The sequence below is a fragment of the Trinickia fusca genome, from assembly GCF_003628145.1.
In the GTDB taxonomy this organism is placed as follows: domain Bacteria; phylum Pseudomonadota; class Gammaproteobacteria; order Burkholderiales; family Burkholderiaceae; genus Trinickia; species Trinickia fusca.
This window is the reverse complement of sequence record NZ_RBZV01000007.1, coordinates 1-230,686: the sequence shown is the minus strand read 5'-3', so window position 1 is coordinate 230,686 and position 230,686 is coordinate 1. Positions and strand designations below refer to the sequence as shown.

Annotated in this window: 191 protein-coding genes, 1 tRNA gene and 6 pseudogenes (1 of these 198 cut by a window edge); 99 read left to right on the top strand and 99 right to left on the bottom strand. The window is 61.8% G+C overall.

Translation table 11 applies throughout. From position 1 onward, the window contains the following. On the top strand, positions 1–78 hold the 3' end of the coding sequence (locus tag D7S89_RS17785) for a transposase (protein ID WP_121279348.1). 357 nt of this gene lie to the left of the window's left edge; only the last 78 of its 435 coding nucleotides appear in the window; its start codon lies beyond the left edge, outside the window; the stop codon is at positions 76–78. A 178-nt stretch (positions 79–256) separates the two neighbouring features. Here the strand turns inward: D7S89_RS17785 and D7S89_RS27930 are convergent. Together D7S89_RS27930 and D7S89_RS17775 are read right to left on the bottom strand one after the other, a co-directional pair. After that, a pseudogene (locus D7S89_RS27930) lies at positions 257–367 on the bottom strand (MerR family transcriptional regulator); the annotation flags it as partial. A gap of 434 nt (positions 368–801) precedes the next feature. Then, positions 802–1,239, bottom strand: a complete 438-nt coding sequence (locus tag D7S89_RS17775) for a hypothetical protein (RefSeq protein ID WP_121279346.1) — start codon at positions 1,237–1,239, stop codon at positions 802–804. A gap of 413 nt (positions 1,240–1,652) precedes the next feature. Here D7S89_RS17775 and nfrB point away from each other — a divergent pair. Next, positions 1,653–1,997, top strand: a pseudogene (gene nfrB, locus D7S89_RS17770) (glycosyl transferase family protein); the annotation flags it as partial. Between the two features lie 92 nt (positions 1,998–2,089). On the opposite strand, the pseudogene istB reads toward nfrB, so the two are convergent. Continuing rightward, positions 2,090–2,857 (bottom strand): annotated as a pseudogene (istB, locus tag D7S89_RS17765) (IS21-like element helper ATPase IstB). Continuing rightward, positions 2,854–3,468, bottom strand: a pseudogene (locus D7S89_RS17760) (Mu transposase domain-containing protein); the annotation flags it as partial. The pseudogenes D7S89_RS17760 and istB, both read right to left, overlap by 4 nt. A gap of 335 nt (positions 3,469–3,803) precedes the next feature. On the opposite strand from D7S89_RS17760, the gene gspG reads away from it, so the two are divergent. From gspG to D7S89_RS17700, 12 genes and pseudogenes are all read left to right on the top strand, one after another. Beyond that, entirely contained in the window at positions 3,804–4,268 is a 465-nt protein-coding gene (gene gspG, locus D7S89_RS17755; protein ID WP_121279344.1) for a type II secretion system major pseudopilin GspG, read from the top strand. Between the two features lie 64 nt (positions 4,269–4,332). Then, complete coding sequence (locus D7S89_RS17750; protein WP_121279342.1) at positions 4,333–5,520, top strand: type II secretion system F family protein; 1,188 nt, start codon at positions 4,333–4,335, stop codon at positions 5,518–5,520. Then, positions 5,517–7,205, top strand: a complete 1,689-nt coding sequence (locus tag D7S89_RS17745) for a GspE/PulE family protein (RefSeq protein WP_121279340.1) — start codon at positions 5,517–5,519, stop codon at positions 7,203–7,205. Before D7S89_RS17750 ends, D7S89_RS17745 begins: the two co-directional genes overlap by 4 nt. Before the next feature lie 130 nt (positions 7,206–7,335). Then, a complete protein-coding gene (locus D7S89_RS17740; RefSeq protein ID WP_147426701.1) occupies positions 7,336–8,061 on the top strand; it encodes a hypothetical protein in 726 nt (241 codons plus the stop codon). Further along, positions 8,058–8,609 carry a PilN domain-containing protein gene (locus D7S89_RS17735; protein WP_121279336.1) on the top strand — a complete coding sequence of 184 codons (552 nt, stop codon included), beginning with the start codon at positions 8,058–8,060 and terminating at the stop codon, positions 8,607–8,609. The genes D7S89_RS17740 and D7S89_RS17735 overlap by 4 nt, the downstream gene beginning before the upstream one ends. Positions 8,610–8,779: 170 nt before the next feature. Continuing rightward, a complete protein-coding gene (locus tag D7S89_RS17730) occupies positions 8,780–9,205 on the top strand; it encodes a hypothetical protein (RefSeq protein ID WP_245983018.1) in 426 nt (141 codons plus the stop codon). Further along, a complete protein-coding gene (locus D7S89_RS17725) occupies positions 9,202–9,717 on the top strand; it encodes a hypothetical protein (protein ID WP_121279332.1) in 516 nt (171 codons plus the stop codon). Before D7S89_RS17730 ends, D7S89_RS17725 begins: the two co-directional genes overlap by 4 nt. A gap of 26 nt (positions 9,718–9,743) precedes the next feature. After that, the gene (locus tag D7S89_RS17720) at positions 9,744–12,245 is read left to right on the top strand and encodes a secretin N-terminal domain-containing protein (RefSeq protein WP_245983016.1); all 2,502 of its coding nucleotides are present in this window, start codon (positions 9,744–9,746) and stop codon (positions 12,243–12,245) included. Positions 12,246–12,247: 2 nt separating this feature from the next. Further along, positions 12,248–12,757, top strand: coding sequence for a type II secretion system protein (locus D7S89_RS17715; protein WP_121279328.1), 510 nt, complete (start codon positions 12,248–12,250; stop codon positions 12,755–12,757). After that, positions 12,732–13,151: a type II secretion system protein gene (locus D7S89_RS17710; protein ID WP_121279326.1), complete on the top strand. Its 420-nt coding sequence runs from the start codon at positions 12,732–12,734 to the stop codon at positions 13,149–13,151. The genes D7S89_RS17715 and D7S89_RS17710 overlap by 26 nt, the downstream gene beginning before the upstream one ends. 134 nt (positions 13,152–13,285) lie before the next feature. Further along, positions 13,286–13,690, top strand: a complete 405-nt coding sequence (locus tag D7S89_RS17705) for a type II secretion system protein (RefSeq protein ID WP_245983014.1) — start codon at positions 13,286–13,288, stop codon at positions 13,688–13,690. 154 nt (positions 13,691–13,844) lie between these two features. After that, positions 13,845–14,705: pseudogene (locus tag D7S89_RS17700) on the top strand (IS5 family transposase); the annotation flags it as partial. Position 14,706: 1 nt separating this feature from the next. Here the strand turns inward: D7S89_RS17700 and D7S89_RS27925 are convergent. The 3 genes from D7S89_RS27925 to D7S89_RS17690 form a co-directional block, all read right to left on the bottom strand. Continuing rightward, positions 14,707–15,012 (bottom strand): hypothetical protein, encoded by a 306-nt coding sequence (locus D7S89_RS27925; RefSeq protein ID WP_245983013.1) that lies wholly within the window; start codon positions 15,010–15,012, stop codon positions 14,707–14,709. A 126-nt stretch (positions 15,013–15,138) separates the two neighbouring features. Next, the gene (locus D7S89_RS17695; RefSeq protein WP_245983010.1) at positions 15,139–16,050 is read right to left on the bottom strand and encodes a phage late control D family protein; all 912 of its coding nucleotides are present in this window, start codon (positions 16,048–16,050) and stop codon (positions 15,139–15,141) included. 403 nt (positions 16,051–16,453) lie between these two features. Beyond that, positions 16,454–17,746 (bottom strand): citrate synthase family protein, encoded by a 1,293-nt coding sequence (locus tag D7S89_RS17690; protein ID WP_121279499.1) that lies wholly within the window; start codon positions 17,744–17,746, stop codon positions 16,454–16,456. Between the two features lie 109 nt (positions 17,747–17,855). On the opposite strand from D7S89_RS17690, the gene D7S89_RS17685 reads away from it, so the two are divergent. The 3 genes from D7S89_RS17685 (at position 17,856) to D7S89_RS17675 (ending at position 22,170) form a co-directional block, all read left to right on the top strand. Then, positions 17,856–19,289: a CoA transferase gene (locus D7S89_RS17685; protein WP_121279323.1), complete on the top strand. Its 1,434-nt coding sequence runs from the start codon at positions 17,856–17,858 to the stop codon at positions 19,287–19,289. A 12-nt stretch (positions 19,290–19,301) separates the two neighbouring features. Next, positions 19,302–20,072, top strand: a complete 771-nt coding sequence (locus D7S89_RS17680; protein ID WP_121279321.1) for an SDR family NAD(P)-dependent oxidoreductase — start codon at positions 19,302–19,304, stop codon at positions 20,070–20,072. A 205-nt stretch (positions 20,073–20,277) separates the two neighbouring features. Beyond that, positions 20,278–22,170 (top strand): SAM-dependent methyltransferase, encoded by a 1,893-nt coding sequence (locus tag D7S89_RS17675; RefSeq protein WP_121279318.1) that lies wholly within the window; start codon positions 20,278–20,280, stop codon positions 22,168–22,170. A 161-nt stretch (positions 22,171–22,331) separates the two neighbouring features. Here the strand turns inward: D7S89_RS17675 and D7S89_RS17670 are convergent, their stop codons facing one another. Next, complete coding sequence (locus D7S89_RS17670) at positions 22,332–22,619, bottom strand: hypothetical protein (RefSeq protein ID WP_121279316.1); 288 nt, start codon at positions 22,617–22,619, stop codon at positions 22,332–22,334. 354 nt (positions 22,620–22,973) lie between these two features. Here D7S89_RS17670 and D7S89_RS17665 point away from each other — a divergent pair, with 354 nt between their 5' ends. From D7S89_RS17665 to D7S89_RS17630, 8 genes are all read left to right on the top strand, one after another. Continuing rightward, positions 22,974–23,480, top strand: coding sequence for a hypothetical protein (locus D7S89_RS17665; protein ID WP_121279314.1), 507 nt, complete (start codon positions 22,974–22,976; stop codon positions 23,478–23,480). Positions 23,481–23,961: 481 nt separating this feature from the next. Then, a complete protein-coding gene (locus D7S89_RS17660; protein WP_121279312.1) occupies positions 23,962–24,495 on the top strand; it encodes a chemotaxis protein CheW in 534 nt (177 codons plus the stop codon). After that, the gene (locus tag D7S89_RS17655) at positions 24,495–26,024 is read left to right on the top strand and encodes a CheR family methyltransferase (protein WP_121279310.1); all 1,530 of its coding nucleotides are present in this window, start codon (positions 24,495–24,497) and stop codon (positions 26,022–26,024) included. Before D7S89_RS17660 ends, D7S89_RS17655 begins: the two co-directional genes overlap by 1 nt. Continuing rightward, a complete protein-coding gene (locus D7S89_RS17650) occupies positions 26,021–26,626 on the top strand; it encodes a chemotaxis protein CheW (RefSeq protein WP_121279308.1) in 606 nt (201 codons plus the stop codon). Before D7S89_RS17655 ends, D7S89_RS17650 begins: the two co-directional genes overlap by 4 nt. A 29-nt stretch (positions 26,627–26,655) precedes the next feature. Then, positions 26,656–28,383 carry a methyl-accepting chemotaxis protein gene (locus D7S89_RS17645; protein ID WP_121279306.1) on the top strand — a complete coding sequence of 576 codons (1,728 nt, stop codon included), beginning with the start codon at positions 26,656–26,658 and terminating at the stop codon, positions 28,381–28,383. A gap of 22 nt (positions 28,384–28,405) precedes the next feature. Continuing rightward, entirely contained in the window at positions 28,406–30,655 is a 2,250-nt protein-coding gene (locus D7S89_RS17640) for a hybrid sensor histidine kinase/response regulator (RefSeq protein ID WP_121279304.1), read from the top strand. Further along, on the top strand, positions 30,652–31,779 hold the full coding sequence (cheB, locus tag D7S89_RS17635) for a chemotaxis-specific protein-glutamate methyltransferase CheB (protein WP_245983009.1): 1,128 nt from the start codon (positions 30,652–30,654) through the stop codon (positions 31,777–31,779). Before D7S89_RS17640 ends, cheB begins: the two co-directional genes overlap by 4 nt. A 19-nt stretch (positions 31,780–31,798) precedes the next feature. Continuing rightward, positions 31,799–33,130, top strand: a complete 1,332-nt coding sequence (locus D7S89_RS17630; protein ID WP_183085251.1) for a sensor histidine kinase — start codon at positions 31,799–31,801, stop codon at positions 33,128–33,130. A gap of 72 nt (positions 33,131–33,202) precedes the next feature. On the opposite strand, the gene D7S89_RS17625 is transcribed toward D7S89_RS17630, so the two are convergent. The 7 genes from D7S89_RS17625 to D7S89_RS17595 all read right to left on the bottom strand — a co-directional run bounded on the left by D7S89_RS17625 (position 33,203) and on the right by D7S89_RS17595 (position 42,489). Then, on the bottom strand, positions 33,203–33,556 hold the full coding sequence (locus tag D7S89_RS17625; RefSeq protein WP_121279300.1) for a copper-binding protein: 354 nt from the start codon (positions 33,554–33,556) through the stop codon (positions 33,203–33,205). Continuing rightward, complete coding sequence (locus D7S89_RS17620) at positions 33,553–36,759, bottom strand: efflux RND transporter permease subunit (RefSeq protein WP_121279298.1); 3,207 nt, start codon at positions 36,757–36,759, stop codon at positions 33,553–33,555. The genes D7S89_RS17625 and D7S89_RS17620 overlap by 4 nt, the downstream gene beginning before the upstream one ends. Beyond that, positions 36,756–38,294 (bottom strand): efflux RND transporter periplasmic adaptor subunit, encoded by a 1,539-nt coding sequence (locus tag D7S89_RS17615; RefSeq protein WP_121279494.1) that lies wholly within the window; start codon positions 38,292–38,294, stop codon positions 36,756–36,758. The genes D7S89_RS17620 and D7S89_RS17615 overlap by 4 nt, the downstream gene beginning before the upstream one ends. Positions 38,295–38,305: 11 nt before the next feature. Continuing rightward, positions 38,306–39,598, bottom strand: a complete 1,293-nt coding sequence (locus D7S89_RS17610) for a TolC family protein (protein WP_121279296.1) — start codon at positions 39,596–39,598, stop codon at positions 38,306–38,308. 91 nt (positions 39,599–39,689) lie between these two features. Continuing rightward, entirely contained in the window at positions 39,690–40,058 is a 369-nt protein-coding gene (locus D7S89_RS17605) for a hypothetical protein (protein ID WP_121279294.1), read from the bottom strand. Positions 40,059–40,278: 220 nt separating this feature from the next. Continuing rightward, on the bottom strand, positions 40,279–40,614 hold the full coding sequence (locus D7S89_RS17600; protein WP_121279292.1) for a DUF4148 domain-containing protein: 336 nt from the start codon (positions 40,612–40,614) through the stop codon (positions 40,279–40,281). Between the two features lie 186 nt (positions 40,615–40,800). Beyond that, positions 40,801–42,489 (bottom strand): SNIPE associated domain-containing protein, encoded by a 1,689-nt coding sequence (locus D7S89_RS17595; RefSeq protein WP_121279492.1) that lies wholly within the window; start codon positions 42,487–42,489, stop codon positions 40,801–40,803. A gap of 426 nt (positions 42,490–42,915) precedes the next feature. Here D7S89_RS17595 and D7S89_RS17590 point away from each other — a divergent pair, with 426 nt between their 5' ends. After that, a complete protein-coding gene (locus D7S89_RS17590) occupies positions 42,916–44,352 on the top strand; it encodes an alkaline phosphatase family protein (protein WP_121279290.1) in 1,437 nt (478 codons plus the stop codon). 124 nt (positions 44,353–44,476) lie between these two features. Further along, positions 44,477–45,148 (top strand): peroxiredoxin-like family protein, encoded by a 672-nt coding sequence (locus D7S89_RS17585; RefSeq protein ID WP_121279490.1) that lies wholly within the window; start codon positions 44,477–44,479, stop codon positions 45,146–45,148. A gap of 34 nt (positions 45,149–45,182) precedes the next feature. Here D7S89_RS17585 and D7S89_RS17580 read toward each other — a convergent pair whose 3' ends face one another. Beyond that, a complete protein-coding gene (locus D7S89_RS17580; protein ID WP_121279288.1) occupies positions 45,183–46,091 on the bottom strand; it encodes a LysR family transcriptional regulator in 909 nt (302 codons plus the stop codon). A gap of 194 nt (positions 46,092–46,285) precedes the next feature. Here D7S89_RS17580 and D7S89_RS17575 point away from each other — a divergent pair, with 194 nt between their 5' ends. Further along, positions 46,286–46,795, top strand: a complete 510-nt coding sequence (locus D7S89_RS17575; protein ID WP_121279286.1) for a DUF1269 domain-containing protein — start codon at positions 46,286–46,288, stop codon at positions 46,793–46,795. 127 nt (positions 46,796–46,922) lie between these two features. Here the strand turns inward: D7S89_RS17575 and D7S89_RS17570 are convergent, their stop codons facing one another. The 4 genes from D7S89_RS17570 to D7S89_RS27505 form a co-directional block, all read right to left on the bottom strand. Continuing rightward, positions 46,923–47,477: a prolyl hydroxylase family protein gene (locus D7S89_RS17570; protein WP_121279284.1), complete on the bottom strand. Its 555-nt coding sequence runs from the start codon at positions 47,475–47,477 to the stop codon at positions 46,923–46,925. A 173-nt stretch (positions 47,478–47,650) separates the two neighbouring features. After that, complete coding sequence (locus D7S89_RS17565; RefSeq protein WP_121279282.1) at positions 47,651–49,249, bottom strand: SagB/ThcOx family dehydrogenase; 1,599 nt, start codon at positions 49,247–49,249, stop codon at positions 47,651–47,653. A gap of 203 nt (positions 49,250–49,452) precedes the next feature. Further along, complete coding sequence (locus D7S89_RS17560; RefSeq protein WP_121279280.1) at positions 49,453–49,719, bottom strand: DUF1488 family protein; 267 nt, start codon at positions 49,717–49,719, stop codon at positions 49,453–49,455. A gap of 168 nt (positions 49,720–49,887) precedes the next feature. Beyond that, positions 49,888–50,043 carry a hypothetical protein gene (locus tag D7S89_RS27505; RefSeq protein ID WP_183085250.1) on the bottom strand — a complete coding sequence of 52 codons (156 nt, stop codon included), beginning with the start codon at positions 50,041–50,043 and terminating at the stop codon, positions 49,888–49,890. A gap of 654 nt (positions 50,044–50,697) precedes the next feature. On the opposite strand from D7S89_RS27505, the gene D7S89_RS17555 reads away from it, so the two are divergent. Next, positions 50,698–51,573, top strand: coding sequence for a patatin-like phospholipase family protein (locus D7S89_RS17555; protein ID WP_121279278.1), 876 nt, complete (start codon positions 50,698–50,700; stop codon positions 51,571–51,573). A gap of 125 nt (positions 51,574–51,698) precedes the next feature. Here D7S89_RS17555 and D7S89_RS17550 read toward each other — a convergent pair whose 3' ends face one another. The 6 genes from D7S89_RS17550 to D7S89_RS17525 all read right to left on the bottom strand — a co-directional run bounded on the left by D7S89_RS17550 (position 51,699) and on the right by D7S89_RS17525 (position 57,078). After that, positions 51,699–52,739, bottom strand: a complete 1,041-nt coding sequence (locus tag D7S89_RS17550) for an alpha/beta hydrolase (RefSeq protein WP_121279276.1) — start codon at positions 52,737–52,739, stop codon at positions 51,699–51,701. Between the two features lie 387 nt (positions 52,740–53,126). Further along, positions 53,127–54,065: a formimidoylglutamase gene (gene hutG / locus D7S89_RS17545; protein WP_121279274.1), complete on the bottom strand. Its 939-nt coding sequence runs from the start codon at positions 54,063–54,065 to the stop codon at positions 53,127–53,129. After that, entirely contained in the window at positions 54,062–54,829 is a 768-nt protein-coding gene (locus D7S89_RS17540; RefSeq protein WP_121279272.1) for an amino acid ABC transporter ATP-binding protein, read from the bottom strand. Before D7S89_RS17540 ends, hutG begins: the two co-directional genes overlap by 4 nt. Further along, the gene (locus D7S89_RS17535; protein WP_121279270.1) at positions 54,826–55,494 is read right to left on the bottom strand and encodes an amino acid ABC transporter permease; all 669 of its coding nucleotides are present in this window, start codon (positions 55,492–55,494) and stop codon (positions 54,826–54,828) included. The genes D7S89_RS17540 and D7S89_RS17535 overlap by 4 nt, the downstream gene beginning before the upstream one ends. 17 nt (positions 55,495–55,511) lie before the next feature. Further along, positions 55,512–56,267: a transporter substrate-binding domain-containing protein gene (locus tag D7S89_RS17530; protein WP_121279268.1), complete on the bottom strand. Its 756-nt coding sequence runs from the start codon at positions 56,265–56,267 to the stop codon at positions 55,512–55,514. Between the two features lie 37 nt (positions 56,268–56,304). Beyond that, positions 56,305–57,078, bottom strand: coding sequence for an IclR family transcriptional regulator (locus D7S89_RS17525; RefSeq protein WP_425470835.1), 774 nt, complete (start codon positions 57,076–57,078; stop codon positions 56,305–56,307). A gap of 428 nt (positions 57,079–57,506) precedes the next feature. Here D7S89_RS17525 and D7S89_RS17520 point away from each other — a divergent pair, with 428 nt between their 5' ends. Both D7S89_RS17520 and D7S89_RS27215 read left to right on the top strand, forming a co-directional pair. Then, complete coding sequence (locus D7S89_RS17520; protein ID WP_245983006.1) at positions 57,507–57,788, top strand: type II toxin-antitoxin system RelE/ParE family toxin; 282 nt, start codon at positions 57,507–57,509, stop codon at positions 57,786–57,788. Positions 57,789–58,246: 458 nt separating this feature from the next. After that, the gene (locus D7S89_RS27215) at positions 58,247–59,158 is read left to right on the top strand and encodes a hypothetical protein (RefSeq protein WP_147426700.1); all 912 of its coding nucleotides are present in this window, start codon (positions 58,247–58,249) and stop codon (positions 59,156–59,158) included. Between the two features lie 411 nt (positions 59,159–59,569). Here the strand turns inward: D7S89_RS27215 and D7S89_RS17515 are convergent, their stop codons facing one another. The 6 genes from D7S89_RS17515 to fdhE all read right to left on the bottom strand — a co-directional run bounded on the left by D7S89_RS17515 (position 59,570) and on the right by fdhE (position 64,875). Further along, the gene (locus D7S89_RS17515; RefSeq protein WP_121279485.1) at positions 59,570–59,965 is read right to left on the bottom strand and encodes a type II toxin-antitoxin system VapC family toxin; all 396 of its coding nucleotides are present in this window, start codon (positions 59,963–59,965) and stop codon (positions 59,570–59,572) included. Further along, a complete protein-coding gene (locus D7S89_RS17510; protein WP_121279266.1) occupies positions 59,962–60,195 on the bottom strand; it encodes a type II toxin-antitoxin system Phd/YefM family antitoxin in 234 nt (77 codons plus the stop codon). The genes D7S89_RS17515 and D7S89_RS17510 overlap by 4 nt, the downstream gene beginning before the upstream one ends. A 250-nt stretch (positions 60,196–60,445) precedes the next feature. Continuing rightward, a tRNA-Sec gene (locus D7S89_RS27500) sits at positions 60,446–60,538 on the bottom strand. Between the two features lie 3 nt (positions 60,539–60,541). Further along, positions 60,542–62,458 (bottom strand): selenocysteine-specific translation elongation factor, encoded by a 1,917-nt coding sequence (gene selB / locus D7S89_RS17505; protein ID WP_121279264.1) that lies wholly within the window; start codon positions 62,456–62,458, stop codon positions 60,542–60,544. A gap of 2 nt (positions 62,459–62,460) precedes the next feature. Beyond that, positions 62,461–63,933 (bottom strand): L-seryl-tRNA(Sec) selenium transferase, encoded by a 1,473-nt coding sequence (gene selA, locus D7S89_RS17500; protein ID WP_121279262.1) that lies wholly within the window; start codon positions 63,931–63,933, stop codon positions 62,461–62,463. Between the two features lie 3 nt (positions 63,934–63,936). Continuing rightward, positions 63,937–64,875, bottom strand: coding sequence for a formate dehydrogenase accessory protein FdhE (fdhE, locus tag D7S89_RS17495; protein ID WP_121279483.1), 939 nt, complete (start codon positions 64,873–64,875; stop codon positions 63,937–63,939). 104 nt (positions 64,876–64,979) lie between these two features. On the opposite strand from fdhE, the gene D7S89_RS17490 reads away from it, so the two are divergent. Beyond that, positions 64,980–65,585, top strand: coding sequence for a GNAT family N-acetyltransferase (locus tag D7S89_RS17490; protein ID WP_121279260.1), 606 nt, complete (start codon positions 64,980–64,982; stop codon positions 65,583–65,585). A gap of 191 nt (positions 65,586–65,776) precedes the next feature. On the opposite strand, the gene pilV is transcribed toward D7S89_RS17490, so the two are convergent. The 4 genes from pilV to fdnG form a co-directional block, all read right to left on the bottom strand. Next, positions 65,777–67,090 carry a shufflon system plasmid conjugative transfer pilus tip adhesin PilV gene (pilV, locus tag D7S89_RS17485; RefSeq protein WP_121279258.1) on the bottom strand — a complete coding sequence of 438 codons (1,314 nt, stop codon included), beginning with the start codon at positions 67,088–67,090 and terminating at the stop codon, positions 65,777–65,779. A 465-nt stretch (positions 67,091–67,555) separates the two neighbouring features. Next, positions 67,556–68,191, bottom strand: coding sequence for a formate dehydrogenase subunit gamma (locus tag D7S89_RS17480; protein ID WP_121279256.1), 636 nt, complete (start codon positions 68,189–68,191; stop codon positions 67,556–67,558). Continuing rightward, entirely contained in the window at positions 68,188–69,111 is a 924-nt protein-coding gene (fdxH, locus tag D7S89_RS17475; protein WP_121279254.1) for a formate dehydrogenase subunit beta, read from the bottom strand. Before fdxH ends, D7S89_RS17480 begins: the two co-directional genes overlap by 4 nt. Positions 69,112–69,120: 9 nt before the next feature. Beyond that, on the bottom strand, positions 69,121–72,192 hold the full coding sequence (gene fdnG / locus D7S89_RS17470) for a formate dehydrogenase-N subunit alpha (protein ID WP_147426699.1): 3,072 nt from the start codon (positions 72,190–72,192) through the stop codon (positions 69,121–69,123). A 503-nt stretch (positions 72,193–72,695) separates the two neighbouring features. On the opposite strand from fdnG, the gene D7S89_RS17460 reads away from it, so the two are divergent. From D7S89_RS17460 to D7S89_RS17450, 3 genes are all read left to right on the top strand, one after another. Continuing rightward, positions 72,696–73,877: a porin gene (locus D7S89_RS17460; protein WP_121279481.1), complete on the top strand. Its 1,182-nt coding sequence runs from the start codon at positions 72,696–72,698 to the stop codon at positions 73,875–73,877. A 355-nt stretch (positions 73,878–74,232) separates the two neighbouring features. Then, positions 74,233–75,930 (top strand): phospholipase C, encoded by a 1,698-nt coding sequence (locus D7S89_RS17455; RefSeq protein WP_121279248.1) that lies wholly within the window; start codon positions 74,233–74,235, stop codon positions 75,928–75,930. Between the two features lie 121 nt (positions 75,931–76,051). Beyond that, positions 76,052–77,512 carry a cytochrome-c peroxidase gene (locus D7S89_RS17450; RefSeq protein ID WP_121279246.1) on the top strand — a complete coding sequence of 487 codons (1,461 nt, stop codon included), beginning with the start codon at positions 76,052–76,054 and terminating at the stop codon, positions 77,510–77,512. Between the two features lie 124 nt (positions 77,513–77,636). Here the strand turns inward: D7S89_RS17450 and D7S89_RS17445 are convergent, their stop codons facing one another. The 5 genes from D7S89_RS17445 to D7S89_RS27495 form a co-directional block, all read right to left on the bottom strand. Further along, positions 77,637–78,083, bottom strand: a complete 447-nt coding sequence (locus D7S89_RS17445; RefSeq protein WP_121279244.1) for an HU family DNA-binding protein — start codon at positions 78,081–78,083, stop codon at positions 77,637–77,639. Positions 78,084–78,333: 250 nt separating this feature from the next. Further along, positions 78,334–80,466, bottom strand: a complete 2,133-nt coding sequence (locus D7S89_RS17435; protein WP_121279242.1) for a phosphocholine-specific phospholipase C — start codon at positions 80,464–80,466, stop codon at positions 78,334–78,336. A 180-nt stretch (positions 80,467–80,646) separates the two neighbouring features. Beyond that, entirely contained in the window at positions 80,647–80,997 is a 351-nt protein-coding gene (locus D7S89_RS17430) for a hypothetical protein (RefSeq protein WP_147426698.1), read from the bottom strand. 308 nt (positions 80,998–81,305) lie between these two features. After that, positions 81,306–82,184: a UTP--glucose-1-phosphate uridylyltransferase GalU gene (gene galU, locus D7S89_RS17425; RefSeq protein ID WP_121279238.1), complete on the bottom strand. Its 879-nt coding sequence runs from the start codon at positions 82,182–82,184 to the stop codon at positions 81,306–81,308. Positions 82,185–82,242: 58 nt separating this feature from the next. Then, the gene (locus D7S89_RS27495) at positions 82,243–82,407 is read right to left on the bottom strand and encodes a hypothetical protein (protein ID WP_183085257.1); all 165 of its coding nucleotides are present in this window, start codon (positions 82,405–82,407) and stop codon (positions 82,243–82,245) included. A 242-nt stretch (positions 82,408–82,649) separates the two neighbouring features. Here D7S89_RS27495 and D7S89_RS17420 point away from each other — a divergent pair, with 242 nt between their 5' ends. Further along, positions 82,650–83,882 (top strand): acyltransferase family protein, encoded by a 1,233-nt coding sequence (locus tag D7S89_RS17420; RefSeq protein ID WP_121279236.1) that lies wholly within the window; start codon positions 82,650–82,652, stop codon positions 83,880–83,882. Between the two features lie 63 nt (positions 83,883–83,945). Here D7S89_RS17420 and D7S89_RS17415 read toward each other — a convergent pair whose 3' ends face one another. Both D7S89_RS17415 and D7S89_RS17410 read right to left on the bottom strand, forming a co-directional pair. Further along, positions 83,946–86,402, bottom strand: a complete 2,457-nt coding sequence (locus tag D7S89_RS17415; protein WP_121279234.1) for a glycosyltransferase family 4 protein — start codon at positions 86,400–86,402, stop codon at positions 83,946–83,948. After that, positions 86,399–87,865 carry a flippase gene (locus tag D7S89_RS17410; RefSeq protein ID WP_121279232.1) on the bottom strand — a complete coding sequence of 489 codons (1,467 nt, stop codon included), beginning with the start codon at positions 87,863–87,865 and terminating at the stop codon, positions 86,399–86,401. The genes D7S89_RS17415 and D7S89_RS17410 overlap by 4 nt, the downstream gene beginning before the upstream one ends. A gap of 356 nt (positions 87,866–88,221) precedes the next feature. Between D7S89_RS17410 and D7S89_RS17405 the strand changes: the two genes are divergently transcribed. Genes D7S89_RS17405 through D7S89_RS17395 form a run of 3 tightly spaced genes read left to right on the top strand, consistent with a single transcriptional unit; the run spans position 88,222 to position 91,329 of the window. After that, entirely contained in the window at positions 88,222–89,295 is a 1,074-nt protein-coding gene (locus D7S89_RS17405; protein ID WP_121279230.1) for an acyltransferase family protein, read from the top strand. A 36-nt stretch (positions 89,296–89,331) separates the two neighbouring features. Further along, positions 89,332–90,372: a GDP-mannose 4,6-dehydratase gene (gene gmd, locus D7S89_RS17400; protein WP_121279228.1), complete on the top strand. Its 1,041-nt coding sequence runs from the start codon at positions 89,332–89,334 to the stop codon at positions 90,370–90,372. A gap of 9 nt (positions 90,373–90,381) precedes the next feature. Continuing rightward, positions 90,382–91,329 (top strand): GDP-mannose 4,6-dehydratase, encoded by a 948-nt coding sequence (locus D7S89_RS17395; RefSeq protein ID WP_121279226.1) that lies wholly within the window; start codon positions 90,382–90,384, stop codon positions 91,327–91,329. Between the two features lie 43 nt (positions 91,330–91,372). Here D7S89_RS17395 and D7S89_RS17390 read toward each other — a convergent pair whose 3' ends face one another. The 3 genes from D7S89_RS17390 to D7S89_RS17380 all read right to left on the bottom strand — a co-directional run bounded on the left by D7S89_RS17390 (position 91,373) and on the right by D7S89_RS17380 (position 96,762). After that, positions 91,373–93,349 (bottom strand): SMI1/KNR4 family protein, encoded by a 1,977-nt coding sequence (locus D7S89_RS17390; protein WP_245983023.1) that lies wholly within the window; start codon positions 93,347–93,349, stop codon positions 91,373–91,375. Between the two features lie 139 nt (positions 93,350–93,488). Then, the gene (locus D7S89_RS17385; protein ID WP_245983004.1) at positions 93,489–94,643 is read right to left on the bottom strand and encodes a NucA/NucB deoxyribonuclease domain-containing protein; all 1,155 of its coding nucleotides are present in this window, start codon (positions 94,641–94,643) and stop codon (positions 93,489–93,491) included. A gap of 115 nt (positions 94,644–94,758) precedes the next feature. Next, positions 94,759–96,762, bottom strand: a complete 2,004-nt coding sequence (locus D7S89_RS17380) for a collagenase (protein WP_121279220.1) — start codon at positions 96,760–96,762, stop codon at positions 94,759–94,761. A 430-nt stretch (positions 96,763–97,192) separates the two neighbouring features. On the opposite strand from D7S89_RS17380, the gene D7S89_RS17375 reads away from it, so the two are divergent. Continuing rightward, positions 97,193–97,543, top strand: coding sequence for a cupin domain-containing protein (locus D7S89_RS17375; protein ID WP_121279479.1), 351 nt, complete (start codon positions 97,193–97,195; stop codon positions 97,541–97,543). A gap of 36 nt (positions 97,544–97,579) precedes the next feature. On the opposite strand, the gene D7S89_RS17370 is transcribed toward D7S89_RS17375, so the two are convergent. The 6 genes from D7S89_RS17370 to D7S89_RS17345 all read right to left on the bottom strand — a co-directional run bounded on the left by D7S89_RS17370 (position 97,580) and on the right by D7S89_RS17345 (position 102,554). Beyond that, a complete protein-coding gene (locus tag D7S89_RS17370) occupies positions 97,580–98,557 on the bottom strand; it encodes a nucleoside hydrolase (RefSeq protein WP_121279218.1) in 978 nt (325 codons plus the stop codon). Then, the gene (locus D7S89_RS17365; RefSeq protein ID WP_121279216.1) at positions 98,554–98,937 is read right to left on the bottom strand and encodes a cytidine deaminase; all 384 of its coding nucleotides are present in this window, start codon (positions 98,935–98,937) and stop codon (positions 98,554–98,556) included. Before D7S89_RS17365 ends, D7S89_RS17370 begins: the two co-directional genes overlap by 4 nt. Positions 98,938–98,949: 12 nt before the next feature. Further along, positions 98,950–100,227: a NupC/NupG family nucleoside CNT transporter gene (locus D7S89_RS17360; protein ID WP_121279214.1), complete on the bottom strand. Its 1,278-nt coding sequence runs from the start codon at positions 100,225–100,227 to the stop codon at positions 98,950–98,952. Positions 100,228–100,338: 111 nt separating this feature from the next. Then, entirely contained in the window at positions 100,339–100,629 is a 291-nt protein-coding gene (locus D7S89_RS17355) for an H-NS histone family protein (protein ID WP_121279212.1), read from the bottom strand. A 74-nt stretch (positions 100,630–100,703) separates the two neighbouring features. Then, positions 100,704–101,078 carry a hypothetical protein gene (locus D7S89_RS17350; RefSeq protein WP_147426697.1) on the bottom strand — a complete coding sequence of 125 codons (375 nt, stop codon included), beginning with the start codon at positions 101,076–101,078 and terminating at the stop codon, positions 100,704–100,706. A gap of 3 nt (positions 101,079–101,081) precedes the next feature. Further along, positions 101,082–102,554, bottom strand: coding sequence for a sigma-54 interaction domain-containing protein (locus D7S89_RS17345; RefSeq protein WP_121279208.1), 1,473 nt, complete (start codon positions 102,552–102,554; stop codon positions 101,082–101,084). A gap of 355 nt (positions 102,555–102,909) precedes the next feature. Between D7S89_RS17345 and D7S89_RS17340 the strand changes: the two genes are divergently transcribed. Further along, entirely contained in the window at positions 102,910–104,313 is a 1,404-nt protein-coding gene (locus D7S89_RS17340; RefSeq protein WP_121279206.1) for a GntP family permease, read from the top strand. 62 nt (positions 104,314–104,375) lie between these two features. Here the strand turns inward: D7S89_RS17340 and D7S89_RS28180 are convergent, their stop codons facing one another. Both D7S89_RS28180 and D7S89_RS17330 read right to left on the bottom strand, forming a co-directional pair. Beyond that, positions 104,376–105,992, bottom strand: a complete 1,617-nt coding sequence (locus tag D7S89_RS28180; RefSeq protein WP_121279204.1) for a methyl-accepting chemotaxis protein — start codon at positions 105,990–105,992, stop codon at positions 104,376–104,378. Positions 105,993–106,302: 310 nt separating this feature from the next. After that, positions 106,303–106,932 carry a J domain-containing protein gene (locus tag D7S89_RS17330; protein ID WP_121279202.1) on the bottom strand — a complete coding sequence of 210 codons (630 nt, stop codon included), beginning with the start codon at positions 106,930–106,932 and terminating at the stop codon, positions 106,303–106,305. A 412-nt stretch (positions 106,933–107,344) separates the two neighbouring features. Here D7S89_RS17330 and D7S89_RS17325 point away from each other — a divergent pair, with 412 nt between their 5' ends. Further along, a complete protein-coding gene (locus D7S89_RS17325; protein WP_121279200.1) occupies positions 107,345–107,914 on the top strand; it encodes a TetR/AcrR family transcriptional regulator in 570 nt (189 codons plus the stop codon). Positions 107,915–108,172: 258 nt separating this feature from the next. Continuing rightward, on the top strand, positions 108,173–108,418 hold the full coding sequence (locus D7S89_RS17320; RefSeq protein ID WP_121279198.1) for a hypothetical protein: 246 nt from the start codon (positions 108,173–108,175) through the stop codon (positions 108,416–108,418). Between the two features lie 74 nt (positions 108,419–108,492). On the opposite strand, the gene D7S89_RS17315 is transcribed toward D7S89_RS17320, so the two are convergent. The 6 genes from D7S89_RS17315 to D7S89_RS17290 all read right to left on the bottom strand — a co-directional run bounded on the left by D7S89_RS17315 (position 108,493) and on the right by D7S89_RS17290 (position 115,747). Then, positions 108,493–110,010 (bottom strand): OprD family outer membrane porin, encoded by a 1,518-nt coding sequence (locus D7S89_RS17315; protein WP_121279196.1) that lies wholly within the window; start codon positions 110,008–110,010, stop codon positions 108,493–108,495. A 226-nt stretch (positions 110,011–110,236) separates the two neighbouring features. Next, complete coding sequence (locus D7S89_RS17310; RefSeq protein ID WP_121279194.1) at positions 110,237–111,277, bottom strand: ABC transporter ATP-binding protein; 1,041 nt, start codon at positions 111,275–111,277, stop codon at positions 110,237–110,239. Then, a complete protein-coding gene (locus D7S89_RS17305; RefSeq protein WP_121279192.1) occupies positions 111,277–112,269 on the bottom strand; it encodes an ABC transporter ATP-binding protein in 993 nt (330 codons plus the stop codon). Before D7S89_RS17305 ends, D7S89_RS17310 begins: the two co-directional genes overlap by 1 nt. 1 nt (position 112,270) lies before the next feature. After that, positions 112,271–113,176: an ABC transporter permease gene (locus D7S89_RS17300; protein ID WP_121279190.1), complete on the bottom strand. Its 906-nt coding sequence runs from the start codon at positions 113,174–113,176 to the stop codon at positions 112,271–112,273. Positions 113,177–113,178: 2 nt separating this feature from the next. Further along, the gene (locus D7S89_RS17295) at positions 113,179–114,117 is read right to left on the bottom strand and encodes an ABC transporter permease subunit (RefSeq protein WP_121279189.1); all 939 of its coding nucleotides are present in this window, start codon (positions 114,115–114,117) and stop codon (positions 113,179–113,181) included. A gap of 13 nt (positions 114,118–114,130) precedes the next feature. Next, a complete protein-coding gene (locus tag D7S89_RS17290) occupies positions 114,131–115,747 on the bottom strand; it encodes a peptide ABC transporter substrate-binding protein (protein ID WP_425470830.1) in 1,617 nt (538 codons plus the stop codon). Positions 115,748–116,383: 636 nt separating this feature from the next. Here D7S89_RS17290 and D7S89_RS17285 point away from each other — a divergent pair. From D7S89_RS17285 to D7S89_RS17275, 3 genes are all read left to right on the top strand, one after another. After that, positions 116,384–117,892: a peptide MFS transporter gene (locus D7S89_RS17285; protein ID WP_121279184.1), complete on the top strand. Its 1,509-nt coding sequence runs from the start codon at positions 116,384–116,386 to the stop codon at positions 117,890–117,892. A 192-nt stretch (positions 117,893–118,084) separates the two neighbouring features. After that, on the top strand, positions 118,085–118,516 hold the full coding sequence (locus D7S89_RS17280) for a transposase family protein (protein WP_245983002.1): 432 nt from the start codon (positions 118,085–118,087) through the stop codon (positions 118,514–118,516). Positions 118,517–119,192: 676 nt separating this feature from the next. Further along, positions 119,193–120,518 carry a hypothetical protein gene (locus tag D7S89_RS17275; protein WP_183085249.1) on the top strand — a complete coding sequence of 442 codons (1,326 nt, stop codon included), beginning with the start codon at positions 119,193–119,195 and terminating at the stop codon, positions 120,516–120,518. A gap of 445 nt (positions 120,519–120,963) precedes the next feature. On the opposite strand, the gene D7S89_RS17270 is transcribed toward D7S89_RS17275, so the two are convergent. Beyond that, entirely contained in the window at positions 120,964–121,254 is a 291-nt protein-coding gene (locus D7S89_RS17270) for a hypothetical protein (protein ID WP_121279180.1), read from the bottom strand. A 385-nt stretch (positions 121,255–121,639) separates the two neighbouring features. Between D7S89_RS17270 and D7S89_RS17265 the strand changes: the two genes are divergently transcribed. Continuing rightward, a complete protein-coding gene (locus D7S89_RS17265; protein WP_121279178.1) occupies positions 121,640–122,275 on the top strand; it encodes a YbhB/YbcL family Raf kinase inhibitor-like protein in 636 nt (211 codons plus the stop codon). A gap of 24 nt (positions 122,276–122,299) precedes the next feature. Beyond that, positions 122,300–123,178: an AraC family transcriptional regulator gene (locus tag D7S89_RS17260; protein ID WP_121279176.1), complete on the top strand. Its 879-nt coding sequence runs from the start codon at positions 122,300–122,302 to the stop codon at positions 123,176–123,178. 154 nt (positions 123,179–123,332) lie between these two features. On the opposite strand, the gene D7S89_RS17255 is transcribed toward D7S89_RS17260, so the two are convergent. From D7S89_RS17255 to tssF, 8 genes are all read right to left on the bottom strand, one after another. Further along, positions 123,333–123,782, bottom strand: coding sequence for an NUDIX domain-containing protein (locus tag D7S89_RS17255; protein WP_121279175.1), 450 nt, complete (start codon positions 123,780–123,782; stop codon positions 123,333–123,335). Between the two features lie 277 nt (positions 123,783–124,059). Beyond that, positions 124,060–124,434, bottom strand: coding sequence for an imm11 family protein (locus tag D7S89_RS28325; RefSeq protein WP_121279173.1), 375 nt, complete (start codon positions 124,432–124,434; stop codon positions 124,060–124,062). Further along, positions 124,419–124,646, bottom strand: a complete 228-nt coding sequence (locus tag D7S89_RS17245; RefSeq protein WP_147426696.1) for a hypothetical protein — start codon at positions 124,644–124,646, stop codon at positions 124,419–124,421. Before D7S89_RS17245 ends, D7S89_RS28325 begins: the two co-directional genes overlap by 16 nt. A 61-nt stretch (positions 124,647–124,707) precedes the next feature. Further along, positions 124,708–125,031 (bottom strand): hypothetical protein, encoded by a 324-nt coding sequence (locus D7S89_RS17240; protein WP_220702168.1) that lies wholly within the window; start codon positions 125,029–125,031, stop codon positions 124,708–124,710. Positions 125,032–125,039: 8 nt separating this feature from the next. Continuing rightward, the gene (locus D7S89_RS17235) at positions 125,040–129,371 is read right to left on the bottom strand and encodes an RHS repeat-associated core domain-containing protein (protein ID WP_121279169.1); all 4,332 of its coding nucleotides are present in this window, start codon (positions 129,369–129,371) and stop codon (positions 125,040–125,042) included. 51 nt (positions 129,372–129,422) lie between these two features. Then, positions 129,423–129,857 (bottom strand): DcrB-related protein, encoded by a 435-nt coding sequence (locus D7S89_RS17230; protein WP_121279167.1) that lies wholly within the window; start codon positions 129,855–129,857, stop codon positions 129,423–129,425. Positions 129,858–129,877: 20 nt separating this feature from the next. Then, entirely contained in the window at positions 129,878–132,025 is a 2,148-nt protein-coding gene (locus tag D7S89_RS17225; RefSeq protein WP_121279473.1) for a type VI secretion system Vgr family protein, read from the bottom strand. Positions 132,026–132,258: 233 nt separating this feature from the next. Further along, entirely contained in the window at positions 132,259–134,082 is a 1,824-nt protein-coding gene (tssF, locus tag D7S89_RS17220) for a type VI secretion system baseplate subunit TssF (RefSeq protein WP_183085248.1), read from the bottom strand. Positions 134,083–134,529: 447 nt separating this feature from the next. On the opposite strand from tssF, the gene D7S89_RS17215 reads away from it, so the two are divergent. The 8 genes from D7S89_RS17215 (at position 134,530) to D7S89_RS17180 (ending at position 143,933) form a co-directional block, all read left to right on the top strand. Next, positions 134,530–136,050, top strand: a complete 1,521-nt coding sequence (locus tag D7S89_RS17215) for an MFS transporter (RefSeq protein ID WP_245982999.1) — start codon at positions 134,530–134,532, stop codon at positions 136,048–136,050. A gap of 9 nt (positions 136,051–136,059) precedes the next feature. Next, entirely contained in the window at positions 136,060–136,671 is a 612-nt protein-coding gene (locus tag D7S89_RS17210) for an isochorismatase family protein (RefSeq protein WP_121279161.1), read from the top strand. Between the two features lie 93 nt (positions 136,672–136,764). Beyond that, complete coding sequence (locus tag D7S89_RS17205) at positions 136,765–137,928, top strand: quinone oxidoreductase family protein (RefSeq protein WP_121279159.1); 1,164 nt, start codon at positions 136,765–136,767, stop codon at positions 137,926–137,928. A gap of 133 nt (positions 137,929–138,061) precedes the next feature. Further along, positions 138,062–139,306 carry a CaiB/BaiF CoA transferase family protein gene (locus D7S89_RS17200; RefSeq protein WP_121279157.1) on the top strand — a complete coding sequence of 415 codons (1,245 nt, stop codon included), beginning with the start codon at positions 138,062–138,064 and terminating at the stop codon, positions 139,304–139,306. Beyond that, entirely contained in the window at positions 139,303–140,181 is an 879-nt protein-coding gene (locus D7S89_RS17195) for an HpcH/HpaI aldolase/citrate lyase family protein (protein ID WP_425470829.1), read from the top strand. The genes D7S89_RS17200 and D7S89_RS17195 overlap by 4 nt, the downstream gene beginning before the upstream one ends. Continuing rightward, positions 140,178–141,689 carry an MmgE/PrpD family protein gene (locus tag D7S89_RS17190; protein WP_121279155.1) on the top strand — a complete coding sequence of 504 codons (1,512 nt, stop codon included), beginning with the start codon at positions 140,178–140,180 and terminating at the stop codon, positions 141,687–141,689. Before D7S89_RS17195 ends, D7S89_RS17190 begins: the two co-directional genes overlap by 4 nt. After that, complete coding sequence (locus tag D7S89_RS17185) at positions 141,682–142,701, top strand: cyclase family protein (protein ID WP_245982997.1); 1,020 nt, start codon at positions 141,682–141,684, stop codon at positions 142,699–142,701. The genes D7S89_RS17190 and D7S89_RS17185 overlap by 8 nt, the downstream gene beginning before the upstream one ends. Positions 142,702–142,991: 290 nt before the next feature. Beyond that, positions 142,992–143,933, top strand: a complete 942-nt coding sequence (locus D7S89_RS17180) for a LysR family transcriptional regulator (RefSeq protein ID WP_121279153.1) — start codon at positions 142,992–142,994, stop codon at positions 143,931–143,933. Between the two features lie 30 nt (positions 143,934–143,963). Here the strand turns inward: D7S89_RS17180 and D7S89_RS17175 are convergent, their stop codons facing one another. Both D7S89_RS17175 and D7S89_RS17170 read right to left on the bottom strand, forming a co-directional pair. After that, positions 143,964–145,037, bottom strand: a complete 1,074-nt coding sequence (locus tag D7S89_RS17175; protein ID WP_121279439.1) for a porin — start codon at positions 145,035–145,037, stop codon at positions 143,964–143,966. A 126-nt stretch (positions 145,038–145,163) separates the two neighbouring features. Then, on the bottom strand, positions 145,164–146,060 hold the full coding sequence (locus D7S89_RS17170) for an HpcH/HpaI aldolase/citrate lyase family protein (RefSeq protein WP_121279437.1): 897 nt from the start codon (positions 146,058–146,060) through the stop codon (positions 145,164–145,166). A gap of 255 nt (positions 146,061–146,315) precedes the next feature. Between D7S89_RS17170 and D7S89_RS17165 the strand changes: the two genes are divergently transcribed. The 6 genes from D7S89_RS17165 (at position 146,316) to D7S89_RS17140 (ending at position 152,497) form a co-directional block, all read left to right on the top strand. Continuing rightward, positions 146,316–147,065 (top strand): IclR family transcriptional regulator, encoded by a 750-nt coding sequence (locus D7S89_RS17165; protein WP_121279151.1) that lies wholly within the window; start codon positions 146,316–146,318, stop codon positions 147,063–147,065. A 49-nt stretch (positions 147,066–147,114) separates the two neighbouring features. Beyond that, positions 147,115–148,389 (top strand): CaiB/BaiF CoA transferase family protein, encoded by a 1,275-nt coding sequence (locus D7S89_RS17160; protein WP_121279149.1) that lies wholly within the window; start codon positions 147,115–147,117, stop codon positions 148,387–148,389. A gap of 93 nt (positions 148,390–148,482) precedes the next feature. Then, on the top strand, positions 148,483–149,502 hold the full coding sequence (locus tag D7S89_RS17155; protein ID WP_121279147.1) for a cyclase family protein: 1,020 nt from the start codon (positions 148,483–148,485) through the stop codon (positions 149,500–149,502). Between the two features lie 26 nt (positions 149,503–149,528). Then, on the top strand, positions 149,529–151,010 hold the full coding sequence (locus D7S89_RS17150; RefSeq protein ID WP_121279145.1) for an MFS transporter: 1,482 nt from the start codon (positions 149,529–149,531) through the stop codon (positions 151,008–151,010). A 190-nt stretch (positions 151,011–151,200) separates the two neighbouring features. Next, positions 151,201–151,476 (top strand): hypothetical protein, encoded by a 276-nt coding sequence (locus tag D7S89_RS17145; RefSeq protein ID WP_121279143.1) that lies wholly within the window; start codon positions 151,201–151,203, stop codon positions 151,474–151,476. Between the two features lie 172 nt (positions 151,477–151,648). Beyond that, positions 151,649–152,497, top strand: coding sequence for a DUF72 domain-containing protein (locus D7S89_RS17140; RefSeq protein ID WP_121279141.1), 849 nt, complete (start codon positions 151,649–151,651; stop codon positions 152,495–152,497). 14 nt (positions 152,498–152,511) lie between these two features. Here D7S89_RS17140 and D7S89_RS17135 read toward each other — a convergent pair whose 3' ends face one another. Further along, positions 152,512–153,087 (bottom strand): helix-turn-helix domain-containing protein, encoded by a 576-nt coding sequence (locus D7S89_RS17135; protein ID WP_121279139.1) that lies wholly within the window; start codon positions 153,085–153,087, stop codon positions 152,512–152,514. A 222-nt stretch (positions 153,088–153,309) separates the two neighbouring features. Then, entirely contained in the window at positions 153,310–154,209 is a 900-nt protein-coding gene (locus D7S89_RS17130; protein ID WP_121279137.1) for a LysR family transcriptional regulator ArgP, read from the bottom strand. Positions 154,210–154,307: 98 nt separating this feature from the next. Here D7S89_RS17130 and D7S89_RS17125 point away from each other — a divergent pair, with 98 nt between their 5' ends. Beyond that, complete coding sequence (locus D7S89_RS17125; RefSeq protein ID WP_121279135.1) at positions 154,308–154,940, top strand: LysE/ArgO family amino acid transporter; 633 nt, start codon at positions 154,308–154,310, stop codon at positions 154,938–154,940. Between the two features lie 21 nt (positions 154,941–154,961). Here the strand turns inward: D7S89_RS17125 and D7S89_RS17120 are convergent, their stop codons facing one another. Further along, positions 154,962–155,825 (bottom strand): glycosyltransferase family 2 protein, encoded by an 864-nt coding sequence (locus D7S89_RS17120; RefSeq protein ID WP_183085247.1) that lies wholly within the window; start codon positions 155,823–155,825, stop codon positions 154,962–154,964. Between the two features lie 476 nt (positions 155,826–156,301). Between D7S89_RS17120 and D7S89_RS17115 the strand changes: the two genes are divergently transcribed. From D7S89_RS17115 to D7S89_RS17080, 8 genes are all read left to right on the top strand, one after another. Further along, entirely contained in the window at positions 156,302–157,903 is a 1,602-nt protein-coding gene (locus D7S89_RS17115; RefSeq protein WP_121279131.1) for a DUF2957 domain-containing protein, read from the top strand. Positions 157,904–157,986: 83 nt separating this feature from the next. Continuing rightward, on the top strand, positions 157,987–158,484 hold the full coding sequence (locus D7S89_RS17110; RefSeq protein WP_121279129.1) for a hypothetical protein: 498 nt from the start codon (positions 157,987–157,989) through the stop codon (positions 158,482–158,484). Positions 158,485–158,635: 151 nt separating this feature from the next. Then, positions 158,636–159,892, top strand: coding sequence for a DUF2957 domain-containing protein (locus D7S89_RS17105; protein ID WP_121279127.1), 1,257 nt, complete (start codon positions 158,636–158,638; stop codon positions 159,890–159,892). A 39-nt stretch (positions 159,893–159,931) separates the two neighbouring features. Further along, positions 159,932–160,756: an OmpW/AlkL family protein gene (locus D7S89_RS17100; protein WP_121279125.1), complete on the top strand. Its 825-nt coding sequence runs from the start codon at positions 159,932–159,934 to the stop codon at positions 160,754–160,756. A gap of 329 nt (positions 160,757–161,085) precedes the next feature. Continuing rightward, on the top strand, positions 161,086–163,581 hold the full coding sequence (locus D7S89_RS17095; protein ID WP_121279123.1) for a family 20 glycosylhydrolase: 2,496 nt from the start codon (positions 161,086–161,088) through the stop codon (positions 163,579–163,581). A 184-nt stretch (positions 163,582–163,765) separates the two neighbouring features. Continuing rightward, complete coding sequence (locus tag D7S89_RS17090) at positions 163,766–164,011, top strand: hypothetical protein (RefSeq protein ID WP_183085246.1); 246 nt, start codon at positions 163,766–163,768, stop codon at positions 164,009–164,011. A gap of 216 nt (positions 164,012–164,227) precedes the next feature. Continuing rightward, positions 164,228–165,073, top strand: a complete 846-nt coding sequence (locus D7S89_RS17085) for an SPFH domain-containing protein (protein ID WP_121279121.1) — start codon at positions 164,228–164,230, stop codon at positions 165,071–165,073. A 9-nt stretch (positions 165,074–165,082) separates the two neighbouring features. Next, entirely contained in the window at positions 165,083–165,634 is a 552-nt protein-coding gene (locus D7S89_RS17080; protein ID WP_121279120.1) for a hypothetical protein, read from the top strand. Between the two features lie 37 nt (positions 165,635–165,671). Here D7S89_RS17080 and D7S89_RS17075 read toward each other — a convergent pair whose 3' ends face one another. Continuing rightward, a complete protein-coding gene (locus D7S89_RS17075; protein ID WP_121279118.1) occupies positions 165,672–166,826 on the bottom strand; it encodes an alpha/beta fold hydrolase in 1,155 nt (384 codons plus the stop codon). A 248-nt stretch (positions 166,827–167,074) separates the two neighbouring features. Between D7S89_RS17075 and D7S89_RS17070 the strand changes: the two genes are divergently transcribed. The 4 genes from D7S89_RS17070 to D7S89_RS17055 are packed head-to-tail and all read left to right on the top strand — an operon-like array spanning position 167,075 to position 172,047. Next, on the top strand, positions 167,075–167,371 hold the full coding sequence (locus D7S89_RS17070; protein WP_121279116.1) for a YtcA family lipoprotein: 297 nt from the start codon (positions 167,075–167,077) through the stop codon (positions 167,369–167,371). Positions 167,372–167,392: 21 nt separating this feature from the next. After that, positions 167,393–168,454, top strand: a complete 1,062-nt coding sequence (gene mdtN, locus D7S89_RS17065) for a multidrug transporter subunit MdtN (protein WP_121279114.1) — start codon at positions 167,393–167,395, stop codon at positions 168,452–168,454. 9 nt (positions 168,455–168,463) lie between these two features. Next, positions 168,464–170,563, top strand: coding sequence for an FUSC family protein (locus tag D7S89_RS17060; RefSeq protein ID WP_245982993.1), 2,100 nt, complete (start codon positions 168,464–168,466; stop codon positions 170,561–170,563). Continuing rightward, positions 170,560–172,047 (top strand): MdtP family multidrug efflux transporter outer membrane subunit, encoded by a 1,488-nt coding sequence (locus D7S89_RS17055; protein WP_121279110.1) that lies wholly within the window; start codon positions 170,560–170,562, stop codon positions 172,045–172,047. Before D7S89_RS17060 ends, D7S89_RS17055 begins: the two co-directional genes overlap by 4 nt. A 419-nt stretch (positions 172,048–172,466) precedes the next feature. Here the strand turns inward: D7S89_RS17055 and D7S89_RS17050 are convergent, their stop codons facing one another. From D7S89_RS17050 to D7S89_RS17020, 6 genes are all read right to left on the bottom strand, one after another. Beyond that, positions 172,467–173,564: a hypothetical protein gene (locus D7S89_RS17050; protein ID WP_147426695.1), complete on the bottom strand. Its 1,098-nt coding sequence runs from the start codon at positions 173,562–173,564 to the stop codon at positions 172,467–172,469. 897 nt (positions 173,565–174,461) lie between these two features. Continuing rightward, positions 174,462–175,094 (bottom strand): Imm52 family immunity protein, encoded by a 633-nt coding sequence (locus tag D7S89_RS17040; RefSeq protein ID WP_245982992.1) that lies wholly within the window; start codon positions 175,092–175,094, stop codon positions 174,462–174,464. 81 nt (positions 175,095–175,175) lie between these two features. Then, the gene (locus tag D7S89_RS17035; RefSeq protein ID WP_121279104.1) at positions 175,176–175,763 is read right to left on the bottom strand and encodes a restriction endonuclease fold toxin 5 domain-containing protein; all 588 of its coding nucleotides are present in this window, start codon (positions 175,761–175,763) and stop codon (positions 175,176–175,178) included. A 363-nt stretch (positions 175,764–176,126) separates the two neighbouring features. After that, positions 176,127–177,629: an efflux transporter outer membrane subunit gene (locus D7S89_RS17030; protein ID WP_121279102.1), complete on the bottom strand. Its 1,503-nt coding sequence runs from the start codon at positions 177,627–177,629 to the stop codon at positions 176,127–176,129. After that, a complete protein-coding gene (locus D7S89_RS17025) occupies positions 177,626–178,801 on the bottom strand; it encodes an efflux RND transporter periplasmic adaptor subunit (RefSeq protein ID WP_121279100.1) in 1,176 nt (391 codons plus the stop codon). Before D7S89_RS17025 ends, D7S89_RS17030 begins: the two co-directional genes overlap by 4 nt. Before the next feature lie 15 nt (positions 178,802–178,816). Then, complete coding sequence (locus tag D7S89_RS17020; protein ID WP_121279098.1) at positions 178,817–181,966, bottom strand: efflux RND transporter permease subunit; 3,150 nt, start codon at positions 181,964–181,966, stop codon at positions 178,817–178,819. 191 nt (positions 181,967–182,157) lie between these two features. On the opposite strand from D7S89_RS17020, the gene D7S89_RS17015 reads away from it, so the two are divergent. Then, positions 182,158–182,808 carry a TetR/AcrR family transcriptional regulator gene (locus tag D7S89_RS17015; RefSeq protein WP_121279096.1) on the top strand — a complete coding sequence of 217 codons (651 nt, stop codon included), beginning with the start codon at positions 182,158–182,160 and terminating at the stop codon, positions 182,806–182,808. On the opposite strand, the gene gstA is transcribed toward D7S89_RS17015, so the two are convergent. Then, positions 182,809–183,441 (bottom strand): glutathione transferase GstA, encoded by a 633-nt coding sequence (gene gstA / locus D7S89_RS17010; protein WP_121279094.1) that lies wholly within the window; start codon positions 183,439–183,441, stop codon positions 182,809–182,811. It lies immediately after the preceding gene. 147 nt (positions 183,442–183,588) lie between these two features. Here gstA and D7S89_RS17005 point away from each other — a divergent pair, with 147 nt between their 5' ends. From D7S89_RS17005 to D7S89_RS16995, 3 genes are all read left to right on the top strand, one after another. Then, on the top strand, positions 183,589–183,951 hold the full coding sequence (locus D7S89_RS17005; protein ID WP_121279433.1) for a winged helix-turn-helix transcriptional regulator: 363 nt from the start codon (positions 183,589–183,591) through the stop codon (positions 183,949–183,951). A gap of 17 nt (positions 183,952–183,968) precedes the next feature. After that, on the top strand, positions 183,969–184,406 hold the full coding sequence (locus D7S89_RS17000; RefSeq protein WP_147426694.1) for a hypothetical protein: 438 nt from the start codon (positions 183,969–183,971) through the stop codon (positions 184,404–184,406). Positions 184,407–184,769: 363 nt separating this feature from the next. Then, positions 184,770–186,152, top strand: coding sequence for a carbohydrate-binding protein (locus tag D7S89_RS16995; protein WP_121279090.1), 1,383 nt, complete (start codon positions 184,770–184,772; stop codon positions 186,150–186,152). A 96-nt stretch (positions 186,153–186,248) separates the two neighbouring features. Here the strand turns inward: D7S89_RS16995 and D7S89_RS16990 are convergent, their stop codons facing one another. The 6 genes from D7S89_RS16990 to D7S89_RS16965 form a co-directional block, all read right to left on the bottom strand. Then, a complete protein-coding gene (locus D7S89_RS16990) occupies positions 186,249–186,956 on the bottom strand; it encodes an aquaporin (RefSeq protein WP_121279430.1) in 708 nt (235 codons plus the stop codon). A gap of 5 nt (positions 186,957–186,961) precedes the next feature. Next, complete coding sequence (locus tag D7S89_RS16985) at positions 186,962–187,456, bottom strand: arsenate reductase ArsC (RefSeq protein WP_121279088.1); 495 nt, start codon at positions 187,454–187,456, stop codon at positions 186,962–186,964. An 11-nt stretch (positions 187,457–187,467) separates the two neighbouring features. Next, positions 187,468–187,962: an arsenate reductase ArsC gene (locus tag D7S89_RS16980; protein ID WP_121279085.1), complete on the bottom strand. Its 495-nt coding sequence runs from the start codon at positions 187,960–187,962 to the stop codon at positions 187,468–187,470. A 44-nt stretch (positions 187,963–188,006) separates the two neighbouring features. Further along, positions 188,007–188,348, bottom strand: a complete 342-nt coding sequence (locus D7S89_RS16975; protein WP_121279083.1) for an ArsR/SmtB family transcription factor — start codon at positions 188,346–188,348, stop codon at positions 188,007–188,009. Between the two features lie 158 nt (positions 188,349–188,506). Further along, a complete protein-coding gene (locus tag D7S89_RS16970) occupies positions 188,507–190,999 on the bottom strand; it encodes an arsenate reductase (azurin) large subunit (protein ID WP_121279081.1) in 2,493 nt (830 codons plus the stop codon). A 13-nt stretch (positions 191,000–191,012) separates the two neighbouring features. After that, positions 191,013–191,534, bottom strand: coding sequence for an arsenate reductase (azurin) small subunit (locus tag D7S89_RS16965; protein WP_121279079.1), 522 nt, complete (start codon positions 191,532–191,534; stop codon positions 191,013–191,015). Positions 191,535–191,926: 392 nt separating this feature from the next. Between D7S89_RS16965 and D7S89_RS16960 the strand changes: the two genes are divergently transcribed. Further along, positions 191,927–192,304 (top strand): VOC family protein, encoded by a 378-nt coding sequence (locus tag D7S89_RS16960; protein WP_121279077.1) that lies wholly within the window; start codon positions 191,927–191,929, stop codon positions 192,302–192,304. A gap of 48 nt (positions 192,305–192,352) precedes the next feature. Here the strand turns inward: D7S89_RS16960 and D7S89_RS16955 are convergent, their stop codons facing one another. Next, the gene (locus D7S89_RS16955; protein WP_121279075.1) at positions 192,353–193,033 is read right to left on the bottom strand and encodes a YceH family protein; all 681 of its coding nucleotides are present in this window, start codon (positions 193,031–193,033) and stop codon (positions 192,353–192,355) included. A 120-nt stretch (positions 193,034–193,153) separates the two neighbouring features. Here D7S89_RS16955 and D7S89_RS16950 point away from each other — a divergent pair, with 120 nt between their 5' ends. Next, positions 193,154–194,770, top strand: a complete 1,617-nt coding sequence (locus D7S89_RS16950) for an MFS transporter (protein ID WP_121279073.1) — start codon at positions 193,154–193,156, stop codon at positions 194,768–194,770. 254 nt (positions 194,771–195,024) lie between these two features. After that, positions 195,025–195,777, top strand: coding sequence for a hypothetical protein (locus D7S89_RS16945; protein ID WP_121279071.1), 753 nt, complete (start codon positions 195,025–195,027; stop codon positions 195,775–195,777). Positions 195,778–195,812: 35 nt separating this feature from the next. Here D7S89_RS16945 and D7S89_RS16940 read toward each other — a convergent pair whose 3' ends face one another. From D7S89_RS16940 to D7S89_RS16930, 3 genes are all read right to left on the bottom strand, one after another. After that, positions 195,813–196,142, bottom strand: coding sequence for a DUF4148 domain-containing protein (locus tag D7S89_RS16940; RefSeq protein ID WP_121279428.1), 330 nt, complete (start codon positions 196,140–196,142; stop codon positions 195,813–195,815). A gap of 125 nt (positions 196,143–196,267) precedes the next feature. Beyond that, positions 196,268–196,738: a cyanase gene (cynS, locus tag D7S89_RS16935; RefSeq protein WP_121279069.1), complete on the bottom strand. Its 471-nt coding sequence runs from the start codon at positions 196,736–196,738 to the stop codon at positions 196,268–196,270. A gap of 41 nt (positions 196,739–196,779) precedes the next feature. Next, entirely contained in the window at positions 196,780–197,439 is a 660-nt protein-coding gene (locus D7S89_RS16930; RefSeq protein ID WP_121279426.1) for a carbonic anhydrase, read from the bottom strand. 395 nt (positions 197,440–197,834) lie between these two features. Here D7S89_RS16930 and D7S89_RS16925 point away from each other — a divergent pair, with 395 nt between their 5' ends. Beyond that, positions 197,835–199,508, top strand: a complete 1,674-nt coding sequence (locus D7S89_RS16925) for an alkaline phosphatase family protein (RefSeq protein WP_121279424.1) — start codon at positions 197,835–197,837, stop codon at positions 199,506–199,508. 152 nt (positions 199,509–199,660) lie between these two features. Here the strand turns inward: D7S89_RS16925 and D7S89_RS16920 are convergent, their stop codons facing one another. After that, the gene (locus D7S89_RS16920; RefSeq protein WP_121279067.1) at positions 199,661–200,179 is read right to left on the bottom strand and encodes a lipocalin-like domain-containing protein; all 519 of its coding nucleotides are present in this window, start codon (positions 200,177–200,179) and stop codon (positions 199,661–199,663) included. 204 nt (positions 200,180–200,383) lie between these two features. Between D7S89_RS16920 and D7S89_RS16915 the strand changes: the two genes are divergently transcribed. From D7S89_RS16915 to D7S89_RS16905, 3 genes are all read left to right on the top strand, one after another. Beyond that, positions 200,384–200,767, top strand: a complete 384-nt coding sequence (locus D7S89_RS16915) for an ArsR/SmtB family transcription factor (protein WP_121279066.1) — start codon at positions 200,384–200,386, stop codon at positions 200,765–200,767. Continuing rightward, a complete protein-coding gene (locus tag D7S89_RS16910) occupies positions 200,764–201,852 on the top strand; it encodes an SRPBCC domain-containing protein (RefSeq protein ID WP_121279064.1) in 1,089 nt (362 codons plus the stop codon). The genes D7S89_RS16915 and D7S89_RS16910 overlap by 4 nt, the downstream gene beginning before the upstream one ends. 99 nt (positions 201,853–201,951) lie before the next feature. Next, entirely contained in the window at positions 201,952–203,088 is a 1,137-nt protein-coding gene (locus D7S89_RS16905; RefSeq protein WP_183085245.1) for an alpha/beta hydrolase, read from the top strand. A 12-nt stretch (positions 203,089–203,100) separates the two neighbouring features. Here D7S89_RS16905 and D7S89_RS16900 read toward each other — a convergent pair whose 3' ends face one another. The 3 genes from D7S89_RS16900 to D7S89_RS16890 all read right to left on the bottom strand — a co-directional run bounded on the left by D7S89_RS16900 (position 203,101) and on the right by D7S89_RS16890 (position 205,409). Then, positions 203,101–203,883 (bottom strand): dienelactone hydrolase family protein, encoded by a 783-nt coding sequence (locus tag D7S89_RS16900; protein WP_220702167.1) that lies wholly within the window; start codon positions 203,881–203,883, stop codon positions 203,101–203,103. A 66-nt stretch (positions 203,884–203,949) separates the two neighbouring features. After that, on the bottom strand, positions 203,950–204,798 hold the full coding sequence (locus D7S89_RS16895; protein ID WP_121279059.1) for an EamA family transporter: 849 nt from the start codon (positions 204,796–204,798) through the stop codon (positions 203,950–203,952). Then, positions 204,795–205,409 carry a nitroreductase family protein gene (locus tag D7S89_RS16890; RefSeq protein WP_220702166.1) on the bottom strand — a complete coding sequence of 205 codons (615 nt, stop codon included), beginning with the start codon at positions 205,407–205,409 and terminating at the stop codon, positions 204,795–204,797. Before D7S89_RS16890 ends, D7S89_RS16895 begins: the two co-directional genes overlap by 4 nt. A gap of 104 nt (positions 205,410–205,513) precedes the next feature. Here D7S89_RS16890 and D7S89_RS16885 point away from each other — a divergent pair, with 104 nt between their 5' ends. Both D7S89_RS16885 and D7S89_RS16880 read left to right on the top strand, forming a co-directional pair. Beyond that, positions 205,514–206,404: a LysR family transcriptional regulator gene (locus tag D7S89_RS16885; RefSeq protein WP_121279057.1), complete on the top strand. Its 891-nt coding sequence runs from the start codon at positions 205,514–205,516 to the stop codon at positions 206,402–206,404. 147 nt (positions 206,405–206,551) lie between these two features. After that, the gene (locus tag D7S89_RS16880) at positions 206,552–206,953 is read left to right on the top strand and encodes a hypothetical protein (protein WP_245982991.1); all 402 of its coding nucleotides are present in this window, start codon (positions 206,552–206,554) and stop codon (positions 206,951–206,953) included. Between the two features lie 19 nt (positions 206,954–206,972). Here D7S89_RS16880 and D7S89_RS16875 read toward each other — a convergent pair whose 3' ends face one another. Both D7S89_RS16875 and D7S89_RS27210 read right to left on the bottom strand, forming a co-directional pair. Continuing rightward, positions 206,973–208,403, bottom strand: coding sequence for a sensor domain-containing diguanylate cyclase (locus tag D7S89_RS16875; RefSeq protein WP_121279055.1), 1,431 nt, complete (start codon positions 208,401–208,403; stop codon positions 206,973–206,975). A 261-nt stretch (positions 208,404–208,664) separates the two neighbouring features. Then, on the bottom strand, positions 208,665–209,123 hold the full coding sequence (locus D7S89_RS27210) for a hypothetical protein (RefSeq protein ID WP_147426693.1): 459 nt from the start codon (positions 209,121–209,123) through the stop codon (positions 208,665–208,667). A gap of 339 nt (positions 209,124–209,462) precedes the next feature. On the opposite strand from D7S89_RS27210, the gene D7S89_RS16865 reads away from it, so the two are divergent. Continuing rightward, a complete protein-coding gene (locus D7S89_RS16865; RefSeq protein WP_121279051.1) occupies positions 209,463–210,572 on the top strand; it encodes an aromatic ring-hydroxylating oxygenase subunit alpha in 1,110 nt (369 codons plus the stop codon). A 9-nt stretch (positions 210,573–210,581) separates the two neighbouring features. Here D7S89_RS16865 and D7S89_RS16860 read toward each other — a convergent pair whose 3' ends face one another. Further along, a complete protein-coding gene (locus tag D7S89_RS16860; RefSeq protein WP_121279049.1) occupies positions 210,582–211,805 on the bottom strand; it encodes a S53 family peptidase in 1,224 nt (407 codons plus the stop codon). 297 nt (positions 211,806–212,102) lie between these two features. Here D7S89_RS16860 and D7S89_RS16855 point away from each other — a divergent pair, with 297 nt between their 5' ends. The 10 genes and pseudogenes from D7S89_RS16855 to D7S89_RS16810 form a co-directional block, all read left to right on the top strand. Next, positions 212,103–213,671, top strand: a complete 1,569-nt coding sequence (locus D7S89_RS16855; RefSeq protein WP_121279047.1) for a multicopper oxidase domain-containing protein — start codon at positions 212,103–212,105, stop codon at positions 213,669–213,671. 84 nt (positions 213,672–213,755) lie between these two features. Continuing rightward, positions 213,756–215,363 (top strand): multicopper oxidase domain-containing protein, encoded by a 1,608-nt coding sequence (locus tag D7S89_RS16850; RefSeq protein ID WP_121279045.1) that lies wholly within the window; start codon positions 213,756–213,758, stop codon positions 215,361–215,363. 17 nt (positions 215,364–215,380) lie between these two features. Next, entirely contained in the window at positions 215,381–223,633 is an 8,253-nt protein-coding gene (locus D7S89_RS16845; RefSeq protein WP_183085244.1) for an Ig-like domain-containing protein, read from the top strand. After that, complete coding sequence (locus D7S89_RS16840; RefSeq protein WP_121279043.1) at positions 223,630–224,145, top strand: hypothetical protein; 516 nt, start codon at positions 223,630–223,632, stop codon at positions 224,143–224,145. The genes D7S89_RS16845 and D7S89_RS16840 overlap by 4 nt, the downstream gene beginning before the upstream one ends. A gap of 136 nt (positions 224,146–224,281) precedes the next feature. Further along, on the top strand, positions 224,282–225,190 hold the full coding sequence (locus tag D7S89_RS16835) for a LolA-like protein (protein ID WP_245982990.1): 909 nt from the start codon (positions 224,282–224,284) through the stop codon (positions 225,188–225,190). A 30-nt stretch (positions 225,191–225,220) separates the two neighbouring features. Further along, complete coding sequence (locus D7S89_RS16830) at positions 225,221–226,057, top strand: hypothetical protein (RefSeq protein ID WP_121279041.1); 837 nt, start codon at positions 225,221–225,223, stop codon at positions 226,055–226,057. Between the two features lie 2 nt (positions 226,058–226,059). Then, entirely contained in the window at positions 226,060–227,772 is a 1,713-nt protein-coding gene (locus D7S89_RS16825) for a c-type cytochrome (RefSeq protein WP_121279039.1), read from the top strand. Positions 227,773–227,887: 115 nt separating this feature from the next. Then, positions 227,888–229,276: a cytochrome C gene (locus D7S89_RS16820; RefSeq protein ID WP_245982989.1), complete on the top strand. Its 1,389-nt coding sequence runs from the start codon at positions 227,888–227,890 to the stop codon at positions 229,274–229,276. A 66-nt stretch (positions 229,277–229,342) separates the two neighbouring features. Beyond that, the gene (locus D7S89_RS16815) at positions 229,343–230,014 is read left to right on the top strand and encodes a c-type cytochrome (RefSeq protein ID WP_121279037.1); all 672 of its coding nucleotides are present in this window, start codon (positions 229,343–229,345) and stop codon (positions 230,012–230,014) included. A gap of 189 nt (positions 230,015–230,203) precedes the next feature. Beyond that, positions 230,204–230,686: pseudogene (locus D7S89_RS16810) on the top strand (c-type cytochrome biogenesis protein CcsB); the annotation flags it as partial.

Genomic DNA, 230,686 nt, shown 5'->3' with positions numbered 1-230,686 from the left:
CTCAAGTTCCTCAAGCGTCAAATGAATGGCAGGGCCGGCTTTCAGCTGCTTCGCACTCGCGTGTTGAATCGGTGCTGACGCGCAGCGCAAGTTTCACACAAAGTGTGGAAGAGCCTGAATTCTGGCTCCGGCGCTGTCACGTGCGAGTCATCGACGTCCCTCTGAGAAGCCAATAGAGGGGCGGCCGACCACCTTTAGCTTGGCGGAACTGCAACGTGTGGCGCCTTCGTAACGCTGTGTTAGCTGTAGCGCTCGATCAGGCCGGTTCGGTGCGTCTCCCGATCCGCTCACGTACCTCAGGCGATGCCAGGCATGTCGCGACGGCTTCGTAACCCGGTGCGCCGGGGTAAGACGCCACGCGGCTAGGGGTCCTCCGGCTCATTTTTACTTTGCGCAACAACCCCAAATTCGATGGTTCAAATTGTTTCTCCGAGCACGAATGTTCACGGAGTTTACTTGCGAACCTGCGCTGTGACGGTATTTGGCTCCACCGCCGGCTCAAATACAATTATCGTAGCAGCGCCGTCCACGCCGACTCCGTTTCAAACGGGGAACATCATCTTTTTTCCGTCTTGACTCCGTCGTGGTCATTTAATGACAGAAAATATCCGATTCTGGTTCCTGCCGGGAATGGGGTTTTGGCTTACACGAATTTGAATGGGTCTGTTTTTTGTAATTATGATGTGCTGAATTGATCGGGGTGTCGCTGGTCAATCTCTGATGAGTCTGGAACCGCTGGAGTGTCCTTGAGTTTTTGCATGCCCCGCAGAGTTGCGGGGCATGCCGTACCCGAAACGATGTTCAGTTCGAGAAATCGTAATTGCAATAGATGGAACCACCGGTGCCGCTTGTATAAGCCCACAGTCCATTACCGGCCGGTACGTACACCGGATGCGGAAGTGTTGCAACCGTAATCGGCGGCACGAGGACGGAGAAGAGAACGATGTTTCCGGTCGCTAGTGGAGTCGGCTGGGTGGGGGACGCAATAACGAGCGTATTGGCGCCCCAAGTGCTGCCCCACACCGTCTCGCTGCAATTTTGAACGATTATGCCGTGCGTATTGGAACTGGCGGGGACGATATTAATGACGGTGTTGACCGGCATCCCCCCCGGCGTCATGCCTTGGCTGTTGTAGGAATTGTTCCCCATCGGGTACACCTGAGCCATCGCCGAGCTTGCCATCAGCATGGCGATAGTCGTGCCCATTGCCAACGAAAGGGATTTCAGATTGGTCTTCATGTAGGTCCTATTTGGATTTATGACGCAACGCACCCCGCATGGCCGCGACGTCCTTGAGCTATCGCGATGATTTCTGCATCGGTACCGCAGGCAGTCTTCGAACGTCCCACCCCCGGTCGCGGAATGCCCGTTCATTATATAAGGGTCGAATACTGTTTGATACCAAGGGGGAACTATCAGGGCGACGTCCCCTGCACCTCTGACCCTCTCGCCCCTAGCAGAGTTAGGAGCGCTGCTCGCTAGCGCCATCGAACTCCGCATGTGCGGCTTGGGCAATAAACGGAAATGGGTGGCCTTTACCCTTCACCTCGGGGTTTTGAGGCAACCGCCGCCACGGATAATTGAGCAAACATTGCCGTGAACTGCCCATGAACCCGGCCGCCCCCATTCGCATGGCTTCCCCGGAAGCCGACGAACGCATGGGCTGGTGGACGATCTACTATCCGTCGTTTTTTTCGCCGAACGGTTGGATCGCCACGCTGATGGGCCTGAACTCGTTCGCACTCGCGCTGCGCATCCTTCAGCGCAGCTACTTCGTCTGGCACATGTACGGCTGGGAGCACGCGGTGCCGCGCATGATCGTCGGCAATTTCATCAACGCGATGGCCGCCGCGCGCGCGTGGCGCCTGTTCATCGTGCATCTCGTCACGGGCAAGCGGCTCGTCTGGGACAAGACAATGCACGACTTCGCGTCCACCGATCAGCTTACCCAGCAGCGCCAGCGTTTGGGCGAGTTGCTGCTGTCGTGGCAGGCCATCTGCGTATTTCGGCAAACGTGACCGCCGATTTCGGGAATGTGACCGATTCGGCGGGTTGGGGCGTTGCGCGGTGTTGATTGTAGATTTCCTTGTCAGTTTTGGTCGAGTTCGGGCTCCGGAACGTTGGGTTTGAGGGCCGCTTTTCTGAGCGATTCACCGGTAAGCGTGATCCGGTGATGACGCTACATAAGGCGATCAAGCATCGCATCGGCAATGGTCTCGTCGCCAATCCAGCCATGCCAGTGTTCGATTGGTAGTTGGCTTGTGAGAATGGTCGCCTTGCCTGCGGCGCGATCGTCGATCATTTCGAGTAGGTCGTTTCGAACCGTCGCATCAAGGGGAGCCATTCCCCAATCGTCGAGCAGGAGCACATCAACGCGGGCGACTTGCAGCAACCATTTGGTAAAGCCGCCGTTGCCGTGCAGGATGCGCAACTCTTCACTCAGGTGCGGTACGCACAGATACAACGCCGAGTGGCCGCGACGGCAGGCGTATTGCGCGAGCGCGCAGGCAAGCCACGATTTACCAGCGCTGGTTGGGCCGCTGATCAAGAGGCTGTAGCCTGCTTCGACCCAATCGCCGAGGGCGAGGCTCGTAAGTGAGCGCGGGTCCACGCCCCGGCCGGAGCGGGTGTCGAGATCTTCAATGGCCGCCTGCGGATACTTCAAGCGCGCTTGCTTGAGCAGTCGTGTACGGCGCCGATCATCACGCCAACTGGCTTCCCGGTCGACCAGCAGCGATAGCCGCTCCTCGAAGCTCCGGCTGGCCGCACCAGGCTACGTCAATTGTTCTTGGAGTCCGTCCGCAAAGCCGTCGAGCTTCAGGGCGCGTAGTTGGGTCAGTGTCTGTTGCATCATCATGGCCGGTTCTCCTTATTGGTAGTGCTGGAGCCGCGTACATGCGCGTGGCTTGGGCTGATCCAGTCGGCAGGCGTTGCCGCTGCGGCGCGGTCGCGGTTATTGATCAGGATGTCGCGAACATGGCAGTAGCGATGCACACCCAGTTCCAGTGCGAGCGCACACGCGGCTTCGAGGCGCTCACGACCGTATCGACGAGAGAGCGAGAGCAATCCGAGGCACGCGCGATAGCCGTGTTCGGGCTGACGTTGCTCCTGTAGCAGCCAGGTGACCAGCACGCCGGTTGCAGCACCGATCTGCTGCCCCCCATGAATGAGCCGCTGCGGCGTCCATTCAAGGTGCGCGCGGTGTGCTACCGGCATATGCTCGACGACGGTCGTATAGCCGCCTGCGCGGTCACTGCGAGCGTGACTGGCAACACGACGGCCGCGATGCAATAGTTCGACGGTGCCCGCCGTGATGCGCGCATCGAGCTTTAGACCGACCAGCGCGTGCGGCACGCTGTAGCGATGTTTGTTAATCTCGACGTGATAGTCGATGTGGACCGTCACCGTCTTGAAGCGCGCCAGCTCATAGAACTGTGCGGGTAGCGGTTGCATTGCCGGCGAGCGTAGCGACACTTGCGGAAACGGGAATCGTATAGGTCCTCAAAGGCTTGCATGATCGGCGGCTTCGCTCGGTCCAAATCCAAGAGTAAACCTGAGCCGTTAACGGCTTACAACCGCTTGCTCACCTTCCAGACCCTTTATTCATCGGGTCCTTCGTGCGAAAGCCCTGGGGCGCAACGGCTCAGTTGCCACATGCGAACAGATTTGCTTTACCATTACGCCTATAAGGGGTCCGAGCCCCATTAATTATGCAATAGTAAGGCGAGTTCGACGATGCGGGTGCCTCTTAATAGCGCACCCTCGATGCGGCTCCAACGATAAATCCAAGGAAGGATCGGGGAATGCGGGTTAGTAGGCACGGCCAGTTGCGCAACGTATTGCGTAACAGACGGGCGCGATGCGGAAAGCAGCGGGGATTCACGCTTCTCGAGTTGCTCGTCGTGCTGGTCATCATCGGCATGCTGGCTGCGATCGTAGGGCCACGCTACTTTGCACAACTCGGAAAATCGCAAGGCACGATCGCGCGAGCGCAGATCGATGTGCTCACCAAGGCGCTCGACAATTTCCGGCTTGATGTCGGTCGTTATCCGACAGCCCAAGAGGGACTTACCGCACTCGTCGTCAAACCGGCGGGTGTGGACAAGTGGGACGGCCCGTACCTAAAGAAGGACGTGCCGCTCGATCCGTGGGGGCACCCATACGTCTACAAGATTCCCGGCACCAAAGGCGACTACGCCGTGATTTCGTATGGTCGTGACGGCCAGCCTGGGGGGACCGGGGAAGATGCCGACATCAGCAGCGAATGACGGTGCGGCGCTGATATCGATGCGCTTTCCCCCGGATGGGCACGGCAATGGATAGCGCGGCGATATGCAATTCGAAGTAAGAGCGCTTTCCTCCGAGAACAGGATCGTTGCGATCTTGATCGACGCCTCGGACGAAGACCACGCACGTCGCCAAGCCGAAGCGCTCGGGTTGCATCCCACGCGGATTACGCCGCGCCGCAATCTGCGACGGCCCGTCGCGTCGCGCGGCCGCTTTTCGCTCGTGCTCTTCAGTCAGGAACTACTTGCGTTGTTGACGGCAGGCCTTTCCCTCGTCGAAGGGATGGAAGCGTTGCTCGAGCGGGAGCGAGGTGCCCGGTTGCGCAGCGTACTGGAGCGGCTATTGACGGGACTCAGAGAGGGCAAGCGCTTGTCCAATCTTCTTGGCGAGCAGCCGGATGTGTTTCCGCCGCTTTATGTTGGCATCATCCGCGCCGCTGAGGGCACGAGCGATTTGCCGCGTTCGCTCCAGCGCTACGTGGACTATCAATCGCGCGTGGATGTGGTGCGCAACAAACTGATCAGCGCGGCGATCTACCCCAGCATTTTGCTCGTCGCGGGCGGCGGCGTGACCTCCTTTCTGGTCGCTTATGTTGTTCCGCACTTTGCGACCATCTATGAAGACACGGGCCGCTCGCTGCCCTGGATGTCTCAAGCACTCCTCGATTGGGGGAAGTTCGCTGCGGCGCACGGCCTACTGCTTTTTGCAGCCGCTCTCTTCTGCCTGACGAGTGGCGGCCTCGCTTTACGCACGGCAATTTCCAAAGTGGGCCTCGTCAGCCTGTTGGCGCGGTTTCCTCTACTCGGCGAGCATTTGCGCATCTACGAACTATCGCGGCTTTATCTTACGCTTGGCATGTTGCTGGAAGGCGGGATCCCTATTGTTACCGCGATGGCGACGGCCAGCGGGACGACTTCCCCTGCGTTGAAGGAGCGGCTCGCTCGGGCTCGCGTCGCGGTGCAGACTGGCGGGACCTTGTCAGGCGCATTCGACGACGAAGGTCTTACGACGCCGATCTCGCTACGTATGCTCCGCGTCGGAGAGCGCTCGGGAGAACTCGGCAGCATGCTCGCTCAATCGGCTGCCTTTTACGACGGCGAGATCAGTCGTTGGATCGACCGCTTTACCAGGCTTTTCGAGCCACTGTTGATGTCGGTGATTGGCCTGGTTGTCGGTGCGATCGTCGTACTGCTCTATCTGCCGATTTTCGACCTTGCGGAAGCCCTGTCGTGAAGACGCAAGCGACGACGCCTCTCGTGCTTGACGCGGCCTTGCTATCCCAGGCGCGTGCCGCCGCAACGGCATCGCAACGTCATGTGTTCGCCGAGTTGGAGGCGCTGACCGGTGCGGAACCGCGCGAGCTTTTGCGGGCGCTGGCGCAACTGCTCGCAATGCATGTCATCGAGACACCCGAAATGTTGGGGCTACAGCCGGCATTCGATCGCGTATCGCTCGCACGCGCCATGCAGCGACGGTGCGCGCTATTGCGCGACCCCAGCGGACGAGTGATCGGTGTGGCGACCGATCCGTTCGATCTCGATCTTCGCACTTGGCTTGCCACTCAGGCGACCTCGGCGATTGAGGTGCGGCTCGCGCTGGTGTCGGATCTCCAGGCGTATCACACGCGCATGGAGGAGTCCGCGCGTGCGGTGGATAGCGTCGTCACGTCAGCAGACGAAGCGCATGGTGAGGGGCGAACGGCGCAGGTGCTGTCGTTCGAGACGGTCAGCGAGGCGGCTAGTCCCGCAGTCAAGCTTGTGAATTCAACGCTCTACGACGCGCTCAGGGCGGGCGCCTCGGACGTTCACCTCGAAAGTACGGTGAGCGGGCTGGCTCTGAAATATCGCGTGGATGGTGTGCTCGATGCGGCGGCTACGATCCAAGGCGTTGAAATCGCCGAGCAGGTGATATCACGACTGAAGGTGCTCGCCGAACTCGATATCGCGGAGCGCCGCGTTCCGCAAGACGGTAGCTTTCGAGTGGCGGCGGGCGGGCGCGATATCGACTTGCGCGTCTCGATAATGCCGAGCATACACGGTGAGGACGCGGTGATCCGCATTCTCGACAAGCGCGTGATGATCGAGGCGTATGGTGCCCTGACGCTCGAAGCACTCGGCTATGACGGCCAGTCGCTGGCGGCGCTCCGGCGCTTGGCGGAAGAGCCGTACGGCATGCTGCTCGTGACCGGGCCCACTGGCTCCGGCAAGACGACCACGCTCTACGCCGCTTTGACGGAGATTCACAACGGGCGGGACAAGATCATCACGATCGAGGACCCAGTGGAGTACCAGCTACCCGGTATCTTGCAGATCCCCGTCAACGAAAAGAAGGGGCTCACCTTCGCACGTGGCCTTCGGTCTATCTTGCGACACGACCCGGACAAGATCATGGTCGGCGAGATTCGTGATCGTGAAACTGCGGAGATCGCGGTTCAATCGGCATTGACGGGGCACCTCGTGCTAACCACCGTGCATGCCAACAATGTTTTTGACGTGTTCGGCCGCTTCAATCATATGGGCATTGACCCGTATGCGTTCGTATCGGCACTGAACGGCATTTGGGCTCAGCGGTTACTGCGCGTCAATTGCAAGCATTGTGCCGCACCGTATCTTCCTAGCGAGCTCGAACTCGGTCGACTCGGGCTCGCGCGCGTCGACGTTGCCGATTTCGACTTCCGGCAGGGGGCGGGCTGCGGTGATTGCCGCGGCACGGGGTATAGAGGAAGACGCGCGATTGCGGAGATCTTGATTCTCGACGACGAGATTCGCGACATGGTGGTGGAAAAGCAGCCGATCCGCCGTATCAAGGAAGTGGCGCGAAAAAACGGTACGCGCCAATTGCGCGAGGTCGCGCTGACGATGGTGAAGTGTGGCGAGACGACGCTGAGCGAAGTAAAACGGGTGACCCTCAATGCTTGAGCGGCTGACGAGAATGATGAGGCGCGCATATTGCCGCGTCGATCTCGGGCGTGCGTCGGTTCGCGCAACGCGTGTAGACGCTACGGGAGAGGGTGTCGGGCAAACCGTGGAGCGATCGATACAGGATTGTTTGGACGCAACGCCAGGTTTACTGGATCAGTCGATTTCGGCCGTGCTCGCGGCAGTCGGCCGCGGACTACCCCTTCATGCGACTTTAAGCGACGAGATCGTCCGCTACTTCATGGTTACGCCGCCTGCCAACAACCTGCGCATGCAGGACCTGCGAGGTGCGGCGGACATGCGTTTTCAGACGCTTTATGGAGAATCGGTTGTGCCATGGCAGGTTGTTGCCGACTGGCAGGCCGACTTACCTTTTCTTGCTTGTGCCGTCCCGCAACGCGTTCTCGACGCACTCCGCGCGGCTGCAACCGCCGAACGCGGGCGACTCATCTCGGTGACGCCGGCTTTCGCTGCCGCATGGAACGACCTGCGGCGAGATATCTCCTCCGACGCATGGCTGGCAACGCTGAGTGGCGGCACGTTGACGTTGGGCGTGATCGCCGGATCGGTACAGCCCCGGCTTGTGGCAGTACGCACGCTGGTTCTTCAGGATACCTATGGGTCGACAGATACGCTGTGTGATGAAGTCGCTCGTGCAGCTTTGCTCGAGAACGTGCCCCCACCTGCGCTGCTGCATATCCACGGCCAATCGAGTGTCGCGCTACAGTCGAGATCCGCATCGCCCGCACAGAGCATCGTCGCGCGCGCGTGTGTAGCGGATATCGGTGAGTCCGGGCATTCGAGCGACGGTGTGCCCGCGCCGGCGAACTTCGTACAGAACGGGGCGACGACATGAGGCGCCTGAGCATCGATTTCGCGCCATTCAGCGTGCAGCGGGAATTGCATCGAGCGCATCCAGCTGCACGATGGCTTGCATTGGCAGCGCTGCTGTTGTGTGCGCTTGCTGGTGTTCGCGTCCACAAGCTCTTCCTTCACCTCGACTCGCTCGATCGCGAGGCCGAGCACCTTGCGGTAAACGCAGCCCGTGTTGGTCTGCGCTCGACGCCGGTCACGAGTGCGCCGATCGACGCGAAGCAGGGCGAGGCTGTCAACGCGGCGGTGGCACGACTGAACTTGCCTTGGTCCTACATCCTCGACACGCTCGAAGTTGCGACGCCTGAGCAGGTGTCGTTGTTGTCGGTTACGCCGGAGTCAAGCAGCGCGCAGCTGAAGATCGAAGCGCAGAGCGTCAGTGCGGAGGGGATGATCGGCTATATCAAGGCGCTCGAACAGCAACCTAGCATTTCACGCGTGTATTTGATAAAGCACGAACGAATTCACGACGGTTTCACCGATGTCATACGCTTCCAGATTCAAGCCCAGTGGCGGAGGGCCGGGTCTTGACGGTCGAGTCGCTTGGGCGAGCCGTGCTGCGGCTTCGTTTGTTCTTTGGCCGAGTTGGCGGGGGCGCGATTTTGGCTGCGACGCTTTCCGCGTCAGGCATATCGATGTGGCTCGCGCTGATACCGGCCGTCTCGGCGCGCGTCGATCGCGAGGCGCACGTGGTTGCGCAAATGCGTTCGGCGCCGTTCCCAGCGCGAACGGTTGCTCCTCAAGCGCTGGCTGCCGAGCGGCTGGCGACGTTTTACACGAGGCTGGACGATGCCGGTCACACGGAGCTGATCGTAGCGGGCCTGTTCCAGGCCGCGTCGGATGCGGGCGTGACATTGGACAAGGCCGAATACATGCCGGCTCGTGATGCCGTCGGTCGCTTCGATACCTATTCGATCGCGCTGCCTGTGAAAGGCGGCTATCCCAGCATTCGGCGCTTCTGTGAAAGCGTTTTGCTGGCAATGCCCTATGCGGCACTCGACAATATCCGGTTCAAGCGCAGTTCGGTAAGCGAGCCGGGTGTCAAGGCCGAGTTACGTTTCACGATGTTTCTTCGCCCTGATGCGCAAGGACCAGCACGCGTCGCCACCTCCGAGGCGAAGCAATGAAGCGCCGTCATATTGCACTGGCGCTGGCTTTCGTCTCATGTGCCGTGTCGCTAGTGTTCTCAAAAAGATATTCGGGTGATGAGTTAGTCGAAGCTGCACCTCGTCGACATTTGGCCGCGACGGAAGGGGGGGCGAGCGAGGCGTTTGCGCCTCTCGTCAGTATTGCCGCGCTGCGTTCGAGAAAAGAACTGTTCAGTTCTCCGAGCGGCGGGCATCGCGATTTATTTAGCGGGCAAGCCGTAGCTCCGCCTCTGCCCTACGTGGCTCCGCCCCAGGCCGAGGTGCCGCCTTTGCCGCCGATCCCCGTCATGCCTTTCACCTACATCGGAAAGAAGGCGGCGGACGGTGCCTGGGAGGTCTACCTCGCGCGTGGAGACGAGACCCTCATCGTGCACGAGAAGACAGTGATGGATTCGACGTATCGCGTCGAATCCATCAACCCACCAACACTATCGTTGGTGTATCTACCCCAGAACGTCGTCCAGACGTTGGATATCGGAAGTGCCAACTGAGAAAGATGCGAACGAAGGAAACGAACTTGCGCAAACTATCCGCAGTGCAATGCAAATTCCGAGCGGTCCGCGGCGCTGCGCTCGACTACGCACGTCTTTCGCTTTTGCTGGTATTACCGGTGCTGTTGGTCGGCTGCGCGGCACAGCTCGCATATCGCGACGGGCAGAGTTTGGTGGCCGAGGGCAAGATCGATGCAGGCCTCGCAAAATTGAGCGAAGCCGTTACGCGCGATCCTCAGGATGCCCGCTATCGCCAGACGTGGCTCGCGGTACGCGAAAGCGCCGTCGCACGCTACGATGAGGAGGGTGACCGGTTGGCTGCGAGTGGGGCGCCCGCTAGCGCACGAAAGAGCTATCAAGCGGCTCTGGCCGTGGCTCCCCAGAACGAGCGCGCGTTGGAGGGCTTGGCGGGGCTCGAGAGGGCTGCGCGTCGAGACGCTCTTATAGAGCGAGCAGAGGCGGCAGCCCAGAAGAACGATATCGATGGTGCTCGGCGGTCGCTAGAGGAAGTGCTGACCGAGGCGCCCGGAGATTCCCGCGCGCTTGCGTTGCAACGCAAGCTTGGTGCCGCCGGTGGCGTGCCGAATGTCGAGGCGACGCTGACGCGCACCTATGAAAAACCGATTCAGATCGACTTCGGCGACGCTACCTTGAAGCAAGTGTTCGACGTCATATCTCGAACGGCGGGGCTCAATTTCACGTTCGACAAGGATGTAAGGACGGACCAGCACGTATCGATTTACCTCAGAAACAGCACGATCGAAGCCGCGGTGCGCTATCTGCTCGCGACGAACGAACTTGGGCAACAGGTTGTGGACGAGAACACGGTGCTGATCTATCCGAACACGCCGGCCAAGCAGAAGGAGTATCAGGAGCTGGCCGTGCGGACGTTCTTTCTCTCGAACGCTGAAGCGAAGACGGTCGTCAACACGCTCAAGACGATTCTGAACGTGCGCGACATCGTCTTCGACGAGACGCTCAATATGGTGATCGTGCGCGATACGCCGGACGTCATCAAGATGGCCGAAAAACTCGTCCAACTCGAAGACGTTCCGGAGCCGGAGGTCATGCTCGAGGTTGAGGTACTCGAGGTGCAGCGCGATAGCTTGCAAAATCTCGGCATCGCGTGGCCTGGGTCCGTAACCGTTACCCCGCTACCGCTCGGAAGTGCGGTGGGTTCCGCGAGTTCTGGGTTCGGCAGTTTCGGCTCATCGTCGACCGCAGGTTCTCCTGCTCTATCTTTGAGCGACTTGCTGCACCAAACATCGCGCTCCCTCGGTGTGTCGACGTTGCAGGCGACGGCGAGTGCGAACTTGCAGGAGTCGCATGCCAAACTGCTGACCAACCCGCGCATTCGTGTGCGCAATCATGAGAAGGCGAAAATCCTGATCGGTGAGCGCGTGCCCAACATCACTTCGACGGCGACTTCGACCGGCTTCGTTTCCCAGTCGATCAACTACCTCGACGTCGGCCTAACCCTCGAAGTGCAGCCCACGATTCATCTCGACGACACCGTTGGCATCAAGGTTTCGTTGGAGGTCAGCAGCTTGCTCAATCAGATAACAGAGTCATCGGGCACTACCGCCTATGAGATCGGCACGCGCACGGCTAGCACGGTACTTCAATTGAAGAACGGGGAAACGGACGTGCTCGCTGGATTGATCGACAGCGAGGAGCGTACGTCCGGTAATAAAGTTCCGGGATTTGGCCAGGTGCCGGTTCTGGGGCGATTGTTCGGGGCTAACACGGACGACGACAAGAACACTGAGATTGTCCTCGCGATTACGCCTCACCTGGTCCGCAACATCCGGCGGCCTGATTCCGCATTGGCGTATTTTTCGTCCGGGACGGAAATGGGCATGCAAAGCTTGATCCACTCGAACGGACTTGGAGGTGCATCGGGTGTTGTGGCACCGGCGTCTTCGCCCTCACCGAACGTAGCGGCAGCGGCGACGCCGGTACAGGTGTTGCCTGTTCCGACCTCGGCTCCTGCTTCAAGCCAAGAGCCGAAGGCGGTGCAAAAAGGAGGGGCCCCTGGAGCGGAATCGGCGAGTGTCCCGGTCGCGCGCGTCGAGCCGCTCAGCGCCGCCAGTAGCCCTGGGAATGCAAATGGGACAACTGCAAAGATGACGATCGAGGGCCCACAACAGGTCAAGGTGGGCGATACGGTCACGCTGACATTGGCCGCGCAAGCGCGCGAGCCGATCGCGAGCATGTCGGCAATCGTCAGCTATGACAGGAGCAAACTACAGTTCATCGATGCTGTTGAAGGAGACTTCCTGAGGCACGGTGGTGCGCCGACGCGATTTTCCAGTGGGATTGATCCCAGCGGTAAGGTGATTCTGGCCGATTCGGTTACCGGAGGCGTCGGTTCGTCGTCGAAGGGCGAGTTCGCGGTGTTGAGCTTCCGAGCGATCTCGAGCGCGCCGCAGACTGCGATCCAGATGAATTCGGGGCAAGCGACGGGCATTGGGGGGCGGCCCGTCGCGTTGGCGCCGACCTCTTCCTATAACGTTTCGGTGCATTAACGATGCGCTGGGCATCCGTCAAAGGTGATGGCCTGCGCGGTAGCGGGGCACGCGGCTTTACGCTGATCGAACTGCTCGTCACGCTCGCCATCCTCGGCGTGCTTGCGACCCTGGTGGTCCCCGCAGCACAGGTCATGCGGCAGCGCGAGCGCGAACAGGAACTGCGGCGGGCGTTGCATGAGATACGTGGGGCGATCGACGCCTATCAGACGGCCAGCAAAGCAGGACATGTGGCGATGGAGCTGGGAGCCAGCGGATACCCCTCCACCCTCGAAGTGCTCGTCGACGGCGTGCCTGATCAAACAGATCCGAAACAGCGAAAGTTGTATTTCCTGCGCCGGATCCCGCGCGATCCGATGAACAACGATGCGCAACTTGATGCCGCCGCCACATGGGGTAAGCGCAGCTATGCGAGCGAGCCGGACGATCCGCATGAAGGCGACGACGTGTATGACGTCTATTCGACGTCTAAGGGTATTGGCTTGAATGGCGTTCCTTATCGACAATGGTGATCATCCAGTGAAAGGCGGTCGAAGTACAAAAGCAGGTTTCACCTTGATCGAGCTATTGATCGTATTGGCGATCATCGCACTGATGTTGACGCTCACATTGCCCGAATACTTCCATTCGATCGATGCGTCGAAGGAGAAGGTGCTTGCTGAGAACCTGCGTGTAACGCGTGATGCCATCGACAAGTTCTACGGCGATGTGGGCAGGTATCCCGAGTCGTTGCAGGAACTGGTAGATAGGCGTTATCTACGGGCCCTGCCATTCGACCCGGTCACGGATAGTGCGAAGACTTGGCACATCGTGCCTCCGGACGAGCAGGCTGAGGGCAACGTTTATGACATCAAGAGTGGTGCGCCGGGTAAAGACCGCGAAGGGAAGTCGTACGGAGATTTATAGGCATGCGTAGGTGCAAACGTGGCCGATTCAAGGCGCAGGTAGGGTATGCATACCTCGCTCTAGTGATTTCTATTGCCATCATTGGCGTAGCGGCTGCGGGAGCCGCTGAGCTGGGCGCGATTTACCAACGGCGCATGGCTGAAAAGGAACTTCTCTTTATTGGAGGCGAATTTCAGCGGGCATTGATCAGCTATGCGCAGGCGACGCCTGTTCTCCAAGCGACGCAGCCTCGCACTCTCGATGATCTGTTGCGTGATTCGCGCTACCCGAACGCGGTGCGGCATCTGCGCAAGATTTATGTAGATCCTATAACTGGGAAAGCGGATTGGGTTCTTGTCATGTCGCCAGATGGGCAGACGATCGTAGGGATACATAGTGCATCGGAAAAACAGCCGATCCAGATTGCCAATTTTCCGCAGGAGTTCCAAGGGTTCGACGGTAAGAAAAGCTACGAGGACTGGGTGTTTATGGCTCGCGTACCCGGCGTCGCTCGGGTGATTGGCGGATCGATGAGCTATTCGCCAAGTGTTGCCAAGTAGATTTTTGCCTTAGGTTATTGAACCCTATTTAGTCGGCCCTGCATAAGGGGGCGGAAGCAAGCGCGTCAAGGCATTGGAGGGAAATCATGATTTAGCGAACTCCCAGAATCGATATTGATCTGATGGGTTTTCTGGGAGTTTGTGAGCCACGCCGATGAGCAAGCCCGACTTTTTCCGCAGCCGACTGGATGCGATGATCGACCTTCGTCACCCGCTGGCAGTGTTGGCCAGGCGCATGCCGTGGGCGTCGATTGAAGCGACGCTCGCACCGATGTTCGAGCGTCGAGTGCGCGAAGGGCGTGTGATGGAAGGCGTCGATCTGTTCGGCGCGACGACGGCGTTGGCTGGCGTCGGCGCGAGCGCCGCGGGCCGCCCCCCATCGCCGATTCACTTGATGGTGGGGCTGCTGTATTTGAAGCATGCGTACAACGAGAGCGACGAGTCGGTGTGCGAGCGCTGGGCACAGGACGTGTACTTCCAGTTCTTCTGCGGCGAGGAGTACTTTCAGGCGCGCATGCCCTGCGATCTGACCAACCTCGTGCGCTTTCGGCAAGCGTTGGGCGAGGCCGGTGTCGAGGAGTTGCTGGCGATGACGATTGCCGCAGCGACTCAAATGAAGGCGATTCAGCCCGTCGAATTCGAGCGCCTGATCGTCGAGAGCACGGTTCAGGAGAAGGCGATCTCCTCCCCGACCGACAGTCGGTTGCTCGAGGTGGCCCGGATCAAACTGGTGCGCCTGGCGCAGCGTGCGGGCTTGGCGCTCAAGCAAACGTACGAGCGCGAAGGTAAGCGGCTGCGCCGCTGCGCGGGCGATTACGCTCATGCCAAGCAGTTCAAACGTCTGCGTCGGGTGCTCAAACGTCAGCGTACGGTGCTCGGTCGCGTGCCGCGCGACATCGAACGCAAGATGCTTGATCTCTCGCACGAGCGGCAAACGTCGTTGCTCGTTTGGCTGGAGCGCGCGTGGCGCATCTGCCGCCAGCGTCCGAAGGACAAGAACAAGCTCTACGCGTTGATCACCTCGTCGCCCTTGCGCAGCGGATAGGTACCTCCGCGGTCGCGGCCCGCATCGGGAAGGCCGCACGCACCCAGCACGACGCCCCTTCATCGCCGTTGTTGCGACGATTCCATGGGAACCACACCTTCACGCGATTGAGTGAATCGGTGTAGACCTCTTCCTTGTCCGGCCCGGCGACGCCGCCGTTTTGCAACTGCATGACGGGCTTGTGATGCTCGAACGGGCTGCGGTACGGCACGCGTCGGCGCTGCGCTTCGAGCCCGACGCGATAAAAGCCTTCGCTACCGTCAGGATGCCGAATCATCGCGCCACCTTGCTGCCCGTGCGCGGCGCGGGCTTGCTTGAGCTCCTCGCTCAGGCTCTGCGGGAAGTCGACGCTACCGTTTGCACCGGGGCAGGTTGTTCTGGATGAGCCAGTCCGTCGCAATGATCAGGAACTCGCGCTCCTGCGGGCGCCCTTCATCGTGAATCGGATGGCCTTGCAGCTCGAACCAGCGCCCCGGCATCGCGCTGCGCAAGCCCCCACGCCATGGAAACGGCGCGAGCGCGATTCCCATTCCTCCATGCGGATGCGCGCAAGGAATTCGCCGTCCTGCGTTTCGCCCCAGCCATAGGCACCGGCATAGTCGTAGACCTCGCCATCTGCTGGCAGACGCTCTTGCGCCGGCACGTCCTCGCGTGAGGTGCCAATTTCCTTGTTCAGGTCAGCTCGCTTGTAGTCGAACGTACGTGTGGTCAGCTGCGCATTATCGAGCCGCCCCTTCTCGACCCACCGAGTCAGTCCATCGGCTTCATCATTCAGGCTCGCGCGGCTAAAGCGCACCGTGTGCTGATCGAGCGGTGGCACGAAGAACGCATCGTCGATCACCACCCATGTATGCGACTTGCCATCTTGAGCCTGCTCGAAGCGGAACTTGGCTTGCGGATGCTGGGGATAAACGTCGGCGAGAATCTGCTCCTCGCTTTGCTCCTGCCAGTCGCGCATGTCGCGGCGCAGGCGTAGGAAATACAGCCACGAGGAAAACTGCAACTGGAAGTACGTCAGATAGCCGTCCGAACCCAGACGGCTGAACGTATGGACGTAGCCGTGATGCGGCAGATACGAACCGTCGGATTGCTGGATCCAGAGCGTCACGGGCTGCGCGATCAACGCTTGCAATTCGATTTCGCGGCGTGTCGTGACGACGTCGACGGTGAACTCGTAGTCGCGACCCAAGCGGCTCGTGCCCTTGACCTGCAGCGGTAGCAGCGTATCAGTGCCGAGCGGCGTGTCGTGCTTGATCAGGCGGTTGTATTGTGCGTTCCCGTGGAAAGCCGCATCGTGAAGCTTGCTGAACTTCATGTGCCATTCCTTTATCTCATAAATCGGCCACGCAATGCACTTTTTGAGTGGCCGCAATTCTAATTGAGGCGCGCAAGCAAAACATCAGCGATGCACTGATTATTGAGTCTACTTTACTGGCGATCAATGCCGTAACTATATTCTCGACCCAATTCTCATTTAATCAATGAAAAAATACTCGTTGATAAAAGTTACGACACATTTACCGATTCTCGAAGCCTAGTGGAAATCCTCCGGGTAATTTAGTGAGTGATCAAAAATTCAGCTAGCCTTAGCAGGCGTCTTACGCCTGCCTGCTCTTGGTCATCACACTTGCCGAAGCGGTGTCCGCCCATTCCCGCGCAGCCACAACGGTGCTCTCAAGACACCGCTGAAAACAAGACCATCACGCTAAAACGCCAACCTACCGCCCCTTAAAAAACGTAGCAAGCACATCGTTTCCCGGAACCACATGTTGCGCCCCCCGCTTCCCGAATCGCCTACGCGCCCCTAACTGCCCTGCTCCAACCTCGATTCCGGCAGGCCTAATCCCCGTATAAACCGCACGAGGCCTGATGAGATCCGGATGCTCGCGCTGCTCCAAACCATGCGCAATCCAACCAATCGAGCGCCCGAGCGCAAACAAACCGAAAGCCGCCCCGACAGGAAGCCGCAAATGTCGACGCAGCGCTACGAGTGCAAGATCCACAGACGGCTTTTCGCCAACAAGCGAGCTCCCCGTATCAAACATCGCCCGCCATTGCGGGTGCCGCGGAAGCACGCGCGACAACAGCAGCCCTGCCCGCACGTCGCCATCGGGATAGAGTGGATGTCCGAACCCGGGCAAGTCGTCCCCCCTGGATAGACGGTCACGCATCTTTCGTTCGACATCCTTACTACCCAATTCGTCCCAAAGCGCTTCGCCCCGAGCGGTCGTAGCGCCATGCCGCCCACCTGATAACCCAGCAAGACCACCGATCACGACAGCCCGCAGGCTCGCATTGGTGGAGGCGATGCATCGGCCCGTGAAGCTCGAGGCATTCAGTTCGTGATCCGCGCACAGCACGAGCGCCATCCTGATCAGTTCAGCACCCGCCCGTCCCACACCCCACGCCCGCGCACATTGCATGTGAATCGGTGACGTGTCGGGCTGCGTTCGCAACAAGCATGCCGCCAGGATTCGCACGAGATCACCACAACCCTCCGCCTGGCGGTCGGCAGATTGCTGCCAGATCGCTGTGGGGGCGTCTTCGCTCGCAACCGTGAAGAGTGGCAGCAGTGCTTGCTCCGCACGTTGATCGCCGTAGTGCTTGAACAGTGTTCGCAGTACCGCCGGCGCAGTGGGTGCGCGATCACCGAAAGCAGTTCGTTCGTCGCATTGCCAGAGCAACGCAGCAACTTCTTCAAGACTCGCGCTGTTGGCCAGGTCGAGTGCATTCACACCGCGATAAAACAGTTGGCCGGCCTCGATCAACGTGATGCCGGATTCGAGCACGGGCGTTCCCCAGTTCAGCGCCGCCTTCGCCACTTCTTTAGGCTTGCGGCCTCGTGCGCGCTGGCCTGCGAGGCGTTCGACGTCAGCAGCGAGATAACGGCTTTCGCGTTGCTTTCCGCCATGCTCTGCGCGAAGGAGGCCTCGGCTGACATACGCATAGAGTGTCTGACGTGATACGCCGAGCCGGGCTGCTGCTTCGGCCGAATTCAGATAGTTCGCCATGGTGTAGCAGGATCGTTCAACGAGGTAGTTGATCAGGATAATCAACGTTGACAATAAATGCGAGCGAGACGATCTTTGATGCACCCAACCCAACACATTCGAGGCGACCATGCGTGTCGATCAAGCGTCCAGGAGTCCCGCCACGGCTGACGAAGATCCGGCGTCACGTCATCTACTTGCGTTCTGGGAGGCCGCAGGCGGAAGCGCGAATCTCTTGGAGGCCGTCAGCCTGACGGGTTCGGGAGAACTGGTATCCGCGTTTCGCGTAACCGACCTCGCCACGGCCGCACTTGCCACAGCCGGCACCGCTGTCGCCGAATTGTTGCTTGCATCGACTGGGCAGTTACCGTCGGTTCGTGTCGACCGGCGCATGGCATCCCTGTGGTTCGGCACGTCGCTGCGCCCACAAGGATGGGCGATGCCTCCTCAATGGGACGCGGTGGCAGGAAATTATCGGGCACGCGATCGCTGGATCAGATTGCACACCAACGCGCCACATCATCGACAAGCCGCATTGGCGGTGCTCGGCTGCGCGGCAGACGCGCAATCGGTCGCGCAAGCGGTGGGGCACTGGGACGCCAGTGCACTTGAAGAGGCCATCGTGGAGCGCGGCGGTTGTGCCGCGACGATGTACTCGATGCAGGAGTGGGCTGACCATCCGCAGGGTAAGGCAGTAGCCGCCGAACCCCTGTTGCATGTTTCCACGGCTACGGATGCCGTGGCGCACGAATGGCAGCCTTCGCGAGATCGGCCGTTACGTGGCATTCGCGTTCTCGATATGACACGCATCCTCGCCGGGCCGGTTGCGACAAGATTTCTGGCGGGTCTGGGCGCCGACGTGTTGCGCATCGATCCGTATGGCTGGGAAGAGCCGAACACGGTGCCTGAGGTCGTCCTCGGCAAACGTTGTGCGCGGCTCAACCTGAGAGATCGCTCGGATCTCGACATGCTCGAGCGTTTGCTGTGCGACGCGGATATCGTCGTCCACGGGTATCGATCCGACGCACTTGCGAGCCTGGGCCTCAGCGCAGAGAGACGACGCCAGTTGAATCCTGCGCTCATCGATGTATCGCTCGATGCTTATGGCTGGACTGGCGCGTGGCGCTGCCGGCGCGGTTTCGACAGCATCGTTCAAATGAGCACGGGCATCGCCGATGCAGGCATGCGCGCCATGGGGAAAGACGAGCCGGTGAATTTGCCCGTCCAGGCTATCGACCATGGAACGGGCTATCTGATGGCTGCCGCGGCGATACGCGGTTTGACGACTCGACTGAAGCACGGCGTGGGCAGTGAGGTTCGCGCGTCGCTTGCCCGCACAGCAGCCGTTCTGCAGTTGCGTTCGGAGCCACTGACGGAGGGGGTTGCGCTTGCACCAGACGGTCCTGCCGATCATGCGGAGCATGTCGAGCAAACGTCGTGGGGACCCGCACTCAGGCTCCTTCCTCCGTTGCAGATTGATCGCGCACCCATCGCATGGCGCCATCCGGCACGCGCGCTGGGCTCGTATGCACCACAGTGGTTGGCTTCGAATGAACGCCTTTAAGGAGGAGGTGCGATGAGTCAGGTGGTCGTGGTCAGCGGCGGAGGAACAGGCATCGGCTTCGCCACAGCGAAGTACTTCGCCGGGCGCAATGGACAGGTGGTCGTCGTCGGACGACGCTCGAACATATTGGCGCAGGCGGTCGAGGAGATCGGCCGCGCTTTCCCGAGTGCGCCTGCTGCCATACCGTTCACCGCGGATCTGACCTTGCCGGATCAAGTGGAAGGCCTTCGCGATACGCTCAAAGAGAAGTTCGACGCCTTTGATGTCCTGGTCAACGCAGCGGGTGGGCATGTCCTGCGGCAACATCCAGCCAGCGCCTATGCAGACGGTTTGGCCGGCGTGGCGCGTAGATGGACCGACAATTTCCGCCTCAACACGCTGTCGGCTGTCCTGCTGACAGAAGCACTCGTAGACCAACTGCGAGCACCAGGCGGCAGGATTATCTTCGTCAGTTCGATTGCGGCATACCGCGGGTCGGGGCAAGGGTGCTACGGCGCGGCGAAGGCGTCTCTTCACCCCTATTGCTACGACCTGGCGAAGGCGCTCGGGCCGCGCGGCATCACGGTCAATGCAGTCGCGCCAGGGTACGTCGAAGACACCGAGTTCTTTGGCGCAGCACTTTCCGAAACTCAACGCGCAGGCAAGCTAGCCGAAGCGATGAACGGGCGGGCAGGTACACCAGACGACATAGCCAATACCATAGGCTGGTTGGCGTCGCCCGACGCCTGCCACGTTACCGCGCAGATCCTCCAGGTCAATGGCGGAGCGGAGCGAGGGCGCTAGCGGTTGGGGGCTTCGACGAATAGCGGCGCGCGCGTCGCCAGCCAGGTTACGAAACCGTTTCGACGCGCCAGACATCTCCTGACGTGCGAACGCCGATCGAACGCCCCTCCGACAGAGCCTGATCGCGCGCCCACGAACGCGCCGGTTTCACTTGCACCTGACGCTACGTCATCTTCTATAGTTGGCACCGACGACTGGAGAGGCAATGCAACTAAAGATCGGCGAACTGGCGAAGAAGGCGGGGCTGAGCGTTCGGGCCTTGCATCACTACGACGCAATCGGGTTGCTGTCACCATCGCAGCGCACCGATGGCGGCGCGCGCCTGTATGGCCGCGACGACCTGAGTCGGCTGCATCGCATCGAGGCGCTGAAACGGTTCGGGTATTCGCTTCCGGCCATCAAGGCCAGCCTCGATGGCGAACAGGCCGGCGCACCGTTGCAGATTCTGCAGCGCCAGATCGCGGAGCTCGACGCGCAGGCATTGCGCGCGCAGCGCCTGAGTCGCCACTTGCAACACCTCGTCGACATGCTCACCGCCGGCAGCGACACACCGGCGATCGATTGGCTGAACACGCTGGAGCTGATGAATATGTACCAAAAGCACTTCGACGACGGCGAACTCGAGACGCTGTTTGCATCCGGGCCGGATACGGTCGCTCCGATGGATCCGTCATGGATCGAGCTCATCGACGAGGTCCGCCACGCCATGCAGCACGCGCTGCCGACCGAAGGCGACGCGGCCCAGGCGCTAGCCTGGCGCTGGATCCGGCTCGTGATCCGAATGACCTGCAACGACCCGACGCTCGCCACGAAGCTGATGAAGATGCAGATCGGCGAGCCGCGCGCCCAGCACATCGTCGGCATCACGGCAGAGATGTTGGCATGGATCGACGAAGCGTTCACGCACGCGCGCTGTACGCTGTTCGCCAAGTACCTGAGCCCGGCGCAGACTGACGAAGTGCGGCGTCGCCAGTTCGACGACACGAATATGCGAGCATGGCCAGCGCTGGTGGTCGAGCTGAGGGCACAGTTGGAGGCAGGCGTCGATGCCGGCGCCGCGCCGGTGCAGGCGATCGTCAAGCGCTGGCAGCAACTCTTTCGCGACAGCTTCTGCGGCGACGACGCGGTCTTGGAGGCGCGTGTGCGCGATGCCTTGATACGCGAACCGGATTTGCAACTGGGCGTCGGCATCGACGATGCCTTGCTGGCCTATCTGCACAAGGCGCACGTTGTCGGCCACGACATGGCGCCGGTCGACGCCGGCCCCAAGCCGAGCGCCCTGATGGTGGCAACGCAGCGGGCTGCGCACCAACTGCTCGATCGGCCGCTGGTGCTCGACGATCCGATGGCGTTGACCATCCTCGGCGCAGCAGAGGCACAGTCGCTTCGCGACGACCTCGACAGGTTCCGCCATCCGATGTCGTTGGGGATGCGCAGCTCGGTGGTCGTACGCAGCCGACTCGCCGACGACGTGTGGGCCGAGGCTGTCGAGCGCGGCATACGCCAGTACGTCGTCCTCGGCGCAGGACTTGATACCAGCGCGTACCGGCAGCCCGATGCACCGGGTCGTATCTTCGAGGTCGACCTGCCGGCCACGCAGGGATGGAAGCAGGCGCGCCTGCACGAGACCGGCATTGCCGTGCCGCCGTCGCTGCGTTTCGTGCCGGTCGACTTCGAGCGCATCAGCCTTGCCGAGGGCTTGGCGCGTGCCGGCTTCAATGCAAACGCACCCGCCATGTTCAGTTGGCTCGGCGTGACGATGTACCTCGAGGAGGACGCGGTCATCGAGACCCTGCGCTTCATCGCTGGCTGCGCCAAAGGCAGCGCAGTGCTATTCGAATACGCGATGCCGCTGTCCAGCTTGCCCCCGATAATGCGTATCGCCATGGAGCAATTAACGGCGCAATTCGCCGAACGTGGCGAGCCGTGGAAGAGCTTCTTCGAGCCGGCCGCGCTGGCCGAGATGCTGACAGCGTCGGGGTTCAGCAGCTGCCGCACCTGGACCCCGGACGAGCTGAACCAAAGTTATCTTGCGAACCGCGCCGACGGACTGCACATCGGTGCGACACCAACGCGTCTAATCCTGGCGACCGTCTAATAGGCAGAGAGACAGAGGGCACCTCAGAATTCCGGAAATAAAGCCCATTTGATCCGGCCAATGTCCGCACGTTATCCAGACCTGCGCTCATCCGCTACTCGGCATAAGCGGTCGACGGAGCACACCCTTGCGCTGAGGCGAATCACGACGCAGTAGCAAGGTCACGAGCGGCTGACGACACGCCGTATTCCGGCCACCACAAGCAGGCCGACGAGATATCCAGCGCCGGCTGCCACACTGACAAACAACACGATGAGTCCGAGATACGGCGGCCCCCAAAGCGTCGTAGCGGCATATGCGGTTACCGCAAAGGCGAGTGGCATGAGCAATCGCCATACCGCTTGCCGCCAGCCCCACTTGCCGAGCGTTGCTGTACCTATCCCTAGCATCAGACCGCAAGCGAATATAAGTGTCTCATTCAAGTCGAAATCCCCCATCGGCTTGCTCATGGTGTGTTGATGTCCATGCAGAATCGACTCACCTGTGGAGTGAACCCTTCGGGCTGCTGCCCCCTGAGTGGGGCAGCCGAAGCAATCATCATCGCGCGACGACGATGGCCCTTTTTACGCCGATATGACAGTCACATTCATGCCTATCAACAACCGACGGCTTGCAAGCTACGCGATCCACTTAAATAGCAAAGCATAAAATCCCATAAAGAACGCAAGCAAATTCATCTCGACTTTTCCTAACCGATTACTATCATTCCGATGAAACAAACCCCGCTGCCAGGGTGACGGTGCATACGAGGGATTGCTCAATCGAGCAATGAACAGTGCGGTAATCCAATCAAGGAGAACACGATGAGCCATGTGACAGCCGTTAACGTTCCTGCGAAAAACGAGATCCGCGCATCCAACGACCAGATCGGTCAGCTCAGGGATTTTCAAAGCAAGAACTGGGCGATCGGGCTGAACGGGGACACGCTCGCGCCGGACGGCTTCCTCGTCTTCTTTACGGAACGCAATCTACCGTTCCAATACTACGTCCGCTCGCGCGGCGTGAACGTCGGCGAACCCAGCGCCTATCAAGCGAACATCGCCACGTTGACGCAATACATCAACAACATTCGCGCATCGGAAACGACGCTCGTCAATAGCGTGATCGCCGAGCTCGAGCTGTACAAAGCGCGCAACTGGGCCATCGGCCTGAACGGCAGCACGCTGCAGCCCGATAACTTCCTGCCCTTCTTCGGCACGCGCGGCATTCCGTTTGCCTACTATGTGCGCAGCGGCGGCGTCGATCTCGGCTCGCCCGATGCCTATGACGTCAACATCAAGAATCTACAGCGTTATCTGGCAGAAGTTTGAGCGCTGAAGTTTAAATCCTGATTCAGCGGACGGAGCCTTCACGGCTCCGTCTGTCGTTAACGAGTGCATCACGATCAAAGGCAACGCTATTGTCCCTTCCGCGCGCTGCGCATCGGCGCTTGCCCGATTCGAAGATGTCGACTTGACGCTTGCGAAAAAGGGCCTGTTCGCGGCGATAGTGAGGCGGACTTTGGCTGCGTAGCCTTTACTGCAACGCCCTCGTTCGAGACGTCCAGCTTGCCGCATGCCAGCTTTTGTACTACGTTAGGATGTAAATCGTGACATTTGTGCGCTGCTACATCGTACGAATGTCACGTTAGTGTCGCGACTTGCACAGGGGAAAGCACGTGGCGTCATCCGAGTCATTCGAGTCATTCGACCCCATTGACCTCGCGCACACCCGCGCCGGTGCCCGCACTAGAGAATTACGGCGCCCACCCCACTAAAGCGCCGCAACTGCCATTGCGCGCAACACACCGACATGGCCGCAACCGCATTCGTCAATCGCGATGAAGTGGAATCTCGGCCAGCTTCCAGTTGGTACGTTCTCTTCGCGCTCGCCGCGCGCCGTTTTGCCTTGCCACTGGCGGTGGTCGAACGCTGCGTCAGGATCGTCGATATCACGGCCTTACCGAAGGCGCCGGGCATCGTCCTGGGCGTGATCAACGTTGCGGGTCGAATCATTCCGGTCGTCGACGTGCGCAAGCGCTTCGGCTTACCCGAGCGGGGCATCGTGGCGAGCGACCAGTTGCTGATCGCCCGTACCTCCACTCAACTGTCGGCGCGCACGCTGGCGCTTTGGGTCGATGCAGTCGAGGGTGTGGTGGCATGGGCTGCGGACCGTGTCCCAGCGGCAGTCCCGGGGCACGAGACGGAATACGTGACAGGCATCTTGAGGCTCTCGGACGGACTGGTCCTGATTCATGACCTGGGCCAGTTTCTTTCGCTCACCGAAGGCGTCGTGCTCGATCAAGTGATCGCCGAAGTCGCCGGGACGCGGGATAGGCGAACGTGATGACGGAGATCTCGGAAACGGTGATCGAGGCGTTCGGCGCGGCACTGGCGTCCCGCACAGGCCTGCATTTTCCGGCGACGCGGCGGCGCGAACTGCTGCGTGGTCTGGCACGAGCCGCAACGGCGTTCGGTTTCGCCGGAGACGACGCGTCCGAGGCGTGCACGCGCTGGCTGCTGGCGGAGAGACCAACGCGACGTCAAGCCGAGATTTTGGCGAGTCATCTCACGGTCGGCGAGACTTATTTTTTCCGGGAGCCCGCTACCTTTGCTGCGTTGGAACAGCAGATTCTGCCTGCACTGATCGCCGCCAGACGGACCACCGGCAAACGACTACGAATCTGGAGCGTCGGCTGCAGCACCGGCGAGGAAACGTATTCATTGGCAATCGTGCTGGCTCGCCTGATTCCCGATATCGAGGATTGGTCGATTACCCTGCTGGGCACGGATATCAACCCGCACTTTCTCGCCAGCGCGGCGCGCGGCACGTACCGTGAATGGTCGTTCCGTGGGGTGCCGGCCTGGATCAGGAAGGGTTATTTCAACGATCTCGGCGGCGGAAACTACGCGCTGCTGCCGCGCGTCAAGCAGCTGGCGCGCTTCGACTATCTGAATCTGGTGGACGACGCGTATCCCTCCTTCGAGAAGGATACGGCCGCGATGGATATCGTGTTGTGCCGTCACGTGCTCATGTATTTCGATGTGGCCACGGCACGAGCGGTGGTGCAAAGGCTGCGCCGTTCGCTCGTGGATGGGGGCTGGTTGATCGTGAGCCAGACGGAAACCGGCGCGCCGCTGCTTTCGGAGTTCACACAGGTGACATGGCCGGATTGCTTCGTCTACCGGAAGAACGACGACGGGCAAGCGGTGAGCGTTGACTCATGCTGGTGGACCGGGACGGATGGCAACCCGAGCACCCTTGCACAATCCTCGCTTGCCGAGGAGCGGTGGCTAGATATCAGCATGAATGGCACCACGGTGGGCGCGGCTGGAAACACTGGTCGAAGCGCTGCAACCGAGCCGCTGCCGAGAGCGCACGAAGCGACGGATTCGAAGATCGATGCAAGCGCGCTGGCGCGCGATGACCGTTGCAACGACGAGCCGGCGCTGAACACCCTCCGCGCAGAGGGCAGCGAAGAACCACAAGACCCGGCACTGCTCGCCCGCGCCTGTGCGAACGCGGGTAGGCTCGGCGACGCGCGGCACTGGTGCGAGGCCGCCGTGTCGGCCGACAAGTTCAACCCCGAATTGCGCTATCTCCTGGCGTCCATTCTGATCGAGCAAGGACATGCCGAAGGCGCTGTAGCTTGCCTCAAGCAGGCGCTTTATTTGGACCAGAATTTTGTCCTCGCTCATTTCGCGCTGGGCAATATCTATCGGCGCGACGGTCACGCCGACCAGGCTACGCGACACTTCCGGATCGCGGCTCGTCTGTTGCGCGCCTGCGCGCCGGACACCTGCTTGCCATCCGCCGAAGGCCTGCGCGCAGCTCGGCTGCTGAGCATCATCGAGACCATGGAGCCTGCGCCGTGAAACGCACCGAACGCCGCGGCGCCATCGACTGGGCCGACGCCAGACATCGCCTCGACTCCGTGGAGCAAGCCCTGGCCGACCATGCCGCGCTGCCACCGGACACGCTCAAGGCCATTCTCGAAGCGAGAGCGCGCTCGCTTGCAGCCGAACCGCCACTGCCGCGAGGCAATGGCGTCGAAATCCTGGCGTTCAAATTGGCCCAGGAACATTACGCGATCGAAACGACATGGGTACGCGAGGTGCTGGTCTTGCGAGACCTCGTGCCTATGCCCAGCACCCCCGCATTCGTACTCGGTGTCGTGAATGTGCGCGGCAAGATCATCTCCGTGCTCGACATCAAGACGTTCTTCGAACTACCGGAAAAAGGCCTGACCGATCTCAACCGGGTCATTCTGCTCAGCGATGGCGCGATGGAATTCGGCTTATTAGCGGACGTCATCGAGGGTGTCCGCTTCATCGAGGCCGATGACCTGCAGCCCCCGTTGCCCACGTTGACGGGCATTCGCGCCGAGTACCTGATGGGCATCACGCGGCAGCGGCAGGTCGTGCTCGACGGCCGCAAGCTGCTAGCCGATCCCGCGATCGTCGTTATTGGAGAGTAGCTCGCCACGTGCCACGAACGGAGCGCCACATGAAATTCTCAATTGGATCGAAGCTGTGGACCAGTTTCATCGCGATTTTGATCGTGCTCATGGCGGTCGGTGCGACATCGTATCTGAGCACGCTCAAACTCATGGACACCGCACAGTGGGTAGATCACACGCAGCAGGTACAGGCCAGGCTCGCGGAACTGCTGGTCAGGCTGCTGGACGCGGAAACCGGCCAGCGCGGCTATCTCGTCACGGGCGAGGTGCGCTATCTGGCGCCCTATCAGGCTGCGCTACGCCAGATCGACGGGAGCATGCGCGAACTCAAGGAGTTGACGGCAGACAATGCGACACAGCAGCGGCGGTTGGACCAGCTCGCGCCGTTGATCGCGGACAAACTGAGCGAACTCAAGGAAACGATAGACCTGCGCACCAACAAAGGGTTCGACGCGGCCCGCCAAGTCGTTTTGACCGACAAGGGCAAGAAAGCGATGGATGAAATAAGGGCGTTGGTGGCCGATATGACCGGCGACGAGCAAGCCCTTGCGAAGCGCCGCAACGCAGAGGCCGCGGCGAGTGCGCAAAACACGATCGCCTCGATCATTGGCGGTATCGCGATTGCCGCTGGTTTGGTACTGGGGTTCGGCCTATTTCTGAATCGACACATCGGGCGGCCTTTGGAGGAAATTGCGGAGCGGGCAGCGCGGATTGCTGCGGGCGAGATCGTGGTGAAACCGATTAGCCGGCCGCGGTCGGACGAAGTGGGCATGCTGGAAGAGCGCTTCCATCGGATGGCCGAATCGCTGCAAGAAAAGGTTGCTGCGGCAAAGCGCATCTCGCAAGGAGACCTGACGGTCGAAGTGACGCGCAACTCCGATGAGGACGCGCTGGGCACCGCGTTCGCAACGATGGTGAAAAGCCTGAGGGACCTGAACCGGCAGATTGGCGAAGGGGTGGACATGCTGGCGACGTCGGCGAGTGGAATATTGGCGGGGACGACGCAGATGGCTGCGGGGGCGAGCGAGACGGCCAGCGCGATGACGGAAACCGCCACCACGGTAGAGGAAGTCAAGCTGACGGCGACGCTGGCTGCACAGCACGCGAAGCGTGTAGCGGAGGCAGCCCAGCAAGCGAGCCAAGTGTCGCAAACAGGCCGTCGGGCGGTGGAAGAGTCGGCCGAAGGGATGCAGAAGATACGTGAACAAATCGAGCAGATTGCCGAAAGCATCATGCAGATGGCCGAGCAGAGCCAAGCGATCGGGGAGATCATCGCAACGGTGAACGACTTGTCCGAACAGTCGAATCTGCTGGCGGTCAACGCTTCGATCGAAGCGGCTAGAGCCGGCGAGTATGGCAAGGGATTCGGGGTCGTGGCGCAAGAAATGAAGAGTCTGGCCGAGCAATCGAAGCAGGCCACGGCGCAGGTGCGCAGCATCCTGGGCGATATCCAGAAAGCGACGAGCGGCGCGGTGCTCGCGATGGAACAGGGAAGCAAGGCCGTCGAAACAGGGGTGAAGCAGTCGAAGCAGGCGGGAGAAGCCATCCGCCAACTGACCGAGACGATTGCCGAGAGCGCGCAAGCGGCGAGCCAGATCGCGGTGTCGGCCCAGCAGCAGATGGCGGGCATGAACCAACTGGCTTTGGCGACGGAAAATATCAAGGTGGCGACGGCACAAAACTTGGAGAGCACCAGGCAGAACGAAATCACCGCCCACAATCTGCATGGGTTGGGCCAGCAATTGAAGGAAATCGTCGGTCGCTACCGACTCTGACGAGTGGCGCAGAGGTGACGATATGACGTCCCCGGACAACGCAGCCCTTCTCCAGCGCTTGTTGGCTACTTTCAAAGTGGAGGCCGACGAGCGTCTGAAAGGCATGTCGGTGCTCCTCGTGGAACTCGAGCAGACAAGCGCGGGCGCACGCGTCGCGCAAATCGTCGAAACGCTCTTTCGCGAGGCGCACAGCCTCAAGGGCGCGGCACGCGCGGTCAACCTGAACAGCGTCGAAATGGTCTGCGCATCACTGGAAAGCGAGCTGGCCGCGCTCAAGGGCCAGGAGCGTGCCGTGCCGCCGGCGCTAATCGATGCGCTATCTGGCGGTATCGACGAATTGGCGGCACTGCTCGCACCCGGCACCGTGTCCGGTGTGCCTGGTGCACCCGCTTTTCCCTCGCCCCAAGCCATAGAGGAACGTGCGAAGCCACCATCATCGCAGGACCAGGGCGCGACTGCACCAAGCTCGGAAACGGTGCGCATTTCGACTGCCAAGCTGGAGATGCTGCACGCCGAGGCGGAAGAATTGCTCGCGTTCAAGTACAGCCTCGGTGATCTGATCGGCGAGTTGGACGCGCTCTCGGCAGCGATGGCGGGTTTCAGAAAAAGCTGGGACAAGCCTGCCAATCACGCGCGGCTCGTGCAGCGTGCGGGTGAAAAGACAAGTGGCGAGCATGCCGCCGTTGGGCCGGATGACGAGAACGGAGGTGAAGCGGACCGGCGACACACGACGGACAAGCTCATCACTGCGGTATTGTGCGCCGAAGGCTTTGCCAAGACCATGGAGGACCGGCTGGCCCGGTTACGGGCACAAGCCGAGCGGGAGCAGCGTGCCATGAGCAGCGCGACGGCACAGCTGCAGGATGACGTGCGGCAAGCGCTGATGATGCCGTTCACGTCCTTGTTCGACATATTGCCGAAGTTGGTTCATGACCTCGCGCGAGACAGCGAAAAAAGCGTAGCACTCCGAATCGATAATGCCACTGTCGAAGTAGACCGTCGGATCCTGGAGCAACTCAAGGACCCCGTGATCCACCTGATTCGCAACGCGGTCGACCACGGCATCGAAGCTCCCGTCGAGCGCACCCGCCGCAACAAGCCTGCTCAGGGGCAGATTAGCCTCAGCGTCATCCCAATGGAGGGCAACAAAGTCGAGCTGGTGATGGCCGACGATGGTGCCGGCATCGACTTGGCGAAAGTGCGGGAAACGGCCGCACGATTTGGACTGATCGCGCCACAAGACACACCTGGCATACAGGAGACCTTGAAGTTGATCTTCGAGTCCGGTTTGTCGACGAGCCCCTTGCTGACCGATTTGTCGGGACGCGGTCTGGGACTGGCCATCGTGCGTGAGAAGGTGGAGCGGATGGGCGGGAACGTCGAAGTCATGCAGCGCGATACCGGCGGCACCTCGTTTCGCATCGTGTTGCCTACCATGCTGGCCACGTTTCGCGGGTTGGTCGTGACTGCTGCCGGCCGTCCATTCGTCATGCCGCTCAGGAACGTCGCACGGGTGCTACGGGTCACGGCCGATGATATCAAGACCGTCGAAAATGTCGCTACCGTAGCAATCGACGGGCAAGCCGTGGCGCTCGTGTACTTGGCGCAGGCGTTGGACCTCACAACGCCTGCCATCGACGCGCCTGAGAACGAGTACCTGTTTCTGGCACTGCTCGAAAACGCCGGTCGACGCATTGCCTTTGCAGTGGATGAAGTGCTCGGCGACCAGGAGGTGCAAGTCAAGGGATTGGGCCCGCAGCTCAATCGCGTGCCCAATGTCGCAGGCGCAACGGTCCTGGGAGCCGGTCGCGTAGTGCCGGTCCTGAACGTGCCGGATCTATTCAAGTCGGCGTTGCATGGCCCCCGCCGAGCGCCAGCGTATCCCGCCGCGCAGACACCAGCAAGAACACGACAGTCACTGCTAGTGGTCGAGGATTCGATTACTTCGCGTTCGCTGTTGACCCATATTCTGGAATCTGCCGGTTATGACGTGACGACTGCCGTCGATGGTCTGGATGGCCTGACGGCGGCACGCAGCAGGAAATTCGACTTGGTGGTATCCGACGTCGAAATGCCGCGCATGGACGGCTTCGAGTTGACGGCGCGTCTGCGCCAGGACAAGAAGCTGTCCAATTTGCCGGTCGTGCTGGTGACCGGCTTGGAGTCTCGAGAAGACAAAGAACGTGGCATCGAGGTTGGCGCGAACGCGTATATCGTCAAGAGCAGCTTCGACCAGAGCAATCTGCTCGAGACCATTCGAGGCATCCTATGACCTCTGACCAGCCAGCCAACTGCATGGCAACGGAGCTGCCTTCGCCGATCAGAGTCCTGGTCGCGGACGACTCGCCCGTCGCACGCGAGCTGATGGTGCACCTGCTGACGAGTGACCCGCGAATGCTGGTGGTTGGTGTCGCGAGCGACGGCATCGCGGCGGTGAGCGCTGCTGCCGAGCTGCGCCCTGATGTCATTACGATGGATATCCACATGCCACGGTTGGACGGATTCGCGGCGAGCCGGACCATCATGGAGACCTGTCCGACGCGCATCATCATGGTGACGGCCAGCCTCGACCCGATGGATGTCGCCGCGACTTTCCATACGCTGGAAGCAGGTGCGCTCACAGTCATCGCAAAGCCGGGCGGACCGGGAGAACCGCATTTCGAAGCGGCGGTCGAGGAGTTCGTCCGCACCGTCAAGGTGATGTCGACCGTGCCGGTCGTCAAGCGCTGGCCGCGCGCGCGCGCGATGGCGACCGGCCTGCACACTGCCGATGGGACGGCGCAGGCGGAAGGCTCGGCGCGCGACCGGGCTATCCACCTCGTAGCGATCGGTGCCTCCACCGGTGGCCCGATGGCATTGCGCGCCCTGCTCTCGCGCATCCCACGTGCTTTTCCGGTCCCCATACTGATCGTCCAGCACATCGCCGACGGCTTTGCGGAGGGCTTCACGGAATGGCTCGCCGGCGCATCGGGCTATCCGGTCAAGCTGGGACGTGACGGCGACGACGTAGCGCCTGGAACCGCCTACGTGGCGCCAAGCGGACTCCATATGACGGTGACGTCGAGCCGTACCCTCGAACTGGTGTCGGGGCCAGCCGAGGGCGGGTTGCGCCCGTCGGTGGCCCAGTTGTTTCGCTCTGCCAATGCTGCTTTTGGTGCCGCCGCAGTGGGTGTGTTGCTCACCGGCATGGGCCGCGACGGGGCCCTTGAACTCCTGGCGATGCGCCGCTCAGGCGCCGTAACGATCGCACAAGACCGGGAGTCTTCCGTCGTGTACGGCATGCCGGCCGAAGCGATCAAGCTGGATGCCGCGAGGTACGTGCTCTCTCCCGAGGAGATCGCGGGCGTGCTGTGCGACCTCTTCGGTCTGGCGCCTGCGCCGCGGCCGGTCGTCTAAGAATCACGGGGGCATACACATGGGAAGCACGAAACGAAGTCACCTTGTAGACATCCTGATTGCCGAGGATAGTCCCACGCAGGCTGAGCAGCTACGCTCGCTGCTCGAGGAGGAGGGCCATCGTGTGCGAGCGGCGGCCAATGGCAGATTGGCGCTTGAAGCGGCTCGCGAGCAAAAGCCCGCCTTACTGATCACCGATGTGGTCATGCCGGATATGGATGGCTACGAGCTTTGCAAGGCGTTCAAGGCCGATGACGCGCTGCGGGACGTACCCGTGATGCTGGTCACGTCGCTGACCAACGTCCTCGATATCGCAAAGGGCCTGGCATGCGGGGCCGATAATTTCATTCGCAAACCCTACGACCCCGATGCGCTGATCGAACGTATCGACTATCTTCTGCGCAACCGCGAATTGCGCAGATCCGGTAAGACCCAGCGGGGGCTGGAGATCTACCTGGGCGGAGAACGGCACTTCGTCACTTCCGAGAAAGAACAGATACTCGATCTCCTCGTGTCGTCCTACGAGGAAGCGGTCAAGGTCAACGCCGAACTGAAGCGCCGGGAGCATGAAGTCATCCGCCTCAACGACGATCTGCAACAGCGCGCAGCGGCGCTGGAAGCGGCCAACGTGGAGCTCGACAGCTTCAACCATTCGGTGTCGCACGATCTGCGTACGCCTTTGCTGCTGATCGACTGGAATTCGGCCATCCTGCAGGAAGAACATGCCAGCCAATTGGACGAGGACGGGCTGAAATTGCTCGGTATCGTGCGCGATAGCGTGCATCGAATGTCCCAGCTGATCGTCGACCTACTGGAATTTTCACGCTTGGGACGGCAGCCGATCAGTTACGCAGAACTCGATATGACGGGTATGGTGAACCGCGTATTCGAGGATCTCAGCGATCAATCACGCCCAGGTAGCGGCGCCAGGAAGCCGGAGTTTTCCGTCGGCGCGCTGCCTCCCGCCCGAGGCGACCCCGCGATGATTTTCCAGGTGTGGGTCAATCTGATTTCGAACGCCATCAAGTACAGCAGCCGTCGTGAATATCCGGCGATTCGCGTCACGGGCCAGATCCGCGGCGGCGACAGTATCTACAGTGTGCAAGACAACGGTGCCGGGTTCGACATGGAGTACGTCGACAGGCTATTCGGCGTGTTTCAGCGGTTGCATGGCCCCGATGAGTTTCCGGGCACAGGCGTTGGCCTGGCGATCTCTCAGCGGATCATCAAGCGCCACGGCGGACGCATCTGGGCAGCGGGTGAAGTCGATAAAGGCGCGACGTTCGAGTTTGCGCTGCCTAGAGGTTCGTTGATGGCTACCACCCCTTCCGAGTGGGTTCTGGCGCGATAAGGGGGGGATTCGCCCTCTCGGCTTGCCGGCGCACGGACCGGAGGAGCCCGCGCGCCCGGCTTCAGCAATGCGTCATGAAGACCGCTTTTCGAGCTTCACGATGGTCAGTGTGCCGTCGACGTCTTCGACGCGCACTTTGACCTTGTCCCCCTCCTTGACCTGCTTGACCATCGCCGCGTCCTTTGCCTTGAACGCCATCGTCATCGGCGGCATGCCCACGTTTTCGAGCGCGCCATGCTTCAGCGTGACCATGCCGGTTGACGCGTCGACTTTCTTGACCTCCGCGTCGGTGAGCGCGTTGGTCGACGACACTTTCATCGCCGACGCTTTCGTGGACATGTTCATGCCTGCCATATCGTCGCCGGCAAAAGCGGGCGCAGCAAACACCGAGGCAATGGCAGCGGACACGACAATCAGTTTCTTCATTGCACTTCTCCAGTTTCGTTGATCGACACGCTCGTGCCGGAAGGGACTGCATGAGGGAAATGAGCTACGTCGACCTGCCTCGCGCGACGGCGCTGCAACAGGAACCACGCTGCGGGAATCACGAACATCGACAGAAGCGGAGCGGTCACCATGCCGCCGACCATCGGCGCGGCGATGCGCTGCATGACCTCTGACCCGGCACCGTGTCCGATCATGATGGGGATGAGGCCAGCGAGCACGACAGCAACGGTCATCGCCTTCGGTCGCACGCGCAGCACCGCGCCTTCACGAATCGCGTCGAATAACAAGGCCTCGGTCAGCGGTTCACCGTCTTCCAGTCGACGGTTAAGCGCGCCCTTCAGATACAGCAGCATCACGACGCCGAATTCGGCTGCGACGCCCGCGAGCGCGATGAACCCCACCGACGTGGCAACGGACACCGCGTGACCGAGCATCCAGATGAGCCAGAATCCGCCGACCAGCGCAAACGGCACGGTCGACATCAGCAGTAGTGCGTCGGCAGCCGAGTTGAAAGTCAGGAACAGCAGCACGAAGATGACGACGAGCGTCACCGGAATCACCGTTCGCAGCTTGGCTGCCGCCCGCTCCAGATACTCGAACTGCCCGGACCACGCGATCGAATAGCCCGGTGGCAGTTGAACCTGCCGGGCTACGGCCTGCTGCATCGCGTTCACGGCGGACTGCAGGTCCGTGTTCCGAATGTCGACGTAGACGTACCCGGAGAGCCGCGCATTCTCGCTGCGAATCATCGGCGGCCCGTCGGCGATCGTGATGTGCGCGACATCTCCAAGCTGGATGTGTGCGCCTCGGTCCGTGACGATCGGCAACTGTCGCAGCTTCTCGAGCGAGTCGCGAATTTCGCGCGGATAGCGGATGTTGATGGGGAAGCGCTCGCGACCGGCAATCACCTCGCCGACGTTCTCGCCGCCCACGGCCGACGACACGACCGACTGAATGTCCGCAACGGCAAGCCCGTAGCGCGCCGCGGCGAGCCGGTCGATGTCCACGTCGATATAGCGCCCGCCGTTCAGCCGTTCCGCAAGTGCAGACGTCACGCCAGGGACACCTTTGACGGCCGTTTCAACTTGCGTGGCGATGCGGTCGATCTGCGTCAGGTCGGGTCCGGAAATCTTGACGCCCACCGGCGTCTTGATGCCGGTCGACAACATGTCGAGACGATTGCGTATGGGAGGTACCCAGACGTTCGAGAGCCCCGGCACCTTGACCGTCCGGTCCAGCTCGTCGACCAGGCGCTCCGGTGTCATCCCAGGCCGCCACTGGCTGCGTGGCTTGAACTGAATCGTGGTTTCGAACATCTCGAGCGGCGCCGGGTCAGTCGCCGTATCGGCGCGTCCGGATTTACCGAACACAGTCGCGACCTCGGGCACCGTCTTGATGAGCCGGTCCGTCTGCTGAAGCAGCTCGCTCGCCTTCTCCGCGGAAATGCCCGGAAGCGCTGTCGGCATATACAGCAGGTCGCCTTCGTCGAGCGGCGGCATGAACTCACCGCCAAGGCGTGAAATCGGCACAGCCGTGAGGGCCAGGGCGACAACTGCGAGACCCATCGCGAACCATGGCCGGCGCAGCGTTGCCTCGAGCAGCGGACGATACAGACGAATCAGCACACGATTGATCGGATTCGCGTTTTCGTGGGGAATTCGGCCACGGATGAGATAGCCCATCAGGACGGGCACGAGCGTGACGGACAAACCGGCTGCCGCTGCAATCGTGTACGTCTTCGTGAATGCCAGCGGCGAGAACAGCTTGCCCTCCTGTCCTTCCAGCGAGAACACCGGAATGAACGACAGCGTGATGATGAGCAGCGAGAAGAACAACGCCGGCCCGACCTCCGCCGCGGACGTGGCAATCAGTTCCCACCGTCGCGCGTTGGTCATCGGCACGCCGGGGTGCTCATGCTCGTACGCCTCCAAATGTTTGTGCGCGTTCTCGATCATCACGATGGCCGCATCGATCATCGCGCCAATGGCAATCGCAATGCCGCCGAGCGACATCAGGTTCGCATTCACGCCCTGATAGCGCATCACGATGAAGGCGGCCAACACGCCGAGCGGCAAAGAGAGAATGGCGACGAACGCACTACGCAGGTGGAACAGGAACACGGCGCAGACGAGCCCGACGATGACGAACTCTTCGATGAGCTTGTCCTTCAGGTTGTCCACCGCGCGCTCGATGAGCTGCGAACGATCATAGGTCGTCACCACTTCGACACCGGGCGGTAGCGATCGCTTCAGGTCGGCCAGCTTCGCCTTGACCGCGTCGATGGTGGTCAGCGCGTTCTTGCCCGAGCGCATCACGATGACACCGCCCGCGACTTCGCCCTGACCGTTCAGCTCGGCAATGCCTCGACGCATCTCCGGGCCGATCTGGATGCGCGCCACGTCGCCCAGCAGCACGGGCGTGCCGGCATCGTTCGTACGCAGCACGATGTTGCGGAAATCGTCGAGCGTATGCAGGTAGCCGGACGAGCGCACCATGTACTCGGACTCGGCCAGCTCGACGACCGAGCCACCCGATTCCTGATTCGCCTTGCCGAGCGCATCGGCCACCGAGGCCTGCGTGATGCCGTAAGCGCGCAGCTTGTCCGGGTCGAGCACGACCTGATACTGACGCACCATGCCGCCGATACTGGCGACTTCCGAGACGTCCGGCACCGACTTCAGCTCGAACTTCAGGAACCAGTCGTTCAGCGCGCGCAACTGGCCCAGGTCGTGTTGCCCGCTCCTGTCGACCAGCGCGTACTCGTAGACCCAGCCAACACCCGTCGCATCCGGCCCGAGCGAAACCGTCGCGCCTTGCGGCAAACGGCTTTGCACCTGATTCAGGTATTCGAGCACGCGCGAACGGGCCCAGTACTGGTCGGTCTTGTCGTCGAACAACACGTAGACGAAGGCATCGCCGAACGACGAATACGCGCGAATGGTCTTCGCGCCCGGCACGCCGAGGAGCGTCGTCGTGAGCGGATAGGTAACCTGATCCTCGATCACCTGCGGCGCCTTGCCTGGATAGGATGCCTTGATGATGACCTGCGTATCGGAGAGGTCGGGAAGCGCATCGAGCGGCGTCTCGTTGAGCGAATAGATGCCCCATCCCGTGACGAGCACGGTCGCAAGCAGCACCAGGAAGCGATTGTGGATGGACCAGCGGATGAGCCGGGCAATCATTGCACGCCTCCGACAGGTTCGACCTTCGTCAGCTGGTAGCCGTCGTCGGACTGCTTGAAAACGAAGTGCACCGTCTGTCCGGCCTTGACGTTCGGGAATGCGTTGGGGGCCGGCTTGCCGAACGCCATCGTCATCGCACCCCAGCCGAGCGCCTGCACGGGCTGATGCGAAAACGTGATGTCCGAAGCGGTCACCTTTTCGACCTTCCCGGTGGTCTCGTAGGTCTGCGCGGCAGCGGCCGGCGTAGACGTCGGCATCGCAGCGCTCGCGGCCGTGCTGCCCGCCAGTCTCGGCAATACGGACTTCAGGCTCGCTTCGGAATCGATCAGGAACTGGCCGGACGCGACGACCGTGTCGCCATCGTTGAGCCCGCTCAGCACCTCGGTGTCGTTGCCAATGTCATTGCCCACGGTAACCGTCGCCGGCTGAAGGCGCCCATCGCCGTTCTTCACGATGACGACCGAGCGTTTGCCGGTCGTGATGACCGCTTCGGAAGGCACCAGCAGTCTCGATACCCCCTTCTGGCCGCCGACGCGCACGCGCAGCAGCATGCCCGGCGTCAACCCGAGCGAAGCGTTGTCGATTTCCAGGCGCGCCTGGAGCGTGCGGCTGGTGCTGCTGATGCCCGGCAGGATCTCGCGGATGCGTCCGCTGAAGTGCCGAGTCGGGTCGCCTGCGAACGTCGCCTCGACCGACATGCCGGGTTGCACGCTCAACGCTTGGGCCTCGGGAATCTCGACGATGAGCCAGAGCGTCGACAGGCCGGCAATCTTCGCCAGCGTTTGCCCGGGCGCGACCATCGCGCCGTCACGGACGTTCAATTCACTGACGACACCGGCCTCGGGCGACGTCAGGACGACGTGCGTCTGCGCCTTGCCGGTCCGGTCGAGACTGACGATGATGCCATCCGGAATCGACATGGCGCGCATCCGCGCGCGCGATGCTTCGAGCAGGCCGTCGTCCATCCCGCCGCGCTTGAGCGCGAGATATTCCTCTTGCGGGGCGAGCCAGTCCGGGACGAACAGCGACGCAACGGGTGCGCCTTTCGCGATGCGTTGCATCGGCGCACTCGCATACAGTCGGTCGATGTAACCCGTGACGCGGGACTGGACGACATCCGAGCGCGACTCGTCGAATTGCGTGGTGCCGACGGCGTCGAATCCCCCGCTCGTTTCCTGTCGACGCACGGTCGCGTAGCGAATGCCGAGGTTCTGCTGCAGGTTCGGGTCGATCTTGATGCCGGAGGTGCCGCTGCCCTCATCCGCGTAGACAGGCTCCAGTTGCATGTCCATGAAAGGCGACTTGCCGGGCTTGTCGAAATGCTGGTTCGGCACCATCGGGTCGTGCCAGTACAGCACTTTCCTGCCGGTCTTGGTGTCGACCTCGTCATTCGAAGGCGCAGCGGTGGGCGCCATCGCTGTGTTGGTGTGGTTGTTGGTGGTGGTATGACGTATTCCCGCGACATAGCCGGCGCCAAGCAACGCCGCGCCTGCGAACACCGTCAAGACCGCGCGCACCAGTGGTTTCTTAGTCATGTCGTTCTCCGTCACTGTTCGGCGGCCATCGTCTGTGGCACGACCTGATATTCGAGTTGCGCCCAGGTCTGCGATACCTCTCGTTTGAGGTCGAGGACCTGCAGTTGAGCCTCCAGTTGCGCGCGTCTAGCCGCAAATGTGTCCGCGAGCGAGCCGGAGCCCGCCCGATAGGCGGCATTCGCCAACGCCAGGCGTTGGTCGGCCGCTGGCAGCAACGATTGGCTCAGATTGGCGATCCGCTCGCGCCCGCTCGCCAGCGTGGCGGATTGCACACGGATGTCGGCCTGCACCTGTCGCAGCGCGTCCTCGTACATGAGCCGCGCCTTCGTCGCGAGTTCGGCTTTCTCCGCGACATCGCGGTTCTGGCGGTCTTTCCGATTCAGCGGCAAAGGGATGGTGACGCCTACCGACACCATGTTCGAGTACGCACCGCCGCGTTGCTGATACGCGATTTCCCACGTCCAGTTCGGGCTGCGCTCGCTGTCGGCGACCGCAGTATCGGCTTCGGCAACAGCAATGTCGTCCGCTGCGGCCACGAGCGTCGGCTGTGAAAGGCGCAGTTCGTCCGGTGGGAGAGACGACACGAACGACTCGGGCGCAGGCGGCTCGCCGGTTACGTCGGAAACGGGAGCGGCCGTCCACCGAGACAGGCCGATGAGCGCGGTCTGATAGGTTTGTTGCGCTTTCAGCACCTGGTCCTCGGTCTGCGCAAGCATCGCCTGCGCCTGCAGCACATCGGCCGCGCTCGCCTTTGCGCCGCGATATGACGCCTTCGTCGCCGCCAGCTCGTGGTGCATGTGGTCGAGCAACGCCTGCTGCAGCGCGAGCGCCTGTTTCGCGTAGACAGCATTCAGCCATGCCGTGGCGGTTTGCTGGCGAACGGTCGCGAGTTGCACCAGATAGCCTGCGCGCTCGCGCCCGACCATCTCGCCGGCCAGGGCCGAACGAAGCCGCCGCTTCTCGCCGGACACCCACTCCTGTTCGATGCCGATACGGCGCATCGTCATGAAATCCTGGCCGATGGTGAAGCGTTGCGGACCGTTGACCGGCAGATTGTCGATGCCCGCCTTGAGCATCGGATCTGGTAACTGGCCCGCCTTGACGGCCGCCTCCGAGCTGGCGCGCACCGACGCCTGCGCGGCCTGCATCGATGCGGAGCGGTCTGTCGCCGCCTGTAGTGCGGCGTCGAGCGTGAAAGGTGCCTGCTGGGCGTGAGCGACGCCCGCGACGAGAAGCGCGGCAAAAAACGAGTGCACGCGCCAAGAAACACGCCGACGCAGCGGCGTGCCAAAGATGAATGGCATGTTCTAATCCCAACGGCGAAATCCCATAGGGATTCCACGTCCGGTATTGGACGAATCTCACCGCGACTGCGGTGAACCTGTTAGATCGGGGTTAGATGAAGCGGGGAGGTCGCCATAGCCCGTTCGGGTCACGGACCGGAAGAGACTGGGCGTAATGGAAGATGACCGAGCTGGCTATCGCCGCGGGGCGGCTGACGTCGGGCTTGGCGGCCGGATGGTAGAGGCTACCGAACTGGCACTGGGCCGTCACTTTGCAGAACATGCCCTTGGCCTTGGCTTTGTCGCCGGATGAGGGCTTCATCGAATCGCAGCCCGGCATGTCGACGGGCATGCTGGCGTCCGCGTTCATGGACATGGTTTGCTGCATCGGACATTCACCGGTCAAGCCACTGGCCGCCAGCCCACTGATGGGCAGCGCCGCGCAGAGCAGCAAGAGGATGAAGGTGCGAAGCAGTTTCATGGCGGGCAGTATAGCTTGAGGCGTAGCTCAATCGCTATCTGACGACCATTCGCCTCACATCGGGACGGTGATCGGCCGTACAACACCGTCGGAGTACTCCACGGCTGAGGTCATGGATGGCTTGTGCAACGAGCCCGCTTCGGCTGAATGCAGGCTCGTCACGGTTTATCGAGAGAGAACGGACAAGGCGGCATCGCGCAATGCCACCTCGCCGAATCCCTTATTGACCGAAGAAGATCGACTTCTCGCCGGCCACTGCGGGACGGCCCGCTTGGACCTTGGTGTCAGCCACGCCGCCGATGTCGTTCGCCGCCGTCTGCGTCACGGCCGCTTGTTGCGTACCGGCTTGTTGCGCGGCGACGCGCGCTTCGGCTGCCTGGATATCGGCCGGGTAGTACGGGTCGGCGCCGCGCGACGGGACATAGCCAGCCTTGGCGAGATCGACCAATTGCTGCTGAACCTGCGCGCGCGTCAGCGGCTGATTCGATTGAGCGAACGACACGACCGGGGTCGCGAGAACGGCGGCAAGAGCGACTGCGCTGATGAGCGATTTCATGGTACCTACCTCCAAAGATTATTTCCGGACCAGCTACAACCAATACTGAGCAGCTGTTGAAATGGATTCTAGGAGCGAGGATCTCTAGGGTAAATACCTATATTCCGAAAACACTGTTTGCCGCGTCGATACAATCGCGGGCAGCTGGCCGGCCAAGCCGTCCGACCGCCGAAACGTAAAACGGATTCAGGCGTCGGCGGGAGCGTCCACCACACTCTCCTCATCGCTCTCCAACGCCGCCTCATAGGCGATTTGTTGTCTGAACCACTTGTCGCGCAGATCCGGATCCGCCTCAATCTGATGCGCAATCGCAAGACTCTCGCGATACTCCGCAGCAGCAGCCGTCATCGTCCACGACACGTTCAGCCCCATGTCCTCAACGGTTGCCCGCAAATCTGCAAGGCCCACGCGGAAGAACTCCTTGCGCGGATTTACCTTGTTGACCTGTGCCTCGAAGAACTTGCGATGCAACGTCCGCTCGAGCTCGGGAGCATTCTCCGACCAAATCATCGCGTGGACATCGAACGCGAACGGCACGCTCGCATCACCAAGCTCCCGAACGCGGTCCAACGGCTCAAGGCGGCGCGTCAGACCAACCTTGTAAACATGCTCGCCGAACGAGCCGATGTTGGAGATGATGTAGACGTGGCCAGCTTTCGTCTGCTGGGCCATCGAAAGCGCCCGTTGGTTCTTCTCTTCTGCCTGTCGCAACTTTTCTTCAAGCTCGGCAAGCTGAGCCTCGAACTGCGCCTTCTGCTCTTCCGTCGCTCGAGCAATCTGACTTTGCGCCTTCTCCATCGCGCGACGAATAAGGTCCTCCTCCTTTGCTGCCTCACGCATCGCACGCTCATACTCCCGGCGAGCCTTCTCCTCCTCACGCATCTGCTCACGAATCTGCCGCTGCTCCTCCTTCTCGCGCTCGCGGAGCTCGTGCGTGCGTACCGCCCAGACCAGCTCCTCAATGCGTGCGTCGATGTACTCCTTCAAAATCCGCGCGTTCCGGAATGCGGCACCGCTGTGGTTCACCAGCGCGGCCGCATCCTTGATTTCCCGTTGCAGCGTGCCGAAGTTGTCCACCTTGGCACGCGAGAGGATGGAGTCCACCTTCCCGTTAAAGGCATCGACCACAAACCTGATAGCAGTGTCGCGGCGGATTTTCTCCACGTAATCGCACTCGGCGGCCCGCTTCTGCGTGGCCATCAATTTCGAATAGTCGCGCGCGACCTTAAGTTGCTTCCCCGCCTCCGTATGCGAATAGGTCTCCGCTAGGTCGTCGAGCAAACTGTGGCTGGGAATCATGTAAGAATCCCCGTAGCCTTCAATGACGTTCTTCATGGCGGCCACGGTGGCTGTCAGTCGGTCGGCATCCTCCAGCGCCCGAAGAGCGTCACCGCCGATTTCCCCCGCTCGCATGCGAGCATCTTCGATAACCTTCGCTGCTTGCAAGCTCGCGCGCGAAATCATCTGCTCCGCCTCGCCGCGCTTCTGCTTGGCTTCAGCAGTCGCTTCTGCCACCAAACGCGTCGCCTCTTCCTCGGCAGCTGCGACCGACGCCGCGGACTTGCTCTCAGCAAAGCTCAGGATTTGGGCAGCTTCGGACCTGATGCGGTCAGCCTCGACCGCTGTGTCGCGTATATCGACGAACTTAGAGAGCGAGTCCCTGTCGGCCGTCGTTGTCGTCAGTTGCTCTCGCAAGATGGCAATCGCATGGGCGTTCGTAGCGTCGTTTTCCTCCTTCGCTATTCGCAATGCTTCGAGGCCCGCACTGAGGTCGGTAGACTCTTTCTTGCTTGCTGACAACGCATTGGAGGCGACGGAGTATCGCCACAGCAGCACTGCAACGATGATGACAAGAATTGTTATGGTTAAGGCCACGGTCTCTCTCAGGTTCTGCGTGCAGTCGGCTCTGGCAGCAGCCGACTGCACAACTAGTTTGATTTTTTCAGCAGCCGGTACTTTGCCACGTTCTCGTCGCAAAGACCTGCGATGAACTCAAATGCTCAAGCCAACTCCTTAGGTTCGACCCGAGCAAGCCCTAACTTCGGACCGCAACACGGTCAGAGGCCAGTCTCGCTCCGAGAGTGTGCAAAAGTTCTCTCTGGACCTGTCAACCTCGACAGGAAGAGGACGCCCTCTGTCCAGGTGTACGCTCGATGCAAAAGAAAAATGACACAAATCAAGAACAACATACAGGCCATCCCATCCCGCACAGCGCATCGAAGCGCAATGCAACCAACCGGTTCGCGGCGGTCTAACGAACTCGCTGCATCAGCCCCATTCCCCACGCCCTGGAGACACGACATGGCCAATCAGCTTTCTCAGATCAAGCACATCGTTCAATTGATGCTGGAGAACCGCTCATTCGACCAGATGCTCGGATTCCTTTATGACGGCAACCGCAAGACGCCCTCGGGCGCCCCGTTCGAAGGCCTGACCGGCGACGAATCGAACCCTGACGACAGTGGGCGCAACGTTGCAATGAGCAAGATCACGGCGGGGATGGCCAATGCCTACTTCAAGCCCGGTGCCGATCCAGGCGAAGGCTTCTACAACACGAACATGCAGTTGTTCTCGACGATGCATCCGGCTGCCGGCACGAAGCCCAGCAACCGCGGCTTCGTGCTGAACTTCAAGAGCGCGATCGACTACGATATCGCGCATCACTATAGCGATTCGCTGCCGGGCACCCAGAGCGCCGACATCATGCAGATGTACACGCCCGACATGCTGCCCGTCATGTCCGCGCTCGCTCGCGGCTACGCAGTGTGTGACCAGTGGTTCGCCTCGGTGCCGACGCAGACCGTGCCGAACCGCGCGTTCGCGGCTGCGGCCACCTCGCAAGGGCGGCTCGACAATCACGTCAAATCGTTCACCTGCCCGAGCATTTATGGCCGCCTCGCGGACAATGGCATCGACTGGGCGATCTTCGGGTATAACCGTGCGCCGCTGACGCGCACCGATTTCCCCGACACGCTCCATGCCGACGAAAGTCATTTCGGCCTGTTTCCCGACTTTCAGCGCCGCGCGGCATCGGGTGAGCTGCCCGCTTATACGTTTCTCGAGCCCGATTTCAGCGCAAACGGCAACAGCCAGCATCCGAACTACGACGTCGCGAAGGGCGAGCAACTGATCTATCAGGTCTACCGCACGTTGCGCAGCAGCCCCGCCTGGAACGACACGCTGCTGATCATCACTTATGACGAGCACGGCGGCAATTACGATCACGTCGCGCCGCCGGCGACGGCCACGCCCCCCGACAATTCGATCGGCGAATTCGACAACTTCGACTTCGCACGCTTTGGCGTGCGCGTACCGTCCCTGCTCATCTCGCCTCGCATCGAGGCCGGCACGGTGTACCGCGCGCAAAGCGGCACCATCGACCACACGAGCGTGCTCAAGACCATTGAAGACCGTTGGAACGTGCCGCCGCTGACCAAGCGCGACGCCGCGGCGCCGAGCCTGGCCGACGTGCTCACGCTGAGCGATCCGCGCGCCGACGATCCGCTCGCATCGATCCTGCCACCTCAATCGGGGCCTGACGGAAGCCGGCCCAATGTCTCGACGCCGAGCACGCTCGAACGCATCCATGCATGGCGCGTTTCGAAGCTGCCGATTCCGGACGAGCACGGCCGATTCGATCACGTTCAGCCACAGTTGAACACGAGCGCGGAGATCGGCGAATACATTCGCGATCGCACGGCTGCGTGGGACAGCCACTTGCGCAAGGTCAGAAGCTGATCCGCATGCCTGTCGGGAATGACTGTTATCGATGACGGCCGTCTTCTTCGCGGCCGCCTCACGTTTCATCATCTGCTCACCGTCATCCAACGAGGAGCAGATCATGAACACCTCTCAATCGACCCTGTCGCTGCAAGACAAACTCGACGCCTTCAAGGCCGATTTCAAGGCCGGCAAGCCCCCGTACAACGCCCCGCCGGAAATCCATCCGATCATGGAGCGCGCGACGGCGGAACTGATCGCGAGCGGTCAGGCGAGCCGCGCGCTCAAGGTCGGCGACCTGGCGCCGCAATTCAGCCTGAAAGACCAGAACGGCAATGAGGTGTCCTCCGTCGATCTGCTCGCGCAAGGGCCATTGGTCATCACGTTCTATCGCGGCGTGTGGTGCCCGTATTGCAATCTCGAACTGCAAGCCTTGAACGAAGCGCTGCCTCGGATCCAAGCGTACGGGGCCAATGTAGTCGCCATCTCGCCGCAGACGCAGGTCAACAGCCGCAAGTCGGTGCGCGACAACAAGCTGGGCTTTCCGGTGCTGAGCGACGCGCACGGCGAGATCGGCACAGCCTTCGGTTTGCGTTTCGCGCTGCAGGACTATCTCGTCGAGCTTTACAAGCAACTGAAAAACGATTTGCCGGCGTTCAACAACGACCCGAGCTGGACGCTGCCGATGCCGGCACGTTACGTGATCGGTCGAGACGGCATCGTGCTGTATGCGGACGTCAACCCTGACTACACGCATCGGCCCGATCCGGCCGAGATGTTGCCGATACTCGAAAGCGCTGCGGCCAAGGTCTAAGCCGCCTGTCCGCATGCACCGCGTGTATGTGAGCCTATACGGCCGTACCAGCCCGACCTTGCGTTAGCAGGTGTTCGACGAAAGCGACGAAGGCGCGAGCCTTCGTCGTCGCCATGCGGCCGGACGGGAAAATAGCCCAGACGTCGATCGGCGGCAGCATCCAGTCCGTGAGTACCGCCTGCACGGTGCCATCGGCGAGTTCGGGCGAAAACATCCACTCCGAGGCCACCGCGAGCCCCATGTGGCTCAACACTGCCGCGCGCATGCCCTCAGCGGCACTCACCCTCACACGGCCGGACACTGCCACAGCGGCTTCGGTGCCGTCGCCCCGGGTGAACGACCAAGATTCTCCGCCGCCCCTGAGCGAATAGACGATCGCCTGATGCCGGCTCAGGTCGGCTGGGGTATGAGGAATACCGGCTTCCGCAAAATAGCGTGGGGTGCCGACCACCAGACGCCGGCCGCTCACGATACGTCGTGCGGTCATGCTCGAGTCGTCGAGCGGGCCCATACGCAACGCCACGTCCACGCCCTCTTCGAGCAGGTCGATCGAACGATCGTCAAGGATGATGTCGATGTGCAGCTTCGGATGCTCGTCGAGAAAGGACTTGAGCGCCGGCAGCACGTGCAGTCGCGCAAAGGTCACGGCGGCGGCGATACGCAACCGTCCCGAGAGCCCCGCCGACGATTCGCGGACCGCCTGCTCGGCTTGATCCGCTTCGTCGATCGCACGGCGCGCGTGCTCATAAAAACGCTGCCCTTCGGCCGTCGGCGTCAAGCCTCGGGTCGAGCGCAGTAGTAGCCGCGCGTTCAGGCGTTCCTCGAGTTGCGCGATCGACTTCGACACGGCCGGCTGCCCCAACTTGAGCTGACGAGCAGCCGCGGTAAATGAACCCGCGTCCACTACGGCTACAAACGTCTCCATCGCCGCCATCCGGTCCATGTGCGTGCCTGTTCGGTTTGAGCTGTACGGTTGCTGGGGGTGGTTGGGTCGTGGCAGCGCTCGCGCGGTATCTCCGAGGCGGGTCCCTCCCCCTCCGGCCGTACGCCTGCGCACCTTCCAACGGGCGAGCGAGGCGTATGATAAATATCATCGCACGTTGCGGATGATGACCTCTTGACTGAGGGAGTCACATCATGAGGCGCCTCTACTTTCTCGTGCCGGACGCGGCAATGGCAAAGGCCATCGTCGACGACTTGCTGCGGGCTCGCATCACCTGGCGGCATATCCATGTCCTCGCGAATCACAGCGTCACGCTCGAACAACTGCCCGAAGCCTCGCTACTGCAAAGCAGCGACGTGATTCACGCGCTCGAACGCGGCGTGACGCTCGGCGGTGCGACAGGCGCGTTTCTCGGCCTCGTTGCGCTCGTGTTTCCTCCGGCTGGGCTGACCATCGCGGGCGGTGCCGTCGTCGCGATGACGCTGGCAGGCGCCGGATTCGGAGCCTGGACGGCCGCCATGATCGGCGTCGCTGAACCGAACTCCCTACTCGCTCGCTTTCGTGACGCCATACGAGACGGCCAACTGTTGCTCATGGCCGATGTACCGGTGTCGCGAGAGCATGAGATCGAGGAGTTGGTGAAGCAACACTTTCCGCAAGCCGATCTGCGCGGCGCCGAGCCCACGACGCCGATCTTCCCCTGATCTGAAAACGGATCGACGCTTACGAAACCAGATCGTCGGTGACGAGGTGTCCGACAGCGCGCCGTATGGTCTCGTGCGCAGCGATTGGGCCGCGCGGCAGCCAGTGGAAGATTAGGCTCGTTGTACGCTACTCGGCGTAAAAAAGGTCCGTGCGAAGCACGTACTTCTCGCCCGAGTGGACTGGCCTGCCCTCGTGCCACACACGATGCTCGAAAAGAAGTGCATCTCCTGCACGCGGTGAAACGGGTCGATGCGCCCATTGTTCGCGCAGCCCGTAGGGCATCAAGATTGTCTCTCCGCCATCGGCATCGTTGAGGTAAAAAAGCGCCGTGACCAGACTCTCGTTCGGTCCGTCCTGATACGAACCGTCCCGGTGAGGTTTGAAATACTGGCCGGGCCTGTAGCGATAGATCCGGAAGTGGCTTCCCGCCGCGACGTAGCGCATGCCGTCGAGCAGGCGAGGAAAGTCATTCCCCATCGCCTGCGAGAGACAATCTTGGAGCCGCTGCGCAAGCTCAGGATTGTCCCATTCGAATCGATCGTTGTTGCGTACCGACTCCTGACGCTGCATCTCGCCATAGAAGTTGACAGGTGCGGCCTCAAAAGCTTGCTGGCGTGCGAAGTCCAGTAACTCTGCGCACAGGTTACCGGGAAGAGCTTGAGACACGTGCTGGATGAACATCGAAGTGCCTGAATTTGGCCGAATTTATGATTGGTCTTCTGCTCGATTCTATCGAAAAAGAAGGGGCGGAGTCTCCGGTACGTCGACTGCGCAATCATCGCCGACCTACGTGAGCGCCGACAGCGTAGCGCGGTGATACCGCCGCCCGAACAGCCTGGTTGGGTCATCCCCCCTCAAGGCTGAACCTCATACGCCGGAACTACGGACAGGCGTTGATCGTCCACCGCGCCACCGACGGTGAAGTGATACAGGCTTTGCCAGGTGTGATCCTTCACTCCGAGTAGTGTGTGCATTTCATCGTCAAAAAAACAGCCGATCCCCGTGGCGCGAACTCCGGCAGCCTCAGCTTCGAGATAGAGCGTTTGGCCGAGAATGCCGCATTCCCAGAAAAGATAGCGATATCGCCATGGTTGTTTCAAGGCGATTTCGAATCTCGCGATCATCCCCAGCGCAAAGCAGGAATCAGCGCCGATATCCTGGTGGCAGCAAATCGACTTTGCCGCCGCGCGCAAATCGTAAGGCAGTAGAAGATAGAGCGGCAGATGGTCCGGCCCGGTCTTTTGCCACAACCATTCCGGACGCAGAGACCGTTTGAGTTCCGGCAGCGCTCCCGGAGCTCTCACGAGCATATAAAGGCCCGGCTCCAGGCCGTCGACGCGGTGCACCAATAGCGCCGCGTGCACTGCGGCAGGAGACATCAGCGCATTCCACGGCGGCGTGTCGGGATGTGTCAGCAGACACGCCAGCATGCTGAACAAAGCCGCGTCGCTGATGCGCGTCGTGCCATCGAATTTCACAGCGCTGCGACGCTGTCTGGCGATTCGGGCGAAGCTGAGATCGAGGGCTGGCGTCGCCGGTGCTGAAAACTGCTCCGGATTCTGCAAGCGTGGTTCGCGAGTACGGGTCTTGTGCGTGGCGCGTTGAATCGAATCGATGTCCGGCCACGCCACATGTCCCGAACTCAGCTGATTTGCGCGTCCGTGCCACTGTGCCCTATCCAAAGCGATCAGCATGCTCTCAAGATCGGGCCGCGTCTCAGGGTTGCCAATCCAGAGCAACAGATCCGGCGCCTCCGTTTCCGCTTCCCTGAAATCTTCGCGGCGCTCCACGCCAAGCAAGTCGGCCACTGCATCATCCGCAACCGCCTCCATCAATCGCGTCTGCCAGCCGAGCGCTGCCGCTGCGTAACTCATCGCAGCGATGACATGGCCGCAATCCTGTTGGCAGTAGCGCCAGGCGCGCATGCCGTATTTCCACGCTTCGCGCCAATGGATCGAGCTTATGCCGACCAGGACACCGCTTTCCGAAAACGCCTCCGTCCATTGCGGCTCGTCCACCGCAGCGCGATGTTCAAACGCATGATCCCGGCTCACGTAGTGGTAGACGCCTGCGGGCAAGCCGGGCAGAGCCGGACACAGAAGATAGCCCTCAGTCGGATGCAGATTTCCGCTCGAAGGGTTGCAGCGCAGTGCCCACCGCTGAGCGCCATAGGATTTCCACGCCGACAAGCCGAGCGAGAGTTCGAACAGGATTGCCAGATTGGATAGATCGAATCCGTGCGCGGGCGGCAAGGTGCCGCAGCGTAACTCGTTGTAGCGCGTGGCCAGGGTGTCCGCGACTAACGGCAGACCAACGCGCAGCGTGCCGTGAAACACCCGGAACGGATCCGGCTGGGTTGTCCAGTCGAGCCCCGCAGGGCCAGGAGCGTAGAAGTTGAGACGGTGCTTGCTGCGTTCGTGATAATCAAGCAGCGCATGCTTTAACCGATCCATGTCCCACTCAGACCCGGAATACCCGCACACGCGGCTGTACAAAACCGGATGGCTCGACGTTGGAGCGCGGCCGTCATCACGTCGTGGAACCCGGTGCGCTTCGGCCAGCTGTCATCGCTTTCGGCGCCGCCGGCGATTCCTCGTCGCCGGCCCAGGTCATTGTCAAAGGACCGGCCAAGATAATTGGCGCTGTCTAGCCCCTCTCACGAGATCGTATACCTGATCTGGGGACCACCCTTATAAAGGTCTCTGGCGAGTCCCAGAATCCGGTCGCGGTTGCGGTCGAAGGCCGCAAGCAAGGCGAACTCGCCAGAACCCATGTCGGAGTTCAGTTTCGCCAGCATCGCATCGTCGACCAGAAAGGTAATCTCGCGAGAATTGTCGTAGCCCCAGAAGCACACACAGTGTCGGGAAGCGTCGTAGGTGCGACTGGGATTAGGAAAGTTGAGCGTCACGCCACTTGTTCCCATCTAACTCTCCTGACAGATATAACGCCACTTGCTCGCGTTGACATTGATGCGGGCGTCATTTTCGCGCCGCTTCTGCGCGCGCTCGCTGTCCGCGCGCCTCAGTGCCAAGGCGTGCGCCATTTGTGCGTCAACGTAGCCGCTTTGCCTGACGCATCGTTGACCGCGCCGTCAATGCTTACGGTGCATCCAACCCATGTGATGTGCATCGAGCCACTGAACCATCTCGTCGCCTTTGTGGTCGTGCATGTAACGTTGCGCCAGCATGAACGCGACGACCAACAGGACCGCCAGGCCGACCACAAAGGTAATCATTGACTGAGTCATGGCAGCCTCCTCGATAGGTCGCGACCATCTTTACATTGTAGGTGATGCGCTCACGGAAACCGCCATCCCGCCCGGCTCCTGTCCCTCAGGAACAATTCAGTGTTTCCCTGGCCCGGCGGTCGAATGGAGGCCTCCCGCTTCGCCTCGGTTCCGGCCAATTTTCTAGTCCGTCAGACAAACAAAGCCGGCGTTTAGCCGGCTTCTGCTGACTGCTCTTCAGCAGTCTCGCGACTGACGCATGTCAGACGCGCTGTTCCGTGGTTTGAGGCGCAGTGGGCATTTCAAATGTATGTTCGGCGCCGTCATTTTGAGCTTCGGCTTGCTTGCGCTTGCCCTGCTCAACTTGCTGTGCGCGCCGCTGATCCGGTGCTTATCCTCGTCACGGATGGCTTCACAATGCGCTCAATGCCATTGCAAAGCAATCTAAATCTTGACGGCTGATCTTACTGACCTTTGGTGGATACGTTGAAAGGGGCATACCATGCAGACTGGGCTGCTGGACCTGACCAAAGGACAAAGACGTCGCGGCGATTAATGGGTCAGTCAGTACTGGGCGAGGCACACGCTCGTATGCGGCAACCTCGGCATGCTGGAGCTGGTGCGACTGGCAGCAGCAATGGATGTTGAGCCTCGGGCAGACGTTTCGAAATAGCCATGAATTCCCACCCTTCGAGTTTGACGGCATTCGTATTCGCTGGCGGTGGCAGCCTCGGTGCGATCGAGGTTGGCATGCTGCGCGAACTGCTCGAACGCGGTGAGCGTCCGGGCTGCGTGGTGGGCGCCTCCGCGGGCGCCATCAACGCAGCGTATTTCGCCGGACGACCGGACGGCGATGGCGTCGCCATGCTCGAAGCGCTCTGGTGCAAGATCCGGCGGCAGGACATCATGCCGCTTTCTATGCTTGGGCTGCTCGCGACGATTCTGCGCAGTCGTCCACATCTCGTCGAGGCGAACGCGTTGCGCCGGCTGCTGGAGACGCATCTGTCGTATGAGCGGATCGAGCAGGCGACCTTGCCGCTTCACATCGTCGCGACCGATGTGCTTGCTGGCGACGAAGTCGTTCTTGCTGCCGGTCCCGTGGTGAACGCCGTGCTGGCGAGTGCAGCCATACCCGGCGTGTTTCCGCCTGTGCGTATCGACGGGGTCGATCTCGTCGATGGCGGCGTCGCCAACAACACGCCGATATCGGTGGCCGTCGCGCTCGGCGCGACGCGTATCATCGTGCTGCCAGCCGGTTTCGCTTGTGCGTTGCACGCGCCGCCGCGTAGCGCGGTCGCGCAGGCCCTGCATGCGCTGACGCTCGTCATCGCACGCCAGCTCGTGCGCGATTTGGAGTTCTATTCGACGCGTGCGCAGATCTATGTCGTTCCGCCGTTGTGTCCACTCGACGTTTCGCCTTACGACTATACGCAGTGCGCCGAACTGATCGAGCGGGCTGCGCAGAAGACGCGTGCATGGCTCGGTGATGGCGGCCTCGATCGCGCGTTGATTCCCGGTGAGCTGCGCGAGCACGCGCATAGCGCGCATTAGCGGCGCTAAGCGAACTGTGACCAGCCGTATTGTGACAAAGGCCAACGACGCGACGAGTATGATCGGCGGCCAATGGTCCGCTATGTGGTGAGGTGTTCCTTTGCTGAAAACAGGGCCGACCCGACCTACGGATTCGACTCGTCCAAAAACCATTGAACTTCTCGAAAAAACTCTTTGCGATTCTTTTCGATGAAAATCATATGCGAGCCACCCCCGATCTCAATCATCCGTCTCGATGGCGCATTCCTGAGTCGATCGAACACCGCCTGCGTTTCACCAACACGTGTAACGGCGTCCCACTCGCCGCGAACCACGAGCGTGGGAACAGTGACAGCGGATGGGTCCCACAATGGTTTTCCGGCCATCCAGTAGTCGACGATGTCCTCAAATGCCCCATTGGGGGTCCGCACCACGGGCGGATGCTGCTGCGCACCATCCGGGTCCGTCGACAGCGCAGCCGCTGACCAGAGCTCGAATGATGCTGGTGGGAACAGTTCATCCCTCCTGTCTTCAGGCGCACCCGCCTGCAAGCGATCGCGGGCTTGAGCGGGCGTCCATGCCTGGTAAGCCCCGAGCGCCGCTTGACGACCCGCCGCAGTAGCGTCTCGTGTCCATTGCGGTGCATAGAGTACGAGGCGGTTCACCTTGCCGTTGTGAGTTGCCGTATATGCGCCCACGAGAGTCGCTCCCCACGACCAGCCCATCAGATCAAGCCGCGGCAGTCCACGACGAGCCAATATATGATCCACCGCCGCTTCGACATCCTTCAACGCGACATCAGCCGCCACGATCGGTCGATTCTCGGACGGCGGCCGATTCATTTCAGGCGGTCGACTCGACCTGCCGTAGCCGCGTAAGTCGACCAAATAGACGTCGAAGCCATGTCGTGCGATCGTGTCCATCCATGACGATTGTTCCAACGGCAGATCAAAGGTAGTTTCACCTGCCTGGGTGGTGCCGTGGATATAAAGCAGCGTTCTTGACGGGCTGAACCGTGTCAGGCCCTCGGGGTGCTTGTTTCGGATGTAGAGCTGGATTCCCGGAGTTTGCGAGGGGATCATGTAACTTTCAACAGCCAGCTTCGGAGGAGCATCCGCCGACGGGTGCGCCGCACACGCCGCCAGCGCAGCGGCGAAAGCTAACGTGAAAAAATAAATGGAGCGCATGTTCTTTTCACCGCCCTGATCGCGCGCAATCGATCCGATGGGCTCGGTCGCGCAAAATGCGAGCGGGCCGGCAAAAGAAGAGGATTCACAACCTGCGCGCAGTGCTGCCTGACGAGCAGGGTGAGCTTCTGTTGAAAATTAGATGATTGCCAACGTAAGTCAAGCAACCGTCAACCAGCGAGCGCTCTCGATTTGCATGCGCAAAATCGAGAGCGAGAGCTTCGTGGTGGATTGACTATGCGTGGCGATCCATCTCGGGCTAACCAAGCGATCATTGATCCGCCAGTGTCAGCCCTGCAAAGCACATGCGATCGATCGCGATCCGAAACAGCCCGTCGTTGCGTCGACCATCGAAATACCCCGCGCCGTCTCTTCCTTCTATAGCGCCTACATCAGCCGATGCGCGAGCCGCGCCGCCACACGTGCGGTGCGCTTGTCCTGATCGAGCGAGGGGTTGTATTCGGCGATGTCGGCCGCGCGCAGTTTGCCCGACGCTTGCACTCGCTTGACCATCGCTTCGAGCACCGATAACGGCACCCCTAGCGCCGCCGGAGCCGATACGCCGGGTGCCGTTGCAGCGGGCAGCACATCGAGATCGATCGACAGGTAGACGTCGTCGACCTCCGCCAGCATGTCGTCGAGATCATCCAGGCGCGCGGCCAGCTGCGACTCTTGCATGTCCGCGTCGAGAATGTGGCGCACGCCAAGCTTACCTGCGTGCTCGAACAATGCCGCTGTATTGGCGAGATCGCTAATGCCGAAGCACACGTAACGGAACGCGTCGCCGCGTGCCGCGCAGTCGCATGCAATCTGGTCGAACGGCGTGCCTGAATTCGCGGGCCGCGTCTGCCTCAAATCGAAATGCGCGTCGAAGTTCACGATCAAGAGCTTGCGCCAAGGGTCGTGCCCCAGGTGTGCACGCAAGCCGCTATACGTTCCCCATGCCACCTCGTGACCACCGCCCAATACGAGCGGCAAGCCACCGCGCGCGAGCACATCGCGAACCGTCTGCGCCAACTCTTCCTGAGCCGCTTCGAGGTCGCCGTTTTCACAGACCACGTCGCCCGCATCGAATACCGGCCCCTCTCCCTTGGCAGGCAATCCGGCGAGCGCACGGCGCAGCGCCTCCGGCCCCCTTGCGGCGCCTACGCGACCCAAGTTGCGCCGCACGCCTTCATCGGAACCGAAGCCTATGATCACCGGTTCGCCCTGGGCTATCGTGTCACCTGAAAACGGTGCGATCTCATCGAACACGCGTCGCGTGTCGCCCGGCTCGCCGGAATCCGAGCGCCCAATCCATACCTTGTCGTCGAATTCGCGTTTCATGCTCGTGACAACACCGCTTGCAAAAAACTGCGTGTGCGCGGTTGCGACGGCGCCGAGAAGATTTCCGATGGCGGACCGGCCTCGACGATCTTGCCACCGTCCATCACGACCACCACGTCGGCGACTTCCTTCGCGAAACCCATTTCATGGGTGACGACCACCATCGTCATCCCCTCTTCGGCGAGCACCTTCATCACCTGCAGCACCTCGCCCACCAGTTCCGGATCGAGCGCCGATGTCGGCTCGTCGAACAACATCACGCGTGGTTGCATCGCGAGCGCACGCGCGATCGCGACACGCTGCTTCTGACCGCCCGACAGGCTCGCCGGCATCACGTGCGCCTTGTGCGCAAGGCCGACCTTTTGCAACAGCGAGAGTGCGGCTGCCTCGGCCTCTTCCTTCGACATGCCGCGCAGCATGCGCGGTCCGACCGTGATGTTGTGCAACACCGACAAGTGCGGGAACAGATTGAACGACTGGAACACCATGCCGACCTCGGCACGCAGCGTGTTGAGCGCCCGATCATCCAGCAACGTGCCGTGATCGCACAGCCGGTGTCCGCAGATGTCGATCGTGCCGCCGTCCGGCTGCTCCAGCCCGTTGCAGCACCGCAGGAACGTACTCTTGCCGGAGCCGCTCGGCCCGATCACGACGACTACCTGCTTCGGCTCGATGTCGAAGTCGATGCCATCGAGCACGACGTGGTTACCGAACGATTTGGTCAGTCCACGAATCTGGACGATCGGTTCAGATGTGTTTTTCATTGGACCATGCCTCCCGCACGCAAACGACGCTCGACGCGCTGCAGACCGTAATGGGTCGCCTGCGTCAGCGCCAGATACACCAGTGCGATCACCAGATACACCTCGAGCGAGCGATACGACACGCTGATGATCTTCTGCCCTTCATGCATCAGATCATTGATCGTCAACAGCGACACGAGCGCCGAGTTCTTGACCAATGCGATGAACTCGTTGCCCAGCGGCGGGATCATCCGAACGATCGCCTGCGGCAAAATGATGGCGCGCATGGCCTGTCCCGACGACATGCCGACGGAGCGCGCGGCTTCCATCTGCCCGCGATCGATCGACTGGATCGCGCCCCGGACGATCTCCGATACGTAAGCGGCGGAATACAGCCCGAGCCCCAGCATGCCGCAGAGGAACGCCGGCAACAGAATGTTGAACTGCGGCAGACCGAAGAACAGCAGGAACAACTGCACGAGCAGCGGCGTACCACGGAAGAACGTCAGGTAGGCGGTGCACAATCCGTAAACGAAGCGGCGCTGCGGAGCGAGCCGCCCGATGCCGATCAGGAGCCCGAGCAGGCAGCTCAGCACCAGCGCCGCCCCCGTCACCTCCACCGTCACCAACGCGCCATGCGCGATGTCTGCCCAACCGGCGATCGCCGGCGAAAAATCGAGTGTCATGTCCGTGACCTGGCTGATTACTTGGCGTTCGGGCCGAACCACTTTTGAACGATTGCCGTATACGTGCCATCGGCCTTGATCTTGGCTAGCGCAGCGTTGAGCGCGTCGCGCAACTGCGGCTCATCCTTGCGCACCGCGATGCCATAAGCCTCGGTCGTCAGCTCCTTGTCGAGCACACGAAAGCCCGGTCGCGTACGCACGAACTGGTACGCAGCCGGCTTGCCGGTGACGGCCGCGTCCGCGCGGCCGATCCCGACGAGGTCGAACATTTCCTGATTCTTCTCGACTTCGATGCGTGTGACCTTCGGATAGTTATCGCGCAGGAAGTTGACCGACTTCGTCCCAACCTGGACCGATACTTTCTTGCCGTCGAGATCGGCCAGCGTCTTGATCGGCGAGTCGGCCTTCACCAATGCAACGAGTCCGCCGGCGAAATACGACTGGGTGAAGTCCACCACCTGGCTGCGCTCCGGCGTGATGTAGATGCCCGATATCGCAACGTCGAAGCGATGCGCGATCAGGCCTGGAATCAGCCCTTTGAAGTCGATGTCGGTCCACTGGATGTTCTTGCCCATCGCCTTCGCGATCGCATTCATGATGTCGACGTCGAATCCTGTGCGTTGCCCGTTCATGGTGAATTCCATCGGCGGGAACGTCGCGTCGGTGGCGACCTGAAGCGTGTCCTGGCCTTGGGCGGACGCCGCGCCGGGCATTGCCGCGAACGTCGCCGCGAGCGTCAGGCACACAATCGAAAACAGCTTGCGGGATTTCATGGCAGTACTCCTTCGTGGTTGGGATCGAACAATCAGATCATTCGGTTTGCAGCCGCTCGGAGATCGCCCGAGCAGTGCGCACCGTCAATTCGATGAACTGCGACTCGCGGCCGGTTGCGCGAGTCGACGGCACCATCAGCGTGATCGAGGCATTGGAACCGACGCCGCGCCCGACACGCTGGAACACCGGGGCGCTCACCCCCCATACGCCGGGATCGACTTCGCTGTCGCTCACCGCATAGCCCTGGGTGCGAATGCGCTCGAGTTGCGCTTCGAGGCGGGCGCGGCCGCCCGGATCGCCCTCGAACATTTTGTCGAGCGCTTCGGTACGTGCCTTGTCGGTCATGAAGGCGAGCAGCGACTTCGCAGATGCTCCCGCTTTCAGCGGCACCGCATGCCCCTTTTCGAACGAGCACCGCAACGAGTGACTGCTCTCGACCATCTCCAGGCACATCACCTGATTGTTGACCGTCACCACGAGACCGACGCTCTCCTGCGACACGCGCGCAAGCTCCGACATCAGTTCCCTGCTTGCCTCGACGACCAGCGAGTTGATGTCGAAGCCAAGGGCAAGTTGGACGCTGATGGGTCCCGGCGCGTAATACCCCGCGTTTTCGGAAACGAAGCCCCAGCGCTTGAGCAACGCGATTTGCCGATAGAGCGTGCTCTGCGCGAGGCCCGTCACGCCGAGCAGATCCTTGACGGACATCGCCTTACCGTGGCTCGCGAGTGCCGCAAGCACGAATAGCACGCGTTCGGCGCCGGTTGCGGTCGGTTCCTGGTTCACTTGAAAGATGCAGCTCGTTGCGATGCGATGGTGAAACTTTGCCACCCCGTTCTCATTTTTCAAAAACGAAATTCCCGTTTGACGGGAACGGTGGCGTAGGGAGATTCCCGCACGTGTGGTGCTGTTATTTTGTGTGATGAATTCTCGGCATCCGCGTGCGTTGCGTCGAAGCTGCGGTCAGGCGGAAGTCTCGGGCTTTCGTCATGGATAAGAGTTAGGAATCAGGGGGAGAGCAGTCAGCACGGCGGATTGCGCGTCAGCGCTGTGCCGCCTGTCGATGCTATCGCCGTCCATCGCGACATACCGGCGACTGCACGGGCAACAGAATATCTGTGGCTGGGAAAACCAACCGGCCGCGGTCGTCAAGTTGGCGCTGGCGCAAGTGCAAGCGCCACAGCATCACGGAATAGACGTTCTACCGTTGGGGTGCCCCCCGAGCCTTCGATGCACTGTTGGACGAATTGACCGATACCGTCATCCGTAAGCTGGAACGCCTTCCCAGCATCGGCCGCCTCTTCCTTGAGCGGCCTGCCCGCTCCGTGGAGGTGTGCAACGGCGTTGCTCGTCTGACTAAACAACTCGGCGCCATTGACGAAGGCAGCGAACTGCGCGAGTACGTGATGCCGTACTACCTGCTGCTATATGCGCAGACCAGGGGAACGGTGTATCTGCTTTCGATTCGCCACCAACAGCAACTATCGTTTTATTTGGCAAGCCACTGGCTGGCGTTTTGAGAGCCCCGGAGCGCTCCGGAGCCTGCTCGTTAATTAGGGCGGAAGGCAGCCGAGTCCAACCGCTGGCCGGAAAGGCACGCCGGGTAAGGGTTCTAGGTTTTTCCGTTTTGGCTACCCACACTTCTACCCACAATTGCGTGGGCGCCGTGCTGCGACTAGCCTCCAGCCACCCGTACCCGAGTGCCGTCGATCTGGTTCTCCGATAGCGGGCGGCCTGCGACTGGGCGATCGACTACGCACCACCGGCAATCTCGCACTATCGAAAATCGCTCGGCGATCACAGCCGAAACGATCATCCAGCATTGTCGCCGGAGCGAGTTGGGTACTCGTCGTTCGCTCCTGATCGACGATAGTCGACCCGCATCCGCCGTTCGACACCGCGTGGGCCATACGGCAGCTTTCAAAGTAAAGCAGACATTGCCGTATAGTTACCTTACTTAATCATTCACGCCCCCATCGTGTCAGACTCTAAGAATCCCGAACAAACGAGCGAACGCTCGCGCCTTGCAGAGCAAGTCAGTGCATTGGCGTCTAGCGAGACCGTTCAGACAATGTTCGATGTAGGGCAGCAAGTTCAAGCCGAGGCTAACGACGTTGTACGGAGCACCCTTGCGGTGGAGCATGGCCTATGCACAGCTTTAGTCGGAAGCATTGCTTGGTTTGCAGATGCACTTTATCTGAATCGTTCGGAGCAGCGATTTTTTCCTCCCGATTGGCTCGACCCGACATGTAGCGCGAATCCAGACTTCGCGATGGCGTGCGTACTGTGTCAACTTGCGAATTATGGCCATTCTGTTATTGAACTCGTTTCGAAAGGCCTAGATACGCCTAGTCGAGCGCTGCTTCGCGCAACTTCTGATTTAAGTTACATGGTCGTAGCCCTCTCCGTCGACCGCGAAACATTTCGGAGTTTTTTTCTCGACGATATTTCGTCTCCGAAAGAACACTGGTACAAGTTGTTTTCAAATAAAAAACTCGCTCAACGTGTTGCCCGATCAGACCAATCGTTTGGTTTGCCACAGGAATGGACCCAATACATGCAGGAATTTCGTGACGCGACCGGGGAATTTTTTTCGGAGGCAGTTCATCATTCGCGAGACTCCATACTCATTGGATCTCAGCCGACAGTACCGGGGACAGATCGTGTGGCCTTCGCTCTTTTAGGCGGCCCGCCTAGTGGTTCCAAACATACTCTAACCCATCTCGCCACTGTCCTTAACTATGGCTTAACAACTTTTATTGCCAGTTCATCACGACGACCAGAATACTTTCCTCGGTTTGCACACCAGGAATACTGGGACGCTGGATTGGCTATTCATAAAGAAATTCAGCCCCTATTCCTCCAGATGCTAGCGCAACAGGAAAATTAATTTTGTGGCTGAGTGGCGCGCTACATAATGGCTAAACGCTGCTCGTTTTCGCGGTAGGTTTACATTTCCAGTTTTGTCGTCGCTTGTCGAACGACCGATAGCAGAAGGCAAGCAGACATGTGAGTGCTTTGGTGATGACATATGTGAGCGACAGTTTGTGGCCGACTTCTGCCTGATGCAGTCGGCCGTAGCCTATCCGTGAGCGGCCCTCCCGCGCCCACACTCCACCGCAGATCACAGTCGGTCGCCATTGCAGTCGGCGGCAGAGCGGCATTTGGCACGGCTCAAGAATGGTCAGCAAAAAAGGGGAACCGTTTGCGCAATGCGGAGACAACCACAGCGGAGGGCTCGTCTCGAACGAACTCGCCCTACAAACGCGTCAGGCCCACCGGCTCGCTCCCTGCCCCGGGGTTACCAAATGGTCTTGACGTGTTTGTAGGCGCGAATCTTCTCATCCCGGGTCACCAGCGGCACAGCTAGCTTTCGCGCGGTCGCCACGATCATGCGATCGGCCGGATCCTTATGGAACTCGCCTGGCAAATCTACCGACTTCAGGCCAATTTCGACATCTACAGGCATAAAGCGAACGGCGTCGATCGCAGAGACAGTCGTAAGCCAGCTTGCGACGTCCATCGACAGAACAAGCTTTTCGCGCTCGACGAGCATCGCGATTTCCCAAGCGGTGATCGCCGATACAACGATCTGCCCGCCATCCAGCTCTCGTTCAATCGCCGCCCTGGCTTTTTTGCTCAGCGCGGCGTCTCCGTTTGCCCACCAGACCAGCGCGTGCGTATCAACGACGATCACCGGGCGGCCTCCCACTCAACATCGACCGGCTCGGTCGGGTCGTCATAACGGACCACAGAGCCGCGCAAAACATCTAGCGGATTGCGCTCCTTGCTGCGGTACGGCCGGACTTCCAGCGTCGGCTTGCCGTGATCGGTCACGACGACACTCTCGCCGGACGCTTCCACCAAGCGGAAAAATTCAAGGGCTTTTGCCTTGAACTCGGACTTCGAAACCTGGTTGACTTCCATTGATCCCCCTATAGTCATGTGACCATAGGCACAATCATAACCATAAATGACTACTAAAACAAGTCATTTCCGCGCGCGCTGGCAGATGCCGCTTCAACGGTTCGCCCCAAATCCTACCCATCATCCTGCCCGAAATCGCGCAAGACGGGCAGCGCGCCCGCATGAACCTTGCTATCCGCAAAACCAACTGAAATAAGGGACTTTCTGAGCGCGGCAGAGAACCCAAGAGCCCCGCCGAGACCTTTCCCGGCGGAAGGCCGCCGGAGTCGAACCGACCCGAGAGCGTCTGACGCCCCCAACTGGGTTTGAAGCCCAGCCGCACCACCGGATGCGAATGCCTTCCCCTTCACCCCAACCAACCGTCGAACATCCGACTATCACTACGCAACCGCCGCACCCCACGGCCGAAGCGAGTATAGGCAACGCGATCGAAGAACTCCAAAACCTGAATCGCGCGCTTGCGCCCAAGGTTAGTCACGTCGCGAAACGTGGCCGCCGTGAGCTGGCCGTCACCGTCGCGCATCGTCTGCGCAATCAATTGCGCGACCGTACGCACCGCCTCTCGGTGATAGAAAAGATCGTGCACGACCTGATACACCTCGCCTTGACGCGCCAACTTGCGCAACGTCACACGCACGCGCTCCTCCGGCACATCGACCGTCGCACCCAACTCCCGCACCCAACGCGGCTCGTAACCGCTCTCACGCAGCAGCGGCAACAACCGCTCGGCAAGACACTGCTCATCGACATCAAGGCTAACCGTGTGCCCTAGCAAGTGCAGCCATGGGCCACTGCGCGTGATTTCACCCGCCGCCGTCATCGCGTCGACAAGCGCGCGCCATAGCGCGTCGTCAACAAGCGGCAACGCGATCCGCCTTAGCCGCGCGATGTCCGGGCCCTGCTCGTCGGGCGTACGGGCATGAAACGTCTCGAGTGCCGCAATCACTTGCAGATGCATGCGCCTCCAGCACTCGCGGTGAACGACGTACGCCTCCCCCTCTCCTGCTCCTTTGACCGACACCATCAGCACATCTTCAGCCATCCCGATCGTCCCGATATCACGCCCCGTCAATCGCTCGATCACCGAACACCGAAGACCAGAAGGCGCCTTCGCAACGAGTGCATCAATGCAGCCCGTATCGACCCACTGAGCCAGCGCATCGAGCCACGCACGACGCTCTAACCCGCCACGCTTGCGCGCCGGCCCGAACGGATCGAGCACGCGTCCGCCACCCACCGTGCAGTTCGCCTGCGCATTGCGCACGATGAAGCGATCACCCGTCAACGCGCAAACAGGTTCGTCGAAGACCAGCTGCACGCGCGACGCATGGTCACCGCCACCTAGCAACACCGCATGAGCAACACGATGCAGCGTACCCAAATGCACATGCAACGGTGTCCAATGCCGCAACCTCAAACCAGCATCGGCATCGATCGCAAGCTCAACGTCCAAACGCGTCGAAGCCTCCCGCAGACGAGCGTCGACAATCCAATCACCACGCGCAATACGCTCTTTCTCAACACCCACTAAATTCAGCGCACAACGCTCGCCCGCACGCCCAATCGCCGCAGCGCGATGCTGTGCGTGAATCCCCCGCACACGAACCGGCTCGCCAAGCGGCGCGAGCACCAACATATCGTCGATATGCACACACCCGGCGAAAACCGTCCCCGTCACAATCGTGCCTGCCCCTGGCAACGTGAACACACGATCGATTGCGAGCCGAAACAGCCCGTCGTCGCGTCGGCCTTGCCATGCGAGCGCCTGCTCATGCAAATGCGCATTCAGCGCGAGCACACCGACATCGTCATCACGTGTTGCGTCGACCTCGAAGATCGGCGCTGTCGCCAAAGCCGTGCCCGCGAGCCAAGCACGCACCTCGCTCATCACTTCGCTCCGACGCGCCTCATCAACACGATCGACCTTCGTCAACGCAACGGCTCCATGCTCGATGCCGAGCATGCCGACGATCGTCATGTGCTCACGCGTCTGCGGCATCACGCCGTCGTCGGCTGCCACGACAAGCAATGCGAAGTCGATCCCGCACGCCCCCGCGACCATCGTATGCACGAGCTTTTCATGGCCCGGCACGTCGATGAACCCCAATACCGAACCGTTCGCAAGCGGCACGTACGCATAGCCGAGTTCGATCGAAATGCCACGCTCCTTCTCTTCCTTCAGGCGATCGGTATCGACACCCGTCAGCGCTCGCACGAGCGTCGTCTTGCCGTGATCGATGTGCCCCGCCGTACCGACGATCATCGTCAGCCCACCTCACTCTGCTCCACACATTGCGCGACGAACGCCGCTTCATCGCCCGCCTCCAGGCAACGCAGATCGAGCCACAGTGCTTGATCTGCGATGCGTCCTAGCACAGGCCGCGGCCACGCACGCAAACGCGCTTCGAGTGCCATCAACGCACGACCGCTGCGTTTGCCGGATGCCTCGCGCACAATCAGGCCGGCACTCGGCAGGTTTTGAACCGGCAACGCGCCACTGCCAATTTGGCTCGCCATCATCTGCACACTGACGACATAGCCCGCACCGAGCGCACGTTGCAACACTGGCTGCACCCGTTCAGCGCATGCGCGGATCGCATCTGACGAACGCATCAGCAAACGCAACGTCGTCAGCTGCTCGGCAAGCAATTCGGGAGCTCGATACAGACGCAGGACTGATTCCAGCGCCGCTAACGTCATCTTCCCGACCCGGACCGCGCGCTTGAGTGGATGCATCTTGATCCGCGCAATCAGTTCGGCCGAACCGACGATCACCCCCGCCTGCGGCCCTCCGAGCAGCTTGTCACCGCTGAACGTAACGAGATCCGCGCCTTCGGCCAGCGCTTGGCGCACGGTCGGCTCTCGCGGCAGTCCCCATTGCGCCAGATCGATCAACGTGCCGCTGCCAAGGTCGACGGCAAGCGGTAGACCGTGCGCTTGTGCAAGGGGTGCCAGCTCGCGAAGCGACACCGCTGCCGTAAAACCGCTAACGGCGTAGTTGCTGCAATGCACTTTCATCATCAATGCAGTACGTGGACCGATCGCCGCTTCATAGTCGGCCACATGCGTGCGGTTGGTCGTGCCGACTTCTCTCAGCTTCGCCCCCGCGCTACGCATGATGTCGGGGATGCGAAACGATCCACCGATTTCGACCAGTTCGCCGCGCGACACGATCACTTCCTTTCTGACCGCAAGCGCCGACAACATCAGCAACACGGCCGCCGCGTTGTTGTTGACGACGGTCGCGGCCTGCGCGCTGGTCAGCTCGCAGAGGAGATCGGCAACCAGCTCGTCGCGATCGCCACGGCGGCCCGCTTCCAGGTCGAACTCGAGATTGACCGGCCGCGTCATCGCCTCGACGACGGCATGCACGGCCGCGTCGGGCAGCAGCGCCCGCCCGAGGTTCGTATGCAGCACCGTGCCCGTCAGATTGAAGACGGCCCGCATGCGGCTTCGCGCATCGCGTGCGAGCCGCTCGGTCACGGCCGTGACGAGGCAATCGCGATCAACGGCCATCACCTCGCCCGACGCCATGCCTCGTTGCACTTCCCCACGCCAAGCATCGAGCACTTGCCGCACGGCATCAACTACGCGCGAGCGCCCATACTCGCCGACGAGCGGCGCCACACGCGCCATCGCCATCACGCTGTCGACCGACGGCAGACGAGCAAGCTGTGCCTGCCGTTCGTCGCTATCGGGCGAAGGCGATACTTTGGCGCGCCGGTCGGTCGTGCTCATGTGTCATTCGTCGTCGGCTGCGAGCGGCCACAACAGCGGGTTCGGCGCCGCCCGTCGGTAACCGGCCTCGCTCATCAACAGGTCGAGTGCGAGACTCGCGAGGTCGTCGGCGAGCGGCTCGATGTCGTAGTCCTTCTCCTGGTAGCCGATCTTGCGATAGGTACCGCACGTGTCGCACGATTCGGCCTTCAGCGCTTCGCCGGCGCCTTCGATGCCGTGATAGGCGATGCCCTTGGTGGAATCGCAATGCGAGCACTTGACGCGCACCATGTGCCACTCGGTCGCGCACAAGCCACATTGCAAGTAGCGATAGCCGTGATACGCGCCGCCGATGCGCACGATGCTGGCCACCGGCAACGAGCCGCAAACGGGACACCCCCCCGGCAACTCGACGTAAGGCACGTCGCGCACGTCGAGTCGGCAGGCTGCATCGGTCCACACGACTTGAAGCGCGGCCATGATGAACGGTGCAGCTGCCGCATCGATCTGCTCGAAGCGCAGGTCGAGCACCGCGTCGGCGGCAGCTTCGAGTTCGGCTTCGGGCATCGTGCGCAGCGCATCGAGCAGTTTGCCGAGCGCCGGAGTCACGTCCCCGGCCGCATCGACGCGATCGATGAGCTCCCGCAACACGCCGCACCACACTGCGTCGCGCGGACGGCCCAGCGCCGGCAAGATCGGCATCGAATGCGCTTGTGCCTCTTGCATCGGCATCGTCTCGCGAGCAGGCATGCTGCCGGCAAAGCGCTCGAGCATTTGATGCTGCGCATCGACGAGCGAGGCCATCAGACGCAGGTAGCCGGAAACCGGATGGTGATCGGCGAGCTTGCGCAGGCGCGCCGCCCGGTTGGCGAATACGGTGCTGCGCTCCGGCAAGCTGACGCGCGGAATCGCCGTCCGATCGAGCGCTTCGATCTCGCCAGGCTGAAGAATTCGCTGAATCACGGCATCACCTTGCAAGCGATGACCTTACGGTTGTATGACAAAAAGCGTCGAACGTAAATGTACGTTTACACTGCAAACTTTCATCCGCTTGCCAGGCGCCGCTCATGCTGCCGACCGAAACCGTCACGCTGCACACCGCTCGCCTTGCGCTGCGTCCCTTGCGCGAAGACGATGTGGCATCGCTATTCACCCTGTATTCCGATCCCGAGTTCATGCGCTACTGGTCGTTCCCGGTCATGACGCGTCTGGAACAAGCAGCGGAGTATCTGGACCGGCTCATGCGCCGTGGCAATCCGCCGGCCCATGTCAACTGGGCGATCCAATTGAGTCAGGGCGATCAGAGCGGCGAGCTGATCGGGACGTGCACGCTATTCCACGTCGTAGCGTCATGCCGGCGCGCCGAGATCGGCTTCGGCGTACACCGGTCTCATTGGGGCCAGGGTTACGCCGCGGAAGCGACGCAAGCCGTGGTCGACTATGGGTTCGACACCCTCGGATTTAACCGACTGGAAGCCGACATCGATCCGCGCAATACGGGCTCCGCACGCACACTCGAACGCGCAGGCTTCGTGCGAGAAGGGCTGCTACGGGAGCGCTGGATCGTCGGTGACGAGGTGTCGGACAGCGCGTTGTACGGTCTCATCCGTAGCGATTGGGCCGCGCGGCAGCAAGTGGCCCATCGAAAGCCCGGGATGTGCCCCGCAGACTGATACTCCCGGCCTCCGTCGACGCTACCGAATACATTAGCGCGCCCGACGGAGCGCAGATCGTTATCGTTGAGTTGGAAAGCACGGCGACGACGCATGGGCAAACGGCCCCTCCGAATGTCGGGGCACGACGCCATGCGGATTGGAGGTAGCGTCACGCAGAAGGACTTACGGCGCTACGATCAGCGGACAAATCAATCGAAGTCCAGGCATATCGCGTCCGTCCCGTGTGTGACGCCATGGCATCCGGAGCCGGTATTGCAGGTCGATATGTTCCAGTCGTATTGTCCGGACGAATTCGGACCGCTGACTGGGAAGACCTCTGGATCCGTCGATTGATAGGTGTCGTAATGGCTAATCGCACAGTAGTTGTGCCAGCCGATGTCCCACGTCCCGTCTCCGCTTCCGGGCCAACCGTAGTCGGTCACATGCGTGCTCGACATCAGCCCACGCCATACGCCGGACTGACAAAACAATGGCCCGGTACCGGAGTTCCCCATCATGCCGTTGGACGGGCACGGTTGGCCTACCGTCGCGCCACCGTGCGGTTGAACATAGCTTGCGTCGACGTTGCCGTTGGCCGTGACGTTGCCGTTGGCCGTGACGCTGCCGTTGGCCGTGACGCTGCCGGCCGTCAGCGGTGCATAAGTACTCCCGGCATAGTTGGTCAGCACGGCGCCGCCGTCTGCTTGGATATACGATTGTGAGCCAGCACCCGAGAGCTTGGTGCTACCCACCGTGACGATGGATGTGCCGCCAGGATTTTGAACATTGGCGCCCTCGGCATTGACGGTAGTGGCGTTGACGTTCGTTGCATTGACGTTGGCAGCACTGACATCGTTCGCACTGTTGATGTCATGGGTGCCCATGTTCAACGCGGTCTGCATCGTGTTGAGCTCGGGGTGTCCCGGTACGGCGACACGGTACAGATAGGCGTTGGTCGATTGCACGTTGGTGAACGCGAGCAACGAAGCGAGGTGCCCGCTGCCGGGGTTCGTGTAGTTGGCTAGCGGTAGTTTCCATCCGCCGTAAGCGCCGTTCGCGCTGGCCGGACTCATCGAGGCATCGCCGGCTTGATTGGCGTAAGGCACGAAGCCGCCTTGCGCACCGGCTTGCGCGGCGATCTGCACGAGCTGCCGGGTATTGGAGATCGGCTTACCGAGTTGCGAGGTGACGAGCGATTGCAGTTGCCCTGCCGAAGGCTGCAGCACCTGCAGTTGCCACGTTTGTCCGAACACATTGGTAGGGGAGAAGCCGTTCGGCAGATACCCAGCGGCGATCAGCATCGCAGGCGTGACGGTAACAGGTGAAGTGGCTGTTGCGAGTGTGGCGATGGTCGAGCCATTGTCCTGCACGTACTGCTGGGCGGCCTTATCGAACGTGAGCATCTGGTCCGCCGTGGCCGCCGTTTGCACGTTCGCCACGCCGAGTCTGGCCCAAGTGGTAAAGCCCGCGACCCCGATCATCGATAGGGTGAGTGCAACGATATACCCGAGAATTGCATCCATCGTTTTCTGTCCTCTTAGTTGTGAGCGTTCACGAGGCGATGTCCCTCGTGGAAATGCCAAGCAAGCCGTCTGGCCGCAAGCAATGGGCTGCGACCTTCGAAGAAAGCGCAAGGTGGTGCTCGAGCAGGCGGGATCTCGGTGCGCATGGCAGCCGGCGTTCGGAAGGACATCTGTCGAAACGATGCAAACGGCACGGAGGGCCGACGGTCAATGGTCAGCGGCAGACACGGCCCTCGATCGGATCACGGGGGAGACGTGCACGTGGCAGATCCTGTTACCGCAAGCTCAGGCAGAAGGAATGGGTACGAGAATCGTGCTCTTACAGTCCGTATCAATATATTGATACAAACATATAGACAGTTTATCCCGTACTGTCGTTGCGCGTCCTTTACTTGGGACTGCGTACGCTAGCGCGAGCGGTACGCTTTGACCGATGCGTCAGGCCGCGTGAAAGCCACTCGGAAGTCACTTGATGCTTTCACGAAACCACTTCGCGTGATGACGCCTCGCCCAGCCGAGCGTGACCGTGCCGCGAATCATCGCGCTCACGGAGCCCTTGACCCAAATGGCCGCATACACGTGCACGATGATGCCGAGAATCAGCACGAACGCAGCGACAGCATGCACAACCGACGCGAGACGCACCGTGCCGATCGACAGCTTCCATGCGAAGTACGGCCGCCAGATCCCGATGCCGCTGACGAGCAACAGCAGCAGACATAGCACCAGCACGAAGAACAGGAGCTTCTGCCCTGCGTTGTAGCGGCCCACGTCTGGCAACGCTTCGTCGCGCTTGGCCAGCACGTCGTCCAATTGCGTGAGCCAGCGCACATCGTCGCGATCGAGCAGGTTGTGCCGCGCCATGCGCAACGCCAGTAACAAGAACACAACGAACATCACGATACCGACGAACGGATGCAAAATGCGCGTCCACTGTCCGCCGCCGAACAGCGTCGCGAGCCAGAACATCGCCGGATGGAACATGGCAAGGCCTGACAACGCGAGCAGCACGAACGTAATGGCGGTGATCCAATGCAGCGCGCGCTCGCCGGCCGTATAGCGCACGATCCTGGAAGGAATGTCGCGATCCGCGGGAGTCATGGCCGCTCCTTGCGTTGTTCCCGAATGCGCTGCGCTTCGTCGCGCGCCTTCGCTTCGTCGGCGTCGGAGACTTCGCTGGGCCCGACGCGCACGTAGTGGAAAAAGCCCGCGAGCACGGCAAGCGCCATCGCGCCGAGTGCGATCGGCTTCGATATCCCCTTCCACAACGATACGAACGGACTGATGTGCGGATCGTCGGGCAAGCCGTGATAGAGCGACGGTTGGTCGGCATGGTGCAGCACGTACATGACGTGCGTGCCGCCGACACCGGGCGGATCGTACAGTCCAGCCTTGTCGAAGCCGCGCTCCTTGAGGTCCGCAATGCGTTCGGCGGCGTGGGTCTTCATGTCGTCTTTCGTGCCGAACACGATGGCCCCGGTCGGACACGTCTTCACACAGGCGGGCTCTTGCCCGACCGCCACGCGATCGGAACACAGCGTGCATTTGTAGGCGCGATGGTCCTGTTTCGAAATGCGCGGAATGTTGAACGGACACCCGGTCACGCAGTAGCCGCAGCCGATGCAGTTCTCTTCATGAAAGTCGACGATGCCGTTCGTGTACTGCACGATCGCGCCAGGCGCAGGACAGGCCTTCAGGCAGCCCGGGTCTTCGCAGTGCATGCAGCCGTCCTTGCGAATCAGCCATTCGAGGTTGCCCGAAGGGTTCTCGTATTCCGTGAAGCGCATGACCGTCCACGAGTGTTCGGTCAGGTCAGACGGATTGTCGTAGACACCGACGTTCGAGCCGATCTCGTCGCGCAGATCGTTCCACTCCATGCATGCGACCTGGCAGGCCTTGCAGCCGATGCATTTGGTCACGTCGATGAGCTTGGCGACGGTGCCCGCCGCGGGCTCGCGCACGGACGGCGGCTGCACGGTCGTCGCAGAGCGGCGCTTGATATCGAGCGATTGCATACTCATGGCCGCCCCCTACACCTTCTCGACCTTCACGAGGAACGATTTGAACTCGGGCGTCTGCGCATTGCCGTCGCCGACCGACGGCGTCAGCGTGTTCGTCAGATAGCCCGGCTTCGCGAGTCCCATGAAGCCCCAGTGCAGCGGAATGCCGACCGTCTGCACCTTCTTGCCTTGGATCATCAATGGCTTGATGCGCTTGGTGACGAGCGCCACGGCCACGATGTAGCCGCGCTTGGACGACACCTTCACGCGCTCGCCGTTCGCAATGCCGAGCTCATGCGCCAGATCCTCGCCGATCTCGACGAACTGCTCCGGCTGCAGGATCGCGTTCAGGCGCACGTGCTTGGTCCAGTAATGGAAGTGCTCGGTCAGCCGATACGTCGTCGCCACGTGCGGATACTGCGCGACGGTGCCGAACATCGCGCGATCGTCGTCGAACACGCGCGCGCCCGGATTGCTGACCGCGCGTGGGTTGTGCGGATTGAGCGGGTTGAAGCCCAGCGGATTTTCGAACGGCTCGTAGTGCTCCGGAAACGGTCCTTCGACCATCGCGTCGCGCACGAAAAAGCGCGCCACGCCCTCGGCCTGCATGATGAACGGGCCCATGCCGTTTTCGGGCGGCTCGTCGAGCTTGAAGTCGGGCACATCGGGGCCGCTCCACGTGCTGCCGTTCCACGCGATGAGCTTGCGCGTCGGGTCGAGCGGCTTGCCACTCGCATCGCACGACGCCCGGTTGTACAGCACGCGCCGGTTCGCCGGCCACGCCCAGGCCCAGCCGAGCGTCTGGCCGATGCCCGTCGGATCGTCGTTGTCGCGCCGCGCCATCTGGTTGCCGGCTTGCGTCCACGCGCCGCAGAAGATCCAGCAGCCGCTCGCCGTCGTACCGTCATCCTTCAACTGCGCAAAGCCCGCCAGCTGCTCGCCCTTTTTCACGAGCACCTTGGTGGGATCTTTCGGGTCGGGTAGATCTGCGAGCGCGCAGCCGTTGTATTCCTTGGCAAGCTCCTCGGCCGTCGGGCTCTCGGGATTCGCGTAGAGCCACGAAAGATTGACGATCGGATCGGGATACTTGCCGCCTTGCGTCTGGTACAGCTTGCGGATGCGCACGAACAGGCCGCCCATGATCTCGAGGTCGCTGCGCGCTTCGCCGGGCCCCGCCGCCCCCCACCAGTGCCACTGCAGCACGCGGCTCGAGCTCACGAGCGAGCCGTTTTCCTCGGCGAAGCACGTCGTAGGCAGACGATAGACCTCGGTGTGAATGCGCGACGCGTCGACGTCGTTGTACTCGCCATGGTTCTTCCAGAACTCCGACGTTTCGGTCGCGAGCGGGTCCATGATCACGAGCCACTTGAGCTTGGCCAGCGCCGCAGCAGTCTTGGCCTTGCTCGGCGCAGCCGCCAGCGGATTGAAGCCCTGGGCGATGTAGCCGTTCATCTTGCCCTGGTACATGAGCTCGAGCCCTTGCATCAGATCGTAGGACTTGTCGAGCTTGGGCAGATAGTCGTAGGCCCAGTTGTTGGCGGCCGTCGCCGCGTCGCCCCACCAGGCCTTCATGAGACTCACGAAGAACGCGCGATAGTGCTGCCAGTAGCTGAGCTGATTCGGCCGCAGCGGCTGGAGCGCACGCTTGGCGATGTAGCCCTCGAAGTCTTGTTCCTGCTGCCCGGGCAGTGTCATGTAGCCCGTCAGCAGGTTCGACATCAAGCCGAGATCGGTCAGCCCCTGGATATTGGAATGGCCGCGCAGCGCGTTCATGCCGCCACCCGATACGCCAATGTTGCCCAGTAGCAGCTGGACCATCGCCCCCGTTCGGATCATCTGCGCGCCGACCGAGTGGTGCGTCCAGCCGAGCGCATAGAGGATCGTCGCGGCGCGCTGCGGCACGGCGGTCGAGGCCAGCATCTCGCAGATCTTCAGGAACTGCTCGCGCGGCGTGCCGCATGTCTTCTCGACCATCTCGGGCGTGTAGCGCGCGTAATGCGTTTTCATCAGGTTGTAGACGCAACGCGGGTGCTGCAACGTCGCATCGACCTTCACGAAACCGTCGTCGCCGCGTTCATAGTCCCACGTCGACTTGTCGGGGTAGCCGTGCTTGCTCTCGTCGTAACCCGAATACAGACCGTCGACGAATGTGAAGTCCTCTCGCACGATGAACGACATGTCCGTGTAGTCGCGCACATAGTCGTGCTGGATCTTGTCGTTGGTCAGCAGATAGTTGATGACGCCACCGAGAAAGACGATGTCGGTACCGGTGCGGATCGGCGCATAGACATCGGCAACCGACGCCGTGCGCGTGAAGCGCGGATCGATGACGATGAGCCGCGCCTTGCGATGCGCCTTGGCCTCCGTCACCCATTTGAAGCCACACGGATGGGCCTCGGCCGAATTGCCGCCCATCACGAGAATCACGTCGGCATTCTTGATGTCGACCCAGTGATTCGTCATCGCGCCGCGGCCGAACGTCGGGGCAAGACCTGCCACCGTCGGGCCGTGTCAGACACGCGCTTGATTGTCGAATGCCAGCAGCCCCAGGCTGCGCGCCGTCTTGTGCGTCAGGTAGCCGACTTCGTTGCTGCTCGCCGATGCGGCCAGCATGCCCGTCGTCAGCCAGCGGTTGACCTTCAGGCCGTCGTCGGTCGTCTCGATGAAATTCGCATCGCGATCCTCTTTCATCAGCTTCGCGATGCGGTCGAGCGCGTCATTCCACGAAATGCGCTGCCAACGGTCGCTGCCGGCCGCGCGGTACTCGGGGTAGCGCAGACGGCTTTCGCTGTGGATGAAGTCGATGAGCGCCGCGCCTTTCGGGCACAGCGTGCCGCGATTGACGGGATGGTCGGGGTCGCCTTCGATGTGAATGATGCTGGGCAGCGCGTTCTTCGCGTTGTCGCCGAGGCCATACATCAGCACGCCGCAGCCGACCGAGCAATAGGGGCAGGTGTTGCGCGTCTCGGTCGTGCGCAGCAGCTTGTACTGCCGCACCTCCGCTAACGCATCGGCCGGCGAAAAGCCCAACAATACGAGGCTCGAACCGGCAAGGGAGGACGCCGTCACTTTGAGGAACTGGCGTCGGGACATCTGCAGCATGGCCTCCTCCTCGATTATTGGGTCGTTTTGGAGTGCTTAGAAGTGTAGGCGGCGCGCGCCCGATCCGCGAATAGCGGTCATGCTGCGGCGCGATACGCAGTGTGCGCGAGCCGACATACAGGCACCAAAGCGCTGGTTGGTCGACGAAGCACCCCGCGCTGCCGCGCCCATGCATGCGAATGAATTGATGCGTCGCAACATAATCAACAGATAATCAATCGTTCGCCGACGCCGTCCATTTATGGGATTTTTATGCCCATTGTTGGGAAAATTCACATTCCATTGCACGCAAATTGGGAATAACACGCGCGCGCGCCACCAATATTACGAATCTGCCAATTCAATGTTTCGGTACGCGCAATAATTACTTATGCCTTCTTACCGCACCTAAGCACCGTGTCTGTTTCGTTTTGGCGACAGTCTGTTTTTTTCCATTCGTCGCGTGCAAAGCGTTCGGCTATTCTCTCCCGGCAGTTTTAAATTATCGTTCGCGTGGAGAAATGATGAAAAAAATCGCTTTGTCGACCCTCTCGCTCGCGTTGCTGGCTGCCGCTGGTGCAGCGCACGCGCAAAGCAGCGTCACGCTGTACGGTGTCATCGACAACTCGCTGACGTACGTGCACAACGCAGATGGCAACAAGAATTTGTGGGCGCTCGGTAACGCGAGCGGCGGTGACCTGTCCGGCACGCGCTGGGGCCTGAAGGGTCAAGAAGACCTCGGCGGCGGCCTTGCTGCGATCTTCCAATTGGAAAACGGCTTCGATCCGAGCAAAGGCACGCTGGGCCAGAGCGGCCGTGAGTTCGGCCGTCAGGCGTTCGTCGGCTTGCAAAGCAACCAATGGGGTACGCTGACGCTCGGCCGTCAATACGACCCGGTCGTCGACCAAGTGCAAGGCATCACGGCCGACAACTACTTCGGCAGCGTGTTCGCGACGGCAGGCGACGTCGACAACTACGACAACAGCTCGCGCACGGACAAGGCCATCAAGTACACGTCGGTGAACTACGCCGGTTTCCAGTTCGAAGGCATGTACGCGTTCGGCGGCATCGCCGGCCAGACGGGCAGCGGTCAAACGTGGTCGCTCGCGGCGTCCTACAACAACGGCCCGATCGGCGTGGCTGCCGGCTACTTCTATGCCAACAATTCGAACAGCGGCAACCTCAACAACGCCGGTAACCAGCGTGTGACTTGGGGTGCGTCGGCCACGTCGGGCGGCACGTTCGACAGCAACATCAACCTGGGTTACGCATCGGCCAAGTCGATCGGCATCGCGCGCGTAGCGGCGCAGTACGTCATCGGCCCCTTCACGGCCGGTCTCGGCTACAGCAACGCGCAATACAAGCCGGACGGCTTCTCGACGTTCGGCTCGACCGAGAAGTACAACACGGGCCAAGGCTTCGTTAACTACCAAGTCATGCCGCCTCTGCTGGTGGGCCTCGGCTACAGCTACACGAAGTCGAGCGGCGATACGTCGGCGACGTACCACCAGGTCTCGCTGGGTGCGGACTACTCGCTGTCCAAACGCACGGACGTGTACTTGGTCGGCGCGTACCAGCACGCGAGCGGCAACACGAGCAACGGCTCCGGCGGCTTGACGCCGGCCCAAGCTTCGATTGGCTCGTACGGCTACAACGGCACGAACTCGCAAGAGCTCGTAGCCCTGGGCCTGCGTCACAAGTTCTGATCGCCGACGCAAACCGGCTAGCCAGCGATTAGAGCGAAAGCTCGCTATCGCGCGCTGTATCGAAAGCCAGCTGAAGGGCAACCTTCAGCTGGCTTTTTTTCATGGTGGGCAAGGCACGTCACTTGAGTTGCCGGCACTTGGCATACGCGCTCCTCATGCCATTCGAAAGCGACTGAAAACAATTAGAAAGCGATATGCCTCCGAACATTCATATGAAGATGATCCAATGCGCCGTTCTTCCGACAACAATCAATCGTTGGCGTCGGCGCCGTGGAATCGGTATTTGCTCGAGAAGCGCATATATAGATAGGCTCGACCCGGCGCCGCAGCAACGACAAAACAGGAGCGTGTCCTCATGTTTCGCCGTCAGGTTGGCCCCATCATGCTGGCCGTCGCATCGTTCGCCACACTCGTGGCATGCGGCAGCTCGAACAATTCCACGCCGGCATCGTCTTCGTCCTCGACGACGAGCGTGCAAGATGCTCTCGCCACGACCACGCCGATCAAGCACCTCGTCGTGATCTATGACGAGAACGTCTCGTTCGACCACTACTTCGGCACCTATCCGAACGCGACGAACCCGGCGGGCGAACCGGCGTTCACGGTGGCCGCCAATACGCCGGCCGTCAACGGCCTCACGACGGCGCTGCTGACGAACAACGGCAACGCGACGAATGCGCTGAACGGCGCGGGCGCGTCGAACCCGTTCCGCCTCGACCGCTCGCAAGCGGCCACGAAGAGCCAGAACCACGCCTACACGGCCGAGCAGCAAGCCTATGACAACGGTCTGGCCGACCTCTTTCCGAAGTACACGGGCCGCGGCACGAGCGGTGGCGCCGGCGCATTCGGCACGAACGGCCAGGTGATGGGCTACTACGACGGCAATACCGTCACTGCGCTGTGGAACTACGCGCAGAACTTCGCGATGAGCGACAACGCGTACACGTCGACGTACGGTCCCTCGACGCCGGGCGCGCTCGAAGTGATCTCGGGCCAGACGAACGGTATGCAGGTCGTCAAATCGAGCACGCAGCCTTCGGTGGCGGGTTCGTACTACGTGAACGACGGCCAAGGCGGCTTGACGATGATCAACGACGTCGACCCTGGCTACGACGTGTGCTCGAGCACGACCGACCAGGCGATGATGACGGGCAAGAACATCGGCGACCTGCTCAACGCGCAGAACATCACGTGGGGCGGCTTCATGGGCGGCTTCAACCTGCAGACGACGAACGCGAACGGCACGACCAACTGCGCGCGCAGCACGACGTCGGCAGTCGTCGGCGGCAGCGCGACGGCCGACTACATCCCGCACCACAACTGGTTCCAGTACTACGCGTCGACGTCGAACCCGCAGCACTCGCGCCCGAGCGCGGCTGCCGCGATCGGCTACTCGCTCCAGGCTGACGGCAAGACCGCCGATCCGGCCAACCACCAGTACGACACCGATGACTTCTTCGCCGCCGTGAAGGCCGGCAACTTCCCGTCGGTGAGCTTCCTGAAGGCGCCCGCGTATCAGGACTCCCATGCTGGCTACTCCGATCCGCTCGACGAGCAGGCATTCGTGACCAAGGTCATCAACTTCCTGCAGCAGCAACCCGACTGGGCCAACACGGCGGTCATCGTCGCCTATGACGATTCGGACGGCTGGTACGACCACGCCTATGCGACGCCGACTTCCACCTCGTTCGACAACGTCGCCGACCAGCTCAACGCGCCGGGCCAGTGCGGTTCGACGGGCACGCCGGCTCCGAACGGCGTGAACGGCAAGCCCGTCAACGGCCGCTGCGGTCCTGGCACGCGCGTGCCGTTCCTCGTGATCTCGCCGTGGGCGAAGAAGAACTACGTCGACCACACGCTGATCAACCAGGCCTCGGTGACGCGCTTCATCGAAGACAACTGGCTCGGTGGTGCACGTCTTGGCGGCGGTTCGTTCGACGCGACGGCTGGCGACATCCGCAGCATGTTCAACTTCGGCGGCAGCGCTGTGACGACCCCGCTGTATCTCGACCCGACGACGGGCACGCAGGTCTCGACGGCACCGCAAAGCTGATTCAGCTCGACTGCACCGGTACTGCACGCCTTCGGGCGTGCCAGTCCCGACACGCCACAGCCTGGCAACAGGCTGTGGCTTTTCCGTTAACGATTCGACTTCGCTTTTCCCGACGAACGCAATGCAACAGCACGATCCTGCCTTGTCCGCTGCTTCCGCCGATACTGCCCGGCCCGCCACGCGCCGACGTCTGCGCGTCCGCACCCTCGCCGCACTCGTCGTCGCTGCGGCTGCCGGCTACTGCGCGTGGGCGCTCGCCTATCCGCAACACACACCGCGCCCGATCGGCGAATTCGTCGAGCAACTGACGGGCGCCAATGCGCACCCCGTGCATCTGCAGCGCCCGGCCACCGCGCCGCTGAGCGCGATGGCGCAGCTCGGCAAGCGCATCTACTTCGATCAGAGCCTCTCGGCATCAGGCCGCATGTCGTGCGCATCGTGTCACAGCGCCGAGCATGCCTATGGCCCAGCCAATCCGCTGCCCGTGCAGTTCGGAGGACCGTCGCTAACGTTGCAGGGCGATCGGCCGCCCCCGTCGCTGATGTATCTGTACCGGCAACCGAATTTCGGCATCGGCCCCGATCAGGCCGACGCCGACGAGCCCGTCAATCAAGCGCAAGTGGCCCAGCAGGTCGCCGCGGCCGGCACCACGCGCGCCCAGAAAACCGCGGGCGCGGCGCCGGCCGCACCGGAGATGGTCCCGCAAGGCGGACTCTTCTGGGACGGTCGCGTCGATACGTTGCAAGACCAGGCGCTCGGTCCGTTGCTCAATCCCGTCGAAATGGCCAATACGAGCGTCGACGAAGTCACGGAGAAGTTCAGCCGCAGCGCGTACCGCGACGTGTTCATTCAGCTGTTCGGCCCCGACATCTTCAAGAACCCGCGCCTCGCGCTCTCGGAAGCGATGTTCGCGGTCGCGCGCTTTCAAGTCGAAGACCCGTCGTTCCATCCGTATTCGAGCAAGTACGACTACTGGCTCGAGGGACGCGCGCGACTGACGCAAGCGGAGTTGCGCGGCCTGCGGCTCTTCAACGATCCGCACAAGGCCAACTGCGCGGGGTGCCATCTGTCGAAGCCGGGCAAGGACGGCCTGCCGCCGATGTTCACCGATTACCAGTACGAATCATTGGGCGTGCCGCGCAACCCGCAGCTCGCCGTAAATCGCGACGCGAACTACTACGACATGGGTCTGTGCGGCCCGCATCGCACCGATCTGGCAACGCAGACGCAATACTGCGGCATGTTCCTCACGCCGACGTTGCGTAACTCGGCCACGCGTAAAACGTTCTTCCACAACGGCGTTTATCGTTCGCTCGATCAGGTGATGGCGTTCTACAACCTGCGCGACATCGAGCCGGGCAAGATCTATCCGCACGATGCGCAAGGTCACGTCGAGCAATACGATGACTTGCCCGCCAAGTACCGGGCCAACATCGACAAGACCGATGCGCCGTTCGATCGCAAGCTCGGCGATGCCCCCTCGATGACGCAGGCCGACATCGAAGACATCATCGCGTTCCTGAAAACCCTCACCGATGGCTATCGTCCCGACGACCGGACGCAGTCGTCGCAGCAGCAGTAGCGATCGTAGTCACCGCTGCGAAGCAGGCGCGCACACCCGGCGCGCGCCGAAAAAAAATCCCCGCGAGGCATCCGACCTCGCGGGGATTTTTATTTGAAGCCTTGAAAGCTTTGCAGCAAGCGCATTACGCGCTAGCGGCGTCCTTCAGCTTCTTCAGTGCACGTGCCTTGATGCGCACCGATGCCGGCTTGGCCGGGAACCAGCGCTCTTCACCCGTGAACGGATCCTTGCCGAAGCGCTTCTTCTTCGCCGGAACGGCTTGGACGACGATCTTCAAGAGACCCGACAGCGTGAACTCGCCTGCACCCTTCTTGTGGACCGAGCCGAGAATCGTGTCCTCGAGCGCAGCCAGCACGGCTTTGACGGACTTCGGCTCAACTGCGGCACGCTCCGCGAGGTGGGCAGCCAGCGAGGCCTTCGTGAAGGTGTCCTTGATCGGCGTCGGAGCGCCGGACGCCTTCACGGCGACCTTCTTAGCCGCGACCTTCTTTGCGGGCACTTTCTTAGCAGCAGCAGCTTTCTTCGCCGGTGCGGCTGCCTTTTTCGCAACCTTCTTTGCGGAAGTCGACATGTTTCTCCTACCTGTTGGTCGTTGAACGCACGAAGCCTGCGCCATGCGCGCTGCTTCAACGCCGGATTCTACAAGCGCTGCGCCGCTTCATGCATTAGTTTTCGTGTGCGCAGGCACCTTAAAGGCAGGAAATGTTGCGTTCGGCAGACTGTCTGCGGTGACAGCCCCCGCCTTCAATGCAAAACCTCTTGTTGAAGGCGGGGTAAAACATAGCGGTGAGACAGGTCTCGCCAGCAAGGCGAGACCTCGTTCAAGCGGCGCCGAAGGCCGGATCGCTCATGCTGCTACGGCCCGTTTCGACGTGGCCTGCCAGCGTTCTTTCGAACGACGCGTCGGTATCGACGGTCACACGCAAGTCGTACCAGCTATGGAATGCGCGCAAATCGAGGTACAGGTCCGCACTTTCGCCGCCGACCACGCGTTGCTTCGTAGTGCTGCCGTCGTATGCGTTGTACACCGAGAATTCGCAGGCCGCCGTGCCCAAGTTCTTCAGGCGCAACGCGATGTTGCCGTTCGCGACGTCGTAGGCCTCGGCCACGTCGGGCAGCGCCGTGCTTGTCTCCGTCTGCCACCAGTGATGGTGGTGATGCTGCGACGGCGTCGTCGCGCGGCCTTTGACGCCGCGCACAAATCCGTTGGGTCCATGCACGTCGAAGGCATACGTGTTGTCGGCATTGAGCGGCAACGTATCGACCAGGCTCCTCTTTGCTTCGACCGTATAGGCGCGCGGCACATCGCCGGCGCCGGTCTTGTAGACGAGAAATGCTGCACCCGCGTCACCACGGTTGGCGAACTCGATTTGCAGCTGGCCCGCGCTCGCGTTGGCGTGCGTCCGCAGGAACAGCTCATACGGCAGCGCGCGCGCAAGCCGCACGCCGGGCTCTTGCGTCGGCATCGACGGCAGCAGCGGCGGCAGGGGAATGTAGTCGGGGTGCCGATTGCGATCGGGTGGCGCGTAACCGGCGGTGCTGGGCAGCGTCGGAAAGGCCGCATTGGGGTTTCGGAAATCGAACGCGCGTGTCAGATCGCCGCAGACGGTGCGGCGCCACGGCGTGATATTCGACGTGCCCAGGTTGCCGTTCTGGCCGAAACGCTTTTCGATGAAGCGGATGATCGACGTATGGTCGAACGTCTCCGAACAGACCCATCCCCCCTTGGACCACGGCGAGACGACCAGCATCGGCACACGCGGCCCGAGGCCGTACGGCCCGGCCTGATTCGCGCCGGCGCCGCCAAAATACTCGTTGCTCGTATCGACGGTGGAGCTGCCCGAATCCGTCGACCATGGCGCGAACGGCGGCACGACGTGATCGAAGAAGCCGTCGTTCTCGTCGTAGGTGATCAGCAGAACCGTCTTGCTCCACACCTCGGGGTTCGACGTGAGCACTTGCAGCACCTGGTCGACATACCACGCGCCGTAGTTGGCCGGCCAGTTCGGGTGCTCCGTATACGCTTCGGGCGCGACGATCCACGACACCTGCGGCAGGCTGTTGTTCTGCACGTCGGCCTTGAGCTGATCGAAGTAATCGCCGCCGGCTGCGACGTTGGTGCCCGTGCGCGCATTGTCGTACAGCGGATCGCCGGGCTGGGCGTTGCGATACTGATTGAAGTACAGCAGCGAATTGTCGCCGTAGTTGCCGATGTAGGCATCCTGCGTCCAGCCCCAAGCGCCCTTCGCATCGAGACCGTTGCCCACGTCTTGGTAGATCTTCCACGAGATGCCCGCCGCTTGCAGCACCTCGGGATACGTTGACCACGAATAGCCGGCTTCGGCATTGTCGATGACGGGGCCACCGCCGCTGCCGTCGTTGCCGACCCAGCCCGTCCACATGTAGTAGCGGTTCGGGTCGGTCGGCATCATGCCCGAGCAGTGATAGGCGTCGCAGATGGTGAACGCATCGGCCAGCTGATAGTGGAACGGGATGTCCTCGCGCGTGAGGTGCGCCATCGTCGTGAGGCCCTTCGCATAGACCCATTTGTCGTAACGACCGCCATTCCAGGCGGTGTGCGTCGTCGCCCAATCGTGGGGCAGGTCTTGAACGAACTGCATGCCGAGGTCGGGAGCCGTCGGCCGGAACGGCAGCACGTAGCCAAGGCCCGCGATCAGCGGCTGGTACCACACGGGCTTGCCGTTCGGCAACGTGACCGTGCGCTTGTCGCCGTAGCCGCGCACGCCACGCAGCGTCCCGAAGTAATGATCGAACGAGCGGTTCTCCTGCATCAGGATCACGATGTGCTCGACGTCGTTGATGCTGCGAGTCGCATTGTGCGCGGGGATGGCGAGCGCATTGCGAATGCCGGCGGGCAGTGCGCCCATCGCGGCGGCGGCGCCTGCTGCTTGAGCAGCGGCGCGCAGGAAGTCACGGCGGCTTGTCGAAGTCATATTCGATTCGGGTTCGAGGAAGGAAGGAGAACGACGGCATCGCACGCTACTCGACTCACGCAGCGCACGCACGATGCACATCGGCGAGGTGAAACAAATGCAAATGCAACAAACGAACGCGGACTGCCAACCTACTGCGCCGTCACGCATGCCGCGCGGCGAACGCGGCCCATGCCGGGTTCAGTCGACCGTATGCATGACAGGCGGCAACAACCCGCCAGAGGCGGGCACATCGATGGGAGGGGGGGCTGCCCCGAAACGTTGGGCGAGCGGGGCTTGATTCGGCGTCGACCCATGCGCATTGACATCAGTCGTACCGCCTGCGCGGATGCTCGTGCCTGTGCCCGAGCCTGGCAGCATCGGCACATGATCGGCCTCGCGCGTGAGGCCCGGATCGTTGGCATCGGCATGTCCGTCGCCGCACGCAGTGATGACTGCGCAGGCGAGCGATGCCACGCCAACGCGAAGCGCGCGCGCGACCCACGCGCGTCTGCGATGCGAGGCACCCGCGGATCGGAATGTGATCGGCACATCTCCTCCTTGTCGATTCGTCCTGCCGGCGCGGTATGCGTCGATCGCCCATGCGCCGGCCGAATGGCGCTCAAGCATAAGAACGAATCGTGTCTTATTGATGAAGACGTTATGAACCAAACTCGTGCATGCGGCAAGCACGGGCCGGCACATTAGAGAGGGAGAGGGAGAGGGAGAGGGAGAGGGAACGTGCAGCATGCGAACCGCGCGCAAGCGCAGCACAGAACGGTTCGCATGTGAAGCGAGAGGCGCCGTTGCGCAAGCGTCAGGCGACGCGGACCACAAGGCCCGCATCGCCGGCCCGCCTGCTAGGCGAGATGGGTCACGCAGTCGCGCAGATACGAATCGAACGCGCTGCCGATCTCCGGGTGGCGCAACGCAAACTCGACCGTGGCCTTCAGATAGCCGAGCTTGCTGCCGCAGTCGAAACGCGTGCCGTAGTAGCGATAGGCGAGCACCTGTTCCTCGGAGAGCAGCGAGTGCAACGCGTCAGTCAGTTGCAGCTCGCCCAGCGCGGCCGGCTCGAGCTTGCGCAGATGCGAGAAGATGCTCGGCATCAGCACGTAGCGTCCAACCACGCCGAGGTTCGACGGCGCGTCTTCGGGCGTCGGCTTCTCGACGATGCCCGAGAGCTTGAAGATGTCCTCTTCCCACTCGCGCCCCTCGACGATGCCGTACGAGCGGCTGTCCTCACGCGCGATCGCTTCGACGCCAACGATCGAGCTGTGATAGTGGTTGAACACATCGATCATCTGCTTCATGACTGGCTCCTCGCCATGCAGCAAATCGTCCGCGAGGATCACGGCGAACGGATGGTCCGCCACGAGCTTCTCCGCGCACAGCACCGCATGGCCCAGACCACGCGCCGCCGGCTGCCGCACATAGAAGCAATCGACATGGCTCGGCTTGATGCCGCGCACGAGCTCGAGCAGCTTGTCCTTGCCACGCGCTTCGAGTTCGGCCTCGATCTCGTACGAGGTGTCGAAGTGATCTTCGATCGCGCGTTTGCTGCGACCCGTCACGAAGATGAGCTCCGTGATGCCCGCTTCGATCGCCTCTTCCACCGCATATTGAATGAGGGGCTTGTCGACAACGGGCAACATCTCCTTCGGACTTGCCTTGGTAGCCGGGAGGAACCGTGTACCCAACCCTGCCACCGGGAACACCGCTTTGGTGACTTTCAACATCGTTCGTCCCCTACTTGGGAAATTGTTATTCGAAGACTGACTCAATCGTCAAAAGCACTTATTGAAAGCGCTCCGCCCCCTGATCGGCATCGCGCACATTCGGACGGTCGCCATGCATCATCCTCGCGCTCGCGGAACGCTCACGATCGAGCGCGTCCCGATAGGCCGATACGGCTACGAGAATCAACAGCACCACGACTCCGGCAATCCAATGCAAGTCCATCGCGTGACTCCGTTAGCGACCTGTCGTCGAAGCAAGCTAACATGAAAAAACCAGTCAATAATCCTCGCTACCGACAAGCAGATTTTTTGCGCAAGCTCGCCATGCAAAGGCGTTCGCCGCTCGTCATCGCTTAGCCTGGGTTCCCGCTTTTCCCCGATTTTTTTCGCCGTAGGATGACCTGCGGCATCGCGCGCGACGCGTGATGCCGACCTCGTTCACTCCGCACGGAATCAGGATTCCCCATGAGCGATTCGCCAGCGCTGCCCGTGGCAAGCACACCGCATGCCGCCACCTCGATCGACGCACGCGGGGCCACGGCGACAGCGGGCGGCAAGGACACCGTCATCGACGCGATGCGCGGTTTCGCCGCGTTGCTCGTCGCCTACTTCCATGGCCGACAAGTCGCCTGGGTCGGCATGCAACGCTTTCACCACGTGGTCGGCATGTCGTTCGATCCAAGCGTCATCGTCGGGTATCTGACGCTACCGATCGTCTGGGGTTCTATCGGCGTGCCGATTTTCTTCGTCATCAGCGGCTACTGCATTCACCGCAACGGCGCACTGCGGCTCGCCCACGATGCCAACTTTCGGCTCGATGCGCGCCTGTTCTGGGCACGCCGCTTTGCGCGGATCTACCCCGTCCTGTTCGGGGCGCTGTTGCTCACGCTCGTGCTCGACTCGGTGAGCCTGCACCTACCTCCAGTCAGCCACAAGATTCGCGAGATCGGCTGGCACGCGTTTCTCGTCAACCTGTTCTCGTTGCAAGGCGTCGCCGGCTATACATACGGCTCGAACGGCGCACTATGGACCCTCTCGCTCGAAGTGCAGTTCTATGCTGTCTATCCGCTGCTGTTCGCCGTACGCAAGCGCTTCGGCATGCACGCGGTGCTCGCCGGCATCACCGTCATCAATGTCGTCTCCGCATTCGTGCTCGAACGCCATGACATCCAGTTCTTCACCTCATACTGGCTGTCGTGGACGATCGGGGCCTACATCGCGGAGCTGCGAGCCGATCCCGCGTCGTTCGAGCTCGATGCGCGACGCATGCGTACCTGGCGCATCGCGGCCGCACTGCTGATCGCCCTCGGCTGCGCCGCGTTCGCTCGCAGCCAGTACGGTCAGTACGCCGCGTTCCAGCTGTGGGCACTCGGATTCACGTGCTATTTGCGCACGGCCTTGCCGTACGAACAGAAAGAACGGGAAGCGCACGCGCACCACCACACCGCAACCCGTCTGCTCGCGCGCTGCGGCGCGTTCAGCTACTCGCTGTACCTCATCCACCTGCCGCTCTTCGTCTGCCTGCAATCCTTGTTTTTCCGCACGACGTTGCAGGTATCGATCTGGCCGTCGCTCGCGTTCATGTCGGGGGCGGTCGTCGCGGCCTATCTGTTCTATCGTTGTGTCGAGCTACCCGCGATGCGGTGGTCGGCCAGCATGAAGGCGCGCCGACCGGCCGTGACACGCGCGGCCGCGTGATGCACGGCGTAGGTCACACGACGTGTCGATAGAGGTCGATCGACACGTCCAGGCGTGCGCTTCTCAGCGCGTCACACGCTCGGCCGCTTGCGCCAGGATGCGCTTGACGCCGTCCACATATGTGCTCGTACCAAACCGTCGCCGGGCAATCTCGTAGCCATTCTCGACCAGACGCTCGCGCAAGATCGTGTCGTGTTTCAAGCGGCCGATCGCATCGGCCAGCGCCTTGACGTTGCCGGGTTCGCACAGCAACCCGTTGACACCGTCGTCGAGGATTTCGATCACGCCGCCCGCGCGTGCCGCAATGACGGGCCGCTTGGCGAGCATGCCCTCGACGATCACGCGGCCGAACGGTTCCGGTGCGATCGAGGTATGCACGATCGCATCCATCGCGCGCATGCAGGCCGCGACGTCGTCGCGAAAGCCGAGGAAATGCACGCGACCCTCGATGCCGTGCGTACGCGCGAACATCCTCAGGCGAGCCTCGTAGGCATGCTCGCCGAAGAGCGGCGCGCCCACGAGCACGACGTGCAGCTGCGGATCACGTAACGCCGCTTCGAGCAGCACATGCTGCCCCTTCCAATGCGCGAGCCGGCTGAAGGAGCCAACCACGAACGCTTCGGCAGGCAGTTTCAAGCGTTCACGCAACGAGGCCGGCGAAATGTGGTCCAGCAGACGGAACGGCGCTTCGGAGATGCCGTTGAAGACGACTTCGACAGGCGTGCGCGGCGAGCGCACAAGATCGGCAAACGCGCGCGCCGAGGCGCCCGAGTTCGCGATCACGCGATCGAGCCCGAGCTTGCCGCACCATTTGATGGCCTTGCGCTGAAAACGGCCGAAGTGTTCGTCGCTGACGATGTCTCGCAAGTGCCAGACGACGGGCCGCCGCGCAATAGCGCCTGCGAGCGCGCCAATCACCATCGCGCGCTGCGTGTTCGCATAGATGACGTCGACGTGGCGCGCGCGTCGGGCCGTCTCGCGCACGAGCGACATGACGCCCTTGAGCGTACGGAGCTTGGGCCGGCCCGATTGCTTCGAAATGCCGTGCAGCGCCGGCGCGTCGAGCACGTCGACGTTCACACCAGCCTCTTCGAGCGCGATGCGGAACGGACCGTCGTCGAACAGCAGCACATCGATCGATTCCTTCATGTGGCGCGCGATCTCGAGCAGCGACAGCTCGGCACCGCCGAGCACGCCGCTCTGGTCGAGTGCGAGCACTTTCAAGCCCGTCCCCGCCGCGGCAAGCGGCACATCGGTGCCGGCCTCGTCTTCCTCGAGACCGCCCTGCTCGGCACCGTTGACGATGTGTGCCGACGCCCCCGGCAACACGCGTTCGACATAGGCGACGAAACGCTCGCGAAAGTGTGCGTTCGAGAATCGCTCCGCATTCGAACGGCAATCGCGCGCCGAGAAACGACTCGCTTGCTGCTCGAACTCATGCACGGCCGTGACGATGGACGACGCCGTCTGCTCGGGAAAAAACAGTCCGGTCGGGCGTGGCTGCGACAAATCGCGTACGGTCTCCAATGCGCCCCCCTTGCCGAACGCGATCACGGGGGTGCCGCAGGCCTGAGCTTCGAGCGGCGCGATGCCGAAGTCCTCCTCGGCGGCAAAGACAAACGCCTTGGCTCGGCGCATATGCTCATGCAGGACGGCGAACGGCTGATAGCCGAGGACTTGCACGTTGCCCGTGGCCTTGGCTCGCACGACGTCCATCTGCGGCCCATCGCCGATCACGACTAGCTTCTTCTCGGGCATGCGCGAGAATGCCTCGACGATGAGCTCGACTTTCTTGTACGGCACCATGCGCGAGGCGGTCAGATAGAAATCGTCCTTGTGCTCTTGAAGCGAGAACGCGTCGACGTCGACCGGCGGAGAGATGACCTGCGCATCGCGCTGATAGACCTTCTTGATACGCCGCGCGATGAATTGCGAGTTCGAGATGAAATGGTCGACCGAATTCGCAGTGCGGATGTCCCAGTTGCGGATGTAGTGCAGCACGAGCCGTGCGAAGATCGAACGCAGGCCATGCGTGAGGTTCGACTGCGCGAGATACTGATGCTGCAAGTCCCACGCGTAGCGGATCGGCGAATGCACGTAGCTCACGTGCACTTGATCGGGACCGGTCAGCACGCCCTTGGCCACCGCATGGCTGCTCGAAATCACGAGATCGTAGCCGCTCAGATCGAGTTGCTCGATCGCCAGCGGCATCAGCGGCAGATACGTGCGATAGCGTGTGCGAGCAAACGGCAAATTCTGAATGAACGAGGTCGTCGCCCGCTTGCCGCGCAGGAACGTACGGTCCTCGACGAAGTCGACGACGCTGAACAGGTCCGCGTCGGGAAAGCAATCGATGATCTGCTCGAGCACCCGTTCGGCGCCGGCGTAGGTGACGAGCCAATCATGCACGATCGCAACACGCGGGGTGCGTGCGACCTTGCCAGGCGGCGCCGGCCGCCACGTTTCGATGGCGTGAACGAGCGTCGCCGGGTCGGCGGCGGCGAAGGTTTCGGGGCTCATGCACTTCTCCTGGCATTGACACGCAATAGCAGCGCACGGCCGATGCCGCGCAGGGCAGGCGAGGTCGTCATCGACCAGCCGACGTTGGCACACACGAGCATGACGGCAAGCGAAGCGAGCGCCGTCAGGCTCGTCACCTCCCGCGCCAAGTACAACGCAGCGACGAGGAACGCGAGGTGCGCGAGCATGTCGAGCACGATCGGCCGCGCACGAATCGCCGAGAGATAAAGGAGCACACCGTAGTCGAGCAGCGCACGCGACACGACGACCACGGCTGCGCCGATCAGCCCGAAGTGCCAGATGCCGAGCATCAGCATGCCGGCGAAGAACGGCAGCTCGATGAGGCCGATCCACGCCGCGCGCGCCGGATCGACCTGCGACTGGATCAGAAGCCGCGTTACGCCGGCTTGCCCGACGAGCCACACGCTCACGATCAGCACCCGCCCGACGGCGGTCGATGCCTCGGCCAGCGAAGGTCCGACCCATACCTTCAGAAACGGCCCGAGCGCGAACGCGGCGACGATGGCGATCGGCGTGAACACGCCGTTCAGAAACTCGAGCGCTTGCCGCACGAGTACATCGGCTGAATCGCGCTCGATCGCCGACAGCCGAGGAAACAACGTGCGAAACAGCGCATTGGGCAGCATATTCAAGCGCGTGACGAGATTCTGCGGCACCGTGTAGTACGTGACGTAGCGCGCGCCTAGACCGGCCCCCAGCAGCACGCGATCGAGCGTGTCGCCGATCATCGCGGTCATGCTCGCCACCAGCATCCAGCCACCGAAGCGAAACAACCCCTTCATGACGTGGCGCCGCGGCATGCGTATGCGGTCGATGCCGAGCACGCGCATGCTCGCGCGTGCCAGCAGCAGCGCCGCGATGCCGCGCGCGAGCACGGCCGCGGCCAGCACGTTGGGCAGCGTCGGCGCGATGAACCAGGCCGCGCCCAGCGGCAGCAATTGAAACAGGAACGTGCCGAAGGTCTGGTTCGCGTTGTAGACACCGAAGCGTTCGGCTCCGTTGATCGCGCCTGAAAACACCCACGATACGTTGGCGATCGGAATCGCGGCTGCGAGCCACGGCAGCGCCTGGAAGATCTCATGCTGCAAATCGACGGTCATCTTCGTGAAGAAGGCCGTATAGAAGTACGCGCCGAAATAAATGACGAGCCCACCGGCCACGCCCGTGGCGAGATTGAGCCAGAACGCGCTCCAGAACACCTGCGCGCTTTCCTCCGCATCGCCTAGCGCGCGCGCCTTCGAGATGTGGTTCTGCGCGGCCATGCTCATGCCGAGATCGAGGACACCGAAGTAGCCGATCAGCGTCCAGACGAGGCTCACGACCCCATAGCGCTCGACGCCGAGCAGCTTGATGTAGGAGGGCACGGTGACCAGCGAGACGAACGTCGGCAGGATCAACCCGATGAAGTTGATCGCGACGTTCCTGAGCATGCCTTTGTCCATCGAGTGCCTTGTCGTTATTCCCGTGACCGGTCGGGTAATGTGCGTGTGACGCTACTGCTTCGGTCCGTTTTGGCGCTTGCTTCCGTATTCGAATCGGCGCGCATAGGCGGCAACCTCGACGGCGGCCGCGCGCAATCAGTCGAATCGCGACCCCTAAGCCTACGGGCAAAGTATTGCGCTGAAAGCCGCAAAAAATTGCAAAAAAATGCTCGGCACGTGCCACAAATCGGTGCACGTTCCGATGCGGCGTGGCTAGTCTCGCTTCAGCGACTTTTTGCGCGATTTCTTCTTCCTAGAATGGATCCGTCTTTTTTGCATCGTCGGCCGTCGCGTCGGCGCGTAGACAACGAGGATCTATGTACCGACCGATAGAAGCATCGTCCGCAAGAGGTCAGCGGCCGCGCGCCCATGAACGCATCGTCCAGCTGGACGGCGTGCGGGCCGTCGCCGTGCTGGCCGTATTCCTGAACCACGCGTTCGGCGTATCGCTATGGATGGGCGTCGATTTATTTTTTGTGCTCAGCGGATTTCTGATCACGGGCATTTTGCTCGATCGAAAAAATCGCCGGCAATCGTATTTCGGCTATTTCTATGCGCGGCGGGCGCGCCGCATTCTGCCGCCTTACGTGATTCTGCTCGTGCTGTCTTCGCTGTTGTTCGGGCTCGGCTGGATCAATCATTGGTGGTGGTACGCCTTGTTCGCGACCAACATCGGCCAGGCGCTCGGCGAAACGGGCAACCCCGGCTTCGGCGTGCTGTGGTCGCTCGCCGTGGAAGAGCAGTTCTACCTCGTGTGGCCGCTGATCGTCTGCTTCGCCTCCGAACGCGCGCTCGGCGTCGTGGCGGCAGCCGGCATCGTGCTGGCCCCGATCCTGCGCTACGTCGCTACGCCGCTGTTCGACTCATTCTGGCCGATCTACTTTCTGACACCGTTCCGCATGGACTTGCTGTGCGCGGGCGCGCTGATCGCCGTGCTCATGCGTCGCGATGCCGACCTGCCCGAGCGCTGCGCCCTCGCGGCCTGGGTCTGCCTCGCTGCATCCCTGGGCACGCTACTGTGGCTGCATTTTCATTTTCCGAACCTGCGCGATTCCAATCGCCCATTGTCGAACGCGTGCCTCTACAGCCTCACGCTCGTGATGTCGACGGCCGTCGTGATGCTCGCGCTGCGCCGCCGCGGCATCGTCACGCGCGTGCTCTCGAACCCGGTGCTCGTCTACCTCGGCACGATCAGCTACACGCTCTATCTCGTGCACGACACCTTCATCGCGTTCATCTGGCAATTCCAGTTCGGACACCATGTCCGCGCGCTCATCGCCTTTGCGGTCACGCTCGCGTTCGCGACGATCAGTTGGTTCGCCCTCGAAAAAAGGCTGACGCGTGGCGGTACGCCTCGACCGCGGCAATCGATCGCGCTGGCCCGCGATTGACGAACCACTCATTACACACGGAAGAAGGGAACACGCATGAACCGCACGAACCCCGAACGCAAAGCGATCGTCACGGGTGTCACCGGCCAGGACGGTGCCTACCTCGTGCAATTGCTGCTCGATAAAGGCTATGCCGTCTTCGGCACGTACCGGCGCACGAGCTCGGTCAACTTCTGGCGCCTGGCCGAGCTCGGCATCGAACGCCATCCGAATCTCACGCTCGTCGAGCACGACCTGACCGATCTCGGCTCAACGCTGCGTTTGCTCGAAGCCGCGCAGGCCAGCGAGCTCTACAACCTCGCCGCGCAGAGCTTCGTCGGCGTGTCGTTCGAGCAGCCGACGACGACCGCGAGCGTCACGGGGCTCGGCGCGTTGAATCTGCTTGAAGCGATCCGCGTGATCGATCCGGACATCCGCTATTACCAGGCTTCGACGTCGGAGATGTTCGGTAAGGTGCAGGCGATTCCGCAGACCGAGAGTACGGCGTTCTACCCGCGCAGCCCGTATGGCGTGGCGAAGCTGTTCGCGCACTGGACGACGATCAACTATCGCGAATCGTACGGCCTGTTCGGCAGCTGCGGCATCCTGTTCAATCACGAATCGCCGCTGCGCGGCATCGAGTTCGTCACGCGCAAGATCTCCGACGCGGTGGCGCGCATCAAGCTCGGGAAGCTCGACATACTGGAGCTTGGCAATCTCGACGCCAAGCGCGATTGGGGCTATGCGCGCGAGTACGTCGAGGGGATGTGGCGCATGTTGCAGGTCGACGAGCCCGATACCTATGTGCTCGCGACTCAACGTACCGAGACCGTGCGCGACTTCGTACGCATGGCCTTCGCCGCGGCAGGGTATCAGCTCGAATGGAGCGGCAAGGCCGAGCACGAGCGCGGCATCGATGTCGCGACGGGCAAGGTGCTCGTTCAAGTGAATCCGAAATTCTATCGGCCCGCTGAAGTCGACTTGCTGATCGGCTGCGCCGACAAAGCAAAGGACAAGCTCGGCTGGCAACCGCACACGACGCTCGAAGCGCTCTGCCGCATGATGGTGGAAGCGGACCTCGCGCGTCTTTCAGCCTGAGTACGCACGATGAACACCTCGCCCACTCGCGCGCCGCGCGCACTCGTCACCGGTCTCGGCGGCTTCACGGGACAGCATCTGGCCGAGCACCTTAGCGGGCTCGGCTATGAAGTCTGGGGGACGTTTGCGCCGCACACGGCGACGCCTGAGACCTCGGCTCAAGTTGCCCTGCCTGTCGATCTGCTCGACGCCGAGAGTCTCAAGTCGTTCATCGACGATGCGCGCCCCGACGTCGTCGTGCATCTGGCAGCAGCTGCACACGTTGCAAACGGCAAGCCGGCCAATACCTACCTCGTCAATATCGTCGGCACGCGCAATCTACTTGCGTCGCTGGCAGGGCTCGACGCGCGTCCGCGCTCGGTGCTGCTTGCAAGCAGTGCGAACGTGTACGGCAACGTGCCGTTCGAAGTGCTCGACGAGCAGGTTGCGCCGCAGCCCGCCAACGACTACGCGGTCAGCAAGCTCGCGATGGAACAGATGGCGCGGATGTGGATGGACCGGCTGCCGATCTGCATCGCGCGTCCGTTCAACTACACGGGCGTCGGCCAGCGCGAGGATTATCTACTGCCGAAGATCGTGGGTCATTACGCACGACGCGAAGCGCAGATCTCGCTCGGCAACCTCCACGTGAGCCGCGATTTCTCCGACGTGCGCAATGTCGTGGCGGTCTATGCGCAGCTGCTCGAGGCCTCGCCGGCCGGTGAAACGTTCAACATCTGCTCGGGGGTGTCGCACTCGCTGAGTGACGTGCTAGCGATGCTCTCACGCATCGCCGGGTATGAGATCGATGTCTCGGTCGATCCGAAACTTCTGCGAGCGAACGAGGTGCATCGGTTGGTCGGCTCCAATTTGAAGCTGCGACGGACGATCGGTCGCGTGCCGTCGACGCCGCTTGAAGAAACGCTCGAGTGGATGTATGGGAGTGTGGTGGGGGAACGTGCTCAGCACGTCACTTAGTCGTTCAATCACTAAGGCCTGCCCCCCGACTCTCACGAGATGTTCACCTCACGGCTCGCTCGGCTGCTACCTGAGCGAGCCACTGCGCGAAGCTCCATGCAACGCGCTCACGCTGTACGTCGTCATGCCAGACCCGAATCACCTGACCGACGACGCCCCCTTCGGCGGGATCGAGATCCAGGCACAAGTGGTTGCCGCTACCGTCGTGCGTGAACGGAATCCATTTGAGGTTGTACCAATCGTCCTTGACGCCGGGGTCTGGTTCGGAGGTCGTGTCGTCGAAATCGCCATCGGCAACGAGCTTCCTCCAGATCGACCATTGCGCGACGATTTCCCGCGCATTCAGCAGTGTGTCGTCGTCTGCAAACACGGCGCCCGGGTTTGCCTGGCCGTTGTGAATCCCGAGGCTTTCGACGAACTCGTTCGGCAACGTCACGTCGAGCAACGCATGCAATGTCGCGATCTCGTCGGCGTTCGCGGGTCCGTTCAGCCCGCCCGGCAATCGAGCGGGATCGGCAGCGAACCAATCGTCGAGCTGCTTCCAGGTATCGCGAAGATTCGTGCTTGCGGCGGCGGAGTCGAAATTGGGCGCTTCCGGCAACGGCTCTGGCTGTGGGTGCAGTCCCGTGCTGACGGCAACGTGCATTGCCTCAACCTGTCGTGACTGAAACCCGGCGCGATCGAGCCGCAGGAACTGCACTGTGCTACCGGCGGGCAGCGCCCCATCCCCCGCTGGAATCGCTGCGAGTATCCCGGCCTGAGCGACGCCACGAATTTGTTCGTCGCCCTGAAACGGCAGTAGGTGCACGAGTGGTTCGCCGTGTGGTCCCCAGCTGAGATTGCCCCATCGCATGCCATTACGCGCGGCGTCGCGCACGACGTCGTGCGCGACGTCGTGCGCGAGCTTACCGGTCTCCCAGTATGGCCCCGGCGACGCGACATGTTCGAGAAGATCGAGCACGCGTGACACGATCGTATGCATCAATACCGCTACCGCGCTCGTATAGCCAGGCAAGTTGATTAACGTCGCCTGATCGTAGCTCGTCAGCGTTTGCGACCCGCCCTGTGTACCGTCCGGCCTTGTCAACGGAAGCACCGTATGCTTGGGAAGCGACCGATTTTCGCTTCGGCCGAAATTGAAGCGACCGGCTGGTGTTTGCTTTATCTCGACGAGCGCTCGACCGTTCGAATACATCACTTGGGCATTAAGGCCCAGATTCTGGAACGGCTGCTCTACCGGCATTCCTGCACCGACGATCAGGTCGTAGCGCTGCGCGAACGCCGCGAGTTCGCGCCTGAACGCCCGCTCGTCGCGCTGCACGTCCAGCGGCGGTTGCGCCATGTCGGCGGGTATCAGATATTCGACGGGCGGTACGTCATATCCCCATCGCCGCAACATGGCACGTATATATGGCCCACTCACGTCCGGCCGTCGCCACGACTCATGCCTGTCGCCTGGCAGCACCTGATCGTAGCCGGCGATCAAAACGCCGATGCGCGGACGCTTCGTTACGGAGACTTCGCACACGCCGGCTGCGATCAGCGCGGCTTGACGCTGGGCTGTGATCCGCTCGCCTTTTGCGAGCAGCATCTCTCCCTTCCGATACTCGCTGCCCTGTGCAATCACGTGATGACCAGGCAGCAACGGGCTATGCAACCTCAGGTACGGCGAGTACTCCTTGTACGAACGACGATGCACATGCTTCGGCGCCAGTGCATCGGCGTTTTCCGGGAGAGGTGTATAGGCGGGTATCTCGGCGGCCCACAGAGCCTCGATCGCGCGGGCGGCAGGGCTCCCTGCGCGCGACCTCAACTTGAGCTGCATGGTGTCGACACTCAACTCGACCGGCTCTCGGCGAGACGCGTTCGCCGTGTCCGACGCGCGCAGCGCATAACCTTCGCATGCGGCTAACGGAACCGAGGGTACATCTCGCAGGGCAACCACGTCGGCTGCAGTAACGCGCATTAACGCGTCTTCGATCTGAACTACCTCGCTTTGCATCGCCCCCGGAACTGTCATGCTGCACAGATCGTACGCGTAAGCCAACCAAGCGGGAAACTTCGGGTGTTCGCTCATGGAATTTCTCATACGACAAGCTGCGATTCGAAGGTAAGGCCCGCGAATCGCAGCATCTTGGGAAGTTTTGGACTGTCTTGATTTATTGTGAATCTACGTCGACGTAAAATGAATCACCATCGAGCACGCGCTGATTCAAGTAGAAGTTACCCAAAAACGCACCGGCTCGCCGGTTATCGCTCGCGTCAATACGCTTGACCGGCACCTCGTTCTTGTCCGCCCCCTCTTGCGTCGCGGCGAACGGATACTCGTCGCAATCGCAGTCACTCGGCGTTTCGTCGGGATCGCCTGTGAACGTGCATTGCCCGGTGACCGAGCCGTACTTCGCGACGCATTGCTTCTTCGATTTACTGCGGTTCTCGCGCCGCCAATCGGCATCGCGCGTGCGCGTCAGTGACGATGATTTGTCCGTGTCCGGGAAAATAGTGCCGTCCCCTCTCAGCACGAGCTTGCCAGGGCGACCGGCCGCCTGCGCCTCCCGGATATGAATAGCGGATTCGTCGACGTCCGGATTGCTGGCCTTGATCGTGCGCAGCACGGCGGGTGCATTCGGGTAGACACACCCCTGCGTGCCGCTCTTCGCGAGTCCCACGTCGCAACGAATCTCCGGGATGTAGCCCTTGCCGCTGTACCTGTCCTTGCTTGGACCATCCTCGAACGACTCCCCCGTTTTGACAACCAGATACTCGATCGAAGGCCGGATCAACAACGGATTGTCCGTCCCCATGTTGGGCGTGAGCGTCACCAAAACTTCGCCGGACAATCCGCCTATGACAAGCGGAATACCGGCATTCGGCGCGACCGTGCATGTCGAGCCACACTCGACAACCGGTTTGATCGCCACGCCACCCGGACTGCCGGAAATTGCTTGTGCGCGGAATCGAAACTTCAGCGGCCACTCGAGCTGATTCGACGGATTGTCCGAGTACGCATAGGCTTCGATGCCCAAGCGACCTACTTCGTTGTTTTGGTCGCCGCGCACGACGTACTCGAACGAATCGGACTTATGGCAGAACGCACCGCGACTCAGCAGTGCGTCACTCGTCCTTTCGTGAGTGACAGTGGTACAGATAGGTGAAACGTCCGTGGCGCTATCTGCATGCGCGCACATCGCGGCTGAACACAGAATGATGCCTGTGAACAGCCGACCCAACCGCTTTCGGTCATTCATGCCCACTCCTGACAAGTCAATTAATCGGAATGCGTTCTTTCCGGTGCCCGGAATTTTGAGACGCACATCCAGTTGAAATGAACCTGTCAGGTTTGTATGGGAATGCGAATATTTTCAGACCGCCTTACACAACAGCCTGAGCGGCCGAGCCCCATCCCGCAAGCCCGGCCCTCCCACCCGCTTACTTCCTATGCCGATTCCACGGCGACGTCGGCGTACCCGCCGTCGTCACCGTCGGCACCCATGCCGCGAATTCCGCGTCGAGCCCGGTCGACAAGCCCTGCATGTACGTCCAGTACCCTGCGTAATCACCGCTGCGGAACAACGGCAGGATCGTCGCCAGGATTTCAGGGTGACGCTCGAACACGAAGCGCACGGACATATACCCCCAGGGATACGCACGATTGACGTAATCATCCATGCCGTACGTGTTCTGGAAGATGTCGCTGAGCTTGTATTGCCCCGTCATGGCCGCATTGATCCCGTCCTGATCGTCGTTCTCCTTCGAGATGTACTCGGCGAGCCCTTCGATGTACCAAACATCGGGCACCTGCGTCTCGGTCGTGAAATCGCCGTACATGTCGAAGCGACCGTCGAGGTAATGCACGAACTCGTGCTTGAGGTTCCAGATCTCGAACTGCGGACGCAGCCAGTCCGCTTCATAGGCGATGAAACGCGCCTGGTTGGTCGGTGAAGCCGGATTGCCCTCGAGATAGACACCGCCGTTGTTCGTGTCGTTGCCGAAGAACACCGACGAGTACGTTTCGTACTCCGTACTGTTTGAAAACACGGCCACTTCGAGCGTTTTGTTGTAATCGTCGGCCACCGGCACCTGATGCGTGTTCAGCATCGTATGGAAGTACGGCGTCTCCAGATCGATAAGATTGCACGCCTGCGCGGCCTGGTCAGCCGTCAACTCCTCGGTCCGCAGCCGCACGAAGCCGTTCGAGCATGGATAGTTCTTCGATAGCACCGCCGCAGCCAACGGCACCTCGAAGTTGCAAGTCCCGTAGTAGCTGCAATTGGCGTTGTCGTAATTCTCGACCGCCTGAGCCCCGGCAAGCCAAATCAGTCGGTCGGGGCCCATCATCTTCGTATGGGCAACCGCGTCCTTCATCAGCGGCGAGACGGTCGGCAACAACGCCGGGTGCATCGCGAATCGGAACGCCTCGGTCGCGGCCTGGCTCAACTGGAAGCTGGCAGTCGCGTCGTTGAGCAAACGGCGGTAGTTGCCTCTCACGAACCCATAGAGCGTCGTCGGATACGAGGGATCATTCTCGATCTTCGGCAAGGCATCATCACGATAGTGCGAGTAGTAGAACACCTTGAGGATGCCCGTAAAACCATAGCCGACGTTCGGATCGTCGAGCGCCGCAGCAGCATTGGGATTCGTCGGCGTGTTCGTAAAGTGCGTCACCCATTGCTTCATCAGATCGAGGTAGTTCGCTTCGTCATGCATGTTCGTGATCAGCGTCACGACTTCGCCGGCCGTGGTGGATGCGGTCTGGTTCGGCGAGAACAGCACGTTGCCTGACACGAGCTGCGTAATCGCCGTGCGCAGCGTGTCGCCGACCGACGCCGACGGCGCCGTCACGCCACCGTTGAAGGCCACGTAATACGCGGCACGCAGATACTCGGTCAGGTTCAGCAGCACGCCGTTCGTCGAGCTGTAGGCAGCCCCCTCGGAAGCGAACCGCGCCGCCACGGCATCGAGGTTGCCGGCCGAGAAGATCGTCGCTGCTTGAGAGCCCGTCACCGAGAACAACGGCCGCGTGCAATCGGAATCGGGCAGGTTCGCGACATAGTCAGCCAGTGCAGCGCCTTGATACCCGGCTAGCACGCTCATGTCATGGCAATCGGCCCCTGCCTTGCGATGCTTGGCCAGTTCCGCTTCGAGCGCGCGCCGCCGCTCGCCCGGGGGGAGCAATTCAGGCCGCATTCGGTTCGACGGTGGCAGGTCGTACAACAACTCCTCATTCGAGCGCGGCAACAGCGACGGCTTGCGCGGCATCGGCGGCACGTGAGCCGCGTGCGATGCCAGACCGACGTCCCGCGAAGCCTTGAGCGACGGTGCCGCTACCTGCTGTGGCGTGGCCTGTGTCGGATAGGCATCGGCATGGGCCGCAATCAACATCGTCGAAATCGAAAGCGCCGCGAGGCGCAGTGCACGAACCAAAAGCTTCATGTGTTTGCCCCCTCCTAAAGATCGCAAAAGGTTGCCGCCGGTTGGGCCGGCGCAACCGGTTCGCCGATAAGCGCAACCGGCCTATCGACGGCGCAACCGTAGCCACCCAAAAGGGGAGGGACAACTACTTGAAGTAATAGGTTTAGGGAACCTAATTAACGTCGCTCGCTCACGCTTTCTGGTGTCTGCGCGACGAAAGTGGCAAAAGGTGAGGGTTTTCGGGAAGGCGTGGAAAAAGCCGCGTCGAAACGGCTGTCAGTCCCATCTGATAAGGCTTGCGCCGATCGATTGAGGTACCGCGCAGCCGCGAAGGTGAGAGTTTTCAGGATTGTCGAGATTGGCATGCCCCTGCCGACGGCACCTGTACCTGTCGGTTTACACGATAAAGTGCGCACAATGTGGCACTTACCCCACACTGTGAGACATGACGATGGCCATTCCGAACGACATCATCCGTATTGACGAGACTGTCGCCGCACGCTCGCTGACGGAGCTTCCGCTACCGTTTGCCGTGCTGTTCGAGCGCGGCGACGTCTCGATCGAACTGTTCGCCCCACGTGGTGAAGACACACAGAAGCCGCATACGCGCGACGAGCTCTACATCGTCTCGTCGGGCTCGGGCGTGTTTCGGCGCGGCACCGAGCGATGCGAATTCAAGGCCGGCGACCTGCTGTTCGTGCCGGCCCATGTCGAGCATCGCTTCGAAAGCTTTACGCCCGACTTTCGCACGTGGGTCGTGTTCTTCGGGCCGCAAGGCGGCGTGGCCGTTCAACCCGGCTGAGCGAACGGCGACGCCAAGCCCTGCGAATCGCTACCTCTACGCACCCTCGCACAGCGTTCGTTCGTACAGCGCGAGCATCGCTTCGGTATCGACGCCGACGCACACCGTACACGACGGCCGGTCGTCCCAGTCGGGCGCCGGCACCGTCAAGCTCACCGGCTTCTGGACCGTATGGCCCACCGCGATGCCCTCGGTCAGTGCGCGCACCGGGCCACTGCGGGTCGTATAAAGGTGCGGCGCGAGCACATAGGCCACCGCCGACGAATCGTGTACGTAGATACCGTCGAGTTCGGCACTCGCGCGGTGGAAGTCCTCGTAGTGACGCGACACGTCCCAGACGAAACGCCCTGCCTCGCCGCCACGATCGCGAATTGCGGCCAGGTAGTCCGTCGTCATGATCGTCTTCTGCGTGACGTCGAGCCCGACGATCGCCACGGGCCAGCTCGCGCCGAACACGATGTCGGCCGCATCGGGATCGCCAAGCATGTTCGCCTCGGCGGCCGGCGTGACGTTGCCGTGAATGCCATCCGTACCGAAGGCGCCGCCCATCACGACGACTTGCTTGACCAGCGTCGCCACCTGAGGGTCCTCGGCCAACGCGAGCGCGAGGTTCGTGAGCGGGCCGACCGCGATCAGCGTGACCTCGCCCGGATACGCTCGCACGGTATCGACGATGAAGCGATGGGCCGGACGCGCATCGAGCGCTGCGCGCGCCTCGCCATCGAGCGTGGCGCTGACGCCGAGATTGCCGAGCCCGTCGTCGCCGTGGATCCAGCCGAGCGGCTCGGGCGCCGTACGCTTGAGCGGCGCTTGCGCCCCGCGCGCAACCGGGACGCCCGGCGCAAAACGTGCAGCCAGATAACAGGCGTTGCGCGTCGTCGTCTCGACCGTCGCATTGCCGAACACGCTGGTTATGCCGAGTAGTTCGATGTCGCCATGCAGCGCCTGAAAGACGAGCGCCATCGCGTCGTCGACACCCGGATCGGTGTCATAGATGACCTTGTGCTGACTCACAGGTAAAACGCCTCCGGCAACAGTTCGCGCGCCGTCGTCTCGCGCGTCGTGCCCTGCAGATTGCCGAGCAGCACGCGCAGCTCGGGGCCGCCCAATTCGATCATGACCTGACGACATGCCCCGCACGGCGCAATGGGGCCATCGGTATTGCCGATGACGGCGAGCGCAGCGAAGTCGTTGCGTCGATAGCCAGCTGCGATTGCGCTGAAAAACGCGGTACGTTCGGCGCAATTGCAAAGGCCATATGACGCGTTCTCGACATTGCAGCCATGAAAGACTCGTCCATCGTTGGCCAGCAGCGCCGCGCCAACTTGAAAGTTCGAATACGGCGCATACGCCTTTTCACGCGCTTCGCGCGCGCTATTCAGTAAGTTATCCATCGCGAATTCTCTTTAATGAAGCGTCAGGAACATGCCTGCGATCGTCGCGCTCATCAGATTCGACAGCGTCGCGGCAAGCACGACGCGCATCCCATGACGGGCGACTTCAGCCCGCCGCTCGGGTGCGACGGCGCTAAAACCGCCCGTGAGCACGGCGATCGAGGCGAAGTTCGCAAAGCCGCACAGTGCAAACGAAACGATCGCGAGCGTGCGCGGATCGAGCACTTGCAGGCCGGCTGCGGCTACGGCCGCGGGGTCCTTGAGGTACGGCGAGAGCGAGGCGTAGGCCACGAACTCGTTGAGGATGATCTTCTGCCCGAGGAAGTTGCCCGCAATCGCGGCCTCGTTCCACGGCACGCCGATCAAGTAAGCGAGCGGCGCAAATACGGTGCCGAGCACCGATTGCATCGACAACTGCGGTTGGCCGAACCATCCGCCGATCCCGCCGACGATACCGTTCAGCAGTGCGATGAGACCAACGAATGCGATCAGCATCGCCCCCACCATCACCGCGATCTTGAGGCCGACTGCCGCACCCGAGCTCGCCGCTTCGATGACGTTCGCCGGCCGGCGTTCGTCGAAGCTCAGGTTCTCGAGTTTCACGCGGCTGGGCTCGGTGGTCGGATGAATGATCTTCGCGAACAGCAAGCCGCCCGGTACGGCCATGAACGACGCCGCGAGCAGGTATTCCATGCGCACGCCGAGGCCCGCATAGCCGGCGAGCACCGAGCCCGCCACGGCAGCCATGCCGCTCGACATCACGGCGAACAGCTCCGCGCCCGTCATGTCGCGCGCAAACGGCTTCACGACAGCCGGCATTTCGCTTTGCCCGAGGAAGATGGTGCTCACGGCCGAGAACGATTCGAGCTTCGATACGCCGAGCAGCCACTGAAACAACGTGCCGAGCACGAGCACGATCCAGCGCATGATGCCGAGGTAATAGAGCACCGAAATGAATGCCGTCACGAAGATGATGGCGGGCAGCACGCGCGCGGCGAAGACGAAGCCGCCCGAGCCGAACAGCTCGAACATCTTCGATTGCACGAGGCCGCCGAACACGAATTCGATACCGGCATTGCCATATTCGAGCACGTGATTGACGCCGGCAGCCAAGTCGGCCAGAACGGTCTTGCCGACCGGCACGAACAGAATGAAAGCGCCGATGCTGATCTGGGCAATGAGCGCCGCCACGACCGTGCGTGGACGAATCGCGCGCCGGTTAGTCGAAAAGGCGAAAGCGATCAGCAGCAGAACGACCATCCCCAGGAGGTTTCGTACGATCAATCCCATGTCTTTATCGATTGGAATGGTGGACAAATGGGTGCGATGCTAAACGAAACCGGTGCCGAGCGAAATTGTTCAATTAACGATTCGCCCGGCGCAAAAGCGTGTATGTCGTTTTTACTCTTGGATCAGGAATTTTTCGCGCCGGCTGCCAATCCAGGCCGGCACGCGACCACGGCCGCTCCATGTTTGCCCCGTCTTGGGGTTGCGGTACTTCGGCGGCAAGCCCTGCGACTTCGATGCGCTTGCACGCTTGGCCGCGAAGCCGAGTTCCTCGGCCGTAATGCCGTATTCGGCGATTTGCTGCTTGATCTGCTCGATGGTGGCGGTCACTTCCTTCTCGCGCGCCGCTTCCATCTGCGCCTGCACCTTTGCTAACTGCTCGGTAAGCTGCTTATACGTCGCCATAAAAAATTGCCTCCGTGGTGATTGCCGATCCGATCAATACTGCTGGGACTGCCAATGTCCGCGAAAGTGCAATCCTACTTGGCCCGGCATGCAAAAAGCAGGTTACGCGCGCCGCCTTCGACCGTTTGGCGAACGACGTCGACTTCGCCCTGGCAAATGCCACGAGCATTTTGCATGCAGGTATCCCAGGGTCCCTGTTCCGGACATTGAACAAGCGTAGTCGGCCGCCCGTCGCCGGTAAACAGCGGCGCGCTGGCGCCGCAGCCGGCCAGCATCGCAAAGCCGGCCGCGGCCGCGAGCCACAAGCCGGTGCGGCCGTTGCAAAGTTTGGACAAAAGCGTATGCCTCATCGAAAGGACTCCTTCTGCTTTCCCGTTCTTTTTCGAATGGCCGGAGTATGCCATGCAGACGTCCTTACCGCGATTGCTTTGCCCCTTCACTTTGTCCATTCTTTAAACCGCTACCCCCAAAGCTGCAATCTTTTTATATAGCGTGGCGCGCCCAATGCCCATTCGGGCGGCAGCCTCGGCCACGCGTCCGCCCGCGGCGCGAATCGCATCGGCCAGAAAGCGCCGTTCGAAATCGGCCAGTGCCTGCGCATACGAATCACCGTGCGGCACGTGCGCATCGCCTACGGTCGACGCTTCGGCTTGCATGCCCGGGGACGGCGCGGAACCCGGTAACGACCGGAAGCCGATGAACGGCGCCAGCATGCGCGCGTCGATGCATTCGCTGTCCGACAGCATGACCGCGCGCTCGAGGGTATTGCGCAGCTCGCGCACGTTGCCGGGCCAATCGTGTGCGGCAAGCATGCGCAGCGCATCGTCGTGCAGCTCGAGGTGCCGGCCGTGCCCGCCTCGTCCTGGCGCGGACAATTCTTCCAGAATCGCGTAGGCCAGCGCCTCGATGTCGGCGCGACGTTCGCGCAGCGGCGGCGCATGAATCGTCAATACGTTGAGCCGATAGAAAAGGTCTGCACGGAAGCGGCCTGCCGCCACGAGCGCCGGCAGATCGGCGGAGGTCGCCGCGACGATGCGCACATCGGTACGGACGATACGGTTCGAGCCAAGAGGTTCGAACTCCTGATCTTGCAGTACCCGCAAGAGCTTGCCTTGCAACGGCAGCGGCATATCGCCGATTTCGTCGAGAAACAGCGTGCCGCCGTGCGCGAGCTCGAACTTGCCCACGCGTCCGCGCCGCTCGATGCCCGTATAAGCGCCCGGTGCGGCGCCAAAGAATTCGACTTCGAGCAGTGTGTCGGGAATGGCCGCGACGTTGACCGTGACGAGCGGCTCGTTCGCGCGCGCCGACGTGCCGTGGATCGCATGCGCGAGCAGCTCCTTGCCCGTACCCGTTTCGCCGAGCACCAGAACCGGCGAATCGACGCGGGCCGCCCGCCGCGCCTGGCGTTTGACTTCGAGCGTAGAAGCGTTCGTGCCGATGAAACTCGCCAGCGTGTACTTGGCGCGGCGCGCCTGCGCGAGGGACTGGCGTGCGGCGATCAATTCCTGCTGCACGCGCGAGTAGTGCGAAAACAGCGGCGTCAGCGCTTGCATCTCGTCGAACAGCGCAAAGCCGACCGCGCCGACCGTCGTGCCGCTATCGTCCTTCAGCGGCAAGCGCGTGACGACGAGCGGCTCGCGACCGTTTTCGAGCACATCGAGCAGAATCGGCTTGCCTGTCTGCACCACCTCGCGCATGAGGCTGTTGGGGATCACGGCCTCGCAATCGCGGCCGATCGCCTGTTGCGCGTCGGTAAAACCGAAGCGCGCCGCATAGCGCTCGTTGATCCAGACGATGCGTGCATCGGCATCGACGATCAGCGTGCCCTCGCTGAAATTCTCGAATGCTTCGAATAACGAATCCAATGCCCGCCGCAAAACGACGCCGTATTCGGCAGGCAGACCAGCCCAGTCGTTTTTCATCGATCAGGTGTCTCCGTATGTCTTTTTCATGTCGCGGATTCGCGCCCGCTCGGCACTGGATTTCCGCCCAAATCTACGAATTGAGACAGCATATCTCACTACGGAGATGAAGCAAAAAGTCTTTTATTGTCAATTTAGAAAGATAGTCATTCCAACCATGCAACGACATTCAGTCTCTTTACGGAGACAATTCGCTGCCGCATGCGTTACTTTTTGTCTGCGCCATCGCCGCACATCGCCCGCGGGCCTTGCCGCAGCAGGCTTGCGATGCGCGTGGCATGAAAACTGCGAAGCCGAACCCTTGCGTCAATCGCACGCGTTGGCTTGCAAGCAAAAAACACAACACGGAGACCCAATGTCTTTTGTCATCGTTCTTGCCGCATTGGCATTCCTGATGTTCGCCGCGTATCGCGGCTACAGCGTCATCCTGTTCGCACCGGTGGCCGCGCTCGGCGCGGTGCTGCTGACCGAACCGGCGGCCGTCGCGCCCGTCTTCTCGGGCATCTTCATGGAAAAGATGGTCGGCTTCGTCAAACTGTATTTCCCCGTATTCCTGCTCGGCGCCGTATTCGGAAAGGTCGTCGAACTGGCCGGCTTTTCCGAGGCGATCGTCGCGGCCGCCATCCGCTATATCGGCCGCTCGCGGGCCAATGCCGTCATCGTCGCCGTCTGCGCGCTGCTCACTTACGGCGGCGTTTCGCTGTTCGTCGTCGTGTTCGCGGTCTACCCGTTCGCGGCCGAGCTCTATCGTCAAAGCGACATTCCGAAGCGGCTGATGCCGGGCGCCATCGCGCTCGGCGCGTTCTCGTTCACGATGGATTCGCTGCCCGGCACGCCGCAGATCCAGAACATCATTCCGAGCGCGTTCTTCAAGACGACGGGCTGGGCCGCGCCCGCGCTCGGCACGATCGGCTCGGTGTTCATCGTCATCGTGGGCCTCTCGTACCTCGAGTGGCGCCGCCGCGCCGCCCTCGCCAAAGGCGAAGGCTACGGCACGTCGCTCGTGAACGAACCCGAGCGCGTCGCCACGACCACGCTGCCCCATCCGCTCGTGGCCATCACGCCGCTCGTGCTGGTCGGCGTCGCGAACTTCGCGCTGACGAAGCTGATCCCGCAGTGGTACGGCGTCGGGACCTACAGCGTCGCCCCTGACGTGCTGCCTGGCGTGCATGCGCCCGTCACGGCAACGATCAAGTCGGTAGTGGCCGTGTGGTCCGTCGAAGGCGCTCTGCTGGCCGGCATTCTATTGGTGGTCATCACGGCGTTCGGCCGCGTGCGCGAACGTTTCGCCGCTGGCACGAAGGGCGCCGTCGCGGGCGCACTGCTCGCGTCGATGAACACGGCATCGGAGTACGGCTTCGGTGGTGTGGTGGCGGCATTGCCGGGCTTTCTCGTCGTCGGCGATGCGTTGAAGAGCATTCCGAACCCGCTCGTGAATGCGGCCGTCTCCGTCAGCTCCCTGGCCGGCATCACGGGCTCGGCCTCGGGCGGCATGAGCATCGCGCTCGCGGCCATGTCCGATGCGTTCATCAAGAACGCCGCTGCCGCGCATATCCCGATGGACGTTCTGCACCGCGTCGTCGCCATGGCGAGCGGCGGCATGGACACGCTGCCGCACAACGGCGCCGTCATCACGCTGCTTGCCGTGACGGGGCTCACGCACCGCGAGTCGTACCGCGACATCTTCGCGGTGACGATGATCAAGACGCTCGCCGTGTTCTTCGTGATCGCCGTCTACTACGCGACTGGGCTCGTCTAACGGCAACCAGGGCCGCCCGACACAGCGGCGGCCCTGGCTTTTCCTTTCGCCATTCTTACGATTTATGCCATCTGCAAGCTCGGCTCGCGTGCGCCGCGCAATGCTTGGGGCGCCGTGCCGCTGCCGCCGAGCTTGAAGACGGCGACCGCGTCATGCAGCACCTCGGCCTGCTGCGCCATCGACTGTGCCGCAGCCGAGGCTTCTTCCACAAGCGCAGCATTGCGCTGCGTCGCCTCGTCCATGTGCATGACAGCGACGTTGACTTGCTCGATGCCGCTCGTCTGCGCGTCGGTGGCCGACGAGATCTCGGTCATGATCCCGCTCACCCGATGCACGGCTTCGACGATCTCGTGAATCGACCCGCCCGCCTGCGTGACGAGCGCGGCGCCCGCATCGACGCGTTCGGCCGACTCGTCGATCAGCTGCTTGATCTCCCTGGCCGCCGTGGCGCTACGCTGCGCGAGCGTGCGCACTTCGCTCGCGACCACGGCGAAGCCGCGTCCCTGCTCGCCGGCACGCGCCGCTTCGACCGCCGCATTCAACGCGAGAATGTTGGTCTGAAACGCGATGCTTTCGATAACGCCGATGATTTCTGTCATGCGCGTCGAGCTATCGGAGATCGCGTGCATCGTCTGCACGACACGCCCGACGACGTCGCCGCCGCGCTGCGCGAACGTCGACGCCTCTGCGGCCAGCGAGCTCGCCTGCTTGGCGCTGTCGGCATTGTGCCGCACGGCTGAGGTCAGCTCGGCCATGCTCGAGGCCGTTTGCTCGAGGAAAGCGGCCTGCTCCTCCGTGCGCTGCGCCAGGCCTGCATTGCCCTGCGCAATCTGAGAGGCGGCCACCGAAATCGAATCGCTCGAGCGCTTGATGCCCGTCACGATGGTGCTGAGCTGCTCTTCCATCGCGTCGAGCGAGTACATGAGACTCGACCGGTCACCCACTTTCACGCGCACGTGATCGCGCAGATTACCGGCTGCGATGGCACCCGCGAGCGCCACGGCGTCGCGCGGCTCCCCGCCCAATTGCCGGCCGAAGCCTCGCGCGATCGCCAACGCGATGGCGAAGGCGGCCACCACTGCACCGATGATGCTGACGATGACGAGCGTAACGGCATGCGCATAGGCGCGCTCGGCGGCTTCGCCCTCGCGCACGGCCGCCTTCTCGGCGAGCGCGACCAACGTTTGAATGTCGCGCTCGATGCCCTTGCGCAGCTGGTATGCACGGCCGTCGAGCAACGCGAATGCATCCGCCTGACGATGCTCCTTCTCGAGTTGCCGCACCTCGCGATCGGAATCGATGTACGGGCCGATCAATTGCTGAATGTCGGCGTAGGTGGCCTTTTCGTCGGGCTCGACCATCCGCTTTTCATAATCGGCCGCCGCGGCGTGGTAAGTGTCGATGGCGGCTTCGGTGCCGGCGTTGGCGGCCTCGAATTCGGCCTGCGAGCTCGCATTGCCCGCGTGATATTCCCCGATACGCATGGTGCGCAAGGCGCCCTGCATCTGCAGGCTGGCACGAACCGCGGGCAGCCAGTTATCGCGCAGCTGCGTGACGTGGCCGTTCTCGACACTGATCTCATACAGACAGAATCCACCCAGCATCACGAGCAGGGCGATGACGACAGCAAAACCCAGCAACAGCTGGGTCACGACCTTCATGTTTCTAAGAGACAACATCCTGAGCTCCGTTATTGGTGTTGACTACGGGAGGCACGTCCTGAACTAGCGGGGTCACGCGTACGACCAAGCGCCCCACGGTTATTCGGCAATTAGCGTCTCTTCTTTAATAAGAATTACGTAGATGGCGATAAATGCGCTTCGTTTGCACACCTTTGCCGCACTGCGGCAATGCACCGCAAGCCATTGATGCACAACGACTATTCAAACATTTCCAAGCATTACGAAAGGATTTTGAAAAGAGATATTTTTTGTATTTTTTTGTGCTTTGCCGCACCTTCGCGCGCTCGGCCAGGTGCGGCGTTCGCGTCTAGGAGCGCAAGCCGAAGAGCCCATGCCACCACGCGCCGAACAAGCCCGCATGGGTCGGCGCCGCTTCCGGAGCGGCTTCGGCTGACTCGTTTTGCGCTTCGCTCGCAGCAAGCTCGTGGTCGGTTTCGTGCGCGACGGCTCTGCGATCCTTCGCTGACACTTCGGACTCCTGTGCCTCAGCCTCGGTTCGTGCCGCGTCTTGTTCGGCCTGGTGCGTCGCGCGCCATGCGGCCACGCCGTCGGCAATGCGCCCGGCAAGCTCGAGCTCGCAGTCGCGCCCAAGCAATACGCCGAAGACGACATCGCGGTTGTAGTCGCGCTCGGCGAACCGCATCGCAAGCGCGACCATCTGCGCGTAATGCGCTTCCTCCTTCGCGCGCGCCTCTTCGCGATGGCGTTCGAGACGAGCCATCTCCTCGGCGAACACCTCGTCGTAGATGCGCCGCTGCTCCAAGTCTGACAAAATCGCGTAGGCGTCCTTGATTTGCTGAAACGCGGCGTGTGCCTCGGCCTCGCGCCCGACATTGCGGTCGGGATGAAACTTCATCGCCGCTTTGCGATACGCCCGCTTGATCTGCTCCTGGGTGGCATCCTCATGCACACCGAGCATGTCATACAGTGTGTCCATCGTTGCTCCGCGAGAGGAGAAGTGGCATCGGGATCGATGCTAGCACCGCACGCGGGCCCGGCAACCTCGAGCAACGAACGGGCACGCGACGGACAACGGCAGCTCGTTTTCGACGGTTGTCAGTCATTTGACAGGTTCCCCCTGGAATCGAATCCATAGGGCATAGCCCGGCCAATATCCGAAGGTTCGTCTCCAGATAAATACCAGGGGGCTTGATTTCATGGCGCGGTTCGATTTGAATTACAAAACTTCGGAACGCCTCAGCGCATTGAGAGACTGCGCCGTGGGCTGCCGGAGTCGCTTGCCGCCGAAACTTTTCCTTTGAAAGCTGTCTTTTTTTTCGAAGAAAATATCCCGGCACGCGGGTTTCGACGCGACAACACATAACTTCCACATAGAAGCGGGCCTCTAAATGAGCGAAAAAAAGAAAGCGCTGATCGAAACCGCCACCCGGCTATTTTCACGATTCGGGTTTCACGCCGTTGGAATCGATCGGATCATCGCCGAATCGCGCGTGGCGAAAATGACGATGTACAAGCACTTTCCGTCGAAAAGTCGACTCGTCGTAGAAGTGCTGAACGAACAGGGCGCGGCGTTGACAGCGGGTCTCGCAGCAGCAGCAGCGGCGCATTCCGACGCGCTCGAGAAACTGCATGCGATCTTCCAGTGGCACGACACGTGGTTCCACTCCGAAGCGTTCACGGGCAGCATGTTCATTCATGCCGCAGCCGAATTCCATGCCGAGGAGAACGAAATTCTTGCCACCTCGGCCGCCCAGCGGCACGCCTTCGTCCATCAGATAGAACGCATCCTTGGCGAGCGCTTCGACGCCGAAACAGCCGAACGGCTTGCGCGCCGCTGTGCGCTCCTGCTCGACGGCGCGACGCTTGCCCGTCAGTTGAGCGGGCGTGTCGACGCGGCACGCGATGCCTGGGAAATGGCCCAGGCCTTGATCGAAAACGAGCGGGTGCACTGCGCCTGAGCATTCGCTGCACGTGCATGGTGAGGAAATACGGGAGTACCCGAGGCGCGACGCCGGCTGACGGCATCGCGCTGTTCGCGCACCTTAAAAAGGCCGCGGACGACGCCGGAGATCGCGTTACACTCACCAGAACGTCAAGGGTCTACGCACGTCTCGCCTGCCTTTGGGTGCGGCCTACCGCACTATGCGCGCCGGACGACAGACGTAAGAATCTGTAGGCCCTACAATCGCTTCAATCACGACTCGAGGATACGTTCGATGCGCACCACCCGTTCTTCCGGGGCCATGACCCTGCTCACCGAAATCGACGATGCGAGCGGCCGCGAGGTGCGTTCGCTACGGCTTGAGACGACAGAAGACGGCAAGAGCATTCTTCTGATCGAAGTCGACGAACGCAAGCCAGGCATCCATCGCGAGGTGCGCTACGAAATCACGCCTGCGGAGTTGATCGCGGCCATCCGCGCACACGGCGCGGAATTGCCTGGCGAGCAGCACGCACGCTGAACACGCTGACACAATTTCTTCATCTTGCGCTCACGGCCGCATTACCTGCCGGCCGCGAGCGCGTCGGAACCGCTTCAGAACACACTAAACGGCACTGTCACGAACACACGGTATTCCTGATTCCCGCTATCGGACGTATAGGCCGAGCCGACGTGCCACTCCGCGATGACCGTCACCTTCGCGTTCTTGAAGCGGCCGCTCTGCACGACGTATGACGGAATGAAGCCGAACTCGTGATGCCTTCCGTGCACGGGCTGGCCGTTCTTGAAGTAGATCGAGCTGAAGGCCGGACCATTCGGGCCGAAGCGATTGGCGAATGCCGAACCGTCGCTACCCCACCCCTGCTGCCCCCACACCATCGCCGAAAAACCCGGCAGTCCCGCATATTTGCCGTCGAACGTGTAGCGCAATTGCAGCGATTGTTCATGCGGCGCGTTGTAATCGACGTCCATCGAGTTCACGAGGTAGACACCGGCCGTCTCGTTGACGTAATCGAAGAACTGATCTCCGAAAATCTTCTGGTAGCCGACGAGCAGCGCATGTGGCCCGTGCTGTGCTTGAAGCGACAAGCTGTACGCATTGTTGTCGATCGGCCCTTGCAGCGAGGAACCCGTGTCGTGCGTGGAGTAGAGGTTGCCGAAGCCGGTCAGCCGCACCGAGTCGACACGGCCGATGCTGTGCTGAATCGAGCCATAGTATTGGCGCCACACATCGTCGGCTTGATCGGCGTACAGCGACAACGAGCCGTCGGGCGAGTAGTCCCACGTGCCGCCCACATAACTGAGCCGCTTGAACGACACACCACCATATGACGTCGTCATGTCAGTCAGATTCGTGTGCCCGCGCGCATTGACCTTCGTGAACGTGCCCGCCTGCAGCGCCAGGTGCTCGACTTCGCGGCTCAACACCGATGCGCCGAGGAACGTCGGTGGCAACGCACGGTTGTCGTGCGGCTCGAGGAACGGATTGTAGACGTCCTGCAAACCGTACTTGAGGACCGTCTCCGAGACGCGTGCCTTCACGTCGTAGCGCCCCGGGTAGCCCCACGCGAGTTGATTCGAGCCGCCGCCGTCCTTGCCGACGTGCACCATGTTGCGTGCGCCGACGCCGCCATCGAGCTTGAACGCGCCGAACAACGACGCGTCGGCACCGAAGCCGATCGGCCCTTGCGTGAAGCCCGATTCGAAGTTCGCCTGCAGCCCCAGCACCCAAGCATGCCGGTGATTGGAGCCGACGCTGTGAAAGTAATCGGTGTAATTGCGGAACTCCAGGTTCAAATGACTATCGGCGACGAGCCCTTTGCTTTGCGCCTGGCTCGAACGCGGCGCGGGCGGTTTCGGCGCGAGGGTCGATTCGGTCGTGATGACCCCGCTCGGCGTCGTCGCTTCCTGCGCGAGCTTGGTGCCTGGGCGCACCTGGCCCGGTGTGGGTGTCGGCGTGGGCGCGGTTGCGGGGGTCGTCACAAACTGCGTAGGTGGAGCGGGCGGTGCTTCCTGTGCCTGTGCAACGAACGTAGTACCTGCAAGAACGGGAAGACCGAGGCTCAACGCCAAGCGCCGCGATTGCGCGGCGCACGAGTTGTTTTTGTGCATGGAAGTCTCTGCTTTTGAGGTGTGAATGAACACCGTTCGCCGCTTGCCGAGCGGCGAACGTCCGCGTTCGTCCGCACGAAAGAAGCGGACGAACGTTTCCCTCGGCGCGGCTCGAGCCGCACCGATAGAACCGGTCACTGCGAAGGGGGGAGGCGCGCCTGCACGCGCCTGGGGATTAGCGCGTGCCTTACGTCAGCGGACGCCTCGCGTCGGCGGGTGCCTTACGTCAACCCGCGCCTGCTCGAATGCAGGCGACGCAGCTCATGGGGTTGCCGCGCACCTCGAGGGTGGGCACGACCGCCGCGCATGCCTCGATCGCTTCGGGGCAGCGCGTGCGAAAGACACAGCCGGACGGCGGCTCGAGCGGCGAGGGCAAATCGCCGTGCAGCAGTACGCGTGCACGGGCACGCTCGAGCGAGGGGTCGGGGATCGGCACGGCCGACAGCAAGGCCCGCGTATAGGGATGCTGAGGCGCGTCGTAGATGTCACGCCGCTCGCCGAACTCCATCACCCGCCCGAGATACATCACGAGCACACGAGCGCTGATCGCCTTGACGACGGCCAGGTCATGCGCCACGAACAGCATCGACAACGACAGCTCGCGCTGCAAATCGCGCAGCAGATTGACGATCTGCGCCTGAATCGACACATCGAGTGCAGAGACAGGCTCATCGCAGATGACGAGTTGCGGCTCCGCAATCAGTGCCCGCGCGATACCGATACGTTGGCACTGCCCGCCCGAAAACTCATGCGGATAGCGCGCCAGATGATGCGCATTCAAGCCCACACGCTCGAGCATCGTGCGCACGCGCGTACGCACTTCGTCGCGGCTCATGTCGGACCGATGCGTGACGAGCGGTTCGGCCACGATGCGCTCGATCGTCATGCGCGGATCGAGCGACGCGAGCGGGTCTTGAAAGATCATCTGCACACGCTGACGCAGGCGTGCCATCTCTGGCGCGGGCCGGCTCGCACCGTACACGGTTTCCATGCCCAGCCAGCGGATGCTGCCGCTCGTGACCGGCGCCAGCCCGACGATCGCGCGGGCCAGCGTGGACTTGCCGCAGCCCGATTCGCCGACGAGACCGACGGTCTCGCCGCGGCGCACCTCGAAGCTCACACCATCGACCGCGCGCAGCAACGCCTTGTGCCGCCAAACGGCCCAAGGCCCTGCGTCGCGCTTCACAGGAAAATGCACTTTCAAATCGCGCACCGTCAGCAACGTCTTGTCGTGCGAGGTGCGCGCAGGGTCTTGCTGCGGGTTCATCAACGAATCTCCTCCGCAATAACGGCGACGGGGCGGTGGCAAGCGCGCAGCGAGCCCGACTGCCCGCCCCACGCCTGAAGCGTTGGACGCGTGCCGGTGCAGCGATCCTGCGCATAAGGGCAACGCTTGGCGAACGCACAACCGGCTGGCGCCTCGCCAGGCATCGGCGGGTTGCCCGCGATCGTGACGAGCGGCGCATCGCCGGCATCGTCAAGGCGCGGCAGCGCATTCATGAGGCCGATCGTGTACGGATGCGTAGGAGACGCGAACAACTGCGCCGCACTCGCCTGCTCGACCGTGCGGCCCGCATACATCACCATCACGTCGTCACACAGCCCCGCCACCACGCCCATGTCATGGGTGATCAGGATGATTGCCGTATCGCGCTCGCGGTTCAGCTCGCGCAACAGATCGACGATCTGCGCCTGCACGGTCACGTCGAGCGCCGTCGTCGGCTCGTCCGCAATCAGAATGCGCGGCTCGGTCACGAGCGCCATGGCGATCGTCACGCGCTGACGCATGCCGCCCGAGAACTCATGCGGATACATGCCGATGCGGCGCGCGGCGTCGGGAATGTGCACGCGTTCGAGCGCTTCGATCGCGCGCTTGCGTGCCTCGCGCCGCGACATCTTGCGATGCAGTTGCAACGGCTCGGTCATTTGTCGTTCGATCGTGAGGAACGGATTGAGCGAGGTCATCGGATCCTGAAAGACGATGGCGATGCGGTTGCCGCGCAAGGTGTTCAGCGCGCGCCGATGCATCACGAGCAAGTCTTGTCCCTCGTAGCGAGCCTTGCCGCCGACTGTGGCATTCGACGCGAGCAGCCCGAGCAGCGCAAGCACCGTCTGGCTCTTGCCCGAGCCCGACTCGCCGACGATGCCGAGCGTACGGCCCGCCTCGAGCGCGAAAGACACATCGTCGACCGCCTGCACGGGCGGCCCATCGCGGCGCGTAAAGCGCACGCTCAACTGTTCGACTTCGAGTAGAGCCATGTCAGCGGTCCTTCGGATCGAGTGCGTCGCGCAAGCCATCGCCGACGAAGTTCACGCAATACAGCGTCACGCACAGCATCAGGGCGGGACACAGCAGCAGCCACGGCATCGCCTCGAGCTTTTGCGCACCGTCTTCGATCAGCACACCCCAGCTCGTCATCGGCTCCTGCACGCCGAGGCCCAGGAACGACAGCACGGATTCCGTCAAGACGATGCCGGGCACCATGACCGTCGCATACACGACGACGACGCCCACCAGGTTCGGCACGATATGGCGCACGACGATCGACGACGGCGCGACGCCGATCGCCTTGGCCGCATCGACGAACTCGCGCGTGCGCAGCGACAACGTTTGCCCGCGTACGACACGTGCCATGTCGAGCCACGAGAACGCGCTGATCGTCAGCACCACCAGATAGAACGCGCGACCGAACAGCGTCATCATGAGGATCGCGATCAGCATGTACGGAATCGCGTACATCATGTCGACGATACGCATCATCACCGAGTCGGTCCGTCCTCCGAAGTAACCGGCACAGGCGCCATAGGCCACGCCGATCACACCCGCGACGAGCGTACCGAGCAAGCCGACCTGCAGCGACACGCGTCCGCCGACGAGCGTGCGCACGAGCAGATCTCGGCCAAGTTCGTCGGTACCGAACCAGTGTCCGCCCAGCAAGGTGGGCGCAACGCTGATCGCCGACCAGTCGCTTTCGCTCGGATCGTGCCCGAGCAGCAGCGGCCCGACATAACACGCGAGCACGATCAACACGAGGACGGCAAGACTCACCAGCGCGGCACCGTTGCGCATGAAGCGCCGCATAGCGAGCGCGAGCGGACTGCGCGCACGCGGCACGCTCTCTGCGCCAGATTGCGCATCGAATAGGTTGGAAGTAGGCTGACTCATGATCAGTAACGGATGCGTGGGTCGAGCAACGCGTAGGCGAGGTCGACGAGCAGGTTGAACAAAACGGCGACGACCGTCGTGAGCACGACGAGGCCCAGCACAAGCGTGTAATCGCGGTTGATCGCGCCGTTGACGACTAGCTGCCCGAGGCCCGGCAGCGAGAACACCGATTCGGTGACGATCGCGGAGGTGACCGACGAGATCGCGATCGTGCCTAGCAACGACACGACCGGCATCAGCGCGGGCTTCAACGCGTGGCGCACCACGATCACATGCCCCGGCAGGCCCTTGGCGCGTGCCGTACGAATGAAGTTGCTCGAGAGCACTTCGATCATGCTGGCGCGCATCACGCGCCCGATCGTCGAGACGTTGATGATGACGAGCAACGCGATGGGCAGCACGCGATAGCGCCAGCCGCCCTCGCCCCAACCGCCGGCGGGCAGCCAGCCGTGGCCATTGCCCGCCTTGAGCAGAATCGCGAACACCCACACGAGCACGGGCCCCAGCACGAACGGCGGCACGACATTGCCGACGTTGCCGAGCAGCATGACGAAGCGGTCCACGATGCTGTCGCGCCGGACCGCTGCGACCACACCGAGCAACACGCCCAGCACGAGTGAGATCGGCACCGACACGCCGCCCACGCCGAGGCTCACAGGCAGCGCCTTGGCGACGAGATCGTTGACGGTCCAGTCGACGTAGCGATAGGACGCCCCGAGATCGCCGTGCAGCAGCGCCCACAGGTACAGCAGGTACTGGCGCCAGAGCGGTGCATTCAAGTGATACTTCGCATCGAGATTGGCGAGTGCCGCAGCGGATAGCTGCTTCTCCGAATCGAACGGGCCACCTGGTGTCAGATGCAGCAGCAGATAGCAGACGGTGATGACGCCGACGATCGTGGGGATTGCCCACAATGTGCGCCGTAGCGTATAAGCCAGCATCGCGTCCTCGCGCTCAGTGCTTGATGATGTACATGTCTTGCGACGCGCGCTGATCGACGTAGTTGGTCAGCGTATAGCCGCCAACGTACGGCTTGACCAGCCGGTCCGCCGAATACTGGAAGAGCGGGATCATCGGGTAGTCGCGCATCGCGAGCTCGTGGGCCTGCGTCAGCAGCGCGGCGCGCTTGCCGTCGTCGAGCTGGCGATTGGCTTCACCCATCAGCGCATCCACTTTCGGGTTGCAGTAGTGCTGATCGTTCTGGATGCCGCCGCAACGCAGCAGATCGAAGTACGACATCGCGTCGTTGAAGTCGACGAACCAGCCGTCGCGCGAGGCCTGTACCTTGCCTTCGTGTCGCTCCTTGAGCAGCACTTTGTATTCGACGTTCTCGAGCTTCACGTTCACGCCGAGCTTCGTGTGCCATTCGGAAACCGCGAACAGCGCCACCTTCTTGTGCAGGTCGTTCGTGTTGTAGGTCAGCGTGAACGTAAGCGGCTTGGCGTCGGAATAGCCGGCCTCCTTCATCAGATTGCGTGCGTATTCGACACGCTTGCCCATCGGCCAGCTTGCCCATTCCGGCACGAACGGCGCCGCCCCTTTGGTGCCCTTCGAGATCAGGCCGTACATCGGCAGCTCGCCCGACTGCAGCAACTTCGAGGTCAGCAAGTCGCGATCCAGCACCATCGACAGCGCCTGGCGGACACGTCGATCTTTGAACAGGGGATCATCGTTGTTCAAGCTGTAATAGTAGGTCGCGATTTGCAGCCCCGTGCGCAGCTCGCCGCCGAACTGCCTCGCAACGAGGTTGTAGATGCCCGACGGAATCTGGTACGTGTAGTCGAACTGACCGGCCTGATACATGCGCATGGCCGTTTCGTCGTCCTCGATCGGTATGTAAGTCACCCGTGAAATCGCGACGCTTCGTGCATTCCAATAGTCGCCGTTCTTGACCAGCACGACATGGTTGTTCGGCTGCCAGTCAGCCAGCGTGAAGGCCCCGTTGCTGACGAGCTTGTGCGGGCGGGTCCACTCGTCGCCGCCCTTGACGACCGCGTCCTTGTTGACGGGCGCCATCGTCGCCATTGCGGCGAGCTCGGGAAAGAATGCAGCGGCCACCTCTGTCTTCACTTCGAGCGTGCGCGCGTCGATCGCGCGTACGCCAAGGCTGGAAGGCGGAAGCTTGCCGGCCACGATCGCCTTGCCGTTCTTGACGAATTCGACGAGCACGGTATATTTCGAGCCCGTTTTCGGATCGACGACGCGCTGCCACGCATAGACGAAATCAGCCGCCGTCACAGGCTGCCCGTTGCTCCACTTGGAATCGCCGCGCAGCTTGAAGACCCAGGTATCGGGTGCCGTACGCGTCCATGACTGCGCAACGCCAGGCACGATCCTGCCGGTCGCATCGATGCGCGTCAGCCCTTCGAACAGGTCGAGCCCAATCGTATTGCCGGTCCACGATTCGATATGCGCGGGGTCGAGCGATTCGACTTCGCCCGGCACCTGCCGAGTCAATTCCTGAACGGGCGCGAGACTGACGTTGGAGGGAATGTCGACGGCCAGGGCGGGAACGGTGCAGGCACAGGCGAGCGCCGTCAGCGCCGCCGCAAGAATGTGGGTGGCTTTCATGGGTTTAGGAATGGCGAATGGATTGTGACGACGATGCAACCGGTAAATTGCATGCCGCATCAAAACACGAGCCTATTTTTGTGTGCAGCTAGCAAGAATGGGAGGGGATTTAATGCCCTCGGACGCACTGAAACGCTTGTCGGGATCGATGCGGCGCATGTGATTGGACGAGTGTTTCGGGCTAGCCCAGTAGGCCGTTTTTCGATCGTCACCTCGTGATTACTTGGTTCCCCGAACTTTATGGTCGGCTGGCGCCGAATGCCACGTGGTGATTCGATTTCACGCTCCGACACGGGTAGACGTAGTGGTATCGTCACGATCGATTTCTATTAAAGCGCCAGATCAACTTATAAAAGATATATTCACTTCGCGTGAAAACCATAAAATCATTCGTTCACAACCATTTAAAGCAATTTTCTGGACCCTGGGGCATCCCCTGAGTGACGCCTGGTTTTCTAGCGGAGAAAATCGCGCGCGGCATTATTTTTGTGTCTCTGTCATGCATGCGATTGGTGACAGTGGCCCGGTTCTTCACGCGTATCATGCGCGCTACCCGCGCCAACGTCGTTGTTCGGCCTGCTCAGCCGCGCGCACAACGCCCGGCGGCAGTCTTTCAACAATTGGGAGAAGTACTAGATGAACACATCGGTATCGTCGCAACGAAGATCGTTCACCACGATCTTTTTGATCGAAATGTGGGAGCGGTTCGGCTATTACGGCATGGCGGCGCTGCTCGTGCTGTTCATGGTCGAGCGTGTCGGATTCAGCGACGCGCGCGCCAACCTGACGTGGGGCGCCTTTACCGCGCTCGTCTACACAGCGCCCTCGGTCGGCGGCTGGATCGGCGACAAGGTGTTGGGCTCACGTCGCACGATGCTGTTCGGTGCGATCGTGCTCTCGATCGGCTATGCCATGCTCGCACTGCCTAACGACAGCCTTTCGTTCATGTACGTGGCGCTCGGCGTGATCGTCGTCGGCAACGGGCTGTTCAAGGCCAACTCGGCCAACCTCGTGCGCCGCATCTATGAGGGCGACGATGCCCGCATCGATAGCGCCTTCACGATCTACTACATGGCCGTCAACATCGGCTCGACGATCTCGATGCTCGCGACGCCTTGGATCAAGGATCACTGGGGCTGGCACACCGCATTCGCCGTGTGCGCCGCGGGCATGATGCTCGGCGTGCTCAACTTCCTCTTGCGCTATCGCTCGCTGATGCATGTGGGTACGCCCCCCGACAACGAGCCGATCGTTTGGTCGCGCGTGGTCGCCGTGATCGCAGGCGGTGCCGTATTGGGGCTTGCGACGATGTTCATTCTGGGTCACAAGGCGCTTGCGGTTGCGTGCGTCTACGCCGCCGCGGTCGCGATCCTCGTCATTTTCGGCTACATGCTCGCGAAGTGCGACCGGTCGGAGCGCGCAGGCCTCATCGCCGCGCTCGTGCTCGTCGCGCAATCGATCCTGTTCTTCATCTTCTATCAGCAGCAGTCGACGTCGCTGACATTGTTCGCGCTGCGCAATGTCGATCCGGTGTTCTCGCTGTTCGGTGTCCAACTGTTCACGTGGAGTGCGGCTCAGTTTCAAGCACTCAATCCGATCTGGATCATGATGCTGAGCCCGGTGCTCGCATTTCTCTACACGCGGCTCGCGCGCGGTAGAGGCGACCTCAGCGTGGCTGCGAAGTTCGCGTTGGGTTTCGTTGCGGTGGCGGTCGGGTTCTTTATCTATGCGGTGGGTGGGCGCTATGCCGTGGATGGCCGTGTGTCGTCATGGTTCATGGTGGGCGGTTATGGCTTGAACTCGCTAGGTGAATTGCTCGTGAGCGGTCTTGGCCTGGCGATGGTGGCTCGCTATATTCCGGCTCGCATGGGCGGTTTCATGATGGGGGCGTATTTTGTCGCTACGGGTGTGTCGCAGTATTTGGGCAGCGTTGTAGCGAATCTTGCGCAATTGCCGTCGGGCAATCTCAGCGCGGTGGAATCGCTGCCGCTTTATACGAAGCTGTTTGCTGAGCTTGGCTGGCTCGCTACGGCCGGCGCCGTCGTGTCGTTGCTGTTGCTGCCGTACATGCGCAAGCTGTCGAACGAGCATCGGCGTTGCGTTGAAGAGAGTGCTACGGCCCAGAGTGTGTTGGCCACCGAATAAGGCTGGTGTGACGGCTTAGCGCCGTCGATATCGACAAGCGCCCCGCGACAACGAGTTGTCGCGGTTTTTTTTGGTTCTTCGCGGATTCACGGGAAGACAGGCCCAAAAGGGACGCAGTGACAGAACCTTTTCTGGGAAGGCCTTACTGCCTTCAAAGTTGAACGCGAGCGCGGCGCGACACACATCACGTCGTTGCCCGACGAGGCGCAGCCAGCGCGGTGCTCGGGCTGCGGTTCAAACAGCGAGGGCGTACACGACCAAGGCTGGCGTACGATCCGCGATTTGTCGATGCTGGGGAATGCAGTATGGCTGCGCTTGCGTTTGCGGCGAGTTCGGTGCGCCGCCTGCGGCCCGCGCATGGAGCGAGCGCGCTGGCAGGAACGCCACGCGCCGATCTCCGCGCGCTTCGTCGGGCGCAGGTGCGATAAGCTGCCGATTGCTCACGTTTGCCAGCAGCCGGATGCCTTGCCGATGCCTGAACCGCGCCATTTGATAGTGGCAGAGTTTTCTCCGTACAAGGGCCATTGCTATACAACGGTGATCGCCAACACACGCCACGTGCAGTGGATCGGCGAAGGCCGCAGCCGTGAGGCAGTGCGCCCCTTCTTCGACGAACTGGGTTAGCACCGCTGCGCACGCATCGAGGCAACCACGACGGACATGAACACGGCCTTCGATCTGGAGATATAGGCGCATTGTCCCAATGTCCGCATCGTCTACGATCTGTTCGATGTGATCGCCAAATACTGCCGGGAATTCGTCGACCGGATACGTGCGGACCAAGCGAACCGGTTCATGCAGGAAGGCCCGCTGGCTGCTGCTTCGCAACCCGACAAAAAGTCAACACACCTGTCTCGCCCCCCTGGTTGCCGTCATAGCCGAATTGCCCAGCCTGTTTCTTGAATGGCGAGGCCGCAGCCCCGATTTTGCTGTGTGTATGGTTGTTTTCTATATCGGCTCCTTGTTTTTGTAGTTGGTGAGCCATACGTGTGATATTGAAACCAGGGGACTTGGAGCGGCCAAAGAATATCGGGTATCACCCGATAGCGCGATAAAGGTTGATCTTGTCTGCCTCTCGCTTTTCGTCCGACTCCGCCTACCTATACCGATTTTTTGGGAAGCATATGTCCCAACAAGCGGCAAATTTAAGGAATTTCCCCACTCCTCGAAGCCGTTGCGTCCGACATACGTTTTGGCTACCTCTATCAACAGGGGCTGGTCAAGAGGAACGTTGTGATTTTGGTGCCATACTGTGGAATAATCATCAAAACCCTGACGGAACGTCATAGGAGACCAGAATATGACAGCACTAGTCCCTCAACCGCCAGCACCTCTGTTGCCGGCGCTCCCCGATACGATTCTACCCGGATTGTCCGCGCTCACGACCGCGCTAGGCATTCCACGAACGGTGTTGGCCAGCGATGAGGAAATCAGCTATGCATGGAGGGATTTACCCCGAGAATTAAAAGAAATTCCCGCCCCGTTACGTGGAGAACTGGTTGCGAGAATGTGCGTTGCAGTCAGTACCGGGCTGTTCGACGGGGCAATGAACTATATATGGAATGCCGCCATTCTTCAGCTTCGAGCGAAGGTTCGGAATTTCGGTCTCCCTATCGTCGCGCAGATTGTCCAGAGCGACTTCGAAGAAAAGCATTTGCTTGAACTCCAAGATAGCAAGCTATTGGAGCTATGCTTGAAGTTGAACTTGGTCGACGAAGACGGATTCTTTTTCCTTGACCAGTGCAGGGACGTGAGGAACAACTTTTCGGCTGCCCACCCGACGCTCGGTACGGTAAACGATCGTGAATTTACGACATTCCTTAATCGGTGTGTACGGTATGCGCTGGCTGACGCCTCGTCACCAAAGGGCGTGGACATTAGCGCATTCATTTCTGCAGTCAAGGGCGCTCGCTTCAACGGAACGCAGCTTACTGTTTGGGTCGAACGCCTGAGCGCAACGCACGACGCGCAGCGGCAGATGCTTGTTGGCATGGCACACGGTATCTACTGCGACCCGAACACTCCGGAACCTCCTCGTCTCAATTCGCTCGACGTCTGTAATGCGCTCAAAGCAGGTTTCACTGCTGCCGTGCGGTCGGATTTAATCAATCGTCACAGTGAGTATGCCGCGAAAGGTGACGAACCCCGACACACTGCGTCGCTGCAGTTCTTCGAGAAGCTTGGCCTACTAACGCTGCTGAACGAATCTGAGCAGCACACGGTCTTTGTCAAGGCGATCGACCGGCTGTGGAATGTTCATAACGGCATGAACAACTTCTACAACGAACCTCCGTTTGCCGAACGACTTCACGAGCTATCGCAGCAGGGTGCAGTGCCGGAGACTGCACAGGAGCAATTTGTTGAGACGATTGTATGCTGCTATATCGGCAACGGATACGGGGTGTGCTGGGCTGCCGAAAGCAACTATCAAAGCATGATTCGGGCGTTTTCGCCGCGTGAAATCGCGACAATGATTCGACTCGCCACATCGAATGGCAACGTGCTTGGTCGACGTGTAGGCAGCGTCACCGCTTGTCGCACACGGTTCAAAGCGGCGCTTGGCTTTATCGATCCTGCAAGCGTTCCGAACGGGGTCCGCGCCGATTACGACAACTTCCTTAGATAGTCCGCTTACATCTTTGCGCTGGGGCGTCAAGTTCGCCCCGGTAGCCGGGACACATCGACCTTTTTCCTTAACCGGAACTTTCATGCGTCTACGCCTAGCACCGGGCAACAATTGAGCAATCGTTATTGCATTTCAGTTTTCCTTATTGCCAAGACCACATCCCAGTCTGCGGGTTTATTTTCGTATGCTTATGCTACAAATCCTTCATTTATCGTCACTGTTACCAGCGCAGTTAATTTTGATGCGCCGCACTTTCTGCGTGACAGCGCCAGTGGCGCTCTGCGAAGCTTGCGAGAATTGGAAGACTGATAGCGCTTAACATAAAAAATCTCGCAAGAAAATGTCGCGAAGCAATCTCGATGCGCAGGCACAAACTAAAAATTAAGGTAGTAAGCTATTCCCCGCTGCCAACCGACCAAATAGAGCGACATCCACTAAATAAATCTCACCCTTCATTTTTTCCCCTCTTCTTGACGGACTTAGCGATTTCCTCAAACGCAAGAACAGGTATTTTGTTAGTTACAATGCAACCACTCTTTCCGGCAGCTTTGACCGCAATTACAACCGAGTTCTTTTGCGACTCTTCGAGAGAACGGCCTTTCGTCGGGTTCGCCTCTTTGACATGGCTCAGCGCTTTGTTCGCCGCCAACTCCTTCCCGTCTGCCGAGACAATCATTTCCAAAACGTGCGGGCGATCCAGCGTTTGCACGTACACCTTGTACAGTTTTTCAGCCATCTCCTTCCCCGTTTATTTGCGGCACCTTGGCACGGCTCATCGTATCGTGCTATGTCGATTCCTATCATAATACGTTAGATTGGTATCGGGTGTGCCTGCTCGGCACCTGCTTCTCGTTTCACCATAAGGCATGCATGACGCAAACCAATGATTTCATAGCTTTTTTTGATTGATGCAACCCCAATTTATGATGCCCTTGATCTAACGCTCAATGGCTTTTGCTTTTTACGAATTTATCTACCCCTCATCGCCAATCAAATTGACTGGCTCAGTCGAATATTTGATCGGATTTGATGACCTTCTCGTGCGTTGTGTCCCTACAATACCGGAACGCGTACACAGGTGCGCAACCGAATCCTTCATCCACTCGCAGGACGAGAATCACATGCAACTCACCAGCCAAAGCTTCCAGAACGGCCAGACGATCCCTGGCGAATTCGCGTTTGCCGTGCCAGATGCGACCTCGCGCGTTGCGCTGTCGTCGAACCGAAATCCGCATCTCGCTTGGAGCGACGTGCCCGAAGGCGCGCAGTCGTTCGTCGTGGTCTGCCACGATCCCGATGTGCCGAGCCGTGGCGACGACGTGAACCAAGTCGGACGAGAAGTGCCGGCCACGCTGCCGCGGGTCGACTTTTTCCACTGGCTGCTGCTCGACATTCCCGCTAACACCTCGGAAATTCCGGCCGGTTCGCATTCGAACGGGGTGATGCCGCGCGGCAAATCTGGCCCGGTTGCTCCCGGTGGATTGCGGCACGCCATGAATGACTACACCGGCTGGTTCGCGAGCGACGAACAGATGAAAGGGGACTACTACGGCTACGACGGTCCGTGCCCGCCGTGGAACGATGCGCTGGTGCACCGCTACGTCTTCACGGTATATGCACTCGCCACACCGACGCTCGAAGTCACGGGTCCGCTGAGCGGTGCGAATGTACGCGCGGCGCTTGAGTCGGCCCAGGTGCTCGGGCAAGCCTGCCTGACTGGGCGCTATAGCCTCAATCCCGCGATTTCGCTCGACTGAACGGCAAGCCCACGGGACTGGAGCATGGTTTCACTGCAAGCCGCCGCGGCGGAATCCGGGCGCGAGGACACCGACTGCCGCACGCATTGGCAACTGCGTTCCGGTGCACCGCTGCTGAGACGCGGTCTGTGCAGCTTGGCGCAGCCCTGTCTGGAGCAGTCACGGTACATGCCGCGCTTCCAGTTCCATGAGGCGACGGTGGTGCTCATTGCAGCGGGCCAGCTCGATCTTGATGATGGCGTCAACCGGATATCGGTTGACGCATCTTCGTCGCTCTTGCTCGTCGAACCCAACACGTGTGCCGATGTCCTGAAGACACCGGGTGGCAACGAGCAGCGCTTTCGTTCCGTTGTCCTGACAGTCCCAACAGCGCTGCTGGACACGTTTCGCCGTAGCCGTCCGTCTGCTCCGGTGGACGAATTTCGTCCCGGTCCTTTCCGGGTGATACCGCTGGACGAGGACCTTGCGTCGACGCTGCGGCTCGTTCTCGACAGCATCGATGTTCAGCGCGTAAGCGACGAACGGCTCCAGTATCGGCTAATGGACCTTCTCGCGGCGCTTGCGGAACGTGGTCATCACTTCTTCGGACAAACGGGGCTGCACGACATTTCCGTGCGCTTGCGCACCCTGATCGCCGAAGCACCGGAACAGCACTGGACGGCGCAGAAAGCCGGGCCCGCACTGGCAATGAGCGAAGCGACGCTCCGCCGACGCCTTGCAAACGAACGCTTGCGCTTCGAGGATCTGCTGATCGATGTCCGCATGCATCACGCGATGATGCTCGTGCAGACCACGTCGTGGAATATGCCGTACATCGCGCAAGCCTGTGGGTATAAGTCGAGTGCGCGCTTTGCCGAACGCTTCCGGGCGCGGTTCGGATATCTGCCGTCGGCTGTGCGGTGAAGGGTGGTGGCGCCACGATTGCTTAGGTTCTACGGTAGCAGCGGCATAGAACCCGTCGGCTTCAGCGCCGGCGATAACTCGCCCCACTCCGCCCCAGCCCCCTCGGTAAGCGATCAATCAACAATGCCACCTTGTGATGCATCGCACCGAGGCATCAATACTTCCCGAAGAGGATGTCGAGCGGATACGGCAGCGCGAGCGCTGGCATCTCGTGCCGGTAGAAATACCTGAGCGATTTCGTCTCCGCATCAGTAGGCACCCCCGTTCCGCCCTCGATCTTGCAGGCGAACAATGTCACCACGTATTCGACCTGATCTCCGTTGGGGTACCTGTAGCGAAAGGAACTGCCGCCAAACACGCCAAGCACGCTGCTCGCGCTAACCTGGTAGCCGGTTTCCTCCATCACCTCCCGAGCGACCGCTTCTTCTGGTGTCTCACCAAGCTCAATCCCGCCAGCGGGGAGGCTCCAAGGCTCACCGGATGCCTTCTCTTGCAGGAGGAGTCGTCCGTTTCCGTCATGAATCACTGCGGCCACTGAGGGACTAAGAATCAGTTCATTTCCGACTCGGCTACGTAGCCATTTGATGTAGTTTTTGTTGTCCATGATCTTGCTAAGTCAAATTCCGGTGCGTCCATATACGGTCTTTGAGGGACGCCGATTCTGAGCAGTAGGCATGGCCCGTCTCTCGATCCAGATACTACCCCTGAAACCGCAGGGTCTGCGGCAACGGCATGCCCCCAACCGCTTGGGCGCTGACTGTATCTTGCCCCCTGCAATTGATATTCGAATTTCAATATCGAAAGGTGTTGCAATACAGGCCTCATATATGATTCGCGAGCGGTCTTGCATGAAACGCAGTCGAACTCCCTTCACCATGAATTTATGCTGCTATGGCTTCTAGCTGCACGTTCAATTTTTTATCTCGCATAGCGCTTTCAAGCGTCTCCGAAACTATTGGATCAATGAGCACAACGTTCCGAAGAAAAAAGAGGTTGGCCTTCTCCGCGCATTCCTCATCAATAGCTATAGATTGAACGCCTTTGACCAAGAAGTTGTCTGGACTCTCACCACGCTCTAGTCGCTGCAGAGCGAGCAGTTTGCCGGCATATTCCGATCGCCGATAGTCAAAGCACGGGAGGCGCCGATCCATATGCACTAGAACGTACCGTTTCTCGGTGCTCTTGCCACTTAAGTAGCGTGTCTCTGCCGGAGTTGTCTGCAGATCGCTCTGATAGTACTTTAGTAGCGTCCCCAATGCCTCCGACGCAAAAAAAGCTCCTGAGGTAGTGAGAAAAAATCCGCCTTCAGCTTCCGGACGGCCTTATCCATCGTCACTGAAATGATTCGTCCAGCGACGTCGAGCGGCGCCCCTACCTGGTAGTAGCCGGCCAGCGGCGGAGTAAACGCCACATCACCATCAACATAACCGCTGTCCGGGTATTCGTGGCGAAGCAGGAAATATCTCATCGCTTTGGAATCAGAGAAACCCATTGGTCGGCCAGACCAGAACACTCAAAGGTGCGAATCCTCACTTTCCTCCTTCTCTAATTTTTTGCAACCCTTTCTCAAGGCGAGAAATATTTTCTATTTCACCACCCTTATCGATATATGCCGACCACCCTGGAACAACCTTCCTAAATAACTCCAACCCATCTCCAGTGACATTAGACATCCTTAGAACAAAATCCTCTTTCACATTACCATCAGAGTCGAACGGCTCAGCATCAATCAACAAATCATGCTCTTTAAAAAATTTTAAAAGAACAGTTGAGACTCGAATGATCTGATCACGGTATACGTCACTCTTGTTCGCCGACAAGAGCACGGGGATATTATGCAAACTGAGATCCACCTTACCCATCATCTAACCCTTATAAGTCTTGAAATACCGTCAACCGGAACCAAATTTCCAGTATTGGGGTCTCTCGCAAACGTCCCACCCATTTCGCGAATCCTAAGCTCCTTGGACAATTGATCAAATTTAGGAGCCGTCTGACTAGTTATCTCCACCGGACGCCAAACTCCATCTTGACCTTTAACCACGAAGTCAATGCGACGCCTCTCTCCTGTCAACGGATCCTTAACAGACTTCCCGCTTGCGTCTCTAAGATACCTCTCACTAATAACGTTTTCCTTTCCGTATCTCCGTTCAAGAACATCCTTGGCTCTGGCCTCGCGGGCCATGCCATCTTCTTTATTCTTGATGCACGCCCATCCCCACGGATCTATCCACGTAAGGGGATTGGGCGAGTACTGATAGAGGTTCTCCCCACCCCAAAGCCCAATCGGATCATGCGTGATGAACCTTCCGATGTCCGGATCATAAAACCGAAACGTGTTGTAATGCAGCCCCGTCTCGCGATCCAGATACTGCCCCTGAAACCGCAGGTTCTGCGGCGGCGGCATCGGCCCCATTGGCTTGGGCGCCGGCAGGAGCTTGCCCCACTCAGCCACCGGTTCCTCAGGCTTGGGCAGCGTCCATTCCTCCTGCAGCGCATTGCCCCACACCCGATAGCGTGCCTGCCACACGATTCGCCCTTGCGTATCCGTCAGTTCCTCCGGCAGCCCCGACACGTCGTTCTGGAAATAGTAGACGTTGCCTTGCTGCGCCTCTTCGGTTGCCTCTCGCCGCGCATCGTTCGCTGCTTCGGCCGGCCGCGTGTCGATCCGTGCCAGTGGCACGTAGCTGTCCGGCTCGTATAGATACGTCACCTCATCGGCGCCGTAACGCTCCTGCAGTAATCGCATGCCGTCCCACAGAAACTCCGTGCTCTGGTAGCCATTGGACTTCCGAATCCGCCGCCCCAGCGCGTCGTACTCGAACGCGATCGTCCCCTGTCCATTCCCTTGCAGCGTCGTGACCCGCGTCAACCGATGCGCCGTGTCGTATTCGAACGCCTGCTGCTTGAACGGCCCGCTCAGCTTCTTCGACAACCGGCCGTAGACGTCATACTCGAAGCGCTTGTCCTCATACATCCGCAAGCGGTTGTACTCCACATAGCCGCCTCGATGCTCGCCCGACACCAGGTTCGCTGCCGCATCCCAGCGAAACACTTCCGACGTCATCCCCGTACCGCTCATGCTCTCGATGCGGCCCGTCGTGTCATAGCGGTAATCGGTGCGCCCATGTAGCGAGTGGCGCTTGCCGATCAACTCGCCGCTCGGGTCGTACTGCCACGCCTTGGCCAGCGTGAACGCCTCCGGTTCCCCCGCCGCCTGCATGCCGCCCAACGCTTCATGACGCGTACGCCGCCCCAGCACGTCATAGCCGAACCGACTGCTCAGCCGGCCCTGCGTGCGCAGCACTTCGCGATGCAAGTCATCACGCTCGATGTCGGTCACCACCATCCCATCGAGATTGATTTGATGCAGATGACCCGAGCCGTAGTAGAGCCAGTTGATCGTGCGCCCGTCGGGCAACTCCGTCGCGATGCGGTTGCTCAACTCATCGTAGCGATGTTCGAGGTGTCCGGTCGCGCTGCTTTCGGTCAGCACTTCACCGCGCGGCCCATACGTGAACACCACGCGATTTTGCAGCGCAGGCTGTGCGCCATAGCGGGTAAATTGCTCAGCCTTTGCCAGCAGTCCAGTCTTGCCGTACGTGTAGGCACACAGCAGATCGCCCGCCTCTTTGGCCGTGACCCGCCCCACTGCATCCCGCGTATAGGCTGTAGTCAGCGCTGCGCGCGTGCTCGCCGCATCCGTGGTGCGAATGCCCAGCCCTCGCGCGTCGTATTCATACGCCTTGCTCACACAATCGAGACCGATCTCCTCGATCAGCCGGTCAATACCGTTGTACTTGAACCGGTACGTTTCGCGGTTTTCATTCGTCAACGTGGCGAGCCGGTGCGCCGCGTCATAGCCGAATCGCACTACACGCCCCGCGGCGTCGGCTCGACTCACGAGCAGTCCGCGCGCATTGCGCTCGTAGCGCGTGCTGCGCGCATTGGCGTCAACGATCTCGATCAGCCGGCCCGCCACATCGTAGCGAAACCCCTGCCGGCTGCCGTCCGCCGCGATGATCTCCATAATCCGTCCCAACGCATCCGACGTGTAGACGGTCTCTTGCCCCAGCGCATCCGTGACTCGCGTGAGCACCCCTCTGCCGTCGTACGCGAAACGCGTCGTCTTGCCCGAGCAGTCGGTGTAGGCGCTCAACTGTGCACGCCGATTCCACTCGAGCCGCTTATAGCCGCCTCGTGCATCGCAAATCGTGTGCACGAGGCCCGGCTCATCGTAGTAGTACTGCGTCCTGAATCCGCCCGGATCGATGGCGACCGTCACATTGCCGCGCTCGTCATACCGATACACGCGCCGATGATTGGCCGCGTCGATCTCCGCCACCGGCACGTCGAAGAACGCATTCCAGTCCGTTCTTTCCGTCTGGCCCAGCGCATTCGTTCTCGCGATCTGACGCCCCAGCTCGTCGTATTCGAACTGCGTTTGCGCACCCGTCGGATCGATCGCGCGAACCAGTTGGCGCAGTTCGTTCCATTCGAGCCGCCAGACGTGTCCCTCTGCATCCGTGTACGCCGTCGGCTGGCGGTCGGCATTCCATTCCCAGCGTGTCATGCGGCCGAGCTGATCGGTCACCACCGTCGATCGCTCCTCGACATTCGCCTCGAACACGTACGACTCGCCATCGTCGGTCCAGTGGCGCACGACGCGCGCCGTTGCACCTTCACCTTGCCAGGCATAGAAGCACTTCAGGCCGCCCGGCAATGTCTGACCGGTCATCAAGCCGTTCTCGTACGTGAAGTGCCTGACGAGATGGCCGGTGCGATCCGTCACGTTCGCCAGTTGCCCTTGCTCCGTATAGTCGTACCGGATCAGTACCTCCTCCGGCTCGCCCTCCACGCCGCGCGCCAGGCGTACCGCGGCAACACGCTGCGCCAAGCCGTCGGCGTAGTCCAGGCGCAGCACGCGTCCGCAGCTGTCGGTCAGCCTCGCCAGACGCTGAGCCCCCTCAATCGCTTCGTAGTGCAGCGCGAGCCAATTGCTGTTGCGATCTTCCAAGCGCAACAGCTTCAGCGTCTCACGCGACTCACCGTCGTGCAGCTCGCCATCGTGCGGCTCACCAGCACCAGCGCGGGCAGTGCCAAAGTCACGGTACAAACCATCAACCGTCTCGACGATATAGTGCCCACCATCCGTACAAATCAGGTACATGCCCTCCGGCACGCTGTAATGACTGTGCCCTGCGGCCACAGGGGGAAAAACGATCTCGCGCCCCTGCTCGTCGGTGTACGTCAAGCTTTCGATCACGCCAGCCGCGTTACGCGCGATCCTTAGCTCGACGCTATACGGTACGCTCCAGCCTTGCCCAAACAAGCCGTCGGTCCGCCCATCGTGGCTGCTGTAAAAACGCCGCCAGACGATCGGCAACGGCCCAGGCAGTTCGAAATCCGTATCGACTTCGCCATCGAGAATCTTGCCGCCCGTGATCACGTTCACCGGATGCCCGAGCAGCGTGCGGATCTCGTGGCCGATCATGCCGCCAAGGAAGCTCGCACCGATGTTCACCATCAGACACGGCAACGCGCCCTTCAGCGCTGATAAGTTCGGCTTCCCACGCCCGCACAACATCAGCCCGACTCCGATGGCAAACCCGAGCGCGTTGACCCACCATGGCCGCTCGTCCTTGATGTCCCGCACCGTCTTCGTCCCGCCGCCCGTGAAGACGTTCGCGGAGCCTTCCGCAATCGCGCCGCCGCACGTCGTTTTGTCTTTCACACGCGCGGCCGGTTGACCATTGATGTACACGCTGTCGGACCCCTGCGCGATCATCTGGGGTCCCGAGTGATCACTGCATGCGACCGTGTCCAAATCGCCGGGCGACGCAGCACGAGCCGCCATACGTCCATTGACGTAGACATCCGACGATCCGCTCTTGATGGTGCCTTTGATGACGGGCGGCACGAGCGCATCGACCGCGCTCGATACGCCCTTATCGATCAGCTCGTTGAGCCCCGATCCCTCCATCACGGCCGACACGGCGACCATGATGGCAAGCTCGGCAGGCGCCGCCAGCCCACCGGTGCCCACCGCCAACGCAACGCCGGCCGCAGCGACAGCCGTCAACGCAACCCCGATCGCCATGCCAACCACCAGCGACCCGCCCATCTTGAGCAAATCGCCTGCGAGGGACGTATGTTGAATCGGATCGTCTTTGCGAGCGGCTGCGGAGCTCATGAGCTGGCAAACAGTAGTGGGGGAAGTAGGCGCAGTGGCTGAAGCGCTATGTCAGGCAGCACTAGAGCGCGGCACAAAGCTCTCGATCATCTGTTGCGCCATCACGCGCTGCTCATCCTCAAGCGGCGACGCACACGTCACCGTCAGAACGAGCATCCGCACGTCGTCGACGCGAAAAACCGTCTGCAACTGATGAAACGTGGCACCGTTGCTTTCGAACGTGTATTCGAGCTGCGTTCCAGGCCTTTGCGCCGCACCGACGCTCACTGCTCGACGTGCGTGCTCAGTGAATTCACCCACCTGCCGCGAAGCGGCCGTCACTTGCCTCGTGATGAACGCTTCTTCGGATTCCTCATCAAGCAGCGTGTCGCGCGAGACGACCAGGCTCAGCCCCCCCGGCCCGAAGTTGAGCAGCACCATATTGACGGTGCGATCGATCGCACTGTCCGGGATCGTGAACGTCCCCTCGTTGATGGCGTAATCCATATCGTTTCCGTATCGCGACGTTATTTGTTCAAATCGATCCGCGTACCGTTGACCGTGATACCAGCGTCGCTCAGCACGATGACGGAGCCGTTGTGCTCGAGGCGAATCCCGTCGGGCGCCATCGAAATCTTGCTCGCACCGACCGCCAGCACGATGCCGTTTTCGGCCTGATAGGTCTGCGTTCCGCCGCCGCCGTCCTTCGCGGCCGTTGCAACCTGAACGGTTGTCGCCGTCGTGTTGCGCGCCAGCGCGATCGATTCGTCGAGGCTGCCCTTGATGATCTGCTTCTTCTCGTCCCCAATGTTGACGGCGACGGTCCGGCTACCCTGCTCGACCGTGTGCACCTCGTTGTTGACGACGACGGTGTTCATGTCCTTCTGCGCATGCATGTAGAACTCTTCGGCACCGTTCACGTCGGAAAAGCGCAGCTCGTTCGAGCCCTTGCCCTTGTGGGTCTTGCTCTTGATCCCCATCGTCTGGCCGTTCGTGCCGTCATAGGGATTGGCCGCACCGCCGTTGAAGACGCGGCCGATGACGATCGGGTTGTCCGGGTCTCCTTGGTTGAACGCGACGATCACTTCCTGCCCTATCCGCGGAATCGCCGAACCGCCCCATCCATCGCCCGCCCACGGTTGCGATACGCGCACCCACATCGAGTCGGCACCATCGAACTTGCCACGCCGGTCCCACAGGAAATGCAGCTTGACCCGGCTACCGTCCGTATAAATCTCCTCGCCCTTGGGACCGACCACCATCGCCGCATGCGTGCCCTGCATATACGGTTTCGGCGTGCGCCGCAGCGGGCGGAAAGGAACGTCGAACGGCAGGCACATGAACGCGTTGCGGTAAGGCGTCTCGGCTGCATGGCGCGTGTAGTCGTTCACGGCTTCATGGCGCACGCGCAGGATTGCATACTCTTTGTTGTACGCATCGACCGGATGATTGACGAGCGTAAAGCGCCCGTTCGCCGTCATGCCGTACGCGAAGCCGGTGCCGTCGAAGCGCCGCGCTTGCGCCTCCTCGGCTTCCATCGCATAGCCCGCATAACGCTGGCCATCGTCGTGATGATCGTAGAGCGAGTGGTACTCGTACCGCTCCGTCGCTTTGATCCCGGAGTGGTTGAGCCGCGTAGTCGGCGATTCGACGTACATCAGCGACGACGACGGCATGTTGTAGTTGAAGTCCCGAAAGCTGATCTTGCCCACCCGGAACTGGAACGCTTCATCCCATCGGTCGATACCGTTGCGCTCGCTCGCGGCGCTATCGGCGTAGTACGGGATCGTCTCGAGCGTCGGAATCGGCCGGAACGAGAAGTTCGTGTCGCCGACGACGAGCACGTGCTTGTCCTTCTCGTATCGGAACGTCCACAGCATCCCCTCCTGCTCCATCAGCCGAGCGCAGAAGTTGTAGTACGACTCCTGGTACATCACGATGTATTCGAGCGGCGGGCGCGTCGTGCGCAGATCGAACTCGAAGTCGGTGAAGCCGAGTTCGTAGAAGATCTCCGCCAAGATGTCCCTGGCCGTCTTGTTCTGGAAGATGCGGCAATCGGTCGAGCGCGTGAGAAACCAGAACCACGGCACCACGGTCATTTCGTAGCGCGTCACCGTGCCGGAATGGCCGACGCGCGCGAACGATGCCACGTAGCCATCGAAATACCGGCGATTCTCGGTCGACGTGGCGACGATCGTGGTCAAGCTGGCATTCGCGCTCTCGGGACTCAGCGTCAATTTCACGCGCTGGCCAACGATCTTCTCCGCGTCGATATCGCTCTCATGCGAGAGCAAATCCAGATGCATCTGCGGCAATTCGTTGACGCATTCGTCGATCACCGCCGCACTCACGAGCAATACGTCCTGTCCGAGCGGCGTTTCGAACGTAATAAAGCGATTTTTCTGCGTGAGGCGAGGACGACCTGAGCTCAGGCCGTTGATTGAATCGGCGATCGATGCGGGCGTCTTGCCGAGCAACGACAGGCCAGTCTGCGCAAGTTGGGTCGCGCGTGCGGCGTCGCCGATCAATCCCGCGCCGGGCACGCCCGCCAATGCCCCGACTTGACTTGAAACGTCGGCCAGCGAGCCGATCGAGCCAAATGACGAAAGCATACTGGTACCAAGCGGACTGCCGGCATGACCGCTTCCGCCGCCCTCATTCGATGCGAAAGTCATCATGAACCCCGTGAAGTATCCGGGCTGTCGCAGCGGCGAAACCTGGCTGCGACTCGCGTAAGCATGATTACGCGCTAGAAAATGGCCGCACTATATCAAAATGCCGCCGCAATGCGATCGATTATTTTTACCTTAAAAGCATAAATAGGGAGCGGATGAGGTAACCACCCTATTATTAGGATAAATTTTTACCAATTAAATTGCCGGCCACCGGAAATTTTGACATTACATTCTCAGAGTAACGGCACCTGACCTTGGCGCGGTTCGCATCGGCGAATGTCGGCTCCGGTACGTCTTGAAACAACGGTCAGTTTTATAAAGCTGTTAGTCGGAGCATAGGGTGCAAAGAATCGATCCATGAGGTCGATGAACGTGCTCACGCTTTGGCCGGCAAACGCCTGCTCGTCGAGGGTCAGCGTAATCCCAAGGCCACGCACGAACGCGGGGCACGGCGCCATGACGATCCACTCCATGCTCGAACGGCAACTCAGGTTAGTGAGCCCTTCCAGGTGCCGTGCAGGCGTGGCCGACAGGGCCGCAAATTGGCCAAACAGCCGTTTCAGGTCTTCAAGCCCGCCCTGACTGAGTTGAATCGGATGCGTCGATAGATGACCGACGATTCGCCATAAAGCGTCATCGGTACACGGTGGACGGATGCTCTCGGTTGGCGCACACAGCAAGGTGATCGGGCATTTGAGCTCGACGCCTTGAATCTCGAGATCCCCTTCCGGCGCCTCAATGCGCATGACGGCCGGAAGATTGCGATTGGTGCAGGTCAAGTCGAGCGCAAGCGCATCCATCTCGGTCGCAGCCGGCATACCGTCAAGGTCGACGAGCGCGAATTCCGTTTCTAATCCGGGAGTCTTGAGCGCAACCTGGCCGTTCCGCCTGGCGACCCAATATGGGCCGGTCAAGCGCGCTGAGCTACCATGCATGAGCGACCAAAACGGTTGAATCGTCGTTTCGCGAGCGGGCTCGATCCTGCGTACGCGATCGATCGAATAGATCTCGGTATCGGCCACTGTGGCGCCCGACTTGCCATCAGGCACGATCGAATACACATCGACGCCAGCCCTCGTTTCAATGGACTGCGCCTGACAGCAAAACAGGTTGACGACCGGCGTACAAAATAGCTTCAAGCTCTCGGCGGTCAGTCTGGCCATCTGGATGGCCGGCCACGAATCCGCGTGCACATTGGCGATGGCCAAATGCAACGTGAGCCGCTCACATGAGCCAGCCGCCTGCTTCAGGGCCTTCAAGTCGATATCGACAAAATCGAACTTCTCAGGAAACGCCGAGTATTCCATCAGCAAACGGAAAGCCGACGTCACGCTGATCGCCGTATCAAGCAGCGCTTCGGTGTCCTCAAAGCCTACGGGGCTGATCGGCCCCCTGGCGAGCGGCTTCCAGCGTCCGCTCCGATCGGCTTCGACGAAAGCACTCGCGGCGTGGAGCAACAATCCGTCAAGGGTCGCGGCCACCGCTTCGCGCGCGCCGCTCACATAAAGCCGGAGCTTGTCCGCAGCGAACGCGGACCGCTCGTTGCCGGGCAACGAACGCAGCGTGATCGACAACAGTCCGGACGTGTCTTGCGGCAATGAGACCCCGCTTGGCGCCGCAGCAGTACGCAGGTAACCCGCTGCTTCGATGCTGAGCGGCGCAAGCGTCACCTCATAAGCCGAGCGGAACTGGTATCCGCCTGACTTCGCCAGAAACGTCGTCGCACGGGGCACGACTTTGGGCTCCGTCAGCGTCTCGAAGAGATTGCCGACGTCGAACTGCGCGATCGAACAAGAGGGGAAGGGGCGAAGGTACTGCGGAAACACCACCTCCAGCATGCCTTCGGTGAATTCGGGGTAGTCGTCCTCGATCTTCGCTTCGATGCGAGCCGCGAGCAGCGCGAACGACTGCAACATCCGTTCGACATGCGGATCGTCCGAATGCTCACCCGTGATGGCGAGCCTGGTTGCAGCGCCCGGATGGCGCGCAGCGAATTCCTTCATCGAGTGGCGTAATGAGGCCAGCTCCCGCTCGTAAAACGGTAGTAGATCGTCCATTGGCACCCTGTCTTGAGAGGTCATGCCGAACGTACCGCCATTTTGTCGATCCGTAACCCATCTATCCAGTCGGCATCCCGGATTCCAGGCGTATGGGTTCCATCATGACCGACCAGATCGGCGACGCGTCAGATCCCGCTCAACAATGAAAGGCGGTATGCCTTACTCGTTTAAAACGACGCTTTCCCGTCGATCGAGATATTTTTGCCGCACCGCAAGATAAAACGCCCTCCCAGACCGATTTTCCGTAGTTTCTCAGCGTGACGCTCATCTGCCGCAAAGCCCCGCTACGCCTTCGCATGCGGTCCATACATATCCCGCACGGTCATTCAAGCAGCGAATGTGTGCATCGCAACAATCCATTTCAAATAATCGCACGGGCGTTTTATTGTGAACGCGTGTTCGGTCATGAACCGTGTTCGATTTTTACATTCGCTATTAATGCCCGTGAAACTCGATTACTCCGCTCCGCCCTCCGTCGCACCAGCCGTTGCCGCGCCGATATCCGGCACGCGCTTGCCCGCGACGCTCGTTTGGCCAATCGTGCTCGGCACGCTGCTCAATGCACTCAATTCGTCGATGATCGCCGTTGCCCTTGTGGCCATCGAGCAGAGCTTCGCATCAAGCGCAAACGCCACGAAGGCCGTGCCTGTCTCGGCACATGGCACCGAACTCGACGCCATGTGGCTCGTCTCCGGCCTCTACCTCGCCACCGCTGTCGGGCAGCCGACGATGGGACGCCTAGCCGACCGCTTCGGCGCGCGCCGTATCTTCTGCATCGGCCTCGCCATCGTACTCGCCGCATCGGTACTCGCACCGTTTGCTCCATCGCTGGGCTGGCTCATCGCATCACGCATCGTGCTCGGCCTCGGCACCTCGGCCGCGTATCCGGCAGGCATGACCATGATCCGCACGTGGTCGCGCCGTCACGCGAACGGTGCAACGCCGACAGGTGGGCTCGGCGCGATCTCCGTAGCCGCGCAAGTCGCCGTAGCTTTTGGCCCGCCGCTGGGCGGTGCGCTCGTCGAACTTGCCGGTTGGCGCGCCATCTTCTGGGTCAACGTGCCGATCGTGCTCGCGTCGTTCATCACCGCACGGCTCTGGCTTCCCAAAGACGAACGCATCACGCCCACCACCGCTCGCGGTACCTGGCGACAAGCGTTCATCGAACTCGATGTACCGGGCATCGTGCTGTTCGTACTCGCACTTGCGAGCCTGCTGCTGTTCCTGCAATCGATCGCGCGGTTGCATGGCGCAGGCGCGCAACCCCAATGGCTGCTGCTGGCCGCCGGCGTCCTGATCGGTACGTTGTTGATCCTGTTCGAGCGACGTACTCTGACACCGTTCATCGACGTGCGGATGCTGGTTGGCAATCGCCCGTTGATGGGCACGTATGTGCGGTGTGTCGCGACGTATGCGGTCTTCTACGCCATCTTCTATGCACTGCCGATTTGGCTGCAAGAAGTGCGGCACCTGTCGGCAGCAAGCGCCGGCCTGCTGATGCTGCCCATCGCGGGCATCGGTACGGTCGCAACCGTCATCGCGACACGAGTGGCCGACCGCTCCGGCGCACGGCGCGTGCTGATCTACGGCTCGTCGCTGCTATGCGTCGGAGGCATCGTGATGAGCTTGATTACACACACGTTGCCTGTGTGGTCGATTGCCCTGCTTTCGGTCGTATTTGGGATTCCTAACGGCTTCAACAACCTCGGGAATCAAGCCACGCTCTATCGCAGCGCACCGCACGACAAGATGGGCGCAGCCTCGGGGCTTTATCGCACGGCGCAATACGTCGGCGGCAGTCTGTCGTTTGCTCTGGTCGGCTTAGCGCTGGGCCGTCCCGCCAGCGACAGCGGCCTGCACGGCCTCGCAATCGTGCTAGCGGCAACGAGCTTCGCCCTGTTGATGAACGCAGTGACAAGCAAGCACATAGAAGCAGGTTCGCCAATCCTTTCTCAATCAAAGTGAGGTCCAGGTATGCCAGTAACGAGCTTCAACCCGCGCGTCGCCCTCGTGGCCATCGATCTGCAAAACGGCATCGTGTCGCTGCCCGTCGCGCCCGTTCCGAGTGCACAGGTCGTCGCAAATACGGCGTCGCTTGCCAACACGTTCCGCGCGCTGGGGCTACCCGTCATCTTCGTCAGGACCAGCTACGCACCCGACGGCCAAGTGGCGCTGAAGACGCGTACCGATGTGCCGCCGAGCCCGCCGAACCTCGATCCCTCGTGGAGCGAGCTCGCCCCCGGTCTCGGCGTGCTTCCCAGCGACATCGTCGTCACCAAGCATCAATGGGGGGCGTTCACGGGCACCGATCTGGACGTGCAACTGCGCCGGCGCGGCATCACCGACATCGTGTTGACCGGCATCGCGACCAACATCGGCGTCGAATCGACGGCACGGCAAGCCTACGAGAACGACTACAACATCGCGATCGCGAGCGATGCCGTCAGCACGTTGTCGGCTGACGCGCAAACCTTCGCGCTCAAGGTGATCTTCCCAATGATTGCTCAGGTCGACACCACGGCCAACATTCAGGCTGCGTTGAACGCGCTGGGCACGTCGGGCGGTTCGTACTCCAAGGCCGCGTAACCAGGCCCTAACCAGCGTCCCGGGTCGGGTGCACCTTGCACGTCGACCCGGCCCGGGACGCCCCATGCAACACGCGAATAGAGAGGAAAGACGATGATTACGACCGACGCCTGGGTCCTCTATGCGGGACCCGAACTGGACAAAACGCGCGGCCCCGTAGCGGGCGAGCTGCGCCGCGAAACCTTTACCTTCTCCGATCTGGAGAACGACGAAATCCTGGTCGAGCCGCTGTACGGATCGTGGGAGGCCAATCTCGACCATGCGCTGTCGCGCAACCCCATCGATATCGTGCGCCAGCGGCGCGAAGAGAAGATCGTGCTTGGCAATGGCGCGCTCGTACGCGTGCTCGAGCGTGGCCGCTCAGTCAAGTCGCTACGTGAGGGCGACGTCTGCATGGCGATGCCGTTCGGCAAGCGCGACGAGAACGGCTTCGCCGAGCTCGTCTATGCGTATGACGCTCCGGGCACCATCGGCGTCATGGCGCGGCGGACGAAGATGCGCGCCGACAATGTGGTGCCGCTGCCATCGAACAGTCGTCACTCACTGCTGCGCTGGACGACCTACGGCCGCTACTTCACCGCATGGGACAACTGGAAGGTCGCGTCCGCGTGCTGGCGCGCGCAGTTGCCCTACGCCAATCCCGAGAATTACCTCGTGTTCGGCTGGGGCGGCGGCACGACGCTCGCCGAGTTGCAGCTTGCCAAGCGCGAGGGCTTTCGCGTGGCGATGACGGCGAGCAACGACGCCCGCCTGAAGGAGATCGCCGAGCTGGGCATCATCCCCGTCGACCGCCGCCTGTTTCCGAACCTGTCGTTCGACGAGCAACGCTACAAGACCGACGCCGAATATCGCGAGGCCTACAAGGCTTCCGAGCAGATCTTCGCCGACACGATCGACGAACTCAGCGGCGGCAAGGGCGTCGCCATCTTCCTCGACAACCTCGGCGGGGCGCTGTATCGCGCCACCATGCGCGTGATCGGGCGGACCGGCATCATCGCGACGGTCGGCTGGAAGACGGGCATGCGGTTGTGGAACTTGCGCGCCACCGAATGCATCAACCGGCGGCTGCACGTCCACACGCACGCGTGGCGTTACGGCGACAGCGAAACGATTCGCGACTTTCAGGAAGCAACGGACTGGATCGGCCCCGAACCGACCGAGATCTTCGACTTCGACGACGTGCCGAAGCTCGCCTCGGCCTACTACGAAGGCAAGATCAAGTCGTACTTCCCGATCTACCGCGTGAACGGCGACTAGCCCTCCGTCGATATCGTTTGCCGCTTCCATTCCGTGCATCACCGTTAGTTATGCTAATTATTTGGCAACCCTATGCTCGCCGAACGACGGGCGTGACTGACGGTGCCCGGTACGGAGCTCATAGGAGAACATCATGACCATGCCGGACATCGATATCGACGACGCTGCCCCCAGCGCCGCGAGCGACACGCTGGGCGGACCAGCGTTGAAGGGCATTCGCATCATCGATGCGGCGACGCTGTTCGCCGGTCCGCTTGCCGCGACGATGATGGCCGACTACGGTGCCGACGTGATCAAGGTCGAGCATCCGGGCGGCGACCCCGCGCGCAAATACGGTGCACGACGCGGGCAGGTTGCGCTGTGGTGGAAAGTGCTCGCGCGTAACAAACGAGCCGTCACGCTGAACCTCGGCACGCCCGAAGGTCAGCGCATCTTCCGCGAGATGGCAGCGGAAGCGGACGTCGTCGTCGAGAACTTCCGCCCCGGCACGCTCGAGCGCTGGGGGCTCGGCTACGACGTGCTGTCGGCCATCAACCCCAAGCTGATTCTCGTCCGTGTGACGGGCTTCGGACAGTTCGGCCCCTATTCACGGCGCCCTGGGTTCGGCACGTTGGCCGAAGCGATGAGCGGGCTTGCCGCCATCACCGGCGAGCCGGGCGGGCCGCCGCTACTACCCTCGTTCCCGCTGGCCGACACCGTGGCCGGGCTCACGGCGTCATTCGCGATCATGACGGCGTTGTGGGCACGCCGCCGCACGGGCCGGGGGCAAGTCGTCGACCTCGCCATCATCGAGACGATGCTCGCCGCGATGGGGGCGCAAGTCACCAGCTATGACCAGACCGGCAAGATCCCCGAGCGCACCGGCAATCGCTCGCCCAACAACGCACCGCGCGGCGTATATCGCACCGCCGACGGCAAGTGGGTGGCGATGTCGACCTCGGCGCACAGCGTCGCCGAGCGCGTCATGCGACTCATCGGCCGCGAAGACCTGATATCCAAGCCCTGGTTCGCAACCGGCGAATCGCGTGCACGCCATGCCGACGAACTCGATGCTGCCGTAGGCGGATGGATCGGCGCGCGGCCGCGCGACGAGGTCATCGCCGCATTCGAGCGCGCCGAGGCGGCGATCGCGCCCGTCTACGACGTGGCCGATGTGCAAGACGACCCGCAATACGCAGCCCTGGGCTCGGTCGTCACGGTCGAGGATGCCGAACTCGGCTCGTTCAAGACCCACAACGTACCGTTTCGCCTATCCGACACGCCGGGTGCGATCCGCTGGGGTGGGCTGCCGCGCGGAGCGCACAACGAAGAGGTGTTCGGCGCGCTCGGCATCGAGCCGCAAGAGCTCGCTCAACTAACCGAACGAGGCATCGTATGAAAATCAAGAACAGTCCAACCTATCGCAGCTATCTCTACGTGCCTGCGCACAAGGCGCAGGTCGTCGAAAAAGCCTATGCGAGCGAGGCCGATGCCGTCGTGCTCGATCTCGAAGATGCGGTGCCCGCCAATCACAAGGACGAGGCGCGCGCCGCCGCGGCGTCAATCCTCGCGTCGAATCCGGCCAAGCCGACCTACGTGCGCGTCAATCCGGCCTCGAGCCCCTGGTGCCGCGATGACGTCGAGGCCATCGCGCAACCGTCGCTCGTCGCGCTGCGCCTGCCCAAGTGCGACGGTCCCGAGGAAATCCGCACGGTGGCCTCGTGGCTCGACGAGGCTGGATGCTCAGCGGGCATCCAGATCCTCATCGAATCGGCGTACGGCATCGAGACCGCCTATCAGCTCGCGATGTCTTCGCCGCGACTCGACCGCATCGGCATCGGCGAAAGCGATCTGCGCGCCGACCTGCAAGTCGGCGTCGACAACTTCACGCTCGAGTTTTGCCGCGCGCGGTGCGTGATCGCCTCGCGTGCGGCCGGCCTCTCGGCCCCGATTCAAACGGTCTATCACACGCTGAAGGATCTCGACGGGCTGCGTGAATCGACGCTACGCGCGAAGTCGATGGGCTTCGTCGGCCGTTTTGCGATCCATCCTTCGCAGCTGCCGATCATCAACGAGGTGTTTACGCCATCGGAAGAGGAAGTGCGCGCGGCACGAGGCGTGCTCGAGGCCGTGGAGGCGAATGCCGGCGCAAGCACGGGTTCGTCGGTCTTCGTGCTGCCCGACGGGCGTGTGGTCGCCCCGCCGCTGATCGCCAACGCGCGGGTGACGCTCGCGCTCGCGGCGAACCTGCCTGCTCAGGGAGCACTCGCGTGAACCATGCCGATACTTCCCTGCGCCGGGCCAGCGCGCCCGCCCGGCCCGCGCTGCCGCCCGACGGCATCGTGCTCGAGCTCGGCCGCTTCGCTGCCGAAATGCGTCAACAGGGCCTGCCGCGTGTGTTGCGCGAAGAAGCCGCGGCGCGGCTGCTCGATCTGCTCGGCAACAGCCTGGTAGCCCATCGCGAGAGCGTCGCCCATGCCGTGGAGCGAGTCGTCGACGGTTGGGGGGGCAGTGGCCCAGCCAGTGTCATCGGCAGCGCCAAACGGCTGCCCGCGACCAGCGCCGCGCTCGTCAACGGCACGCTCGCCCATGCGCTCGACTTCGACGATTCGCACATGCTGTCGGTGCTGCATCCGAGCGCCTCGGTGATTCCCGCAGCGCTCGCGGTGGCACAGGCACGTCGCGCGTCCGGCACGGCGCTGCTCGACGCGATCACGGTCGGCACCGAGGTCTGCCTGCGTGCGGGCGTCGCAGCCTATAACGAGGCACTCGGCAACTCCGTCTTCTTCGATCGCGGACAACATGCCACGTCGATTTGCGGCACGCTCGGCGCCGCCACGGCTTGCGCGATGCTGGCCGGTGCCGATGCGGATGGCATCGCATCCGCTATCGGCATCGCCGCGAGCATGGGCGCCGGATTGCTCGAAGCGAACCGCACCGGCGGCTCGGTCAAACGCATTCACTGCGGCTGGGCCGCGCATGCGGGTGTCAGCGCAGCCGAGCTCGCCCTGGCCGGCATCACGGCCCCGCCCACCGTGCTCGAGGGCCGGTTCGGCTTCTTTCATGCGTGGTGCGGCGAGCTCGCGGAGCCGGCCGAGATGCTGCGCGGCCTGGGCCACGATTGGGAGACGAGCCACATCATCTTCAAGCCGTATCCATGCAATCACTTCACGCATCCCGGCATCGACGCGGCCTTGCAACTGAAGGCAGAAGGCTTGCACGTCGAGGATATCGAGTCGATCGAATTGCGCGTCGCCGCACCGACGCTGCGCACGATCGGCGAACCCGCTGCCGTCAAAGCCAACCCACCCAACGGCTACGCGGCAGCCTTCTCAGGGCCGTACACGATCGCGGCCGCGCTGCTGGGCGGTGGCGGGCTAGGCCTGTGGTTCGACGATTTCGACGAAGCGTTGGTGCACGACCCGGCCCGCCGCGCGCTCGCCGAGAAGGTCACGTGCGTGGCCGACGATTGGTGCAACGTGCGCTTTCCCGCCCGCCTGCCCGCGGTGCTGCGCGTGCGCATGAAGGACGGTTCGATACGCGAGGCTCGCGTCGAATCGAGCAAGGGAACCTCGGCACGCCCGCTCACACACGACGAGCTCACGACGAAGTTCCTGCTCGCAGCGGGTTCGACGATCGGGGACCAGTGCGCCCACGCGCTGCGCGATGCCGTGCATGCACTCGTCGACAACGGCCCGCTCGGCAGCCTCGAACCGTTGCTCGAGGGTATCGACCGGGGCACGACGCCGCCCGTGCAACCGAACGGAGGAACGCTTGGATAATCCGCGCTGGAAACAACGCCCGCCCGGGTCGAACTGGGGCGACTTCGGCCCCGACGATCAACGCGGACGCCTCAACTGGCTCACGCCCGAGAAGGTGCTGCAAGGCATTCGCGAAGTGCAAGCAGGCCTGTCGTTCTCGCTGAGCTTGCCGCTCGACGTGCCGCGCAGCGGCGGCTTGAACGCGCGCCGCCGCCCGCCCGCGATCTCGCCGGCGTTGCTCGGCGAACGGCCCTACTTCGGCTATCGCGCCGACGAACGCGTGGCCAACGCGACCGACGTCGTCTGTGACGATTCGTTCTGCATGCACTCGCAGTTCTCGACGCAATGGGATGCGCTCGCGCACGTCGGCAGCGTGTTCGATGCCGACGGCGACGGCGAACCCGAGCTCGTCTTCTACAACGGCTATCGCATGGGCCAGCATCTGCGCGTGCCGGCACACGACGATACGCGGGGCGGCGCACTGGCGCTCGGCATCGACGTGATGGCGCGCACAGGGGTGCAAGGCCGCGGCGTATTGATCGATCTGCGCCGCCATTTTGGCGATGCGCGCAAGAAGATCGGATTCGAAGGACTCATGGGAGTCATGCAGGCCGATCGCGTGGTCGTCGAGCGTGGCGACATCGTCTGCATCCACACGGGTTTTGCCGATCTCCTCTTGCACGACGATACGGCACCGCCCGAGAAGCTTGCCAGCTGCTGCGTGCTCGACAGCGAAGACGAACGGCTGCGGCGCTGGATCGACGAATCGGGTATCGCGGCGCTCGCTGCAGACAATCATGCGGTCGAGGAGCGTCCGTACGACCTGAAGCCGAAAGCGCAGCGCGGCGCGTTGATGCCGTTGCATGAGCTGTGTCTATTCAAGCTCGGCATCCACCTCGGCGAACTGTGGCATCTGACGCCGCTCGCCAACTGGCTGCACGAGCACAACCGCAGCCGCTTCCTGCTGACCGCTCCGCCGCTGCATATCCGCGGGCTGGTGGGCTCGCCCGTCAATCCTGTCGCCACCGTTTGATTCGCGGAGGTATTCAAGCTTTATCACGCCGCGAATCGATCGATAGGCTTCTAGTTTTTTGATCGTCACGTTTTCATGCCATGCGCATCGCGAATGCTTCGCGATGCGCAATTCATTATTTCAATTTCCGCCTACAAAAAATCATCGTCAGCGATACGTGATTCATATCGAGTTGTCAATACTGGACTATCCCAGATTCATTGCCAATGATAGGGGGGTGTTTTACCTGACACGCCGAATGCGCGCCTCTCCAATTCGGCTTTCATTCACAGAGCACACGGTGCCCCACCATGAACCTCCGTTCAATCGATTTGAATCTGCTCGTGATACTGGATGCGCTGCTCAGCGAAAGGCAGGTCACGCGAGCCGGCAGGAAAATCGGTCTCACGCAGCCCGCCGTCAGTAATGCATTGAGCCGCCTTCGCCACGTGTTCAAGGACGATATTCTCGTACGCGGAACGATCGGCATGGAATTGACCCCACGTGCAAAAACGCTCGTCGGGCCAATCCGGCAAATTCTTCAGCAAGTGGAAGCACTTTTTGCCGCTGAACACGAATTCGATCCGCATTTATCGGAACGACACTTTATGCTGCGCATGTCGGATCTGACTGAATTGCTGATTCTGCCGACGCTGTCGCGCACGATCCGGCAAATGGCACCGCGCGTGCGGCTGAACGTCATGCACCTGTCGCCCGCCGAAACCGCCGACGCACTGGAAGCGGGCACGCTCGACATGGCGCTCAGCACCGGGCTCGAACATCGCGGCACACTACGCTCGCATGTCGCACTGCGCGACCGGATGGTCTGCGTGCAGAGCCGCTGGCATCCCGATGTCGACAAGCCGCTGACGCTCGAGCGCTTCGTCTCGCTCGACTTCCTCAACGTCACGACGAATCCCATCGACAACAGCATCGTCGACAACCGCCTCGCCGAAATGCACTGCCTGCGTCGCGTCGTGCTGAACGTTCCGCACTGGCTCGTCGTGCCTCACATGCTGAACGCGCTGCCCGTCGCCGTCATCATGTCGGAGCGGCACGCACTGAGCCTGGCCGACGAGCGCCTCGTCATCCGCGAGCTGCCGCTGGCGCTCGAGCCGCTTACGTGGTCCGTCTACTGGCATCGCCGGAACGACGCGAGTGCCGCGCACACGTGGCTGCGGGCACGCATTACCGAGGCGGCCGCGTCGCTCGATGCGTGCCGCACGTTGATGGAAGCACTAGACGTCGGTTGAAGCCCTGGCCAAGCGGCTCGGTGGATTGCCTCAGAAGAGCTTGCGCATCCCGAGCGCCACGCCCGCGCTGTTCGATCGTCCAGCCGCCAGCGAGTAGTTGAGGATGTGATAGTTGTCGTTGTCGAAATCGAGCGCCGCGTGCCAGACATAGCCGCCGGTCAGATAGACCATCGTCGTCTTCGACAGCACGTAGTTGAGCTGAAAGCCGACCTGCTTCGGGTTGGTCGGCTGTGTGCCCGTCTGCCCCTGGGCCGGGTTCTGCGCCGCGATGTCCTCGTAGTAGAAGCCGCCCACCGCCTGCAGTACCGGGGTCACCTGGTAGCGAGCACCCACCCAGTAAAAGTCGAAACGTCTGACGACGCCCGATGTGGTCACGTTGCCGTTGGCATGCTCGAAGCCAGCCATCAACGTTGCGCGGCCGGGCGTCGCCATGACGGCCGTCGCATAGCGGCGAAAGTGCGTGACGTTGGGGAGGGTGCCATTGACGTCGTCGAAGGCTGCCGCCACCGACACGAAGCCGAACGTGTAATTGAACCCGGCGCCCCAGGCCGCTCCGCTCGAGAATGCCCCCGCCGTGCCGCCGAACGAATAGTGGGCGCGCACGGACAGTCCGCCGATATCGGCGTAGTACTTGGCCACGTTGTTTTCGCGGAAGCTCGGTCCGACGATCGCTCCGTCAGGTTCGTAAATCGTGGAGTAGCCGTCGGTCGGCCCGAAGTGTTCGAGCACGTCGAACAACGACGTATATTGGCGACCGAGACGCACGCCACCCCACTGCTCGTGATGAAGGCCGACCCAGCCTTGACGGTCGAACCCACCCGCGCCCAGGGCGGTTCCGTTGTTCAGATTGACCGTGCTCTCGAGGCGAAACTCGGCTTGCCAGCCATCGCCGAGCGCCTCTACGCCGCGCACGCCCCAACGCGAACCGCTCTTGCCGCCCGAGGCCATCCGGATCAGATGGCCCGCGCCGTTGCCTGACGTCGCCTGATTGGTCAGGAATTCGGTGTAGATGTCCGCTATCCCGTACAACGTAACGTTCGACTGCGCGTTGGCGCTGGCCGAAGCAATCCCCAGCCCGCACGCGGCGAACCACTTTTTTCTCATTCTTGCGTCTCCTTTGTAGTCCTTATCATCACGCATCGACGTGCGCGTCATGGGCTTATTCGCTGCTTGATCGCTTTCTTGTTTGTGACGCGTCGGGGCGCGCTGTCGTGCCGGTACTCGAGCGCGCTACGCAGCATGCGGTGCACGCGGCACGGCTTCATAGCGCTGCACCGTGCGCTGTGCGAGTTCGAATACGGGTAGATCGATCATCTTGCTGCCCACTCGCACGGCTCCCCGTCCTGCGGCACGAGCCTTGTCGTAGGCGTCGATGACCTCACGCGCGGCCTCGACCTCGGCGGCCGACGGCATGAACGCGCGGTTCAGCGCATCGACCTGCTTCGGATGAATGCACGTGGCGCCGACGAAACCGAAGTCGGCCGACTCGTGCGCCATGCGCTCGAACGCTTCGAGGTCCGACAGGTCGTCAGGCGTGCCCAGCAGGCCGAACGGCAAGATGCCGGCCGCCCGCGCCGCGATCACCATCAATTGCTTCGGTAAGCGCAGGACCTCTGCGCTCGCGCGGCTGCCGCAATGAAGCGCGAAATCGCCGCCGCCCAGCATGACTCCCACCAAGCGCGGCGACACACGACAGATCGCGGCCATCGCCTGAAATGCGCGCGGCGTCTCGATCATCGCGACGATACGGGTCTTGCCCGGTTCGACGTCGTGTACGCGCTCGAGCGTGTCGAGCAGTTCGCAAATCGCTTCGAGGTGCGAGGCCCCCAGTACCTTCGGCACCGCCACACCATCGACGTTCGCCGCCACGGCCGCCTCGAGATCGGGCACGAGCCATTGCAGCGGCCCGTTCACACGCACCAGCACATCATGGCCGGCCTCTTTCAAACGTGCGCAGGCCGCAGGCAATGCTGCACGCGCGTCGTCTTTCGCCTCGACAGGCACGCTGTCCTCGAGATCGAGCAACACCGCATCGGCGCGGCAATCGACAGCCGAAGAGACGAACCGGCCCACATGGGCAGGCACGTACAGCAACGAACGCCAGACAGGCTGTGAAGTGGAGGAGATAGAGGGGTTCATCATCAGACATTCAAAAAATGAAAGTTACTTTTATTTTTATGCTCGAGGATCGGCAGCGTCAAACTGTGGTTAACCCCCTTGTGCAAAGCACAAAGCGGCCTGAATCAGCAATCCTTACGTTCCGCTTGTCGGTTGACATGCCATGCGTGAGCTATAAAATGAAAGTGACTTTCGTTTTATACGCGTACAGGCGGCGGTTCGTTCGCTTGCCCGTCACGGCTCATCGAAGAGAAAGAGGTTGATATGAATGCTCAAGCGGATGGCGGCGTCGCTGCCGTCAATCGCGCGCTGACAGCGCTGCTCGCGTTCGGCGATGCGCCGAACGGATTGATGCTCGCGCAGGTAAGCGAAGCGACAGGGCTCAACATGAGTACGTTGCTACGCCTGTTCGAGTCGCTCGAGAATTTCCGCTTTATCAAGCGCATGCCCGACGGCCGCTACGTGCTCGGCCCGGCCGCGTTCCATCTCGGCATCATGTACCGCGAGTCGTTCCAGCTGCGCGAGCACGCGGTGCCCGTGCTACAGCGCCTCAGCGACGAGACGGGTGAAACGGCGGCCTACTACGTGCGTGAAGGCGATCAGCGCGTCTGCCTGTTCCGCTTTCATGCACAGCGCGCCGTGCGCACGAACCTGCGCGAAGGCGATCGCTTCCCGCTCGACGTCGGCGCGGCAGGCCGCGTGCTGCTTACGTTCTCGGGTACGCGAGGCGGCGATTACGACAAAGTCGCCGAACAAGGCTATGCCGTGTCGATCGGCGAGCGCGACCCTGAGAGCGCCGCGATTGCCTGCCCGGTGTTCGGCGTCGGGCGCTTGCTGAACGGCACGATCTCGCTGGGCGTACCGCGCTACCGCTTCAACAAGAAGGTGCTCGGCGATTATCTGCCGCGCGTTCAGGCCGCCGCGAGCGAACTCACGCACATGCTGGGCGGCGATTTGCCCGCGTTCGCCACCGCTCCGTCGCAGGCCGCCACGTATAGCGCGCTGAACGACTGAGGCCCGGCCTTCGCGTCAACGAATCAAAAACGAAAAACAGGAGACACGGATGCCCGTCGATACGACGCAAGCCACGCACGCCCCCGCTCGGCGCGGGTCCATCGGGCCGCTTCACGCCAAACGCTTCGACGCCGCCGCGCGCGGTCCACTCGACGGCATCAAGGTTGTCGATCTCTCCCGGCTCATGGCCGGCAACATGCTGAGCCTGCAACTGGCCGACTTCGGCGCCGACGTGATCAAGGTCGAGAACGAGCGCGGCGATACGCTGCGGGCAGTCGGCGCAGGCGGCATCAGCACGAACTGGAAGGTCTACGGGCGTAACAAGCGCAGCGTGTGTCTCGATCTGCATTCGACGCAGGGCATCACCGTCGTGCGCAAGCTCGTCGCCACCGCGGACGTCTTCATCGAAAGCTTCAAGCCCGGCGTGCTCGAGCAGATGGGTCTCGGCCCCGACGTCCTGCACACGATCCGGCCTCAGCTCGTCATCGCGCGTATCTCGGGCTGGGGGCAAACAGGGCCGTTCCAGCACAAGCCCGGCTTCGGCACGCTGGCCGAAGGCTACTCGGGCTTCGCATCGATCAACGGCTTCGCTGACCGCGAGCCGGTACTGCCGCCGATCTTTCTCGGCGACATGACGGCGGGCCTGTCGGGCGCAATCGCCGTACTCACCGCGCTGCTCGCACGCGAGCGCAAAGACGCGCCCGGCCAGGTCATCGACGTGTCGCTGTTCGAACCGCTGTTCTCGATCCTCGGGCCGTCCGCGGCCAACTATGCGCTGACCGGGAAAATCAAGCCACGCACCGGCAGCCGCTCGACGAACACGTCGCCGCGCAACGCCTACCGCACGCGCGACGACAAATGGCTGTGTCTGTCCAGCTCCACGCAGGGCATGGCCGAGCGGCTCTTTCGCGCGATCGGCCGCCCCGAGCTCATCGACGATCCCCGCTACGCGACGAACGTGCAGCGCGTTCAGCATGCCGAAGCACTCGACGCGATCGTCGGCGGATTCATCGCAGAGCGCACCCTCGACGACAATCTCGCGTTCTTCGAAGCGGCCGGCGTCACGGTCGGCCCGATCAATACGATCGACCAGATCGTGACCGACGATTACGTGATCGAGCGCGAAGTGCTCGTCGAGCTGCCCGACGAGGATGTCGGCAGCCTGCCCATGCACAACGTCGTTCCAAGGTTGTCAGGGACGCCTGGCACGTTTCGACGCCCCGCACCAACGCTTGGCGAGCACAACCGCGAAGTGCTGTTACCGCTGCTCGGCGAGCACGAGTACACCATATTGGAAAGGCAAGGGGTCATCGTCGGCCCGTGATTTTCCGCACCACCGGTGTAACGTATCGCAGTCCTAACGACAAACCAAGCGACGGGTTCCGAGCGTCCGTACGCCCACAACAAGGAGACAGTCATGGACCCGCGCTGGACGCGACGGCCGCCCGGATCGAACTGGGGCGACTTCGGCCCTGACGATCAGAAAGGCCGCCTCAATTGGCTCACGCCCGAACGCGTGCGCGAAGCCGTGGCGGAAGTGCGCGAAGGCCTCGTATTCTCGCTCAGCCTGCCGCTCGACGTGCCGCGCGGCGGTGGACTCAACGCTCGCCGCCGCCCGCCTGCCGTCATGCCCGCACTGCTCAATGGCACGCCGTACTTCGGCTATCGCGCCGACGAGCGTGTACGCAATGCGACCGACGTCGTCTGCGATGACGCCTTCTGCATGCACTCACAGTTCTCGACTCAATGGGATGCATTCGCGCACGTCGGCTCGCTGTTCGACGCCGACGGCGACGGCCGGCCCGAGCGCGTCTTTTACAACGGCTATCGCATGGACGAGCATGTGCGTGTGCCCGAAGATGGCGCGCCGACAGGCGGCGCCCAGGCGCTCGGCATCGACGTGATGGCACGCACGGGCGTGCAGGGCCGCGGCGTCATGATCGATCTGCACCGTCACTTCGGCGCCGCACGGCGCAAAGTCGGCTATGCCGAGCTTGCGGCGGTCATGGAGGCCGATCGGGTCGTAGTCGAGCGAGGCGATCTCGTCTGCCTGCATACGGGCTTCGCCGATGCGTTGTTGCATGCCGGGACGGAGGCGTCGGACGACACGCTCAACGGATGCTGCGTACTCGACAGCAGCGATGAGCGGCTGCTGCGCTGGGTCGACGAATCCGGCCTCGTCGCGCTCGTCGCCGATAACCATGCCGTCGAGGAACGTCCGCAGCATATGGCCGATCGTGCCAGCCCGGGCCCTGTGATGCCACTGCACGAGCTGTGTTTGTTCAAGCTCGGCATTCATCTGGGCGAGCTATGGCACCTGACGCCGCTCGCACAATGGTTGCATGAGCACGGGCGGTCCCGCTTCCTGCTCACGGCACCGCCGCTCTACCTGCGCGGCCTCGTCGGCTCCCCCGTCAACCCCGTCGCGACGGTGTGACCGTCGGCAAACAATAAGGAATGCCAATGTCCTCCACGCCGTACGCTTTATCGATAACGAACCGCATCGACCGCCTTCCCGTTACGCGCACCATCTGGGGACTGGTGCTGCTGTTGAGTGTCGGCGGCTTCTTCGAAGTCTACGACCTGTTCCAGATGACGTATCTGCCGCCGGGCCTCGTCCGCGACGGCATTTTTCACACCGGTGCGCACGGCCTGTTCGGCATGTCCGATCAAGGCGCACTAGGTGCCGCCACGTTTGCCGGGCTCTTCCTCGGCGAAATGCTGCTCTCGCGGCTCGCTGACCGCATCGGCCGACGTGCACTGTTCACGAGCGCGCTGCTGTTGTATACGGCGGCGAGCTTGGCGATGTGCTTTCAACACACGGCGCTCGGCATCTGCATGTGCCGGCTGATCGCGGGATGCGGTGTCGGTGCAGAGCTGATCACCATCGGCGCGTTCCTAACCGAGCTCGTGCCCAAGCACCTGCGTGGGCGCGCCTTTGCCGTTTGCTTCGCGTTCAGCTATCTCGCCATGCCCGTCCTGGCGTTCGCCTCGTGGCAATGGATTCCGTATGCACCGCTCGGCGTGTCGGGGTGGCGCTGGGTCGTGCTGCTCGGCGGCACAGGGGCTGTCGTCGCGTGGTGGCTGCAAACGCGTTTGCCCGAGTCGCCGCGCTGGCTGGCGGCGCATGGCCGCGAAGCCGAGGCCGAAGCCGTGCTCGTGCGCCTCGAACGGCAAGTCGAACGCGAATACGGCCGTGCGCTGCCGCCTGCGCAGGCCGCATCCGGCGCATCAACCGTGGGTGGCTCGCGCCGCGCGGCTTCGATGTGGAGCAAGCACTACCGCGGGCGCACGATCATGCTGATCGTCTTCAATGCCTTCCTCAGCATCGGGTTCTTCGGTTTCAGTCAGTGGCTGCCGACGCTGTTGGTCGCGCAAGGGGCCGCCGTGACCAAGAGCCTCTGGTACGCGTTCGTCATTGCGTTCGCGTATCCGGTGTCGCCGTTCGTCGCCGGCCTGCTCGCGGACCGCATCGAGCGCAAATGGCTGATCGTCGCCACGGCCCTTGGCGTCGCGCTGTTCGGCACCGGATTCGCGATGGCGGGGCAGGCATCGCTCGTCATCGTCTTCGGCCTGCTCGTCACACTGTGCAATACGGTGATGGCCAGCAACGCGACGGCCTATCAGGCCGAGATCTTCCCCACGGACATTCGCAGCCGTGCGCTCGGCTTCGTGCATTCGATCGGCCGCCTCACCGGCATTGCGAGCAGCTTCATCGTCGCGCTCTTGCTCGAGCACGTGGGCGCCTCGGCCGTGTTCGTGCTGATCGGTGCAAGCATGTTGATCGTGATGGTGTCGATCGGCATGTTCGGCCCGCGCACGAACCATCGCTCGCTCGAGGAGATCGCCGGCGACGCCGTGGCCGAACAGGATGTGCCCGAGGGAACGCCGGCCCAAGCGCGGGAGGCTCGGCTCGCCGCAGCTACGATCTCGCGGCGCTCGTAAGGCGAGGGGCACCCCACTCATCTATGGCAGCCGAGCGATGGCCATTCCAGAGTGACACTTAGTAACAATCCATCAGTCAACAGTTTTTGCATTGGCGCGTTCTTGCATAGGAGCACAAACGATTGGCTCAACTGTTCGGCGTGCGGGATCTTCGCGCGCATACCCCTATGAGAGTCTGAGAGAAAGCACCATGAAGAAAGCTGCACTGTTCGTCGGCCTGATTGCCGCTTGCACCACGATGTCCGTTTTCGCACAGACCACCTACGATCCCGTGCGTGTCCGTGAAGCCTATAAAGCGGCAGATGACGGCATGAGCCTCACGGAAAGCATGCACAAAGATAATGTCCATAACTTCGGCGGGCACATGTGGAAAGCGCGACAAGCCTTCGCGCAAGCCCATGCCGAGCTCGAGCAGGCCGAGCGATATGCAGCCGCGCACGGTGAAATGCCTGGCGCTGGCAACTGAGGTTCTTTTGACCTACCCCTGCGGCCGCAGGGGTAGGACGCTTCGCGGACACTGCCTGCGCCGTCAGGCCTGTCGTGAAGATGGGGGCAGCGCCTAGTATCATGTCGCCTCGACGGCGCGAGTCAGTCTGCGTGCTTGCGCCACTGACAACCGAAACGCTCGGCGACCCACCATGACACTGCGCACTGCATCGGCAACGCCCAGGATACGCATCGGCATCGGCGGCTGGACCTACGAACCCTGGCGCGGGCCGTTCTACCCGCCCGGCCTCACACAAAAGCGCGAGCTCGAATACGCGAGCCGCAAGCTCACCTCGATCGAAATCAACGGCACGTTCTACGGCTCGCAGAAGCCCGCGAGCTTCATCAAGTGGCACGATGAAACGCCCGACGACTTCGTGTTCTCGCTGAAGGCGCCGCGCTACGCCACGCATCGGCGCGTACTGGCCGAAGCGCAAGACTCGATCGAACGATTTTTCGCAAGCGGCGTGACGGAGCTGAAGGACAAGCTCGGCCCGATCAACTGGCAGTTCCCGACAACCAAGCAGTTCGATGCCGAGGATTTCGATGCGTTCCTGCGCTTGCTGCCCAAGCGCGTGGAGGGCCATGCAATCCGCCATGCCGTCGAAGTGCGGCACGACAGCTTCAAGCATCCGGAGTTCGTCGCGCTCGTGCGCGAGCATGGCGTCGCCGTCGTGGTGTCGGCCGACGGCCCCTATCCGCAGATCGCCGACGTCACGGCACCATTCGTTTACGCGCGCATCATGGGCACGGTTGAAGCAAACGAGCGTGGCTACGACGAGGCGGCGCTCGACCAGTGGGCGGCGCGCCTCCATCGATGGGCCTCGGGCTCGGCACCCGATGATCTGGAAACGGTCGTCGATGCACCACCCGAAGCCACGAGCCGCGATGTATTCCTGTATGTGATCAGCGGCTTCAAAACACGTAATCCCGCAGCGGGGATCGCATTGATCGAGCGCGTCGGCGCGCTACCCGAAGGCCGCGCAAAGAACAGCCGGTAGGCGAGTTCGATGCTTTAGAACAAACGCGGCGTACCGACCCAGACGAGCGTCGCTTCGACATCGCCCGTATTGGCCCAGCTATGGGGCACCGTCGACTCGTAATGTGCGCTGTCGCCGGCATGCAGCTCGAAGGTCTTGCCTTCGAGCGTGAGCGACATCTCACCGGAAATCACGTACAGAAACTCTTCGCCGGCGTGCGTCGTCACCTCCGCTGCCGACGACTGCCCGGCCGGCAAGCGGACGAAGATGCTCTCCAGCTGACTGCCCACCGATGAATTCGTCAGTCGTGCGAATAAATTGGCCGAATCGGCGAAGCTGAAGAAGCGCAGCTGCTCCGCACGGCGCACCGAACGCTCCTCGCTCGGCGTCTCGACGAAATATTGCAGCGTCACGCCGAGCGCGCTCGCAATGCCAGCCAGCGACGTCAGCGAGGGCGTGGCCAGCCCGCGTTCGACCTGTGAGAGAAACGGCTTCGAAATGCCGGCCGCCGTAGCCGTTTCATCGAGCGTCCGTCTGAGCCGATGCCGCAGCGCGCGGATTTTGCCGCCCAGGTCGGCTGCCCGGCGGGCGCTTTCAACGTTCGAAACCATAAGATGCGGAATACGCCGGTAAGTAGAGGTAACGTGGGTGTTCGTGGAGCGCAAGGCGCCCGTCGGACTTGGCGCGGGCGGCATAATTTAGACAGCGCACTCTATGTTGCCAGAGGCCCCGTCGCAAAACGAAAAAAGATCGGCTAATTGAGGGTTTACGCGCGACCCATCCGCGTTACCAGCCCTTACACGCACCGCACGACAGCTAGCCTGGATCCGGCTTCAGCCTAGAAACTCGCTGGCCCGCTTTTTCAGCACGGCGCCGAAGTCATCGAGCCAGCCGATCGACAGGCGCCAGCTTTGCCAATACAGGTCGACATCGAGGTGGCGGCCCGGCAGCAGTTCCACGAGTTCGCCGGCCGCCAGCGGCCCGGCGATCATTTGCGTTGGGCACATGCCCCAGCCGAGCCCCGTCACGCACGCGCGCAGAAACCCGCCCACGTGCGGCATCCAATGTTGCGGCGGATCGACCTCGGCGCGCGTGACCCGGCGCACGAAGCGCTTTTGCAGCTCATCTTTCGGATTGAAGACCACGCACGGGGCACGTCTGAACGATTCGCGGTTGACACCACTCGCGAAGTACCGAGAAAAGAACGCGGGTGAGCACACGGCCAGATAGCGCATCCGGCCGAGCCGCGTCGAGCGGCACCCCTGCACGGGTTCGGCTTGCGTCGTGACTGCGCCTTGCACGCTGCCGTCGCGAATCCGTTGCGCCGTGTGGTCCTGATCGTCGATGACGAGGTCGAGCAGTGTCTGCCGCTCGACGCAAAACTCTGCCACAGCGTCGACGAACCAAGTACCCACGCTGTCGTCGTTGACGGCCACCCGGAGCGTGGGCCAAGACTGCCCGAGCCCGCCGCCGCCCGGCAGAGACGGCATCTGCCCGGTCAGTTCGGCCTCGAGCAGACGCACGCGCTCCGTATGCCGGCACAGCAACGCGCCCGACGCGGTAGCGACACACGGCTGCCCTCGCTTGACGAGCACGCTGCCGATACGCTCCTCCAACAGCTTCACGCGCTGCGATACGGCGGACGGCGTGACGTTCAGCTCACTCGCCGCTCGATCGAATGAACCGTGGCGCACGACCGCCGCAAGCGCATCGAGCAAGGCGTAGTCCAGCATGAATTTTCCTTAATCTGCCTTAGGCTTATTAGCTTTTCTTATGCACCTCGAGCCCGCAGACTAACGTCTTTCGCATAAACCGTCCACCGTCGTTAGTCATGAACTGGAATTGGATCGCCTTCTCTCATGGCGCCGCGCTGTCCGCGTCGCTGATCGTCACTATTGGCGCGCAAAACGGATTCGTCCTGCGTCAAGGCATCATGCGTTCGCACGTCGGCAAGATCGTCGCGATCTGTACGTTGTCGGACCTGATCCTGATCGCCGCCGGCGTGGGCGGCGCGTCCGCGCTCGCGGCACGCTATCCGCGCTTCGTCGAACTCGTGCTGTACGCAGGCCTCGCTTACCTCGCGTGGTTCGGCTTCTCGACGTTGCGCCGCGCATGGCGGCCCGGGCACGCAATACTCGAGGTCGACGCGGGGGCAGGTTCGCAGAACGTGCCACGGCAACGCGCTTGGTCGGTAGTCCTGATGACATTGGCCTTCACGTGGCTGAACCCGCACGTTTACGTCGACGTCGTGCTGCTGATCGGTACGGCCGGCGCACGCGAGCCGCAAGGCGCACGTGTGGCGTTCGCACTCGGTGCCATGTGCGTGAGTGCGTTGTGGTTCGCGGCCCTCGGCTACGGCGCGCGCTTGTTGGCCCCGTGGTTCCGCAATGCCTCGGCTTGGCGTGTGCTCGACGGCGCCATCGGCAGCATGGTGCTGTTCGTCGCCGCGGCACAACTGCGCTGAACGGCCGCTCGCGATCGTCGCTTACGGCGGCGGCAGCCTGTCGGCCACGAGGCGGCTCAGATAGCGGTAATCGCGCAGCAACGCACGATGCCCCTTGCCCCAGGCCGTGAAGAAGCGCAGCAGATTCGGGCCCGACCGGATCGCGCCCTTCGCCCCCCATATGAACCCGAGCAATTCGTACGACAGCGCGCGCAGCGGCCGCGGGTTGGCGATCACGGCGTCGAACAGGTTCACGTAGATGTGCGAGCTCTGGTGTTCGACGCCGTATTTGACGTGTTCAGGGTCGTGCACGGCGCGCGCCGACGGCTCGAACAGCAGGCGCACACCATTGCTGCGCCATAGCGCTCCCATGAATCGATCGTCGGACGTTCGGATGCCTTCGTTCCAGGGCTTGGCCAGCGCCAGCTTGCGTGCGTAGATGAAGAACGCACCGATCAGGAAGTCTGGCGACTCGCCCGGTGCCGCAGCGCGCCCGTACCCGATGGACCGCATCACGACCGGGCAGCTCCAACGCTCTCCCCACCGTACGCTGCCCGCCACGACGCGATGGCCGTCTGCTGCCTCGTAGGCGTCGAACAGCCGCTGGATCGCACCAGGCTCCACCTGAATGTCGTCGTCGACGTTGACGATGAGATCGGTTTCCGCCGAACGAGCGCAGAAGTTGCGTGCTGCGGCGACGTTGTTGCCGTCATGAAATCGCAGCCTCGCGAAACCGAAGCCGGAGCAGACCTCGGCGACCTTGCGCCGAACGTCGGGGTCCGGCGTCGAGTCGCAGACCACCACGTCGAATTCGATTTGCCCACGAGCTCTCGCCAGCGCGGTCAGGCATCGCTGCAGTTTCTCGGGGCGATTGCGCGTCGGGATTACCACGCTGACGGACGTCATGACATTCTCCGCGATCATTCAATGATTTAGGTTGCACCATTCCTGACACCTTACCGCACGAAAATCCCGGAAAAATAACTGGGCCTATTGCACCGGTTGCACCTTTGCTCGCTTGCGCTGGGTGTCCGCTGTTCGAGTCATTCTTTCCGGCCTGTTCAGCCACGCGACAGAAAGATCGCCCGAGCCATCCAGGTGGCGATGCCAAGCCATATCCCGCGTAGATCGACGATTTATTTCGCATATTTTTTGATTTATTTTTCTTCGAAAAAAAATTTGAAAATATTGGAAACTCTCCATGCCTTACGTTTAAAACGCACACGCGAAAGCCAGATATTTATGATTTATCGCGTTTAAAGCTGTTTGGACCTGCGTCTCTATTTACACGGATCGAACCGTGACCGTAACTTACGCCGACCGAGAATCCGAATTGAATTAAGAACAGCCGACGCGTTCGGCGGACATACGAGGAGACGAGAATGGTGCCATTTGCACGTGGCCAGTCCATCGCTGCCGCGGCGGCGAGTACGTTGGCGTTGGCCACCCTGCTGGGCGGCTGCGGCAGCGGCTCGTCGGACAATCCTGCGGCCATCGCCGTCGCCCCGTGTTCAGGCGCGACCTGCGGCAGCGCCAGCGCCACGACGCGCCCCGATCCTCCCACGCAGCTGTGTCCGACCTCGCTCGACTACAGCACGACGTTCACGGGCGGCTCGGGCAGCGGCGAATACATTCGCGTGAAGTTCGATACGTCGAAGAAGCAATACCAGATGACGTTCGTCGAGTCGGAGGTGCCGACATCAAGCGGGCAGGTCAACAACACGCGTGCGGGCATGACGATCACGGGTGACTTCGTGAACGCCAACCTCTATCAGCTGACCGACTCCAACGGTCACACGAGCACACCGCTCACGCTGCCGACTGCCGAGCAAAACCGCTGCGCGTTCGTGCTGAAGAACGGTCAGACTGCCGACGGCAGCTACGCGATCACGGTCAATCCGCAAGACCCGCCCGTGCTGTATGTCGGGAACGGGATCGTCGGAGGTGGCATTCCGGGCGCGACCATTCAGTTCAACGGCGTGCCGATCATTCCCGGGTTCAACGCCGGTGTCGTTCCGAGCAAGACGTTCGACTATTACCCGTTCATCGCCTTCACGAACACGATCACCGACTTCTCGAAGGTGGCCGGCGATTACAACGAGCTCGGCATTCGCTTTACGCCCGAGGGCGGCCTATTCCAAACCACGCCCGACAATCCTGCGCCTGCGCCCCTGGGTTGGCAAGTCGATGCGATCCAGACTTCGCAGACGTTCAAGGCGGACGGGTCGTGCGCGCCCGACGCTGCACAGGCGCCCAACGCCTGCGTCTCGACGGGCGGCAACTGGACCTTGCGAACCAATACCGACGGGTCGCCAGACAACGTATTCGTGAGCGGAACTTTACCTGCCCCCCAGCCCCCGAGCGGCCCGCTCTATCCTGCCGTCGGCGGCGGCTTGCTGCAGCAGTCATACACGCCGAATGCGGCTCACGGTCTCATGATCGTCGGCAACCTGAACGGGCAAGCTGTTCCCGTGATCATCCGCGTCGGGTATGCACATGCAGGCGCGGATATCTCGACCTCGACACTCGACGACCAGATCGGCATCTCACTGCTATCCCCCGTTGCCACGGTACAACCGTCGGCGTTCAAGGGCGCCTTCATCGGTGCGAACAGCGTCACGGCGTGTGGCCTGGTCACTGCCTACGGGCCTGCGAGCGGGTACTCGGAAGGTGCGTGCCTCGATCAGGCGAGCACGTTCAACGCAGGTGTGAACTACACGTCGACGATATTCCAAAGCCCGAGCGCCGCGTTCATGAATCCGTTCACGTCGACCGCCGCCACCAATTTCGCGCTCGACTACACGCAGACGCAACCGGGAGTCGTGCAGGTCACCGCCGAGAACAACTTCAACTCGGGTAGCACCGCCGTCTTCAAGAGCGGCGACACCGGTGCGCTGATCAAAGCCGGCTCTGTGTTCGGCTTGCTAATGAACGGCACCAACGCCCCGAATCCGTTTTTCACCATTGGCGCGTTTGTTCAGTAACTCTCGTAGCGCTTCAAGGTACGGCCGGTACCGCGCCATCCGGCCGTCGTTATGTATGCCATCAACCTGATGAGGTTAAACCCATGAATATGCGTAAGCTCATCCCTGTAGCAGGTTCGGCTTTGGCATTGCTGGTCGCGGCAGCCGCCGCGGCCCCCGCTTATGCGGTCACCGTCGCACCGGCAGGCGCAATCAGCTTGACCGGCTCGACGACGCTCGGCAAGTCGGGCATCACGATCGGTTGCACGGCGAATCTGGTCGGCACCATCACGAGCACCGGTGAAATCACGATCACGTCCGCGAAGTTCAGCGGCAACAGCCTGTGCTCCGCTGTCACCGGAACCGGATTACCCTGGACGGGTGCTGTCCTGACGACGACGGGCCTCCAGCTCCACAACGTCGCCGTCGACGTCAACGTGCCGCTGCTTGGTGGCGCCTGCGGGCCGACCCCGGTCGCGGGCACGATCACCGAAAACACGACGGCGAAGGAAACGCTGATCGGCTTGCACAACCAGCTGCTGTCCGGTGGTTGTTCGGTGTCGGGCACGTTGCAGACGACCCCGTATCTGACGGTGCATTAACACCAGCGGCACTAACCGCTGAAGGCGACGCTCCCCACAAGGCGAGCGCATTGCCATCCGACAGTTGGCCTGACGCTTAGGGCCTTCCACGGCAACCGGCCGACCCCATGGCCGGTTGCCACCCTCGACGAAAATTTATCCAGGATTCCCTATGAATTGGCGTTGCCTGCTGTCGATGGCGCTGGCCACCCTCCTCTTCTCGGCTTGCGGCACCGGCGGCGGAGATCCGCCGGCACCCGTGGAGACGCGCCTGTGCCCGCAAACGCTCGACTACAACACCGTCTATACGGGCGGCAGCGGCTCGGGCGAGCTCGTGCAAGTGCAGATCGATACGAATGCGCTGACGTACAAGATCACTTACCTCGCGTCGCCGGTCCCGGTCACGACAGGCACGGTGCAGCCGACGCGCGCAACGCCGCCGAATAATACGGTGTCCGGAACCATGACGCCCGAGACACTGCTGCCCACGCAAAAGCTCAACGAATGCGCGTTCCGGCTCAGCAATGCGAGCCTCGACCCCAACCATCCCGCACGCATTTTCGTGGGCGAGGGTGTCGTGGGCGGAGCGATACCGGGCGCCGAGATTCAGTTCGCGGGCGTCGCAGGCGTCGGCGTGGTGCCCGATACGACGTTCCCGTACTACCCGTTCATCGCGTTCTCGCAGCAATCGACCAACCTCGCCGAGATCGCCGGTAAGTATTCGATGCTCGGCTATCACAAGGTGCCGTCGCAGAACTTCCTGCCCGTGGCTGTCGATGCGTCGTTCACGATCAACGCCGACGGCACGTTCACCGAATGCGACAACGGTGGAATTTACGCCGGACAGTGCCGTCAGTCCGGCACGACGTTCAAGGCTCGCAGTGACTCGCCGACGTTCGAAACCGATCAATTCTCGGGACAGGTCACGCCGACACAAGCCGTCTCTGGTCCGCAAGCGCAGGGCATCCTGATCGTCGGCCGGCTGCGCGGACAGCTCGTGCCGGTCCTCATCCGCGTGGGTGCCGCTGATCCATCGATCTACTCGCCGCCAGGTTCGCCGCCGAAGACGCCGCTAGCCGACGACGAATCAGGTATTGCGCTGCTCGCGCCGCAAACGGCAGTTGCCAGCGGATCGCAAAACGGCGAATACGTCGGTGTCGACAGCAGCTTCGGCTATCGCACGACCGCGCTCGAAGGCACGCAGGCAACGCTGCTCGATCCGTTCAATGCATCGCAGACGTCGCTCGCCTCGGCTATCAATCTCGACTTCACGCAAGCCTTGCCCGGCACCGTGACGACGCGCAGCGCCAACGCATCGGCCGGCTCTGCAGCAACGGGCAAGATGATTTTCACAGGCGGCACCTTCGGTTACCTCGACGTCTCCGACCCGAGTGCACCGTACTTCACGATCAGTGCCTTCGTTCAATAACCGACACCGAATCGGGACACAAAAGCAGGAGACTCGTGCATGAGGAAGATTTACGCGCCGCTCGTCGCGGCTTGCGTGTGCGCTAGCGCGCACGCGCAACAGGCCGGGGACAATGTCGTGACCGCGGGCTGGATTCACGTCGCGCCGAAAGACTCGAGCGATCCGCTGACGACGCACGTCGCCGCCACACCGATCAACGGGCCGCTCGGGGTACCGAACGCATTCACGTCGGCGGGCACGGGGCTCACCGTCAGCAACGCCAATACGTTCGGGCTCAACTTCACCCACTTCTTCAGCGATCACATCGCGTTGACGGCGCTCGGCGGCGTGCCGCCAGAGTTCCATATCAACGGCTTCGGTACGATCCAGCCACCGGGGCCGTCGGGAGCACTCGGCAGCGAAAACCTCAGCGAGCCGTCGAACAACCCGCTCGTCGGCAAGGTACGGCAATGGACCCTCGGCGCGATGCTGCAATATTTCTTCGGCCAAGCTAATGCGCGCTTTCGGCCGTTCGTTGGCGCGGGGCTGACTTACTCGTGGTTTACGAACTTCGAGTTGAATCCCTACTTCTCGCAGTCGCTGAACAACAACCTTGGCAGCATCCTCGCCGCGGGAGCCGGCAAGCCCGGACCTACCTCGATCTCGGCCAAGTCTTCGTCGACATGGACACCGATCTTCAACGTCGGCGCGACCTGGGCCTTCGACAAGCATTGGGGGATTAATGCTTCGGTGTCCTATATGCCGATGAAAACCTACGCGGAAACCGACATCAAGGCCGCCGACGGCACGCTGCTCGCCGTCAGCAAAGCCAAGCTCAACGCCAATCCGATCATCACGTTCGTCGCGGTTTCGTACCGGTTCTAAGCCGTAGCCGCGGTCGGCTACGACAGCGGACGGCCGCGCATTCCTTCGTTCGATCGATCCGGCAAGCCGGAAACGCAGCGGTCTGGGCCCTCGTCTCACCCGAGGGCTTTTTAATATTATTAAAAATACCACTTTAAATCCATACTAATACCAGTTGAGCACCAATCAAAGGCCTCCTAAGATTTCGCAGCGACCGGTCGACGGCCGTACCCCCATCGGTGGAGGAGACATGAACGTCCCGCCCCCTCTTCCGCAGCTTCCTTGAAAGACCAGATCGCCACGCCGTAATCCCACAGCGTCGTATCGCCGAATTTTTCCGAGGAGACCTCATGAATCGAATCCCGCATTTCTTGTGCGCTGGCTTACTGGCCGCGGCGGCGCTATCGCCTGTCGCCGCGCTGGCACAGCTTGGTGTGGGCGAAGGCACCGGTGCTGCCGCTGCAACGAACGCTGCACCGCAACACGTTGCGCCGACCGCCCTCGCGACGCTGCTCTCGAACAACCTCGCGCTGCACGTCGCCGCCGACAACAATCACGGAGCCGCGGCGGGCGTGCCGTGCGCCAGCCTGGGCGCCGACTGGGCAAGCTGTGCGACGGGCCGCCTGATCTTCGTGAATCGCGGCCAACAGCTGATCACGGACGGCGGCTGGAAGCTCTATTTGCACAGCATTCGCCGGCTGCTGAGAATTGATCGTCCGGGCTTCACGCTGCGTCATCTGACGGGCGACCTGTACGAGCTGACGCCGCAGCCCGGTTCGCTCAGGCTGGCGCCGGGCGAGCGCTTCGAGCTGCCGTTCGTCGGCGAATATTGGTATCTGCGCTATAGCGACTTGCTGCCGCGGCCGTATGTCGTCGTCGCTGGCGCGCAGCCCGCCGTGCTCAAGTACGACGACACCGACGACGAAACGCGCTACGTCGAATCGCTGCCCCCTGACGCGCAGAGCAATTCGCCCGGCAACGCGCCTCCCGTCGCCGCGCAGGCGGTCTCCGATCGCGCGCTGCCGAGCGTGAAGCGGCAACGCGCACTCGACGGCACGCTCGATCTGCACGGCGTCGACCTGCGGCTGCCGGATATTTCGCCCGCGCAGGTCGAATCGCTGCGCGAGCGCGCCCACACGCTCGGTCTCGACGATGCCGGCACCCGGGTCGCAGGCATCGTCGCGCCGCAACGGCTGCCGGCAGACATCGCGGTGCCGGGCGGCTATCGGCTCACGATCGGGCCGAGCGGCGCGTTCATCGAAGGCTACGATGCCGCTGGCGAATACTACGGCGTACAGACGCTCTACTCGCTCGTCCAGGAGGGCGGCGGACGCATTCCGGCGATGCGCATCGAAGACGCGCCGCGCTTCCCCCATCGCGGGATGCACGTCGATCTCGCGCGCAACTTCAAGCACCCGGCGACGCTGCGCCGCCTGATCGACCAGATGAGCGCGTACAAGCTCAATCGCCTGCATCTGCACCTGTCCGACGACGAAGGCTGGCGGATCGAGATTCCGGGCCTGCCGGAGTTGACCGAAATCGGCGGGCGCCGGTGCCATGATTTGAGCGAGACGCACTGTCTGTTGCCGCAGCTCGGCTCGGGTCCCGACAACCGCTCGGGCGGCGGCTATCTGACGCGCAACGATTACATCGAGCTCGTGCGCTACGCGGCCGACCACTTCGTCGAAGTGATTCCCGAGATCGACATGCCCGCGCACTCGCGTGCGGCCGTCGTAACGATGGAAGCGCGCTATCGTCGCCTGCACGCCGAGGGCCAGGAGCAGGAGGCGACCGAGTACCGCTTGCTCGATCCGCAGGACACGTCACAGCTCACGACGGTCCAGTTCTACGATCGGCGCAGCGATCTGAATCCGTGCGTGCCGGGCGCGCTGAATTTCGCGTCGAAGGTGATCCGGGAGATCGCGTCGATGCACGCTCAGGCGCAAGTGCCCTTGCACATCTGGCACTTCGGCGGCGACGAGGCGAAGAACATCCTGCTCGGAGCGGGCTTCCAGCCGCTCAACGGCACCGATCCGGGCAAGGGCCGCGTCGATCTCGCCGCGCAGGACAAACCGTGGGCACGCTCGCCGATGTGCAAGGCGCTGTTGCAGCGTGGCGAGATCAAGTCGATCGACGAGCTGCCGACGCGCTTCGCCAAGCAGGTCAGCATGCAAGTCGCCGCGAACGGCATCAACACGATGGCTGCGTGGGAGGATGGCTTGAAGGGGGCGAGCGGGCCGCAGGAGTTCGGCACGCGCAACGTGATGGTGTCGCTGTGGGACACGATCTTCTGGGGCGGCGCCGACAGCGCACGCGACTGGAGTGCGAAGGGTTATCAGACGGTGCTCGCGCTGCCTGACTATCTGTACTTCGACTTCCCGTACACGTTGAACCCGCGCGAACGCGGCTATTACTGGGGATCGCACGCGACCGACGAGTACAAGGTCTTCTCGTTCGCACCGGAGAACCTGCCGCAGAACGCGGAACTGTTCGGCGATCGCGACGGCAATCCGTTCGAAGTGACGGGCACGGGCGGTGCGCCACGCATCGAGGGCATCCAGGGACAAGCGTGGGGCGAGGTCATGCGCAACGACAGGCTGCTCGAATACATGGTGTATCCGCGCCTGCTCGCGCTCGCCGAACGTGCATGGCACAAGGCGGACTGGGAGCTGCCGTTCGTCGCGGGCGTGAGCTACAAGCTCGGCGCCACGCATCACGTCGACATGGTCGCGCTCGAGCGTGACTGGGCAGGCTTTGCGACGGTGCTCAAGCAACGCGAGCTCCCGAAGCTGGAGCGCGCCGGCATCGGGTATCGGAAGCCGACGTTCACGTTGACCGGAGAGTAATCGAGGTTCAGCCGGAACAACATTCGGACTACTGATTAACCCCGCGTTTTTCGGAACGCGGGGTTTTCTTTTTTGGAGGACGGGCTCTTGCAACCCCATTGACCGCTTGATACAAGGCCGCAAGAATAGCGTCACGCTGGGGACGATGCCCCTGCGTTCAGAAAACCAAACACAGATCCCCCTTATGAAAATCAACCGTATGAAAGCCCTGGTGGTAGTGGCATCTTTCCCGCTGGCACTGACAACGATCAGCACAGCGCACGCTGCAGGTTGTTTGAAAGGTGCCGTTGTCGGCGGTGTGGCGGGGCACTACGCGGGACATCATGCCGTCGTTGGCGCTGTTGGCGGATGCGTCGTCGGGCACCATCTCGCGAAAAAGCAGGCGGAAGAAAGGAAAGCCGCTCAGGCACAAGCTGCACAGGCACAGTGAAATAACGCTGCGGCGGTCGGCAATCGCATGCGACCGCCGTATGCCACATCGCGCCACCGAGACACAAGAAATGCCGCATCGGCCGTATCGGCGGAAGTTCGGCGCCACACCTAGATTCATTTGACAATCCTCCGTATGAGGATATCCTTTGAACGCCAAGAATCACGGCAATCGCTGCGCCCCTGAAGTTCAACGACTGAACACACGGAGCATTGCATGGCCATCACAAGGCAAGTCATTACCTCGCTACAGCGCGACGGCACCGATATGCTGGGGACCAAGGCCTTGGCGGTCAAGATCGCCGACGAAAGCATCGTCTCGGGCTCGCTGTTGACCGTCGAAAGCAATCACTTCTGCGTGCTGAAATCGCGCGGTGCCGTGCTCAACATCTACGAAACGGGCCAATACGCACTGACGACGCCCGATAAGCCGCTTCTCGGCTCGATCGCTCAAGGCTTTTTCGGCGGATCCTCGCCCTGGGTGTTCGAAGTCATTTACGTCAATCGGTCGAAGCTCCTGATTCGTAACCAAGGTATCGCGACGAGTGCGGAGATGGCCGAGATGGCCTACCAAGTCGACTATTACGTTCACGTCGATACCAAGGAAGCCGCGCTCGACCTGATTACCCACCTGCCGTTCAACGGCTACTTCATCGACACTCAGGAAGTCGCCGCCTATGCGGGGCCCGCGATCGAACAGGCCATCAACCAGATCGTGCAGGTCACGAAAATGGAAAGCATAAACGAGCACATCAACGAGATCAGAGACTCGGTGAAGATGCATCTTTCCGACTTCCTGAAAAACTTCGGCATCTTGCTCAACGACGTCAAAGTGTTGATCGTGCCGAAGGATGAGCGGATGCGCGAACTGATCTCGCTGCAGGCAATCGGTCTCACACCGATCGAGGCCGTTCGTTACTATCTTGCGCTGCGGATGGCCGAAAAGGGGCTCGTTTCCGCACCCAACGCTGCAGCGGGCTTGCCGTTCCAGATCGGTGGCTCGGCTACCGGAATTTATCCGTTGGCGTCTGACACAGGGCTTTCCACGCCCACTAGTAACTAGTACCTAGCCATGGCTTCGGACTTTTATGACGAAGGCGTACTCCGGCAAGCCGCGATCAACTTGTTCAACGGCTGGGGCTACAACTTCTATCGGATCGAGAACCAGCTGCGTGCCGACGATCAACTCGTGCGCAGCAAGGCGGCATGGCTGCTCGGCATGGCGCGCTCGAGTGTCGAGCGTGCCGAGTCCGAATACCGGCGAACCCACTGTGGCACGCCGTCTCGCGAAAAGCCGTTTCCCGACCCGTCGGCCACAGCGGCAGCACAGCAGCTCGAACGGCTGGCCGCCAATATCGGCATGGTGGGTGGCCGGCTGCAATCGCAGCCGGTGCCCGAGAACGATCGCATGACACAACGCTACCGTCGCGAGGCCGACACGCTCAAGGCACTGATCGGCAGCGATGAGCGGCTCGTGGGGCAGTGCAATCTGCTGCACGCTATGCTGGATACGCGAAACGGTGAATGGATGTTGGACAATCTGGTTGAAATTGGCCAAGGGCTGACCGCCATTCAGGAAACCCTGCGGCACCGCGAAGCGATATTGCTCGACCGCGCCGAGTAGACTCCGCCCCCCCATTTGACTTACCCATGATCCGGGGTCACGAAACACCCAATGGGTTGGAAATGCGCAGTTTCCATGTGCCGTCGCCGCCGCGCTCCATGACCTGCGTCGCCGTGCCCGTCTCCGTATGCCGGCTGCCGTCGTGAAGGCTCATCGTCAAAGTCCAGTCGAGCAGCACGAGTGCGATGTCGCCGCTGACCAGCGTGCGGCGCACCTTGTTCGCAATCCGCGGACGTACCTTCAACAATTCCGTGAACTGACGATGTAACTGCTCGCGGCTGTTTTCTACGACTTCGCCGTTCGTCATCCGCATCGTGGCGTTTTCGCTGAACAGCGCGGTCACTGCATCGACATCGCCGGCATTGAATGCCGTATCGAATGCGGCTGGCACCTGCTCGGGCGTGCGGGAGCCCCAGGCTAGTTCGCCAACGAATTGCCGGATCGCAGCCGCGACCGCGGACGGTGCCTCCAGAGGTGACAAGTGGCCGATGCCGGGCAGGACCTCGAGGCGAGCATGGGCGATTCTCGGCAACAGTTCCGCCTGTAGCGTTTCGACGCGATCCACCTGGTCTCGCTCACCGGCGATCACCAACACGGGCACATCGATAGCCGCCACATCGGCTGTAATGTCTTCTCGCATCGCGACGTTCGGCCACGCGGCCTTCGCCTGTGGTGCGCCGCGCAGACTATCCGCGATGACCTGTTCGCGGCGTGCCGGGGTAAGCGGTCTGCCGGTCAGGACATGGTCGAGCACCCAGCCGACCGATTCGCGCGACTCGTAGGCGCTCATCATCACCGCACGCTGCTCATCCGGAAGCAACATCGGCGATGGCGGCGACGGCGCAACGAGCACGAGCCCCTCCAGCCCCTCCGGCCGGCGCGACGCAAGCAACTGCGCGACCTTCCCGCCCATCGAATGACCGACGAGCACGTAGTGCGTCAGGCCCAGTGCTTCGATCGCGCCTTGCGCATCGTCGGCCAGATCGGCAATCGTGTAGCCGTCTTCCGGTGCGTCCGAATGGCCCCAGCCACGGTGGTCGGTCGCGACGGTCCGATAGGTGTCCGACAGTTCCTCCATGACGAACTGCCAGGTGCGCGACGATCCTCCCCAGTAGTGCAGAAAAACCAACGCCCGTTTGCCGTGCCCCTTTTCGCTGACGCGAATCCGGATGCCGTTTGACTGGATGTCCATTGCCATGCTCGTGCCTCGTGTGTTCGTGGTGGGTGGTGCATGGGCTGGCATCGTAGATAGCGGCGTCTGGTTTGATAATTCCCGTTTTGTGACTGGCAGTCGATCGCAGGGGTATCGAATCGGGGAGATGGCTCATGGCGTTCATACCGACTTTCCAAAGCACAAATGGATCGGGCAGAATAGGTTGCCCACGGCACAAAGCGTGACCCCGATCCGAACGAACACGACGACTTTGGAGCGCTCACAACATGCCGGCCCTGAAAACGCGAGGCACCTTGCGTGCGATCGGCACTGTCGCTGTCGCTGTCGCCGTCGCCGCTTTGCTGACGGCAGGATGCGCGCATGCGCCGTCCATCAACGTGCTCGGCGCCTATTTTCCTGACTGGCTGTTCTGCATCGTCGCGGGCGTCATACTGACGATCGTCGTCTACCTCGTGCTCGCGCGTGTCCCCGGCGGGCAACGGTTCGGCCCTCCCGCACTCGTCTACCCCGCGCTCGTGACACTCCTTGCGCTCGTTGTCTGGTTGATCTTCTTTCAACAGTGAACCCGAGCAAGGAGGGATCCCATGACGACGCCGACGACCAGCCAGAAATCGAACAAGGCGTGGCTGGGCATCGCGTTGGTCGTGTTGACCGTACTGGTGCTGATCTTCGTCGTCTGGCGCCTGGACCGCGAGCCGCGCACCGACGATGCCTATGCCTACGCGGACACGATCGACGTCGTGCCGGAGGTCAGCGGGCGCATCGTCGAACTCGCGGTGCACGACAATCAGGCCGTCAAGCAAGGCGACCTCCTGTTCCAGATCGACCCGCGTCCGTACCAGGATGCGCTCACGCGTGCGAAGGCGAATCTCGTCGCACTCGACAAGCAGATCGAGCTGACCCAGCGCACGGTCAACGCGCAGCAGTACAACGCCCAGTCCGTGCGCGCGGCGGTCGAGCGCGCGCGGGCCGCTGCCACCCAGGCGACGGACACACTGCATCGCACCGCGCCGCTGTTGTCGCAAGGGTATGTGTCGGCGCAAGACGTCGATCTCGCCCGTACCGCGCAGCGGGCTACGCAGGCCGAACTGGCCGCCGCCGAGCTTCAAGCCCAGCAGGCCGCGGCGGCGGTCAGCGGTGTCGATGCGCTCGTCGCTCAACGGGCGGTGGCCGAAGCCGAGATCGCGATTGCCGAATTGAACCTGGAATTCGCAACGGTGCGTGCGCCGTTCGACGGCTGGGTCGTCTCGCTGAAGACATCGACCGGCCAGTTCGCCTCTGCGCTCAAGCCGGTGTTCACGTTGATCGACGCCCGCCATTGGTACGTCGTGGCCAATTTCCGCGAGACCGAGTTGAAGGGCATCAGGGCTGGCACGCGCGCCAACGTCTATCTGATGAGCGACACGAGCCAACGCTTTCGCGGCACGGTCGATTCGATCAGCTACGGCGTGTTGCCCAACGAAGGCGGCTTGGCGCTGCCCGGCGGCCTGCCTCGCATCGAGCGCACGCTCAACTGGGTCCACGTCGCGCAACGCTTTCCGGTCAAGATCCGCGTCGAGAACCCGAATCCGGACTTGTTTCGCATCGGCACCTCCGCCGTCGCCGTGCTCTATCCCGGGCGCAGCATCGATGCCGGCCATCGATGAGGAATGCAAATGAACCTCGCCTCCGCCCTTCCTGACACGCTACGCGACGCGAGTGCATTTCTGCGCACCGAACTTGCGCCGTTTCCGGGCCGCATCAACGTGATGCTGCGCGCCCTGCTGACGAGCGCGATCGTGATCGTCGTGTCGATGGCGCTCGAGGTGCCGGAGCTGCCTTTGTCGTTACTGGTGGTGTTCTACGTTACGCAGTCGAACGTCGTCATCACGCGGCTCGTCGGCTTGATGTTCATCGTCGGGTCGACGCTCGCGATCGGCGGCTCGATCCTGCTACTCAAGTTCACCTTCGACTATCCGCTGATCCGCATCGTCGTCGCGAGCGCGCTGTTCTTCGGCAGCGTGTATCTGATGCGCGTGCTGAAGATCGGCGTCGTGTTCTTCATCGTCGCGATCGTGATCATCTACGTGCAGAGCTTCTTCGACGAGACCGATCAGGCCGAGTTGCTGATCCGTGCCGTGCTGTGGGTCTGGGTCGCGGTGATCTATCCGATCGCGCTGACGCTCGTGATCAACTCGCTGCTACTACCCGCCGAACCGCGACGCCAATTGAAGGCGGAACTCCAGCGACAGCTGGCAACCATCGACGCACAGCTGACGTATCTGACCAACGGCGGCGCCACGCCCGCGCCGATCGCACTGCCGGCCGTCCAGCAAGGCGCGCTGACGCTACAGAAGCTGCTCAAGTTCGCTGCGATGCGGGACGCACGCTATCGCGAGACTGAGGCCTATCAGCTTGCGCTGATCGCCACGGTGACGCGCCTCTATCGCAGTGCGAGCGAACTGTCAGCCGACGCACGGCAGGTGTCGACTGCGCGGCTTCCCATGCTGCACACGCTGCGAGCTGACTGCCGTACGCTCGATGCCGCGATCGCCGCCGATGAACCCTACCTTGTCCGGCGCGACGCCGCACCGGACGCAGCGGACATGCCGCACGCGGTGGCCGAGATGCAGAGGGCGCTGCACGCGTTCGGCGATTTCGGCGCGCGCGGCGAGATGACCGGCAAGCCGCCTGCAAAGGAGCCGATGGTCGCGCCGGACGCGTGGACCAACCCCTCTTACGCGCGCTTTTCACTCAAAACGTTGCTCGCGGTACTGGTTTCCTATGTCTTCTATAACGCGAGCGATTGGCAAGGCATTCACACGATCATGCTGACCTGCCTGATCGTCGCGCTGCCGAGCCTCGGCGCGTCGACGCAGCGCGCGCTGCTGCGCGTGGCCGGTGCGATCGGCGGCAGCCTGCTTGCGCTCTTCATGGTCGTATTCGTGATCCCGCGGCTCGAGAGCGTGGTTGGCCTGCTGCTGATGACGTTGCCAGTCGCCGCGCTGGCCGCGTGGATCGCGGCCGGATCGGAACGCATCGGCTATGCCGGCGTGCAGCTGCTGTTCACGTTCTCGCTCGCGGTGCTCAGCCAGTTTGGGCCGACCAGCAACCTCACCGAAATCCGCGACCGGATGCTCGGGATCGTGCTCGGCGTCGGCATTGCGACCTTCGTCCAGATGTCGTTCTGGCGCGAAGGCGAAGGCGACGCGTTGCGCCTGAAGCTGGCATCGATGCTGCGGCCGATCTCCGCACTATCGCGCGCTCCGCTGGCCGCTGCTGCTGCGGCAGCGGAGCAAATGCCCTATGCGCAGCAGCAACTGCGAGCGTGGGCCGTGCTGAGCGACTGTGAAGCGATGCTCGCGCGCGTCGCGCTGGAACCGAACTGGCAAGAAGGCGAGCAAGCGCAGTTGACGGCCCGAGCGCAGACGGTGCTCGCACAAGGGCGCGAGATCATGCTGGCCGGCAACGCGCTTCATAACGCGCTCGATTCGCGTGACGCGAGGGTTGCTCGGGAAACGGTCGACGCGGTGCGCGCCGTCCAGGAGCAAGCCGCCGCGCTCGTCGAACGCTACGCAGACGAACTGGCGGTCAACCCGCCTGTCGCCCGCCCCCCGCAACGCATCGAGATCCCCGCGTGGCCGGACGATGCGCCCGACGCGCCGCTTTGGGCCAGCGCACGCCGTCTGGCACACGAGGTGGCCGGGCTGCCGGACTGGTATCTTGCGGTCCCACGTTCGAGCGTCCCGCAAGAGTCAAGAGTCGACCGAACATGATTAAGCGAAACCGTTCGCGTTGGCGTGGGTTCCTCCGTCGTGGTGTGCTGCCCGCGGGGCTCGTCAGCATACTGTCCGCCTGCGCGCTGATCCACCACGACAGCAGACCCTATGCGCCAATCGCGCCCGATGAGATCCGCCTCGCCAACGACATCCACCTCGCGCGCGAGGGCTGGCCGTCCGCGCGCTGGTGGACCGGCTACGGCGATGCGCAGCTCGACGCACTGATCGACCGCGCGCTAGCCAATGCGCCGACAATGGTGATCGCGCGCACGCGCGTCGCGCAGGCAAAGTCGGACGTCGAACTCGTGAAAGCCGGCTCCAACCTGCAGGTGGTCGCGCTTGGGATGATCGACCGCGAGCACGTGTCGTCGAACGGCTTCCTCGGGCCGTTCGCGGCGAACGACCCGGCGTTGGGCTTGTCCGGTCCGTGGTATACCGAGGGGATCGTCGGGCTCGGCGCGAGCTTGAACGTCGACATTTGGGGCAAGCAGCGCGCCCAGGTCGCGGCGTCGCTCGGCGTGCAGAACGCACGGCTCGCGGAAGCGTCGGCGGTCGAGCTCGAGATTTCGACTGACGTGGCGCAGCTCTACTACGGGATTCAGACGACCTATCAGTTGATCGACCTTCTCGAGCAGTCGCGGCAGGTAGCGGCGTTCGCAGTCGATGCGCACGAGGCCCGGGTGGCACGCGGCCTCGAATCGCGCACCTTCGCCGAGATTTCACGCGCGCAGCAATTGGCCGCGCAGCGGCAGATCGTCAACGCTCGGGGGCAGGTCAAGCAGTTCCGCGAATCGCTGCGCGCGTTGATCGGCGCCGGCGCGGACAATCTGCCCGACATCGAGCCCGTGCCGCTGCCGGCATCACGCGCCGCGTTGCCGTCGACGTTGTCGTACGAGCTGCTTGCGCGGCGTCCCGACCTGCAGGCGATGCGCTGGTATGTGCAGTCGTCGTTCGATCGGATCGACGCCGCGAAAGCTGCGTTCTATCCGAGCTTCGACATCAGGGCGTTCTTCGGCGTCGACGCGCTGCACCTCGGCGACCTGTTCACGCGCCGGAGCCAGCAGATCAATTTCATTCCCGGGTTGACGCTGCCGATCTTCGACGGCGGGCGCTTGAACGCGAACCTGAGCGGCGCGCGCACGGCGAGTAATGCGCTGATCGAGCAATACGATCAGGCCGTGCTCGATGCGGTGCGCGATGTTGCAAAGAGTGGCAGCCGACTGGAGGATCTGGATGCCGAAGTGGCGCTGCAAACGCGGAAAGTGCAGGCGGTTGTGTTTGCGCGTGACAGCGCTGAAGCGCATTACCGGCGCGGGCTTGCGAGCCAGTTGACCGCGATGGAGGCGCGCGAGCCGGTGATCGCCGAGCAGGTGGCATTGCTCGATCTCGACGGGCAGCGGATCAGTCAGGAAATCGCGCTGGTGAAGGCGCTTGGTGGGGGCTATCGGGCTGGTCCGCCGGTTGAACTGAAGCCGCGTTGAAGACGTGCCTGAGCCATGCGGTGGGCGCCCGCCTTTTCAGATAGTTTGCCGGCACCTGACGAAAAAAGCCCAAGGGCTCGGCTCGTTGCTGGATGATGTGCAACGGCTTACTGCCAAGGACAAGCATCCACAATTTGTGGTTCGCTATATAACGGATTAATCGACCTGCTCACGTGCCACAAGGCCGAACTCGAGTCGAGGGCTAAAACTGTCTGGTTGCCGATGCCGGCAGACTTGGACGACGCCATAGCCAAGATCGATGATATGGACGGGCGCGGGGTGTTTTTCCGATACCCGACAGAGAATAACTCAACGAAATCGAACAACAAGCCTATGGGTTCGAGAAGAAGCGCCCACGGTACGTGACAATGGACTGTTAGCCAAAGCCGCGGGCGCGCTTTCATCGATTCGGCTCGAGCCTAACTAAGTCGCTGCTGCGAGCGCGGAACTTGGTTAATTAGCTGCTGCCCGGCGGAATTGCGAATCGCGATCTGTCGCACGCCGTCCAGATCGTCCGGACGTTGGGGACCGATAACGATGAAGTGACTACTCTGAGCAGCATTTCCTGCCGTATACTCGTGCCAAGATTGTTGGGTGTCTTTGTCGATATTGACTTTCTGATCCTTGTCATTCGGAAAAATCAATGCATGGCCCTTTTTATTGATTTCATTGATTGTGCCGATGATTTGATCGGGAGTCATGTTTGGAGGGTAGCTGTGGCTGTTCTGCATCACGTGGATCAGAAAATTTTTCTGATTTTCGTCATCACCGACGGCCTTCCCGATCAATTCGTTGGGTACGGCAAAGCGAACGACTTCATTGAAGGGTTTATCTTTTGTTCGCCATTTTGTTTGGATTCTCTCCTGAGGCGTGGTTTCGTTGCCCGTGGTGAGATAGAACCCATAGCTGAATTCACCCTTACTCCCAGTGGCGACATTGATGAGACTTTGATTCATTAGCGACGCGTCGTTTGTGACATGGGCTAGACTCGTTGTTGTCGCCTTGGTTGATTCGGGTGGGCTTTGATTCCTTGTGGGCTCTGGTAATTTCCAATTCGCCAATGTCCCAGGCAGTTCGACTGAGAGCTTGCCGGGAATCCTAAGCTTGCCACCCTCGTCCGCATAGATGAAAGGACGATAGTTCTGGTTCGTCGTTTTCAATTGTTCGACTAGCTTGCTTCTCGTTGAGTAGTCGACTGCCTCTCCCTTCTCGAAAAGAAATTCCAACGCATGCCGTTGGTTGGGTACAAGCGGCGTTTCGGCACCGTTGTCGTACCAATCGGCTATTTTTCTGGTTTTTTCAGAGGGAGAATCATTGCGCCCCAGTAGCGGGGGAGAGTTGAGCCGTATTGGACCATGCCCTGGCGATTGCGGCACCGGCCCCCCCCCGTTTATGGAGTCAAACGCCGCCGAATTCGCATGTGACGATGATCCAACGGTCGTTTGTGTCGAGGGCGCGGCTGCCGGCGTGTATGTCGGTAGTTCGTGGTCGGAAATGTTGTTGGTAATTCCTTGCATGATGCCTTTGGCTCCGTGGGTTGGGGGCACTGCGCACGGTGAGAATGCCGCTGCGTTGCATGCATTATGGAGCGGCTTATGTCATTTCGTGAGTAATCGGCGAAGTATCAAAGCGATTTGCGAAACAAGGGGGCATGCAGGCCGATAACATTTGCTCGCGGGGCGCGAGGGATTGCGCGGGAACTGCTGATTCAAGCTTACCTCAGCGGCCATTGCCCCCCATTCGCTGCCACGATCGCGAAGCTCCGTCGATGAGCTTCTGCCCTGTGGTATTGCGAATACGTTATCGGCCGAATGCCATCCAGGCTATCCGGCCGCTGCGGAGCGACAACGATATAGTGGTCGCTGGGCGAGTTGTTGCCCCGGTATATCGCGAAGTGCACCACGAAGTGCTTTGCGGGCCATGCCTTGAATGAAAAGCGGGGGCAGGTCAAACTACGTCAGCCCCATGACGTTCGAGAAGAATTGGGCCGCCGCTCAGCGAGGGCAAGCGGCCTGATGGCTTCAGCTATAGGATTCTTGAAACAGGGGCAAGGTCACGGTCGCTTATTGGCGGCTTCCGTCGCGTACCCGCTGCACTTGCGGGCATGTGGATCTCAAGCCGTCTATATGCTCATTGAGGTTTGGCGGAATCGGTTGCCACTCTTGATGAAGAAAGCACCGTCAATGAGAATCGCTGTAGACATATCGACTGATGGTAGTTTTCTAGCGCCAGAACGCAAAAAAGCCCAAGGGCTCGGCTCGTTGCTGGATGATTTGCAACGGCTTACTGCCATGGGCTTGATACCCTGCACGGTAGCATTCCCTATTTGCCCCTTACTTCCGGACACGGTCTCTCACACTAAGTGAGAGACCGTGTCCGGACATTCAGCGGGCTGTTCCTGGCAGCAAGTCCGGCTATAGGGGTAAGAGGCCCTGATCCGCCAATCGCACTTCGATCGCGTTAGCAATCTTCACGTGCTCGGGATTGTCGACCGAGAAGACCGCGTCGGCGACGCTGACGATGATTGTGCCTTTCTGCTTATCGCCTTCCATGACCGGCATCAGCTCGGCTGCTTCCGGCAACTCCTCTGTGGTGATTGCCTGCGGAAGGTAGAGCATCCAACCGGCTCCTAGTCGCTTGGGAAAAACTTTGTGCGTGGTGTAGTAGATGAATGGCCCAACTTCAATTTCAGAGGCAGCGGGCCATATGTCGAGCAAGCCGAGCATGAATCGCTGCATGTTGCTCGCGTCGCTGAGTGCCTCGACATCCTCAAATTGGAGATCAAATACGCAGGTTGGGTTACAGACGTCGGAGGACAACGAGGTAGAGAACGCCCCTCTGCGGCCCTTCGTTTTGCCGCTCCAGACACCCGTTACTCGATAGTTGGTTGTTCCGTCTTTCTCGTCTCGTGCTCGAAGCATTTCCAGCGCTACGGGCGTTGGGCCAGTGTGGTTGAAGGCTGGGTTCTCGAGCGACTTCTTGGGTGTACGGGCAGGCGGATACCAGTTGTCGATGGGGAATCCAATCGACTCGAGCAGTTTTGCCACCCGCCAAAGGTAGCCAAGATGTTCCTCCCTAGAAGGGAGCGTGTCTAGCCGCAGCTGAAAGATCAGGGTTACTCGCATATGTTAAGGATGAAGCAAAGATTCAATCTGGAGCTTTTCTTTTGAGAACAGCTCGGAGAAAAATTTATGGGATATCGGTTGCATGAAATACCAAGTCAGCCTCGCTGGCGGGTTATTCACGACGGCCAGACTTTGCTTCCGAGCTTGCGCCAGCATTCGTCCCACACCAGCAATTCTGAAGAAATACTCCGGCAAACCGGTTTCTGAATCAAAAAACTGATCGTACTGAGCCTTCGCTTCCTGCAACCGACATTCCGTCGAGCGGAAACCATCAAATTCGATCGATTCAAACTCCCATTCCATGTATGGGTCGAACCCGGTCACCCGCGCCTGATACTCCCGCGAGATCTCGGACATATGCCACCTGCGTGTCACCAACCGCCCCCTGGCAGGAGGGCAGCGCTCGCGAGATTCGTCCGGCTTCGGTATCACGCGCGCGGCCGACCTCGACTTCGCTTTATCCTGCTCGAGGCCGTCCGAATTGGGCGACGCTCGGTCAAAAACCCCGCGAACGGCGCCACCCACTGCGGCAAGCATTGTCGCGAGTGCAATGGCAGCGTCTTTGAGGCGAGAAGGACGGATCTTCGCCATTAACAGCCCTCCTGGATTTGTTCACGCTTCTCGTTCTTTGCATGGACGGGAAACGGCGAATGCGTCGCCATCACCGTAAGAGAGCGATCATTCTTCTGGCAGGAGGGCGACAGAGCCCGCTTCTCGGCAAAAAATCAGGCCAACGGAAGTGCAATTGCGCGGCCGAAAGATCTACTTCCTGCACGCGCAAAAGCAAACGAGTTACGCAAACATCGCGTAACCCGTTCGTCGTATTGGTGCGCAGGCCAAGCTCAGAAACACATCATCGAATTGCGTGGAGATACGTTAGTCGTCACCCATCCCACGGCAACGATAGGCGGGACACTGGAACTGGTTTGAAAGCGAGCAGGCTAATCCAACCTCTCACCGCGCTTCTTCCACATCCCCCCGATTCCACCACCCTCCCCCCAACGCCTGAAAAAGCGCGACGACATCCGAATACCGTGTGGCCACGGCTTGGACTTCGCCGATACGGGCCTGCTGGTAAGTCCGTTCGGCATCGAGCAGAGCGAGATAGCTGATGGCGCCGTTGCGGAACTCGCGCTGTGATGCAGCGAGGCTATCGGCGGCAGCGCGTTCCGCCGCAACCTCGGCGTTGACCGCGTCTGCATCGGATTGCAGTGATCGCAATGCATCCGCCACGTTCTGGAATGCGGTGATGATCGTGGCGCGATACTGCGCAGCCGCTTCATCGAAAGCGGCAATCGCGGCCCGGCGTCGATGCAGCAGCGTGCCGCCTTCGAATAACGGTTGCATCAACCCTGCGCCCAAATTCCAGATCGCCGTCCCCGGCCCAAACAAGACATTGGCGGTCTCGCTGCCATACGCCGCACTGAGCGTCAGTTGCGGCAGCATATTCGCGGTGGCAACGCCCACTTCAGCACTCGCGGCATGTAGCAGTGCCTCCGATGCGCGAACATCCGGACGTTGCTCGACGAGCTTCGAGGGCAAACTGACGGGCAACGTATCGGGCAGTTGCAACGACTGGAGATCGAACGTCTCGGTAGGCTCCTCGCTGGGAAAGCGGCCGAGATAGGCGGTGAGCTGATCACGCGTCTGGGCAAGCTGCTTTTGCAGCGGCGGCAACTGGGCACTCGCCTGAGCGAGAGCCGCAGCCTGAGCCAGCACGGCGGCGTTGGCCGCAGCGCCAATCGCGAATTCGCGTTTCAGGCCCGCAAGCTCCTGCGTTTCGATATCGATGATCTCCTGCGTGGCGACAATCTGCGCGCGCAAGGAGGCGTCCTGCATCGCCGCCAACACGACGTTCGAGATCAGTGTCAGGTAGCTTGCTTCAAGTTCGAACCGCTGATATTCGGCCTGTGCGGTCAGGGATTCAATCTGTCTGCGCGTCCCGCCCCAGATGTCGAGAAGGTAGGTGACATTCACGGAAGCCGTTTTGAGCGTGAAAACCGGGATCGTACTGCTCGTACCGAGCGACGCACTCGAAATCCGCTCGCGCGTGATCGACGCATTGGCGCTCAATGTCGGAAACAACGCCCCTTCGCCGGCATGGCGTTCTTCGTTCGCCACGCGCAACGCGGCCTGCGCGGCTTGCAGATTTGGGTTGGCCACCAGCGCACGTTCGATGATCGCGTTGAGCGCCGGCGAACGGAACAGCGTCCACCACGCGCCCGGAATGTCGAGCCCTTGCACGAAGCGTTGCGCCTCGCCGCCATGGACATCGGACGCGACGGTGCTCTCCGGCAACGGCTCGCGCGAATAGCCGCTGACTTGTGGCGGCGCTGGCCGCGCGAAGTCGGGCCCGACGGCGCACCCGGCAAGCATCGCTGCCGAAAGCGCGATGCACGCAATGCCAAGGCCCAATCCCGGACAGGCGCAAGGAGGGGGATCGTGACGTGATGTCATCGGTTGCCGCTCCTTGTGGGCGCTGCCGCTTTCGACATCTCGGCTGGAGTCGGCCGCACCGCCGCACCCGGACTGAGCTTAAGGAGGTTGCCAACGACGACCGATTCCCCTTTGACGACGCCCTTACGCACCTCGACGAATGGCGCGTAGTCAGCGCCCAACGTCACGTAGCGCTGCTCAAGACGGTTGCCGGGACCGACTATGTAGACGTACTGACCGAGCTGGTTCGAGCCGATGGCTACTTGCGGCACCAAGAGGGTATCGAGCTGGTCGGCGACATGCAAGCGCACACGGATGAATTGCCCTGGCAGCAACGTATGGTTGGGGTTCTCGATCGTTGCGCGTGCAGTGATCGTGCCGGTGCCTCGCACGATGCTGTTGTCGAGCAAGGCGAGCTTGCCGCGGTATTGCGGCGTGCGCGCCTGACCAACGATGACGTCGACCGGAATCGCACCCTTCGACTGGCGTGCCTGGATTTCCGGCAGATCGGTGTCCGGGGGATTGAAGGTCGCATAGATCGGGTCGAGCTGCACGAGGGTGTTCAGTTGCGTCCCCGCGTTGCTGATGAGCGCACCCTCATGAACCAGGCTCAAGCCAAGACGGCCTGCAAAGGGTGCGCGGATGGTGGTGAAGAGCAGGCTCAGTTGCGCCGTCTCGATGAGCGCGCGGTCGGCCGCGAGGGCCGCCTTGTCCTGACGCTCGGTGCTCGCGGATTGCTGCAGCGTATCGGTCGACACATCACCGGTCTCGCTGAGCACCGCATTGCGACGATGGCTGGCACTCGCGTATTCGAGCGCAGCTGCGTCCTTTTCCGCCTGCGCCTTCGCCTGGTCGAGTGTCGCCTGATAGGTGCGCGGATCGATCTGATAAAGAAGCTCGCTTGCAGTCACGTCTGCGCCGTCCGACACCGCTTGCTTCTGCAGATAGCCGGTCACTTGCGCTTGAAGCGTGACGGTGCGAATAGCATCCGTGGTGCCGACATACTCGAGAAAAACGGGTACTGTCCGCGCGACAACAGCGGTGACGGGCACGTCCAGTACGGCGGCCTGACGGGATGGAGGCGGGTCGCCAGCCGCGCGATGTGCACCCCGTGGAATGAGCCACGGAACGCACAGAGCGATAGCGATCGCAAGAGCCGCGGCAACCAGGCTGAACTTGCTGACTTTCATCATAGCCTCGCTCTTGCCTCATTCTCCGGGCGCCGATGGGCCGTGATGCTTGCTTGCGCGTCCGAGGCGTTCGAGTATCGCTTCACGCAGCCGTTCGATGACGGCGTAGAAGATCGGCACGAACCCGAGCGACAGCAGCGTGGCCGCGAGCATGCCGCCCACCACGGTGGTGCCGATCGATTGCCGACTTGCGGCACCTGCGCCGCTCGCGAGCATCAGCGGGACAGCGCCGAAGATGAAAGCGAACGCCGTCATCAGGATCGGACGCAAACGCAGGCGTGCCGCCTCGGTCACCGCTTCGACGATATCGTGGCCTGCCTCTCGGCGCCGCTTGGCGAATTCGACGATGAGGATGGCGTTCTTTGCCGCCAGTCCGATCAGCAAGACGAATCCGATCTGCGCGTAGATGTCGACCTGCATGCGTCGTAGCCAGAGCAACCCCAACGCGCCGAACAACGCGAGTGGCACCGTGAGGATGATCGTGAACGGCAACGACCAGCTTTCATACTGCGCCGAGAGGAACAGGAAAACGAAGACGAGCGCGAGCGCGAACACAAGACCGGCGACCGAGCCGGCCTTCAGCTCCTGATAGGTGATGCCCGTCCAGTCGAAGCCGAAATCCGCGGGCAGCACCCGAGCAGCGCGCTCCATCGCCGCGATCGCCTGACCCGAACTGTAGCCGGGCGCCGCGCTGCCCGTGATCTCCGCCGCGCCGTATACGTCGTAGCGCGGGACCGTCTCGGGGCCGACCGTCGACTCAAGCTGCCCAAGAGTCGAGAGCGGCACCATGCCTCCTTCGGCGTTACGCACATAGAGGCGCGACAGGTCGCTTCTGCTGCCTCGTGCGCTGCTGTCCGCCTGAACTACGACCTCGAAATTGCGGCCGAACAGCGTGACGTTGTTGACGAACAGCGAGCCGAGATAGATCTGCATCGTATTGAAGACATCACTCGTTTTCAATCCGAGCAGCTTGGCCTTCTCGCGGTCGATCTGGAAATTGAATTGGGGTGTCGATGTGTTGAAGCTGGTCAGGAGTGTGCGCGTATCGAGTTCCGGCTGTTTGCGCGCCTCAGCGAGAAAGGCCTTGGTCGCCTCATCGAGCGCGACGCTGCCGCGGCCCGTCAGATCCTCGACCTCGAAATCGAAGCCGCCGAACGTACCCAGCCCGGAAATAGCCGGAGGATTCAGCGCGAGCGATACGGCCTCCGGAATTCGAGCGAGCTTGGGCTGCACGGCCGCGATGAGGTTGGCGACACTCTGCTTGTCGCCTCGCTCGTCCCACGGCTTCAGGATCACGAACTGGGCAGCGCTGTTCGGCGCGGTAGCCCGAGTGATGAAATTCAGGCCGCTGATGGACAGCACATTGGCCACGCCAGGCGTCGCCTGGAGAATCGTGCGCGTCTTATCGATGACGGCTTCGGTGCGTTGCAGCGACGCCCCGTTCGGCAGTTGCGTGATCACATAGAAATAGCCTGGGTCCTCGATGGGCAGAAACGCATGCGGAATCGTCGAATAAAGCAGATACGTGATGCCGAGGCCGCCTGCGAACAGCGCCAGCGCGGCCCAACGCACGCCGATCAGTTGGCGCACCGAACCCGCGTACCGCTGCCTCGCCCAGTTGAAGCCCGAGTTGAACGCGCGGAACAGTAGGAAGCGCCGCCGCTCGTCATGCCGCAGCAACACGGCGCACAGCGCGGGGCTCAGCGTCAGCGAATTGAACGCCGAGATCATCACGGAGATCGCGATGGTCAGCGCAAACTGGTTGTAGAGGCGGCCCGTGATACCCGGCAGGAAGGCAATCGGCACGAATACGGCGCCGAGCACCGCCGAGGTCGCGACAATCGGCCCCGTCACTTCGCGCATGGCCTGCTTTGCCGCCGCCATGGGCGCAAGCCCGCTTTGGAGCTGTCGCTCCACGTTTTCGACCACGACGATGGCATCGTCGACGACGAGGCCGATCGCGAGCACCATGCCCAGCATGCTGACCGTGTTCAGCGAAAAATTCAGCACCAGCATGACAGACAGCGTGCCAATGAGCGCCACCGGAATGGCGATCATCGGTATCACCGTGGTCCGCCAGCTCTGCAGGAACAGATACACGACACCAAGCACGAGTAGGAGTGCGAAGCTAAGCGTCTTCATCACTTCGATCATCGACGCCGAGACGAACATCGTGGTGTCGTAGGTGATCCCCCACGCCATGCCTTTGGGAAAGCGCCGTGCGAGCGTTTGCATCGTCGCGTCGACGCGCTTGTCGAGATCCAACGCATTCGCGGTCGGCAATTGGAACACGGCGAGCAGCACCGCCGGGTCTTCGTTCACCGACGCGCTCGACGTGTACTGCTGTGCGCCCAGATCGGTGCGCGCAACATCGCGCAAATGCACGGTGGCGTCGTTCGTAGTGCCAGAGCGCAGCACGATGTCGCCGAATTGCCGCTGGTCCGCAAGCTGGCCTTGCGTGTTGATCTGATATTGGAACGTCGTGCCGGGCGGCGCCGGCGCTTCACCGAACTTGCCGGCCGCGACCTGGACGTTCTGCTCGAGAATCGCATTCTGGACATCGGTCGCCGTCATGCCGAGCGCGGCGAGCTTGTCCGGATCGAGCCAGATACGCATCGAATAGCGGCGCTCGCCGAAAATGGTGACGTCGCTCACGCCAGGCAGGCGCTTGAGCGAATCGACGACCTGGAGATAGGCGAAGTTGCTGAGCGTAACCGGATCGATCGAGTGATCGGGCGAGTAGAGGTTCACCGCCAGAACGAAGTTCGGGTTCTGTTTCTGGATCGTGATGCCGGTTTGAGTGACGACGCCGGGCAGTTGCGCGGTCGCCTGCGAAACACGGTTTTGAACGTCCACGGCGCCGATATTGATGTCATAGCCGACATCGAACGTGACCGTGATCGTCGAACTGCCATCGTTGGCACTCACCGACGAGATGTAGCTCATGCCCTCGACACCGTTGATCTGGGCTTCGAGCGGCGTCGTCACAGTATCCGCGACGACCTGTGCGCTAGCGCCCGTATAGGTCGACTTGACGAGAACCTGAGGCGGCGTGATTTGCGGGAAGCGCTCGACCGGGAGGTTGAACCAGGCAATGAGTCCCGCCAGCACCATGATGATGGCGATCGACGATGCGAAGACCGGACGCTCAATGAAGAAGTCGACCATTGACCGCGCCCCCCTGGGTCGGGTGGGTTTTGTGCGCCGCATGGGACCAGAGTAAGTGCTCTGCATGGGGCAGAAGTAAGTGCTGAAGCACCAACTCCTGCCGACAGCTAAAGCGCTAACTCTGGTCGACACGGAAACGCACCGGTATAGTTTCCACCTCGAGCCCGGCTTGTCAATAGATTGCAATCGTCATGCAAACAGCTTCGATTCCCAAGACGAAATCAGGAGGCCGCCCTACGCTGCAGGAATCGGAGGACCGCGTGCAGCGCGTGCTCGACGTCGCCAAGCGGCAATTTCTAAGCGCGGGCTATCGCGAGACGAGCCTGGAAGGCATCGCACGCGAAGCCGGCGTAGCAAAGAAAACGCTCTATAGCCGATTCGGCAGCAAGGCCGGCTTGTTCGCCACGATTCTCGACGCGCTCCGGCACGCCTGGATCGCCGAACTTCAAGGGCTGGTGCTCGAATCGAATCGCCCCGAAACCGTGCTCGAAACAGTCGCGCTCCACCTCCTCGAGGTAGGCACGCGTCCCGACATGATCGAGTTGTACCGCTTGCTGCTGCTCGATGCGCACCGTTCTCCTGAACTGATCCGCGGTTACTACGACAAAAGGGGCGGCTTGAGCGGGATGGAGCCGCTTTCCGAATACCTTCGCGCGGCGGTTGCCGAAGACGTGCTGAGGATCGACGACATTGGCCTGGCCACCGAGCAGTTCGTCTATCTCGTGCTCGGCGGCATCCGGACCAGAATGCTGCTTGGTGCCGCCCGGCGCCCTAATGCGCCTATGCGTGCCCGCATCGCGCGACAAGCGGTGCAGATTTTTCTCGCTGGGTGCATCCGGTAGTCAGCTCAGCAAACCTTCCGCACGGAGGACGTGCTGAACCGTTGGTCGACTCCGGACCCGTTCATACCAGGCTTGAAGATGCTGGTGCTCGCTAAGGTCAATGTTCGCGTTGTACACGGACTTCATCCATTTCGCCTTACCCCAGCCCGTCAATGCGAAGAGATAGGCATCAGCGATAGTGAACTTGTCTCCCATTAGAAATTGCTTACCGGCGAGCTGTTGATCCAGCCACGCGTACCGGCTTGCGAGCTTTGGCCCGGCAGTCTCGACATACTTGCCTGCCGCCACCGCATAAAGCAGCGGAATGAAGCCTTTGTGAATTTCAGAGGTCAGGAAATTGAGCCATTCGAGCAGCCGGTAACGATCCATCGTGCCGTGCGCCGGCGTCAAGCCCAATTCTGGACGTTGATCAGCCAGATACTGTGCAATGACGGGCCCCTCTCGCAGAAACGTACCATCGTCGAGCTGCAAAAGTGGCACATAGCCCAATTCGGTCACGTCGTAGTAGTTCGTCCCATCTTCGATCAGATGCTTGCGCGCATCGACCTTTGTGATTTCCGCATCCAATCCGGCTTCCTGCAAGACGATGCAGATCGCTTGTGAGCAACTACCAGGTGCGTGATATAGCTTCATTCCCTTTTTCCCTTTGGTCAAAAACGCGTGCCCGCACTGTCATGGCACAAATGTCACGGCGAGCAATATCTCGCAGACAGGATAAAAAGTGAAGAAGGCAGAATTTTGTGATATAGGTACAAAAAATATACTTGGCGAGTGTCGGTGATGAAGCGAAGTGCAACGGGGTGTTCGGTCGAGGAAGCCATGCGCCTGCTGGGTGGCCGCTGGCGTCTGCTGCTGGTTTCCTATCTGCTGGACGGGCCAAAGCGCTTCAACGATTTACGGCGGGATGTCCCAGGAATATCGCAGCGCATGCTGACGCTGGATTTGCGAGCGCTCGAGCAGGCTGGCTTGGTACAGCGGACCGTTTTTCCAGAGGTGCCGGTAAAGGTCGAATACCAGCTCACCCAAGACGGCCAGCGTCTGAGGCCCGTGGTCGACGTCATGCGCGACTTCGGTCTCTGGCTCAAAAGCCGCCCCGGATTTGAGTTCGTCGAAGTCGACGCCATGGACTCGGATCACGGCTAGATGCGCAAGGAAACGATATGGGATGGGGCAAGCTTTATGAAGTCCCGGATTCTGCAAGGGAGCGCTTCCGGGACTGTCGCACCAAGTCTGACTGGTACGACGCGATGGGCGAGATCGGCGTCGGCGCCGGCAAATCGGCAGAGTGCGATCTCGAAGATTCGGTGAACCTCCTGGGAAACGAGCTCGAGCTTCAGCCCTATCCCTTGGGCAAGCTGTTCATCGGCGAACTGCATGCGGAGCTCAACGAGTTCGATGATCCCAATGTCAGCTTTTTGGGGTGCCAATTGGCGAAAGATATCGCCACCGCACTCAATACAGTCGAGGAAAATTTCTTTGACAGCATTGCGACCCATCACCCACCAAACCCATACACATGGCTACTGCGCGACTTGCGCCGGTTCTTCGATGAAGTCGCTTTACGCAGCAATGCAGTAGTTTGCTTATGGGAGCCGTGATCTCCCGCGCCTATTCCAGGCCACCAGGGCGAAGAGTAAAGAAATAAGCCAGCCTCTATAACCTCACATCTTCAAATAGCCTACCCGATCTTGTAGCCCATCATTGTTTAAACACTTCATAAATCATTGCGACAGCCAACATCGCAATGCCTACCTATTTATTCGGCATAAAACATCCCAACTCGGCACCACATATCGCCACTTTTGCGGCCCAAGAAATTTTTTCTAAAAATTGCTGATTTATAAAATACGTGCCGAACGGCTCGGCAAGTATTTGTCATAGCTCGCATCAAAATGTGTTGCACCGATTGATTCGATACGCATATGTCAGCAATAAACCCACCATTTCAAGGAGGCAAGGAAATGAAGAAAGAACGATCTGGAATCGTGCTGCGATCGGCCTTGGGTGTTGCGTCGGTCGCGCTGTTGATGTGGTTACCCTTCGACGCGGCCGCTGCCACAACCACACCGCCCGCCTGTGAAGCGGCGTGGAGTGCCAGTCAGGTCTATACACAAGGCAACGTCGCCTCATACAACAGCAATAACTATCGGGCCAACTGGTGGAATCAGAACCAGAACCCTGCATCAAACAGCGGCGTGGCCGGTAGCGGCGAGCCGTGGACCGTTGTCAGCGCCTGCTCGGGAACCGGGTCCGGTGGTTCAGGTGGCTCCGGTGGTTCAGGCGGCTCCGGCGGTTCGGGTGGTTCAGGCGGTTCAGGCGGTTCAGGTGGCTCTGGCGGTTCGGGTACCGGTACGGCTGCAGGATTCATTCTCAGCCCGTACAAGGACGCGACGATTTCGATGAACTGGAATACGAACGTCATCTCGTCGAACGTCACTGGCCAGATAAACCCTGTGACGTCGGTGCTGCCAGGCAATGTCCGAACGCTGACGCTCGCTTTCGCGACCGGTGAATGCGGCAGCGAAAACTGGGGGGGTGTCAACGCTGATGCCTTGGCTACCGTCAATGTGCCGCTGTTCACGGCGGCCAATGTCAACTATGTGATTTCTACCGGCGGCGCCGCGGGTTCGTTCACGTGCGGTAGCGATTCGGGCATGGCGACCTTCATCAAGCGCTATGCATCGAATAACCTCGTCGGGATCGATTTCGATATCGAGGGGGGGCAGACGCAGCAGATCATCAGCGATCTTGTGCAACGTGTGGTGGTGGCCCAGCAAAGTTATCCCAATCTGCGTTTCAGCTTCACGCTGGCGACGCTGGCTCCTTCGCAGCCGGGGCAGACCACAGCCACCTCCTTGGGCTCAAACGCGCAGGATAGCTTCAACATCTATGGCGACTGGGTCATGCAGGCCATCCAGGCGTCCGGCCTGAAGAACTACACCATCGACCTGATGACGATGGACTACGGTTCGGCGGGTCCGGGCAACTGCGTGGTCGTCGACGGTGCCTGCGAGATGGGGCAATCGGCTGTTCAGGCGGCAATGAACCTGCACGATCACTGGGGGGTGCCGTATAGCCAGATTGAAATCACTCCGATGATCGGCGGTAACGATGTGGCTGGCGAAACGTTCACGCCGGCGGATGCGGACACTGTCTCCGCGTTTGTGAAACAGAACGGGCTCGCAGGTGTGCACTTCTGGTCGTTTGATCGCGACAACGATTGTGGGCCCGGCTCCGCATCACCGATTTGCAACTCGATTGGGGGTGTTGGCACGCTGGGTTATACGAATCGGTTTGCCAGTGACCTCGGGTCGGGTAGCGGGTCTGTCGTGCCGCGTCATTGATGTGATGGGCTGACGCATTACGGTGGGACCGGCCGCTTTGGACCTGAGTGATTTCACGCTGGTCTGGAGCGGCCGCAGAGCAGCGTCGGTCAATGCTTAACGCGCCTCCTCATGTTCGCCTGATGACTCGATCAAGTTCGGGTGTCCGGCTCGCACGCGAGATGGCTCGAGCGCACCGTGAATAGCGAGGCCAATCAACGCGCCGGCCATTTCGGCAAGCATGAAAGCCGGCACATTGGCAGGCGCGATGCCGGCAAAGGTGTTGCTGAACATGCGGCCAAATGCAGCGGCCGGGTTGGCGAACGACGTCGACGCCGTGAACCAATAGGCTGCGCCGATATAGCCCGCCACCATCGCGGAAGCCCGGCCGGCTGGAGCCCGCAGGATGATCAGCAGCAGCCCTGCGGTGGCCACCGCCTCGGCAATCCATTGACCTGTGCCCGCGCGAATCTTCGTCGAGAACTGCAGGATCGGCAGGTCAAACATGGCGTGTGCCAGCCACGCACCCAGCACCGCGCCGAGCAATTGCGCGACGATGTAGGGCGGCAGCTCGAAAGCCGGCAGCTCGCCACGCAGTGTCATGGCCACGCTGACAGCCGGATTGAAATGCGCACCACTCAACGGACCGAACACCTCGATCAGCACATACAGCCCGCCGACGGTCGCGAGCGTGTTGGCAATCAGCGCGATCGCCACATTGCCGCCAGCGAGACGCTCGGCCATGATGCCCGAACCGATGACGACCGCCAGCAACAGCGCGGTGCCCAGCAATTCGGCAAGGATCTTGCGGCGCAAATCGACGATCACGTTCAGCTCTCCGAGATGGCGGTGAGTGCTTGCTGGAGGTCCGCATTGCTCATCGTATCGAGCGGCAGCGCGAGCAACTGCAGCATGCGGAAACCGATGGCCTGGCGCGTGAGTTCGAAGGCCAGACGCTTCCCTTCGTCGCCACCCGGCGCGTTCGACGGGTCGGCATAGCCCCAATGCATCTGCACCGGGCTGCCCGGCCAGTACGGACACGTCTCCGCGGCAGCACTGTCACACACCGTGATGACAACGCGCATCTCGGGCGCATCCTCGCCCACAAATTCGTCCCAGCTCTTGCTGCGGTAGCCGCTCACATCGATACCGGCATCGGTCAGCGCTTCGAGCGCGAACGGGTTCAGTCGACCGCTCGGCTCGCTTCCGGCGCTATAGGCGCGCACGTCCTTACCGAGTTTCGCGGCCCAGTGATTGAGCATCCCTTCCGAGAGCACGCTGCGTGCGGAATTGTGGGTGCAGAGGATCAATACGTTGGTGGTCATAGGCGGGAACTTCACTGTTGTCCAATGTCGTGCACGGCCTTCTGCAGCGCGATGTTATCGAGCTTGGCGAGCGGTACGGCTAGCAACAGGTCGATCCGGCGCTTCAGCATCAGCGCCACTTCGTGCATCACCTGCTGCTTACGTTCATCGGAGCCTTCCGCCTCGGCTGGGTCTGGCACACCCCAATGCGCAGTCATCGGCTGACCGGGCCATACCGGGCAGACTTCACCCGCGGCCTTGTCGCACACGGTAAATACGAAATCGAGCACAGGCGCGCCAGGCTGGGCGAACTCATCCCAGCTCTTACTCCGATACCCCTCGGTCGGCAGATGCCAGCGCGCAAGCTCGACCAACGCAAACGGGTTCACCTCTCCCTTGGGGTGACTGCCCGCCGAATAGGCGACGAAGCGTCCGTCGCCGTGCTTGTTCATCAGCGCCTCGGAGAGGATCGAGCGGGCGGAATTGCCCGTGCACACGAACAATACGTTGTAAGGCTTGTCGCTCATGGTCGAGCCTCAGCAGCAGCAAAAGAGATGGATATGCAGGCGTTTCACGATTCGCCCGCCTTTGAGGTGTTGCAAGAGCCAACGCGGACTGGCGTGCAGGGATTCCCCCCGCAGCAGTTCTCGGTCAGGAAGGCAAGCAGGTCGTTCATCACCGCGTAATTGGCCGAATAGATCATGAAGCGGCCACGCTGCTCGACCGTGACGAGATTCGCGTAGGTAAGCTCTTTCATGTGAAAGGACAGTGACGACGGCGCGATGCCCAGGCGCTCGGCGATCTGACCAGCAGGCAGCCCGCCGGGGCCGGCTTCCACAAGGAGTCGAAAGACGGCCAGCCGGGACTCCTGAGCCAAGGCGCCGAGGGCGCGGACGACAGAGTTCGTTTCCATATTTCCATCTTAATCGAAATATTGAAATATGCACAGCCCGAATTCTGAGATCGATCGAACCCCATCTCCGCAACACAAACGCAACACAACAAAGCGCGGCGCGACGACGGTTGACCCGCCATCGCGCCGCGTTGCGCACGACCTATCCCCGAGCGCGCTCATGTGGTCGCATCGATCCGCCGACTCTTGAAGCTCACGGTTTCCTTGAAGTCCTGCACGGTACCTACACGCCGCAAATTTGCCCACGTGCCCTTGTAGTACGGCACGACGTTCCGATCGGTCCACGGGGTCGTCACGTTGCCCATGATCCCGTTGAAATGCCCGAATTGCATGAACGTCTGGCCGTGCTTGATCGCGGGCTCGAGATAGGCCATCGCGTAGGTCGAACCGTAATCGTTATAGACCTCCACGACGTCGCCGGAAGCGATACCGAGCGAGCGCGCGTCTTCCGGGTTGAGTTCGAGGAACGCCATCGGCACGCGTTCGCGAACGAACTCGTTGTACTGGTCGTGATAAAGCGTCTGCCAGACTTCGTTCACGCGGCCGTTATTGATCCAGAACGGGTACTTCGCCTTCTGGTCGGCAACTGTCTTGGGCAGACCCGGCCACTTCGCAGGCTTGAACTGCGCCTTGCCGTCGGCTGTGTCGAACTTGCCGTCCATGTAGAGCATTTCGGTGCCGATCAGCTTGCCGCCTTCGTACGACTTGGCCGGCAGCTGGACGCCGTTGTTGCCCATCGCGCGCAGCCGAGCGTACGTCACCAGGTTTCCTGTCTTGCCGCCCTGGCTATCGATTGGCGCAGCGCCCGGCTGCCCGGCTTGCCGGAAGCCATCGCTGAACGCGTCCTCCTCGGTCTTCCAGTCGAAACCGGAAAACCGTGCGGCCATGTCACGCTTGCCCTCCGCCTCGTACATCCGCTTGAGCGTGTTCGCGATTGCGGCCGCAATCAAGCAGTCGGGCATCGCGGTGCCGGGCGGGTCCATGAAGCGCTCCGACAGGCGCATGCGCCGTTCTCCGTTCATCGACGTCAGGTTCATTTCGCCCGGATGCGCAGCCGGCAGCATCACGTGGGCCGCGTCGGCGAGTTTGGTCGGGTACAGGTTGATATTCGCGACAAAGAGCCCGCCTTTATTTTTCACTGCGTCATAAGCGACATCCACGAGCTGCGCGGTCGACGCGCCGCGCTCGCGCGCCATCGCTTCCCGCACGATGCCGGCGCGGTGCAGGATGACCGCACGATGCTCTTGCGCGTTCAGGGTCGTCTGGAACGGATTCGCCCCCCAGGCCGTGTACATCATGCCCTTGCCGTGAATGATCTCCTGGTCGACGTAGATCTTCGTGTCGCCGGGATAAGGCGGGCGCGTGTAGCCTTCCTGATGCCCGCCCATTCGAACCACACCGGTACCGCGGCGCCCTACGTTGTGCGTCGCCAGCACGACATCCACCAACGCGGACTGAATGAGGTAATTGTCGTTGCCCCAAATGATGCCCTTCTCGTACGCGTGCATCGTCCGCGGCCGATGTCCGGATGCCTTCGGCTTGTAGGCCCATTCGGCTGCCTGCTTCAGACGCTCGACGGGTACCCCGGTAATGCGACTAGTCTCTTCCAAGGATAGCCGGTTGGTTTTCACGGCGTCGTCGAATCCGTTGGTGAACTGCGCGATGAAGTCCTTGTCATGCCACCCCTGTTCGACCACGTAGGTCAGCAAGCCGTCGAACAGGGCGATGTCGGTACCGGGCTCGATGTCCAGATGCAATACGTTCTGTTTGCCGGCAACGCGCTCGGCGATCGCGATCGTGGTGGTGCGGCGCGGGTCCACGAAGATGATCTTCGCCGCTTCGACAGTCTCACCGGGGAAATGCTGTTTGCGCTTGTCGACCGTTTGCCCTTGCAGATTCGGCACCCAATGGGCGAGGAAGTAGTTGGTCTGCGTTTCGTACGAGTTGCAGCCGATCGCCATGATGACGTCGGCCAGCTCGGCGTCCTCGTAGCTGTTGTTCAACTCACCGATGCCCATTTCACGCGTGGCATGGCACTCCGAGTTGTAGGCAGGCCGGTTGTGAATGCGCACGAGCGGCGTCTTCAGCGCGGTGAACATCAACTTGCCCGTGCCCCAGGTATTCTCGAAGCCGCCACCGGCGCCGCCGTGATCGAAGCAATCGAAGGCGAGCACCGAAGGGCCGACGGTATCGAGAATCTTCTTGGTCAGGCCCGCATAGAGCGCGAGTGCATCGTCCCAGCTCGTATCCATCCATTGATCGGCCAGGTACACACGGGGACTTCGCAAACGCTCCTTGGCAACGCCGCCGTCCGGGTTGTACATCACCTTCGCCAGCTGCCCGCCACGCGTGGAAGACAAGCCGCGATTGACGCTGCACTCCTTGTCCGGCACGACCATGATGTTGTACCGGCGCCCGTCCTTGTCGGTGATCGTGTTCTGCATGGCCGGCGTCATGACGATGGACAACGGCGGCAATTGTTTGCGGAAGTCCAGCCCCAAGGCGTTCTGATTGGGTGCCCGCCCGCCCTCGGTGTTTTCAGGCCACTTGAACACGTGGTATCCGCAGCCGACGATACAGAAGTGGCACGTGAGATTCGTGCGCTGGGCTTGAACGGGCGGGAGCGCCACCCGATCCTTGTTGGTAGCCATGATCGCCCCCTTTCTACAGGAGATTGGCTTGGCGGCCGTAGATCAACCCGTCGACCGCGATCGCGCGCACTGTGCCGTCGCTGGCGTTGTAGTCGAGCACGATCGCGGGAAGTTTCTCGGTAGCCTGCCCCGAAATCATCTGGCCGGCCTTCTCCGCATCGAATGCGCTGAAGTGGCATGGGCATTTGAATTCACGGGTAGCGAGATCGTAGGCAACCGGACAGCCCATATGGGTGCATAAGGTGCTAAACGCGACGATGTCGCCCTCGGGACCGACGCCACCGGGCACGGAGGCTCCTATCTTGACGACTACGCACGGTGATGCGGCGTCCGGGAACGTGAACGCGAGCGGGACGTTCGCGCGCAACTGCCCGGCACGAGCAATCACTTTGGGGATGTAAGGCAAAGTCGTTCTACCGGCATCGGCCTGGGCCACCTGAGCCGCCCGAGCCGTCGGTGCGCCGGCTACCGCCGCCGTTGCACCGGCGGCCGCGCCACCAGTCAGTTTGAGAAATTGCCTGCGGCTAAGACTCATGGTCTCCTCCGTTATGTTTGTTGGGGAGGGAATCGCTTCGAATCGTGTGGGGATTGATGTCGCTCGCACGGACCGCTTGTGACCACATCGACGAGTGGATGCGGCGCACAAATTTTTATATTTCTCGAAGAGTTGATATGGATTTAGGGCAAACCTTTCAAGATTTCAAGCTTGCTGAAAAGCGAAGCCACGAATGGCGCTTGCCGCTATGGGCTTTGATGTGAGTGGCTGCGGAACCGGCATCTCGAGTTGCATTTGCCTGCGTCTAAAACGCTTTGCCGCTACGATGATGGGCCGGGTCGTTCCGATGGTCGTCACGCCGTTCGACTCGCCCTAAAACCAAACCAAGTTAGGCCTCGCACAGGCCCACCCCACACTATTCAGGAGAGCTCATGTTTGACCACGTCAAATTCGGCGTCAGCGACTATGCAGCGAGCAAAGCGTTCTACCTCAAGGCACTCGAACCGCTCGGCGTAGCGGTTGCGGGGGAGGGGCAGCCGACATACGGTGTCGAGCTTATTGGCCCAAAGAGTAAGGCTTCATTGTGCCTATTCCAAACCGAGGAGAAGCCGGCGCATCTTCACCTGGCGTTCGCGGCCGAGAATCGCCAGCAAGTCGACGCTTTCTATCGTGCGGCTCTGGAGGCGGGTGGCAAAGACCATGGTGCGCCTGGTCTGCGCCCGCATTACCACGCAAATTACTATGCAGCGTTCGTCATTGATCCGGACGGGCACAACATCGAAGTGGTTTGCCAGGACCCCGAAGCCTAGCCCTTCCAGGATGATGGTATGAAGACGGCGGCCGGGATCGCCGGCTGCTCAGTCCTGCGACGGACGATCGACGGAGATGCCTAGTTCAGCCGCCATGCGTTCGACGAGCGCCCGCAGTTGGACCACTTCGCCGGCCAAGCGCTTTTGTTCGGCTCTCAGCGCCTCGAACTCGGTGGACGGGATCGATTCTTCAACGAATTCGCGCGCGGCGGCGACTTGGTCGATGCTCACCTCGCCGCACATCAGATGCATCCAGCGATTTTCCCGTTCGCCAGGGGCGCACGGCAGCTTCACCGCGAGCGCAGGCGTGCGCGCGGCGAGTTCGTCGAGGAATGCCTCGACCGAAGAGTTGTCCGCGAAACCATGCAGACGCGCCGCGTTCAGCCGCAATTCGGCCGCGGTCTGCGGGCCTCGGAGCAGCAGGATCGTCAGCAACGCGGCGGACTGACTCGGGATACCGAGCACGCGATTCATGTTGTGCTCGTAGCGCGTGACACGGCTACTGCTCGCCTCCATGACCAGGCTCAGACGCTTTAGACCATCGATCGCGGTCTGGACTTCTGGCTCTGTGACGCTCATGACCGGGGAGCGGGCCGTTTTCTGATTGCAGCCGGCGGTTAAAGCATTCAGCGAAAGCGGGTACGTATCCGGGACCGTGTGCTGCTTTTCGACCAGCACGCCAAGGATGCGGGCTTCGAGGGAAGTGAGGTCGCGCAGGGGTTGGGTCATGGGGCAGCTGAGGGCGGTGAAGGTGGATCGATATGATAGCCCGGGACGGGTAGAGCTTTGCTGACGTCCGCCCCTCTCCAGTTGCTATGCTAGTCAGCATCGACCAGCACGGGAGCAAGCTTGCCCAACCCGGATCTTCTCGATAGCGACCTAAAGACCGCGCACATCGTCGCTGCGCAAGCAAGCCCGTGCGACGAGCTCGTCATCCGCACTCAGCCCGCCGTGGTCGATCGACCGTGCCGGCGCAAGCGTCTCGCGCTCGCCGCAACGATCCTAGGCTCGAGCATGGCGTTTATCGACGGCTCCGTCGTCAACGTCGCGCTGCCCGCCATTCAGAGCGAGCTCCATGCGAGCGTCGCGGCGATGCAGTGGATCGTCAACGCCTACCTGCTCTTTCTCGGGTCGCTCGTGCTGGTGGGCGGATCGATGGGCGACAAGCTCGGCCGCCGCACGGTGTTCATCGTGGGCATCGGGATCTTCACGCTGGCATCGGCCGCTTGCGGGCTCGCGCCGAACGCGGGTTCGCTGATCGCCGCGCGCGCGGTGCAGGGCATTGGCGCGGCGCTATTCGTGCCCAGCAGTCTCGCGATCATCGGCGCCGTATTCGAAGGCGAAGCGCGCGGACGGGCAATCGGCACCTGGGCGGGCGTCGGCGCGATCACGTCGGCGGTGGGGCCGGTGGCGGGCGGCTGGCTCGTCGACGCGTCGTCGTGGCGCGCGATCTTCTTCCTCAACGTCCCGCTTGCAGCGGTGACGATTGCGCTCGCGATTTCGTCGGTGCCGAACAGCCACAAGCTCGATGCGCCCGAACAGTTGGACTGGCCCGGCGCGCTGAGCGCGGCAGCGGGGCTCGCCGCCCTCACCTATGGGCTAACCCAGGCATCTGCGCGTGGCTTCGCGCATCCGCTCGTACTGTCTGCGATCGTCGTCGGCGTGCTCGTGCTGGTCGCATTCGTGATGATCGAAGCAAACAGCCGTCACCCCATGATGCCGCTCGACGTGTTCCGCTCGCGCGATTTCACCGGCGCCAACCTCGTCACGCTGCTGCTCTACTTCGGTCTGGGCGGCGCACTCTTCTTCCTGCCTTTCACGCTGATCCGCGCACATGGTTACACCGCAACCGAGGCGGGCGCGGCGCTGCTGCCAGTGCCGGTCATCATCGGCTTGTTGTCGCACTTCACCGGCGGCTTGACGAGCCGCTTTGGCTCACGGACGCTGTTGAGCGTCGGCCCGGGCGTCGCCGGAATCGGGTTCGTGATGCTGGCGCTGCCGTTCGTGCGCGGCAGCTATTGGAGCGGATTCCTCCCTGCGCTCGCCGTGCTCGGGCTCGGCATGACCATCACGGTCGCGCCACTCACGACGGCCGTGATGGGCTCGGTGCCGGGCGAGCGCGCAGGCGTCGCATCCGGCATCAACAACGCGGTTGCACGCGTGGCGAGCCTGCTGGCGATTGCGGTGCTCGGGATCGTGTTCGTGTGGTCGCACCACGCGGCGCTATCGGCGCGGCTCGACGAGCTGCACGTTCCTCAGGGTGCACGCGAGACCGGGCGGTTGCTGGAGCCGGATGCACAAGCCGGGGCGGCAGCCGGCGATACCCCTATGCCGCCCCAGACACCCGTGGCGCTGGCGGAAGCCGACGCCATCACTGACGCGCTGCGCGCCGTCGCGCTGGTGTCCGCCGTGTGCGCGTTCGCTGGCGCAGGGCTCGCGATGGCGACCATCCAGCCCCGCAAGTGATGGGCTTCGCGTCGCCGGAGGCGTCTGCTTGCGGCATCATGGTTGGTCACGCAACGTGCTGGCCGTGCAGATCGAAACGCGCTTGCATGAGAGGCAGGGGGGGCGGCAACCACTTTTCCGGAATCCCCGCAAAGACCAGTGCCCCGTCCGATAGCGTCGACGGGTCGATCGGCATCCGCGCACTTCTGTCACAATTTCGCTCTGCCGTTTCGCTGACGTGCCACTGGCAACGCACCATAACTGACCTTCTCGCCATGCGCTTTTTCGGAATAAGCCTTTACGTCATCATCGCGCTGTTCTTTGCGGTACATGCCGTGCGCACCCAGCAGAACATGTACTGGCTGCTCATCCTGTTTCTTTTCCCCGGCGTTGGCAGTGTGGTCTACTTCTTTGCCATTTACCTGCCCTCCCTGCGCCAGTCGCGTGGAGCGTGGGCGGCAACGCGGGCCATCTCGCAGCTTGTCGATCCCAACAGGGCGGTGCGCGAGGCACGCACGGATTTCGATCGCGCGCCGACCGTCGCTCATCGCATGCGGCTGGGTGCGGCGCTGCTCGATGCAGGAAATGCCACCGAGGCCCTGGAACACTACCAAGCTGCGGCCAGTGGGCCATTCGCATCCGATCCGGCCTTACTGCAAGGGCTGGCGCGTGCGCAGTTTGCCAAGGGCGATGCGTTGGCCACGCAGCACACGCTGGAAAAACTGTTCGCTGTCGATCCCCGCGCCCGCCAGCAGCCGGAACCTGCCTTGCTGTATGCAAGGGCCTTGGCTGCGATTGGCGCACCAGGCACACGCGCCGCATTCGAGACAGCGCTGGCCAGCGCAAGCGACGCTGCGCCCCGTTGCCTGTTCGCTGATTGGCTAGTGGCACAGCCCAGCGAGGCCGACCGCCAGCGTGCGCGCGAACTCTACGCTGAGATCGTGCACGATGCCAAGCATTGGCCACGCCACGCCCGCGAACACAACAGCGAGTGGCTGCAACGGGCACAGGCCTCCCTCAGCCGATAATCCGCAGCGTTCACCCATGCTCCAGTCTTGACGGGTCATTGACCAAAATACATCGGCGGCAAGCCGTCACCGGCCGGCTGGGGGGCGCTGACACTAACGCGAGCGCTAGCGGCCGACGAACCATTGGCCGGTACGCCGCCATACCCGCCAGCGCCACTGTTTTGCTCTGCGACGCGCGCTTCGGCCGCTTGAATCTCGACCGGATAGTTCGTGTCTTGGCCGTGGGACTGGTCGTAGCCGGCTGCTCGTAGCTGCTGGAGCTCGGCATACACTTGGGCACGGGTCAACGCAGGCGCGTTGGTGCCCGCGAAAGCCGGAACAGCCATAGCGCTTGCGACGATAAGTGAAAGAATGCGGGTCTTCATGATGTTTTCCATCGAGGAAATAGGGTGACGAGTACGCCCAAAGCCTTGCAAGCTTCCGGCTAAATATTAAGGATGACTAATTAAATAATGGGAGATCATTCACGCAAGAACGACTCCCACCTCCCTTAGAACGGTTTGGTCGGCAGATATTTGCCGTCAAGCGTGATCACCGCACGCGAGCCGCCTTCCGGATCGTCGACCTTCTTGATGTCGAGCTTGAAATTGATTGCGCTGATGATGCCGTCGCCGAATTTTTCGTGAACCAGCGCTTTCAGCGTCGACCCGTAAATCTGCACCATTTCATAGAAGCGGTAGATCGTCGGATCGGTCGGTACGCCCCCCGGAATGCTGCCGCGCACCGGGATGGTCTGCAGCAGACGAAGGGCGTCTTCGCCGAGTTCGAGCTTGTCGACCACGACCTTCGCGGCGTCGCTTGGCAGCGGATGCTGGCCGAGTAGCGCGGCGGTGACGAACGCGAGGCTAAGGCCTGTGCCTTCGTTGATCTGCTCGAACGTCAAGCCTTTGCGGACCTTCGCGTCAATGATTGCGTCGGTCAGCGCCTCACGGGCGACTTGGCTATGTTGGGATTGCGTCATGATGATGCTCCTTGAAATGAAGTGAATGGAACAGCGGCTATTCAGGCAGCGGCGTCGAGTCGAGCCGGGGTTGCGCGAGCATGCGGATGTTGCGCAAGAGAAACGAAGCGGCCCGTCGTGCCGTCGAACGCGTCGATCGAGCCGGTTTCGATGTCGTAGATCCAGCCGTGTAGGGCGAGATGCCCTTGTTCGAGCGCGAGCCGCACGGACGGATGCGTCTTGATGTTCGCGAGTTGAGCGATGACGTTCTCGCGGACCATCGAGTCGATACGTTCGCGTTCGCTCTTGTGCTCACGCGCCTCGTTGACGACTCTCGCGGAGTCCGCGTAACTCAGCCAATTGCGCACCGCCGGCATGTGATCCATGCATTTGCAGGTGGCGATGGCCGTCATTGCGCCGCAATCGGAGTGACCACAGATCACTACGTCCGTGACACCGAGCGCGGCAACTGCGTATTCGACCGTAGCGCTCACGCCACCCGGTTCCGGGCCGTACGACGGCACGATGTTGCCCGCGTTGCGGATGACGAACAGATCGCCCGGCTCGCGCTGGGTAACAAGCTCCGGCACGAGCCGGCTGTCCGAACACGAAATGAACAACGTCCGCGGGTGTTGACTCGTGGCCAGCTGCTTGAAAAGCGCTGAGCGCTGCGGAAAGGCATCGCGCTGGAATTTCAGAAAGCCATCGATGATTTCTTGCATGTTCTGCTCCATCTGGGGGTGAGTCGAAAACCGATGGACGAAGCATGCGCCGATCCAACTATAGCGTCCAAGACTTATCCGTTATTCTTTCTATAGGCATAACCAATAGTTAGGAGGGCCGCCCTGCTGCTCCGCCACATCCGAACGGACGACCCAACTGACTGCCGCCGGCGAGGCTCGCGTGCGCTGGGTTCCAGACAAAGATGCTGCGTTGGTTGGCTATCGCACAGTCATTCAACCTGCCGTCACAGTCCTTCAACCTGACTCGCTGAGAATGGCTCGCCCGCGCGCAGGTTCATCGCGGGTCCATGCCCGCGCCGGATGAAGGAGCGAGCCGTTCCCTTCACGCGGCGCAACGTTTGACTCCCCCCAAACGTCCCTCAATGAGGTGAATGATGAAGAAAGAGACTCAAATCGGGTATCGCGTCAGCGCGATCTGCGGTGCCGTCGCGCTTGCCTTCGCCGGCTTGCATGCGATGCCTGCGCAGGCGCACGGCAAGAACGACGTGAAACACGTGCTACTCATCAGCTTCGACGGTTTGCATGAACAGGACGTCGCCCGTTGCATCGGCAGCAACGCCTGCCCCAACCTCGCGTTGCTCGCGAAATCGGGCGTGACCTACACGAACGCCCACACGCCTCATCTGTCGGATTCGTTCCCCGGTCTTGCGGCGCTGCTGACGGGTGGCTCCCCGAAGAGCGCGGGCCTCTTCTATGACGTGTCATATGACCGGACGCTCTACGCCCCGCTCGATTCGACCTGCACGGGCGCGCAGGGATGGAACGTCGTGTTCGACGAAACGACCGGGATCGATGCAAAGGGCGGCGGCCCACTGATCAATCTCGACGGCGGCGGCGCATTCAATCCGGATGCGATTCCCTATGCGAAGGTGGGCGGTGTCTGTACGCCCGTCTACCCGCACAACTACATCAAGACGAACACGGTGTTCGAAGTCGTCAAGGAACACATTCGAGGCTCGCGCACTGCATGGGCGGACAAGCACGCGTGGGGCTATGACTGGGTCAACGGGCCGTCCGGCAAGGGCGTCGACGATCTGGCACGCACCGAGATCAACTCGATCGACCCCAAGACGGGCACCTACTATCTCGACACGTATACGCACACCGAGGTGTTCGACAACATCCACGTGCAGGCGCTGATCAACGAGATCGACGGCCTGGATTCGACAGGTAAGACGAGCGCTGCGGTGCCGACGGTGTTCGGCACGAACTTCCAGACGCTTAGCGTCGCGCAGAAGTCGCCGGTGGCGGATAACGGGGGTTATCTCGACGCCGACTTCACGCCGGGTCCTCAGGTCGCCGCCGCCATCACTTACCTCGACGGCGCGCTCGGGCGTGTCGTGTCGGAACTGAAGCAACGCAACCTCTATTCGTCGACCCTCATCATCGTGACGGCCAAGCACGGCCAGTCGCCGACTGACCATACGAAGCTCGTCAAAAACGGCGACACGCTGACGAAACTGCTCGAGGCCAGCAACTATCTGGACTCGAGCGGCAACTTCGGCCAGAACAACACGACGACGGGTAACCTGAACGACGGCTCGGGCCTCTCGGGCACGGGCTTCGTGCAGACCGACGATGTCGGCCTCATCTGGCTGCGCGATCAGAGCCAGAAGGATGCCGTGGTGAAGACGCTAAAGGCCAACCTCGGCTGCACGGCACCGGGCATCTGCGCGGACGGCCCGCAAGCGTACATCCTGCATGGCGAGCGCCTCGAGCACTGGTTCGGCGATCCGGCGAACGGCCGCACGCCTGACATCATCGTGCAGCCGAACCCCGGCGTGATCTACACGTCCAGCAAGAGCAAAGACGAAGAGCACGGCGGCAATGCACCCGACGACAGTCACCTGGGTCTCGTCGTGTCGTTCCCCGGCCTGCACCACGGCGGTCGCACGGATGACAGGTACGTCTACACGACCCAGGTCGCACCGACGATCCTGAGTGCACTCGACCTCGACCCGGATCTGCTGCACTCGGTCCAGGTGGAAGGCACGCGTACGCTGCCGGGCCTCGGCATCGAACACGAGCACAGCCAGGACCGGGACTGAGCTTGCTTGAGTCAGCTTCAGCTTGACGATGTATCTCGGCGTGCGCGATATGACACGTGCTGCGCACGCCGAGCATTCCCGTCACCCCAAGACACGCTTTGCCGCTAGCGACTACACAAAGGAAAGGCACAACGAAGCGCTTGATGGCACACCTAGTCCAACCGTCGCCAGACCGAAATCGGCACATCTCCATTCGGTCGCGGTGCTACGCGATAGCTCAGCTCACCGCCTTTGAGCTCGTAGCTTCGCTTCTGCACTTCTCCCTCCCAGTTAGGAAAGGAGGCGTTTTGAATGTGAAACGTCAATATTCCGCCAACCGGGTCGACGCTGATCGTACCGAAGTGAGTGCTTGAGCCCATGACGGCTGCTTTGTACTCAGCCGGCGTGCCCGAGCCCTTGTCGCCTGAAGCGAATTGAGCGCGTTCCACCTTGAAAATTTGCAGCGAATAGTGTCCCTGCGCGTCGATGAGCAGCAGCCCCTTGGGAGCAGCGCCGTAGTCTCGCGTCCGCGAACCATCGGGATGCTGAACATCTGCGGCCACTAAAGTCCACGTCCCGGTCAGAGAAGGCTCGACACCTGTTGCATCGGCGTGAGCGAAGCTTGCAAATAACGTACACGCCGAGAACACCGTGCCGGCAGTAACGCGTTTGAAAATTGTCAGCCCATTCATGTGTTGAATCGCTCCATAGGTGGTGACGGAAACCCGCGCTCATTAAGGAAGACTCGATCGAGACCATCGCGGTACGCAAATAGCGAACGAATGCCACCACCGATAATAGCCAGACAAATAGGCAAAGAATGCGGTGGCGCAGAGACTTAGGCTCTCTTGGCAACCCACCTTGACTTTCGATTAACCAATTGGTTAAATGAAGCCATGCCTTCTTCCACCGACTCCCTCTCCGCTGTCTTCGCCGCCTTGGCCGACCCCACGCGCCGCGCCATCCTGACCCGCCTCGCCCAAGGCGGAGCGCCGGTCGGCGAACTGGCTCGTCCATTCGACATGTCGGCGCCGGCGATCTCGAAGCATCTGCGCGTGCTGGCCGACGCCGGGCTCATCGAACGCGAGGTCAGCGCGCGCTGGCGCATTTGCCATCTGCGCGCCGATGCCTTGCGCGACGCGCACGACTGGCTCGAAGCCTATCGTCGTCATTGGGAAGGCAATCTCGACCGGCTCGTCGAATTCGTCGAGCGCACCCATGCTGCGGACGCCTCGGAGGGCAAGCGCGGCGAAACCGAAGTCAAGGGGAAGAAATCATGACCCAAGCTGCCACCTTCCAATTGGAAATGACCCGCTTCATCCGCGCCCCACGCGAGAAGGTCTTCGATGCGTTCACGAGCGAGGCCGCGCTCGCCGCCTGGCATTGTCCGCGTGGCATGAGTGTGGTCGACGTGAGCGCCGACGCGCGTGTCGGCGGCAAGTATCGCGTCGTGATGGGCGGGCGCGACGGCAAGCAGCACGTGGCCGCAGGCGAGTACCAGCACATCGAGCGTCCCGGCTTCCTCGCCTACACCTGGTACTGGGAAGCCGGTTCGATGCCGCCCGAACTGAAGACGTTGATCGAAGTCACGCTGACGGAGGGAGACAACGGTACGCACCTGCACATGCGTCACAGCGGCTTCCCCGACGCGCAGACGCGCGACTCGCACATGGGTGGCTGGCAGTCGGTATTCAACCGCCTCAACGATCATCTGGACCCGGCCGGCAGCGCGGGCACGGTGACGGTGATCGGCGATCCGCGCAGCCCCTATGTCCGCACGGTACGCATGGCACTCGCGGAAAAGGGCGTCGCCTACACGCTTCAACCGGCAGCGCCGCATACGCCCGAAGTCGATGTGCACAATCCGTTCGGTCGCATCCCGGTGCTGTGCGACGGTCCGATCGAGTTCTACGAAACCCGCGCGATCCTGACTTACATCGAGGAGGCATTCGACGGGCCGAGCCTGCTTCCGCAATGGGGTCCCACTGCTCGCGCGCGCGGCGAGCAGTGGATCAGCGTCATCAGCTGCCACGCCTATGACGCAATATCCCGCCGCTACCTTCTGCAGTACGTGTTCCCGAAGGGCGAAGAGGGTCGGCCCGACCGGGCCGTCATCGACGCCGCGGTGCCCGAGATCGATGCCCACCTCGCGGCGTTCGACGCGGCTTATGGCGACCGCGATTACCTCGTCGGCAACGCGCTGTCGATGGCCGATCTGTTCCTGGCGCCGCTCGTCTACTACCTCGGCCTCGGCAAGTTCCCCGAAGGCGAAACGCTGCTGGCGAAGCGCCCGAACGTGCGGCGTGCTCAGCGGGTCATGAGCGAGCGGGAGAGCTTCAAGGCCACCGTGCCACAGCTTGCTTGATTCCAGTAGCGAAATGGCGGGTCAAAGGATAATTGCCCCGATAATTGACCCGCCCCCCGCAATTGGCCTGTCGGAAAAACCAGAAGAAGGAAGAACAATATGCTGTCGGCAATCCGTACCCGAGCGCTACCCGCCCTTATTGCCGCCGCTTTCCTGCATATTGCGCCAACGTTCGCCGCGGCTGCATCGCCGACAGTAGACACCGGGCCCACGTCGCACAAAAGCGATCCAGTCGTGCGCTCGCCAGTCCCTGTCATTCAGGATGGCCGCCTGGAGGTCATCACGCCGGCAGGCCGAGGCGTGGTTCCGATACACGTATCACGCGACTGGTCGGTACCCCAACCTGACGTCACGCGCGCGGTCATCGTCATTCACGGCTGGCCTCGACGAGACCTGACTTCAGGTGACCAGGCCGCTATCAAGGCGGGTTCGTCCGCGCAAGACGCCATCATCATCACGCCGCAGTTCCTGATCGCCGCGGATATAGAAGCCCATCAATTGCCAGCCGACACCCTGCACTGGGGAACCGACGGCTGGAAGACCGGCTACGATGCGCACGGGCCAGTGCCAATCAGTTCGTATAGCGTGATCGATACCATCTTCGCGCGTCTCGCCGACAAAACGCTGTTTCCCGCGCTAAAGCAGGTCGTGCTCGCCGGGCACTCGGCGGGCGGCCAGTTCGTCCAGCGATACGCAGCAGTCGGTCACGGACAATCACCTCTGCTGACGCGCGGCATCGCTATCCGTTATGTGGTTGCCAATCCGTCTTCTTACTTGTACTTCGATGCCCAGCGGCCGGTCGTAACAGGCGATCGACCCTGCGCGAATTTTGATCGCTGGGAATACGGATTGAGCAGTGGTTTGCCGCCCTATGTCGCGCAGCCTGTATCCCCGTCCGAACTGGAGAAGCGCTACCTCGCGCGCGATGTCGTGTACCTGCTGGGAATGGACGATACCGATCCGAACCACAAAGAGCTGGACCGCTCGTGCGGCGCAGAGGAACAAGGACCAACGCGCCTGTCGCGCGGGCTCAACTACGTCGCCCATCTACGTTCGCAAGACGAGGCACATTTCGGCCAGCGCGTGATCGAAGTCCCAGGCGTCGCGCATAGCAGCTCGCGCATGTATGCGTCGACTTGTGGAATGGCAGCGCTCTTCGATCGAGAGGGATGCGACCAGACGGATTCGTCGCAACCGTCCTCCGGGACGGCTGCATCGCCTCTAGCCGTTAAATGAGCATTCGCCCATTCAATTCGAACCAAAACTTTCCGTGAGCCAATCCCGCATCATCGTATAGGACCGCGCTGAGGCCTTGGCGTCATAGCGGCAATTGCCTGTCTTGGCCGTCGCCTCGGTCTCGGTATAGCAATGAACGGCGTGGCCGATCTCGACGAACTGCCAATCGGCCGTGTCGTGTTTCATTTCCTTCAAGAACTCGGGCGCGTCCGGCATGGTGAAGGCATCGTCAGCGCCGTTCATCGCGAGCACGCGCGCTTTGATGTTCTTCACGAGAGCGGGATTGTCGGTGCTGAGATCGCCATGAAAGGAGATCGCGGCCTTCGCTTCCGAGCCGCTACGCGCCAGGTCCAACACAACGGTGCCACCGAAACAAAAACCGATGGCCGCAAGACGCGAGAGATCGATCGGCGCGTCGGCGGCTTCGGCCTTCAGTTGCTCGAAAGCCCTGCCAATACGCTTGCGCATCAAGGGGCGGCTGTCATAAAGCGGTCCGACAGCAGTCCTCGCCTGCGCATCGCTCTTGGGACGTATCCCTGCCCCGTACATATCGACAAGCAGGATGACATAGTCCTTGCCCGCGATCATTTGGGCCTTCTTGATGGCGATGTCGTTGACGCCGAACCAGTTGGGCACCATGACGAGGCCGGGGCGCTTGGCCGTCGTGGCATCGTCATAGACGAGCATGCTATTGAAAGTCGTGCCGTCCAGCGTCCAATTGACGGGCTTGGCGATCATCTTCGCGAAGGCAGGCGAGGCGATAACAATAGCGAACAGGGTAAGCGCGAGGCGCACAAATCGCATGGAAATAGTCTCCGGGCGGTCTGGACGAAAGCTCTGAATCGCGATTGGCGCGTTGGCCTAGCGAGCAGGCCGTTGGCTTAGCCAAATGCTGCCAATGACGAACACGATACCCGCGATCTGAATCGGACTCAGCGTCTGATCCAGGAACATCCATCCAAGCAGCACAGCAGTCAATGGGCTGATGAAAAGGAGCGGTGATACTACTGCGGATTCGAGCCGCGCAATACCCCGGAACCACAGGACATAAGTCAAAGCGGCACCAATCAGCCCGAGCCACACCAGTCCAAACAGGTTGGTTACCGTCGGAGCCGGAATAGTCGGCGCGAAAATGAGGACCACTGGAACCAGAAGAATGCCGCCGGCCGTCAATTGCCATGCAGTAAACGTGAGCAGCGATACCGGCGGTTGCCACTTACGGGTCAGGATGTTTCCGACGGCCATGGAAGCCGCTGCGGTGAGGCCCGCGGCAACGCCGACCGCGTCGAGCCCCGCGCGCGGTGTCAGCACCAGCAACGCAACGCCGCCGATCCCGACAAGCGCGGCGAGGATCGACAACGGACGAAGCGGGCTCGCAAGCAGCGCAGAGGCAAGGAAAACCGCAAACAGCGGTTGGACCGCCGCCACCGTCGCAGCGACCCCGCCGGGAAGCCGGTAGGCCGCGACGAACAGCATGCTCAAGAAGATCGAGATATTGAGCGCCCCGAGGACGAAGATGCGCCGCCACCAGATGCCCGTTGGCAGTTGCCGCACGATTGCGAGCAGCAGCAAGCCGGCCGGCAAGGCACGCAGCATCGCAACCGTCATCGGCGAGAAATTCGGCAGAAACTGAGTGGTGACGATGTAGGTACTGCCCCACACGACAGGCGCGATCGCCGTGAGCAACAAGTCGGAAGAATGGGTTCTCATGCGATTTGCAGAACTTCGGTGAGTGGACGGCGCGGCTTCTGCGGCCAATTTCCCGGCGCAGCGCGACCCACTGGAACGAGCATCACGGGCACTTCGTTGGATTCGAGTCCGAACTCGCGCATCACGCCTTCAGCATTGAATCCGATCATCGGACCTGAGACGAAGCCCATCGCTTCGGCTGCGTAGATCAGCGTCGCAGCGCCGAGGGTGGCCGAGCGCACGGCTTCGTCACGTGCTGTTTGAGGATCGGCATAGAGTGCGCGAGCCCCTTCTTGCCACCCCGAAGACATATTCGCCGACATGTGGCCAGTCTCGACGAAAGGCCGTAGCCTTTCGGTGAGGGTGGTGGAATCGGGCAGCAGGCCGCAGATGATGAAGGTAACGGCGGCGTCCGACACCTTCGCCTGGTTGTAAGCGAGGCCGCGCAATCTGGCCTTCAATTCCGGTGTCCGCACCGCAATGAACCGCCAATTCTGCAGGTTGTACGCGGTCGGAGCGCGTGTCGCGAGACGCACGAGCGCTTCGATCTCCGTATCGGCCAAGACGTGCGAGGCATCGAAGAGATTGGCGGAAATACGCTGCTCGATCAGGGCAATGGTGGGATTCATCATCATTCCGTTCCGGGCTGAAAAGTTTTGTCAGTAGAATACTGAATTCACCGACAGATGATAATGTTAAATAAGTAAGAACATTATTTACCAATGGTTGATTATCGATGGACCGCTATACCGCCTTGCAGGTTTTTCGTTATGTGGCGGAGCTGAACAGCTTCGCTGAGGCCGCGCGGCGGCTCGGTCTGTCGTCAGCCGCGATCAGCAAAAACATCGCCGAGTTGGAGACGTACGTTGGCGCGCGGCTCATCAACCGGACGACGCGGCGGATGGCGCTCACCGAGGAAGGCAGAATTTATCTGGAGCATGTGACGCGCGGGCTCGATGCGTTGGCCGACGCGGACGAGGCGCTGGGCCCGATCAAAGCAGCGCCGAGCGGCACGTTACGGGTCACGGCGCCGATGACCGTTACATTGACGCGGCTCTCCACTGCCATTCCCCGGTTTCTGTCGCAATACCCCGATTTGAAGCTCGATCTGCACCTCGATGACAGGCGGGTCGATCTCGTCCGAGAGGGGTTCGACCTTGCCATCCGTGGCACCGACAATCTCGAGGACTCCAGCTTGATCGCCAGGAAGTTGGCGGTCATGTCGCACGTGGTCTGTGCGGCTCCGTCCTATTTCGCGGAGCATGGCAAACCCAAAGTACCGTCCGACTTGAAGGCGCTCAATTGCATTCGATTCAGCCACTCGGGACGTGCCGATACGTGGGAGTTCAAAAAGGGCGATCGCACCGAAAGGATTGCCATCAATGCCCGCTATTCGGTGGGATCGAGTCTCGCGATCCGTGACGCACTATGCGAGGGCTTCGGCCTTAGTCTGATCCCCTACCCCTACGTCGAAAACGACTTGAAGGAGGGGCGGCTGCAATCCGCACTGGAGGACTGGAGCACGGTGGAGACCACGCTCTATGCCGTCTATTCGTCGCGGCAACACGTTGCACCGAAAATCCGCGCCTTTCTTGGGTTTCTTATTGAGGAGTTTGGTGGGGGATGAGGGAAGCGAAACGCCCCACGGTTTTACCGCAATCTCCCAGCTGGGAACATCAACCCTCAAGGTAACCTCTAACCCCCTATCGAAGAGCCGGATTCGGGTGCCTGCGGCGTGGGCTGGTGGCACGCGACCATGGCGGGGAGAGGCGTTATGCACGCATTCCAATTCGCCTTATTCGGAGTACTGATTTGTATCTGCTTCGTCGACTCTGCGCAAAGCGCTACGTCTTCTGAGATCATCGTTCAGGCTGTGGCGCCGGAAGCAGACACGCAAACGATAAATATCGTGTCAGGAACGTATGGCGAAAACTGTGGCGTGCCGCGTGGCAACGCCACCCAAAGCCTCGCGCGTCGGTGTGATGGTCGCCGGACCTGTGACTACGTTTTGAATGATGCATTCGGCGATGGAGACACCGCGGCTTGCCGCCGCGGCTTTCTTGCCGAATGGCGATGCGGCAAGACCGAATTCCATACTGCAGCGCTCAGCGCCGGGGCGAAACCGGGCGACACGCTGGTGCTGAGTTGCGTAAGAGAGAATGGTCCTGGGAGATGATTGATTTGCCGTCGCGCCTTCACCCTGCAACAGCTTCGGCCAATACCGCCCGTTCCACACGGCCGCGCCCTGCCTCCTTCGCTGCATAAAGCGCCTTATCTGCCGCTCTCACCAGACCGTCCGTCGATTCGCCTTCATCATCGATGTAACTGGCGACGCCGACGCTGATCGTGACGTGTGGCGCTGCACTCGATCCCGCATTGGGAATCGCCAACGCGGCGATTGAATCGCACATCCGTTGCCCGACAGATGCCGCCCCAGACACATCCGTTTCCGGCAACAAAACCGCGAATTCCTCACCACCGTAACGCGCGACCAAATCACGGCCTTGGCGGGCTGCCCCCATTAGGCATTGCGCGACGCGAGCGAGGCAGCGGTCGCCTTCGAGGTGCCCGTAGCGGTCGTTGAAAAGCTTGAAGTGATCGATATCGATCATCAACAGCGACAAGGGTGCGCGGTCATGCGCGGCCCGTTGCCGGTGCGAGGTGAGTGCAGCGTCGAACGCGCGGCGATTGGCCGCTCCAGTCAATGGGTCGACGGTAGCCAGCCGTTTCAGCTCCTCGAGCGCGACAGCCAGCCGCGATTGAAGGAAGCAGTTTTCGACGAGCAAGAGCAGAAGCACGACGCTCGCCGCGAATAGACCATAAACCCGTCCCGCGTAAAAACCGAGATCGTAGCGGCCCCCATTGAAAACCGCGCTGAGCGCGACGTCGCATATCCAGACGCAAAGCACGACCATCAGCCACCGGTCTATCGCGCTATCTCGCCTTTGTCGCCACAGCACGACGAGCGCGAAAAGACACAGCCCCCAGGTCACGCCTATTACCCAAAACATTTGCGGCGTATAGCCGTTGCCCCGCATGATTTGTGGCAGCAGATGCGCGCCAGCGGTCGCAAGTGCCGCCAAAGCACCGGCGACGCCTAGCACGGCTGCGATGATGAACAATAGCCAGCCTGCTCGAATGGGTTTGCCAGACATCCTGTCGTGCTTTCGATCCTTGAGCAGCGCATAACCGAGCACGAACAGCGGAAATCCGGCATGCCAGAACATGTAGATCCATGCCGTGCTTTGCGGGCCTGCGTTCAGCAATCCCGTTGCCGAAAACAACCCTGGAAAGCTCAACATGTGTAGCAAAGCAATGGCTGCCGTGTACAGGTAGCCACTTGCCAATGCGCCGACGGCCCGGGAGCGAGAAATCACACATTGACCGAACAAGAGCACGGCCGTGATCAGGTCGTTGACGACCAGTGCCGATTCGTAGACCGGGATGAACGCCGGTATCGCCGGCAGCCGCGTCTTGGCGAAAGGGACGGCGACGACAAAAACCAACAGCGAGAAAAGTGCGACAGCGCCGGGAAGCAGCGGGATCTGCGGAATCACGGATTCTGTCAGAGGAAACGCGGCGGGCTGGTCGGCGCGGCGGGAGGTCAAGCTCTGGTGCATCGGCATGAGTGAAGGCGGGGGCTCTGTTCGTTCGGACGGTTTGCAAGCGAACTCGAGTGAAAGCCGCCGGGACGTATGTCACCGTTTTGATCGCAGGCAGTACTGCAAGGTAAGCGCTCGTCCAGCGCTCGATCTGCCACGCTCGAATCCGTCCGATGCCGGTTATACCACGCCAAATACCCGGCGATCAGGCCCTCAGACCGAAGCGCCGTCGAGCGCTTCGGTAGATGAAGCCGCGCGAGCGAACGCAGGCTTCATCGCAATCGATCACCCTTTAGCGGACAACAACCCGGTCGTCTTTCCTTCGTTCAGCATGGCTTGTACCAACTCGGCGCGTGCCGTCTGCAAAGCCGATGAAATCGAACTCGCTTCCCCCATCAAGCCTTCCACCTTCGACGTATTGGGTACGCCTGCGCTGGAACTCACACTCGCGGAAGCTTGAGCAATTTGCTGCTGTAACTGCGCCTGCTGCTTTTCCAACGCTTGGATCAACTCTTTCAGATGATCGATTACGGATGATCGGATTTTCATACCGGCGTCCGACGAGGAGCTGGATTGCGCCGACGCGCCAGTCGAAGTTGGGGAGGATTCAATGCTCGGCGTAGCGCTGCCAGCGCCATTCGCCTTCGTCGAAGGGTCGCTTTCTGAATTAGGTGTTGACGAGGGCTTGCCAGCCATGTCGAGCGTGGGGTTCGAAACGGTTAGGCTTATTGGCGATAAATTCATGACCCGAGTTCCGTGAACTTGTTGAGAACGAAGGACGAATTTCCATGCCCTCACGTATCGCCAATATATCAGATGCTTTTGTCAATCTTTACAGATCTCTGTCATGTTTCTAGTTAAATTCACGAAACCCTGACCAACAGGCTGACGACTGAGGCAGTTGCTGATAGCGAATAGCCAGCAACACGCGCCGATTACGGCGCCTCACGGAAGTCACGGGCAAGCTTTTTGAAATCGCGAACAGTCATGCCGGTTTCACGTAGACTGCGCCAGATCCCCGTTCGCTAATGCATCCTCTGGTGGCGACGGTCGAAGCTCCCGTTATGCAAGGAGGCCTCACGCATGCATGCAGTGCCTGTGCTTGATAGCAACGCCATCGACCCACCCGCAAGCGCGCCCGTGCGCGATCTGCGCCGCGTACCCATCCATCCCGATCACTGGTATCCACTGGCCTGGTCGCGCGAGGTCAAGCGGGGCAAAGCCCTCGGGGTGCACTTTGCCGGCGATCCGATCGTGCTGGCGCGTACCAAGTCCGGTAAGGTATTCGCCCTGGAAGATCGTTGCGCACACCGGCAAGTGCCGCTGCATGCAGGCGTGGTAGATGGCGAGTCCATCCGTTGCGGCTATCACGGCTGGACTTATGACTGCACCGGTCGCTGCGTCGATGTGCCCTACCTCGGGCGTGAGCGCCTGCCCAACGGCGTGCGTGCCTATCCCTGCCGCGAGATGCACGGCCTGATCTTCGTCTTTCCCGGCGACGCAGCACTCGCCGAAGAGCGGCCGCTGCCCGCCCTGCCATCGGTGGCGGACAAGGCGTACAAGACGCGCCGCTTTGGCCGCGAGGTCAAGTGCCACTACTCCTTCATGCACGAAAACCTGATGGACATGAACCACCAGTTCCTGCATCGGCGGCAGATGGGGCAGATGCGAGCGCGCTCGCTGGGCCGCCGTCGCGGCGAGGATTGGGTGGAGGTGGACTACACGTTCGCGCGCATGGAAGGCAAACAGCCTGTGGGCGAAGCGCTGGTGTTTGGCGCCAGCAAGAAGGAAGGCGACCAGAACGACAAGGACGTGATGACGGTACGCACCGGCTATCCGTACCAGACGCTCCAGATCCGCTCCGGTGACGGCACGCTGGTGATGGACCTATGGATCGTCTACGTGCCGCTCGATGCGGCGCAACGCACCAATCGAACGTTTGGCCTGCTGTCGATCCGCAGGCCCGGCATCCCGTTTGCACTGGACCTGGCATGGCCGCTGCTGGTCTGGTTCACCGAACGAATCTTCAAGGAGGACCGCTGGATCGTCGAGCGCGAGCAAGAGGCCCACGACAAGCAGGGTGCCGACTGGAACCACGAAGTGTTCCCGGTCATCAACGAATTGCGAGACCTGTTGCGCAACTGCGGCGGCCGCACCGTGATCCCGATCCGCCAGGTGAGCGACACGGCCTGACGGTCCCGGCTATTTCCCGTTGAAGCCCTGGTTCGATCCCACGCCGGTAACGAAGTCCCAGCCCGGCCCTGCGCTGTGGCTGCCGGCCATGCCGGACGTGATGTCCCGAAAGTCCAACGCGTTCGGCATGTTGCTATAGATCGTGGTGAGCTCGCTAGTGCTGCTGGAATTAAATTTCCCGGCCGAATTGACGATCCCCGCGAGCGAAGGCGCGGCGACACTGGTGCCGCCGAACACCATCCAGCCGCTGTAGCCCTGGCAAGACGTACTGTCGTACACCGACACCCCGGAACGCGGGTCGGCATCGAACGAGAAATCCGGCGCACCGCGCCGGCTGCCCACGATCTTGGCGATGGCCTGTTGCCAAGCGGGGCGGGACTCATACTGGCTTGCGCCACCGCCGCTGCCGCTCCAGCCTGTTTCGCTCACGAACTGGCCGGTTGTATTGCGGTTGATCGTGGTGCCGCCTGCCGATACGACGTAGGGTGAAACGCTGGGATAGATGTTGACCCCGCCAGTGTCGCCGGAGGAGGCGAAGAACACGACGGTAGCGCCCGTCGGGGTAAAGTGCCGGTCGTACAGCGTTTCCGAGCGGAACTCGCTGCCGCCCCAGCTCATCGACACCTCGCCCCCCACCCCGCTTCGCCTGATTGTGTCTACGGCCACATCGACAGCGTTGAACAGGTCGCTGAAGCTACTGCTGGCCGCCTCCACCAGCACGATATTGGCATTGGGCGCCATCGCGTGCGCCCATTCGATGTCCAGTGAAGCCTCCTGAGCCCAACCGCAGTTCAGGTGGGGCTGACTGCCGCTGGCGTAAATCTTCTGGAAGCTGACGCACGGGGTGGAGCCCGTGGCGCAGGTCTTCGGCAGCCCGAAAGTCTGTGAGAACACGTTCAAATCGTTCTCTGCCGTGGGGTAGTCATAGGCATCGACCAGGACGATGGTGCCGCTTCCCGTTCCAGACGTGGACGGGTCCGGCAAGGCGTAGACCTGCGTGCTCAGGGACTGTGGCGTTTCGCCGGACGGCGAGCTACCTATACCTTGCGCCGTGTCGCGCAAGAAGACGACGTGGTTGGTGTGAGCCTTGTGACCGACATCGGCAGGATGCTCGATGGTCGAATCAGGAACGAGGATCGTGCCGGAATGGGGTTGCACGCCCCAAGCGGACGGGCCCCAGAGTGTCGCCATGAAAAGCAGCTGGGCACAGGCAAACGATACGGGTCGCTTCATCGCGGTCTCTCCTTCCTCAGAGGAAATTCCCCTACACCCTAGCCGAGGTTGAGAACGCATTCTGTGGCCAAGGAAACACTCATCGCTGGTGGCTCGGCCATCACTCGCTGCTGGGAGCCGGAACTTGGCGAGGGGGTGCCCTACCGCAAATGTAGGGAGGTGACCTATCGCAGGCTCCGTCGCCCAACTCCAATATCTCGATACGGGTCACTGTGACAAATCTCATGAGCCCGCATTTGCATTAGAGCGTGACGTTCAGCGCGTAACGCGCTGGTTGACCCCAAGGACGGAGGTCATATGTTCAGCATCCGCAGGTGTCGCAACAGTGTGGCCGCACTGTCGTTCATGCTGTTCGCGATTCCCTCATTCTCCCAGTCGTTCATGGTTCAATGCCCGAGCACCACGCCGTCTCATCCGACGGCGCTGCCGCCCGGCGCTGGCGAACCCGCGTACACAGGGCCGTCCTTCACGGGACAGAACTCCACCTCGACAGGCGTCGTCAACGGTGCGATCAAGTGTCAGCAGATCTCGGGCGGCGACGGTTACGCGACGATGGCCAATGGCATTCAGACCTACCTGTTCGCTTTCGGGCCGCTGTCCGGTCTCGCCGACATCAAGGCAGGGCTGCCCGGCACGCAGCTCCCCTCGGTGTTCAACACCGTAGGCGATCCCAGAACCGATCCGACATACAACGGCGCGGTCGGTCTCACGCCCGATCCCGAATCCGTTCCGCCCGGTCAGCTCACCGGCCATGTCGACCCTCGGACGATCATGGACATCGGCGTGATGAACGGCAACGAGCCCGCGCCGATGATGGCGATCGACGAGGACGACGAGTTCTTCCTCACGCTGACCAACGTCGGCATGATCATGCGTCCCGACCTGTTCGAGAAGCATACGGTGCACTTCCACGGCTATCCGAATGCCTCGTCGTTCTATGACGGCGTGCCGGATGCGTCGGTCGCGATCAACATCGGCGCGAGCTTCACGTACTACTACCTCGCGCCGGACGCGGGCACCTACTTCTGGCACTGCCACATCACGCCGCCGGAGCACCTGCAGATGGGCATGGTCGGCCAGATCTTTGTGCGACCGCGCCAGAATCGCGTCCCCGCCGGCCAGTCGCTGTACAACGCGCTGCAGGCGCAGCAGCAGGATCTACGCACCCGGTGCGGCAACGACATTCTGTGCTCGACACCGGTGCCGCCGCAGAACAGCGTCCTGCATGCGAACAACCTGAGCGGCACGCCAACGCTTTACGCCTACAACGACGGCAACGGCTCGACCGCCTACGACGTCGAGTATCCGGTGCAGATCCACGGCTTCGATCCGAACTTCCACTTCGTCGGCATGACGTTCAATCCGGAACCGTTCACCGACATGAAAGACAAGTTCTTCCTGCTGAACGGCCGCAGCTATCCGGACACGGTGAATCCGAATCCGCTTTCGACGCCGGCGTCCGACGGCGTGCCGCGTTTCTCGCAACCGCTGCCGTCGCTGATCAATATTCCCGCCGGGGGCAAGGTGCTGCTGCGGATTTCCGATCTCGACGTCACCGAATATCAGACGCTCGCTTCGCTCGGCATTCCGATGCACGTGGTAGCCATCAATGCGCGGCTGCTGCGCGACATGGCCGGCAACGACATGACCTACTACACGAACTCGATCACGCTCGGCGGCGGAGAGTCGCTCGATCTGATCCTCGACGCCAGCGACACGACGAAGTATCAGTCAGGGCAAGTCTTCTACCTGTACACGCCGAATCTGGATCATCTGGCGAACGACCAGGAAAACTTCGGCGGTCTGATGACCGAGGTGCACATCTGCAAGTCGGTGGATCCCAAGACGAAGGTATGCACGCTATGAGACGCCCATTGCCCTTGATAAACGCGGTCCACGGCTGCTCTGCCATGGACCCGGACAGGAAGGCCTGCATTTAGGAGAAGCGCCGTGGGACACGACACTCACCAAACATGGATCGCGACGCTCGCGCGGTTCGGACGGCTTGCGCTGTTCGGCGTGGCGGCGCTCTTCTACGTGCAAGTGCATGCGGCCGCGCCCGGCATCACGGGCCCGCATTTCGACCTGCGGGCCGAGGCGAACCGCATCACCCAGCCGGACGGCAATAGCGTCTATTCGTGGGGCTACGGCTGCAATACCGCGCCGGCCGGATTCTCGCCACCCAACATCGCCGGTGCGAACTGTCCGACCATGCAGATTCCCGGCCCGACGCTGATCGTCAACCAGGGCGACATCATCACGGTGACCCTCACCAACAATCTGCCGGCGGCAGCGGGCAACACGTCGATTCTCTTTCCCGGGTTCGACGTATGCATGGGCACCATCGATCCGACGACGAAGGTCTGCTCCGGCACGCCGACCGGCGTGCAGGGGCTGCTCACGCGCGAGGCGTCCCATACCGCCACGGTGACCTACAGCTTCGTCGCCGCCACGCCCGGCACACACGCCTACTACAGCGGCACGCAGGGCGATCTGCAGATCGAGATGGGGCTCTTCGGCGCGATCATCGTGTTGCCGACCTCGTCGCCCGGCACGCTCGCCGTGCCGACCGGCTGCAACCCGATCCAGGGAACGCGCAAGCTGCTGGACGGACAGCCCGACTTCCGCAACGCCGCTGCGGCCTACAACCACAGCGCAGCGTGCTACGACCGCGAGTATCTGTTCCAGTTCTCCGAGATGGATCCGCGCATTCACACCCAGGCGGAGCAGCAGGCCGGCAACGCGTGCACGCAGCCGACCGGCTGCATGACCGTCGAGACGGAGCCCTATCACCCGGCGTACTTCATGGTGAACGGCCGCTCGATGCCGGACGACATGGACCCGAACTACGCGGCGCAGTATCCGAACCAGCCGTACAACGGCAACCCGCACATGCACCCCGGCGAGCTGGTCCTGCTGCGGATCATCGGCACCGGCCGCTGGCAGCATCCGTTCCACGAGCACGGCAATCACGTACGCGTGCTCGCGCGCGACGGCAACATGCTGCTCGCGAACACGGACGCGACCAAGGTAGCCGGCCCGCTGCTGTTCACGACCACCACGACGCCAGGCCTTGCGATGGACGGGATCTTCTACTGGACGGGCAAGGGCCTGAACTGGGACGTGTACGGGCATTACCCCGGCGACGGCAGCGTCTGCATCCCGGATGCAAACGGCTACTACACCGCCAATCCGACAGCGCCGAACTACTACGAGTGGTGCGCGGATCACAACAAGGCGCTCGAGACGCATCCGTTCGGCAAGGTCGCCAGCGGCGGCCCGGTCACGTTGCCGGACTCGCATGTGCTGACCAACGGCTTCTGGTACGGCGGCAGTCCTTATCTCGGACCGGATGCGACCATGCGCGCAACCTCACCCACGGGCACGACGCCGCCGAGCGGCACGTCCGTGAATCCGCCGCAAACGGAAGCAGGCTTTGCGTTCATGTGGCACTCGCACAATGAGCGCGAGATCACCACGAACAACATCTTCCCTGGCGGAATGATGATGATGATGCTCGTCGATCCGCAGGTGTTCCTGATCGACGAATCGAATTAGAGGCGGGGAGAAACGCGATGAGATCCACCACACTCAAGGCAAACCTGTTAGGTGTGCTTAAGACTTCGATTGCAGCTTCCGTGTTGCTGACTGCGAGCGGCATGGCATTCGCGCAGGCGACCGTCAGTCTGACGGCGAAGGCCAGCACTGCGATGTTGCCCGACGGACAGGCCGTGCCGATGTGGGGCTACACGTGCTCGTCGGCGGCCGTTGCGCCTGCCGCGTGTGCGGCCGCGAACCCCGGGGCTGGCGCGAACTGGTCGCCCGTGGTGATCACGGTGCCGCCTGGGCAGCTCACGATCAATCTCACCAACAGCCTGCCGGCCTCTGTGCCGACGTCGCTCGTCGTCGTCGGGCAGCTGGGCGGCGGTCTGGGTAGGACGGCGACAAGCACGCCGAGCCCGACGCACCCGACGCAGACGGCGACCACGTGGCCAGTCGCCGGCACCGCGCCTGGAGGCGCGACCTTTACGCCGCCAGCACAAGGGCCTCGCGTGCAGTCGTTTGCCACTGAAGTGGCGCATGGGAGCACCACCGCCCTCACGTGGAACAACCTGAATCCTGGCACCTATCTGATCGAGTCGGGCACGCACCCGTCGATCCAGGGGCCGATGGGGCTTTACGGCGTGCTGGTGGTGAGAACGCCAGCCAACGGCACGACGCCCGCGCAGGCCTATCCGGGCATCAGCTACGACACTGACGTGCCGCTCGTGCTGAGCGAAATCGACCCGGTGCAGAACGCAGCGGTGGCCGCCGCGGTCGCGATGCCGGGCTTCAGCGAAACCCAAGTCTGGTCCGGGCAGCCGGGCGGCTGCGGCAATCCGCAGTCGACGTCGTTCGGCACCTGCTATCCGCCCACGGTGAACTACGATCCGCGTTACTACCTGATCAACGGCGTCTCGTTCGACCGGACCAATCCGGGCGCTTCCACGTTCGCCGCCACGAGCACAGCAACCACCGGGCCGGTGATGCTTCGCTTCGTCAACGCGGGGCTGCGCATGCACGTGCCGTCGGTGGTCGGCGCGCAAACGGGCACCCCACCGGTTTCCGGCTTCTCGCTGATCGCCGAGGACGGCAACGTGCTGCCCGGCAATCCGCGGATCCAGTCGGAAGTATTTATGGCGGCCGGCAAGGTGTACGACGCGCTGGTCAACTTGCCGCCCGCAAGCGCTTCTGCGCTGCCCGTGTTCGATCGCCAGCTGAGCCTTTCGACGAACAACGCGCGCGACGGCGGCATGCAGGGCTACATCAGCGTCAACAACGCGACCTCGGCGGCGGCCGGCGCCGTGGCGAATGCGTCGGCCACGAATGCCACGTATTACTTCGTTCCCGGCAAGACACTGACCGTGTCCGACCCGGCGAGAGGCGTAATGGCGAAGGACGTCAACGTCTACGGCGTGCAACTGAAGACGGCGCCGACGGGCGGCACGCTCACGCTGAACCCGGACGGCACGTTCGTCTACACGCCCAATGCCGGCACGACAGCTGACAGCTTCCAGTACCAGGTGAACGGGAATGCGAACGTCTTTGCGACGGTGACGCTCACGGCCTGCACGTCGGGCAACGGGTGTCTGTCCGGACCCCCCACGGCCGGCAACGCCGCCTATACGAGCAACATCGCATCGCGTCTGCAGATCAGCGAGCCCGGTGTGCTCGCGTACGCCAGCGATCCGGCTGGACTGCAGCTTACCGCGACCCTGGTCGGCACCCCGACAGGCGGCTCCGTTACGCTGAATCCGGACGGCTCGTTCACGGCGACGCCGACGACGGCGCCGGTCGGCAATGCGGCAAGCGCCAACGTGACGTTCCAGTACCAGGCGGTGAATGCGCAGAACACGGCGAGCCAGGCGGCGACCGTGACGGTGACATTCAAGGGCGGCAGCGGACTCGTCGTCAACGTGCTGGATGCGCCCAGCGCGCAACCGGGCAACACGCCGGTGAAGATCAGCGACTACCGCTGGATCATCGAGGAAGACCGTACGTTCCAGATCGACCCCGCCTGCCAGGTGAACTCGCCCACGCGTCCGGCGACGTGTCCGCCCTTGCCGGTGCCGAGTCTCGGCGCGAACTTCCACACGAGCTACATGCCGGTGGTGGCGGCGGGGTGTGTCGGCGTCGCAGCGTGCGAATCGGGCCAGACGGTCTACGATCCGGCCAGCCAGACCCACAAGCCGGCGGTGTGCGATATCGGCAACGGCGTATGCCGGACAACCGCGGCGCAACAGGTGCCGGTGGATCCGTCACAGGTGGCACTCGATCCGACCAAGCGCTATTACATCTCGATCTTGCCGGGCAACGCCTACAACTCGTTCACGAACGGCGGCGGCAATCCGCAGCCGGTCGATCCGACCCAACCCACCGGGACGCTGCGGCAGTTCTCCATCGCCCAAGACTGTCCGTCGGGTGCCGGCGGCACGGACTTCGCGCCGGGCAAGGGCAAGTGCGGCAACGGCATGGGAGGCGCGCCGATCTCGCCCGGACAGAACTCGGTCAACGTGTTGCTGGAGGAGTCGCCGTTCCCGACTGCGAAGGTTTCGGTGTTCGTGTTCGAAGACGATGCGCCGCTCAACGGCGAAGTGGACGTGAGCGGCGGCACCGACGCCTTCGGCTCGGCCCGCGAGCCGGGTCTCGGCGGCTTCGAGATCAAGCTGTGGGACGACGCCGGCGGCAGCGGCCAGCCGACCGGGCAGATGACCTACGACATGTTCAACATGCCGTTGTCCAATTCGCTGCAAGGCACGATCGATCCGATCACGAAGCTCAACGCGTGCCCGATTTCGACCTCCACCGACGGCCTCGTCGGCATGATCCCGACCTGCCCGAAATACGAGTCGGACGGCAAGACGCTGTCGCCGCTCGTCGGCCAGGCGGTGATCGCCAACCTGATGCCGGGCAGATACGGCATTGTCGCGACGCCGGCGGCCGACCGGATCGCGCGAGGCGAGGAATGGCTGCAGACGAACACGCTAGACGGAGAGAAGGCCCACGACTCGTTCATCAAGATCGGCGGCCCGGCGTACTTCCAGGAGTTCGGACCGGCGGGCTTCCACGTGTCGATTGGCTTTGCGAACCCGAAGATCATCAACGCGCGGCTGCCTTTGCTCTGCGCCACCTCGACCTGCAACAACGGGCTCAAGGGCCGCGTGACGAACCTGCACTACAGCCGTCCGCCCGACGAGCACCTGTACGGCAGCCAGTCGCGCAAGCCGTTGAGCTTCACGCAGTGCTACGTGAGCGTGGGCGATCCCGATGGCGAAGACTACGCGTTCACCAAGTGCAACGCCGACGGCACGTTCAGCTTCACGGGCCTGCCTCCCGGCATTACCCGCATCACGGTGTTCGACCAGTGGAACGACCAGATCATGGACGGGCTCGCAGCGGCCGTGACGCTCGGGGGCGGCCTGACGACGGACGCCGGAGATCTTGCAGTGCTTCAGTGGCAGACGAACCTCTACACGCGGACGTTCCTCGACACGAACGGCAACGGTGTGGGAGATCCGAGCAAGCCCGGCCTCGCGCTGCTGCCGACCAACATCCGTTTCCGCGACGGCAGCTATTCGGATTTCAACGTCACGGACGGGAACGGCTATGCGTCGTTCAACGAGGAATTCCCGTTGTTCAACTGGTACGTCGTCGATACCGACCTGACCCGCTTCAAGCAGACGGGCGTGCACGTCGTCTATGACGCGGGCGGTCCGCCCGACGGCACGCCGGGCGGCGGCACGTCGACCATTGCCGCGAACTTCGCGAACACGTTGGAATCGGTCCATCTGCCCACGAACCTGCGCGTGCCGGGCGCGGTGTACTGCAACGACGCGGACTGCAACGACCGTTCGGGCACGAATCCTTCGACCGGCCGGGTCGATCCGCCATGGGTGACCACAATGGGCTGGCAGGGCTTCTCGGGCCAGAACTCGTTCATCGAGTTCGGCAAGACGCCCTACGCCGCCAATGAGAACGGCGGCATCCGAGGCGAAGTCGTCTATGCCTCGACGCGCCCGTTCGACGATCCGATGTTGCTGGTTCACACGAAGTGGACGCCCGACGTGCCGGGCGTCACGGTCAACCTGTACCAGGAAGGCATCGCGGCGGACGGCTCCACGAGCCTGAAGCTCATCGACACGACGAAGACCGCGAGCTGGGACGACTGGTCCCAGGGCTTCCGTTCGGATGGCATACCGAACATGAACTGTCCGGGCCAGAGCACCAGCGATCCGTATTTCTTCACGCTGCAGAACACCACGATGTGGCTCGATCCGCAGCATCGCGCGCTGCCTGCGAACTCGCAGTTCAAGTGCTATGACGGCATGCACGTGTTCAACCAGGTGCAGCCCGCGCCGTTCGACGGCATGTACCAGTTCCCGAGCGTGACGAGCCGCGACCCGCATACGGGCCTGCCGACCGCCACCAACTGCACGATCTGCCAGCCGAACCCCTCGAAGGACGGCACGCAGATGCTGCCACCCGGCAAGTATGTGGTCGAGATCATCGTGCCGCCGGGCTACGAACTGGTGAAGGAGGAGGACAAGAACATCCTGATCGGCGACAACTACATTGCACCGGTCACGCAACAGTTCGCCGGGATCGGCGACGTCTACATCCTGCCCGACCAGGCCGCGATGAACGCCACCTACAACCCGAACAACGCCCAGAACATGACGTCGAATCTCGGCTCCGGCCCGCACGCCGAAGGCGACACCGGCGACATCGAGCGCTTCTGGCCATGTGTGGGCGACTTGCGGATCGTGCCGGACTACATCAGCCTGTTCCCGGGCTCGCAGGAAGTCTCGCCGTTCGCCGGGGCATCGCGGCATCTGTGCGACCGCAAGGAGGTGGAGCTCACCGACCAGAGCGCGGTGCAGGCGAAGTTCTGGATCTTCAGCTCGACGCACGTCGCCGCGCACTACACCGGCTTCATGCTGGACGACTTCTCGTCGGAGTTCGACCCGTATTCGCCGCAGTTCGGCGAGAAGTTCGCGGTGCCGAACGTGCCGGTGTCGTTCAAGGACTTCGCAGGCAACGAAATCTCGCGCACCTATTCGGACCAGTGGGGCATCTTCAACGGGCTGACCTACTCGACCTGGCAAGTCAATCCGCCGAACCCGACGGGTTACGCGCCGACGATGATGGTCGCGTGCATGAACGATCCGTACATGCCAGACCCGACGCATCCGGGCCAGACCATCCAGGACCCGCTCTACAACCCGGCATACAGTCAGTTCTGCTACGAGATTCCGTTCATGCCCGGACAGACGCAGTACATGGATACGCCGGTGGTGCCCGTCTCGGCCTTCGCGGAAGGATATGACCAGGTCGACTGCGCCTATCCGGACGGCACGCCGGCGATTTCGACCGTGACCGGCGACACGATCCCCGGCACCACCGGCGGCACAGGCCCGTGGGTCAGCGCGGCCGGGAGAACGCTGACGATCACGTCGCTCGGCACGCAGCAAGTGCCGAACAACGCGTACACGGGTCCGAGTGCCGCCAAGGCGCCGTTCAACCAGAAGTTCATCACGCGCAACTACGGCTTCGGCCAGCAAGCGGGTACCGTGACGATCGCGGGCCTCCCGGCGTTGGTGAAAAGCTGGAGCGACAAGACGATCACGGTGATCGTTCCGCCTCTGCCGGCCTGCACGATCCAGCAGCGCGGCGTGACGACGCCGACCCAATGCGGCGAGCTCGTCATCGCGGCGGCCAACGGCAAGCGCTCGATCGATGCGGTCACCGTCACGGTCGGCGGCAAGACGCCCACCTACGTGAGCGGCGAGAACAACACGGGCAACGCGCTCCAGACCGCGATCGACAATGCGACGCCGGGCGACATGATCATCGTCGGTCCTGGCGTCTACAAGGAGATGCTGGTCATGTGGAAGCCGCTGCGGCTGCAAGGCGTGGGTGCAACGGCCGTGACGGTCGACGCGAACCCGCATCCGTCGGGCAAGCTCGACCCGTGGCGCAGGCAGATAGGGTGCCTGTTCGGCGATTCACTGAACGGCGGGCTGATCTCGGCGAGCAATCCGTACGACCCGACCGGCGCGTACAGTTGCTCGGCGTCGATGCAGCGAAGGATCGACGGGATACCGTTCGAGCCGACCTCCGGCTGGGATTTCAACCTCAACGGCAACCTCGCGGAGACGCTGATCGAGCCGACGCTGATGGGCGCGTACGAAGGCGCGGCGATCACCGTGCTTGGCAAGGGCGTGAAGGATGTACTGGTGGGCGGTGTGCTGACACAGGATCAGAACTGTGTCGCGAACGGCATCTGCACGCCGCTCACCAACAGTAGCGCGGATTGCACGGCCTATCCGAGCAACTTCCTGTGCAACCCGTCGCGCATCGACGGCATGACGTTCACGAACAGCTCGCAAGGCGGCGGCGGGATCTACCTGCATGGCTGGAACCACTACACGGAAGTGTCGAACAACCGTGTCTTCGCCAACGCGGGAACGCTCTCGGGCGGCATCATCGTCGGCCAGGTCGAAGTGCCCGACGGCACCATCGCGTCGGATGGCGTGACCCAGATGCCGTTCCTGTACAACACTTACGTGAACGTGCATAACAACGCGGTCACGTCGAACGCCGCGTACGGCGACGAGATCAATTCGACCACGCCGTCGTCGGCCGGAGGCGTGACGTTCTGCTCGGGCGCGGACTACTACAAGTTCAATTACAACTGGGTATGCGGCAACATCAGCAGCGGTGACGGCGGTGGTGTCGCGCACTTCGGCTTCAGCTACAACGGCGACCTGTCGCACAACTGGATCCTGTTCAATCAGAGCAACAACCCGACGCTGCCGACGTACGGCGGTGGACTGATCGTTCAGGGCGTGCCGCCCGACGGCACCTTCTGCGAGAACGCGGCCACGGACGTCGACTGCGCGCCGCAGCTTTCGGACGGCGTGGGCCCGGGCATCACGATCGACGGCAACCTGATCGTCGGCAATACGGCGGAAAGCGGCAAGGGCGGCGGCCTGCGGCTGCAGAACGTCAACGGCACCGACGTGCAGCGCAGTCCGAACAACAGCTCCACGTGGTACCAGGTGAAGGTGACCAATAACATCATCGCGAACAACGTGGCGGGCTGGGCTGGCGGTGGTGTGTCGCTGCAGGATGCAGTGGCCGTGAATTTCATCAACAACACGGTCGTCTCCAACGACTCGACGGCTTCCGCCGGCGTGCTGTTCAACACATCCGCTGCGAGCCAGGCCAACATCGGGCCGCCGACCTGCACGACCTCCGGTTCGGAAACGACGTGCCAGCCGACCACGACGTCGACGTACGAGCCGGCCGGACTCGAGACCGCCCGTCATACGCAGAACCTGGTGGCGGCATTTACCAACCCGAATGTGGCGTGTCCAGCGGGTAATCCGGGCTGCACGACGTTCTCGAACCCGGTGCTGACGAACGACCTGTTCTGGCAGAACCGCACGTTCTACATCGCAGTGGGAGGACTGGACCCGGGCATCGCGGGGCTGCAAAACATCGTCACGCTGAATCCGCCGCTGAATCAGGCTGGACAAGCCACGGGCTATTGCGATCCGAAGGCGGTCTACTGGGACATCGGTGCGTTCGGCGATACCGGGCCCACCAACCATGGGTCGGGTCTGACGATGCACCCGCAGTACTCGATCCTGACCGACGCCGGCGACTATCCGGCCGCGCACAACAGCGGATCGAATCCGGGTGTCGTCCATCAGTACTGCAACGGTGCGCGCGTGCCGCCAGAGGCAGGTGGCATCGGCATCACGGTGCCCCCGGGCATTGCCGACACGGTGCTGCCGAATCCGTTGTTCAGCCTGCTGCCGTCGGCGACGCCGGACGAAGGCAACAACTGGATCAACATGTCGTATGGTCCGCTGTCGCTGTTCAACGAGGCGAGCACGGGCACGCAACTGAACGTGCTGCTCGGCAACTACACGATCCAACCGACCTCGCCCGCGGTCGGCAACGCTACGGCGGCCGGCGCGCCGAATCACGACATCTTCGGCACGAGGAGGCCGCAGTTGGGTGGCTTCGACATCGGCGCGGTGGAGCTCGTGAGGCCCGCGGTGCTCGCAGGACAGCCGTACCCGCTTGCGCTGGGAGGAAGCCAGTTGGGGACGCTGCTCGGATTGCTGCAGGGGCTGTTGCCGGCCGTCGTCGGCGCCGGAGGCCTGCCCGCGCTGCCTGCGCTACCTGCACTGCCTGCGCTACCGGCTATCGCGCCGTTGGCTCCCGTACAGACGACGCCTCCGGGTGCCAATACGCTGACTGGAGCTCAGCAATGAGAACGCGTTGCCCTCTGACGCCGCTGGCAGTGCTGATCGCCGGCAGTGCTTACCTCGCTGCGGCCGCGCTTCAGCCGGCCGCAGGCGAGGAAAGAGCGGACGCGGCGCACAAAGTGGCGGGGGCGGCGGTGAAGCAGTCGCCGTACTCGCCGGCGAACTTGCCGCAGCGCGCGAAGGGCTATTACGAGCTGATGCAAGGCATCGACCAAGTGAGCGTGCGCCGCACGGCATCGGGCAACCTGATCCGCTTCAGCTATCGCGTGACGGATCCGGTGGCGGCGCGGCCGCTCGGCGAAAAGACCGCGACGGCCTTGATGTTCGGGCGAACGAGCCATGCATTACTCGAGATCCCGGTGATGGACAAGATCGGCGCGCTACGCCAGAGCGGTCCGCTGGAAGTCGGCCAGGCGTACTGGATGGTGTTTTCGAACAAAGGTGGGCTGATCAAGGCCGGGGAGCGCGTCGACGTATTCGTGGGGTCGTTCCATGTCGACGGGCTGATTGTCGAATGATTGCGCGACAACGCTCGTGCATAGATGAAGGGCTGCGGGCTTGGAGTAAACGCTAAAGCGCTAACTCCAAGCAACCGCAGCATGGGGCCAGAGTAAGGCACTAAAGCGCCAACTCTGGCCGACAGGGAGATCACTTATGAACCGCTTTTTATCGCTGGCGATCCAGGCCGCGTCGATAGCGACGCTTCTGACGTACGGTCCGGCGGCGCTCGCCGGATCTTCTGCGGCAAGCGCACAGACCGCAGCAGCGGCGCATCTGAGCGCGGCGCAGATCGTCGACCGGAACGTCGCGGCGCGCGGCGGCCTGCAGGCATGGCGCGCGGTCAACACGATGACGGTATCGGGGCAGCTCGAGGCCGGCGGCACGAAGAACACCCCGCTGCCGTTCACGATGACGTTCAAGCGCCCGCACAAGAGCCGCATCGAGATCCGTTTCAACGACCAGACGGCGTTCCAGGTCTATGACGGCACCCAGGGCTGGAAGGTCAGGCCCTTCCTCGGCCGCAACGAAGTAGAGCCCTACACGCCCGCGGAGGCCAAAACGGCCGCATCGTGGACCGAGCTGGACGGTCCGCTCGTCGACTACGCGGCGAAGGGCACGAGAATCGACGTGCTCGGGATGGAAATGATCGAAGGCCACCGCGCGTACGTGCTGAAGCTGACGATGAAAGACACCACGTCACGCCGCGTATGGATCGACGCGTCGAGCTTTCTCGAACTGAAGATCGATGGTGACGCGCGCAAGCTCGACGGCAAGATGCACAACGTCGCCATTTTCTATCGCGACTACCGGAAGGAAAGCGGCCTCGTCATGCCGCATACGCTCGAGACGGTTGTCGTCGGCGCCAGGGGAACGCACAAGCTGACCATCGATAAGGTCGCGCTGAACCCGCAGGCGGACGACGCCCTCTTTGCCAAGCCACAGCTCACCGCGGCGAAAGTGACGCACCCGGTGCCGGTCCTCGGCGCGGCCCCGAACGCGAACCCGAGCCCACGCCCGAGTGTGAGCCCGGGTGCGCACCCGAGCCCGAGCTCGAGCCACTAGCCGTCGGGGGCCCCGATGAGGTCAACGGCCATGAAACCATTCGCCCTATGGGTGCTAACCGGTTGCCTCGCGTCCGTCGTGTTCGCGAGCGAGCAGATACCCAAGCAGGATCTGAGCGTGGATCAGATCGTCGAAAAAAACGTGGCCGCGAGAGGCGGTCTCGACGCATGGCGCAAAGTCCAGACCATGATCTGGTCCGGCCACGTGGATAGCGCCAATGCGCCTGCACCGGATCTGCCGTTCGTCCTCGCCATGAAGCGCCCGAACAAGACACGCTTCGAGGTCACCGTATTCAACCAGCGATCTGTGCGCGTGTTCGACGGCAAGGAAGGCTGGAAGCTGGGCCCGAACGGCATGGGCAGCGCCACTCCCCGGCCGTACACGATGGATGAGGTGACGTCCGCGCGCGACGAGCAGGTGATCGACGGGCTCTTGATCGACCATGAGGCGAAGGGTATCGGCGTCACGCTCGAGGGTGCCGATCAGGTGGGCGGCCGCGATGCGTATCGTCTCGCCGCGAAGCTGCCTTCCGGCGTGACCCGCCATGTGTGGGTCGACGCTCAAACGTTTCTTGACGTGAAGGTCGACCGCCAGGTGCGCACCCCGCTCGGGCAGACGGTCGTCGTGGAGGTGAGTTACAGCGACTTCAGGAGCGTCGAGGGGCTGCAGATACCGCTCGAGATCGAGAGCGGCGCAGTGGCGTCCGAGAAAAAGGACAAGCTGACGATCGACAAGGTGTCGCTCAATCCGTCGCTGGACGATGGGCTCTTCACGAAACCCGCGGCGCCGCCGATGCGCGGCAAATCGGTTTCGATCGACGTCGATGCCTCGCCGACGCTGCCTGGCGCCGGACATCCGACACCCTGACTATGCAGCGCGCGGGAAACTGGACGCGAGGCCGCGCATCGCCACCCTCGCCTGCTGCGCGATTGCTCGCTCGATGCGCGTTGCTCGCCGCGCTAATCACGCCTGTGGGCGAGGCGTATTGCGCGCCGGCCGCACAGCCGGTCGCGACGGCGAGCGCTGGAGAGGCCCTCTACCAGCAGGGCGTCCTGAGTTCGGGCGAACCGCTTGAAGCAATCCATCAAGACGGCGTGCGCCTGCAAGGCGTATCCGCTGCCTGCGTCAACTGCCATCGCCGCAGTGGCTTGGGCTCCAGGGAGGGCAACAGCAGCATCCCGCCCATCACCTGGCGCTACCTGGTCGAGCCGCGCGCCCCACACGCGGAAGATGCCGACTTGCCGTACGTTCCCGGGATGCGCGCCGAACGCGAACCGTACACGGATGCGACGATCGCGCGAGCCATTCGGGAAGGGATCGACTCGGAAGGCAAGCCGCTCAGCAGCCTGATGCCGCAGTACGCGCTGAACGACGCCGATATGCAGGCGCTGATCGACTATCTGAAACACCTCGATCAACGAAGGCCGGCAGGCGTCACGGATACCGTGCTGCACTTCGCGACGATCATCACGCCCGATGCCGACCCGGTGAAACGGGCGGGCATGCTCGATGTCCTCAGGCACTACTTCGCCGACAAGAACGTCTTTCCGCTCGGTGCGGTACCGGCGTTGCGTTCGTCGCGCAAGATGATGTTCATGGTGAATCGCCGCTGGGAACTGCACGTGTGGGAGCTCAAAGGTCCACCGGACACCTGGCATGAGCAGCTCACGCAGTTTCTGGCCCGGCAGCCGGTGTTCGCGGTGTTGTCGGGTCTCGGTGGCAGAAACTGGGCGCCGATTCACGACTTCTGCGAGCAGGAGGCCGTGCCGTGCCTCTTCCCCAACGTCGAGGTGCCGGTCGAAACCGATCACGATTTCTATTCCGTGTACTTCTCGAAAGGCGTGTTGCTCGAGTCGGACCTGATTGCGGCGCGCATTGTCGATGAAGCCGGAGCGCGGCCAGCACAGGCGACGAAAGTGGCGAAAGCCGTGAAGACCGTGTGGCAGGTCTATCGTGCGGGAGACAACGGCGAGCGCGGCGCGCAAGCGCTTGCCGCAGCACTGAAGGCTCGCGGCATTGCGGTATCGAACCACGCGCTTGCTCCCGGCGAGAGCGTCGCGCGCGCGATGCATGGGATACCGCGCTCGGACGTGCTCGTACTGTGGCTGCGTCCGCCCGACGTTGCGGCGCTCGCGCGAATCCCCCCGGCGACGGACACCGTGTTCATGTCGGGCCTGCTGGGCGGGCTCGATAGCACACCCGTGCCGGCCAGCTGGCGCGCAATCACGCGCCTCGCGTACCCGTTCGATTTGCCGGAAGGGCGGCGCGTGCGTGTCGACTACGCGTTCGGCTGGTTCTCGATCAGACAGATTCCGATGGTTGCGCCGCAGGTGCAGGCCGACACCTATCTCGCATGCGGTCTGCTCGCAGAGACACTGAGCCATATGGTCGATGCGTTCGTGAGGGACTACCTGGTGGAGCGGATTCAGGACATGCTCGAACGCCGCATTCTGACGGGCTACTATCCGCGCCTGACGCTGGCGCCGGGGCAGACATTCGCGTCCAAGGGCGGCTATATCGTCCGCTTTGCCGGACCGGATCATTTCAAGCTCGTGGCCGATGGGGACTGGATCGTGCCGTGATGTCGGCACGACATCTAGCGCTTCCCCTACCGCAAGAGGAGGAGGTTGACCCATCCCGATTCTGATCGCGCATTTGCACAATAAAGACATCGCGCGCGGTGCGGGAGAAACAGCCATGACAAAGGTTCTTGTCAGTCACGCAGCATGTCTTCACTTGCTGCGCGGTGGCTGGATACTCGCATTCATGATCCTGGCGTTGCTGCAGGCGACCACCGCACACGCGCTGCCGATCTTTGCGCGCCAAACCGGACAAAGTTGTGTGGCGTGCCACGCCGGGGGGCAATTTCCTGAGCTCACGCCCTATGGGCGCATGTTCAAGCTCAATGGCTATACGCTTGGCGAGCGCACGATCCCGATCGCCGCGATGGCGATCGGCGATCTGAGCAAGACGAGAGCCAACAGCGACGCGAACGGCAATCCCATCAACACCAAGGATGGTCTGCCGATATTCGACTTTGCGAGCATCTTCCTCGCCGGAAAGATCACCGACAAGATCGGCGGCTTCGCCCAGTTTACCTACACGAACTACGACCACCAGAATGGCGTGACGAACAAATGGCAAGGCCACTGGGGATCGGACAATACCGACTTCCGGTTCGTGGATCGGATCATCGGGGAGGCAAACGACCTCATCCTCGGCGTGACGCTGCACAACAATCCGACTGTGCAGGACGTCTGGAACTCCGCGCCGGCATGGGGTTATCCGTACATTTCATCGACGATCAGTCCGGTCGCCAAGATCCCGAACCTGCCAGTCATCGAAGGAAGTCTTGCGACACAGGTGGCAGGTATCGGCGGCTACATGTATTGGAACAAGACGCTCTATGCGGAACTGACCGCGTACAGCACGGCCGACGGCATCTGGTCGTTCCTGAGTCATGGCAACAGTGAAGGAAACGCCGCTCACCCGCAGATCTATCTGCGCGGCTACAACCCCTATGCGCGCATCGCGTTGACGCGAGACTGGGGGGCCCATAGCGCAATGGTGGGCGCGTTCCTGTTGAACGTGAACGCCTATCCGAACGACCCCAACCAGTTCCCGATCTTTGGGCAGGGCGTGACGCGCTACCGCGATTTCGGTATGGACGCGCAGTACGAGTACCTGCTGGAGCCACACACGGTCACCGCGCAAGCTCGCTATGTGCGTGAGAACGTCCACGATCCGAACAATTTCGTCTTTAGCGACAGCACGTCGGGGAATCTCGATTCGCTGAGGCTCAAGACATCGTACGTCTACCAGTCGAAGTACGGCATCAGTCTTTCGTTCTTCAATACGACAGGCAGCCCAGACAGTACAGCCCACGCGGCCAGTGCGAACTTCCACCCGAACACGCAAGGCTGGATGCCGGAAATATTCTGGATGCCGAATCAACGCATTCGAATAGGCGTGCAATACACGCACTTCAACAAGTTTCTCGGGGCCACGTCCAACTACGACGGCAACGGGCGCAATGCGAGAGACAACGACACGCTCTTCGTCTATCTATGGGCCGTTTCATGGTGATGCGTCTTTGCGGGAAATGAAAGCGCTACCGAGCACCGCAAAAATTGCAGTAAGGAGATCGCTGACATGAACAAAGTGGCACATATCATCTCCATCGGAATGCTGCTCACCGGGTCGGCTTGCCAAGACCTGGAACATTCGCGGCAAGTCGACAATCCGGACGTGCCGGGAAAGACCATCGCCCTTCAGGTGTGCTCGAACTGTCACGGCGTGACCGGCGTTTCGGTATCGCCTACCTTTCCGAAGCTTGCCGGGCAACAAAAGGAATACCTGATCGATCAACTGACGGACTTCAAGAGCCATTCGCGAGCCGACCCGAACGCCCAGCGTTTTATGTGGGGCTTCACACATTTAACCGACGCGCAGATCGACGCGCTTGCAACGTATTTCTCGAGTCAGTCCACGGTCCTCGGTGACGCGAGCGATCTCGCGCTCATCGACAAAGGCAACGCGATCTATCACTCGGGCCTGCCTGACAAGGGCGTCGCAGCATGCGTTTCGTGCCACGGCCAGCATGGCGAGGGGATGAATCAGTTTCCCCGACTCGCGGGTCAGCATGCGGACTACGTCATGAAGCAGCTCGATGTCTTCCGGCAAACCGACACCCGGCCGCGCGGCGCAGTCATGAAGGCTGTGTGCGCCAACATGTCGGACCAGGACATGCGCGCGGTGGCCGCGTTCGTCGAGGCGTTTCCGCCAGAAGGGGAGGCGCCTACCAGCCCGCTAGTTGATCAATGAGCAAGCGGCATGTTGCCGGATCGACAAGCGGTCAACAGTTTGGGTGCCCCGTCCCCCTCGGCGGGCACCTTTCTTGGTGTCCCGTCCTCCCCGCGACGGGCACCCTTTTTATGCCCGGCCGTACGCGCTCGTGAGTGAATCTCGAAGCGCGTACTCATCGCTGCAGTCGTCGTCACCACGGTGAATCCCATGAAACCAAGCTCATCTGCTCCTGATGCCGCGGTGCCGGCTCCAGCGATAACGCATCGACCTCGGCCCACGTCGAGCGCGGATCAAACGAGCGTCCTGTACGACGCGCCCTCCTTCCTGAGGCGCCTCGGTGCATTTGACTGGCTGTTTGCCCTCGCGATGGTTGCAGGCACCGGCTTCGCGCTTTCGCGATACCAGGCGTACATGAACGACTACGACAAGCTGGTGCTGGTGTGCTCGGTGCCGGCGCTCGTCGTGCTGGGCTGGCGCTGGAAGAGCGCGCGGCAGCTCATCGCCGGGATCGCGGCGCTGTCGCTGTTCGCCATCCAGGTGTATCAGGGCGACTTGTCGCGCGCCGATTCGGCTTTCTTCCTCAAGTATTTCCTCTCGAGCCAATCGGCGATCCTCTGGATGAGCGCGCTGTTCGTGCTCGCCACGTTGTTCTACTGGATCGGCATGCTGTCGCGTTCGCCGTCGGGCGGC

What these genes read in the sequence shown, in the direction of transcription:
- D7S89_RS17775 (WP_121279346.1), bottom strand. Translation starts at nt 1,239, where the DNA reads ATGAAGACCAATCTGAAATCCCTTTCGTTGGCAATGGGCACGACTATC.
- gspG (WP_121279344.1), top strand. Translation starts at nt 3,804, where the DNA reads ATGCGGGTTAGTAGGCACGGCCAGTTGCGCAACGTATTGCGTAACAGA.
- D7S89_RS17750 (WP_121279342.1), top strand. Translation starts at nt 4,333, where the DNA reads ATGCAATTCGAAGTAAGAGCGCTTTCCTCCGAGAACAGGATCGTTGCG.
- D7S89_RS17735 (WP_121279336.1), top strand. Translation starts at nt 8,058, where the DNA reads ATGAGGCGCCTGAGCATCGATTTCGCGCCATTCAGCGTGCAGCGGGAA.
- D7S89_RS17730 (WP_245983018.1), top strand. Translation starts at nt 8,780, where the DNA reads ATGCGTTCGGCGCCGTTCCCAGCGCGAACGGTTGCTCCTCAAGCGCTG.
- D7S89_RS17725 (WP_121279332.1), top strand. Translation starts at nt 9,202, where the DNA reads ATGAAGCGCCGTCATATTGCACTGGCGCTGGCTTTCGTCTCATGTGCC.
- D7S89_RS17715 (WP_121279328.1), top strand. Translation starts at nt 12,248, where the DNA reads ATGCGCTGGGCATCCGTCAAAGGTGATGGCCTGCGCGGTAGCGGGGCA.
- D7S89_RS17710 (WP_121279326.1), top strand. Translation starts at nt 12,732, where the DNA reads ATGGCGTTCCTTATCGACAATGGTGATCATCCAGTGAAAGGCGGTCGA.
- D7S89_RS17705 (WP_245983014.1), top strand. Translation starts at nt 13,286, where the DNA reads ATGGCTGAAAAGGAACTTCTCTTTATTGGAGGCGAATTTCAGCGGGCA.
- D7S89_RS27925 (WP_245983013.1), bottom strand. Translation starts at nt 15,012, where the DNA reads ATGATTCGGCATCCTGACGGTAGCGAAGGCTTTTATCGCGTCGGGCTC.
- D7S89_RS17695 (WP_245983010.1), bottom strand. Translation starts at nt 16,050, where the DNA reads ATGAAGTTCAGCAAGCTTCACGATGCGGCTTTCCACGGGAACGCACAA.
- D7S89_RS17690 (WP_121279499.1), bottom strand. Translation starts at nt 17,746, where the DNA reads ATGGCGAACTATCTGAATTCGGCCGAAGCAGCAGCCCGGCTCGGCGTA.
- D7S89_RS17685 (WP_121279323.1), top strand. Translation starts at nt 17,856, where the DNA reads ATGCGTGTCGATCAAGCGTCCAGGAGTCCCGCCACGGCTGACGAAGAT.
- D7S89_RS17680 (WP_121279321.1), top strand. Translation starts at nt 19,302, where the DNA reads ATGAGTCAGGTGGTCGTGGTCAGCGGCGGAGGAACAGGCATCGGCTTC.
- D7S89_RS17675 (WP_121279318.1), top strand. Translation starts at nt 20,278, where the DNA reads ATGCAACTAAAGATCGGCGAACTGGCGAAGAAGGCGGGGCTGAGCGTT.
- D7S89_RS17670 (WP_121279316.1), bottom strand. Translation starts at nt 22,619, where the DNA reads ATGAGCAAGCCGATGGGGGATTTCGACTTGAATGAGACACTTATATTC.
- D7S89_RS17665 (WP_121279314.1), top strand. Translation starts at nt 22,974, where the DNA reads ATGAGCCATGTGACAGCCGTTAACGTTCCTGCGAAAAACGAGATCCGC.
- D7S89_RS17660 (WP_121279312.1), top strand. Translation starts at nt 23,962, where the DNA reads ATGGCCGCAACCGCATTCGTCAATCGCGATGAAGTGGAATCTCGGCCA.
- D7S89_RS17655 (WP_121279310.1), top strand. Translation starts at nt 24,495, where the DNA reads ATGACGGAGATCTCGGAAACGGTGATCGAGGCGTTCGGCGCGGCACTG.
- D7S89_RS17645 (WP_121279306.1), top strand. Translation starts at nt 26,656, where the DNA reads ATGAAATTCTCAATTGGATCGAAGCTGTGGACCAGTTTCATCGCGATT.
- D7S89_RS17640 (WP_121279304.1), top strand. Translation starts at nt 28,406, where the DNA reads ATGACGTCCCCGGACAACGCAGCCCTTCTCCAGCGCTTGTTGGCTACT.
- cheB (WP_245983009.1), top strand. Translation starts at nt 30,652, where the DNA reads ATGACCTCTGACCAGCCAGCCAACTGCATGGCAACGGAGCTGCCTTCG.
- D7S89_RS17630 (WP_183085251.1), top strand. Translation starts at nt 31,799, where the DNA reads ATGGGAAGCACGAAACGAAGTCACCTTGTAGACATCCTGATTGCCGAG.
- D7S89_RS17625 (WP_121279300.1), bottom strand. Translation starts at nt 33,556, where the DNA reads ATGAAGAAACTGATTGTCGTGTCCGCTGCCATTGCCTCGGTGTTTGCT.
- D7S89_RS17620 (WP_121279298.1), bottom strand. Translation starts at nt 36,759, where the DNA reads ATGATTGCCCGGCTCATCCGCTGGTCCATCCACAATCGCTTCCTGGTG.
- D7S89_RS17615 (WP_121279494.1), bottom strand. Translation starts at nt 38,294, where the DNA reads ATGACTAAGAAACCACTGGTGCGCGCGGTCTTGACGGTGTTCGCAGGC.
- D7S89_RS17610 (WP_121279296.1), bottom strand. Translation starts at nt 39,598, where the DNA reads ATGCCATTCATCTTTGGCACGCCGCTGCGTCGGCGTGTTTCTTGGCGC.
- D7S89_RS17605 (WP_121279294.1), bottom strand. Translation starts at nt 40,058, where the DNA reads ATGAAACTGCTTCGCACCTTCATCCTCTTGCTGCTCTGCGCGGCGCTG.
- D7S89_RS17600 (WP_121279292.1), bottom strand. Translation starts at nt 40,614, where the DNA reads ATGAAATCGCTCATCAGCGCAGTCGCTCTTGCCGCCGTTCTCGCGACC.
- D7S89_RS17590 (WP_121279290.1), top strand. Translation starts at nt 42,916, where the DNA reads ATGGCCAATCAGCTTTCTCAGATCAAGCACATCGTTCAATTGATGCTG.
- D7S89_RS17580 (WP_121279288.1), bottom strand. Translation starts at nt 46,091, where the DNA reads ATGGACCGGATGGCGGCGATGGAGACGTTTGTAGCCGTAGTGGACGCG.
- D7S89_RS17575 (WP_121279286.1), top strand. Translation starts at nt 46,286, where the DNA reads ATGAGGCGCCTCTACTTTCTCGTGCCGGACGCGGCAATGGCAAAGGCC.
- D7S89_RS17570 (WP_121279284.1), bottom strand. Translation starts at nt 47,477, where the DNA reads ATGTTCATCCAGCACGTGTCTCAAGCTCTTCCCGGTAACCTGTGCGCA.
- D7S89_RS17565 (WP_121279282.1), bottom strand. Translation starts at nt 49,249, where the DNA reads ATGGATCGGTTAAAGCATGCGCTGCTTGATTATCACGAACGCAGCAAG.
- D7S89_RS17560 (WP_121279280.1), bottom strand. Translation starts at nt 49,719, where the DNA reads ATGGGAACAAGTGGCGTGACGCTCAACTTTCCTAATCCCAGTCGCACC.
- D7S89_RS27505 (WP_183085250.1), bottom strand. Translation starts at nt 50,043, where the DNA reads ATGACTCAGTCAATGATTACCTTTGTGGTCGGCCTGGCGGTCCTGTTG.
- D7S89_RS17555 (WP_121279278.1), top strand. Translation starts at nt 50,698, where the DNA reads ATGAATTCCCACCCTTCGAGTTTGACGGCATTCGTATTCGCTGGCGGT.
- D7S89_RS17550 (WP_121279276.1), bottom strand. Translation starts at nt 52,739, where the DNA reads ATGCGCTCCATTTATTTTTTCACGTTAGCTTTCGCCGCTGCGCTGGCG.
- hutG (WP_121279274.1), bottom strand. Translation starts at nt 54,065, where the DNA reads ATGAAACGCGAATTCGACGACAAGGTATGGATTGGGCGCTCGGATTCC.
- D7S89_RS17540 (WP_121279272.1), bottom strand. Translation starts at nt 54,829, where the DNA reads ATGAAAAACACATCTGAACCGATCGTCCAGATTCGTGGACTGACCAAA.
- D7S89_RS17535 (WP_121279270.1), bottom strand. Translation starts at nt 55,494, where the DNA reads ATGACACTCGATTTTTCGCCGGCGATCGCCGGTTGGGCAGACATCGCG.
- D7S89_RS17530 (WP_121279268.1), bottom strand. Translation starts at nt 56,267, where the DNA reads ATGAAATCCCGCAAGCTGTTTTCGATTGTGTGCCTGACGCTCGCGGCG.
- D7S89_RS17510 (WP_121279266.1), bottom strand. Translation starts at nt 60,195, where the DNA reads ATGGAAGTCAACCAGGTTTCGAAGTCCGAGTTCAAGGCAAAAGCCCTT.
- selB (WP_121279264.1), bottom strand. Translation starts at nt 62,458, where the DNA reads ATGATCGTCGGTACGGCGGGGCACATCGATCACGGCAAGACGACGCTC.
- selA (WP_121279262.1), bottom strand. Translation starts at nt 63,933, where the DNA reads ATGAGCACGACCGACCGGCGCGCCAAAGTATCGCCTTCGCCCGATAGC.
- D7S89_RS17490 (WP_121279260.1), top strand. Translation starts at nt 64,980, where the DNA reads ATGCTGCCGACCGAAACCGTCACGCTGCACACCGCTCGCCTTGCGCTG.
- pilV (WP_121279258.1), bottom strand. Translation starts at nt 67,090, where the DNA reads ATGGATGCAATTCTCGGGTATATCGTTGCACTCACCCTATCGATGATC.
- D7S89_RS17480 (WP_121279256.1), bottom strand. Translation starts at nt 68,191, where the DNA reads ATGACTCCCGCGGATCGCGACATTCCTTCCAGGATCGTGCGCTATACG.
- fdxH (WP_121279254.1), bottom strand. Translation starts at nt 69,111, where the DNA reads ATGAGTATGCAATCGCTCGATATCAAGCGCCGCTCTGCGACGACCGTG.
- D7S89_RS17460 (WP_121279481.1), top strand. Translation starts at nt 72,696, where the DNA reads ATGAAAAAAATCGCTTTGTCGACCCTCTCGCTCGCGTTGCTGGCTGCC.
- D7S89_RS17455 (WP_121279248.1), top strand. Translation starts at nt 74,233, where the DNA reads ATGTTTCGCCGTCAGGTTGGCCCCATCATGCTGGCCGTCGCATCGTTC.
- D7S89_RS17450 (WP_121279246.1), top strand. Translation starts at nt 76,052, where the DNA reads ATGCAACAGCACGATCCTGCCTTGTCCGCTGCTTCCGCCGATACTGCC.
- D7S89_RS17445 (WP_121279244.1), bottom strand. Translation starts at nt 78,083, where the DNA reads ATGTCGACTTCCGCAAAGAAGGTTGCGAAAAAGGCAGCCGCACCGGCG.
- D7S89_RS17435 (WP_121279242.1), bottom strand. Translation starts at nt 80,466, where the DNA reads ATGACTTCGACAAGCCGCCGTGACTTCCTGCGCGCCGCTGCTCAAGCA.
- galU (WP_121279238.1), bottom strand. Translation starts at nt 82,184, where the DNA reads ATGTTGAAAGTCACCAAAGCGGTGTTCCCGGTGGCAGGGTTGGGTACA.
- D7S89_RS27495 (WP_183085257.1), bottom strand. Translation starts at nt 82,407, where the DNA reads ATGGACTTGCATTGGATTGCCGGAGTCGTGGTGCTGTTGATTCTCGTA.
- D7S89_RS17420 (WP_121279236.1), top strand. Translation starts at nt 82,650, where the DNA reads ATGAGCGATTCGCCAGCGCTGCCCGTGGCAAGCACACCGCATGCCGCC.
- D7S89_RS17415 (WP_121279234.1), bottom strand. Translation starts at nt 86,402, where the DNA reads ATGAGCCCCGAAACCTTCGCCGCCGCCGACCCGGCGACGCTCGTTCAC.
- D7S89_RS17410 (WP_121279232.1), bottom strand. Translation starts at nt 87,865, where the DNA reads ATGGACAAAGGCATGCTCAGGAACGTCGCGATCAACTTCATCGGGTTG.
- D7S89_RS17405 (WP_121279230.1), top strand. Translation starts at nt 88,222, where the DNA reads ATGTACCGACCGATAGAAGCATCGTCCGCAAGAGGTCAGCGGCCGCGC.
- gmd (WP_121279228.1), top strand. Translation starts at nt 89,332, where the DNA reads ATGAACCGCACGAACCCCGAACGCAAAGCGATCGTCACGGGTGTCACC.
- D7S89_RS17395 (WP_121279226.1), top strand. Translation starts at nt 90,382, where the DNA reads ATGAACACCTCGCCCACTCGCGCGCCGCGCGCACTCGTCACCGGTCTC.
- D7S89_RS17390 (WP_245983023.1), bottom strand. Translation starts at nt 93,349, where the DNA reads ATGACAGTTCCGGGGGCGATGCAAAGCGAGGTAGTTCAGATCGAAGAC.
- D7S89_RS17380 (WP_121279220.1), bottom strand. Translation starts at nt 96,762, where the DNA reads ATGAAGCTTTTGGTTCGTGCACTGCGCCTCGCGGCGCTTTCGATTTCG.
- D7S89_RS17375 (WP_121279479.1), top strand. Translation starts at nt 97,193, where the DNA reads ATGGCCATTCCGAACGACATCATCCGTATTGACGAGACTGTCGCCGCA.
- D7S89_RS17365 (WP_121279216.1), bottom strand. Translation starts at nt 98,937, where the DNA reads ATGGATAACTTACTGAATAGCGCGCGCGAAGCGCGTGAAAAGGCGTAT.
- D7S89_RS17360 (WP_121279214.1), bottom strand. Translation starts at nt 100,227, where the DNA reads ATGGGATTGATCGTACGAAACCTCCTGGGGATGGTCGTTCTGCTGCTG.
- D7S89_RS17355 (WP_121279212.1), bottom strand. Translation starts at nt 100,629, where the DNA reads ATGGCGACGTATAAGCAGCTTACCGAGCAGTTAGCAAAGGTGCAGGCG.
- D7S89_RS17350 (WP_147426697.1), bottom strand. Translation starts at nt 101,078, where the DNA reads ATGGACAAAGTGAAGGGGCAAAGCAATCGCGGTAAGGACGTCTGCATG.
- D7S89_RS17345 (WP_121279208.1), bottom strand. Translation starts at nt 102,554, where the DNA reads ATGAAAAACGACTGGGCTGGTCTGCCTGCCGAATACGGCGTCGTTTTG.
- D7S89_RS17340 (WP_121279206.1), top strand. Translation starts at nt 102,910, where the DNA reads ATGTCTTTTGTCATCGTTCTTGCCGCATTGGCATTCCTGATGTTCGCC.
- D7S89_RS28180 (WP_121279204.1), bottom strand. Translation starts at nt 105,992, where the DNA reads ATGTTGTCTCTTAGAAACATGAAGGTCGTGACCCAGCTGTTGCTGGGT.
- D7S89_RS17330 (WP_121279202.1), bottom strand. Translation starts at nt 106,932, where the DNA reads ATGGACACACTGTATGACATGCTCGGTGTGCATGAGGATGCCACCCAG.
- D7S89_RS17325 (WP_121279200.1), top strand. Translation starts at nt 107,345, where the DNA reads ATGAGCGAAAAAAAGAAAGCGCTGATCGAAACCGCCACCCGGCTATTT.
- D7S89_RS17320 (WP_121279198.1), top strand. Translation starts at nt 108,173, where the DNA reads ATGCGCACCACCCGTTCTTCCGGGGCCATGACCCTGCTCACCGAAATC.
- D7S89_RS17315 (WP_121279196.1), bottom strand. Translation starts at nt 110,010, where the DNA reads ATGCACAAAAACAACTCGTGCGCCGCGCAATCGCGGCGCTTGGCGTTG.
- D7S89_RS17310 (WP_121279194.1), bottom strand. Translation starts at nt 111,277, where the DNA reads ATGAACCCGCAGCAAGACCCTGCGCGCACCTCGCACGACAAGACGTTG.
- D7S89_RS17305 (WP_121279192.1), bottom strand. Translation starts at nt 112,269, where the DNA reads ATGGCTCTACTCGAAGTCGAACAGTTGAGCGTGCGCTTTACGCGCCGC.
- D7S89_RS17300 (WP_121279190.1), bottom strand. Translation starts at nt 113,176, where the DNA reads ATGAGTCAGCCTACTTCCAACCTATTCGATGCGCAATCTGGCGCAGAG.
- D7S89_RS17295 (WP_121279189.1), bottom strand. Translation starts at nt 114,117, where the DNA reads ATGCTGGCTTATACGCTACGGCGCACATTGTGGGCAATCCCCACGATC.
- D7S89_RS17290 (WP_425470830.1), bottom strand. Translation starts at nt 115,747, where the DNA reads ATGAAAGCCACCCACATTCTTGCGGCGGCGCTGACGGCGCTCGCCTGT.
- D7S89_RS17285 (WP_121279184.1), top strand. Translation starts at nt 116,384, where the DNA reads ATGAACACATCGGTATCGTCGCAACGAAGATCGTTCACCACGATCTTT.
- D7S89_RS17275 (WP_183085249.1), top strand. Translation starts at nt 119,193, where the DNA reads ATGACAGCACTAGTCCCTCAACCGCCAGCACCTCTGTTGCCGGCGCTC.
- D7S89_RS17270 (WP_121279180.1), bottom strand. Translation starts at nt 121,254, where the DNA reads ATGGCTGAAAAACTGTACAAGGTGTACGTGCAAACGCTGGATCGCCCG.
- D7S89_RS17265 (WP_121279178.1), top strand. Translation starts at nt 121,640, where the DNA reads ATGCAACTCACCAGCCAAAGCTTCCAGAACGGCCAGACGATCCCTGGC.
- D7S89_RS17260 (WP_121279176.1), top strand. Translation starts at nt 122,300, where the DNA reads ATGGTTTCACTGCAAGCCGCCGCGGCGGAATCCGGGCGCGAGGACACC.
- D7S89_RS17255 (WP_121279175.1), bottom strand. Translation starts at nt 123,782, where the DNA reads ATGGACAACAAAAACTACATCAAATGGCTACGTAGCCGAGTCGGAAAT.
- D7S89_RS17245 (WP_147426696.1), bottom strand. Translation starts at nt 124,646, where the DNA reads ATGAGATATTTCCTGCTTCGCCACGAATACCCGGACAGCGGTTATGTT.
- D7S89_RS17235 (WP_121279169.1), bottom strand. Translation starts at nt 129,371, where the DNA reads ATGAGCTCCGCAGCCGCTCGCAAAGACGATCCGATTCAACATACGTCC.
- D7S89_RS17230 (WP_121279167.1), bottom strand. Translation starts at nt 129,857, where the DNA reads ATGGATTACGCCATCAACGAGGGGACGTTCACGATCCCGGACAGTGCG.
- D7S89_RS17225 (WP_121279473.1), bottom strand. Translation starts at nt 132,025, where the DNA reads ATGACTTTCGCATCGAATGAGGGCGGCGGAAGCGGTCATGCCGGCAGT.
- tssF (WP_183085248.1), bottom strand. Translation starts at nt 134,082, where the DNA reads ATGGACGATCTACTACCGTTTTACGAGCGGGAGCTGGCCTCATTACGC.
- D7S89_RS17210 (WP_121279161.1), top strand. Translation starts at nt 136,060, where the DNA reads ATGCCAGTAACGAGCTTCAACCCGCGCGTCGCCCTCGTGGCCATCGAT.
- D7S89_RS17205 (WP_121279159.1), top strand. Translation starts at nt 136,765, where the DNA reads ATGATTACGACCGACGCCTGGGTCCTCTATGCGGGACCCGAACTGGAC.
- D7S89_RS17200 (WP_121279157.1), top strand. Translation starts at nt 138,062, where the DNA reads ATGACCATGCCGGACATCGATATCGACGACGCTGCCCCCAGCGCCGCG.
- D7S89_RS17195 (WP_425470829.1), top strand. Translation starts at nt 139,303, where the DNA reads ATGAAAATCAAGAACAGTCCAACCTATCGCAGCTATCTCTACGTGCCT.
- D7S89_RS17180 (WP_121279153.1), top strand. Translation starts at nt 142,992, where the DNA reads ATGAACCTCCGTTCAATCGATTTGAATCTGCTCGTGATACTGGATGCG.
- D7S89_RS17175 (WP_121279439.1), bottom strand. Translation starts at nt 145,037, where the DNA reads ATGAGAAAAAAGTGGTTCGCCGCGTGCGGGCTGGGGATTGCTTCGGCC.
- D7S89_RS17165 (WP_121279151.1), top strand. Translation starts at nt 146,316, where the DNA reads ATGAATGCTCAAGCGGATGGCGGCGTCGCTGCCGTCAATCGCGCGCTG.
- D7S89_RS17160 (WP_121279149.1), top strand. Translation starts at nt 147,115, where the DNA reads ATGCCCGTCGATACGACGCAAGCCACGCACGCCCCCGCTCGGCGCGGG.
- D7S89_RS17155 (WP_121279147.1), top strand. Translation starts at nt 148,483, where the DNA reads ATGGACCCGCGCTGGACGCGACGGCCGCCCGGATCGAACTGGGGCGAC.
- D7S89_RS17150 (WP_121279145.1), top strand. Translation starts at nt 149,529, where the DNA reads ATGTCCTCCACGCCGTACGCTTTATCGATAACGAACCGCATCGACCGC.
- D7S89_RS17145 (WP_121279143.1), top strand. Translation starts at nt 151,201, where the DNA reads ATGAAGAAAGCTGCACTGTTCGTCGGCCTGATTGCCGCTTGCACCACG.
- D7S89_RS17140 (WP_121279141.1), top strand. Translation starts at nt 151,649, where the DNA reads ATGACACTGCGCACTGCATCGGCAACGCCCAGGATACGCATCGGCATC.
- D7S89_RS17135 (WP_121279139.1), bottom strand. Translation starts at nt 153,087, where the DNA reads ATGGTTTCGAACGTTGAAAGCGCCCGCCGGGCAGCCGACCTGGGCGGC.
- D7S89_RS17130 (WP_121279137.1), bottom strand. Translation starts at nt 154,209, where the DNA reads ATGCTGGACTACGCCTTGCTCGATGCGCTTGCGGCGGTCGTGCGCCAC.
- D7S89_RS17125 (WP_121279135.1), top strand. Translation starts at nt 154,308, where the DNA reads ATGAACTGGAATTGGATCGCCTTCTCTCATGGCGCCGCGCTGTCCGCG.
- D7S89_RS17120 (WP_183085247.1), bottom strand. Translation starts at nt 155,825, where the DNA reads ATGACGTCCGTCAGCGTGGTAATCCCGACGCGCAATCGCCCCGAGAAA.
- D7S89_RS17115 (WP_121279131.1), top strand. Translation starts at nt 156,302, where the DNA reads ATGGTGCCATTTGCACGTGGCCAGTCCATCGCTGCCGCGGCGGCGAGT.
- D7S89_RS17110 (WP_121279129.1), top strand. Translation starts at nt 157,987, where the DNA reads ATGAATATGCGTAAGCTCATCCCTGTAGCAGGTTCGGCTTTGGCATTG.
- D7S89_RS17105 (WP_121279127.1), top strand. Translation starts at nt 158,636, where the DNA reads ATGAATTGGCGTTGCCTGCTGTCGATGGCGCTGGCCACCCTCCTCTTC.
- D7S89_RS17100 (WP_121279125.1), top strand. Translation starts at nt 159,932, where the DNA reads ATGAGGAAGATTTACGCGCCGCTCGTCGCGGCTTGCGTGTGCGCTAGC.
- D7S89_RS17095 (WP_121279123.1), top strand. Translation starts at nt 161,086, where the DNA reads ATGAATCGAATCCCGCATTTCTTGTGCGCTGGCTTACTGGCCGCGGCG.
- D7S89_RS17090 (WP_183085246.1), top strand. Translation starts at nt 163,766, where the DNA reads ATGAAAATCAACCGTATGAAAGCCCTGGTGGTAGTGGCATCTTTCCCG.
- D7S89_RS17085 (WP_121279121.1), top strand. Translation starts at nt 164,228, where the DNA reads ATGGCCATCACAAGGCAAGTCATTACCTCGCTACAGCGCGACGGCACC.
- D7S89_RS17080 (WP_121279120.1), top strand. Translation starts at nt 165,083, where the DNA reads ATGGCTTCGGACTTTTATGACGAAGGCGTACTCCGGCAAGCCGCGATC.
- D7S89_RS17075 (WP_121279118.1), bottom strand. Translation starts at nt 166,826, where the DNA reads ATGGACATCCAGTCAAACGGCATCCGGATTCGCGTCAGCGAAAAGGGG.
- D7S89_RS17070 (WP_121279116.1), top strand. Translation starts at nt 167,075, where the DNA reads ATGCCGGCCCTGAAAACGCGAGGCACCTTGCGTGCGATCGGCACTGTC.
- mdtN (WP_121279114.1), top strand. Translation starts at nt 167,393, where the DNA reads ATGACGACGCCGACGACCAGCCAGAAATCGAACAAGGCGTGGCTGGGC.
- D7S89_RS17060 (WP_245982993.1), top strand. Translation starts at nt 168,464, where the DNA reads ATGAACCTCGCCTCCGCCCTTCCTGACACGCTACGCGACGCGAGTGCA.
- D7S89_RS17055 (WP_121279110.1), top strand. Translation starts at nt 170,560, where the DNA reads ATGATTAAGCGAAACCGTTCGCGTTGGCGTGGGTTCCTCCGTCGTGGT.
- D7S89_RS17050 (WP_147426695.1), bottom strand. Translation starts at nt 173,564, where the DNA reads ATGCAAGGAATTACCAACAACATTTCCGACCACGAACTACCGACATAC.
- D7S89_RS17035 (WP_121279104.1), bottom strand. Translation starts at nt 175,763, where the DNA reads ATGGCGAAGATCCGTCCTTCTCGCCTCAAAGACGCTGCCATTGCACTC.
- D7S89_RS17030 (WP_121279102.1), bottom strand. Translation starts at nt 177,629, where the DNA reads ATGACATCACGTCACGATCCCCCTCCTTGCGCCTGTCCGGGATTGGGC.
- D7S89_RS17025 (WP_121279100.1), bottom strand. Translation starts at nt 178,801, where the DNA reads ATGATGAAAGTCAGCAAGTTCAGCCTGGTTGCCGCGGCTCTTGCGATC.
- D7S89_RS17020 (WP_121279098.1), bottom strand. Translation starts at nt 181,966, where the DNA reads ATGGTCGACTTCTTCATTGAGCGTCCGGTCTTCGCATCGTCGATCGCC.
- D7S89_RS17015 (WP_121279096.1), top strand. Translation starts at nt 182,158, where the DNA reads ATGCAAACAGCTTCGATTCCCAAGACGAAATCAGGAGGCCGCCCTACG.
- gstA (WP_121279094.1), bottom strand. Translation starts at nt 183,441, where the DNA reads ATGAAGCTATATCACGCACCTGGTAGTTGCTCACAAGCGATCTGCATC.
- D7S89_RS17005 (WP_121279433.1), top strand. Translation starts at nt 183,589, where the DNA reads ATGAAGCGAAGTGCAACGGGGTGTTCGGTCGAGGAAGCCATGCGCCTG.
- D7S89_RS17000 (WP_147426694.1), top strand. Translation starts at nt 183,969, where the DNA reads ATGGGATGGGGCAAGCTTTATGAAGTCCCGGATTCTGCAAGGGAGCGC.
- D7S89_RS16995 (WP_121279090.1), top strand. Translation starts at nt 184,770, where the DNA reads ATGAAGAAAGAACGATCTGGAATCGTGCTGCGATCGGCCTTGGGTGTT.
- D7S89_RS16985 (WP_121279088.1), bottom strand. Translation starts at nt 187,456, where the DNA reads ATGACCACCAACGTATTGATCCTCTGCACCCACAATTCCGCACGCAGC.
- D7S89_RS16980 (WP_121279085.1), bottom strand. Translation starts at nt 187,962, where the DNA reads ATGAGCGACAAGCCTTACAACGTATTGTTCGTGTGCACGGGCAATTCC.
- D7S89_RS16975 (WP_121279083.1), bottom strand. Translation starts at nt 188,348, where the DNA reads ATGGAAACGAACTCTGTCGTCCGCGCCCTCGGCGCCTTGGCTCAGGAG.
- D7S89_RS16970 (WP_121279081.1), bottom strand. Translation starts at nt 190,999, where the DNA reads ATGGCTACCAACAAGGATCGGGTGGCGCTCCCGCCCGTTCAAGCCCAG.
- D7S89_RS16965 (WP_121279079.1), bottom strand. Translation starts at nt 191,534, where the DNA reads ATGAGTCTTAGCCGCAGGCAATTTCTCAAACTGACTGGTGGCGCGGCC.
- D7S89_RS16960 (WP_121279077.1), top strand. Translation starts at nt 191,927, where the DNA reads ATGTTTGACCACGTCAAATTCGGCGTCAGCGACTATGCAGCGAGCAAA.
- D7S89_RS16955 (WP_121279075.1), bottom strand. Translation starts at nt 193,033, where the DNA reads ATGACCCAACCCCTGCGCGACCTCACTTCCCTCGAAGCCCGCATCCTT.
- D7S89_RS16945 (WP_121279071.1), top strand. Translation starts at nt 195,025, where the DNA reads ATGCGCTTTTTCGGAATAAGCCTTTACGTCATCATCGCGCTGTTCTTT.
- D7S89_RS16940 (WP_121279428.1), bottom strand. Translation starts at nt 196,142, where the DNA reads ATGAAGACCCGCATTCTTTCACTTATCGTCGCAAGCGCTATGGCTGTT.
- cynS (WP_121279069.1), bottom strand. Translation starts at nt 196,738, where the DNA reads ATGACGCAATCCCAACATAGCCAAGTCGCCCGTGAGGCGCTGACCGAC.
- D7S89_RS16930 (WP_121279426.1), bottom strand. Translation starts at nt 197,439, where the DNA reads ATGCAAGAAATCATCGATGGCTTTCTGAAATTCCAGCGCGATGCCTTT.
- D7S89_RS16925 (WP_121279424.1), top strand. Translation starts at nt 197,835, where the DNA reads ATGAAGAAAGAGACTCAAATCGGGTATCGCGTCAGCGCGATCTGCGGT.
- D7S89_RS16920 (WP_121279067.1), bottom strand. Translation starts at nt 200,179, where the DNA reads ATGAATGGGCTGACAATTTTCAAACGCGTTACTGCCGGCACGGTGTTC.
- D7S89_RS16915 (WP_121279066.1), top strand. Translation starts at nt 200,384, where the DNA reads ATGCCTTCTTCCACCGACTCCCTCTCCGCTGTCTTCGCCGCCTTGGCC.
- D7S89_RS16910 (WP_121279064.1), top strand. Translation starts at nt 200,764, where the DNA reads ATGACCCAAGCTGCCACCTTCCAATTGGAAATGACCCGCTTCATCCGC.
- D7S89_RS16905 (WP_183085245.1), top strand. Translation starts at nt 201,952, where the DNA reads ATGCTGTCGGCAATCCGTACCCGAGCGCTACCCGCCCTTATTGCCGCC.
- D7S89_RS16895 (WP_121279059.1), bottom strand. Translation starts at nt 204,798, where the DNA reads ATGAGAACCCATTCTTCCGACTTGTTGCTCACGGCGATCGCGCCTGTC.
- D7S89_RS16890 (WP_220702166.1), bottom strand. Translation starts at nt 205,409, where the DNA reads ATGATGAATCCCACCATTGCCCTGATCGAGCAGCGTATTTCCGCCAAT.
- D7S89_RS16885 (WP_121279057.1), top strand. Translation starts at nt 205,514, where the DNA reads ATGGACCGCTATACCGCCTTGCAGGTTTTTCGTTATGTGGCGGAGCTG.
- D7S89_RS16880 (WP_245982991.1), top strand. Translation starts at nt 206,552, where the DNA reads ATGCACGCATTCCAATTCGCCTTATTCGGAGTACTGATTTGTATCTGC.
- D7S89_RS16875 (WP_121279055.1), bottom strand. Translation starts at nt 208,403, where the DNA reads ATGCCGATGCACCAGAGCTTGACCTCCCGCCGCGCCGACCAGCCCGCC.
- D7S89_RS27210 (WP_147426693.1), bottom strand. Translation starts at nt 209,123, where the DNA reads ATGAATTTATCGCCAATAAGCCTAACCGTTTCGAACCCCACGCTCGAC.
- D7S89_RS16865 (WP_121279051.1), top strand. Translation starts at nt 209,463, where the DNA reads ATGCATGCAGTGCCTGTGCTTGATAGCAACGCCATCGACCCACCCGCA.
- D7S89_RS16860 (WP_121279049.1), bottom strand. Translation starts at nt 211,805, where the DNA reads ATGAAGCGACCCGTATCGTTTGCCTGTGCCCAGCTGCTTTTCATGGCG.
- D7S89_RS16855 (WP_121279047.1), top strand. Translation starts at nt 212,103, where the DNA reads ATGTTCAGCATCCGCAGGTGTCGCAACAGTGTGGCCGCACTGTCGTTC.
- D7S89_RS16845 (WP_183085244.1), top strand. Translation starts at nt 215,381, where the DNA reads ATGAGATCCACCACACTCAAGGCAAACCTGTTAGGTGTGCTTAAGACT.
- D7S89_RS16840 (WP_121279043.1), top strand. Translation starts at nt 223,630, where the DNA reads ATGAGAACGCGTTGCCCTCTGACGCCGCTGGCAGTGCTGATCGCCGGC.
- D7S89_RS16835 (WP_245982990.1), top strand. Translation starts at nt 224,282, where the DNA reads ATGAACCGCTTTTTATCGCTGGCGATCCAGGCCGCGTCGATAGCGACG.
- D7S89_RS16830 (WP_121279041.1), top strand. Translation starts at nt 225,221, where the DNA reads ATGAAACCATTCGCCCTATGGGTGCTAACCGGTTGCCTCGCGTCCGTC.
- D7S89_RS16825 (WP_121279039.1), top strand. Translation starts at nt 226,060, where the DNA reads ATGCAGCGCGCGGGAAACTGGACGCGAGGCCGCGCATCGCCACCCTCG.
- D7S89_RS16820 (WP_245982989.1), top strand. Translation starts at nt 227,888, where the DNA reads ATGACAAAGGTTCTTGTCAGTCACGCAGCATGTCTTCACTTGCTGCGC.
- D7S89_RS16815 (WP_121279037.1), top strand. Translation starts at nt 229,343, where the DNA reads ATGAACAAAGTGGCACATATCATCTCCATCGGAATGCTGCTCACCGGG.